This window comes from Chitinophaga eiseniae, from assembly GCF_900167135.1.
Lineage (GTDB): Bacteria > Bacteroidota > Bacteroidia > Chitinophagales > Chitinophagaceae > Chitinophaga > Chitinophaga eiseniae.
Map to the genome: position 1 here is coordinate 1 of NZ_FUWZ01000003.1, position 230686 is coordinate 230686.

The 230686-nt window shown below is 50.0% G+C and carries 206 protein-coding genes, 2 tRNA genes and 2 pseudogenes (1 of these 210 cut by a window edge); 100 read left to right on the plus strand and 110 right to left on the minus strand.

Features of this window, described 5'->3' with window-relative positions; all coding sequences use genetic code 11:
• The 6 genes from B5D63_RS18745 to B5D63_RS18765 form a co-directional block, all read right to left on the minus strand.
• A partial coding sequence (locus tag B5D63_RS18745) for a DUF6443 domain-containing protein (protein ID WP_200817041.1) occupies positions 1-455 on the minus strand: 455 nt, incomplete at its 3' end.
• Positions 456-1104: 649 nt separating this feature from the next.
• Positions 1105-1230 carry an ORF6N domain-containing protein gene (locus B5D63_RS35790; protein ID WP_394333852.1) on the minus strand — a complete coding sequence of 42 codons (126 nt, stop codon included), beginning with the start codon at positions 1228-1230 and terminating at the stop codon, positions 1105-1107.
• Complete coding sequence (locus B5D63_RS18750) at positions 1224-1487, minus strand: hypothetical protein (RefSeq protein ID WP_078670383.1); 264 nt, start codon at positions 1485-1487, stop codon at positions 1224-1226. Before B5D63_RS18750 ends, B5D63_RS35790 begins: the two co-directional genes overlap by 7 nt.
• A 14-nt stretch (positions 1488-1501) precedes the next feature.
• Entirely contained in the window at positions 1502-2002 is a 501-nt protein-coding gene (locus B5D63_RS18755; RefSeq protein WP_078670384.1) for a DinB family protein, read from the minus strand.
• Between the two features lie 2 nt (positions 2003-2004).
• A complete protein-coding gene (locus B5D63_RS18760; protein ID WP_078670385.1) occupies positions 2005-2445 on the minus strand; it encodes a PaaI family thioesterase in 441 nt (146 codons plus the stop codon).
• A gap of 11 nt (positions 2446-2456) precedes the next feature.
• A complete protein-coding gene (locus tag B5D63_RS18765; RefSeq protein ID WP_078670386.1) occupies positions 2457-3152 on the minus strand; it encodes a DUF2461 domain-containing protein in 696 nt (231 codons plus the stop codon).
• A gap of 178 nt (positions 3153-3330) precedes the next feature.
• Here B5D63_RS18765 and B5D63_RS18770 point away from each other — a divergent pair, with 178 nt between their 5' ends.
• The 5 genes from B5D63_RS18770 to B5D63_RS18790 all read left to right on the plus strand — a co-directional run bounded on the left by B5D63_RS18770 (position 3331) and on the right by B5D63_RS18790 (position 11865).
• Positions 3331-3894, plus strand: coding sequence for an RNA polymerase sigma-70 factor (locus B5D63_RS18770; RefSeq protein WP_078670387.1), 564 nt, complete (start codon positions 3331-3333; stop codon positions 3892-3894).
• 77 nt (positions 3895-3971) lie between these two features.
• The gene (locus B5D63_RS18775) at positions 3972-5087 is read left to right on the plus strand and encodes a FecR family protein (protein WP_078670388.1); all 1116 of its coding nucleotides are present in this window, start codon (positions 3972-3974) and stop codon (positions 5085-5087) included.
• A gap of 212 nt (positions 5088-5299) precedes the next feature.
• Complete coding sequence (locus B5D63_RS18780) at positions 5300-8764, plus strand: TonB-dependent receptor (RefSeq protein WP_078670389.1); 3465 nt, start codon at positions 5300-5302, stop codon at positions 8762-8764.
• Between the two features lie 18 nt (positions 8765-8782).
• Entirely contained in the window at positions 8783-10276 is a 1494-nt protein-coding gene (locus B5D63_RS18785; RefSeq protein WP_078670390.1) for a RagB/SusD family nutrient uptake outer membrane protein, read from the plus strand.
• A 5-nt stretch (positions 10277-10281) separates the two neighbouring features.
• The gene (locus B5D63_RS18790; protein WP_078670391.1) at positions 10282-11865 is read left to right on the plus strand and encodes a fibronectin type III domain-containing protein; all 1584 of its coding nucleotides are present in this window, start codon (positions 10282-10284) and stop codon (positions 11863-11865) included.
• A 92-nt stretch (positions 11866-11957) separates the two neighbouring features.
• On the opposite strand, the gene B5D63_RS18795 is transcribed toward B5D63_RS18790, so the two are convergent.
• The 3 genes from B5D63_RS18795 to B5D63_RS18805 all read right to left on the minus strand — a co-directional run bounded on the left by B5D63_RS18795 (position 11958) and on the right by B5D63_RS18805 (position 13720).
• Complete coding sequence (locus B5D63_RS18795) at positions 11958-12497, minus strand: GNAT family N-acetyltransferase (RefSeq protein ID WP_078670392.1); 540 nt, start codon at positions 12495-12497, stop codon at positions 11958-11960.
• Positions 12498-12580: 83 nt separating this feature from the next.
• The gene (locus B5D63_RS18800; protein ID WP_078670393.1) at positions 12581-13111 is read right to left on the minus strand and encodes a DinB family protein; all 531 of its coding nucleotides are present in this window, start codon (positions 13109-13111) and stop codon (positions 12581-12583) included.
• Between the two features lie 78 nt (positions 13112-13189).
• Positions 13190-13720, minus strand: a complete 531-nt coding sequence (locus B5D63_RS18805) for a DinB family protein (RefSeq protein WP_078670394.1) — start codon at positions 13718-13720, stop codon at positions 13190-13192.
• 67 nt (positions 13721-13787) lie between these two features.
• Between B5D63_RS18805 and B5D63_RS18810 the strand changes: the two genes are divergently transcribed.
• Both B5D63_RS18810 and B5D63_RS18815 read left to right on the plus strand, forming a co-directional pair.
• Positions 13788-14255 carry a hotdog fold thioesterase gene (locus tag B5D63_RS18810; protein WP_078670395.1) on the plus strand — a complete coding sequence of 156 codons (468 nt, stop codon included), beginning with the start codon at positions 13788-13790 and terminating at the stop codon, positions 14253-14255.
• A 145-nt stretch (positions 14256-14400) separates the two neighbouring features.
• Positions 14401-14604, plus strand: a complete 204-nt coding sequence (locus B5D63_RS18815; protein WP_078671322.1) for a CsbD family protein — start codon at positions 14401-14403, stop codon at positions 14602-14604.
• Between the two features lie 49 nt (positions 14605-14653).
• Here B5D63_RS18815 and B5D63_RS18820 read toward each other — a convergent pair whose 3' ends face one another.
• A complete protein-coding gene (locus B5D63_RS18820) occupies positions 14654-16039 on the minus strand; it encodes an MmgE/PrpD family protein (protein ID WP_078670396.1) in 1386 nt (461 codons plus the stop codon).
• Between the two features lie 75 nt (positions 16040-16114).
• On the opposite strand from B5D63_RS18820, the gene B5D63_RS18825 reads away from it, so the two are divergent.
• On the plus strand, positions 16115-16630 hold the full coding sequence (locus B5D63_RS18825; protein WP_159456071.1) for a CinA family protein: 516 nt from the start codon (positions 16115-16117) through the stop codon (positions 16628-16630).
• Positions 16631-16666: 36 nt separating this feature from the next.
• Here the strand turns inward: B5D63_RS18825 and B5D63_RS18830 are convergent, their stop codons facing one another.
• Positions 16667-17587, minus strand: coding sequence for a PorP/SprF family type IX secretion system membrane protein (locus tag B5D63_RS18830; protein ID WP_159456072.1), 921 nt, complete (start codon positions 17585-17587; stop codon positions 16667-16669).
• Positions 17588-17615: 28 nt separating this feature from the next.
• Complete coding sequence (locus tag B5D63_RS18835) at positions 17616-25598, minus strand: Ig-like domain-containing protein (RefSeq protein WP_078670399.1); 7983 nt, start codon at positions 25596-25598, stop codon at positions 17616-17618.
• Between the two features lie 630 nt (positions 25599-26228).
• Between B5D63_RS18835 and B5D63_RS18845 the strand changes: the two genes are divergently transcribed.
• The 3 genes from B5D63_RS18845 (at position 26229) to B5D63_RS18855 (ending at position 29643) form a co-directional block, all read left to right on the plus strand.
• Positions 26229-26642 (plus strand): hypothetical protein, encoded by a 414-nt coding sequence (locus tag B5D63_RS18845; protein ID WP_078670401.1) that lies wholly within the window; start codon positions 26229-26231, stop codon positions 26640-26642.
• Positions 26643-26831: 189 nt separating this feature from the next.
• Positions 26832-28589: a hybrid sensor histidine kinase/response regulator gene (locus tag B5D63_RS18850; RefSeq protein ID WP_078670402.1), complete on the plus strand. Its 1758-nt coding sequence runs from the start codon at positions 26832-26834 to the stop codon at positions 28587-28589.
• A 70-nt stretch (positions 28590-28659) separates the two neighbouring features.
• Positions 28660-29643, plus strand: a complete 984-nt coding sequence (locus tag B5D63_RS18855; protein ID WP_078670403.1) for a terpene synthase family protein — start codon at positions 28660-28662, stop codon at positions 29641-29643.
• On the opposite strand, the gene B5D63_RS18860 is transcribed toward B5D63_RS18855, so the two are convergent.
• A complete protein-coding gene (locus tag B5D63_RS18860) occupies positions 29629-30789 on the minus strand; it encodes a cytochrome P450 (RefSeq protein WP_078670404.1) in 1161 nt (386 codons plus the stop codon). The genes B5D63_RS18855 and B5D63_RS18860 overlap by 15 nt on opposite strands.
• 204 nt (positions 30790-30993) lie before the next feature.
• Between B5D63_RS18860 and B5D63_RS18865 the strand changes: the two genes are divergently transcribed.
• On the plus strand, positions 30994-32793 hold the full coding sequence (locus B5D63_RS18865) for an ATP-binding response regulator (protein ID WP_078670405.1): 1800 nt from the start codon (positions 30994-30996) through the stop codon (positions 32791-32793).
• Position 32794: 1 nt separating this feature from the next.
• Here B5D63_RS18865 and B5D63_RS18870 read toward each other — a convergent pair whose 3' ends face one another.
• From B5D63_RS18870 to B5D63_RS18880, 3 genes are all read right to left on the minus strand, one after another.
• On the minus strand, positions 32795-33742 hold the full coding sequence (locus tag B5D63_RS18870) for a terpene synthase family protein (protein WP_143312990.1): 948 nt from the start codon (positions 33740-33742) through the stop codon (positions 32795-32797).
• 746 nt (positions 33743-34488) lie between these two features.
• Positions 34489-35250, minus strand: coding sequence for a LytR/AlgR family response regulator transcription factor (locus tag B5D63_RS18875; RefSeq protein WP_078670407.1), 762 nt, complete (start codon positions 35248-35250; stop codon positions 34489-34491).
• Positions 35231-36256: a sensor histidine kinase gene (locus B5D63_RS18880; protein ID WP_078670408.1), complete on the minus strand. Its 1026-nt coding sequence runs from the start codon at positions 36254-36256 to the stop codon at positions 35231-35233. The genes B5D63_RS18875 and B5D63_RS18880 overlap by 20 nt, the downstream gene beginning before the upstream one ends.
• A 319-nt stretch (positions 36257-36575) precedes the next feature.
• Here B5D63_RS18880 and B5D63_RS18885 point away from each other — a divergent pair, with 319 nt between their 5' ends.
• The 9 genes from B5D63_RS18885 to B5D63_RS18925 all read left to right on the plus strand — a co-directional run bounded on the left by B5D63_RS18885 (position 36576) and on the right by B5D63_RS18925 (position 42504).
• Positions 36576-37037, plus strand: coding sequence for a protein-disulfide reductase DsbD domain-containing protein (locus B5D63_RS18885; protein ID WP_078670409.1), 462 nt, complete (start codon positions 36576-36578; stop codon positions 37035-37037).
• A gap of 41 nt (positions 37038-37078) precedes the next feature.
• Complete coding sequence (locus B5D63_RS18890; RefSeq protein WP_078670410.1) at positions 37079-37510, plus strand: organic hydroperoxide resistance protein; 432 nt, start codon at positions 37079-37081, stop codon at positions 37508-37510.
• A gap of 2 nt (positions 37511-37512) precedes the next feature.
• Entirely contained in the window at positions 37513-38286 is a 774-nt protein-coding gene (locus B5D63_RS18895; protein ID WP_078670411.1) for an alpha/beta fold hydrolase, read from the plus strand.
• A gap of 77 nt (positions 38287-38363) precedes the next feature.
• Entirely contained in the window at positions 38364-39140 is a 777-nt protein-coding gene (locus tag B5D63_RS18900; protein ID WP_078670412.1) for a DUF1223 domain-containing protein, read from the plus strand.
• A 125-nt stretch (positions 39141-39265) separates the two neighbouring features.
• Positions 39266-40249 (plus strand): heme-binding domain-containing protein, encoded by a 984-nt coding sequence (locus B5D63_RS18905; protein ID WP_078670413.1) that lies wholly within the window; start codon positions 39266-39268, stop codon positions 40247-40249.
• Positions 40246-40662: a hypothetical protein gene (locus tag B5D63_RS18910; protein ID WP_078670414.1), complete on the plus strand. Its 417-nt coding sequence runs from the start codon at positions 40246-40248 to the stop codon at positions 40660-40662. The genes B5D63_RS18905 and B5D63_RS18910 overlap by 4 nt, the downstream gene beginning before the upstream one ends.
• A gap of 2 nt (positions 40663-40664) precedes the next feature.
• Positions 40665-41654, plus strand: a complete 990-nt coding sequence (locus B5D63_RS18915) for an alpha/beta fold hydrolase (RefSeq protein ID WP_078670415.1) — start codon at positions 40665-40667, stop codon at positions 41652-41654.
• A 32-nt stretch (positions 41655-41686) separates the two neighbouring features.
• Positions 41687-42091, plus strand: coding sequence for a DoxX family protein (locus tag B5D63_RS18920; protein WP_078670416.1), 405 nt, complete (start codon positions 41687-41689; stop codon positions 42089-42091).
• Between the two features lie 80 nt (positions 42092-42171).
• Positions 42172-42504: an SLAC1 family transporter gene (locus B5D63_RS18925; RefSeq protein WP_078670417.1), complete on the plus strand. Its 333-nt coding sequence runs from the start codon at positions 42172-42174 to the stop codon at positions 42502-42504.
• Between the two features lie 20 nt (positions 42505-42524).
• On the opposite strand, the gene B5D63_RS18930 is transcribed toward B5D63_RS18925, so the two are convergent.
• The gene (locus B5D63_RS18930) at positions 42525-45956 is read right to left on the minus strand and encodes a T9SS type B sorting domain-containing protein (RefSeq protein WP_078670418.1); all 3432 of its coding nucleotides are present in this window, start codon (positions 45954-45956) and stop codon (positions 42525-42527) included.
• Between the two features lie 98 nt (positions 45957-46054).
• Positions 46055-46702 (minus strand): annotated as a pseudogene (locus B5D63_RS18935) (NADPH-dependent F420 reductase); the annotation flags it as partial.
• Between the two features lie 176 nt (positions 46703-46878).
• Here B5D63_RS18935 and B5D63_RS35300 point away from each other — a divergent pair.
• Positions 46879-48021, plus strand: a complete 1143-nt coding sequence (locus B5D63_RS35300) for a hypothetical protein (RefSeq protein ID WP_200817042.1) — start codon at positions 46879-46881, stop codon at positions 48019-48021.
• A gap of 54 nt (positions 48022-48075) precedes the next feature.
• Here the strand turns inward: B5D63_RS35300 and B5D63_RS18955 are convergent, their stop codons facing one another.
• The 14 genes from B5D63_RS18955 to B5D63_RS19015 all read right to left on the minus strand — a co-directional run bounded on the left by B5D63_RS18955 (position 48076) and on the right by B5D63_RS19015 (position 63559).
• Positions 48076-49584 (minus strand): pyridoxal phosphate-dependent decarboxylase family protein, encoded by a 1509-nt coding sequence (locus tag B5D63_RS18955; protein ID WP_078670422.1) that lies wholly within the window; start codon positions 49582-49584, stop codon positions 48076-48078.
• Positions 49585-49608: 24 nt separating this feature from the next.
• The gene (locus tag B5D63_RS18960; protein ID WP_078670423.1) at positions 49609-50727 is read right to left on the minus strand and encodes a Fe(II)-2OG oxygenase family protein; all 1119 of its coding nucleotides are present in this window, start codon (positions 50725-50727) and stop codon (positions 49609-49611) included.
• Positions 50724-51683 carry a sterol desaturase family protein gene (locus tag B5D63_RS18965; protein WP_200817043.1) on the minus strand — a complete coding sequence of 320 codons (960 nt, stop codon included), beginning with the start codon at positions 51681-51683 and terminating at the stop codon, positions 50724-50726. Before B5D63_RS18965 ends, B5D63_RS18960 begins: the two co-directional genes overlap by 4 nt.
• A gap of 27 nt (positions 51684-51710) precedes the next feature.
• The gene (locus B5D63_RS18970; protein ID WP_078670425.1) at positions 51711-52316 is read right to left on the minus strand and encodes a nitroreductase family protein; all 606 of its coding nucleotides are present in this window, start codon (positions 52314-52316) and stop codon (positions 51711-51713) included.
• Complete coding sequence (locus B5D63_RS18975) at positions 52313-54169, minus strand: IucA/IucC family protein (protein WP_317044790.1); 1857 nt, start codon at positions 54167-54169, stop codon at positions 52313-52315. Before B5D63_RS18975 ends, B5D63_RS18970 begins: the two co-directional genes overlap by 4 nt.
• Positions 54170-54172: 3 nt before the next feature.
• Positions 54173-54751, minus strand: coding sequence for a GNAT family N-acetyltransferase (locus B5D63_RS35305; protein WP_200817044.1), 579 nt, complete (start codon positions 54749-54751; stop codon positions 54173-54175).
• The gene (locus B5D63_RS18980) at positions 54748-55926 is read right to left on the minus strand and encodes an MFS transporter (RefSeq protein WP_200817045.1); all 1179 of its coding nucleotides are present in this window, start codon (positions 55924-55926) and stop codon (positions 54748-54750) included. The genes B5D63_RS35305 and B5D63_RS18980 overlap by 4 nt, the downstream gene beginning before the upstream one ends.
• Position 55927: 1 nt before the next feature.
• Positions 55928-57232, minus strand: coding sequence for a lysine N(6)-hydroxylase/L-ornithine N(5)-oxygenase family protein (locus B5D63_RS18985; protein ID WP_078670426.1), 1305 nt, complete (start codon positions 57230-57232; stop codon positions 55928-55930).
• 212 nt (positions 57233-57444) lie between these two features.
• Positions 57445-58104, minus strand: a complete 660-nt coding sequence (locus tag B5D63_RS18990; RefSeq protein WP_078670427.1) for a response regulator transcription factor — start codon at positions 58102-58104, stop codon at positions 57445-57447.
• Positions 58105-58162: 58 nt separating this feature from the next.
• Complete coding sequence (locus tag B5D63_RS18995; protein WP_078670428.1) at positions 58163-59368, minus strand: PepSY-associated TM helix domain-containing protein; 1206 nt, start codon at positions 59366-59368, stop codon at positions 58163-58165.
• Between the two features lie 5 nt (positions 59369-59373).
• Positions 59374-60078: a hypothetical protein gene (locus B5D63_RS19000; protein WP_143312991.1), complete on the minus strand. Its 705-nt coding sequence runs from the start codon at positions 60076-60078 to the stop codon at positions 59374-59376.
• Positions 60079-60103: 25 nt separating this feature from the next.
• Entirely contained in the window at positions 60104-62512 is a 2409-nt protein-coding gene (locus B5D63_RS19005) for a TonB-dependent receptor (RefSeq protein WP_078670430.1), read from the minus strand.
• 141 nt (positions 62513-62653) lie between these two features.
• Positions 62654-63259, minus strand: coding sequence for a DUF6630 family protein (locus B5D63_RS19010; protein WP_078670431.1), 606 nt, complete (start codon positions 63257-63259; stop codon positions 62654-62656).
• Positions 63260-63268: 9 nt separating this feature from the next.
• A complete protein-coding gene (locus B5D63_RS19015) occupies positions 63269-63559 on the minus strand; it encodes a hypothetical protein (RefSeq protein WP_078670432.1) in 291 nt (96 codons plus the stop codon).
• Between the two features lie 238 nt (positions 63560-63797).
• On the opposite strand from B5D63_RS19015, the gene B5D63_RS19020 reads away from it, so the two are divergent.
• The 9 genes from B5D63_RS19020 to B5D63_RS19065 all read left to right on the plus strand — a co-directional run bounded on the left by B5D63_RS19020 (position 63798) and on the right by B5D63_RS19065 (position 76041).
• Positions 63798-64298 (plus strand): DUF4199 domain-containing protein, encoded by a 501-nt coding sequence (locus tag B5D63_RS19020; RefSeq protein ID WP_078670433.1) that lies wholly within the window; start codon positions 63798-63800, stop codon positions 64296-64298.
• A 305-nt stretch (positions 64299-64603) separates the two neighbouring features.
• Positions 64604-66268, plus strand: coding sequence for a vitamin K epoxide reductase family protein (locus tag B5D63_RS19025; protein WP_159456073.1), 1665 nt, complete (start codon positions 64604-64606; stop codon positions 66266-66268).
• Positions 66269-66892: 624 nt separating this feature from the next.
• Positions 66893-67210 carry a hypothetical protein gene (locus B5D63_RS34695; protein WP_143312992.1) on the plus strand — a complete coding sequence of 106 codons (318 nt, stop codon included), beginning with the start codon at positions 66893-66895 and terminating at the stop codon, positions 67208-67210.
• Positions 67211-67496: 286 nt separating this feature from the next.
• Entirely contained in the window at positions 67497-68087 is a 591-nt protein-coding gene (locus tag B5D63_RS19040) for an RNA polymerase sigma factor (RefSeq protein WP_078670437.1), read from the plus strand.
• Positions 68088-68173: 86 nt separating this feature from the next.
• Positions 68174-69352 carry a FecR family protein gene (locus tag B5D63_RS19045; protein WP_078670438.1) on the plus strand — a complete coding sequence of 393 codons (1179 nt, stop codon included), beginning with the start codon at positions 68174-68176 and terminating at the stop codon, positions 69350-69352.
• A gap of 130 nt (positions 69353-69482) precedes the next feature.
• Positions 69483-72638 (plus strand): SusC/RagA family TonB-linked outer membrane protein, encoded by a 3156-nt coding sequence (locus tag B5D63_RS19050; RefSeq protein WP_200817046.1) that lies wholly within the window; start codon positions 69483-69485, stop codon positions 72636-72638.
• Between the two features lie 57 nt (positions 72639-72695).
• Positions 72696-74297 (plus strand): RagB/SusD family nutrient uptake outer membrane protein, encoded by a 1602-nt coding sequence (locus B5D63_RS19055; protein ID WP_078670440.1) that lies wholly within the window; start codon positions 72696-72698, stop codon positions 74295-74297.
• 88 nt (positions 74298-74385) lie between these two features.
• Positions 74386-74961: a Crp/Fnr family transcriptional regulator gene (locus B5D63_RS19060; RefSeq protein WP_078670441.1), complete on the plus strand. Its 576-nt coding sequence runs from the start codon at positions 74386-74388 to the stop codon at positions 74959-74961.
• A 69-nt stretch (positions 74962-75030) separates the two neighbouring features.
• A complete protein-coding gene (locus B5D63_RS19065) occupies positions 75031-76041 on the plus strand; it encodes an NAD-dependent epimerase/dehydratase family protein (protein WP_078671324.1) in 1011 nt (336 codons plus the stop codon).
• Between the two features lie 51 nt (positions 76042-76092).
• On the opposite strand, the gene B5D63_RS19070 is transcribed toward B5D63_RS19065, so the two are convergent.
• From B5D63_RS19070 to B5D63_RS19105, 8 genes are all read right to left on the minus strand, one after another.
• Positions 76093-76455 (minus strand): DUF2200 domain-containing protein, encoded by a 363-nt coding sequence (locus B5D63_RS19070; RefSeq protein ID WP_078670442.1) that lies wholly within the window; start codon positions 76453-76455, stop codon positions 76093-76095.
• A 69-nt stretch (positions 76456-76524) separates the two neighbouring features.
• On the minus strand, positions 76525-77733 hold the full coding sequence (locus B5D63_RS19075) for a TlpA disulfide reductase family protein (protein WP_078670443.1): 1209 nt from the start codon (positions 77731-77733) through the stop codon (positions 76525-76527).
• 31 nt (positions 77734-77764) lie between these two features.
• The gene (locus B5D63_RS19080; protein WP_159456074.1) at positions 77765-78850 is read right to left on the minus strand and encodes a TlpA disulfide reductase family protein; all 1086 of its coding nucleotides are present in this window, start codon (positions 78848-78850) and stop codon (positions 77765-77767) included.
• 21 nt (positions 78851-78871) lie between these two features.
• Positions 78872-80293 carry a RagB/SusD family nutrient uptake outer membrane protein gene (locus B5D63_RS19085; RefSeq protein ID WP_078670445.1) on the minus strand — a complete coding sequence of 474 codons (1422 nt, stop codon included), beginning with the start codon at positions 80291-80293 and terminating at the stop codon, positions 78872-78874.
• Positions 80294-80314: 21 nt separating this feature from the next.
• Positions 80315-83761, minus strand: a complete 3447-nt coding sequence (locus tag B5D63_RS19090) for a TonB-dependent receptor (protein WP_078670446.1) — start codon at positions 83759-83761, stop codon at positions 80315-80317.
• A gap of 399 nt (positions 83762-84160) precedes the next feature.
• The gene (locus tag B5D63_RS19095) at positions 84161-85300 is read right to left on the minus strand and encodes a FecR family protein (protein ID WP_078670447.1); all 1140 of its coding nucleotides are present in this window, start codon (positions 85298-85300) and stop codon (positions 84161-84163) included.
• 79 nt (positions 85301-85379) lie between these two features.
• Positions 85380-85940: an RNA polymerase sigma-70 factor gene (locus B5D63_RS19100; RefSeq protein ID WP_078670448.1), complete on the minus strand. Its 561-nt coding sequence runs from the start codon at positions 85938-85940 to the stop codon at positions 85380-85382.
• A 140-nt stretch (positions 85941-86080) separates the two neighbouring features.
• Complete coding sequence (locus B5D63_RS19105) at positions 86081-86599, minus strand: Lrp/AsnC family transcriptional regulator (protein ID WP_078671325.1); 519 nt, start codon at positions 86597-86599, stop codon at positions 86081-86083.
• A 205-nt stretch (positions 86600-86804) separates the two neighbouring features.
• Between B5D63_RS19105 and ppsA the strand changes: the two genes are divergently transcribed.
• Both ppsA and B5D63_RS19115 read left to right on the plus strand, forming a co-directional pair.
• The gene (ppsA, locus tag B5D63_RS19110) at positions 86805-89228 is read left to right on the plus strand and encodes a phosphoenolpyruvate synthase (protein WP_078670449.1); all 2424 of its coding nucleotides are present in this window, start codon (positions 86805-86807) and stop codon (positions 89226-89228) included.
• Positions 89229-89524: 296 nt separating this feature from the next.
• A pseudogene (locus tag B5D63_RS19115) lies at positions 89525-89719 on the plus strand (class II fructose-bisphosphate aldolase); the annotation flags it as partial.
• Here B5D63_RS19115 and B5D63_RS19120 read toward each other — a convergent pair.
• The 3 genes from B5D63_RS19120 to B5D63_RS19130 form a co-directional block, all read right to left on the minus strand.
• Entirely contained in the window at positions 89716-90783 is a 1068-nt protein-coding gene (locus B5D63_RS19120) for a helix-turn-helix domain-containing protein (protein WP_235021586.1), read from the minus strand. The pseudogene B5D63_RS19115 and the gene B5D63_RS19120 sit on opposite strands and share 4 nt — an antisense overlap.
• Before the next feature lie 181 nt (positions 90784-90964).
• Positions 90965-91537 (minus strand): hypothetical protein, encoded by a 573-nt coding sequence (locus B5D63_RS19125; RefSeq protein WP_078670452.1) that lies wholly within the window; start codon positions 91535-91537, stop codon positions 90965-90967.
• Between the two features lie 8 nt (positions 91538-91545).
• Positions 91546-92346 carry an alpha/beta hydrolase gene (locus B5D63_RS19130; protein ID WP_078670453.1) on the minus strand — a complete coding sequence of 267 codons (801 nt, stop codon included), beginning with the start codon at positions 92344-92346 and terminating at the stop codon, positions 91546-91548.
• Positions 92347-92524: 178 nt separating this feature from the next.
• Between B5D63_RS19130 and B5D63_RS19135 the strand changes: the two genes are divergently transcribed.
• The gene (locus B5D63_RS19135; RefSeq protein WP_078670454.1) at positions 92525-92896 is read left to right on the plus strand and encodes a DUF4345 domain-containing protein; all 372 of its coding nucleotides are present in this window, start codon (positions 92525-92527) and stop codon (positions 92894-92896) included.
• A 62-nt stretch (positions 92897-92958) separates the two neighbouring features.
• On the opposite strand, the gene B5D63_RS19140 is transcribed toward B5D63_RS19135, so the two are convergent.
• Positions 92959-93318: a nuclear transport factor 2 family protein gene (locus tag B5D63_RS19140; protein ID WP_078670455.1), complete on the minus strand. Its 360-nt coding sequence runs from the start codon at positions 93316-93318 to the stop codon at positions 92959-92961.
• Positions 93319-93532: 214 nt separating this feature from the next.
• Between B5D63_RS19140 and B5D63_RS19145 the strand changes: the two genes are divergently transcribed.
• From B5D63_RS19145 to B5D63_RS19165, 5 genes are read left to right on the plus strand one after another with little or no spacing between them, the layout of a single operon-like run.
• On the plus strand, positions 93533-94483 hold the full coding sequence (locus B5D63_RS19145) for a 1-phosphofructokinase family hexose kinase (protein ID WP_078670456.1): 951 nt from the start codon (positions 93533-93535) through the stop codon (positions 94481-94483).
• A 4-nt stretch (positions 94484-94487) separates the two neighbouring features.
• The gene (locus B5D63_RS19150) at positions 94488-95732 is read left to right on the plus strand and encodes an NRAMP family divalent metal transporter (RefSeq protein WP_078670457.1); all 1245 of its coding nucleotides are present in this window, start codon (positions 94488-94490) and stop codon (positions 95730-95732) included.
• 28 nt (positions 95733-95760) lie between these two features.
• Entirely contained in the window at positions 95761-96282 is a 522-nt protein-coding gene (locus tag B5D63_RS19155; protein WP_078670458.1) for a flavodoxin domain-containing protein, read from the plus strand.
• Entirely contained in the window at positions 96282-97787 is a 1506-nt protein-coding gene (locus tag B5D63_RS19160; RefSeq protein WP_078670459.1) for a L,D-transpeptidase family protein, read from the plus strand. Before B5D63_RS19155 ends, B5D63_RS19160 begins: the two co-directional genes overlap by 1 nt.
• Before the next feature lie 27 nt (positions 97788-97814).
• The gene (locus B5D63_RS19165) at positions 97815-98093 is read left to right on the plus strand and encodes a zinc ribbon domain-containing protein (protein ID WP_078670460.1); all 279 of its coding nucleotides are present in this window, start codon (positions 97815-97817) and stop codon (positions 98091-98093) included.
• Positions 98094-98223: 130 nt separating this feature from the next.
• On the opposite strand, the gene B5D63_RS19170 is transcribed toward B5D63_RS19165, so the two are convergent.
• Entirely contained in the window at positions 98224-99678 is a 1455-nt protein-coding gene (locus tag B5D63_RS19170) for an MAC/perforin domain-containing protein (protein WP_078670461.1), read from the minus strand.
• A gap of 128 nt (positions 99679-99806) precedes the next feature.
• On the opposite strand from B5D63_RS19170, the gene B5D63_RS19175 reads away from it, so the two are divergent.
• Entirely contained in the window at positions 99807-100910 is a 1104-nt protein-coding gene (locus B5D63_RS19175; RefSeq protein WP_078670462.1) for a T9SS type B sorting domain-containing protein, read from the plus strand.
• Here the strand turns inward: B5D63_RS19175 and B5D63_RS19180 are convergent.
• Positions 100902-101654 (minus strand): sensor histidine kinase, encoded by a 753-nt coding sequence (locus tag B5D63_RS19180; RefSeq protein WP_078670463.1) that lies wholly within the window; start codon positions 101652-101654, stop codon positions 100902-100904. The genes B5D63_RS19175 and B5D63_RS19180 overlap by 9 nt on opposite strands.
• 380 nt (positions 101655-102034) lie before the next feature.
• On the opposite strand from B5D63_RS19180, the gene B5D63_RS19185 reads away from it, so the two are divergent.
• From B5D63_RS19185 to B5D63_RS19285, 21 genes are all read left to right on the plus strand, one after another.
• Positions 102035-102754 (plus strand): response regulator, encoded by a 720-nt coding sequence (locus B5D63_RS19185; protein ID WP_078670464.1) that lies wholly within the window; start codon positions 102035-102037, stop codon positions 102752-102754.
• A gap of 133 nt (positions 102755-102887) precedes the next feature.
• Positions 102888-103688: a polysaccharide biosynthesis/export family protein gene (locus B5D63_RS19190; protein ID WP_235021587.1), complete on the plus strand. Its 801-nt coding sequence runs from the start codon at positions 102888-102890 to the stop codon at positions 103686-103688.
• A 3-nt stretch (positions 103689-103691) separates the two neighbouring features.
• On the plus strand, positions 103692-106043 hold the full coding sequence (locus tag B5D63_RS19195; protein ID WP_078670466.1) for a GumC family protein: 2352 nt from the start codon (positions 103692-103694) through the stop codon (positions 106041-106043).
• A gap of 109 nt (positions 106044-106152) precedes the next feature.
• On the plus strand, positions 106153-106659 hold the full coding sequence (locus tag B5D63_RS19200) for a transcription termination/antitermination NusG family protein (RefSeq protein WP_078670467.1): 507 nt from the start codon (positions 106153-106155) through the stop codon (positions 106657-106659).
• A 19-nt stretch (positions 106660-106678) separates the two neighbouring features.
• Positions 106679-107701, plus strand: a complete 1023-nt coding sequence (locus B5D63_RS19205; RefSeq protein WP_078670468.1) for a mannose-1-phosphate guanylyltransferase — start codon at positions 106679-106681, stop codon at positions 107699-107701.
• Between the two features lie 16 nt (positions 107702-107717).
• Entirely contained in the window at positions 107718-108662 is a 945-nt protein-coding gene (fcl, locus tag B5D63_RS19210) for a GDP-L-fucose synthase (RefSeq protein ID WP_078670469.1), read from the plus strand.
• Between the two features lie 11 nt (positions 108663-108673).
• Positions 108674-110020, plus strand: coding sequence for a UDP-glucose dehydrogenase family protein (locus B5D63_RS19215; RefSeq protein WP_078670470.1), 1347 nt, complete (start codon positions 108674-108676; stop codon positions 110018-110020).
• A gap of 57 nt (positions 110021-110077) precedes the next feature.
• The gene (gene gmd / locus B5D63_RS19220; protein WP_078670471.1) at positions 110078-111175 is read left to right on the plus strand and encodes a GDP-mannose 4,6-dehydratase; all 1098 of its coding nucleotides are present in this window, start codon (positions 110078-110080) and stop codon (positions 111173-111175) included.
• Positions 111176-111185: 10 nt separating this feature from the next.
• A complete protein-coding gene (locus tag B5D63_RS19225; protein WP_078670472.1) occupies positions 111186-112739 on the plus strand; it encodes a lipopolysaccharide biosynthesis protein in 1554 nt (517 codons plus the stop codon).
• A gap of 4 nt (positions 112740-112743) precedes the next feature.
• A complete protein-coding gene (locus tag B5D63_RS19230) occupies positions 112744-113907 on the plus strand; it encodes a glycosyltransferase family 4 protein (RefSeq protein ID WP_078670473.1) in 1164 nt (387 codons plus the stop codon).
• Positions 113891-115156, plus strand: coding sequence for an O-antigen ligase family protein (locus B5D63_RS19235; RefSeq protein WP_078670474.1), 1266 nt, complete (start codon positions 113891-113893; stop codon positions 115154-115156). Before B5D63_RS19230 ends, B5D63_RS19235 begins: the two co-directional genes overlap by 17 nt.
• A 20-nt stretch (positions 115157-115176) precedes the next feature.
• Positions 115177-116322: a glycosyltransferase family 4 protein gene (locus B5D63_RS19240; RefSeq protein ID WP_078670475.1), complete on the plus strand. Its 1146-nt coding sequence runs from the start codon at positions 115177-115179 to the stop codon at positions 116320-116322.
• Positions 116323-116333: 11 nt separating this feature from the next.
• The gene (locus tag B5D63_RS19245; RefSeq protein WP_078670476.1) at positions 116334-117260 is read left to right on the plus strand and encodes a polysaccharide pyruvyl transferase family protein; all 927 of its coding nucleotides are present in this window, start codon (positions 116334-116336) and stop codon (positions 117258-117260) included.
• Between the two features lie 2 nt (positions 117261-117262).
• Positions 117263-118621 carry a hypothetical protein gene (locus B5D63_RS19250; RefSeq protein WP_078670477.1) on the plus strand — a complete coding sequence of 453 codons (1359 nt, stop codon included), beginning with the start codon at positions 117263-117265 and terminating at the stop codon, positions 118619-118621.
• A complete protein-coding gene (locus B5D63_RS19255) occupies positions 118618-119694 on the plus strand; it encodes a glycosyltransferase (RefSeq protein ID WP_078670478.1) in 1077 nt (358 codons plus the stop codon). Before B5D63_RS19250 ends, B5D63_RS19255 begins: the two co-directional genes overlap by 4 nt.
• A 9-nt stretch (positions 119695-119703) precedes the next feature.
• Positions 119704-120834 (plus strand): XrtY-associated glycosyltransferase XYAG1, encoded by a 1131-nt coding sequence (locus B5D63_RS19260; protein WP_078670479.1) that lies wholly within the window; start codon positions 119704-119706, stop codon positions 120832-120834.
• Positions 120835-121740 carry a glycosyltransferase family 2 protein gene (locus B5D63_RS19265; protein WP_078670480.1) on the plus strand — a complete coding sequence of 302 codons (906 nt, stop codon included), beginning with the start codon at positions 120835-120837 and terminating at the stop codon, positions 121738-121740.
• Between the two features lie 6 nt (positions 121741-121746).
• Entirely contained in the window at positions 121747-122328 is a 582-nt protein-coding gene (locus B5D63_RS19270; RefSeq protein ID WP_078670481.1) for a WcaF family extracellular polysaccharide biosynthesis acetyltransferase, read from the plus strand.
• Positions 122325-123758 (plus strand): capsule assembly Wzi family protein, encoded by a 1434-nt coding sequence (locus B5D63_RS19275; RefSeq protein WP_078670482.1) that lies wholly within the window; start codon positions 122325-122327, stop codon positions 123756-123758. Before B5D63_RS19270 ends, B5D63_RS19275 begins: the two co-directional genes overlap by 4 nt.
• Before the next feature lie 18 nt (positions 123759-123776).
• Entirely contained in the window at positions 123777-125000 is a 1224-nt protein-coding gene (locus B5D63_RS19280; RefSeq protein ID WP_078670483.1) for a WcaI family glycosyltransferase, read from the plus strand.
• A gap of 27 nt (positions 125001-125027) precedes the next feature.
• The gene (locus B5D63_RS19285; protein WP_078670484.1) at positions 125028-126413 is read left to right on the plus strand and encodes an undecaprenyl-phosphate glucose phosphotransferase; all 1386 of its coding nucleotides are present in this window, start codon (positions 125028-125030) and stop codon (positions 126411-126413) included.
• 10 nt (positions 126414-126423) lie between these two features.
• Here the strand turns inward: B5D63_RS19285 and B5D63_RS35475 are convergent, their stop codons facing one another.
• The 3 genes from B5D63_RS35475 to B5D63_RS19305 form a co-directional block, all read right to left on the minus strand.
• Positions 126424-131148: a beta-L-arabinofuranosidase domain-containing protein gene (locus B5D63_RS35475; protein WP_078670485.1), complete on the minus strand. Its 4725-nt coding sequence runs from the start codon at positions 131146-131148 to the stop codon at positions 126424-126426.
• Positions 131149-131172: 24 nt separating this feature from the next.
• Positions 131173-134331 (minus strand): amino acid permease, encoded by a 3159-nt coding sequence (locus tag B5D63_RS35480; RefSeq protein WP_235021588.1) that lies wholly within the window; start codon positions 134329-134331, stop codon positions 131173-131175.
• 190 nt (positions 134332-134521) lie between these two features.
• A complete protein-coding gene (locus B5D63_RS19305; RefSeq protein ID WP_078670486.1) occupies positions 134522-136450 on the minus strand; it encodes a glycoside hydrolase family 97 protein in 1929 nt (642 codons plus the stop codon).
• Between the two features lie 285 nt (positions 136451-136735).
• On the opposite strand from B5D63_RS19305, the gene B5D63_RS19310 reads away from it, so the two are divergent.
• On the plus strand, positions 136736-137593 hold the full coding sequence (locus B5D63_RS19310) for a hypothetical protein (protein ID WP_078670487.1): 858 nt from the start codon (positions 136736-136738) through the stop codon (positions 137591-137593).
• A 131-nt stretch (positions 137594-137724) separates the two neighbouring features.
• Here B5D63_RS19310 and B5D63_RS19315 read toward each other — a convergent pair whose 3' ends face one another.
• Positions 137725-138960 carry a cation:proton antiporter gene (locus B5D63_RS19315; RefSeq protein WP_078670488.1) on the minus strand — a complete coding sequence of 412 codons (1236 nt, stop codon included), beginning with the start codon at positions 138958-138960 and terminating at the stop codon, positions 137725-137727.
• Between the two features lie 206 nt (positions 138961-139166).
• Positions 139167-140507: a TIGR00341 family protein gene (locus B5D63_RS19320; RefSeq protein WP_078670489.1), complete on the minus strand. Its 1341-nt coding sequence runs from the start codon at positions 140505-140507 to the stop codon at positions 139167-139169.
• Positions 140508-140686: 179 nt separating this feature from the next.
• Here B5D63_RS19320 and B5D63_RS19325 point away from each other — a divergent pair, with 179 nt between their 5' ends.
• The 16 genes from B5D63_RS19325 to B5D63_RS19400 all read left to right on the plus strand — a co-directional run bounded on the left by B5D63_RS19325 (position 140687) and on the right by B5D63_RS19400 (position 161561).
• Complete coding sequence (locus B5D63_RS19325; RefSeq protein WP_078670490.1) at positions 140687-141316, plus strand: TetR/AcrR family transcriptional regulator; 630 nt, start codon at positions 140687-140689, stop codon at positions 141314-141316.
• Complete coding sequence (locus tag B5D63_RS19330; RefSeq protein ID WP_078670491.1) at positions 141313-142173, plus strand: SDR family oxidoreductase; 861 nt, start codon at positions 141313-141315, stop codon at positions 142171-142173. The genes B5D63_RS19325 and B5D63_RS19330 overlap by 4 nt, the downstream gene beginning before the upstream one ends.
• A 4-nt stretch (positions 142174-142177) precedes the next feature.
• Positions 142178-142564, plus strand: a complete 387-nt coding sequence (locus B5D63_RS19335; protein WP_078670492.1) for a DUF6041 domain-containing protein — start codon at positions 142178-142180, stop codon at positions 142562-142564.
• Between the two features lie 101 nt (positions 142565-142665).
• A complete protein-coding gene (locus B5D63_RS19340) occupies positions 142666-143247 on the plus strand; it encodes an RNA polymerase sigma factor (RefSeq protein WP_078670493.1) in 582 nt (193 codons plus the stop codon).
• A 93-nt stretch (positions 143248-143340) separates the two neighbouring features.
• Positions 143341-144306, plus strand: a complete 966-nt coding sequence (locus B5D63_RS19345; RefSeq protein ID WP_159456075.1) for a FecR family protein — start codon at positions 143341-143343, stop codon at positions 144304-144306.
• Positions 144307-144516: 210 nt separating this feature from the next.
• Positions 144517-147777: a TonB-dependent receptor gene (locus tag B5D63_RS19350; protein ID WP_159456076.1), complete on the plus strand. Its 3261-nt coding sequence runs from the start codon at positions 144517-144519 to the stop codon at positions 147775-147777.
• Positions 147778-147795: 18 nt separating this feature from the next.
• Positions 147796-149340 carry a RagB/SusD family nutrient uptake outer membrane protein gene (locus B5D63_RS19355; RefSeq protein ID WP_078670496.1) on the plus strand — a complete coding sequence of 515 codons (1545 nt, stop codon included), beginning with the start codon at positions 147796-147798 and terminating at the stop codon, positions 149338-149340.
• A 20-nt stretch (positions 149341-149360) separates the two neighbouring features.
• Positions 149361-150233 carry a glycerophosphodiester phosphodiesterase family protein gene (locus tag B5D63_RS19360; protein ID WP_078670497.1) on the plus strand — a complete coding sequence of 291 codons (873 nt, stop codon included), beginning with the start codon at positions 149361-149363 and terminating at the stop codon, positions 150231-150233.
• Between the two features lie 164 nt (positions 150234-150397).
• Entirely contained in the window at positions 150398-151006 is a 609-nt protein-coding gene (locus B5D63_RS19365) for an RNA polymerase sigma factor (RefSeq protein WP_078670498.1), read from the plus strand.
• A gap of 87 nt (positions 151007-151093) precedes the next feature.
• The gene (locus tag B5D63_RS19370; RefSeq protein WP_078670499.1) at positions 151094-152284 is read left to right on the plus strand and encodes a FecR family protein; all 1191 of its coding nucleotides are present in this window, start codon (positions 151094-151096) and stop codon (positions 152282-152284) included.
• 190 nt (positions 152285-152474) lie between these two features.
• Positions 152475-155882 carry a SusC/RagA family TonB-linked outer membrane protein gene (locus B5D63_RS19375; protein WP_078670500.1) on the plus strand — a complete coding sequence of 1136 codons (3408 nt, stop codon included), beginning with the start codon at positions 152475-152477 and terminating at the stop codon, positions 155880-155882.
• 19 nt (positions 155883-155901) lie between these two features.
• Positions 155902-157410, plus strand: a complete 1509-nt coding sequence (locus B5D63_RS19380; protein ID WP_078670501.1) for a RagB/SusD family nutrient uptake outer membrane protein — start codon at positions 155902-155904, stop codon at positions 157408-157410.
• Positions 157411-157466: 56 nt separating this feature from the next.
• A complete protein-coding gene (locus B5D63_RS19385) occupies positions 157467-157919 on the plus strand; it encodes a hypothetical protein (protein WP_078670502.1) in 453 nt (150 codons plus the stop codon).
• A 10-nt stretch (positions 157920-157929) separates the two neighbouring features.
• On the plus strand, positions 157930-160389 hold the full coding sequence (locus B5D63_RS19390; protein ID WP_078670503.1) for a zinc-dependent metalloprotease: 2460 nt from the start codon (positions 157930-157932) through the stop codon (positions 160387-160389).
• Positions 160390-160571: 182 nt separating this feature from the next.
• Positions 160572-161114: a BON domain-containing protein gene (locus B5D63_RS19395; RefSeq protein ID WP_200817049.1), complete on the plus strand. Its 543-nt coding sequence runs from the start codon at positions 160572-160574 to the stop codon at positions 161112-161114.
• A 27-nt stretch (positions 161115-161141) separates the two neighbouring features.
• Complete coding sequence (locus B5D63_RS19400) at positions 161142-161561, plus strand: SH3 domain-containing protein (protein WP_078670504.1); 420 nt, start codon at positions 161142-161144, stop codon at positions 161559-161561.
• A gap of 151 nt (positions 161562-161712) precedes the next feature.
• On the opposite strand, the gene B5D63_RS19405 is transcribed toward B5D63_RS19400, so the two are convergent.
• Both B5D63_RS19405 and B5D63_RS19410 read right to left on the minus strand, forming a co-directional pair.
• Complete coding sequence (locus tag B5D63_RS19405; RefSeq protein ID WP_078670505.1) at positions 161713-162699, minus strand: terpene synthase family protein; 987 nt, start codon at positions 162697-162699, stop codon at positions 161713-161715.
• 312 nt (positions 162700-163011) lie between these two features.
• Positions 163012-163095 (minus strand) — tRNA-Leu (locus B5D63_RS19410).
• A gap of 141 nt (positions 163096-163236) precedes the next feature.
• Between B5D63_RS19410 and B5D63_RS19415 the strand changes: the two genes are divergently transcribed.
• Positions 163237-164448 (plus strand): NAD(P)-dependent oxidoreductase, encoded by a 1212-nt coding sequence (locus tag B5D63_RS19415; protein ID WP_078670506.1) that lies wholly within the window; start codon positions 163237-163239, stop codon positions 164446-164448.
• Here the strand turns inward: B5D63_RS19415 and B5D63_RS19420 are convergent.
• The 5 genes from B5D63_RS19420 to B5D63_RS19440 all read right to left on the minus strand — a co-directional run bounded on the left by B5D63_RS19420 (position 164443) and on the right by B5D63_RS19440 (position 170410).
• The gene (locus B5D63_RS19420; RefSeq protein WP_078670507.1) at positions 164443-165165 is read right to left on the minus strand and encodes a tRNA1(Val) (adenine(37)-N6)-methyltransferase; all 723 of its coding nucleotides are present in this window, start codon (positions 165163-165165) and stop codon (positions 164443-164445) included. The two genes, B5D63_RS19415 and B5D63_RS19420, sit on opposite strands and share 6 nt — an antisense overlap.
• A gap of 6 nt (positions 165166-165171) precedes the next feature.
• The gene (locus B5D63_RS19425) at positions 165172-167298 is read right to left on the minus strand and encodes an alpha-L-fucosidase (RefSeq protein ID WP_159456078.1); all 2127 of its coding nucleotides are present in this window, start codon (positions 167296-167298) and stop codon (positions 165172-165174) included.
• Positions 167299-167763: 465 nt separating this feature from the next.
• The gene (gene tsaD / locus B5D63_RS19430) at positions 167764-168768 is read right to left on the minus strand and encodes a tRNA (adenosine(37)-N6)-threonylcarbamoyltransferase complex transferase subunit TsaD (RefSeq protein ID WP_078670509.1); all 1005 of its coding nucleotides are present in this window, start codon (positions 168766-168768) and stop codon (positions 167764-167766) included.
• Positions 168769-168832: 64 nt separating this feature from the next.
• The gene (locus B5D63_RS19435) at positions 168833-169132 is read right to left on the minus strand and encodes a hypothetical protein (protein ID WP_078670510.1); all 300 of its coding nucleotides are present in this window, start codon (positions 169130-169132) and stop codon (positions 168833-168835) included.
• Positions 169133-169156: 24 nt separating this feature from the next.
• A complete protein-coding gene (locus B5D63_RS19440) occupies positions 169157-170410 on the minus strand; it encodes an ABC transporter permease (protein WP_078670511.1) in 1254 nt (417 codons plus the stop codon).
• Between the two features lie 102 nt (positions 170411-170512).
• Here B5D63_RS19440 and B5D63_RS19445 point away from each other — a divergent pair, with 102 nt between their 5' ends.
• Positions 170513-172096 (plus strand): peptide chain release factor 3, encoded by a 1584-nt coding sequence (locus B5D63_RS19445; RefSeq protein ID WP_078670512.1) that lies wholly within the window; start codon positions 170513-170515, stop codon positions 172094-172096.
• Positions 172097-172170: 74 nt separating this feature from the next.
• On the opposite strand, the gene B5D63_RS19450 is transcribed toward B5D63_RS19445, so the two are convergent.
• From B5D63_RS19450 to B5D63_RS19475, 6 genes are all read right to left on the minus strand, one after another.
• The gene (locus B5D63_RS19450; protein WP_078670513.1) at positions 172171-172662 is read right to left on the minus strand and encodes a hypothetical protein; all 492 of its coding nucleotides are present in this window, start codon (positions 172660-172662) and stop codon (positions 172171-172173) included.
• On the minus strand, positions 172634-174556 hold the full coding sequence (locus tag B5D63_RS19455; RefSeq protein WP_235021589.1) for a menaquinone biosynthesis decarboxylase: 1923 nt from the start codon (positions 174554-174556) through the stop codon (positions 172634-172636). The genes B5D63_RS19450 and B5D63_RS19455 overlap by 29 nt, the downstream gene beginning before the upstream one ends.
• A 104-nt stretch (positions 174557-174660) precedes the next feature.
• Positions 174661-174978 (minus strand): hypothetical protein, encoded by a 318-nt coding sequence (locus B5D63_RS19460; RefSeq protein WP_078670514.1) that lies wholly within the window; start codon positions 174976-174978, stop codon positions 174661-174663.
• Between the two features lie 686 nt (positions 174979-175664).
• Positions 175665-176528 (minus strand): type IX secretion system protein PorG, encoded by an 864-nt coding sequence (gene porG, locus B5D63_RS19465; RefSeq protein ID WP_078670515.1) that lies wholly within the window; start codon positions 176526-176528, stop codon positions 175665-175667.
• Positions 176529-176703: 175 nt separating this feature from the next.
• Positions 176704-177051 (minus strand): DsrE family protein, encoded by a 348-nt coding sequence (locus B5D63_RS19470; protein WP_159456079.1) that lies wholly within the window; start codon positions 177049-177051, stop codon positions 176704-176706.
• A 49-nt stretch (positions 177052-177100) separates the two neighbouring features.
• Positions 177101-177460, minus strand: a complete 360-nt coding sequence (locus B5D63_RS19475; protein ID WP_078670517.1) for a hypothetical protein — start codon at positions 177458-177460, stop codon at positions 177101-177103.
• 371 nt (positions 177461-177831) lie between these two features.
• Between B5D63_RS19475 and B5D63_RS19485 the strand changes: the two genes are divergently transcribed.
• Complete coding sequence (locus tag B5D63_RS19485) at positions 177832-178758, plus strand: helix-turn-helix transcriptional regulator (RefSeq protein ID WP_078670519.1); 927 nt, start codon at positions 177832-177834, stop codon at positions 178756-178758.
• Between the two features lie 126 nt (positions 178759-178884).
• Here B5D63_RS19485 and B5D63_RS19490 read toward each other — a convergent pair whose 3' ends face one another.
• The gene (locus B5D63_RS19490) at positions 178885-179976 is read right to left on the minus strand and encodes a family 20 glycosylhydrolase (RefSeq protein ID WP_078670520.1); all 1092 of its coding nucleotides are present in this window, start codon (positions 179974-179976) and stop codon (positions 178885-178887) included.
• A gap of 131 nt (positions 179977-180107) precedes the next feature.
• Between B5D63_RS19490 and B5D63_RS19495 the strand changes: the two genes are divergently transcribed.
• Positions 180108-181250: an AI-2E family transporter gene (locus tag B5D63_RS19495; RefSeq protein ID WP_143312994.1), complete on the plus strand. Its 1143-nt coding sequence runs from the start codon at positions 180108-180110 to the stop codon at positions 181248-181250.
• Between the two features lie 68 nt (positions 181251-181318).
• On the opposite strand, the gene B5D63_RS19500 is transcribed toward B5D63_RS19495, so the two are convergent.
• The 5 genes from B5D63_RS19500 to B5D63_RS19520 form a co-directional block, all read right to left on the minus strand.
• Positions 181319-184438, minus strand: a complete 3120-nt coding sequence (locus B5D63_RS19500) for an efflux RND transporter permease subunit (RefSeq protein WP_078670522.1) — start codon at positions 184436-184438, stop codon at positions 181319-181321.
• 18 nt (positions 184439-184456) lie between these two features.
• Positions 184457-185569: an efflux RND transporter periplasmic adaptor subunit gene (locus tag B5D63_RS19505; RefSeq protein ID WP_078670523.1), complete on the minus strand. Its 1113-nt coding sequence runs from the start codon at positions 185567-185569 to the stop codon at positions 184457-184459.
• Between the two features lie 18 nt (positions 185570-185587).
• A complete protein-coding gene (locus B5D63_RS19510; RefSeq protein ID WP_078670524.1) occupies positions 185588-186868 on the minus strand; it encodes a TolC family protein in 1281 nt (426 codons plus the stop codon).
• 71 nt (positions 186869-186939) lie between these two features.
• Complete coding sequence (locus B5D63_RS19515) at positions 186940-188310, minus strand: sensor histidine kinase (RefSeq protein ID WP_078670525.1); 1371 nt, start codon at positions 188308-188310, stop codon at positions 186940-186942.
• A 2-nt stretch (positions 188311-188312) separates the two neighbouring features.
• Entirely contained in the window at positions 188313-189008 is a 696-nt protein-coding gene (locus B5D63_RS19520; RefSeq protein WP_078670526.1) for a response regulator transcription factor, read from the minus strand.
• Between the two features lie 164 nt (positions 189009-189172).
• On the opposite strand from B5D63_RS19520, the gene B5D63_RS19525 reads away from it, so the two are divergent.
• Genes B5D63_RS19525 through B5D63_RS19535 form a run of 3 tightly spaced genes read left to right on the plus strand, consistent with a single transcriptional unit; the run spans position 189173 to position 190699 of the window.
• Positions 189173-189730 (plus strand): GNAT family N-acetyltransferase, encoded by a 558-nt coding sequence (locus B5D63_RS19525; RefSeq protein WP_078670527.1) that lies wholly within the window; start codon positions 189173-189175, stop codon positions 189728-189730.
• Between the two features lie 17 nt (positions 189731-189747).
• Positions 189748-190245 (plus strand): GNAT family N-acetyltransferase, encoded by a 498-nt coding sequence (locus tag B5D63_RS19530; protein WP_143312995.1) that lies wholly within the window; start codon positions 189748-189750, stop codon positions 190243-190245.
• Between the two features lie 40 nt (positions 190246-190285).
• Positions 190286-190699, plus strand: a complete 414-nt coding sequence (locus B5D63_RS19535; protein WP_078670528.1) for an EamA family transporter — start codon at positions 190286-190288, stop codon at positions 190697-190699.
• A 37-nt stretch (positions 190700-190736) separates the two neighbouring features.
• On the opposite strand, the gene B5D63_RS19540 is transcribed toward B5D63_RS19535, so the two are convergent.
• Complete coding sequence (locus B5D63_RS19540) at positions 190737-191393, minus strand: helix-turn-helix transcriptional regulator (protein ID WP_078670529.1); 657 nt, start codon at positions 191391-191393, stop codon at positions 190737-190739.
• Between the two features lie 168 nt (positions 191394-191561).
• Here B5D63_RS19540 and B5D63_RS19545 point away from each other — a divergent pair, with 168 nt between their 5' ends.
• Positions 191562-191765: a DUF6965 family protein gene (locus tag B5D63_RS19545; protein WP_078670530.1), complete on the plus strand. Its 204-nt coding sequence runs from the start codon at positions 191562-191564 to the stop codon at positions 191763-191765.
• Between the two features lie 22 nt (positions 191766-191787).
• On the opposite strand, the gene B5D63_RS35795 is transcribed toward B5D63_RS19545, so the two are convergent.
• The 35 genes from B5D63_RS35795 to B5D63_RS19730 form a co-directional block, all read right to left on the minus strand.
• Positions 191788-192018, minus strand: coding sequence for a helix-turn-helix domain-containing protein (locus B5D63_RS35795; protein WP_078670531.1), 231 nt, complete (start codon positions 192016-192018; stop codon positions 191788-191790).
• Between the two features lie 566 nt (positions 192019-192584).
• Entirely contained in the window at positions 192585-193115 is a 531-nt protein-coding gene (locus B5D63_RS19555) for a hypothetical protein (RefSeq protein ID WP_078670532.1), read from the minus strand.
• Positions 193112-193786 carry a hypothetical protein gene (locus B5D63_RS19560; protein WP_078670533.1) on the minus strand — a complete coding sequence of 225 codons (675 nt, stop codon included), beginning with the start codon at positions 193784-193786 and terminating at the stop codon, positions 193112-193114. The genes B5D63_RS19555 and B5D63_RS19560 overlap by 4 nt, the downstream gene beginning before the upstream one ends.
• Positions 193783-194040: a hypothetical protein gene (locus B5D63_RS19565; RefSeq protein WP_078670534.1), complete on the minus strand. Its 258-nt coding sequence runs from the start codon at positions 194038-194040 to the stop codon at positions 193783-193785. Before B5D63_RS19565 ends, B5D63_RS19560 begins: the two co-directional genes overlap by 4 nt.
• Positions 194037-194420 carry a hypothetical protein gene (locus B5D63_RS19570; RefSeq protein ID WP_078670535.1) on the minus strand — a complete coding sequence of 128 codons (384 nt, stop codon included), beginning with the start codon at positions 194418-194420 and terminating at the stop codon, positions 194037-194039. Before B5D63_RS19570 ends, B5D63_RS19565 begins: the two co-directional genes overlap by 4 nt.
• Positions 194417-194662, minus strand: a complete 246-nt coding sequence (locus B5D63_RS19575) for a hypothetical protein (protein WP_078670536.1) — start codon at positions 194660-194662, stop codon at positions 194417-194419. The genes B5D63_RS19570 and B5D63_RS19575 overlap by 4 nt, the downstream gene beginning before the upstream one ends.
• A 12-nt stretch (positions 194663-194674) precedes the next feature.
• Positions 194675-197971 (minus strand): phage tailspike polysaccharide lyase family protein, encoded by a 3297-nt coding sequence (locus B5D63_RS19580; RefSeq protein WP_143312996.1) that lies wholly within the window; start codon positions 197969-197971, stop codon positions 194675-194677.
• Between the two features lies 1 nt (position 197972).
• Positions 197973-199280, minus strand: a complete 1308-nt coding sequence (locus B5D63_RS19585; protein WP_078670538.1) for a phage tail protein — start codon at positions 199278-199280, stop codon at positions 197973-197975.
• Positions 199280-200023 (minus strand): hypothetical protein, encoded by a 744-nt coding sequence (locus tag B5D63_RS19590; RefSeq protein ID WP_143312997.1) that lies wholly within the window; start codon positions 200021-200023, stop codon positions 199280-199282. Before B5D63_RS19590 ends, B5D63_RS19585 begins: the two co-directional genes overlap by 1 nt.
• Positions 200024-200046: 23 nt before the next feature.
• Positions 200047-202002 (minus strand): hypothetical protein, encoded by a 1956-nt coding sequence (locus B5D63_RS19595; RefSeq protein WP_078670540.1) that lies wholly within the window; start codon positions 202000-202002, stop codon positions 200047-200049.
• Positions 202002-204380 carry a hypothetical protein gene (locus tag B5D63_RS19600; RefSeq protein ID WP_078670541.1) on the minus strand — a complete coding sequence of 793 codons (2379 nt, stop codon included), beginning with the start codon at positions 204378-204380 and terminating at the stop codon, positions 202002-202004. Before B5D63_RS19600 ends, B5D63_RS19595 begins: the two co-directional genes overlap by 1 nt.
• Positions 204381-204662: 282 nt before the next feature.
• Complete coding sequence (locus B5D63_RS19610; RefSeq protein ID WP_078670543.1) at positions 204663-205052, minus strand: hypothetical protein; 390 nt, start codon at positions 205050-205052, stop codon at positions 204663-204665.
• 3 nt (positions 205053-205055) lie between these two features.
• Positions 205056-205526 carry a phage tail tube protein gene (locus B5D63_RS19615; RefSeq protein ID WP_078670544.1) on the minus strand — a complete coding sequence of 157 codons (471 nt, stop codon included), beginning with the start codon at positions 205524-205526 and terminating at the stop codon, positions 205056-205058.
• 6 nt (positions 205527-205532) lie between these two features.
• Entirely contained in the window at positions 205533-205973 is a 441-nt protein-coding gene (locus tag B5D63_RS19620) for a gp17 family tail completion protein (protein ID WP_078670545.1), read from the minus strand.
• Positions 205970-206461 (minus strand): HK97-gp10 family putative phage morphogenesis protein, encoded by a 492-nt coding sequence (locus tag B5D63_RS19625; RefSeq protein ID WP_078670546.1) that lies wholly within the window; start codon positions 206459-206461, stop codon positions 205970-205972. The genes B5D63_RS19620 and B5D63_RS19625 overlap by 4 nt, the downstream gene beginning before the upstream one ends.
• Complete coding sequence (locus tag B5D63_RS35800; protein WP_078670547.1) at positions 206461-206799, minus strand: phage head closure protein; 339 nt, start codon at positions 206797-206799, stop codon at positions 206461-206463. The genes B5D63_RS19625 and B5D63_RS35800 overlap by 1 nt, the downstream gene beginning before the upstream one ends.
• Positions 206796-207329 carry a phage head-tail connector protein gene (locus B5D63_RS19635; protein WP_078670548.1) on the minus strand — a complete coding sequence of 178 codons (534 nt, stop codon included), beginning with the start codon at positions 207327-207329 and terminating at the stop codon, positions 206796-206798. The genes B5D63_RS35800 and B5D63_RS19635 overlap by 4 nt, the downstream gene beginning before the upstream one ends.
• 201 nt (positions 207330-207530) lie before the next feature.
• Entirely contained in the window at positions 207531-208793 is a 1263-nt protein-coding gene (locus tag B5D63_RS19640) for a phage major capsid protein (protein ID WP_078670549.1), read from the minus strand.
• Between the two features lie 5 nt (positions 208794-208798).
• Positions 208799-209536 (minus strand): HK97 family phage prohead protease, encoded by a 738-nt coding sequence (locus B5D63_RS19645; RefSeq protein WP_143312998.1) that lies wholly within the window; start codon positions 209534-209536, stop codon positions 208799-208801.
• A 120-nt stretch (positions 209537-209656) separates the two neighbouring features.
• Positions 209657-210607 carry a hypothetical protein gene (locus tag B5D63_RS19650; protein ID WP_078670551.1) on the minus strand — a complete coding sequence of 317 codons (951 nt, stop codon included), beginning with the start codon at positions 210605-210607 and terminating at the stop codon, positions 209657-209659.
• Complete coding sequence (locus B5D63_RS19655) at positions 210573-210983, minus strand: hypothetical protein (protein WP_078670552.1); 411 nt, start codon at positions 210981-210983, stop codon at positions 210573-210575. Before B5D63_RS19655 ends, B5D63_RS19650 begins: the two co-directional genes overlap by 35 nt.
• Positions 210984-210991: 8 nt before the next feature.
• Complete coding sequence (locus tag B5D63_RS19660; RefSeq protein ID WP_078670553.1) at positions 210992-211228, minus strand: hypothetical protein; 237 nt, start codon at positions 211226-211228, stop codon at positions 210992-210994.
• Between the two features lie 9 nt (positions 211229-211237).
• The gene (locus B5D63_RS19665; protein ID WP_143312999.1) at positions 211238-211669 is read right to left on the minus strand and encodes a hypothetical protein; all 432 of its coding nucleotides are present in this window, start codon (positions 211667-211669) and stop codon (positions 211238-211240) included.
• Between the two features lie 453 nt (positions 211670-212122).
• On the minus strand, positions 212123-212341 hold the full coding sequence (locus B5D63_RS19675) for a hypothetical protein (RefSeq protein WP_078670556.1): 219 nt from the start codon (positions 212339-212341) through the stop codon (positions 212123-212125).
• An 8-nt stretch (positions 212342-212349) separates the two neighbouring features.
• The gene (locus B5D63_RS19680) at positions 212350-213135 is read right to left on the minus strand and encodes a prohibitin family protein (RefSeq protein ID WP_078670557.1); all 786 of its coding nucleotides are present in this window, start codon (positions 213133-213135) and stop codon (positions 212350-212352) included.
• Between the two features lie 332 nt (positions 213136-213467).
• Complete coding sequence (locus B5D63_RS35055; RefSeq protein ID WP_159456081.1) at positions 213468-213638, minus strand: hypothetical protein; 171 nt, start codon at positions 213636-213638, stop codon at positions 213468-213470.
• On the minus strand, positions 213635-214180 hold the full coding sequence (locus B5D63_RS19690) for a hypothetical protein (RefSeq protein WP_078670559.1): 546 nt from the start codon (positions 214178-214180) through the stop codon (positions 213635-213637). The genes B5D63_RS35055 and B5D63_RS19690 overlap by 4 nt, the downstream gene beginning before the upstream one ends.
• A complete protein-coding gene (locus B5D63_RS19695; RefSeq protein ID WP_078670560.1) occupies positions 214177-214545 on the minus strand; it encodes a DUF3307 domain-containing protein in 369 nt (122 codons plus the stop codon). Before B5D63_RS19695 ends, B5D63_RS19690 begins: the two co-directional genes overlap by 4 nt.
• A 1-nt stretch (position 214546) precedes the next feature.
• Complete coding sequence (locus B5D63_RS19700; RefSeq protein WP_078670561.1) at positions 214547-215998, minus strand: glycosyltransferase family 2 protein; 1452 nt, start codon at positions 215996-215998, stop codon at positions 214547-214549.
• Complete coding sequence (locus B5D63_RS19705) at positions 215995-216504, minus strand: class I SAM-dependent methyltransferase (RefSeq protein ID WP_078670562.1); 510 nt, start codon at positions 216502-216504, stop codon at positions 215995-215997. Before B5D63_RS19705 ends, B5D63_RS19700 begins: the two co-directional genes overlap by 4 nt.
• Before the next feature lie 182 nt (positions 216505-216686).
• Positions 216687-218105, minus strand: a complete 1419-nt coding sequence (locus tag B5D63_RS19710; RefSeq protein WP_143313001.1) for a phage portal protein — start codon at positions 218103-218105, stop codon at positions 216687-216689.
• Positions 218090-219466, minus strand: coding sequence for a phage terminase large subunit (locus B5D63_RS19715; protein WP_235021591.1), 1377 nt, complete (start codon positions 219464-219466; stop codon positions 218090-218092). Before B5D63_RS19715 ends, B5D63_RS19710 begins: the two co-directional genes overlap by 16 nt.
• A 37-nt stretch (positions 219467-219503) precedes the next feature.
• Complete coding sequence (locus tag B5D63_RS19720; RefSeq protein WP_078670564.1) at positions 219504-220001, minus strand: terminase small subunit; 498 nt, start codon at positions 219999-220001, stop codon at positions 219504-219506.
• Between the two features lie 397 nt (positions 220002-220398).
• A complete protein-coding gene (locus B5D63_RS19725; RefSeq protein WP_078670565.1) occupies positions 220399-220611 on the minus strand; it encodes a hypothetical protein in 213 nt (70 codons plus the stop codon).
• 70 nt (positions 220612-220681) lie between these two features.
• Positions 220682-221059, minus strand: a complete 378-nt coding sequence (locus B5D63_RS19730) for a helix-turn-helix domain-containing protein (RefSeq protein WP_078670566.1) — start codon at positions 221057-221059, stop codon at positions 220682-220684.
• On the opposite strand from B5D63_RS19730, the gene B5D63_RS19735 reads away from it, so the two are divergent.
• Positions 221053-221586: a hypothetical protein gene (locus B5D63_RS19735; protein WP_078670567.1), complete on the plus strand. Its 534-nt coding sequence runs from the start codon at positions 221053-221055 to the stop codon at positions 221584-221586. The two genes, B5D63_RS19730 and B5D63_RS19735, sit on opposite strands and share 7 nt — an antisense overlap.
• Before the next feature lie 124 nt (positions 221587-221710).
• Here the strand turns inward: B5D63_RS19735 and B5D63_RS19740 are convergent, their stop codons facing one another.
• The 3 genes from B5D63_RS19740 to B5D63_RS19750 all read right to left on the minus strand — a co-directional run bounded on the left by B5D63_RS19740 (position 221711) and on the right by B5D63_RS19750 (position 223530).
• Entirely contained in the window at positions 221711-222160 is a 450-nt protein-coding gene (locus tag B5D63_RS19740) for a hypothetical protein (RefSeq protein ID WP_078670568.1), read from the minus strand.
• A gap of 1 nt (position 222161) precedes the next feature.
• Positions 222162-222692: a DUF4468 domain-containing protein gene (locus tag B5D63_RS19745; RefSeq protein WP_159456082.1), complete on the minus strand. Its 531-nt coding sequence runs from the start codon at positions 222690-222692 to the stop codon at positions 222162-222164.
• 442 nt (positions 222693-223134) lie between these two features.
• The gene (locus B5D63_RS19750; protein WP_078670570.1) at positions 223135-223530 is read right to left on the minus strand and encodes a hypothetical protein; all 396 of its coding nucleotides are present in this window, start codon (positions 223528-223530) and stop codon (positions 223135-223137) included.
• A gap of 438 nt (positions 223531-223968) precedes the next feature.
• On the opposite strand from B5D63_RS19750, the gene B5D63_RS19760 reads away from it, so the two are divergent.
• From B5D63_RS19760 to B5D63_RS19775, 6 genes are all read left to right on the plus strand, one after another.
• A complete protein-coding gene (locus B5D63_RS19760) occupies positions 223969-224328 on the plus strand; it encodes a hypothetical protein (RefSeq protein WP_078670572.1) in 360 nt (119 codons plus the stop codon).
• Between the two features lie 12 nt (positions 224329-224340).
• A complete protein-coding gene (locus tag B5D63_RS19765) occupies positions 224341-224658 on the plus strand; it encodes a hypothetical protein (protein ID WP_078670573.1) in 318 nt (105 codons plus the stop codon).
• Complete coding sequence (locus B5D63_RS35060; protein ID WP_159456083.1) at positions 224655-224822, plus strand: hypothetical protein; 168 nt, start codon at positions 224655-224657, stop codon at positions 224820-224822. The genes B5D63_RS19765 and B5D63_RS35060 overlap by 4 nt, the downstream gene beginning before the upstream one ends.
• Positions 224823-224824: 2 nt before the next feature.
• Positions 224825-225067 carry a hypothetical protein gene (locus tag B5D63_RS19770; RefSeq protein ID WP_078670574.1) on the plus strand — a complete coding sequence of 81 codons (243 nt, stop codon included), beginning with the start codon at positions 224825-224827 and terminating at the stop codon, positions 225065-225067.
• Between the two features lie 84 nt (positions 225068-225151).
• On the plus strand, positions 225152-225316 hold the full coding sequence (locus B5D63_RS35065) for a hypothetical protein (protein WP_159456084.1): 165 nt from the start codon (positions 225152-225154) through the stop codon (positions 225314-225316).
• 108 nt (positions 225317-225424) lie between these two features.
• A complete protein-coding gene (locus tag B5D63_RS19775; protein WP_078670575.1) occupies positions 225425-225811 on the plus strand; it encodes a hypothetical protein in 387 nt (128 codons plus the stop codon).
• Positions 225812-225955: 144 nt separating this feature from the next.
• On the opposite strand, the gene B5D63_RS35485 is transcribed toward B5D63_RS19775, so the two are convergent.
• Positions 225956-226153 (minus strand): hypothetical protein, encoded by a 198-nt coding sequence (locus B5D63_RS35485; protein WP_143313003.1) that lies wholly within the window; start codon positions 226151-226153, stop codon positions 225956-225958.
• Positions 226154-226516: 363 nt separating this feature from the next.
• On the opposite strand from B5D63_RS35485, the gene B5D63_RS35070 reads away from it, so the two are divergent.
• From B5D63_RS35070 to B5D63_RS19805, 7 genes are all read left to right on the plus strand, one after another.
• A tRNA-OTHER gene (locus B5D63_RS35070) sits at positions 226517-226618 on the plus strand.
• 604 nt (positions 226619-227222) lie between these two features.
• A complete protein-coding gene (locus B5D63_RS19780; protein ID WP_078670576.1) occupies positions 227223-227540 on the plus strand; it encodes a DUF6948 domain-containing protein in 318 nt (105 codons plus the stop codon).
• On the plus strand, positions 227528-228328 hold the full coding sequence (locus tag B5D63_RS35315) for a hypothetical protein (protein ID WP_200817050.1): 801 nt from the start codon (positions 227528-227530) through the stop codon (positions 228326-228328). The genes B5D63_RS19780 and B5D63_RS35315 overlap by 13 nt, the downstream gene beginning before the upstream one ends.
• Positions 228329-228398: 70 nt before the next feature.
• Positions 228399-228854 (plus strand): hypothetical protein, encoded by a 456-nt coding sequence (locus B5D63_RS19790; RefSeq protein WP_078670577.1) that lies wholly within the window; start codon positions 228399-228401, stop codon positions 228852-228854.
• A 3-nt stretch (positions 228855-228857) separates the two neighbouring features.
• Entirely contained in the window at positions 228858-229970 is a 1113-nt protein-coding gene (locus B5D63_RS19795; protein WP_078670578.1) for a PD-(D/E)XK nuclease-like domain-containing protein, read from the plus strand.
• Between the two features lie 169 nt (positions 229971-230139).
• Positions 230140-230565 (plus strand): 3'-5' exonuclease family protein, encoded by a 426-nt coding sequence (locus B5D63_RS19800; RefSeq protein ID WP_200817051.1) that lies wholly within the window; start codon positions 230140-230142, stop codon positions 230563-230565.
• On the plus strand, positions 230562-230686 hold the 5' portion of the coding sequence (locus tag B5D63_RS19805) for a hypothetical protein (protein WP_078670579.1). The gene runs 97 nt beyond the window's last position; only the first 125 of its 222 coding nucleotides appear in the window; its start codon is at positions 230562-230564; the stop codon falls past the right edge of the window. Before B5D63_RS19800 ends, B5D63_RS19805 begins: the two co-directional genes overlap by 4 nt.

A 230686-nucleotide genomic window follows, 5' to 3' on the forward strand; every position in this document is an offset into this window, starting at 1 on the left:
GAATTCTGATAAAACTGTTGTTGTGCGCTAAAGGGAGATGTTTTGAATTTGCCATCGCCGGCAGTGTGCATATAAGGCAGATATTTATATTGTTCCCTTCCAAAAGCGTCGTATACCACCGGGGTCACAATATCCCTGGCAGAATCACCCATCCCTTTGGCCACCGTTTGCAACGGCCGGCCAAGACCGTCAAAATACTGCGTGCCCTGCTTTACCTCCTTTACGGTCCGGCTCTCAGCGATCACCGCAGCCGGATCTGTAGTGGGCATAGACGGTTCCCACGTGCGGATGTAATTTATGGACGGTGACGTATAGGCGGCTGGTAAAGCCACCGGCGTAGCGGCAGGAAGCCCGGGACCGCCCGGTTGCTGTGCCCGAGTCACCTGGCTGGCCAGGCCTAAGGCTGAAATCAATAATGTAACGCGTAACTGCCTGAACCGATTTCTTTCTCTCATAGGTCTTTTATTTGGGTAACAACTTTTCATTATGTAACCGGCGGTTGATATTTCAATACTTTTCTATCCTTGTTGCTACATCTGGCCATTCCTTTCTTAGGCGCAGCAAATAACAGAGATAAGTTGATTAAACAGCTATTGGACCAGGAACAATCTATCAGAGGAACGTCTCCATAGGTAAGGAATGCATTCTGGATAGGAGGAATTGTTGGGCTACATCCAATATTTGCGCTACATAATCAATGTTTCTTTTGTAACAACCAATACTGTACAAGATAGAAAAATAGTTCATTCCTGCAAAATCTCCCGGCCACGAGGAATTCTTTTCATCTTCATTTCTCCCGATCAAGTGCCATTTGCCTGCTAACAACTATTTAAGCTAATCGGCTATTTAAGGTGGCGCACTTTGCGACACCTGTTTTCTCAGCTTCTTAACGGTAAAGAATACCACTGACCACACTTCTCCGATCCAAAGTATATTCAAGATAATACACCGATTCGACAGGGCACGCCGATTCAAAATCCGTCACTACTACATCACCGGGATTAACCCACAAATCCAGAAAATGGCGGGTCTGTATCCATATTTAAAGAAGATAAACGTCTCTAGCAGCATGGGCTTATCAGTAAAATATTCAAGCACCTAGACCTACAAATTATTCTGGCATGGTATCACATTTTGTGATACCACTAATACTACCTCCTTTTCTGTCAACTCAAACATAAAATCTTCCGAAAATCGCTCTATGTCCATTTTTACGGCCATCATCACCATATTATCTCCTCTTCCCCATTCCTCTCAACCACTATCCTGAAACTGTAATTAATATCGATATGGATCGTATCCTGAACAGTATATCGGACATCAATAATATCATTCACATCCTGGTGGGCATCTTTATAACCAATAATCTTCAGCTTCAGGAATTCCCCAGTCTCCAGGAAATAGTCAATACAGGGAGGGCCTATAATAAGCACCAGCGGCGCTTTATTCGTATTTTCAAATTTAAGTACCAGGTCAGCTGTGGCCATATTCATTCACTTCACTACCCCTTACCATACCCCGCCACTTCCTCAGCACTCAACCCAAACATCGGCGGAGTTTTCACACCGATCATATTCAGGTAGATATACAACTGTGCGCGGTGATGGATTTCATGTTCCACCATGGCGCGCATCCATTTCCAGATGGGCATGGTAGCATTGCCGGGCGTAGTGCATTTCCGCTGCAGGTCTTCATCGCTCAACGCGCGAAAAATAGCCATCGACTCCTCATGCTTTTCATCGAAATACGCCATCACGGCCTCGTAGCCGTCTGCCAGCGCTTTACCGCAGCCGCTGTAGCTGCTGGGGCGGCCGGCGATGGTTTCGGCGAACATATACCTTTCGATAGCGGCGATATGCCGTATTTCATCGCCGATGGTGAACTTGCCCGGCATATAGGCCCAGTCCAGCGAATCGGGCGGCACTACGGCCAGCAGTCTTTTGGTGCGTTCGCGGATTTTATCGTAGTAAGGGATGAACGTGGTTACAGTAGTAATTTCCATGGTTAACGTTTTTTGATCTGCATCATGGTGACCAGCGCGGTGGCTACATGGGTTTCGCGCTCATCGCTGCGGGTATAAAGATCTGTTTGTATAATGGTGAGCGTGGCGCCGGCTTTGATGGTCTTTCCCCGGCCGATCAGCAGCTCTCCTTTGGCCTGGTTCAGGAAGTTGATCTTAAACTCGACGGTCACAAAATAAGGGTCTTCCACCGGAATGGTGGCCGCACAATAGCCTGCCACCACGTCTGTCAGGCCCGCGATGGCGCTGCCATGGAAGATCCCCGACGGACGCAGCGCGATCTCGCTGGGCGGCATGCTGATCTCTACATACCCTTTCCCGATGCCGGTCAGGCTGGCGCCGTACAGCGCCATCATCTTCTGCCGGCCAAAACTATCGCGCACGCGCTGTGCTATCTCCGGTGCTAACGGTTCAATGTTGTGCATAAGGCTGATGATTATAATCCGTTGGAATCGGTGGACAAAATTTCACTCATGTAGTCGAGGAAGGGACGCATGGCGGCAAAGGTTTTACCCGCTTCTTTTCTGAACTGCGGCGACATTACTTCTTCATCGGTAAAACGCCGGATCAGCAGGTACTGCTTATAGCGCAACAGGTCGGCGCCCTCATGCTCCGGATCATAACCACGGGGTGTCTTTTTCAGCTGCTCCCCTTCCAGCGTGCCGAAAGTGGAGGTAAAAGATTTACTGCTGAGGATCTTGCGCAGCGGCGCGGGATCGAAGGCAATGTCATCGCGGATCTTTTTGAGATCGTCGGCCACCGGCCCCCAGAAGCCGCCGCCGACAAAGCTGGCGCCCTGCTCTATCTGAAAGTAATATCCTCCGCGGCGCTGCCGGGTGGCCCGTTTGAAACCACCGGCCCAATAGGTTTTATAAGGTGTTTTATCTGAAGAGAAACGGGTGTCGCGGTAAATACGGAAAAGGCTTTTTTTGCCGGAAGGCGTTTCTATGACGTCGTGCGTGGAAAGGTCTGCCAGCAGGCCATCCGCAAAGGTTTCCACTTCCTGTAGCGCCCGGAGGTAGTCGTCTTTATGTGCGTTGAACCACTCCCGGTTGTTATTTTTCTTTAACGCCTTTAAGAAATCAAATCCGGCCTGTTGTATGCCTGCTCCGCCTGTTGTTTGTTTAGCCATTTTACTGTTGTTTTTTCAGGATGAAATCGACGAAAGCAAATATAAATTAATTTTTACCACCGGGTTTGTCGGGCCTCAAATCCCGACATCAAAAAACCCGTCAACCAATCTGTGTTTGCTCTATTCATAAAAATAATGCAAATTTGGCCGATGGGCTCTGCCGGAGGTTTATTCGTATATGAGGGATTATAACGCGTTCAGTGATGCAGCATTGCTACCTTTATTAAAGGAAGGCGAGGTACAGGCCTTTAACGAGGTGTATGCCCGTTATTTCCGCCTGCTGTACCAGTACGCCTGGAATATCCTGAACAACGAAGAAGAGTGCAGCGACGCCGTGCAGGAGATATTTGTGTGGCTGTGGGAACACCGCTCCACCCTCGAAGTCACCTCCCTGAAAGGCTACCTGATGGCCGCCGTTAAATACCGGCTGGCCCGCATCATCCAGACCTCCCGCCGCCGTGCCGCCATCCTCGCTGCCAACGTGGAACTGCCTACCATCACCCGCATAGAAGAAGACATGGAGGTAAAAGAACTGAGACGGGTGATCACTGAATTCTCCGAAACACTCCCCCAGCGCGCCCGCGAGATATTCCACCTCAGCCGGGTACAACACCTCAGCAACAGGGAAATAGCCGCCCGCCTGGGCATCTCCGAAAAAACGGTGGAAAACCAGATCACCATCGCCCTGAAAAAACTCCGGTCAGACCTGGGCAAAAAAATGCTCTCCTTCCTGCTGTTATAATTTTTTTTGCCCTCCTTTGGGGGGAAGCCCCTTTTTATGTCCCTTAGTATATTGAACAAGCACCTAACAGGCTTTCCATGGACCAAGCACGTATTGCGGATATTATAGAACGAATAGCGACCAACACGGCCACAGATGAAGAACTGGCGGTGTACAGCGCCTGGTGCGATGCACAGCAGGCCGGCAGGCTGGATATCGGCGACTTGTCCGCCCGGGAAACCGTCCTACTGGAAAAAATACACCGGCAGGCCGGCATCTCCCGCGGAAGGGTATTCCCCTGGCGCATCGCTGCAGCCGCCGCACTCACCGGCATCCTGGCCGGCGGCTTCTTCTGGTTCAAACATAGCAGCCAGCCAACGGCGCCCGTGGCCATCCACGCGCTGCCACCTTCGGCAGACCTGCCGGCAGGCAAAAACACTGCTACCCTCACGCTGGCCAACGGGAAGAAAATACTGCTCTCCGACACCCGGACCGGTAAACTGACCGACCAGGACGGCGCGGAAGTCAGCAAAGCGGCCGACGGCTCCCTGGAATACCGGCCGGTAAACGGCGCCACCACCGTTCAGTACAACACCCTCAGCACCGCCCGGGGCGAACAATACCAGATCACCTTGTCCGACGGTACGCGGGTATGGATCAATGCCGCCACCACCCTCACCTTCCCGGCCTCTTTCGCCCATCAGGCGGAACGTTCCGTGGAGGTCAACGGCGAAGCCTACTTTGAAGTGGCCGCCGATCCGGCCCGCCCCTTTAAAGTACGCACCAATCATCAACAAATACAAGTGCTGGGCACCAGCTTCAATGTCAACAACTACCCCGATGAACCCTCCGCCAGGACCACCCTGCTCCGCGGCGCCGTTAAAATCAACGACGCACAGGTGCTAAAACCCGGGCAACAGGCCATCAGCGGTAAAAACGGCGATGTAAAAATCACCACTGTCAACACCGACGGTATCGTCGCCTGGAAAAACGGCTACTTCGAATTCAACGATGAAAACATCTACCAGGTGATGCGGAAAATAGCCCGCTGGTACGATGTGGAAGTCATTTACGAAGGCGACATCCCCACCAACGAAATGGTGGGCACCATCTCCCGGTTTGAAAACGTATCAAAAGTCTTAAATACCATCGAGAAAGCAGGCCTGTTAAAATTCAGGATCAGCGAAAAGAAAATTTATGTAAGCAAATACTGACCACGATTGTGAACGATGATTGTCAGTCGAACAACTATTTAACAGTGAACTTTAAATCCACGCCAATGAAGTAAAGCCAACAAACAAGTGGCCTTATAAAAAACGTGAAAGTGAGGAAGCACTTCCACGTTCGGTCGTAAGGCCTCCATCAAAATCAATTTTTCACGCACGGAAAAACAAACATTGAATTAAAAACCAAACCTCGTAAAGGTATGATATTAAACCTTCTTCACAAAGGAGGCAGGGCGAGCTATTGCCAGCCTTCCAAAATCTTCGTTTTCATGCGGATTGCCACCACATTATTGCTTACAGCGTTCGTCAGCCTCAGTGCTGCAGCCAATGCACAGAAAGTGACCCTTTCTGAGAAAAACGCTTCCCTTGTCACTGTCATCCGGAAACTAAGAAGCCAGACAGGCTACAACTTCTTCTACGTTAAAGATCATATCAGCGCCGCCAAACCGGTCAACATCAACCTCAACGACGTGCCGCTGAGCGAAGCGCTGAAAGCCATTTTTGCAGACCAGCCCCTCTCCTACGTGATGGACGGCAAAGAGATCACCGTAAGGAAAAAACCGGCAGCCACCACCCTGACGGGCAACCTGCTGACCGACGTGACCGGCAAGGTCCTCGACGCCGACGGCGCACCGCTGCCTTTTGTGACCGTGGCCGTGAAAGGCTCCCAGAAAGGCGCCATCACCAAAGCCGACGGCACCTTCTCCCTCAACCTCGTAAAAGGTGATGTGGTGATCGTACGCTCCATCGGCTTCGAAACCCAGGAAATCATCTACACCGGCCAGGCTACCCTCGATATCCGCCTGAAACGCGCTACCAACGCCCTGTCAGACGTAGTAGTGATCGGTTACGGTACGGTGAAACAAAAGAACCTCACCGGCGCCGTGACCACCGTGAAAGGCAAAGACCTCAACATCAGCGCCAGTACCAACTTTCAGAGCGCGCTGCAGGGTAAGGCTTCCGGCGTACAGGTAACACAAACCACCGGTCAACCCGGCGCAGGCATCAAAGTACAGATCAGGAGCAACCCGTCCTTCGCTAACGCCGGCGTGTTGTACGTGATCGACGGCGTACCTGTGATGGACGCTGCCGCACAGCCCATCACCGGTACCAAATACGGTAAAAATGCAGAAGGCGGCGTAGACAAATCCCCGCTGAACTTCATCAACCCCAACGATATCCAGTCCATCGAATTCCTGAAAGACGCCAGCGCCGCCTCTATCTACGGCGCACGCGCCGGCGCCGGTGTGGTGCTCATCACCACCAAAAAAGGCATCAATGGCAAACCCAAAGTGGAATATACCGGTTCCTACGGCATTCAGAACGTAGACAAAATGTACCCGGTATACGGAGCAGCTGACTACATGGTACAACGCAATCTGCTGAGAGAAGAGATGTGGTACCGCGATAATAAAGTGGCTCCCTACTATGGCACCAAAGATCCGGCATCCGTGACCGACCCGTACAAACCGATCTACTCACAGGGCCAGATCGACTCCGCCCGCAGCTATAACGAAAAAGCTACCGACGCCATCACCCGCGCAGGCTACACGCAACAGCATAACCTCGCTGTTTCGGGCGGTAACGGTAAAACGAACTACTACGCTTCCGGCAACTACTTCGATCAGAAAGGCGTGATCCTCGGCACCGACTTCAAACGTTACAACGGCCGCGTAAGCATCGACCAGGCGGTGTCCGACAAAATCAAACTGGGCGCCAGTATGATCCTGTCCAATGCTACCGCCAACAATACCTTTACCGGCGGCGCCAACGAAAACGGCGGTATCATCACTTCCGCTATCTACTGGGCGCCGGTGCAACCACTGCAACTGCCCGATGGCACCTACCCGGTAAGCCCCTACTATCCTAACATCCCCAACCCGGTGTCTTACGGTACCATCACCGACCAGACCGTCACCACCCGTACGCTCAGCAGCGCCTTTGCAGAATGGAGCATCATCCCCGACCTGAAAGCCAATGTGCGCTTCAGCTATGACAACTCCAACTCCAAACGTTCCACCTACCTGCCCAGGACATTCTACCTCGGTGCACAGGTGAACGGCTCTGCCAGCATCGCCCAGTCAGAAGCCAAATCCACCCTGCTGGAGTATACCCTCGCCTATAACAAAACATTCAACGAACAGCACAACCTCAGCGCCGTTGCAGGTTACAGCTACCAGAAATCCGGCTGGGAAGGTTTTAACGCCTCCAACCAGGGTTTCCTCTCTGATGTATCTAAATACTATGACCTCGGCTCCGGCCAGGCGATCAAACCGATCGTAGGTTCCAGCAAATCAGAAACGATCTGGGCTTCCTACTTCGCCCGCGCCATCTACACCTACAGAGGCAATATCACCTTACAGGCGTCTATCCGCCGTGACGGCTCCTCCGTATTTGCCGCCAACAAAAAATGGGGTTACTTCCCCGGCGTATCTGCCGGCTGGGTGCTCTCCGACGAAGCCTTCCTGAAAGGTTTTACACCACTCTCCTTCCTGAAAGTAAGAGCCGGCTACGGCGAAACCGGTAACAGTAACTTCGGCGCAGCAGCCAACAGGGTTTACGACGCCTCCAGAAGTCCTTACTTCGGCACCGGCAATATCAACACCGGCGTAGTAATGACCCGCGACGAAAACCCCAACCTCACCTGGGAAACGGCCGGTGAACTAAACGCTGGCGTTGACTTCGCTTTCTTTAACAACCGCCTCTCCGGTTCATTCGACTATTTCCGCAAAGACATCCGCAACCTGATCTTCAGCGTTACCTATCCCACCGGCTTCGTGCTCAGGGAAGGATTTATCAATGCCGGAAAAACCAGGTCTACCGGTTACGAGATAGCCCTGCACAGCAAAAACATCCAGTCTGAAAATGGGTTCTCCTGGTCTACCAGCCTGAACTTCTCCCATTACCTCAGCTACTGGAAAGAACGCTCTCCGGCAGCCATAGGCGCACTGAAGCCCTGGGAAGCAGCTACCGGTAAAGACGCCCTCTTCAACCCGATCTATGGCTACTGGTCTACCGGTATCTATAACGGAGAAAAAGGCGGCGCACCGGCATATATGCCCGGCATGCTGCCAGGCGGCCTTATCCTGAAAGATATTCACGGCTTCGACGCCAACGGTAAAGTGATTGGTCCTGATGGCGCTATTTCCGCGGCAGATAAAACCCTGCTGGCCAATGGCGATCCCCGTTTCAACTTCGGCATCGGTAACCAGTTCTCTTATAAAAATTTCGACCTGAACATTTTCTTCTCCGGCCTGATCCAGAAAAAATGGTCTCCCTACCTGGGCGGCAGGGTGAATGAAACCACCACCAATCCTTTTGGTTTTAACGCTATGCCGGTATCCTCCAACCGCTGGACCTTCAAAAACCCGAACGGAGATTTCCCGACCGCCCTCACCGACGGTTCCTATTCCCAGTTCCAGAACGAAGCCAGCTACTGGCTCGCCGACGCTTCTTTCCTGCGCTGCCGCAATATCACACTGGGTTATACCCTGCCTGCCAAAGTAGTAGAAAGACAAAAAGTATTCTCTGGTGTAAGGTTCTCCTTCGACGTTCAGAATCCGTTTACCATCACCCAATACCCCGGACTGGACCCTGAGCTGGACCCGGACAACTTCTACCCGCTGGTAAAAAGTTATGTATTTGGTGTAATCGTATCCTTCTAATCACTTAACCGGACAATCATGAAAAACATATATCACCGACTCATTTTGCTGGGCAGCCTCGCGGCTTTCAGCGCATGTGAAAAAGACCTGAAATATAACACCTACGGCAACCTCGCCGATGTAGTAAATACCAACGAAGGCGCAGTGGCAACCGTCAACGCCGCTTACACCGGTCTGGCCGGTGGCGGCGACTGGCAGGGCGGCTGGGATGCCGGCACCTTCGCCTGGCGCACACAAGCCATGATGACCACCGACGAGGGCGTCTGCTCCTGGGGCGGTAACTGGATACCGCTGCGTAACCTGAACTACACGCCAGACTTTGAATGGGTAACACACAACTACGGTAACTATACTTCTTATATTTCCCGTATCGCCATCGCACTGGGCAACCTGGAGAACCTGAACATCGAAGCCAAACTGAAACAGCGGTATATCGCTGAACTGAAAGCGCTGAGAGCCCACTATGCACAACTGCTGTACTTCAACTATGGTCCGTTCACCATCGTGACAGATGCTAAAATAGCCGCCGATCCTAACGCGCCTTACCTGCCCCGTCCTACCAAAGAGGTGGTGGCAGCACAGATCGAAAAGGACTATAAAGAAGCCGCCGCCGTACTGCCCGACAAGTTCACCGGCATGGACTATGGCCGCTTCTCCAAAGCCGCCGCACTCACCGGCCTCATGAAACTGTACATGCATGAGAAAAAATGGGCAGACGCCGTAACCACCGGTCAGCAGCTGACACAGATGGGCTACTCCCTGATGGGCAACTACGAAGACAACTTCAACACGGCCAGCAAAGGCGGGAACTCTCCGGAGATGATCCTCGCCATCGTATGCTCTTCTTCCGGCGGCGACCAGTACACCAACATGTGGCTGGCACACGCACTACCCTCCGATTACAAAGACTCTACCGGCATCCCGCTGACGGCATGGGGCGGTTATAAAATGCCCTGGTCCAGCTACGATAAATTCGACAAAAAAGATAAAAGGCTGAAAGTGCTGCTGGAATCCTATCCTGTAGGAAAAGACCCCAGCGGGAAAGTCATCTATAAAAACGCCAGGACCGACGGACAGTTGGGCGCTATCCCGGTGAAATTCGCTCCCGATCCGTCCCGCGCCAACTCACAAAACAGCGCGATCGACTTCCCGATCTACCGCTATGCCGACGTGCTGCTGATGCTGGCAGAGAGCATCAACGAAGCTAACGGCGCTCCCAACCAGCAGGCCTACGACGCCATCAACGCGGTAAGGAGAAGAGCCGGGCTGGCAGACCTGCCCATCGGTCTCTCCAAAACCCAGTTCCTTGCCAGAATACAGGACGAACGCCTGTTTGAACTGTGGGGCGAAGGCTGGAGGAAAGATGACCTGATCCGCTGGAACCTCTATATCCAACGCGCGGTCAACGATGGTTCCACCACCGCACAGCCTTACAAAGTGCTGTTACCTTTACCAAGGCTGGTGATCACCCAAAGCGGTGGCGTCATCAAACAAAACGAAGGATATAACTAAGGATTATGAAGCGATTGTTTTATTTATTGTTTTTAACATCAACCGGTTTGCAGGCGCAGGATGTATCCGCGCCTGCAAATCTCCGGCTGACGGGCACCCGCAGCTGGATCAGGGTTGACTGGGAGGATAAGGCCTCCAACGAAGCAGGCTACCACCTGTACTGGTCTGATAGTAACCACAAGCCGGCCACTCCTTCCGCCACACTGCCCGCCAACAGCACCCGCTTCTATATTCAGCAGGTGAAAGGCAACACCCGTTATCACGTATGGGTAGAAGCCTTCAGCGCACAGCAGCACAGCAAAACGCTCGCCGGCGCCGTCCTCACCACCCCGCAATGGTCGCTGGACACCGCCGAAGCCCGCCGGCTGGACATCGCCAGCTCTGCCGCCGTTCCCGAAGGCATGGCCCTTTACTGGCATGATGAATTCAACGACTCCCTGCTGGACCGCAACAAATGGCACACGACGTACTATTCCAATATTGACTTTCTCAAGAAAGACAACCTGGACAACATGCGCAACGGCACGCTTCCTGAAGCTGCCTATACGCTCAACGGCCGTACCATCAATATTTTCACCAACGATTCCCTGCCGGCAAAAGCCTACTACCCTAACGGCCGGAAGATCTCTTCCATCCAGACGTACGATTGGCGCACCAACGAAAACCTGCTCGACAACAGCCGCGGCGGATATTATGAGGTAAGGGTAAAACGCAGCTTCACCGGTAAACCACAGGGGCTGAACACCGCCTACTGGTTTGACTCTCCGGGGCCGGACCTGAAATATTACCTGCAGGAAGGCACCACGCTCAACGGCGTTACCGGCATCCGCCCGAAAGGACAGGTGTTCGAGATCGACGTGTTCGAAAACATCGACGCGCAGTTTGTGCTGCATGGTCATGTGGACGATAAAGGGAGGTTCGTGCACAACCTCAACACCCACATCGCCAAAGGGTTTGAGCACAAAGACCAATGGGTGACCCACGGTATCCTCTGGACGCCCAACAGCATCAAACATTATATCAACGGGCAACTGATAAAAGCTTACGACGACAAACACCAGATCTACTCCCCCAACCACGTGATGAACGTGTTCCTGGGCTCCTATGGCGGCGGCGGTTCCGTAAGCATGGAAGTGGATTATATCCGCGGGTACCAATGGCCGCTGGAAGGCAACAACGAACTGCCCAATCCCGGCTTTGAAGCCAACAACAGCCTCCTGCCCTGGGAAGGCAACGGCACGCTGACCACCGGCCGCAGTGGCAGCCGTGGCCTGCTGCTGAAACCCGGCCAGGAAATGGAACAATATGTCTACCTGAATAATGACAGCAACTACCAGTTGACCTACTGGCAGAAAGGTAACAGCCCGCTGCATGCGGCAGTGGCCAATATGAAGCAGGTCACTGGCGACCTGCAACAGGCGGCGGCACAGACACAAAGCGGGAAAATCAGTTTCTCCCGCCAGCAGCTTTATTTTCAGACCGGCAAAGAATACGGTAACAATATGAAAACCGTGCGTATTTACTTTAAAAATACCGGTCAGCAGGATATCATCCTGGACGATGTGACCATCAGCAAGACAGGCAAATAACCATCCGTTATACATTTCAAAGGGCTGCCTGCAATAGATGCCGGCAGCCCTTTGTTTTTGTCACGGAACGGTGATCATGCAGACCGGTAGCATCAGGCATGCTGCGCCGGCCAGTCTGCCTTATTAATTTCATAAATACAATTCAGGCGGGAAGGTTCACCGAAGTAAGCCACTTCTTCTTCCTTCACTTTACGGGCGCCCAGCCGGGTAACCGCTATCTGGGAGCGGGTATTGACAGCACCCACGTGAAAAATGACCTTGTCTGCATATTGAAAAATATACGACAGCATCAGGTCTTTTACGGAAGGATTCAGTCCGGTGCCCCAGCATTCGCGGCTATAAAACGTATAACCGATCAGGATACTGTTGTCTTCCGGATTGTAATCGTAGAAACGGCTGCTGCCAGCTGTTTTACCGGTGGCCTTGTCCACGATGCGGAAGGCGCCGCCGCTTTTCATGGCGCCGTCGAAGTAGGTCTCAAATACCGGCCGTTGCCAGCGGGTTTTGTTGGGATGTTGTTCCCATACCAGCGGATCGGACGCCACTTCATACAACGCTTCAAAATCGTTTTGTTGCAGGGGATAGAGGATGGCCCGTTCGTTTTCCAGTTGGGGTTGTATTGAAAAGTTCATATTGATGTCATTTGTCTTTGACAAAATAACAACTATCCACCCGCATCCCCTGCGTCCAATTAATACAAAACGGATAGTCCGGCTTAGAAAAGTTTCTCCTGTGGTGGTTTAACACCGGCCAGGCGGATGTACACGGTGGTCTGGCCACGATGGTGCGTCTGATGCTCAAACGCCTTTTCAAAGGCAGCCTCACGGCTCATGTCGAAGCGGCCGAAAAGTTTGATCGGCTCCGGCATCTGCGCGTCTTTCATGTTCTTGAGTTTGTCAATGACAAAGTCGTAGCTGTCCATCACGGTTTTGGTCACTCCTTGTTTGGAAGTGTCGCCGGACTTTTCCAGGTCGCCCGGTTTCCCCTGCATAGTGGCGCCGCTGGCGAAAGTGGCGAATCCGAAATTGGCTTCTGCAAGGTGCAGCATCTGTCCGGCAAACGAACGCATTTCCGGCGTTGGTTTCAGACCATAGGAGCCTTCAGGCATCACGTCCAGGTACTCTTTGGTATATTCCTTTGCCCTTTCCCACTCCTTGATCATTTTAGCGTTGATTTGCTGCGCATACATTTGCAGCGACAGGCATACGGCGATGCCCGTGGCGAGAAATAATTTGAGAGGTTTCATAATTGGTGGAGTTATGTAGACTGCTAAATTACTGTATTTCCTGCGGGCAAAAAAAAAAGCGATTTCCTTCCGTTTATTTTAGAACAATTTTTCCTGTGGCGGTTTGGCACCGGCAAGACGAATATAAACGGTGGTCTGCCCACGATGATGCGTCTGATGCTCAAAGCCTTTGTCCAATGTCGTTTCACGGCTCATGTCAAAACGGCCCCACAGTTTGATCTGCTCCGCCAGCTGCGCGTCGGTCATGCTTTTCACTTTACCTATCACATAGTCGTAACCGTCCAGCACAGTTTTGGTCACCCCCTGTTTGGATTTGTCGGGCACTTTCTCCAGTTCTCCCGGTTTATAAGGAGGCGTAGCTCCCGAAGCCAGTGCAGCAAACAGGTAGTTGTCTTCTGTAAGGTGCAACATCTGGTCAGCAAATGAACGCATTTCCGGAGTAGGCTTTAACCCATAGGCGGAATCAGGCATCGCGTCCAGGTATTGTTTGGTATAATCTTTCGCCCGCTGCCATTCCTTTATCACGTTGGCAGAAGTGTGTTGGGCATACATCTGAAGAGACAGGCACAGCGCGGCGCCTGTCGCGAAAAGCAGTTTAGTGGATTTCATGTAGTGAGTAGTTGTATAACCAACTAAATTACTATATTCCCTTTTTGCAAAAAAAGATATTTCACCCATGAACGCAACAAAAATCTGGCATACGACCGTTACTATCGCTGAACTGAATGAAAAAGGAAAATCCACGATGAATGAACACCTCGGTATGGAATTTACCGGCATCGGCGACAACTATCTGCGTATACGCATGCCTGTAGACCACCGCACCGTACAGACTTATGGTATCCTGCATGGCGGCGCCTCCGTAGCACTGGCAGAAACAGTGGGCAGCATCGCCTCCACCCTCGTCATTGATCCCGATACCGATATTTGCGTAGGCATGGAAATCAATGCCAACCATGTCCGCAGCGCCCGCGAAGGTTATGTGCATGCCACCGCCACGCCGATACACCTTGGTCGCCGCAGCCACATCTGGGAAATCAGGATCACCGACGACCAGCAACGGCTGATCTGTATCTGCCGGCATACCGTGGCCGTATTGGAAAAAGCCTCGTTCCTGTCCGGCTCAGACCGCGGACAAGCATAGGCAAAATGTCTAGAGATGACCGCGGACGGGGATGTTTTTCCTCGCTTTCCACGTCCGAAACCCGCAAAAACAGGCTCAGGAACAGGTGGATTAATATTTGAAAGATATCAACCGTAAATTATTAGTCACCCAAAAACTGTTTACTATGGACACTCAAAACAACAGCTTTATCCTGAAGGTAAAAGGCAACTGGAATGAATTAAAAGGTAAGATCAAACAACAATACGCAGATCTTACGGACGATGACCTGCTCTATGTGGAAGGCAAGGAAGACGAGCTGCTGGGGCGCATCCAGCAGAAAACAGGCCAGACAAAAGAAGAAGTGAAATCGTGGATCGATAAATTATAGTAACCGCGAAATATATAAGCCCCGGGACTTTCAGCCCGGGGCTTATATATTAAAGATCATGCTGCAGCATGGCCGCCAGCAACTCATTGGCAGTATGGTTTTCCAGCTGTTCGATCATGTCACATACCCCATTTATTTTTTCTTCAGAGACATATGGTTTGTTTAACCGCACCATTTTCGCTTTCACTTCTTCAAATGTCAGCGGACGGGTGAAAAATCCTTTATAGTCTTCTTTTTCCCCGGTAAACTGTTCCCCGCTGATCGTAGTGATCTCTACTTTACAACGTACCTTGTCCGGGTACGCCGCCGTATAAGGATCCAGGATGCCGGCTACCTTCAAGGGCTTATGCAGCGGAAAACCGGTATGTATCTTTACCTTCTGCAATAACGACTGTACATCTTCCTGGGCGATGCGCTCTTCCGCGAGCTGTGGCGGGTACACCTGCCTGTCCAGCAATACTACGGCCGCCAGGTAAGGCAGACTGTGATCTGCCTGTTCTTTGGTGAAGACTTTTGTTCTGTCCCCGTATTCACCATTGCCCACTATGTGATAGGCCGTAAGGAAGGTGGTGATATTGACTTCCGTGACGGCTGCGGCCCGCAGCTGATGCGCTTCGGTCATTTCCTGCACCAGTTCCAGCACCGACTGCGTGTGTACTTCCGCGTTATACGTCTTCAATATACAATGGGAAAGCAATTGAAAATCTTCCACGCTCCATTCATGCTCCAGCTTTTGCTGATGCAACGCGTTATATCCTTTTTCCGGTATCTCAAAAAGGTCGGACGGGCCGCTGATCCCATTTTTTGCCATCATCACCAGGTTCATACAGCCGGCATTTACCAGCGCAGAAGCCAGCCCCTTCCATTCGGTGGTATAAGACGCCCGCGAAGTGACAAGAGGATTAATGTTACAGCCTGCTATTCCCAGGGCATGGGTCAGCGCTTTGGCGGACAGGTCCAGCAACCGTCCTGCGCCTGCTGTGGCGGAGAATGCCAGTAAGGTGGTATGGTCGAATCCTGCCATCATCACCGGGTAGTTTTGCGTGAGTACACATTCCACCACATAGGCCGTGGCCATAGCGGATAAAAACGTTTCACCCGGGATATCCTTCAAATGGCACGCAGCTAGCAGTATCCCGATATTATCGCTCGGGTGGCAGGTAGATTCTTTTGCCAGGAAGTTATCCATAAAATCAGGATAACGGATGAAAGCGGTGTAACACTGGGCAGCATGGTCTGCCGCCAATGGCTGAGCGGTAGTATATAACTGCCGGATGCTCGCTTCCATCTTACGGGGCGTTTCCTGGAACTGCGCCCAGATAAAGGAAGCGGCTGCATCAAGCAAATGAATTTTCAGACGCGACCGTATTTCTGATGGAATATCCCTATAATGATACCGCAGCGCAAAGTCAGCGATCTTTTCTGTCTGTGTCATCAGGTATTCTTTTTAAACACCTGCTCTAAACCCCGTGCCAAACGCTGGCACGGGATTAGAAAAGAAACCTTCATTATGGACACTATGAATCTTGACACCATTAACCGGATCGGGGCGATCCTGATGAACCGTCAACAGAACCTTGCGGTGGCGGAAAGTGTTACCGCCGGCATGTTACAGGTCGCCTTTTCATCGGCCGACAGAGCGTCGGAATTTTTTCAGGGAGGTATTACAGCGTATAATCTCGGACAGAAAGCGCGGCACCTGCATCTCGATCCTATCCACGGGCAACAATGCAATTGTATATCTGCGGAAACCGCCTGTACCCTATCGGAAAACTGTTGTTCCTTTTTTTCATCACATTGGGGAATTGGCATTACCGGCTACGCTTCCACCGTGCCGGAAGAAGGCATTACTGAACTGTACTGCTACTACAGCATTGCGGCCGACGGGCAGGAGATAAAATCCGCACGGATAACACCGCCACCCGGGCAGGAAGATCCAATTGCCATCAGGTATTTTTATACCAATATGGTGATTGACATCCTGCTGGACCTACTCACCAACACCCTACAAAAAAAGCCCCGCTAAAAGCGGAGCTTCTGCTGCGGATGGCACACCATCCGTTTATTTGAACAGATGTACGGAAGCGCCTATTTCATAGGCGCCGTTATTGGGATTGTTGTAACCTCCGGTCTGTGTGTGATAGAGCGCCTGTATCATTACTGTATGGCTGATGTTTACCCCAAAGCCCGCTGTCAGGCTTTTGGAGGTATGATATAGCGCCATGATGTTTAACAGATTGTTCAGGAAAACAGCGTTGACTCCTGCGTCGATGATGTTATCATAGCCGCGCACGCCCCGGAAGCAGACTTTAGGCGTCAGGCTTTCCAGCGCGCCTTCAAAGCCGAATGTATATTCAGCAGCCGAATAGAAGATGGTACCACCGTCCACCGTTTTATTGTCTCCAGTAACGAGGCTTCTGACATTGGGCAAGGCAGCCTGCACGGTCAGTGCTCCTGTCGTATAGGCCATCCCGTATTCTCCCTCGAAATAGTTGTCCCGGCGGTTGAAAGCGCCCAGGGAAGGATCGTTAGGGTCGCCGTTTACATGGGAAAGGTCCAGCCGCTGGAAGTTGAGCGCCAGCGAAAGCCCGAAATGCAGCTGCTGGCCGCTGGCCCCTAGCGGTAGATGATAAGCATAACTCATCGCTACGCGGGTACGGTTTATCAGCCCTGCCACGTCGTTAAAAATGTTCAGGCCTGCTCCCACTCTTTTGCCCAGCGCTCCGTCTACCGTTAGGAAACGGGTTTCCGGGGCGCCGTTGAGCTGTTTCCATTGACGGCGATAAGCCAGGTTTATATGCAAACCGGTATCTATGCCCGCCATGGCGGCATTGGCCAGGTACTGGTTCTGAAAAAACTGCGTGCCGGAAGGCTCCAGCAGGGCCGGCGCATCGCTGAGCGTTTGCGCCGAGGCGCCGCCTGCTGCCGTTATTAACAGCAGCAAGGCTAAACGTCTGGTCAGGGAGGATAGCATGCTTTTCATGTAATGATATTGATAAGACATCTTCATTCTATTGATCGTTCCGGATAATGGTGATAAATCCTTTCCACACGCGGGAAGTACCGTTGACGGTGAGCACATAATAATACGTGCCTTCTGCCAGCGGGTGACCGTTCAGCGTACCGTCCCAATCGTTGCTATAGTTACGGCGCTGGTATACCAGTCTGCCTGCACGGTCAAATATTTTCACTTCATTGTCTGGATAACTGTCCAGGTTTCGGATGATCCAGCGGTCGTTTTTACCGTCGCCGTTGGGTGTGAGCAGGTTGGTAGCGTCCAGTTTATAATCATCCGTCACCCGGATGGAGATGGTGGCCATAGCGCTGCAACCGGCGGCGCTGGTACCTGTCACCTGGTAGGTGGCGTCCGCTGTTGGTTTTACCGTCAGCGTAGGCTCCTGCAGGCTTCCGCTGGTGCCACCGGCGGGCTTCCAGCTGTAGGCCGCGGCGCCTGTTGCCGTCAGCATAACGATATCACCTTTGGAGATGGTACCGCCTTTATCGCTGCTGATGCTGACACCAGGCAGCGGGTTGACCGTCAGGAAGAATGTCTGGCTGTAGGTGTCTTTACCGCCGTTGTCCGTACCGCCGTCATCCTTCATGGTGATGGTAACGGCCGCAGAGCCGCCGCCGATGCCGGGTTTCAGCTGATAGCGGATGGTATTGGTGACCACATCTGCCTTTAATATATCGAAGTAGGGCTGGCTGGCCGCCAGGGTGATGGTATAATGCTGGTCAGCCTCTACCGGCGACACACCGGTGAGTTGTATGGTTTGTACCGCGGAGGTAGCGCAGAGATATACATCTGCTACAGGGTCCATTACCGGCTGTTTGTTGACATAAGAGATCCGGACCTTCACAGTAACGGGAACGGCTGCACTGGTATTGAGACCATCGCTGGCCGTTACCTTCAGGGTAATGGTTTTACCCGCGACAGCGCGCAGCAGCGTATTGTCTTTAACCGTAATGCGGCCGCCGGCAGCGAGGGACAGCGCGCCACCGGAGCCGTCTGCCACCAGCGTCCAGCCCTGCACGGTACCGGATGCATCAGTACCCTGCAACTGGCCCACTAGGGTGCCGGCGGGACTGTTATCATCAATATCGAATGACTGCTGACCGATAGCCGGCGCCGTTGCATCGTATTGCAGGCCAAGCTGGTTAGAGGCGAGATTGCCATTACCCGCATCGTCTGACACTACGCCGGCCGGCAGTTGCACGGCGACATTCCCATCCGCCGCGGGGGTAATCAGCACCGAGTAATGGATATTATCTGTTGTTTGCAGCTGGCTGGCCACACCATTGGTCACCTGTAAAGCCGCAACAGTAAGGCCGTGAACAGGGTCCGCAAACGTCAGGTCTACGGTAAACGGCCTGTTGATACGGCCGGAGCTGGCAGAAGACAGCGTAACGGCCGGGCGGTTTGTTTTCACCAGCACGCCGCTGGTGGCAGGCACCTGCTGCAGCGCCGGCACCGCATTATTGCCGGCCGCGTCTTTCATGGCGCCGCCATTCAATGCGATGGCATTGCCCACGCCGATACCGTCGGGGTCCATATCGCCCTGCTGAACGACATAGAGGAATTGCAGTGTAGCCGTACCTGTGCCGCCTATGTAAGTAGCCTGCACGGTTTGGGTACCGATAGTCAGTGGCATGGAAGGCACGCCTGTCACGTTCACCGGTTCAGACAGCTGGGCGCTGAAGTTCAGCGACTGCCCGGCTTTGTACGTCCCGTTAGAGGGCACGCTTACGTTGATGACCATAGGGGCTGTTACATCTGCGGTAAGCAGGATAGTATTGGAGGCCTGGTTGTCATTACCTGCTATATTCCTCGCTATGCCGGAAGGCACTAAAAGCGTCAGAGGGCCATCTGCCGAAGGCGTTACTAAAGCTGTATAGGTAATGTTATCGATAGTTTGCAGCTGGCTCACTACCGCATTCATAGTGGTAATACCAGTCGCCGTAAACCCGTTGACCGCCTCACTGAAAGTGATGGTCATCAGGAAAGGTTGCCGCACGGGACTTACAGCAGCAGTGCTGATGACCACGGACGGACGTTGTGTGTTGACAAACACGCCGCTGGTATTACCGACGTTATTTAATGTGAGATTGGCATTGTTGCCGGCCGCGTCTTTCAGCGTACCAGCGTTAAGCTGAATGCCTGTTCCCAGCGTGATGCCATTCATATCCATATCTCCGTTCTGAACCGTATAACTGAATTGCAGTGTAGCCGTACCCGTGCCGCCGGCATAGGTTGCCTGCACGGTCTGGCTACCGATGATCACCGGTATGGAAGGCGTACCCGTCACAGTCACCGGTTCAGACATGGTTACCTTGAAATTCAGCGGTTGCCCGGTAGTGTAGTAACCGTTAGCAGGGGCGTCTACGCGGGCGACCAGAGGCGCTGTTATTTTTGCCTGGAGACTAAGCATATTGGACGCCACGTTATCGTTCTGGCCCACGTTCAGCGCCATGCCGGCAGGCACCTGCACCGTTACGTTACCATCTGCCGAAGGCGTTATCATCGTTGTGTAAGTGATATTATCAGTGGTTTGCAGCACGCCCGCGGTACCATTGTTAATATGGATACCGCCGGTTGTAAATCCTGTGACCGCTTCGCTGAAAGTAATCGTCACAGGGAAGGGCTGCCGCACAGGGCTGACAGCGGTGGTGGTGACAGAAACCGTTGGATGTTGTGTATTGACAAACACACCGCTGGTGTTACCAATGTTGACCAGAATCGGACTAGCGGCGTTGCCGGCTATATCTTTTACGATACCGTTGAGCACCCTTCCCAGGGTGATGCCGTCCATGTCCATGAAACCATCCTGGACAGTGCAGCTGAATTCCAGTGTAGTCGTGCCCGTACCACCGGTAAGGGTGGCCGGTACTATCGCCCCTCCGATGTACACTGTTAACTGGGTAGCGGCGGTGGCCGTCACCGGTTCTGACATATTCAGGACGAAATTCAGTTGCTGACCGGCGTTATAATAGCCGGGAGACGGGACGCCGACGCTGGTCACCACCGGTGCGGTCATATCAGCCTGCAGGTTGAGTATATTGGATGCCGTATTAGCGTTGCCCGCTACGCTCCTGACAACGCCGGCAGGGACCATAATGGTCAGGACGCCGTCTGAAGGCGTGATCAATGCTGTATAGGTAATGTTATCACTGGTAAGCAACTGGCTTGCATTCCCATTAATGACATCAATATTACTTTCAGCAAAGCCGGTAACAGCTTCACTAAAAGTAATTTTCAGCAAAAACGCCTGGGTAATGGGACTTGTTGCGGCGGTGTTGATTGTCACGCCGGGTTGCCGGGTGTTCACAAACACGCGGCTGGTATTGCCCACATTGTTGAAACCCGGGAGCGTGTTGTTGCCGGCCACATCTTTCACTGTACCGCCGTTCAACTGAAGGGCGGCTCCCACGCTAATCCCGTCCATGTCATTATCACCATTCTTTACCACATACACAAATGTGAGGGCATTGGTACCGGAACCACTGGTATAGGTGGCCTGTACCGTCTCTGCACCGATGATCACCGGGATGGAAGGCAAACCTGTTACCGCCACCCCTTCCGAAAAGTTTGCGACAAAGTTGAGCGGTTCACCGGCTATGTAGTAGTTATCACGGGGAACGGCAATGCTGGTGATCTCCGGCTTTGTAGCGTCGTAAGCTAGCGTGAGGGTATTGGAAGCCGTATTACCGGTGTTGGCATTGTTTGTAACAACATCTGCCGGCAGCGTGACAATAACGGTACCGTCAATCGATGGAGTGATGGTCGCTGTATAGGTCTGATTATCGGCCGTCGCCAGGTTGGAAAGCGTGCCATTGGTTACCTGGAAAGCAGCTCCGGTGAGGCCGGTTACCGCTTCGCTGAAAGTAGCCGTGATCGTAAATGCGCTGCTGACCGGAGAAGCGGCGGCGGTGGACAAAGTCACCGTCGGCGTGGCTGCATTCACGAGCACGCCCGTCATGGAAGGGATACCCTGTAATGTCAGGTCTGCATCATTACCGGCAGCATCTTTGATGGTGCCGCCATTCAGCTGAATGGTATTATCCAGCGTGATGCCGTCTGCGTCCATATCTCCCGGTATTACCTGATAAACGAAGAACAGGCGGTCGTTTCCGCCGGCGCCGATATAACGGGCCAGCCCCGCTTTATTGCCGACCGTCACGGCCAGGTACGGTGATCCTGTTACGATGACAGGCTCGTTGTACCACACAGAGAAGTTCATGACGCGGCCGGCAGCATAGACGCCGGCGGAGGGCACGTCAACGCTATTCGCCTGCGGCGGCGTGGCATCATACGTCACATTCAGGGTATTGGAGGCACTGTTGCCTGTGCCGGCTATATTCGTAGCCGCATTGGCTGGCAGGGAAATATCAACGTTGCCGCTCTGCCGGGGTTTTACCTGCGCAGTATAAGTAATGTTATCTGTTGTTTGCAGGTTGCTGATGTCGGCGTTTGCAGCATTAAAAGCTGATGCCAGCAGTCCGTCCATCTTTTCGGAAAAAACTGCTGTTATGGTAAAGTCATGGTTCAATGGTGAAACGGCCGTAGTGCCCAGCGTAACAGAAGGTACAGCTGTGTATACCTTTACCTGCGAAGTACTGCCGACATTTTGCAGGGCTGGTAGTGCGCCGTTACCGGCAGCATCCTCCAGGGTACCGTTGTTCAGGGCAAGGCCGCTCCCAACAGCGATACCATCCATATCCATATCACCGTTCTGCACAATATACCTGAAGAGAAATACCGTCCCGGAAGTATTACTGATATAATCGGCCAGTATGGTTTTACTACCGATAATCACCGGCAGTGTAGGCCTTCCCGTTATCGTCACCGGTTCAGACATGGTGACATAGAAGTCCAGCGGTTTGCCTGTGCGGTAGTATCCATCGGCGGGCACCGCCACGCTCGTTACTTTTGGCGGGGTTACATCCCAGGTGAAGGTCAGTGTGTTGGACGGCAGGTTTATATTATCTCCCTCTTTCTGCTGCACGGTCCCCATCGGTAAATACAAGGAATAAGGTCCTTCCCGCGTAGGCGTAGGCGCAAGCAGAAAGGTGAAAGTGCTGTCGTTCACCTTCAACTGGTCGCTGACGGTTACATTCAAAATGTTCAGGTCTGATACGCTCAGTCCCACCACCGGTTCACTGAAACTCAGCGTCAGGCGGAATGGTTGGCTATAAACAGTTTTTTCCAGGGAGAGGACACAGGTGGGCATGGTTGTATTTACCCTGACGGCAACGGTATTTCCCACATTATTCAGCGTCAGGATGGCATCATTTCCTACCTGGTCACGAATCGTAGCGCCATTTAACTGCAGGTTGCCCACCGCGATGCCGTCCATGTCCCTGTCGCCTGGTGCTACCTTGTAGGAGAAACTCAGCTTGTTGGGTGCATTATTGCCCTGGCAGGTAGCCTGTTTTACGGCTGAGCCGATGGTCAGTTCCAGGTAAGGGGCGCCACCACCGGTGTTCATCACAATATCTTCATCAAAAGAAACATCGAAAGATATGTCGTCGCCCACATGGTAATATCCATTTGGCGGAACAGCGACCAATGTCACAGCCGGTTTCTGCTGATCGGCCGTGACAGTTATCTTATTGGAGGCGCTGTTGCCGGTACCGGCGATGTTCACCGCTACATTCGCCGGCAGTAAAACTTCTACCGGCCCGTCGGCGAAGTTGCCGATGGTCGCTACGAAGAGGTTATTGGCGCCCTGCAGGCCGGTCACTTCCCCGTTGCTAACCTGAAAATCCTCTTTTGCTAATCCCGTTACCGGCTCACTGAAAGTAAGGGTGACGATAAAAGGAGCGTTGACCTTCGCCGGGGCGCCGGTTGTCAGCACTACAGTGGGGGCCGCCGTATGTACTTTCACCCCGCTGAGGTCTGGCGGGGTCCCCAGGGTCAACAGTGCGCCGGTACCGGCTGTACTTTGGATGGTACCGCCGTTTAACTGTATATCCGTTCCGATAGCAATGCCGGCAGTGCCTTCATCGCCTGGTTGTACCGTATAGCTGAAAGTCAGAGTATTGGTGCCTGTGCCGCCGGTATACCTCGCCTCTACGGTAGCAGCCCCTATCCCTACAGGCAGGAATGGAGTGCCTGTTACCATTACCGGCGAAGAGAAGGTAACGCTGAAGTCCAGGGAAGTACCTGCATTGTAATAGCCATCAACGGGCACGTTGAGCCCTGTCACCGCTGGCGACGTTTCCACGGTCCAGCTATAGGGCTTCCAGGCGGACTGGTTTCCGGCCGGATCGGTAGCCCTGATCTCCAGCACATGGGTCCCAACGCTCATACCGGTGAGTACCAGCGGGCTGGTGGTAGCGCTGGGAGTGCTGCCATCGAGGCGGGCCTCAAAGCTGGCGGACTCATTGGCCATAAAGGCAAATGCCGCCTGGGTGCTGGAGGTAGACGTCGGAGGGCCGGTAGTGATGGTCACCAAAGGAGCCTGGGTATCGAGCGTAATGTCCTTTTGAATAATCTGATAATTCCCTGTCTGGTCCTGCACTTTCATGTACACGGTCTTCTTTCCGTCTGCCGGTGGCAGCGACCAGGTCACCAGCGGGGTAAGGGGCTGTGCAGCGCTATATGTCACGCCATCATTGGAAAATGCCATCGTCACTCCCGAAGAAGCGTCACTGGCGGTGACATCCAATGTTACAGTTGTATTGTTAGTATAGGCGGCGCCGTTATTGATCATCAACGCGCCGGAAGGCGGTGTTCTGTCAATGGCATAGGCCGAAGCCGTAACAGGCGCACTATTGACAGGGTTTATCATATTATTGCCGGTCAGCACCAGCGCCAGCGTACCATCTCCCGTGCCGGTACTGACATCCACGGTATAATACCCGGGATACGATTGTACCTGCGTTACGGTAGCAGCGGCAATACTTCCCGTAGTACTTACTGAGAATGCTTCTTTTGGCGGCGTGCTGGTCAGGGTTGGATTGAACGCTACTTTGTAACGCACGCTGGCCGCGTTGGTAGGGCTGTTATTCATCAGCGACATCTCTGTCACCGTAACCGGCGTGGCTGTTAATTTTCTGATGCCGGGGGATGTATACTGGTTATAATAGATCGTGGAGCTGGCCCTGTCCACCATAATTCCCCACGGTAATTGCGGCGGATCGTTATTGGATATAGTAGCGGAGATGCCGCTTTGCAGATAGGAAGGCCACATTGTTTCGGGATCGAACCGCCAGATTACGCCGGATGCCCCATTGCCGGAACCGGCATCCACAGCGTAAAGATAACCAGCGTCATCGCATGTCAGGGAAGTGTAGGTACCGGAACCGTGTTTCGTCGGTACCGTCTCCCCGTTCTTCAGCCTGTAGATATTGTTTTTATTGGAGAAATCCCAGAAACCGGTGAAATAGATGGTATTGTTTTTATCTACTGCCAGCCCGGTAGGATGGGATGTAAACGTAGTATTCTGCATCCCGTCATACAACACTGTTCCGGCGCCCGACTCGTTGCCTTTGGCATACTTCATCAACCGGGCAATCCCTGAGGCCCCGTCCTCTTCCATCACGATCAGGTTCTCCTGCTGATCGAAGGCCAGGTTAATGTAGCCGGTGCCGGACCTCACGGTCTCCACAGGCAAATAATCCGTACCATTAAAACGTAATCGCATCACCCGGCCAAATCCAATGCCCCCGTCGGAAGCCGTAAAGTACACGTCGCCATTCGCGTTGACGGCTATTCCCCAGTAGTAGTCATCATACGGAACATAACTCGGACTGGTGTAAATCCAGTTGAGGTTTCCCGTACTACCGTTAAGAAACTTCGTAATAACACTACACGAACTTCCGGCACTATAAGCAATCGAATAGATGTTGTTGAACTTGTCGCGGGTAATAGCCGTCTGAAGGGGGGTGTTTGAAAAATCAGTTACACTGAACTGCGCGCTTGCAGGCATGACCAGCAGCAGGCACCATAATAAACAGGACCATCCGGAGCGGATGAGTGTAGGGATATGCATACAATTGAATTAACGGCAAACAGGTTTTAATGGAAATGCCGGTCCGAGCATCTTCATGCGCCTGTTTGTTTTGATAGAACAAGATTTTGTCAGGGAATATATACAGTACGGTTATCTGGCGTTGACGGCTATACGCAGTATCACCTGGGAAAGTCCCGCGAATAAGTTATCATGTCTTCCGGAATGACCAGATGGCAACCGGTGATGGACGTGATCAACACAGGTATAGCGCAGTCAGTCTTTTGAGAAAAATGCTGATTTTCAGTTTGGTACATACGATCGTTGTGGTTTACGCGGGTTGCGATGGACAAAAGTGAGCGGTTTGACTTTGGATATCCGGCTAAAATTATGATGGCCGCAAAGGTATTCATTTTTTTAACTCATATCCGGGGATTTTCCCCGTTGCCGCATAAGGACTATCCCTTCCGTCAATGCCGGCAGTAGCGCTGTACCAGCTTCTATCCATTTTCTTATCATGATGTTTTTATCTATCTGCAACGGGTATACGAAATATTCTCCTGCTGGTGTTACCTGAAAATCAAGTTTTAGATTATCGTCCGGCGTTGAAAAAGTTTGCCGTATATTGTGCAACGAAAAACCAACAAACTGCTTGATATTAAACGATCCCATATGTCTTCCTTACAAGAATTTGCCCTGAACTCTGACGGACGTGCCGAACCGGTCTTCCTGGCCCAATTGATACCTTTTGCGCAGGCCAATGGCTCCGGCTCGTTCTACGCATTATGGCAGCACAACGACAGCACCGATCTGAACGAACTGCCGGTGGGGGTCTTCGGAGACGAAGGCGGTGAATATGGCGTAGCAGAAAATCTTAACCGGTTTTTGCAACTGCTGACCATCGATGCAGAACCGATGATCTTCGATGGTGTCAACTACTTTCGGGAACAGCACCCGACAGGTCATTTCCGGAGGAGCCAGGCAGCGGGTACTGCGGTTGAAGAACAGGCGGGGCACAGTATACCTGCAGGGCGTCTCTATAAAACTTATCCAGCAGGGAATTGTCATCATTATTTCAATAAATAACTAAAATAGTTTTATCTATTTCGTATCTTAGAGACCAAGACTTACTACAACAATGTACAACTGTTCAGAAAACCTGGCGGTCAGGTAGTCACACCGGTATCCTGATAAGCCTGAAAGTAAAATGGCATCATTGCAATCAAGACCCTCAATTGATAACTTTGACCCAATAAAAAAACCCACAACGAATGTATGCGTAGATTCTGGCGCCTGTTGAAAACTCTTCCATATCTTGGTACAGATGGAGCACCGCTACCGTTAAACAGCAAGCGGGTCATCATCATTCTTAATTCCCTGGCTTTATTGACCTCTTTTCTGTGTTTCCTGATCTCGACTGTCTTATGGAACACAGCCCATGAAATCCGTATTTCCGGCGTCGGGTACGCCATGGCCCTTATTTACCTGGGCGTGCCGTTGTTTAACAAAGCCGGCAAGACCAATTCTGCCTTACTGACCATCTTCATACTGCAGTCCTTCAGCGCCATGTATTACGGCGCCCTGCTGGGACCTGCCATCAACATCGAGGCGCTGGCCGTTTTCCTCTGTGGCGCCGCGCTGCTGATCATCAAATCCAGCCGTTATAAATGGGCGGCGATCACTTTTGTGTTAACCGTTACGGTGATTTTAAAAGTCATCTGGTATGGTAACCTGGTAGATCCCCTGCCGCTGAGCATCAGCAACAACCGGCTGGTCTATTTCTTCGCCGCCGGAGCCGTGCTGCTCATGAATGCGCTGTTGCTGTATTTCTACGAGCGGGCGGTGAATAAAAGCAACCGGGAGCTGGAAGCCCTTGTGGAAGAAAGGACGCTGGCGCTGGACCAGGCCAACCGTTATAAAACTACGTATCTCAATTCTCTGTCGCACGATTACCGTACCCAGCTGAACCCGATTTACGGCCTCGCGCATGAGCTGGTGCTGCAGGCGGAAGACGAAGGGATGCCCGATCATATCCAGGTATCTACCGATGTGATCCGCGCCCTGTATGCCTCTTCCCGTAACATGCTGGACATGACCAACGTGGTGCTGGACACCGCCCGTATTGAGGCGGGCATGTACGACGTACCGCAGCCTGCACCGTTTTCCGTACGGCAGTGGCTTTACCAGCAACTGGATACGTACCAGTATGTTTCGCCGGTACCCCTCCAGTTAAAGATCGCCGGTATCCCCGGACGTATCGTCTCTGATGCGGCCCTGCTGACAAGGATACTCAGCAACCTGCTCACCAACGCCATCAAGTTTTCCCGTCCCGGCGGCACGATTACCATTACGGCCCGCGCCGCCAGCCAGCATTTCCTGCTGGAAGTGACCGACGAAGGCAAGGGTATTCCTGCGGAAGAACTGGAGAAAGTGTTTGACTTATACATTACCGGCTCCAAGCCCGGTGAAGGTACAGGGTTAGGGCTGCCTATTTCCCGCAAAATAGCGGAGACGCTGGGAGGTACGCTCACGGCCGCCAGTGAAACCGGCAAAGGCAGCACTTTCCGCCTGAGCATCCCTATGGTGACTGACAACAGCCTGAAAAGCCAGCCGCAGCAGCCCAACGAGTTTGAGCATTTCTACGGGGCCAAAGTACTCTGTGTAGACGACGACCACAGCAACCGGCTGCTGGCGGAACTTCAGCTGAAACGCCTCGGTTGCACCACCGCTTTTGCCGCCTCCTCCGGCGAAGCCCTGGAGAAAGCCCGCGAAGTCATCCCGGACGTGATCCTGCTCGACTATTACCTGCCCGAGATATCCGGAATGGAGCTGTTGGATAAGATTCGTAAGGACACCCTGTTACGTCATATCCCTGTAATTTTTATCAGCGGAAACACCAACACCGCAGAGATCGCCGCTGCCAGGGCGCACGGCGACGGATTTCTTCCCAAGCCCATAATGCTGGAACAATTATACCATGCCCTGCTTCCGTTTCTGTCCAGCAGGCTCGTCACTGAAAGCAGACCGTTATAACGCTGATGGATAAATTTTTAATATTGCGGTAGATTATTGTACCTTATATGGCCAAATTGTGCGATATATTATGAATGCAATCATTCTTCCAATCCTCTACTGCCCTATTGAGTCAGCGATTAATCCAAACTACCAACATGCCATCGACCACACCAATGCGTGGGTAAAGAGATTTGCGCTGCATGCTGACGGCAGCTACGAAAAATACCTGGATGACAATTTCGGTATGATGACCGCCAGGTTTTATCCCGAATGCGGGCTGGACCAGCTGAAGCTGGCCAACGATGCCAATGTGCTGTTGTTTGTCATGGACGACGCCATGGACAACCAGACAGAACGCGACGAACTGATACAGTCGCGCTTAAACTTTGAAAGTTTTGTGGCCGCCTGCAAGCAGATCCTGGCCGACCCGCAGCCGCCGAAAAGCGGCGACACCGGTGTGATGGCCGCGCTGGCAGATGTATGGCTCCGTTTCCAGGCCCTCAGCACCCCGGAATGGCAACGCAACTTTGTGGAAAGCCTCCATAAAATGTTCGCCGCCGGCCTCTGGGAATACGGGAACGTACAGGCCGGTCAGCTCCCGACCGTAGCCGAATTTTACAAGAGAAGACAATTCCTGGGCGCCGCACATGTCAGCACCGACATGATCGAAGTGATTGAAGAAATATCACTGCCGGCGCAGGTCCTTCAGCATCCGGCAGTGATGGAACTGGTAGTACTGGCGCGCAACCTGGTATGCTGGGCCAACGATCTTTTCTCCCTGTCGAAAGAACTGGACCATGGCGACCAGCATAACATGGTACTGATCATGAAAGCAGAAAGGGAGCTAACGCTGGAAACCGCCATCCTGCAGGCAGCAGCGCTGCACGACGAGGAAATGCGCCGGTTTGAACAGGTGTCTGCCGAACTTCCGGACTTCGGCTCCCATGATGCCGCCGTAAGAAAATATGTCCGCATTCTCGGCGCCATTCTGCGCGGTAATATGGACTGGAGCTACCGGGAAACCGCCCGGTATCACTTCGAATATGGACAGGTGGCTTTAGATCTTGTCTAATGCCAACGGCAGGCTCTTTAGGCTGTATACCAGCGCACTGATCTCCGGTTCCGGCGCAACAGCCGTCGCCAGCCGTACCCGCGCATGGCTGAAGATCGTTTCAAAGGCAATCCGGGTTTCCACTCTGGCCAACGGCGCACCAAGGCAATAATGAATACCATGCCCGAAACTCAGTGCCTGATTCAGGTTAGCCCGGTCCATATCAAACGCGTCCGGGTGCGCGAAGACCGATTCATCTTTATTCGCGGTGCTGACAGACACATTGACCAGATCACCTTTTTTTATGGCTGCGGAGGAAACCATGACGTCCTTCGCAGCTATTCTCGGAAATCCTTTCACCGGCGATAATACCCGCAATGCTTCCGTGACCGCCTTCGGGATGTCTTCGTTGTGCGCCGCCAGATGTGCCTGCACATCGGGCAGCTGGGAAAAAATATACATGGCGTTGGCCAGGGAACTCTTCGTGGTTTCATAACCTCCCAGGAAAATAGCCACACACATGGCAATTACGTCCATCGTCTCCAAACGGTTACCTTCCACTTCAGAAACAATCAGCTGCGAAATCAGATCGTCTTCCGGATGCGCCGTCCGTTTCTGAATCAGCTCAGAGAAAAAGATGCTCATCTCCTGCATGGACCGGCCAAATATTTCGACACCGATCACCCGCGGATCACCTGCAACGGCAATAATCCATTGCCTTACCTTTTCTACTTCCGCGTCCGGCACGCCCAGCAAGCGGGAAATCACGCGGTGCGGCAGTTGCAGGGCAAAGTCCCCCACAAACTCAATAGAACCGGTAGACAGATGAGGCAACAATAATTCTTCACACTGTTGTCGTATCCACCCCTCCGACTGGGCGATAATAGCCGGTGAAAATGCTTTCGTCGCCAATGCCCGCAGATGTTTATGCTTCGGCGGATCTGTTACGTTCAGGTTACGCGTGAATACGTTGTCATCGGTTTTAGGAATGTACTCACTGGAAAAAGTAGCATAGTCGCTCAATACAGCCACCACATCCTCATAACGGGTCACCTGCCAGGCGCCGGGAATATGGTCAGAATAATAGGGAGTAAAGCTGGTATCGAAAAAAGGGTGGGTGGCCTGCATACGGGGATGCAGGGGATGTTGGCTCAAAAGCGTTTTCATGTTTAGTAATGGATTAGAAAATGTTGAACAATCACTTTGGCAGGTAAATTACATTAAATTCGATAATTTTATTTATCTTACCCACGAAACAACTGTACCCTGATTCCGCCACCCAAAACAGATACATAATCCTTTGATGAATACCCGCTTACAACGTGCAGATAGGAACAAGAATACGTATATTACCCTCAATATATCCGATTTATGAAACCTGACCATATTACGATGTCCGATGTAACCAGGCAAATGCTGCTACAACCGGTGGCAGGCGATTATGGCGACGAACAGGAGGTAGGGCGGCGCTCTGCGTTTATGCTAAATATCATTGCCATTATATTTTCTGCGTTAGTTGTAGGTATAGGAGGTTATTTCTATTTTCTCACTAAAAGCCTGCTCTTTTTAACCGGGGTTCCACTGGAAACATTCTGTTTTTTAACAGTAGTATTCCTTAATCACAAGAGGCAATACTTTTACGCGAATCTGCTCATGCTGGTCACCAATGTGATCTTTATCGGATACTGGTCTACCGTATTGGGTGACGGTATGTCGCTTGAAATGCTGCTGGCATTTATGACAGTAATTACCTTCTATCTGATCTCGTCTTTTGTGCTGCATAAAAAAAACAAAGCACTCTTCTACAGTATAATAGGATGTGTGGCGATCGTGATTTATATTATCTCGAACGCTTATTTCCGGTATATTACCCCTCTCGACCTCAGCAAAAGTGTAACAACAGCTATGCGCTGGTCTACAAGTGCCGCTCTCCTGATTATTATCTTCGCCATATTAACCTCCTATGCCTCCCAGATAAATGGCTTGTTGATTGAATCCCGCAGGCTTCAGGCAGCATCTGAGCGAAAGACCGCTTATCTGTCTGAGGTATTTCACGAAGTAAGAACGCCATTAAATGTGGTATACAGCATCGCACAGGTATTCCTCTTAAAGAAAGACAAGCTCTCCCATCTCGAAGAAGAAGATTCCGATGAAGAATATAAATTACCCAGTGGCGGTGAAATGGCTGACCAACTGTACAGCTCCACAGCACTTACCCGCAACATCATCAATCATGTGCTGGAAATCGCAAAAATAGAAAGCGGAAAATTTATAGAGATCAACAAAGAAGACTTTTCCCTGTTTGGACTCGTCAATTCCACCATCGCTGCCCACTCTTATTTGGCCAGTCCCAAAGGCATTAAAATAGCGCTGGAAATAGACGATGCCCTCAAACAAGCCATCCATAGCGACAAAATGATCTTAACCAAGATCTTTAACAACCTGCTGTCCAACAGTATTAAATACAGCACCAATAACACAATGGTACGCGTGGTGCTCAAAAAAGCCGATGCCTTCTGGACGTTGGAGATCACCAATACCGGAAAAATAGACCCCATGATCGCCAAAGCAGCCTTTGAACGTTTCGTTGCCAAAAGTGAAAATGACTCCAGTAGTGGGCTTGGGCTGGCCATCACCAAACACCTCGTGGAATTGCTGGATGGAGAAATCGCCATCGTGCCCCAGCCAGATCCCGAGCTGACCACAATGCATGTCAAACTACCCTTTGTAGCCGGCGAGAAACCCGTAATACAGCTTAACAAAGTAGCGGATGGGAGAAACATCTTCTGGAAGTCAAAGGTATTACTGTTTGAAGATGATCAGATGGGCGCCGGATGGGTGATGCGCTTCCTGAAAAAATGGGGCGTGGACGCTAAATTATGTAAAGAAGATAATGTGGGCAATGCTGTTGCCCGTATCGTTGCGGAAAGCCCTAACCTGGTGATTTCCGACCTGAACATGCCAGGGGTATCAGGGGAGATGCTTTTAAAGCACATGAGAGAACATGCCGCCTTAAAAAGCATCCCCGTATTAATTGTTAGTGCCAGCGAGTCATTTACAGAAACCGATGCTATAGCAATTGGTGCGAATGGATTCTTAAAAAAGCCGATCGATTTTGGTGAATTATGCCTGGCGCTCGCCAAGTTCCTGCCTTATCGTGCATTACTGTAGCCTAGCGATAACGCTCAGTGTCCAGTACCGCCCAATCATCATAACCTCTTACAATCTGATATACGCCGGCAATATATTTTGCCAGCTGGCTGTTGATGTGATCCCCGAAATCAGGCAGGAAAGTACGGGCGATTTCAAACTCCTCTAAATGCCTTGTATGCTCATCGGCAACAAAATCGATGGCATCATCCAACGTCAGGTTAAGCTCTCGTTTGGCAATCAGAATCAGGTTAAATCCACCCTCTTCCAACTCAGCTTCGCGGCGGATAGAATGCAGGTCATTCGACAAGCAGCCCAACAAACTGATCTCCAGTTCTATTTTTTTAACAACCGGATGCATGTATACTCTCTCTGGAATCCGTAGCCCCGCAAACATAGCTACCAGCGGATACATAATACAGAAGCCTGTAAAGGGACGTTCCCTATAGTAGTCTTCAATACTCATCTGATGACGGTGCAACTGCATCTTTATCTCCAGCTTACATTCGGTCAGGTAGTCTTTCATATGGATGCAAAATTGCCGGTACAGGAATGGCCGGTCATGGCAGATGATCTGCAACTTTTTGGCGATGTTCGCCAAAGCCAGTTCCAGACGCCCATTACCTCCATAAGGCTTCCTCTCCAAAATACTGATAAATACATCTAACTGGTCCGTCATTTCCGTTGCTAATGCTTTATCTTCCGAACCTCTGTCACAACTATCGTCCACTGTAAACAGCCATGTCAGCAGCTCTCCGGCCAACGTAATATGTTCCAGACTGGCAAAGGGATACTCACGGGCGGCTTGCACTCCAAAAAGGGCACGGTCATACCATTTCAACGGTTTGTAAAAAGGTGACAGGTTAAACTCCTGCGCCCAGTTGACAGTGTTGGTTTGCACGGTTTCACTAAAATGACTGATCTTGATGTCACCCGGGATGGTGACCATTGCATACTTTCGATTTAACATAACAATTTGATTTAAAAAGTGAAGAAGAAATAAAAAAGAGGTGAAATCAGGTGGTAGCATTCTAAAGTGTAGATCTAACCAATCGCCCAAGGGTACAAGCTGATGGTCTGGCTATTTTATGGAAAAGTTCTCGTTGCTTTATTAAGATAGCTAAAAATTAAATATTACTTAAATCGAATAAGTGCTGGCATACCTATGCAGTCAAAAAAGCCCAAAGTAAAAAATACCCTGGGCTAATCCGTGAAATATGCTTTATCAAAACATTCATCAAAATCGACAAAGGTCTAATATACCTTGTGTGACAGCCCGGCCTGCGCCGGCAATAAAATAAAGTTTTCGCTCCCGGTCAGCTATCAGTATGCGCTCTCCATCTTCCTTTACCTGTTAACGTCAATAGTTGGCGGTTATTTTACCGACGCCTTTTTTGTAAATATACGCTGATCAACGGGCTTTCCCATCAGCCACTGGCTACGAGCATCAACATCACAACATTGGCGAACCCACCTTGGCACCGGTGAATTACACCCTCTAAAAGGGCAAAGACGAATTACCTTTATTCTGCAACCGCTAAAGCATTCACGGCGAAACTCCCTGCGACCAGGCGGTAAACAACCACCGCAGCAGACATTCGCCCCAATAGGGATATTAAAAACCGGGAAGAGGGAGCCAGTGCTCCCCCTTCCCTATTAACTACGTAAAAAAACATCTTTTGGTTCGCCCGATTTCCCAATGATTTTTCCCAAACCTCACCTTTCTTCCAGCCATTGCAAAAATGCTGCAGTCTTCTCCTTTCCGATCAGCAGTTTCTCCGGCGTAGCCACATGCAGGTTGACCAGCAGCTTTCGTGCGAAATAATGCTCCACCTCCCGCACCGCGGAAAAATTAATGAGATACTGGCGGTTCAACCGGTAGAACTGCCGTGCCGACAGCTGGTTTTGCACCTGGTCGAGGGACTGGGTAATAGTATACTCCTCTCCCTTAAAAGTAACAATAGAAGGAGACGTGTACTTAATATAGATATACGCGATCTGGTCTGTCTGCACCGTCACGTACTTATTGTTCTTAAACACCAGAAAACTCTTCTTGCCCTCATCCACGCTGATCTTCCGGATCAGGTCCTCCAGGTTGCTGCCCGAATGCTGCTGGAAAAAGTTCCTGAAATTCTCCACTTTTTCAAAAGCAGCCTTTAAATCTTCCTCGGAAAAGGGTTTCAGCAGATAGTCAACCCCGTTGGCTTTAATGGCATCCAGGGCATATTCCCCGTAAGCGGTACAGAACACCACCGGGCAGGTAACGGTAACGGTCTTGAATATATCAAAAGAGAGACCGTCGGACAGCTGGATGTCCATAAAAATAAGGTCGGGCATCTCATGGGAAGACAACCAGTCGATAGCCGCTTCCACACTCTGTAATTTAGCCGGTACCCGGGCCGACGGACGCAGCTTCATAATCAGGTTTTCCAATGATCTGGCAGCCTTTACTTCATCTTCAATGATGATGACGTTCATATATAATCGGTAATTTAACAGTAAACTTTTCGGCGGTTACATCGATGATCATCTCACCATCCAGCAAATGCCGGTACCGCTGGTTAATATTCTCCAGCCCGATACCGGTAGAGGATTCCGGCACCCGCTTGAGCTGTATATTGTTCTCCACCACCAGGTGGGTAGCGGTGGAATAAAGATAGATATGCAACGGCTTCTCCTCCGAAACAATATTATGTTTGATACAGTTCTCTATCAGCAACTGCAGCGTAAAAGGCGGGATCATCGAGGCATACACCTCTTCCGCAATTTCCTTCTTCAACGCAATGCCGCTTTCAAAACGGGCTTTCAGCAGGTACATATAGGAATCCAGGATCTCCATCTCCTCCGACAACCGGATCAGGTTGAGCTTCCGGCTCTCCAGCGTAAAACGGTAAAAGTCCGATAGCTTCAGGATGAAATTGATGGCCTGCTTATCCTCGCTTTCCACCATATACTTCAGCGTGTTCAGGCTGTTAAACAAAAAGTGAGGGTTTACCTGCTGCTTCAGCAGCTCATACTGCGCCCACAGGTTGGCAGACGTGCTCCGCTCCAGCTCCAGCGACACCTGCTGGTTCAGGTAACTCTGATGCAGCAGATGGATAAACATATAAAAGGTGAGGTTGATCAAAATGCCCCTTACCTCGAACATCAGCATTACCGGCCCGAAATTGAGATGGGACAACAAGTACTGCTGTATGCACGATAATACAAACATGATCACCAGGCCCGCCAGCAGATTCCGCAGCAGCCGCTTTGTCCCGAAGCCGCCGGCGTTTTTGGCCGTATACGACGGGAACGTATATACGTTGTAATACCATATCAGCAGGGAGAACCCTGAAGTCACCCCTGCATCTACCAGCGCTTCATACAATACGAAGTGATGATCGGCGATTTTCGGGATGGCCGTCAGTATCCCCAGCGAGATAGAGCTTAACCATATGATCCGGTTGGATATTTTAAATGCCGGCTGTTGACGTGTATTCACTTTTTAGTCGTTGATCTGTTGCAAATGTAGGCTTCCCAGCGGGAAAGCTACCGTTTCCATGGTTGAAATGGACATATCCGCTCCCCAATCGGACAATCCTTCCCCTGAATCGGACAACCGGCCATCCCCCGCTCCCACCAACACTTTTCGGGAGGAAAACCCTCACGGCCGCTATTGTCCATTTCACCCGCCAGGATGCCGGATTCAACAGGTTTGTACTATGCCCTTCCTCCGCATTGTGCTCTCTTTGTGTCGTAATCGTTGCCTACCGCAGGATTGACAAGGCAACAAAATATTCATTACTACCATCATAAACAAGATGAAAAAGATATCCTTCACACTGATGCTGTTGCTGACCGGCTTATTTACCGCCTTCGGTCATACTGCTACCCCGGCGCCCCAACCCATTCAATGGCGTTATAGCGCCCAAAAGACCGGCAACGGCGAGGCAATATTGCGCATCACAGCTACCCTGGCCGACGGATGGCATCTGTTCGCGCTGAACAACCCTGCCAACAGCCCGGTGAGAATGGCCTTCACCTTCCTCCCCGATCCGGACTACCGTATGGAAGGCAATGTCAGTCAGCCAGAACCCATCACCCGGTTTGAAAAACTGTTCGGCGCCGATATCAGCTATTTCGAAAACGAAGTGGTGTTTCAACAGAAGGTGAGGCTGACCGGCAAAACCGCCACGGTAAAAGGCAATATCGAATTCACGGTATGTGGTCCCCGCCAATGCCTGCCTCCTGAAACCATCGCTTTCAGCATCTTCATAAAATAATAAAAAAACATACACATCACCCTTTATTAAAATTTAAAACGATGAACAACAGCCACACAACAGCGATCGAAAAAGTATTGTACACTGCCTATACCCGTACCACCGGCGGCAGGGAAGGCAATTCCAGCAGCAATGACGGCAGACTGGACATTTTACTCTCCCCTCCCGGCACCAGCGGCCCCGGTACCAACCCGGAACAACTCTTTGCCGCAGGATGGTCTGCCTGCTATATCGGAGCGCTGGGACTGGCCGCCAAAAAGCTGGGCGCCACCCTGCCGAAAGACACACTGGTAGACGCGGAAGTAGACCTGGGCACCACCGACGGCGCCTACTTTTTACAGGCCCGTCTCTCCGTGCACCTGCCGGGCATAGCACCAGAACTGGCACAACAGCTGGTCGACCTCGCCCATCAGACCTGCCCTTATTCCAAAGCCATCAAAGGAAACATCAACGTCACCACTAATATTATCTGAGCATGAAAACCATCAGCAAAAAACTCCGCCTCCTGTTATCCGCCATGGCAGCGTTACTTTTCAGCGCTACTATCGCCGCCGCCCAGCACACCGCCACCCGCATTCAGAACGTTGTGCTCGTACATGGCGCGTTCGTGGATGGCTCCGGCTGGAAAGGAGTATACGACATCCTCATCAAAAAAGGGTACCACGTCACGATCGCCCAGATTCCGCTCAGCTCCCTGCAGGACGACGCGGCCGTAGTGAAAAAGGCGCTGGACCGGCAGAACGGACCTGCGGTGCTGGTAGGCCACTCCTGGGGCGGCACCGTGATCACCGAAGTGAGCGCCCATCCTAAAGTAGCTTCCCTCGTATATGTGACGGCTTTCCAGCCGGATAACGGTGAACCTACTACGAAATGGATCGCCACGGCGCCGGCCCTGCCGGAAAACGGTATCCTGCCGCCCGATAAAGACGGACTGGTATACTACGACCGCGGGAAATTCCATGCAGGCTTCGCCGCCGACCTTCCGCCGGCACAGGCGCTCTTTATGGCAGACGCCCAGAAACCCATCGCAGCGGCTTCTTTCGCCACCCCGGTAACCGCCGCAGCATGGCATCACAAACCCACCTTCGGCATCGTGCCTACGGCTGACAAAAGCATCAACCCTGTTATTCTCAGGAACATGTTCCGGCGCTCCGGCACGAAAGTCGCCGAGATCAAAGGCGCCAGTCACGCCGTCTTCGTCTCCCACCCGAAAGAAGTGGCCAACGTGATCATCGCGGCTTCCAGATAAACCACCTATTCCCGGGGCAAAAGCCCCGGGCTATCATCAACGCCCCCGGGCAGCTCCATCCTCTAAAACGGTCCATCATGAAATACGTTAAAGAAATCGTCCTATACATAGGCCTCCCGCTGATTTTCCTCGCCATTATGGCATTTAAAAACACCCATCACAAAAACATGATCGCCAGCATTCAGCATGACAGCCATGACAAAGGGTTTGCCGTAGTGGAACTCTTCACCTCCGAAGGATGCTGGAGCTGCCCGCCGGCGGATGAGCTGATCGCCAGGCTGCAAAAGGGCAACAACAACCAGCAACTTTATATCATGGCCTTCCACGTGGACTACTGGGACCACCAGGGCTGGAAAGACCGTTTCAGTCAGGCCGGTTTCACCGAAAGGCAAAAACAATACGCCGCATGGTTACGGCTTGGCAATATTTACACGCCGCAGCTGGTCGTTAACGGTAAAACCGAAATGGTCGGATCTGACGAAGGCGCCGTATTAGGGGCCATCAGCGCCGCACTACGGGGTACCACTGCTCCGCCACTGACCTTAAAGGCCGAACAGGGCAACGGCACGCTGACCATCACCTACACCGGCGCTGTACCCCATAAAAAGGCCCGTATCCTGACGGCGCTGGTACAGAAAAATGCCCGCTCCGAGGTGAATGCCGGGGAAAATGCCGGCAAACAGCTCTCCCACGTGCAGGTTGTACGCCAACTGCAGCAGCAGGAGCTGAAAGCACAAGGGACCGTGACCCTGAAACTGCCGGCCGGTTTCCAGGCCGGCGACTGGGAAGTGATTGCTTTTGTGCAGCAGAAAAACACCGGGGAAATCACGCAGGCGGCCAAATTAACCTGGTAGCTCCACTATTGGAGGCGGGAAATGTCTAGTTCAGCCTTCAATATGTCCAACCCGCCAGTTTCTGATTCCCCTCCCGCCGCACCCGGCCTACTTTTGATCTATCAAACACGGAAAAAACAAGCCACATGGAAACGACAAAAAATACGAAACGCTTCAAACGCATCTACCTCATCCCCGCTGCTGTGGTTGCAGTGCTGGCAGGCCTGCAGCTGTTCAGCGAGCCTATCGCCTCCAAACCTGTTACCGGCCATATGGACGAGGCGCCCGCAGAAGTGCTGGCCATCCTGCAGCGCTCCTGCTACAACTGCCACTCCAACGAGCAGCAGTTAAGTTGGTTCGATCAGCTGGCCCCCGCCTCCTGGGCCGTAAAGAAAGATGTGGACCGTGCCCGGGAGGTGATGAATTTTTCCGAATGGGACAAGCTCTCTTCCGGTGAACGTACCGGTAAGATGTACGCGATCCTGAACATGATGCAGGCCGGTAAAATGCCGCTCCGCGAATACCTGCTGCTGCATCCGGGCGCAAAAATCACGGAGAAGGATATTGAAACAGTGAAAAAATATACGCTGTCGCTTTCCGGGCAGCAGGTCCCGGCCAAAGCTGCCGCTGTCACCACTACCACCGCTGCCGCCGCTGTTCCCAAAACATGGCCGGTGTCTCCCAACGGCGTGAAATATACCGACGCCTTCAAACAATGGACGGTGATCAGTATGAGCACGCTCTTCGACAACTCCATCCGGGTGATCTACGGCAACGACATTGCGGTGAAAGCCGTGCGTGAAGAGAACTTCTTCCCCTGGCCCGACGGCGCTATCGTAGTAAAAGCAGTATGGAAACAGGTGACCATGCCCGACGGTGAAATCAGGCCCGGTGAATTTGTGAACGCACAGTTCATGGAGAAAAACGCGGCAAAATATACCACCACCGAAGGCTGGGGATTTGCCAAGTTCAGCGGGCAAAAGCTGGCGCCTACCGGAAAGGACGCCTTGTTTGCCCGGAAATCCTGCATCAGCTGCCACCGGCAACTGGCCGCTGCCACCGGCTTCCTCTTCGACGTGCCGATGAAAGTAAATCCTAAAAGTTTAACCGAAAAAATTATCGCCCAATGAACCGCTTTTTCCTGCTGTTACTGATGGCCGCCGCTTTCACCGCCTGTAAAAATGAAACGCCTGCCAACAACCACACACGCATCGTATTTGACGCCGGTGACCTGCACTTCATCGCATCCTCGCTGAATCCGAAACTGAAGACCATGTCCGCCGTGTATGGCAACGACAGCGCGCTGCAGGCCCTCGCAAAAGGCGATCATCAACCGGCAGCAGGCGCCGTACTGAAGCTGGTCACCTGGCGCTATCATGATAATCCGCAGTATTTCGGCGGCAAGATCAACGGAGAGCTGCTGAGTGTGGAAACCCTACAGGCAGGCAGTTGGCAGCTGGACTTCGGCGCCCTGCAACACCCGGCCACAGCGGCAGAAAGAATCAGCTACATCATGAGTTATCAACCCGTACAAATACCATAATCATGAAAAAAATTACACACCTCATCGCAGCAGCGCTGCTCAGCATAGCCGGTATGACTGCCGCTTCCGGTCAACAAACCGGTAACAGCGCCTTAGGTACCATCAAACAAATCAAAGCAGGCGTGCTGGATGTTGGTTACGCAGAAGCCGGTCCGGTTAACGGGCAGGCTGTCATCCTCCTCCATGGCTGGCCATACGACATTCACAGTTATACGGCCGTTACCGCGCAACTCGCTGCCAAAGGATACCATGTCATCGTTCCGTACCTGCGTGGTTACGGCAGCACCCGGTTCCTCTCCGCACAAACCGCCAGAAACGGCCAGCAGTCCGCCTTTGCCGCCGACATCATCGCACTGATGGACGCATTGAAGATCAACAAAGCCATCGTCGGCGGTTTTGACTGGGGCGCCCGCACCGCCGATATCATCGCCGCCCTGTGGCCGGAACGTACCAAAGCGCTGGTATCCGTGAGCGGTTACCTGATCGGCAGCCAGCAGGCCAACAAAACGCCGCTGACGCCAAAAGCTGAGCTGGCCTGGTGGTACCAGTTTTATTTCGCCACCGAACGTGGCAGGGCAGGCTATCAGGCCAACACCCGCGCGTTTAATAAACTGATCTGGCAGACCGCCTCTCCCGACTGGCGTTTCAGCGACAGCACCTTTGCAGAAAGCGCCGCTTCTTTCGACAACCCGGACCATGTGGCCATCGTGATCGACAACTACCGCTGGCGGTTAGGACTTGTGTCTGGCGAAAAACAATACGACGCGCTGGAACAGCAACTGGCAAAAGGCCCTGTCATCACCGTGCCCGCCGTAACGCTCGAGGGAGATGCCAACGGTGCACCACATCCCGACCCAGCCGCATATGCCGCCAAATTCAAAGGTAAATACGTGCATCATACTTTAACGGGAGGCGTAGGCCACAACCTGCCCGCCGAAGCCCCCGAAGCTTTTACAGCAGCCATAATAGAAGCAGGCCGCTTAGCACAATAACATCATTTATTCATCTTCTTAAAATATAAAAAATGAAAACTAAAACAGCTACTATCATCTATTGGTCTGCCACTATTTTTATGTCACTCTGGTTTGGCGCCAGCGGCTTCTTTGAACTGACAAAAAATCCCATCGTATGGGGAATCACCCGGCAGTTAGGTTATCCACCGCATTTCATTTATATACTGGGCGTCTTTAAAATAGCCGGTGTCATCACGCTTTTAATTCCTCATAAATTCCTGCGGTTAAAAGAATGGGTATTTGCCGGGATGTTTTTCGATATCACTTTTGCTTTCTTCTCCAAGATCAGCGTGCTGGGCTTTCCTGCTACGGTAGACGCGATCATCGCTTTCTCCGTGCTGAGCGCCGCTTATGTGATGTTCCGTAAATTATATCCTGCTAATTACGCCACCCTGGCTCCTGCAGCGTTATCATAACCAGCCCGTTTCTATAAAAGTGAGCAACCAGGCAGTTGACTGCCTGGTTTTGCTTTTTTAAGGGTATTTGATTAAATTCAATGATCATCGATAAAACCCTGCTCATGCCTTCCACCGAACTTGCCCATCCTGGCCAGCCGGTCAGCACCACATCACTGGAAAATTTTTTCCCCGGCTACTTCGCCCTTGTCATGGCCACCGGCATTGTGTCTATCGGCCTATACCTGTGGCAATACCCGGTGCTGGCCACTGCTTTCCTTTGGCTGAACATTTTCTTTTATGCGTTGCTATGGGTTATCCTGGCAGCGCGTATCATAAAATACCCGGTGGTAGTATGGAACGACCTGCATCATCCGGCCAGGGGTGTCACCTTTCTTACACTGGTAGCAGGCAATAATGTGGTGGGCAGCTGATCACGATACCTTTCTGTAGCTTAGCGGATCAGCAAAATACTCCCGCTCCTTTGTACTTCGTGACCGGCAATATCTACCGCTTTGAGCATCCACACATAGTCGCCCGCGGGCAACGGTAAGTCCTGATGCCTGCCGTCCCAGCCACGTTGAAGGTCCTGTGTGGTGAACACCACCTGCCCCCAGCGACTATATACCGTGAGCACCGTGGCTTTAAGACCGAACGCCTTTATGCGGAACAGATCGTTCTGCCCGTCGCCATTAGGTGTAAAGGCAGTGGGAGGGTATATTCTTGCGCCGTCCAGCACCGTTACAGTTCCTTTTCCGCGCGGACTGATGCAACTGCCTCTTTTTAATTCCACCAGGAAAGTACTGGTATGTGTAAGGCCCTGCACCAGGAAACTGCCGGTAGCGCTCTGTTGCACCGGTTGCCGGGACACCGCAGGGTTATAGAGGTAATACATGCCTTCTTCCGGGTTGCTGACCTGTAGTAGTACTTCCATCCCCGTTGTGATCGTATAATCCGGCAGTTTTGGCGTAGCGGCTAAAACATCGGCATTGTCCACTTCAATGGCATCGCTCTTTACCATGCAACCGTATTTATCTGTAACGGACAGTCGATACGTGCCTGCTGGTATATCGGTGAGAGGTACCTGCTGCCCGACGGCCACAGTCCCCGTGTGCCAGGCGTATGCCAGCGGGCCGGCGCCGGTGGCGCGGATACCGGTGATGCTGCCGGTATGGGTATTACAGTTGTCCGGTTTTACCGTCATACCAGTTACATCCAGCTGTGGCAGAGGGGCCGCCAGCAGCGATTGTGTGGCTGCTTCAGACTCGCAACCGTTGACATCGGTAACGATGAGGCGATAGCTTCCCGCCGAGAGGTTCAGTGCATCCGCCGTATTAGACACGATCACATTATTTTCGTTCACCCAGCGGTAGCTCACGGGGGTAACGCCGGTTATCTGCGGGTCCGTCAAACTGCCATTGGCCTGTCCGCAGTGAGGCGGTGTCTTCGTTATCTTCTCCAGCATGGCTTTGGGCGCCACCGCCTGGGTAACGCCGTACAGTTTGTAATCCCAGCGGCAATCCTTATTGGACAATACCAGGCGATATACGCCCGGCACAACGTTCATCAGATCGATATCATTGCCGACCACCTGGTCATTTCCGTTTAGCCATTCCAGTTTGGTGGCGCCGGTTTGTATAAGACCGGTGATCTGTCCGCCGCGGCCATCGCATCCGGCCTGTTTGATGACTATTTTGGAATCGTCCACCGTGATAATGCCTGCGTGGGGAATGACGATGGTATCGGATTCCGCGTATGTGCAACCAGAAGCGTCGCTGAAGCGCAGTACATATTTGCCGGCTTTCATGTCTTTCAAAGCCGCCTCATTGCCCACCTGCTTCCCGGTGTGGTCCAGCCAGGTGTAAGTAATGTTCCCGGTGCCGGTCACTACCGCGCCGGTGATGCTGCCGTTGGACGCTCCACAGGTAGCTGGCGCCACCACGACGCGGGACAGGTCCAGCGTAGGGCCATTGAGGTTAGTAATTATAAAAGGGCCTGCTGTAGCGCTGCAATCGTTTACGATATCGTGTATGGTGACGGTGTATGCTCCCGGCGCGGCATCTATCAGTTCTTCCCCTTCCCCGACAATCTGTCCGGCGGCGTTTTTCCAGGTGATCTTGCGGTTCATCCCAGTGTACCGCAGGTATTTGATGCTGCCGTTTTTCTGTCCACAGGAAGCGTCAGTGATAATGACACCGTCGGTTACGATGGCCGGCGATTCTTCCCCTATCTGAAACTCTCCCCAGGAGTAGATGCAGCGTGCATCATTACAGCTGCCGCTGGATATTTCCAGCACATACCTTCCCGCAGGCATATTGATCAGGGAAGTATCCCTGCTAACGATCGTCCCGTCCGGCGTTCTCCATCCGATGATATATCCGCGTTGTACTTTCATGATCACGCTTCCGGTACGTTTGCCGCAGGCGGTGTTGGTCTGGCTGATATACTGCACCAGGGGCGTGGAAAACTCAGCAGTACAACCGTAGGTGTCAGTAGCACCGAAAGTATAACCTACCGTGGCAGCAGCAGGAAAGCTCCAGTCACCGTTATGGTCGGCAGTGATCGTAGCTACATATATTTTCTGGCCGCAGTTACCGGGACTATAATACAAGGCACAGTTATCGCTCTCGTACACTTCGACCTTACCATTAGGCGGCGCTTTCCCGGTGATGGTACTTCCATTGCATCCGGTAACATTGACGAATGGCGCCGGCCGGCCGGCAACATTAGGGTCCCAGCCGTAAATGTTGATGCCGTCGCCATTGCAGAAAAGTGAGTTGTGGCTGACGGTGGTATTGTAGGAATAGTTATTGACCACACCGGAATAACGGCCGGCAATATAATTGGCGTTCGCCGCGCTGCCGCCGATCAGTACCTGCTTACAGTCCAGCACCTGGATACCTACCTGGGCAATTTCATTGTTACTGAGCTTATTTTGCCCGCTCATGTCCGTACCGATCCGGTTGCGCACCACCAGGACAGGTTTGGCTGCCTGGGCGATAAAAATGCCGGTGCAACTGATCTGGTTATCACTGATGGTGATCTCATGGTCCTTGCCATACAAACTGAAGCCTCCATTGTTATAAAAATAGTTGGTGACGACAGCGCCGTTCCTGTCCAGGCATACTTTATTAAAGGACAGCATCGTACGGCCGCTCTTACCATCGTCCTGTGAAATATTACAGATGTTCCTGCCAAAGAGAACATTCCCGGCAGCCGCCGTCGGACCGCCAATCAACAGATGGCCCACGTTCCGCGTTTCTATGGCCGAAGTACAGTCGGTCGCATCCGTGGGCGGGTCCATTTTACCGGAAGTGCCAATAATATTACTTTGGACGGCTATCTGCCCATTAGGACAGTTCTCCACCTGAATGCCATGCCACCAGCGGGCGATGACATTGCCTTTTCCCGGCGCTCCGATCGTGATATTACCCGAGTTGGTGACATAGATACCGAAATCATTGCGGGAAGAAGTCCCATCTGTAAAGATGCCCAATCCGTATATCTCTACATGATCTGCATTGTCGATAAAGATACCGTATAAAGGGTCGGAAAGCGGCGGTGCTTTGCCCATCAGGACCACGCCCGCCTCGCTTTTGTCCAATGGTGCGCCCGGCTGGGTAGTACCATCGATGACCAGGTTACCGACGATGGCAGGCATCGAGGTAGTGAAAATGATCGTACGGTCGTTCCAGGTAGTATGAGGAAGATTAAAATGAATATAGTCTGTCGTAGCCGTACCGTTGGCATTGGAAGCTAAGATCGCCGCCCGGAGCGTTCCCGGACCGCTGTCCTGATTGGATGTAACAATAAAAGTGTCAGCTTTCACCAAAAGGGGCAACAACAAAAACAGGCAAATGGCAACCTGCCTGAACAGTACAGACATACGGATAAACAGGTATAGTGAATAATAAAAATGCGAATTTATCCAAAAGTTCGTTCACGATTATACCTACAAGATAAATTCGCTTAAATATTACCTGTTTATTTTAATAATTTAAAAGCATGGGTCCAGCGGTTCTGCAAAAATCCGGGGATACACCACAGTATACATAGCGGCTCAATCGCCCGGGCAGCTTCAACAGCGCCCATATCTTCTGTTTCCCAGCCAAAGGCGGTCAGCAGCCCTGTAACCGTCTTCTTGGCTTCTTCATCATTGCCACAGATAAACATGGTCGGCTTCCCCTCTTTGAACTGTGGTTGGTACATAGCAGCGTTACCCACTGAGTTAAAGGCCTTTACAAACTTCGCCGCAGGCGCCAGCTGCTGTAATTGTTCCATCAGGGAAAACTCCAGCGTGGTAAAAAAATGTAACACCCCGTGGTCAGGCGCTTTTTCCGCCAGGGGGTTGGTAGCGTCAATAATGACCTTGTTATCGAGATTAGCAATGCCTGCCAGCCGCAACGCGTCGGCGGCCACCAGCCCTTTGGTGGCCAGTACCAGCAGATCTGCTGTCTTAGCGGTGGTTTCAAAATCCGCTACAGGAATACCTGTTTCTTTGTTGAATTGTACGGCTTCCGGTTTGGACGTGTCGCGGGTACCGAGCGTAACGGTATGCCCTTCCTGTTGAAAGCCTTTGGCTAAGGCCTGCCCTACGGCGCCGGAACCAATGATTCCAATTTTCATAAGATGTTTTTTACGTGAGAGATGCTGATCGTGCTAACAGTAGGCAGAAGTTGGTCAAACGGGGCAACGAATGTAATCAATTTAAAGACATATGCTCCATTAATAAACAGAAAAAACCTATTTTCGCTGGCAATTGTTAAACCCAATCACTTCCACCATTCAAGATGTTACAACATACGAGCATGCAAAAACTTATGACGACTGCACTGTTGCTGGCAGTCAGCAGCACCTCGTTTGCCCAGAACAAATACTACCCGTTCCAGGCAAATAAAAAATATGGCGCTACCGACACCCTGGGCAATGAACTGGTAAAACCTATCCATAAGTTCCGAGAAGTGTTTCCGTCAGGCAAAGAGTTCGCGCTGTATAACTTCAGTGATGAGATAAAAGACCTGATCGTCAATGCTTCCACCGGAAAAATCCAGTCCTTTGCCTACATCGTCCCCAGTGAAGCCACCATCAACGGCGCCTCCTACACCATCATCCGGGAGAACGACAAACGTTATCTCCGCAGCGAAGAAGACGGTAAAATAATCATCCTGAAAAAGGATTATACCGATTTTTTCAGGGAAGGGAAATATATCGTTGCCAAACACTACCCCGACCCACCTCCACCGCCACCAGCAAGACCAGCGCCTAAGCCGGTAAAAATCAACGGTAAACTGATTCCCCCTCCGCCACTACCGCCGCCACCGCCACCGAAGTTACCGCCCATCGGGTTCGATGGTTATAGCGTTATTGGCGCCAATGACCTGACCTTAAAACCTGTCATGACCGGGATATTTAAACAGTATCTCGCTTTGTATAAAGATGAGCAGGAGAATATGGCTGAAAGAATCGTGATAAAAAAACGCAAGGCCGGTGAGCATTCTGATTTCTATGCCATCATATTCAGTACGGACCATACCCATAGCTTGTACGATTCCAGTATGAAGCTTGTTAAAAAGTTTGAATTAAAAGACGCCCAACAGGAGCAGCTGGAGAAAATAGCGTCTGATATCATGAAAACACCCTTATCGAACTTCGACAGGGTCAATTCCCCGGCGCCCATGGGACTTCCGTCTAAAAACAGGCCTGTCCCGGAGATCGTATACCCTGTTTTTGAAGTGGTGAAGGCAGACAATGGTAATAACCAGCTGATATTGAAACGCAGCGCCACGGAGGTAAAAGTGATCTTTGAAAGTCCCAACAGGATCAGTTGGGACCCTTATAAACATATCGCCGGCATACCCGACACCGATACTGAATTTAATATCAGCCCGCAGACCGGAAAAATATTCCTGCCGCAGAAATACCGGGAAGCGGCAGGTATCATCGTAAAATAATTCCAATAAAATAGCCCGTCCCGGACATATCTCCCGGGACGGGCTACCAACGCGTCAGAGCAAACTATACCCCTTCGCCTTCACAGCAGCCAGAATTTCCCGTATATGCGACAACGTAGTCAAGGGATTCAATATGGTAAACTTCAGATAAAAATTCCCTTCTACCTTCGTACTGGCCAGAATGTAAGTCCCGTCAAAGAACAGCGACTGTTTGATGCGCAGGTTGAGCGCCGACAGATCGGTGTCAATGGCCACCGGCCGGAAGCGGAACACCAGCACTCCCAGGTCGGAGCTGCTCAGTAATTCAAACTCCGGGTCCTGTTGCAGCAAAGCAGCGGTACCGGCGGCGGTGTCTATCATCATATCGGTATAAATGCCCAGCTTCTGTTTTCCCATCAAACGCAGCGTACACCACAATTTCAGGGCATCAAACCGGCGGGTGCTCTGGGTGATGGACTTATTGATCTGTGCTGGCAGCTCTTCGTAATCCTGTTCTGCCGGGTTCAGATAGTCTGCATGATGCCGCACCAGTTGCAGCGTCGCTTTGTCTTTCACGAGGAAGGCACTGCTGCTGATCGGCTGGAAGAACGACTTGTGATAGTCGATCGTCACGGAATCCGCCTGCTCTATCCCGTTCAGCAGATGGCGGTATTTGGCAGACAACAGCAGTCCGCAACCATAGGCAGCATCTACGTGCATCCATACCTGGTATTCGGCGGCAAGCGCCGCGATGGACTGCAGCGGGTCTATATTGCCAAAGTCGGTCGTACCGGCGGTGGCCACCACGGCAATGGGTATATTCCCAAGGCCGAGCTGCCAGTCCAGCGCCTCTTTCAATGCCGCAGCATCCATACGGAAACGGCTGTCGGTCTTCACCCTTACGATGGCCTGCTCTCCCAGCCCCAGCAGCGAAGCGTTTTTATCATTGCTGAAATGTGCTTTATCAGAAACAAATATCCGGAACCGGCTCGCCTGTGCGGGCAGGCCATCGAGTTTGATATTATGCCCTAACAGTTGCATCGCAAAATGGTCCCTCGCCAGCAATAGCCCCATCAGGTTGGATTGGGAGCCTCCGCCGGTAAACACGCCGTCTGCTTTCGTATAGCCGATTTCGTGAGCCGTCCAGTCTATCAGCCTTCTTTCGATGAAAGTGCCGCCGGCGCTCTGGTCATATGTATCCTGTGAGGAGTTGATGGCGCTGATGATCACCTCCGCCGCCAGCGCCGGTATCACCACAGGGCAGTTCAGATGGGCGATGTACTGCGGCAGGTGAAAAGCCGTGGCATGACGCACATACAGCTCATTTACCTCCGCCAGCAACTCGTCGTACCCGGCGAGCGGGCGGCTCAGGTCCACGCCGTATACCGCCTCCTGCATGACCGGCGGCCGGACGCCGGTGAAAGGCTGCCGGGTATTCAACAGAAAATCTTCCACGGCCGCACGTGCCTTTTCCACCGCCTGATGATATTCTGCGGCTGTTTCTTCATAAAATATATCGCGGAGCAGTTTGTTGTTTTTATGTTGTGGCTGCACGGAGGCAACCGTCATCTGGTCTGTATGCATATCTTGATTTTTTATCGGAAATGATTAACGGAAGATGCTGCCATAATGCTCTTCCATGATGAAATACGGATCATTTGTTTTTGTAACGGCGCGGATGTTGATCAGGCTCGTCTTGCTCATCATCCTCAACATCATCCTTCTTTCACAGGGCACCAGCGTTCCTTTTTCTTCACGATAGCCGGCCACGAAAGCGTTTCTGCCATGGGCGCAGAGGTGGTTGTTCACGAAGATGAGGTCTCCCGCCTCCGGAACAAAATCATTATAGATATGCGTTTTAGCCACTTTCCAGAACTCTTCGAGGTAATGCATCGCTTCGGCGCTCTGATCTGCATCCGGGTTATACAGCTGCTCTGCCGCATCAAAACGGATGAAGGGATAAGTCTCGTTGCCATATAACACGGCGGTGCTTATCTCCTCTCCTGCCGCGGCATCCGGGGCGTAGTTGGCGTCTTTGGGGCATTTGTAAAGGGAACGGAACAAGGGCCGCATGATATCGTCGGTAGCGCCATGCGACCGGATAGAATATAATGTGGAAGGCACTCTTTCTTCGTTCCGTATAAACAGGAAACTTAAAAAGTCAGCCTGGTGGAACAGGAACGCGTCTTCCGTATGTACAAAAAGATCGGTACGCGAACCGCTGCCGGTCTGCGTATGGGTCATTTTCTCGTCCGGAATGATGGCATGCATGAGGCCTCCGCCTTTGCGTTGTGCGTAATACTGCACGGGCTTACTCGGTACTGCGCCATGCATCAGGCTACTGATAAAGCCATAGGCTTTCAGCTTTTCGTAGTCTGCTTCTTTCCAGCTGGAAGGCGTGCGTCCCAGCTCCTCCTGGTCTACCTGTATCAGTCCCCGGAAAACGAGGGCGCCATACTGGGTGGCGGAGTAGTCGGTGCCGAACTGGCTGAGGATGCGGGCAATACGTTCGGGCAACAGCTGATAAGCGTTCAGGTGCAGCGTGGCAATGAACGCCGGGTTTTCATAACTGCCATATTCCCTGATGAGTTGCCGGCCTATGTAGTACATCGCGGTAGATTCCCGGGCGGTAATATCCACGATGAGCGGTGCGGATGGCGGTGTTGCGGCCGTTTCAGCCCATACATCCGTCAGGATACCGGGTGTTGTCACTGTTATGTTTTTCATGCTGAAGGGTTTAAGTGGGCCACTAATTTTTTCTTCTTCTCTTCACGGAGGACTTTCCATCCCTCCGCGCGGTAGGCGGCGGCCATTTTACCGCCGTCGATATGGTTCCAGCCGGGAGGCATGACGATGTATTTCAGTTTGTTTTTTAATCCCGGCGCCTGCCTTACGTCCGTCCACAGGTCACGCCACAACTGCAGCTGCACCTGTAACAGGTTTTTACCGTTGATCTTATCGTTCAGGATACCGTACACGGGCTTCACCTGGTCCATCTCCGTCTGGAAGGTGCCGAAGATCCTGTCCCATATGGAGAAGGTCTCCCCGTAATTCCTGTCCAGGTAGATATGATTTTTAGCGTGGTGCACGCGGTGCACGGAAGGGGTGATAAACAGGCACTCCAGCCAACGCTGTTTTCCTACGATCTCATCAAAATGGTCGTTGACATGCTCATAGAGGCCGTATAACCTGGCGATGGCTTCACAGATAAAGATCATGAAAGGGTCGAATCCCAGGACAGGGAGGGCAATAACGGTGAGGGGTATATGCAGTATCCCCAGGAAGGAACCGCGGACCGCCACGGTGAGCTTCATCTCTTCGGCGGTATGATGTACCCCGTGGATACACCAGAAAAAGCGCACTTTATGCCCGAGATAATGTACCAGCCAGAACATAAAATCGTATACCAGGTAGGCCAGTATCCATACGTACCAGGCGTAACCAAGGGTAAAAAAGCGGTATTCGTACATCCACATCATGGTGCCGAAAACCACGAACTTACCGAGGAAGAAATAGGGGAAACTGTCCAGTACATAGGAGATAACGTTCACCCATCCTTCGCGGTTGCTTTCCATTTTTTTGGAGATGACCAGTATTACCCATTCGAGTATTACCAGTCCTAACACAATATATCCGAAAACGCTCTGCATTTTTCCAAGCAGTTGCGGAAGAATAGTTCCCATAGAATAGCCATTAAGCGGGTCAAAAAATCAATAGAGCCAGGTCGCTTTTTTGTCAATGCCGGTGCGTCTTTTGGCACTGTGGTGCTTTTTCCGGTCGTAATAACCCATGTAAAAGAACCCGAGGCATTGTTCGTTTTCTTCCAGCCAGTGTTGCCGGGCATATTCGACGCAGGCGTCGCAGCTATCCCAATAGGCGCCGATATTATACGCTTCGCAGGTCAGCGCCATGTTCTGTACGGCGCAGCAAACGGCAGCCATTTCCTCCCATTCCTTAATAGCTATTTTCAGGTTACGGCGCAAGACGATGACGATGATGCACGGCGCCTTTTCAGGATACAGTCGTGCGCGTTCATGCCGGCTTTGCGGCCACTCTGCTGCGGATAGCCGTTGCCGGTAGTAGTCCGCCAGGTATTCCCCGAAAGGGGCACGCTGGCTGTCCTGCAATACGATGAAGCGCCATGGCTGTGTCATCTTGTAAGTAGGCGCCCAGGTGGCATTGGTCAGTATCTCCCTGATAACATCCTCCGGTATGGGCATATCGAGATAATCGTCTGCAAAAATGCTTCGCCGCCGGCGGATGATGTCCGTCAGCACCTGCTGACGGACATCTCTTTTCTCTTCCCACGCGATCATTGGCTGACAGTATTGGCCATTTCCGCGGGTACGGAGACGGTGCGTTTGAACGGAGCGATCGGGTTCTGTAACATACCGGCCAGCTGCAAACTGCCCGCCGGATCGGCGAGGTCCACCATCTGCCGGTTGTTGCGCAGCTGCAGGCGGTTGAGGCAGGACAGTATAAATTCGGGCGCGAACATATCGTACTGTTCAAATTTGGCAGCATGCTGCGGCTGGTCGTCCTGGTAGGCATATACGCAGCCGGCAACCCGGCGCCAGAAGTCCTCTTCGCGGTAGTCGCATTTGGTCACGAGGATATTGGACAGGAAGCGGAAGAAGCAGTCGAACACGTCGGTGAGGATGCTCAGTATCCGCAGCTCTTCCGGCACGGTAACGCATATACGCCTGCCTTTCTCCGCGATGTCTGTATTCATCCGGAACACGCCGATTTCCTCGGTGATGTCTTTCATAATGGCTTTTACCGGCACATGGTTTTCCAGCACGAGGATCAGGTTTTCGCCATGTGGCATAAACACGAGGTCATGCTCATAGAAACAATGCAGCAGCGGCGTCAGGTAGGCGCGCAGATAGCTGTCCAGCCAGTCATGAATGGAAAGGCCCGAAGCGGCTATCAGTGCAGGTAGCAGCGCGTTGCCGTGAAAATCGGTATGCAGCAGGGCGGCCATCGTCATCAGTTGCTGGCCGGGTTGCAGCACTTTGGCAGGGCTTTCCCGCCAGAGGCCCGCCAGCATTTTATTGTAGGGCACATGTTTACCGAAAGGCTCGTAGTAGAGATTGCGGTATCCCACCGTGGCTACTTCGCACAACAGGGTAAAGCCGTTTTGTTTCAGGTAAGGATCTTCCCCCACATATTTCCGTATCCATTCCGTAATGGGCGGCGTACTGTCCATGTAGTATGGCGTAAGCCCGCGTACGAAGCCCATATTCAGGATGGAGAGGGCTGTTTTGGTATAGTGTTTTTCAGGATGAGTGAGGTTGTAAAAAGTGCGGATAGACTGCTGCGCGTTAAACAGATCAGGGCTGTATCCCAGGCATACCAGGTGTTGATTGGCCAGGTCGGGCGCGCAGATGATGGCCAGTTTGTTGAACCACTGCCACGGATGCACGGGGATGAAGAAGTAATCATCCGGTGAAAGGCCGTTATCTGTCAGTTTTCTATTAAAGAGAGACAACACCTCCTGCCCCAGCTCATCGGTGATGAGTTGCTGATAAGGCAGCTCGTCTACCGCGCTGTAGGCGGTACGGCTCTTGTGGCCGGCCAGCCAGATCAACTGAATCGGCTGGTCTGCCTCCGGCGCGTACTGCCGGTAGTCGTTGGCATCGAAGCCGATGCGGCCATTGTTGGCCACAAAACAGGGGTGCCCGGAAGTCATGGCATGCTCGAAAGTCTGGTAGCCAGACCGTAACAGCTGGTCCATAGGCAGCTGCGGCCGGCTCATCATATAGGCGCTGCCGTTAAGCGTGCTGGTGATCTCTTCGAGATATGCCGGCAGGTTCTCTGTACTGATATTTAACTGGCTGCGGAATTCGGTGATGAACAAAATACTGTCCAGCGGCAACTCCTGGCTGTTGCTCACTTTCCGGATACTGTCCGCATCGATGGACCAGTGGTTCAGGCTGAGCAGGCGGGCGAAGAAAAAGTAGGTCACCTGTTCCGCATCGGGAGCGTGTAGCCGGTACTGTGACCAGTCACCGTCGTCGCTGATCCATTCGGGCTGCAGCAGCAGCTCATGGGTAAACTCACTGATGATCTTGGCTATATGCAGCCTGTTGGCTTTTGCCCAGTTATCGGGCTGAAGGTGGGTAACAACCGCTTCGGGAGAATTCATGCGCGTTTCGTTGATATGCATACGTCAATTATTTTTTTTGGATTGAGAATATTGCTGCCGGGTACAGAAAGCCAGCGCAGCGGTTTTGTGCGGCAGCTGCACTTCCTTTACGTAAGTAAAACCCGCCTTTTTGTTGAGCCGGTGGATCTTTTCGTTACCGGCATCCGGTTCTACCACTACCCTGTTGTGCGACGGGTTTTCGAAAAGGAAATCCATCACGAAGGAAAACACCTGCCAGGTAAAGCCATGGACCGGCTTTTCCACCGGCCCTATCAGGATGTGCATGCCTACATCTCCCGGCGCAGGGTCATAAAACCGGCCGATGAGATCATGCGCAGGGTCATAACATTCGCAGAGGAAAGCTGTCTTTCCATTGATCTTCCCGATGAGCGCAGCGGCGTGCGTGTTATGATGGATAGCGGTATATTCTGTCAGCACTTCCTCATAGGTTTTGGTAGTCATGCCCCAGTAACGGGCATAGGGCTGCGTCACCCAGCGATAGATCTCCGGCGTATCCTGCCGCAGGTCCATGGGCCATAGTTCTACCATCCCCAGCGGATGGTCCGGCACTGCATAAGCGGGTATAATGTTGAGTGTCTTCATGATCTGGATGGATTGACCGGGTGAACATGCGGGCGTGCCAGCTGGTAATACAGTGCCGCTACGAGCAGGTATCCGCCAAAGGCGACGATAAAAGGCACGTTTAGCGGATAATGTTCTACCAGTATACCGGCGGAAAAAGAGGCCGTCAGTACGCCCAGGTTTTGAAAGAAATGGATCTTGCTGTATTCCACGGCATAAGAGGCGGGGTCGCTGACGTGGAACAGCAGGGCGTCGAAGCGGACGGCCGACTGGAAAAACGCCCAGCCATAGAGGCAACGGCCGGCGATGATGGCGCCCGTGGACGGCCATGATTGCAGCAGCAGGCCCGCCAGCGCCAGCAACAAAGCGGGCAGTATGGCATGCCACGGCGACTCCGGCGTTTTGCGCCGCCGGTTCATCCAGAGGGCAAACACCGCCACCGCGGCAGGGATGGCATATACAGCGCCGGAGACGATCCGCAGCTGCATGCCCGACACGCTTTCCCAATAGCGGACGAAAAACGGGCGGATGATAAAGTCACCATAATAAAAGAACAGGGTGATCACACTCAGTCGCAGCACCGTACCAGAAGGCAGCAGGTCCGCCCAACTGCGTGCAGCCTGCTCCGTTACTACCGGCCCCGGTATATCGCGGCGGGACAATAGCAGCCAGCCACTCAGACCTGCCTGAAAGAAATCTCCTGCCGCCATGCCGAGGTAAATGTACTGCGGCTGCATCCAGTCGATGACTATACCGCCAAACACCGCTCCCAGCACACTGCCCAGGTGAATGATGACAGACAGGATACTGATGATGCCCACATGTTTATCCGTGTCTGTGATGCGGAGAATGAAAGGATATACCAGCAGGTAACTGCCTTTAAAGATGATGATGGCCAGCGATACCACCCAAAACAGCCCATAGTCGGTAATAAAGGCGCAGGAGGCCGCCAGTATGCCGGCGATCACCTGCGTGTACACCAGTATGCGCAGCTCGGGAATTCGCCGGGACACCAGCGCCCATACCGGGAAAGCCACCATCACGGTGGCACACACCGCGCTGAAGTAGGTGCCGGTGATCCGTGGATCTTCTATCCCGAACCGCGAAGCGAAAAACAACGGATAAAACGGATGCATCATGTAATCACTGACCACCGCCACCAGCGTCATCAGTATGAGATAAAATCTAAGTGGCATACTATATCAGGTGGGGTTGTGCAGGAACAGTTTCTTCATCGGCGCTTACGGCGAACTGCTGGAAGGCGATCCGCTGTTCAATGGGATACACCTCCCGGCCCAGCATCTCCCGGATGATCCAGGCATTGCGGTAACAGCCCATGCCCAGGTCGGGCGTCACAAAGCCGTGGGTGTGCAGCTCTGCATTCTGAACGAAAATCGAACCGCCATTGTCAATGGTGTAGTTACGGTTCACGGCGAAGCGTCCTTTCTCGTCCAGCTGAACTTTGTGCAGCACCGGCTCTATAAAATCGGGGATGCGGTACGTGTAGCCCGTAGCCAGTACCAGTCCGGCCGTGTGATGGGCATAGTGTTTCTCCTGCTCTTCCTGGAAGAAGGTGAGGTGGAAACCGTTGGCATCGTCGTGGGTGATTTCCCGCAGGTCGGCATTAGTGCGCAGGGAAATGTCAATACCAGACACCAGTTTCTTGGCGTAGATGGTATCGAAAATAGCGGCGATCAGGTCGTTGTTGATCCCTTTGTACAGGTGCTTCTGACGATGCAGCAGGTCATCCCGTTTGGCTTGCGGCAGGTCGTAGAAATAATCCACGTACTCCGGAGAGGTCATCTCCAGTGTAAGTTTACTGTACTCCAGCGGGTAAAACCGGGGAGAGCGGGTGATCCAGTGCAGCGCGTAACCGTAGGTATCGATATCCTGCAGCAGGTCGTAATAAATTTCCGCCGCACTTTGTCCGCTGCCGACAATGGTGATGGAGCGCTGTGATTGCAGGGCATGTTTATGCTGCAGGTAGTGGGCGGAATGAATAGCTTTATCCATCCATTGGCGGCAGTTAGCCGGCACATAAGGCACGGTGCCGGTGCCCAGCACCAGTTTGCGCGCCCGGAGCAACTGCTGGTCGCATTGCAGCAGGTATACCTGCGCCACTTCGTCATATTCGATCTTTTTCACCGTGGTGTTAAAGCGTACTTCGGGAAGCTTGCTGATAGCCCACTGGCAATACTGGTTGTATTCGTTGCGGAGCATTTTAAAATTCTCCCGGATGTAAAAAGCGTATATACGTCCCTGTTCTTTGAGGTAGTTCAGAAAACTGAAGGGATTGGTAGGATCAGCGAGGGTAACGTGATCAGCCAGGAAAGGCACCTGCAGGGTGGTGTCCTGCATTAACATACCGGGGTGCCAGTTGAATCCTGGTCTTTTGTCGAGGAAAATACCGTCCAGGTCGGGAATGGTATGCGTGAGGCACGCCAGTCCGAGGTTAAAAGGGCCAACGCCAACAGCCGCAAAATCATAGATCTTTTTGTCCATAGAATTTTCATTTTATTAATAGCAGAAGATTAAAAATACGAGGGTTGGCCCGGGGCAACAATCGCCCGGCGATGGTAAAAAGAGGGTATGTCAGTGGTAATCAAATTACCATGATCGTGGTATAAAATGCGGAGATGTTGCAGGGAGACAAAAAAACAGCGGGGCAACCGCATGATACGGTTGCCCCGCTGTTGAGCAGGCAAATGCCTTGTTTAGTTTTCCGGTTTAACGATGCCGGTTTCCAGTGCGTAGTTACACAACTCTACGGCAGAATGCAGCTGCAGTTTCCGCATAATATTCCTGCGGTGCGTATGAATCGTGTGCTGGCTTAGATGCATGGCGCCGGCGATCTCTTTGTTGGACTTTCCGGTTACTATCTGACGGATGACTTCTGTTTCCCGGGCGGATAAGCCTTCCGGGGGGCAACAGGCGGCTGCAGTGGTTTTTCTTCGGTCGGCCAGTAATAAATCGAGGGCAAAAGTGCAGAAGAACTTCTCTCCCCGGATGGCGCAACAGACAGCCTGATGGATATCTTTCTTTTTGCATTCTTTGGTCAGTACGCAGTATACGTTGCTGTCCAGCAGCCGGAAGATATCCACTTTTTTTTTCTGGCTGGAAATGAGTATCACCTTGCATTCCGGTATAACAGACAAAGTGTGGAGGAGTTCGTCGGCATCAAAATAAGCCGGATCATAGTCGAGTATCAGGACGTCCGGCTGAAAGGAGAGCAAAGCAGGCCGCAGCTCTTCACTGTTGCCTGCTTCTTCTATCTGGTAGTTATTTTGATGGTCTGCTAACAAACTTCTGATTCCTTCTCTGTAAACAGGTTGCGCATCCGCCAGTATAATACGGGTCGTGACTGTACTGTTCATTAGCTGATAACACTTTACAATGACCTGTTTTTTAGATGCAAAAGATATATGGTTAATGTTACTTCAGGGTTACCGGTTTTTGCTGCCGGATTTTTTTTGGCTGACTGTGTTTGTTCACCTGTGGCGCCGTTTGTTTTTTATTCCTTCTTCCCCACCAGATATAAAACCCGGTAACGGGCAGCGAAGCCGCAATGAGAGAGGCCAGGAAGGCCAGGACCTTGCCTGGCATACCCAGTACTGCGCCTACGTGGATATCATAATTCATGGCGTTGATCCGTTCACCGTTACCCATATCCGAAAAAGTGCGGCGGGTGAGCATGGCTGCCGTATGCTGATCGTATTGCATGCGGGCGGCTTTGTACAACGGTTTGCCATCCCTGCGGGCAAATACAGATACAGCCGCCTTTCCGTCTTTCGGGATGCTGACAAAAAACATGGTTCCCTGAGGCGCCTTTATCACTGCGTTGGACAATATCTTATCCAGCGAGTAGGCGTCTGCGTTAGTCGTGTCTGAAAATACCGGCGCCGGCAACACCGTAGGTTTGCCGCCATTGGCTATCCACTGTATGCTGTTGCTGACCCATGGATAGGAAATCACCAGCCCTGTAATGGAAATGATCAGCAGCACGATCATGGAATAGAATCCGAGAATGTTGTGCAGGTCGTAGTTTTTGCGTTTCCATTTGGTAGACGTTTTCCATTTGAAGCGAAAACGTTGTTTGGCAGCGGCTTTGTTGGCCGGCCACCAGAGCACGATCCCGGAAACCAGCATCACCACAAAAATGATAACAGACCAATTCACGATGGTGCCACCGATCTTTGGTCCGAGTAAGAGGTTGATATGGAGATTGACTACCGTATTAAAAAACTCCCATTTGGTATTTTCTATCTTCAGCACCTTCCCCGTATAGGGGTCGACGTATATCCGGTAGAAATATTCCATGTAGGCAGCGTACGACAGCCCGTCCGGGTTCACTTTCAGCGTCCGGAACGACACGCTCCTGTCCGCCCCTACCGGCACCTCCGCCAGTTGTAAGGTATACTTCGCTCCTATGGCTGCCTGGGCTTTTTCCCTGACAATATCCATCGGCAAACGTTGTGCGCCGGCAGGCACCTCCACGAACATTCGCTGTTTATAGACAAGCGGTTTCAGTTCATCAATGAAGGCATAGATGCATCCGGTAATACCCAGTATAAAAACAACCAGCCCGGACGCAAGTCCGAGCCAGCGGTGTATTTTCAGGATAGTTTTTTTGAAGGGCATATGGATTATTTAGTGACGTCTTTGCAATAGGTAACGCAATGCCATACACGCTCAAAAGGTTTTCCTTCATGTTCTCCTTTTACTTCTTCGGTGAAAGTGCCTTCCAGCAGGTACCTGCCGTTCCACGCCGGTACATAGGTGAAAACCTCGTCAGCGCTTTTCACTTTTTTGGTCCAGCCTTCGGGGGATTGCACTGTCAGCTCTGCTTTAGGCAGGGTGGTTTTGGTTTTGTGCAGCAGGGATACTTTTTCCGGCACGTTTATTTTTTTTGTACCGTTGCCTGTCAGCAATACGAAGTCGTTCTGTTTCAGGTTTTCGATGCCTTTGATGTTATTTACCTGCACGATGCCCTGCGCATAGTAGCGGATTTTGCTGCCGCTGTACACTTCCTGCACGGTATGATCGATGTACAGCACATAAGCGCCGTCTGCCTGCGGTGTGAAAGTAGCCTTGAAGTGGTTACCATTGGGCGTACACTCCAGTTGTTGTTTTTTGCCGGAAGGGTCGATAACATAGAGTTTAAAATCCCGCATGTTACTGAACCAGTTCTGTGTGGAGTCGCGTTCGTTGTCGGCGTATTCACCGAGGAACACTTTCACTTCCTGTGCCTGTCCTTTCTTACCGTTTACAATGGTTTCAATCCAGAGGGCATGTCCGAAAGCTGTTGCCATGCAGCAGCATAATAAGGCGGAGAATAATAACTTTTTCATATCTGTCCAGGTTTAAGTTTTAAGATTAAAAACGGTAGCCAACGCTCATCCTTACGTTACGTCCGGGTTCCGTTTGCCAGTAATAGATTTTATTGCCATAGCCGTCAGCAGAAGGCGCGCCGGTGAACAGGTATTTGTTCAGCACATTGTTGACCAGCACATTCACGCTGAATTTATTGACGGTATATCCCAGGCCGGCATCCATCCTGAAATAGTCCGGCAGGAAATTTTCGCTTTTGTCATATACCTGGCCGGCTACACGGCCTGCCTGGTACTGGTAGCCTACATTTCCGCGGAGGCCTTTCAGTACGCCGTCGCCGATGGTGTAGGTCAGCCATGTGTTTTGGATATGTTTAGCGATGCCCGGTACATAGTTGCCTGTCAGTTCAGGTTTGGCGTCTTTAGACACGATGCCGTCTGTATAGGCGTAGTTTACCACCAGGTTCAGTCCTTTTACCACTTCTCCCTGAACATCGGCTTCCAGTCCACGGATGCGCTGTTGTCCATTCTGACGGCTGTAGATGAAGTTTTTGGTAACAGGGTCCGGATGGTCCAGGTCTGTGGTCAGTACATTATTTTTTGTGATCTGGTATACGGCGAGGGTGGAGGTAAAGCGGCCTTTGAACCAGTCTCGTTTAACGCCAAACTCAATGTTATCGCCGGTCATGGGATCGAATGGTTTTCGCTGCCAGTCGAGTCCCGGGTTCTGGATGAAGCTCACGTCGTATACGCCGTAGATAGAGCTGTTCCTGTCGAAGGAGTAGCTGATGCCAAAGCGGGGGGTGAATTTGCTGTCTTTATTGGTGCCGTCGTAAGGGCTTACCACGTTGTTGGTCGTGTAGCGGCCGGCCACTGTTACGCGGAGGCGGTCATCGAAGAAGCCCACCTGGTCTTGCAGGTATACAGCGCTGTAGCCATAGTCATATTGTACGCCACGGGTACGGACATCCGCGGAGCGGTCCCATTTATGCTGCACCACGTTGCCATGTTTAGGCAGGTAGATATTGAAGGCAGAGTCGCCGAAAGCGCCGCCCTGTGCCCAGTCAGCGTAGTAGTTGCTATATTTCATGTCCACGCCGCCGAGGATATTGTGTGTCAGGGCGCCGGTACGGAAGGAACCGTTCACAAATACCTGTGCAGTTTTATTCAGGCCCAGTGCATCCCAGATATTAATGTTCCGCTGCAGCAGGCTGTCATTTCCTTTGGTGGAGAAGCCGGAGGGCCACATGCTCTGGCCGGTCTGCCGGTAATGGAAATAGCCGAACTGGGCGGTCAGCTTCCAGTCGGGGCTGAACTTATGTTCATAATAGGCCATCACGCTGTTATCGCTGATTTTGGTGGGGTCCATATTGCCTTCGATGGTGGTGAAGTTCATGGGCAGATCGCCATAGCCACGTTTGGAAAAGGAATAGTTACCGCCAATCACCGGCAGCTGCATGTACTGGAGGTTGTATTCCAGCGTTACGGCGTTCTTTTCGTCGATCAGGTATTTGAGTACCGGGGAGATGCTGTAGCGGTTGGTGTAGTCAAAATCGCGCCAGCCGTTTTTCAGTTCACCGGCGAGGTTGAGGCGGTACAGCAGTTTTCCGTTTTTGGACAGTTTGCCGTCAAGGTCCAGGGTGGTGCGGTAGTTGTCATAACTGCCGAGTGACATGGTCACTTCTCCCTGATTGATACCGGTAGGCTTTTTAGTGACCACATTGTACAGACCGCCGGGTTCTCCGTTGGACATCATAAAGCCGGCGGGACCTTTGATGAACTCGATGCGGTCTACCATGCTCATGTCTTCCGTGAGCGGGCTCCAGGAGCTGATATATACGTTCATGCCGTTACGGAGGGAGCTGGCGCGGGAGCCTCGGACCTGGATGTTGGAATACATATCCCAGTGGCCCAGCCTGGAGGCGCCGCTCACGTTGCGGGTAACCCCTTCCTGCATGTTAAAGATCTGCTGGTCGGCCAGCACTTCTTTGGAGATCTCTGAAATGCTTTGTGGTATCTCTACCAGAGGGGCGTTCAGGCGGAGAGAATTGGAGGGGGTAAGTACGGTGTAGCGGTTATACTCCCCTACAACGGTGATTTCCTTCATTTGTTGACCGGAAGCACCCAAAGTAATGGTGGTCTGGCTGATTTTATCTGTTTCCACCGCTACTTCCTGCAATACATTTTCATAGCCCACGAGGGATACGACGAGGGTATAATTGCCGGGTTTCACCCTTTTGATCACAAATTCGCCATTGGCGTCTGTAAGGGCGCCGTGATTGGAATGTTGTATTCTAACGGTCACGTATGGAGCAGGCAGTCCATCCGATGTAAGTACTTTTCCTTTGATGGCAGACAGGATATCGTCTGCTGATGCCTGTCCGCATATAGCCAACAGGACCACTAACAGTGTAAGTATGCGTTTCGCCGGGATTCGCAGATAGTACGGCTCCATGATATCTTTTACATTTTGCGTGCAAAAGTAGGGCTGCGAATCCCGGTTGAGTTACGCCATCGGGAAATTGATTTTCGCAATCAGGAAAAATCGCTAAAAATTGTCATATTGACTGACAATCAATGCCAAAAAGCCGACATACTATATATAATCCCTTAGAACGGGCAGGGACGATTTACCGTCTTTATCGAATATCTCCCGGTTGCAGTCATCGCAGGCACCTTCCGTGATCACCTCCCCCCGCTTCACCTGCCATACGTTCATAGCACCACAGGTGCAGTATACCGTATACAACACTTCCCCGGTACCCTGGCCGGCGGGTCGCCAGGTCCAGAAGCCTGTAGATTGTTTCTTTAAGTCCTTTGCTTTTTTATCTGTTGTCAGGGAGATGTAATAGTTGTCATCGCCACGGTCCAGTTCCACGATGACCAGCGCTTCTTTTTTGAGCAATTGCCGGAATGACTTGAGCAGGAAAGGGACGCTGTCGCCCGGTTCAAAGCCCGCGGCCTCCTCCTGCAAGGCCTCATAGACACTTGCGGTATCTAAATCAAAGCCTGGTTTGAGCGCAGCAGCCCTTGCTTTCAGGAAATCCCCGGTAGTACCGGGTTCCTCCTCCCCTTTCCAGTCAATCATCAGCAGGTAGCGGTGTTTCAGCAGGGCGGCCAGCAGTTGTTCATCGTCCTGGGCAGCAGTCAGCTGCTTTTCTTCCTCGGGTAATAAGAGGTAACGGAGAAAATTTGCATTCATCGTCGAAAATTAGCGGTCAGGTTGTTTTTTAAATCGATTCCATAATACCAGCAACCCCAGTGACAGGAGTGTTGCTATAACCATATCTTTCACCAGGTGACGGGGTTTGACAGAAACCGCCATGCCCATTTCGCCGGTACTGATATTCATGCCATAGCTTTTCCGGTAAAATACAAAGGGGAAGCCCACTTCCATGGAGCCGTCGTTGTAGAGGTCATTATGGTAGGTGACAAGGGTGATGGCGGCAAAAACAATGGCGGTCATCCACAGACCGGCCAGCGCAAATTGTTTGTTCGGCATACAGGCAATCTGACTGGTGTTAAAAAGGTTGGTGCAACACAAATATAGCCAAATAACCTTCACTCCGCAACCGAATCGTTAGCATGATGACCGGAAAAATCCCCGTTTCTTCCAAAAACAATTTGACCAACAACAGTTTCAACGTATATTGGTGACTGATTGAAACGTGTAGCCGCCAAAAATGATCTATAGATAACGAGCAGGGCAAATTCTATCATCCTTATAAAACTAGCACCTTATGAACAAAAACTATGCACAGTATGGCCTGATCATCAGCGCGATATTAGTTGTATTATCTGTCTTATTTTACATTTTGAACCTCAACCAGGAACGATGGGCACAATGGGTAGGCGTTGCTGTTATGTTTATCGGCATTGTCATTACCTGCATTAACTACGCGAAGATCAACGACGGGTATGTTACCTTCGGCAACGTTTTCGGAAACGGCTTTAAGGCAACTATGATCATCACGGTGATCACGGTGGTATTCTCCGTTATTATGCTGATGATATTCCCCGACATCAAGGAAAAAGCCCTCGAAGTTTCCCGTGCGGAGATGGAAAAGAAAGGCGCCCCTGAAGATCAGATTGAAATGGGCATCAACTTCACTAAAAAATTCTTCCTGGTATTCATGATAGTCGGCGGACTGGTTTTCAGCCTGTTCTTTGGGGCGATCGCTTCGCTGGTAGGCGCGGCAGCAGCCCAGAAAAAACCGATGAACCAGCCCCCACAGGCGTAAACAATACGATCTGTATTAACGATACATCATCCTGCATCAGCCGATGCAGGATTTTTTTATCTCTACTGTAACAACACGAAAAGTTTGCCAACTGATCTCCCCGTGAAAAAAATTTCCTGAATGACTATTCTCCGCGGAGAGACGCAGGCATGTTATCAGATAACGAACAAGATTTATCCGAATATTTTTTTTGATCGATTTTTTATTTTAGATTCATTTCAACAATACCCGATACCTAATCTGTCAACTTTAAAATCTGTCTGTCTTATTTAGTACCCTCAACGCTCTGTCTTATGTTATCCCGTTTGAAGCAACTAATATTTCCTGTTAGCGGAGAAGTAGCGTCCACCAAACTGCTGCTCGATCATTTAAAAGTAAACGTCTCCCTGACGACGCTGACTACAGAGATGGAATCTCATCCTGATTTTCCTGGTATACTCAGTGTCAGCGATATCCTCTCAAAATTCGGCGTGGAAAACCTCCTGGCTAAATTTGATGCTGAACAATTACCGCAGCTGCCTGCGCCTTTTCTCACACAAATCAGCGGGCATGATGGCGTTGGCACCTATTTTACCGTTGTCCGGAAAATAGATGCCCGGCAGGTAAATTATTATGACCGGGAGACCCGTAGCTGGGAAAACACCGCCACGGAAGACTTCCGGAAAAACTATATGGGATTGGTACTCCTGGCGGAAGCAGGTGAACACGCAGGAGAAGCTGATTACCGGCAACATGTCAAAGCCGAAAAACGGCAATTGATACTTCAATATGCAAAACTATTCGCCCTGCCGTTCATCGGTCTGCTCGCCATGGCGGCAGCCTTCTTCCGGGAAGGATGGAGCGCCCTGCTGCCCGTTGCCTTTACACTGACGACTATCCTGGGCGCAATGGCGGGTTTCCTGTTGCTCTGGTATGAAACGGATCAGTATAATCCTTTACTGCAACAGATCTGTACCGCCGGAAAAAAAGTAAACTGCGGTGCTGTTGTTCATTCCAAAGCGTCTAAGATCGCCGGTATCAGCTGGAGTATTATTGGTACCAGTTACTTCACCGGCAGTCTCCTGTTTATGTTGTTTTCCGGCATCACCGGTGCTCAGGCGTTGCTGATCATGTCGGTCGTCTCTGTGCTGGCGGCACCTTACACCCTCTTTTCGGTGTATTATCAATGGAGAGTGGCCAAACAATGGTGCCTGCTTTGTTTATCGGTGCAGTTTATCCTCTTGGTGCAATTGCTGATCCCTATGGCAGGGAAGTGGCATACGCTGGCACCCGTAACATCCGTCACACCGTTTACCGGCATCACCTTCCTCCTATCCTTTTTTCTGCCGTTCCTGGTGATTACACAGCTGGTGCCGGCCTTCCGCTCATCCAAGGAGGCGCGGCAAAACAAAATGAAGTTTAATCAACTGAAACACAACCAGCAGATATTTGAAGCACTGTTAGCCAAACAAAAAGCAGTGGAGGAAAGTACAGCAGGATTGGGTATTACCCTGGGCAATCCCGATGCACGCATAAAACTGATAAAAGTCTGCAATCCCTACTGCGGGCCTTGTTCAAAGGCACACACTCCCGTCGAAGAACTCCTGCACGGTAGCGATAACCTCCAGGTGCAGATTATATTCACTGCCACCAATAAAGAAGATGATCACAGAAGCCTCCCTGTCAAACATTTTCTGGCGGTAGCGGAAAACGGAGATAACCGGCAGATAAAAGAAGTCCTCGATGGCTGGTATCTGTCACCCACGAAAGACTACCAGCAGTTTTCCGGAAAATATGCCCTCCCCGACGGTGCCATGGCCAGACAGGGAAAGAAAGTGGAAGCAATGAGAAGCTGGTGTGACAGGGCCGGCATAAAGGCTACGCCTACGTTCTTCCTCTCTATGCCATCTGCTGACGCAACAACAACAGTATTGTACCAGCTTCCCGATATCTACCAAATTAAAGACCTGAAATATATTCTCAACACATAAGCAACGTTTGTGGCCTGATAGTCCCGGCCTTATAGGGGCATCCATTTTTAATCATCAAAATTTAATGCATGAAAGCCTTAAAGTTGAAGGCGCTGGAACTCGGCGCGCGGGAAATCCTTAGCAGGGAACAAATGAAAAATGTATCCGGAGGTGGTGGCTTCCGATGTATGACCGATTCAGATTGTGTACCAGGCACTCAATGCGTGGGTGGTTATTGCGGAGGAGATGGAGATGGAGGTGGTGGCGGACGATGCCGCGATCAGCGGTCCTGCACCATTGGTGTACCGGGAGACCCAAATGCAGCGGGTATTTGCGAAACCAACTCTTCCAATCGTTGCATTTGCAAAGCATTGGATTATTCGGCCAGTGCCGCTTCTGCAGAATGTCTCGCCTAACCTCAGTAAAGTATACTCACTAACATGATAACGTAAGTGAGTATACTTTTTTTTAAGAACTTCCTCATGCGATTGTGCAACATACAGTAGCACCGAGCCAATCCGGGCGAATAGCCAAACATCACCCTGTTAAGCCGATTATAACTCCTGCCTGAAATAAAAGTTTATGGCCTAACTTGCCCCGGCCTTTAGAATGGGGGCATTCATTTCTTTTCAACCAAAAGTTTAAATGATGAGATCCTTAAAACTGAAGGCGCTGGAACTGGGCGCCCGGCAAATTCTCAACAGAGAACAAATGAAAAATGTATCCGGCGGTAACGTTGTATGTAACTCCGGTATGGAATGTCCGGACGGCTATGTTTGTGATGGGGACCTGTGCGTTATTGGTGGTGAAGGCGGCCGTTGCCGTGATCAGCGGTCCTGCACCATTAGTGTACCGGGAGACCCAAATGCAGCGGGTATTTGCGAAACCAACTCTTCCAATCGTTGCATTTGCAAAGCATTGGATTATTCGGCCAGCGCTCCGTCCGCAGAATGCCTTGCCTAAAAGCATGCTTATTGGTATACCCGTTGCCGTAATAACGGTAGCGGGTATACCGCTTTATAAAACCAATCATCGTGAGATTTTTGTTTGTATTAACATAAAAACATGCGCTCACCTGGACCAATGTGTCGGAAGGCACTAAATTCCGGCACAGCAAGATCACGCAGATTTTCTTTTCTCCCACCAGCGGGCCCCCTTTTATTTCCCTCCGCTCTTTTCTATCTTTACTCACACATTATTCTATTTCTTTAATTGATTACCGGCGATTCAAAAAATCTTATTTTAAGGTATGGAGCGTATGTCCATGGAAGAAGAAGTGCTGTTGCGGATGATCCGGGGGGATGAATCGGCGTTTTCGGGCATCTACCGGCACTACCATCCTGCTTTATACATTTATCTGCTGCGTTTCTGTAAGGTCCCTTCTCTTGCGGAAGACCTGGTACACGACGTATTTCTCAAAATCTGGGAGATCAGGGAGCGTATTAACCCAAAACTTTCTTTTAGCGGGTATCTTTACCGTATTGCCCGCAACCATGTCTTTAAAACCATATCGCGACTGGCCACTGACGAACAGATGCGGGAGCAATTGTACCGGCAGCTGGCTGATATTGACCCGGAGCAACCCGAAGAAGTGGTGCGTACCCGGGAATATGAACGCCTTTTCGAGGAGGCGCTTTCCAAACTGACCATCCAGCGCGGGAAGGTATTCCGCCTATGCCGCCAGGAGGGGAAAAGCTACGACGAAGCTGCGGCCATACTCGGCATTTCCCGTAATGCGGTAAAAAAACATATGGTACTGGGCATGCGCTTCATTGAAGACTATGTGTACCGCCATGGTGATATTTTTATGGCGATCTGGCTGGTCTCCACTTTTTATTAAAAAATATTTTTCCACAGGGGTACCCTCTTTTATTATTTCCGGATAGTATATAGTACTCCCCTTTGCAAAAGGGGACCCTAAAAAATATGTCACAACCTGAAAATGCCTACGAGCAGTTGCTGCAGCGTTACCTGGACGGGCAATGCAGCAGGGACGAAATGGATACGTTGTTCCGATACCTTAATACCAACGCATCCAGGCGCCCCCTGCTGGCAGCCATGCAACAGGAATTTGAGCGTGTCCTGCGTGAAAATCATGACGTGCCGCAAGCCCTGGGAGACCGTATTGAGACACGGCTGCTGCAAGAGATCAGTCGCACCAAAGTGGCGCCGGTACGCTCCCTCCGTTACATAAAATGGAGCGCCGCCGCTGCCGTGGCCTTACTCCTGTCGACAGCCGTCGGGGTGTATATTTCCCGTCAACCGGCGGCGCCCCGGCTGGCACAACAACGCACCATACAAACAGGATCGCCGGGCAGCAACAAAGCGAAGCTCACCCTGTCAGACGGCTCCGTCGTGACGCTGGACAGCACCGGCAACCAGGTGATCCGCCAGGGCGATGTGACCGTACAGCAGCATAACGGACAATTACTTTACCCACTCACTGCCGGCCCTTCATCCATTGTCAGTTATAACCTGTTGGCAGTGCCCCGCGGCGGGCAGTTCAACGTAGTGCTGCCCGACGGCAGCCGCGTATGGCTCAACGCCGCGTCCAGCATGCGCTATCCGACCACCTTTGCCACCAACCACCGCACTGTGGAAATACAGGGACAAGCCTATTTTGATATTCAACCAGTGGCGGGACAACCCTTTATTGTAAAAGTGAACAATATGGAAATACAGGTACTCGGCACCAGCTTCGACGTAATGGCCTATGCCGACGAGCCGGTCACCCGCACGACGCTGATACAGGGAGCAGTGAAAGTAAAATCAGGCGCCAACGAAAGCTATCTCCATCCCGGACAGGCAGCTGCAGTGAACAACACCTCGGGTAATATCGCCGTACGACCGGCGGACCTGCGGGAAGCGACCGCCTGGAGAGCAGGTTTCTTTGATTTTGAGAACGCGAGCCTGGCCAGCGTACTGAAGCAGTTGTCCCGATGGTATGACGTGGAAACCGATTTCGCCACCCTGCCGGAAGGGAACCGCTTCGGCGGGTACATCAACCGCAACCTGCCCCTCCAGGAAGTATTGCCAATGCTGGAAACAGACAAGGTAAAACTCAAACTGGAAGGCAGGACCATCAAAGTAATACAGACCCGGTAAAACCGTCCGCCCATGTAGCCACCATTCTTTTATGATCACAATAAACCGACAACGTTAACAAAACCAAACAAGACCGCAACCGGACCGTTGCGGCCAGCAATCGCTCTGTTCAACCAAAATGTTCTACGTTATGAGATTTATCACATTCCTCCTGCTTGCGCTCTGCCTGCAAAGCAGTGCTGTAGCCTTATCACAGCAGGTCACGCTTTCAGAAAGAAATGCGCCCCTGAAAAAGGTGCTCAAGGAAATGGCCGCCCAGACCGGCGTATCCGTGGTGTACAGTGAAACCCTGATGGCTGCCACCAAACCGGTTACTATCGAAGTAAAAAATGTGTCACTGGAACACGCGCTGGACATAGCACTTCGGGATCAACCGGTACGTTATGTCATCAGCAACGGCCGTATTCTGATCTACGACCGCCAGGGCCGCGCCAACGATTCTACCCTCACGGCCACCGGACGGGTCACCAGCGAAAAAGGAGAACCGATCCCCGGCGCCAGCGTGCTCATCAAAGGCACTAACATCGGTACCGCCACCGGCAACGACGGCCGGTTCGAGATTAAAATCCCCCGGGAGGCCGTCACCCTGATCATCAGCGCCATGGGATTCCAACCCACGGAAATAAGCGCCCAGCTCCGTACTAATATGGAAGTGCGCCTGAAAACAGGCACCAAAAGCCTGTCGGAAGTTGTGGTGATGGGCTTCTCCGAAGTGGAACGCCGCCACGTGGCATCATCCGTGGCCCAGGTGGATGTTAAACTCACCAAAACCCGGCCCATCGCCAAACTGCAGGAAGCCTTTACCGGCACCGTCCCCGGCGTCACCGTTCAGCAAACCACCAACCTGCCCGGCAGCGTCCCCGGCATCACCATCAGGGGCATCAGCACCCTGCAGAATGCCGGCCCCCTCGTGATCGTGGACGGGATGGAACAAAGCCTCAACGATATAGACCCCAACCAGGTGAAAAGCATCACCGTACTGAAAGATGCCGCCTCCGCGTCTATGTACGGCTCCCGTGGCGCCAACGGGGTAATCATCATAGAAACGGAACGCGGACAGATGGGACGGTTTAAAGTGGAGGTCAACTCATGGGGCGCCATACAGCGGCCTATCGACCTGCCTAAGTTCGTTAACGGTACCGACTACATGAAATTAAACAACGAAGCAAGGAACATCCAGGGACAGACCCCACTGTATACAGACGAAGACATCCGCAAAATGGAATCGGGAGAAACACCTTCGGTAGACTGGCTCAAAGAAGGCATGCCCCGCAAAGCCAACTCGCAAAACCTCACCATGAGCGTTTCCGGCGGCGGCGGTATCGGCTCCTTCAACCTCATGATGGGCTACCTCAAAGAAAATGGGCTCAACTCCTACGAAGGCTCCGGTAAATATTCCGCACGCTTCAATACCAATGTGAACATCGCCGATAAATTTGTGCTGCTGGCAGACTTCTATGCCCACCGCCTGCAGATCAACCGTCTCAAAGAAAACGACGACGGAACCGGCCTGTATGAAAATCTCTGGAAGATGAACCCCACCCAGCAGATATACTACCCTAACAGCAGTATACCTGAGCATTACATCCTGTACAATGATATGAACCCGATCGCCTCCATCAACCGCGGCGGCTCCCGGAACAACCTGTACGATTTCAGCTCCGTGAACCTGCGGCCAAGATATAACATCAGCAAACACCTCAGCCTCGAAGGCAACGTGTCTTACCAAATCAGCAAATCTGCCAATAAACGGGCACGGGAAACCTTTAAATTTTTTGACGGTAACGGCAAACCGGTGAAAATATGGAAAAATGAAGTGGGCGCCGACCAGGACGTAAGCCAAAGCCAGCTGACCGCCCGCGGACTGCTCAACTACACCGGCAGCCTGCGCCACCAGGCGGATAAAATATACGTCACCGCCGGTTCCGAAGTGATGAGCTTCAACTACACCGACTATAAGGAAATCACCAAAGCTTCTTTCTTCGGTAAACTGAACTACTCTTTTGACAACAGGTACATCCTCGAGTTCACCGCCCGCGGAGACGGCAGCAGCAAATTCGCACCCGGCAAACAATGGGGCTTTTTCCCCGCAGGCGCCATCGCCTGGAACGTTACCAACGAGCATTTCATGAAGGGCATGGTCAACAACAGGATCATCAACAACCTGAAACTGCGCGCCTCTTACGGACTTATCGGCAACGAAAACGTAGCCCCGTACCTGTGGGAAGAGAATGTCAACGAATGGGGATGGCTGATGCGCGTACCCAACTTAAACTTCACCTGGGAAAAACAAAAACAGGGCAACATCGGGATAGAATTAACCATGCTCGACAACCGGCTGAGCGTAACAGCAGAAGCCTACAAAAAGAACTCCTACGACCTCATCTATTCCAGGTTCCCCGTGCCGCCCATCACCGGCTCCAGCTCCCTCGAAGCCGCCTTTAACATCGGGGAAGTGGAAAACAACGGGTATGAAATCTCCGTACAGTGGCAGGATAAAATCGGCAACGTGAACTACAGCATCGGCGCCATGTTGTTCGACAACAGGAACAAAGTGCTGAAAGCCGGTTACAAGGACGGCGACACCCTCATCTTTAAGGACGATAACGACAAAATCTGGTACAAAGGCATCGCCATCGATAACTACTACGGTTATAAAAGCGATGGTTTTTTCCGCGACCAGCGCGATATCGACAATACCCCCGCCAAGCTGCCCAACACCCTCCCCGGCGATATCAAATACATAGATCAGAATGGCGACGGTATCATCAACGATGCCGACAGGATCAACCTCGGAGACCCCTTTCCTCACCTGAACTATTCCATCAATCTCAGTTTACAGTATAAAAACTGGGACTTCAGCCTGTTGGGACAGGGTGTCGGAAAAAGGTCCGGCCGCCTTAACGGCCTCGAAGGCTACCCCATTCTCGTGGATGGCAGCAGTAATTCACTCGGCAGGCCACAACAGTATTATGCAGACAACCGCTGGACGCCGGAAACGCCCAACAGCAGGTTCCCCAGGGTATGGACCGGCTCCAGCACCAACGCCTACCTCAGCGACATCTGGCTGGGCAATGCCGCCTTCTTCCGGGTGAAAGTACTGCAACTGGGATATACATTCCCGTTACAGGGCAAAATGGTCCGTAACGTAAGGGTATATGTAAATGCGCAGGATGCCATCACCTTTACCCGGTGGGAAGGACTGGAACCCGAGCGCGACGGCGGCAACGGCAACTACCCCCGCATGGCGGTGTACAGCCTCGGCGTCAGGGCGACACTGTTTTAATCAAACGCTACCGCACCAACGAAAATTTATTTCACTCCACTGCAAAATATGCATCAGATGAAAAAAAGACTTATGCTACTGGCATTCCTCTCCGTGCTGCTGCCAGCATGCCAGAAGTTCCTGGACAAGCCGGACCCTACCGCTACCAAATTCGATGAGTTCTTCAATACAGAAGAAGATCTCCGCCGCGTGGTCTACAGCACCTACCTGGACGTCTTTACCAACAAAGACGACAGAAGGCTGCTTTTCTATATGGAAGACAGCAAATCGGACAATGCCTACAGCCGGGTGGAAGGCGACAACCACCAACGTATTGCCAACGGCAGCTACGATGCCAATACGAGGGCTTTTGAATATTACTACACCATCCACATGAAACACATCGGCCGTTTGAACACCTATCTGAAAAGTATCAATACGCCTTATGTGGAAGATGAGTCCATCCGCACCAAATACAAAGGCATACTGGAAGGGCTGCGGATATGGCACTATTTCAGAATAGTGTCCCGCTGGGGAAACGTGCCTTTCTATCTCGAACCTGTGGATATTTCGCAGGTAATACAACCCGCCAAATCAAAAGAAGAAATACTGAATACCCTTTTCCCGATGGCGGAAGCCACGGCTAACAGCCTGCCGGATAAAGAGTATAACTCCGACGGCTATATGTTTAACAAATACTCGCTCAAAGCGTTGATCATGCGCTACGCGCTGTACAATGGCCGTTACGACCTGGCGGCACGGCTGGCCAAAGAGATTATGGACAGCGGCAACTACTCGCTGTATCCGAACTATGCAGACCTGTTCAGCTATAAAGGCGATAAAATCAACAAAGAGTTCATCATCACCATGGACATGCAAAGCCATGGCAACAGCGGCACCAACTCGTTCGAACATCTCGGGCCACACTTCCGGACAGGCAAGGGACAATCTTACTCCGTACCGCTAAAATCCCTGGTAGACGCCTACTGGACACTACAGGGCAATAAAATTGACGCCTGCCCGCTTCATACCAAACAGGAATACGAACTGAACCCCAAACTGAACAGAGATCCCCGCTACACGGCCAGCATCATGGGCCAGGGTGATATATTCGTCAACGAGCCCATTAACATCTACGACCAGAACAGCCCCATGTTCCATGAAAAAGAACGTGCCAGCCGCTCCGGTTACTGGTTCAGAAAATTTGTAGACGAAACAGACGCCTTCAAAGGAGATGGTAATATGCACTTCCCGATACTACGGTATGCAGAGGTATTGCTCACCTACGCAGAAGCTAAAATCATGACCAGCAACGTAGACAACCTCGCCAAAAGCTGTATCAACCAGCTCAGGACCAGGGCCGGCCTCGATATGAAAGAAGCAGACGTTACCCTCCCAAAGTATGCTGCCTATACACAGCAGCAATGGATAGAGCTGATCAGAAATGAACGGAGAACAGAACTGGCAGGCGAAGGGGTACGTTATGATGATATTTTAAGATGGAAAATCGGTGAGCAGGTGATGACCAAACCCGCCATGGGGCATACCCGTCTGGTAAACGGTAATCTGGTGTCCCTGAAGATAGAAGACCGCTCTTTCCAATCGCGGAACTACCTGTGGCCATTCCATTCCGGCAGCTTGAAAATTGAGCCGGGGTTAACGCAGAATCCGGGGTATTAATGCCGGAGAGAAAGATCACACATCAGCCGCATATTCCTGTTAACAAGCATATAGGGCTAATGTGTGATCTTTTTTTTAACTTTACAGTATGCACGAGCAACTGGTCCGTCTTATTGCCCAAAAAGTAAAACTTTCTGATAAGGAAAGAGACTTGTGCATACAATATTTTGAACCTGTGTTATACCCTAAGAACCGGGTACTGGAAGAAGAAGGAAAGATCCCCGGCTATCTGTATTTTGTGATATCAGGTTTTGTCCGTTTATTCCATTATAATGACAAGGGAGATGAAATAACATCCCACATCAACTGTCCGCCGGGTTTCATCACTTCCTATACTAATTTCATCCATCAAACCAGGTCAGAAGAAAACCTTGAGTCAATTACCGAATGTGAACTTTTACGCATTACAAAGACACATCTGGACCTACTCACCCAACAAAGTCCGGCGTTTAAGGACTTCAGCATTCTCGTGTTCCAGCAATCGCTGTCGTATAATGAAAAACGCTCGAAGGAACTGGCAACGCTCAGCGCCGAGGAGCGCTATTTAAAACTGATCAACGAACATCCCGAAATACTCCACCACGTTCCAATGCAATACATCGCGTCCTTCCTTGGAATGAACCCCAAAAGTTTAAGCCGTATCCGGAGACAAATTATTAAGTAACATTTGTGAAGTGCTTTTGAATAACCAGGGTTGATCTTTGCCCTATTATTAAAAACCATTTCAATGGATATGACAAGTAAAAAACTGGCCCTTGTATCCGGCGCCAACGGACACCTTGGCAATAACCTGGTAAGACTTCTCCTCCAAAAAGGAATCCCGGTGCGTGCTTCCGTCCGTAACATCAAAAACAAAGACTGTTTCAAAGACCTGGACTGTGAAGTGGTACAGGCTGATATTACTGACAAGGCCTCTTTTAAAGCCGCGCTGCAAGCCGTAGATACCTTTTACGCAGTAGGCGCCGCTTTCAAATTATGGGCAAAAGACCCCAAAAAAGAAATCTATGATGTAAATATACAGGGAACCCGAAATACAATAGAAGCAGCCGCAGCCGCAGGGGTGAAAAGAATTGTCTATGTAAGCTCCATCGCCGCGCTGAATTACACCCATCTCCCGACGAAAGAAAGCAACGGCTATAATCCGGACCGCCGGGACATGTATTACAACTCCAAAAACGATGGCGAAAAACTGGCATTTCAACTAGCCGAAGAACACGGGATTGAATTGGTGGCCGTCATGCCGGGAGCAATGATAGGAGGTGAAGCATTCGCCCCGCTGAATGTCTCTTACAATGTGCTAAAGCTGATTTTAAACAAACAAATACCGGTGGATACCAATATCACCCTGAACTGGGTAGACGTAAAAGATGTGGCTGAAGGCTGTTATCTGGCCGCACAGAAAGGCAGGCCGGGCCAACGTTATATTCTTGCCAATGAAAAATGTATGACTATTACAGACACTACTAAACTGGCGCAGGAGTTCTACCCGGAGCTGAAATTAAAAATACCGGGAGCCGTTCCAAAGTTTATGCTTTACGCCATCGCCGGGGTGATGGAAATTTCCGCCAGGATAAGCGGCAAACCGCCTGTGCTCACCACCAAAGATATTGCCATGTTTTCCGGCCTGCAACAGGATTTTGACATCTCCAGGTCAAGAAATGAATTGGGATTTAACCCGAAGAATAACCGTCAGGTAGTCAAAGAAGCACTGGCTTACCTGATGACGCATAAGGAGCTATTGTAGTTTATAGCGGACAATAGTCCATCTGCTACAGGGGGCTATTGTCCATTGCTGTTATCCCCTCAAAATTTTCTCCATCTTCCGCCCTTTCGCCAGCTCGTCCACCAACTTATCCAAATAGCGGACCTGCTGTGTCAGCGGATTTTGGATCTCTTCTACGCGGTACCCACATATAACGCCGGTAATCAGTCCCGCATGGGGATTGAGCGTGGCGCGCTGAAAGAAAGTTTCATAGGTCACTTTTTCCTTTATCAGTTCCTCCAGCTGTTTGTCATCGAAGCCGGTCAGCCAGGAGATCACCTGATGCAACTCTTCCTTTGTTCTGCCTTTCTTCTCCACTTTTGCCAGCAGCAATGGGTATACAGCAGCAAAGGTCATTTTGGCGATACGCTGATCGTGTGATAAAGTATTGTTCATACTCAAATATAACGCTGAATACTCAAAGAAAAAAGCCTTGTAAATGAGTCATTTACAAGGCTTTTTGCATTACGCGCCGAATATCTCCCGCAGCTTTTTATTCATCGCATCGTCATCCTCTCCCCCGCCGCCATAGCGGCCGATGATCATGCCTTGCGGATCAATCAGTATTTTGGTGGGCAGCGAGTGGATGCCGTAGTCGTCGCTGATATCTTCCGGGTTAGGCAGGTTGTTTTTCCGCTTTTCCCAGTCGAGCCCGCGCAGTACATGTTTCCAGATGCCGATGCCGTCCTGGGTCACTGCTTTTTTCCAGGCGTCGTGATTGGAATCGTCATCCGAGATACCGATGATTTCAAAGCCTTTGTCTTTGTACTTGCCGTACAGTTCTTTCAGATGCGGATTGCCTTTACGGCAGGGGCCGCACCAGCTGGCCCAGAAGTCTATCAGCACATATTTTCCTTTGAAGTCAGACAAGCTCAGGGTTTTACCATCGATATCCGTTTTGGTGAAGGTACGCGCTACGCTGCCCGGTGAACCGGCACGCAGTCCATCCAGTTCCTTTTTTATTTCCAGGCCGTCGGCGCTTTGCTGCATCTCCTGTGACATGCGGGCATAACAGGCCTCCCCTTCTTTCAGTGGCATACTACTGATACGGTAACGCAATATCTGTGCGCTTACATAAGAGTTGGGATATTTATCGATGAAAGCTTTGTCAATTTTCTCCATCGCTTCATAATGCGGCTCCATCTGGTCTTTCAGCTTTTCCAGCTTATCCTTCAGCGGCTTCAGGGCAGCCTCTGTTTTCTTTGCACGCAGACCGGTGCTGTATTCCTTATTCAACTTTCCATACGCTTCCGACAGCGGTTGCAGTTTTTTCATGACAGGCGCACGCATGGCATCCAGCGCTTCCTGCTCCAGCTGTACTTTGGACCCGGTGAGTCTGGCATCTTTCAGCTTTGCGGTGGCAGACTTCAACTGCAGGTCGCCCGGCTCTATAAAAAAAGACGTCACATTACCTTCTCCGTACATCGCTTTTACTTTGTCAACGTACAACCGCGCCTGCGTTGGCTGTGACAGCTCTCCGGTGAAAGTGAATCTGCCGCCACGGGTCATGACGCTGTCCTCTCTGAATTTGTTGGCACTTTCGGCATAACCGAAATAGATGTAGCGATCAGGCAGTCCTTTGATATCTCCCTTGAGGGTAAAAGGTTGGCTGTTTTGTGCCGATACCTGTAAGGCAGGCAACAGGCAAGAAAATAGAATCCAGTTATACTTCATCTGATGTTATTTTTAAAGTTATACTCGTTTTTTACTGAAGTGTCTCCGCCAGTTTCTTATGCAGGCCAGCACCTCTCAGGTCTTTAGCGATAATGATCCCCTGCGGATCGATGAGGAAAGAGCAGGGAATAGCCTGTATACCGTATTGCTGCGCCACCTCGTTGCGGAACCCTTTTAGATCAGACACCTGCATCCAGGGCATACCATCCTGTTTGATGGCTTCCTTCCATTTGTCGGCTTTATCGTCCAGCGATACGCCCACCACCGTGAAATTCTTATCCTTAAATGTATTGTAAGCCTTTAACACATTGGGATTCTCCGCCCTGCAGGGGCCGCACCAGCTGGCCCAGAAATCCAGCAGCACATATTTGCCTTTGAAATCGGACAGGCGTACCGGTTTGCCGTCAACGTCCGCCTGTGTAAAATCGATCATCGGTTGACCGACAGCGCTTTTCTTCAGTACTTCCAGTCTTTTGCCCAGGCGGGTACCGGCGGCCGACTGCTGCGCTGCCGGCGCCAGCTGACGGTACAGGCTGTCCAGCGGTGCATATTCGCCGATAACGGCCATATCTGCGATAAGGCTCACACTCACCGGGCTTTCAGGATGTGCGGCGATGTATTGTCTGCTGCGTTCCCGCCGTTGCATACGCAGGGATTCCAGTTTGGCTTCCAGCGCCGCTTTAGCGGTATCATTGTCTTTCACTGCAGGAAACTGATGATACAGCGTATCCTCTCTTTCAGTGATATCAGCGATCAGCTGCTGATAGTTCTCATAAGCCTCCTGGGTAGCAGAACCGGTGATCTTCGCCTTGTCCAGCGAATCCATATTACCGGTGAGCGTCACCGCAGCGTTTTCCATAAACAGTTCCATGTAGCGGGAAGAAGTACCGATATAGATTTTCTGCGGTTCGGCGATAACACCCGTCCAGGTGAACTTACCATCTTTTACCGGTACCGTATCCGTCTTGGCGGAATCAGCCACCGGTATGGAGATGAAGACAACGGAGTCTTTCAGTCCTGTTAGTTCAGCAGTAAGCGTGGCATGTGGTGTGGCGGCCTGTTTACAGGCGGTTGCCAGCAACAGGGCGGCTAAAAAAGTTTTTGTGTGGAGATGCATCGTTAACATTTAAAAAGTGAATTATTCCTGGTAGCCGGGGTTCTGCGGACCAAAGGCGGTGTTGTAAAGAAACTCGCCATGTGGCACCGGCAATATGTATTTAATCTTGTCGTTGGCGGTTGGCCGCAGTTCCTGGATGAGCGACGAAGGAAGGCGCAGTAACGCCATCCACTCCTGGCCGTCTTCGGCGATGAGGTTTCTCACGCATTCGAGGTACAGTTGTTTCAGCATATCATTCACCGACGTGGCGTTGTCTACTGCGCTGAAATCGGTTACGCCGGCGCGGCCCATCACTTCCATCAGGATAGTACGGGCGGTCTGTAAGCTACCACCGGAACGCACGATGGCTTCGGCTTTCAGCAGATACACTTCTGTCAGCCGGAAAGCATAAGATGTTTCAGATAATACAGAAGGGCTGTCCCCCTGTTTGATATATTTCAGGAAATAATAGGTGCCTTTGGTTCCGGTATTCTCAGTACCGATCAACCAGTTGCTGCGCGGATCGTTCTTCAGCAGGTCTTTCAGCGCCGTTTTGGCGACATACAGCGAAGAAGCACCGGGCCAGTACTGCCGGCTGAGGACATAATAAAAACTCTCCTGGTTCTGTTGCGGCTTAATACCCAGTATCACTTCCGGGCTGCTCAGCCCTTTGAAATAGAAGATGTCTTTTGTCTGCGGCTCCGGTTTATATTTACTGTTCAGGATAATGGAATCCGCCAGGTCGGTTACCTGTTTATAGTCCCCCGGTTGCCCGTGGCTCATCAGCACCCGCATTTTCAGCGCCATGGCCGCCCAGCGGGTAGCGTACCATGCCTTGTTTTCCGCAGGCGCGTTAGCGATGGCATCGTCCACATCGGCCAGGATAAAGGTATAGCTGTCTTTCACGGAACTGCGGGCCTTGGGCACGGCATCTACCTGCACAAAATCTTCGCGGATCAATGCTCCGTACGGACTGCTCAGATCAAACCACTGTCCGAAGAAACTTAACAGTTTAAAGTGCGCGTAGGCTCTCAGGAAACGGGCTTCGGCCAGTATCTCTTTTTTACGGCTGCCGGTGAACTGTTTGTCGTCCAGGGCGGAAACACCTTTGATGATGCCATTGGTAGCGTTGATCAACTGATAAGAGGAAGTCCAGTAAATATCTGCATAGCTGGATCTCGCATAGTTATTGTTTTCTCCCTGGTCCGGACCATAACCATATCCCATATACCCGGCAAACATGGCAGGCGGCACCTCATGCTCAAACCATTTGGTAATATTATCGGAATTCACGGCGGCAAAGCGATAGTAAGCGCCGTTGAGCGCAATTTCGGAGGTACGTTGGTCAAGAATCGTATTACCATCCACCTTGGCGTTCTCTGGTAATTTTCCCAGTTCCTTCCGGCAGGAGGTACTGGAGATCACCACAGCACCGAGCAACATATATATAATCCTTTTCATCATAATTAACTGGTTTAATAATTTTTAGAATCCGAAACGCAGACCAAGGCTAAACTGCCTTACCGTCGGGAAGGTGCTCACATCGCTGCTGCCGTTGATCAGGCTGTACGGATTATTGCTCACCTCCGGATCAGGGCCGGGGTACTTTGTAACGGTGAACAGGTTAGTGGCGGAGGCATATACTGAGGCGTCCCGGATATTCATCTTCTTGGCAGCCTGTGCCGGCAGCTGATAAGTGAGGGTAACGGATTTCAGTTTCAGATAGGAAGCGTCGTATACCTCGGCGCTGCTGGTGTTGGCGCCGTACTCGCCCAATATCAGCCTTGGCCTGTCAGCGGAAGTATTTTCCGGCGTCCAGCGTCCGAGGATGCGCGCACCTCTGTTAGCGAAGCTTTCAAAGTTTTTGTTCTGTATATCCGCGAGATATAACAACTGTCCTCCGTAAGAGAAAGTCAACAGCGTAATCAGGCTGAAATGCTTATAGGTGAAGGTATTTGTAAACCCGCCATAGAAGGTAGGCTGCGCCTGCCCGATGACATCGCGTTTATAAAACCCTTTATCAAAACCCTCTGTAGCGATTTCATACATGGCATCGCCGATGCCCAGGTATGGCGCCATGTACTGCGCATAGGTAAAGACTTTTTTGTAGTCATCCAGCTGTTTCTGATCGCGGATAATACCTGTTTGTTTGTAGCCGTAAAAGAGCCCCAGCGGTTCCCCTTTGCGTACTACGGCATTGGCGCTCAGGTACGTAGCACCGGCATCGTTCGGGTCAGCAAAATCATTATTGATGTCTTCCACGCGGGAGCGGTTACCGGAAACATTCAGGGCGCCGGTCCATTGGAAATGCCGGTGTTTAATAAAATCTGTACGCAGATCTATCTCCAGCCCCTTATTGCTGATGGTGGCGATGTTGGATATCACGCTGCTATAGGAAGAGCTGGGCGCCAGCTGTGTGGACAACAACAAACCGGTGGTGATCTTCTCATAGTAACCAATCACGCCGCGCAGGCGGGAACCGAATAATTCAAAATCCAGGCCGAGGTCCTTCTGCAGCGTAGATTCCCACTTGATCTTACTATTCCCCAGCTGCGACGGTACCAGGGCATTCACGCCTCCATACGAGCCCGGCGTATACAGGGTGTAATAAAGATGGTCTCCGAAGTTCTGCGTACCGGTATATCCCGCGCTCACACGCAACTTTAACTCATTGATCCATTCCGCTTTCTTCATGAAAGGTTCTTCTGAAATCCGCCAGGCCGCGCCACCGGAGGGGAAATAACCCACCCTGTTGTCAGACGGGAATTTGGAAGAAGCGTCAGAACGACCCGTAAAAGTGAACAGGTATTTTTCCTTCAGCGCATAGTTGGCGCGCATATAAAAGCTGAGCAACGAATTTTGCCCTGAGCTGCCGGAACCCGGCAGCGTGATGGCGGCGGAGGAGAGATTATTCAGGTACTTATCATCAGGAAAACCCTGGCCGCTGGCAGAGAACGAATTGAAACGGAATTTCTGCCAGGAAGTACCACCGAGGAGGTTCAGCCGGTTATTTTCATTGAATTGTTTATCCCAGGTGAGGGTATTTTCTATGAAGACGTTTACGTCTTCTGTTTGTCCCTGTGAGGCCGTACCGCCGTTAGAGCTGCTGACGCCGCTGGCGGATGCGATCACCGCAGTGCTGGGCACATAGTTCAGCTGATGATAATTATTATAGTTAACGGATAGTATACTTCTGAACTTCAGGTTTTTCATCACATCATAGTCTCCGGACAGGGAACCGATCAGTGAAGCGGTTTTAGCCGTGTTAATACCTTCCAGCAATACCATCGGGTTTTGGAATCCCTGGTAATTGTAACCACCGATCTGTGATCCCAGGAACTGGTAGGGCGATCCGTCGGGATTATATGCCGGCAGCGTAGGCGGCGCATACATGGCGGCAGGGTAAATACCGTTGGTGATATTGTTTTTCGTGAAGCCGTAATCGAGATTGGTAATGACGCGGAACCGGCTGGTGATTTCATTATCCAGGCTGATTTTACCGGCAATACGGGAGAAGTCGGTCCCTCTCAGTACACCATCCTGTTTCGTATAGGCGAGAGAGGTATAATACCGTGAGCCGGAGCCCCCGCCGCGCACCGCAATGTCGGCGGTATGGGTAACGGCATTCCGCAGCACCAGCTTCAGCCAGTCTGTATTGGCGGTCCCGAGGCTTTGGGGATTGTTGATGATATTGGTCGCTTTCGGATCAGGATCTTCTCCGGCAGCGGCCCTGACGGCATTCGCGGTGCGGGCGGCTTCCTGTAAGAGGTCCATGTATTGTTGTGCGTTCAGCAGCTTTTCTTTGATAGGCTGACTAACGCCTGCGTAGTAATTGGCTTCCAGTACCGGTTTCTGGTTCAGTTTTCCTTTTTTGGTAGTGATAATGATCACACCGTTGGCCGCTTTGGAGCCATAGATGGCGGTAGCGGAAGCGTCTTTCAGGATATCGATGGATTCGATGTCGCTGATGTTGAGACCGGCGAGGCTGTTAAGGCCGCGGGAAAATGATCCGTCTACCGAGTTATTGGGATCGTCACTGCCCGCTCTTTCAATGGGGTTCACCACTTCCGACTGGTTCTGGATGTAGCGGTTCTGGATGGTGACCTGCACGCCATCGATGATGTACAGCGGATCGTTACCGCCCAACAGGGAGGTGCCTCCGCGGATGCGGATTTTGGCCACGCCGCCGGGCGAGCCGTCAGCCTGCGTCACCTGTACGCCGGCGGCTTTGCCGGACAGCGCCTGGTCGATGCTGGCGAAAGGAACGTTCTTCACTTCCTCCACGTTGACAGAAGCGACGGAGCCGGTCAGGTCTTTTCTTTTGGTGCTGCCGTAGCCCACTACCACATACTGGTTGAGGTCATCCACTTTGGCGCTGAGTTGTATTTCCAGTTTGGTTTTTCCGCCGAGAGAGATGGTACGGGGCTCGAAGCCCACGCAGGACACCAGCAGCTCCGACTTTGCGTCTGCATTACGCAGTACAAAGAAGCCGGCGCGGTCCGTAATGGCGGCGACGTTGCTGCCTTTCACGCGGATGGTAACGCCGGGCACGGGATCGCCGTGTTTGTCCACCACCCTGCCTTGTACCTCCTGTGGCGGCGCGAGGGCCGGTTGCTCCGGCTTTGTTTCGGGCGGTGTCACTTTCCGGGAAATGACGATGGTGTTGCCTTCAATGTCAAAAATAAGCGGCTTGTCCTGCAGAATCTTCGCCAGCGCCGTGCGCAGCGGCTGCTCACGGATGTCTGCCGAGACAGTATGCATGTCTGACAGGTCCTGGTTCCTGTAAAAAAACACGAACCCTGTTTGTTGTTTGATAACAGCGAACACCTGCTGCAGCGGCATATTCCTGCATGCTACGGTAACGGTCTGGGATTTCCCGGTAGCGTAGATGTTGAACGCCACCACCGTTAATAAAAACGCGGTTAATCTCATTGTTCTCCAGATTTTGGTCACACAGTGATTTTCGGTTACCCGGGGTATACTACCCCTGGTCGATACAAAAGTTTTGTGCCTGTTGCGGACAACATTAATTTTCATACCTTAGGTTTGGTTTTTGGTTGACAAATGTTTCCCGTCCGCCCCTTAAAGGGCAGCAGGAAGGGTTCTGAAAAGAGTTAACCGACGATCAAACCTGGTGCGGACGCCAATCTTGACACCAGGTTTTTTTATGGATGAAACATAAGCTCCCGTACCCGGTGGGCTTCATTTTTTTCATAACATGATATTAGTGGATAGCTATCGCCCGGGCCTTTCCGGTCCGGTAAACAATTTACCGGTTGACTGTCCCGGTATTTGGTAATGGTTGGTTATAAATAGTGTTAAATGTTTCCGCTAAGGATAGATAACAAGCTTTCTCCCCTCTTCCAGCTTAAAATTAACGCTCGCCTGTTTCAATATATTCATCAACTGGTTTTGTGTCAGGTTCCGGCCGATTTCACCGGTAAACGTGCCTTCCGGTATTTTACCGGCGTAGGTCACCTCGATATTGTACCACCTGGCTAACTGCCGCATCACGGTGGGGATGTCTGCGTCATCAAAAGAAAAATAGCCGTTTTTCCACGCGACGGCGCTGTTGACGTCCACATGTTTCAGCCACTCGATATCGTTACTGCCGGATGCAACACGGGCCTGCTGTCCCGGCTCCAGGTGTTTGTAGGCGCCGGGCGTTCTTACCAGTACCGCGCCTTCCAGCAGCGTGGTTTTTATGGTTTGCTCATCGTCATAGGCGTTGATATTAAAATGCGTGCCCAGCACCAATACGCTGATATCGTTCACTTTCACCTCAAACGGCCGGGTGGCGTCGGCGGCCACTTCAAAATACACCTCTCCTGTTACGGCCACTTTCCTGCTATTGCCGGTAAAGGCCGTGGGATAGCTGATAGAAGAGGCGGCGTTCAGCCATGCGTCTGTGCCGTCCGGCAGCGTTACCTTAAACTGTCCGCCTCTGGGCGTACGCAGTACGTTATTATTGGCGGCGTGACTGCCATTGCCTTTGTAAACGATCTGGCCATGTTTCGTCTTCTCTACTTTCACCCCTTGTAAGGTCAGCAAGCCGGTCCCGATACTGTCGAGATTCACCACGGAGCCGTCGGCCAGTGTCAGCGTCGCTTTATCGCCCCCGGGCTCGACCTGGGCAGGTAAGGCCGTTGCTACCGGGGCAACTTTCCGCACCCGTGAGAAAAAATAATACCCACCGCCGGCCATTATCAGGAGCAATGCCACCGCGGCAGCTCTCCGGTACCACTCCCCCATCCGGCGTACCCGTTGCTGAGGCTGTGTGACAGCCTGCAACCGATGGTACATCCGGTCTTTCAGACGGTCTTCTGTCTCCGGTTCCGCCATCGTCACCTGAGCGGTCAGCTCCTGTTCATCGTAGGCGTTATACCATTGCAGCAGACGGTCTACTTCCGCTTCACTGGCTGTGCCGGCAAGGTACTTTTCCGATAGTATAGCCAGTTCTTGCTTATCCATTCACTTTAGAATTTACAGGTGTTATATAAGGTAAGTATGGAAACGGCAGGCTTACCCTACCTCGGGGGGAAATTTTTTTTCAATACAGGAAGATGGCATGGAAGTAGTTCCGGAACTGTACCCGCAGCCGCTGTAATGCTTTGGTGATATGTTTTTCCACTGCTTTCTCGGAGATCTGCAGTTCGGCGGCTATTTCGCGGTTGCTGAGGCCTTCGTTGCGGCTGTAGTTAAAAACGAGCCGGCATTTCTCGGGCAACTGTTTCAGCTGCTGTTCCATGGACCGCTGCAGAAAATGCAGCTGCGCCGTTTCATCGGTCACGGCCTGCAGGGATTCGGGGAGCGCTTCTACCGTGGTGACCCGTGCTGTTTTCGACAGCTGGGCAAATACAGCGTAACGGTTGGCGGTAGCCAGATAAGCAGGCAGCGAGTGGATGACAGACTGGTTTCTGCGTTGCCACAAGCCGGTAAATACGTCCTGCACTACATCTTCCGCCAGCTCACGGGAGCGCAGGCGATCGTATGCCAGTACATACAAACGTTTCCAATACCGGTTGTAAATCTCCGTAAAGGCGGTGTGATCGTCAGCGGCCATCAGTTGAACCAGCTCTCCATCAGCATAGAAGGTGTAGTCTGTCATCATCTTAATACGTATAACACTGCTATCGCCGGCTATTATTCAAGACTTTCTGGTTGATTTTTCAGTCGGTTTCTTCCTTCAAAACTACGGCTTAAGGGGCAGATAAACAAGCGCCGGGCGCCTGAAAATTCCGTCAGGCAGGATTACTTATCTGAACCGGGGCCCGCCTTCTGCCGGCCTTTCGGCAGCTGCGCCGTTTTCAGGTTCAGCCCTGTCTCTTTCTTCGTTTCAGACAAAACGAACAGGCTTCTGATCTTCGAGATATTTTCCAGTTTGGATAGTTTGTTGGAATAAAAAAGCTCGTAGGCTTCCATATCGGCAATCACAATTTTCAGCAGGTAATCAAACTGGCCGCTCATTTTATAACTCTCCAGCACCTCCGGGAAAGAATTGATCTTTTGCTCAAAGCTCTGCAGCTTGTCATGCCCATGGCCTTCCAGCGTTACGCTGGTATAGGCAATCAGCGTACTGCCCAGCTTTTGCGGGTTGAGCACGGCCACATACCCGGTGATATATCCTTCTGCTTCCAGACGCTTCACCCTGTCGAAAACAGACGTGACCGATTTCCCCAACCTGGATGCAATCTCCTTGTTGGTGGTCCTGGCATCGGTCTGAAGTATATCCAGAATGCATAGGTCTGTCATGTCCGGTGTGAAACTCATGGCTGGTTTTTGATCAAAAATAGGGATATGGGCACATATTGCCGAAAAAAAATCGGTGGCAGGAGCCGCTGGCGGTTTTGTTTTCGGCAGCAACGCCGGAACATCCCGCAGGATACCAATTGCCATAACTTTCAGGAGAAACAATTTACCACGTATGGAAGGCTGATGATAGTGCCTGCCTGTCAACATTAAACAACAACACTCCATGAAAGAAAGCATTGTACTCCCTCTGCAAGAGGTGGGTCTGGACGCTATTGCCCTGGTGGGCGGAAAATCTGCCTCCCTGGGTGAAATGATCTCCGGGCTGTCAAAAGCCGGCGTAAAAGTCCCTGGCGGATTCGCGATCACGACGAAAGCCTATTATCACTTTATGCAGAACAGTGGCCTGGACCAGTTCATCAGAGACCAGATCGCACAGATCGATTTCAACAACATCAGCTCCCTGCGCAGGGCCGGCCAGCGGATCAGGCAGGAGATCAGCAACTCCAGGTTCCCCCATGAACTCAGCCAGGAAATTATTGCCGCCTACCAGGCGCTGTCCGGACAGTATGGCCAGGAACAGACCGACGTGGCCGTGCGCTCTTCCGCAACAGCAGAAGATCTTCCGGATGCTTCCTTTGCAGGGCAACAGGAGACTTTTCTCAACGTACGCGGACCCGTGGCGCTGATAGACTGCGTAAGGAACTGCTTCGCTTCCCTGTTCACCGATCGCGCCATCAGCTACCGCGAAAACTTCGGCTATGACCATTTCAGTGTAGGCCTTTCCGTATGCGTTCAGAAAATGGTACGCTCAGACCTCGGCGCCTCCGGCGTAGCCTTCTCCCTCGATACCGAATCGGGCTTCCGTGACGTGGTACTGATCAACGGCTCCTGGGGCCTTGGAGAGCTGGTGGTACAAGGCGCTGTTTCGCCGGATGAGTTCATCGTCTACAAACCCCTGATCCAATCCCAATACAAACCTATCCTTGAAAAAAAGATGGGCGTGAAGGATAAGAAAATGATCTACGGTGAAAGCAGCGACGAACGTACCCGTGTGATCCCCGCCACCAAACAGCAGCAGCACAGCTTCTGCCTTACAGACGATCAGATCCTGCAGCTGGCCGCCTGGGTACAACGCATCGAATCATACTATTCCGATAAAAAAGGCCACTGGTGCCCTATGGACGTAGAATGGGCGCTCGACGGCCTTAGCCACGAACTGTACATCGTACAGGCGCGGCCTGAAACCATTCATTCACGCAGGGACAGAAACAGGATCACCACCCGCTCCCTGGACACCGGCGGCGCCACGCCCCGCGAACTGTTAAGAGGCATCGCTGTTGGCGACGGTATCGCGGCCGGCAACGTCAACATCCTGTTCTCCCTGGACAACCGCGTTGCCACGACCACCTTCCAGCCCGGAGACGTACTGGTGACCGATATGACCGACCCCGACTGGGAACCCATTATGAAAATGGCTTCCGCCATCGTGACCAACAAAGGCGGCCGCACCTGCCACGCAGCCATCGTAGCAAGGGAAATGGGCATACCGGCTATCGTGGGCTGCGAAGATGCCACCGAGAAACTGAATGGCGGACAAGCCATCACCGTGAGTTGCGCCGAAGGCACCGAAGGCGTGGTATACGAAGGTATCCTGCCGGTGAAAGAAGGACTGCTCGATTTATCCAGCCTTCCCACCGTGAAGACGCCGCTCATGCTGAACGTAGGATCGCCATCCATGGCATTCCAGTTCACCCACCTGCCCGGCAAAGGCATCGGCCTGGCCAGGGAAGAGTTTATCATCAACAACTATATTAAAGTCCACCCGCTGGCGTTGCTGCATCACCGTGAGTTAAACGACGCCGCGCTGTCTGCCGAAATAGCGCAACTGATCTACGGTTATGAAAACGAAGCGGACTACTTCATCAGCAAACTGGCGTCCGGCGTAGGAAAGATCGCCGCTTCCAGCTATCCTGACAAAGCCATTGTGCGTTTCTCCGATTTCAAAAGCAACGAGTATTACAACCTGCCCGGCGGGAAATATTTCGAGCCGAAGGAAGAGAACCCTATGATAGGCTGGCGGGGCGCGTCACGTTACTACTCGGAAAAATACAAGACCGCTTTTATGCTGGAATGCGCCGCCATCCGCAAGGCAAGGGAAACCATGGGACTGAACAACATTGTTGTCATGATTCCTTTCTGCCGCACCGTGGAAGAGCTGGAACAGGTATTGGCCGTGATGGAAGAAGCCGGGCTGTCCAGAGGACAGAACGGGCTGGAAGTATACCTGATGGCGGAACTGCCGTCCAATATCATGATGGCGGAGGAGTTTGCGCCGCATATCGACGGTTTCTCCATCGGCTCCAATGATCTCACACAGCTTACCCTCGGGCTGGACAGGGACTCCGAACTCGTGTCCGGCCTGTACAATGAACTGAGTCCGGCCGTGCTGCGCATGATAGCACGACTGATTAAAGTAGCCAAAGAGTTCAAAGTGAAAGTCGGCATCTGCGGCCAGGGACCTTCCGATTTCCCTGAGCTGACGCGGTTCCTGGTGCAACAGGGCATCGACAGCATTTCTATTACGCCTGACGCGCTGGTAAAAACACTGTGGGCAGTGCATGAAGCGGAGCAGCTGGTAGAAGCCTGAATAGAAGACACCATCAGGTAAAAAAAGTTGGAGAGATGGTCTCTCCAACTTTTTTTATATTTTTTGATCAATAAATTATTAAGATTGTAGGGAGAAATGCAAAGTCTGATTGTCATTACAGCCACTAAATAAGGAGCGGCAATTACTGCTACAGGTATCTGAGGGCGACGAAACCGCTTTCCGGCAACTGCTCTATGCCTATAGTGACCGTTTGGGCGCCTTCGTTTACAAAATTACCGGTTCGCGGGAAGTCCTAATCTTACCTATAATCATTTCAGGGGCCAGGCTCCGGCGTACCGGACGAACAGCTGAAGGCAGCGGTGAAAAACGGCATCGCCAAAGTAAACCTCGCCACCGAAACAAAAAATATCTTCATGAAAACATTACAGCAGCAACTCCGGCAAACGGAAGACATAGACCTGCGGCGGGTATTCCCTAAAGCCATAGACGCCGTTACCTCGCTGATATCGCAGAAACTACAGGTGATCTAATCCTCCTCCTGCATATTTATATGCATCGCCTTTACATAAGCACTGGGCGAAAGCTGTGTGATCTTCTTAAAATTCCGGTTAAAGCTCGTCTTGGAATTAAAGCCGCATTCAAAAGCCAGCGACAACAACGTATACTGTTGACTCCCCGGCTGCAGCAGCAGTTGTTTTAAAGCTTCGACCCGGAGCACATTGATATAATCGTAAAAACTGCTGCCCTCTTTGGAATTGATCACCTGGGAAAGCACGGCAGGATGCACGTTCAACGTTTTGGCGAGATCGCCCAGCGTTAAGCCGGCATCTTTGTAACACTGCTGTTCCCGCATGAGCGCCGTCAGCGCAGCATGAATTCGTGTCGCTTCCACATCGGTGAGACTGCTTTTTTCATACTTTACTTTCTGGCTGGTTTCATCTGCCTCTGCTTCCCTCGCCTCTTCCGGCTCCGGCTCCGCCAGCCTCACCAATGCAGGAAGATACACCTCATGCGCAGGCAGCGGACTGGAGAAAATGCCCACCTGCCGGATGCCAAAGTACCCGATAAAGAAAATAAACAGCGCCACCACGAGGTATAACGACGCAGCAGACTCGAAAAAGATGACCACGATCCAAATAACGCTCATGCCGCCAATGAGATAGCGCAACCAGTTCAGCGTAATCTTATCCGTATTGGAAAACTGAACGGCCACATTCTGCCGGTGACGGCGCAGCAGGTAAAGGGACAGTATCACATACACCACCCCCGAAATAATAATGCCCCATACCATCGCATGGAAGAGTGGCGTAAACTTCGAAGGGACAGCGCCCAGCTTTTCTTGTACCGTCATAACCGGCAACACGGGCGCCAACAGGACGGCGGCCAGCACCGCCGGGGTGAAATGAAAAATATTACGCCACCCATGGCGTTGCTGGCCGGTGAGAAATAAAATATACAGGTATAAAAACGGGCCATGCAGGAAGGGAAATGGCAACTCCCAGCCAATCAGCGCCGGCATATCGCTCATCTTATTAAAGGCATACCAGCCGATCAACGCCTGATGCACCACCGCAAAAAAGAACCAGGCACTCAATATTTTGTCCGCAATACTTTTTTTACGCTTGCTGATCAGGATGATGAACAGGAATAGCGAGATAAAAACACCCCCTATATATATAACACGCCAGTCCGATAACATATCACTTGCTAGTCTGATGTAAGAAATACCAAATATAAGGGTTTCAACCTGGTATTACTACATCAACAGCCCTGCATCAGCGTTTCAGCCGTATGCCCATCCCCATTTCTATACTGATATGCTGGAAAGTGCTCACAGGATAACCCTCAAAGGGATAGAAAGGCAGATAGACCTTCGCATTGAAGGTGCGTCGTTTTCTCCCGAGCGACCAGTCCAGCAGTAAACCCACATCCGGCATCGTGGTGCTGCTTTGGGTGGTGATTTTCTCCAGGCCGGGATAATTGAGCGTTTCCTTGAAAGCGATGCGCCGCACGCCGCCCATAGCCAGCACGGTAAGCCGTACAAATTTTTTAGGCCCGGTCATCGTATACCCTATGCCCACCTTTTGAGACAACTGATAACTATAATTCGTTTCCACGTTGTAGGTGTTTTTAGCCACGGCACTGGCCAGCATGGCATGCGCGCCCAGCACCCAGTTGCCCTTCAGGGAATATTCTACAGAAACAGCGGCGAGGCCTTTTACCGGCAGGCCCCACGGCAATGCGCCAACAGCCGGTTTAATGGTAAAGCGGGATAACGACTGCTCCTGCTCCTGCCCATGCAGGCTGACCGTCAGCAGCAGCAAGCCAATAATAAGTAGGTTTCGCATAAACGGGTTTAGTTGTTTTCAAAGAAAAATGTAAGCGCCTTTTTGATGTTCGTCTTTTTGGAGTCGAGGTGCCCCTTCCCCGGGGTGATGTAATCCTGCAGCGCATAGTGGGGGTAATATGCCTGTAACGCATTGCGGAAGCCTGTAAAAGGCGGGCGCATCTTTTCCTCCAGTTCGCCCAGCCCGAGGAAAAAAGTACCGCTTCCCTCCTTGTTTTGTTCGCGGTAGGCCTTTTCGTTCCGGAGGGCGATAGCATCATCGTACCAGAAAGAAGGGCTCAGGCACAGGTAGTGGCCAAAGATCCGGTTATGGTTGGTAAAACTGTGCCCTACCAGCAAACCGCCGGCGGAATGCCCCAGGATAGCCCTCGCCGAGCGGGCGGGCGCTGCATGGAACTCAGATTCCATCCGCGGGATCAGTTCCGCTTCTATGAACTCGATAAATTTATCGGCGCCGCCGCTGCCGATGTCGCTGGGGGTGGGGGTGTAATCGTCCATACGGTCGTGCCCGTAACCGATGCCTACCACCAGCATCCCCTCCTGGTGACGGTCGCGGGTTTGCCTTTCGCATTCCACCGCGGTAAAGTCAAAATCCAGCTTCGCATCCAGCACGTAGAGGGTGCGATACCCCCTTGCAGGGGAATAATTTTCCGGCAGGGCCACCCTGATGTCATAGTTGCCACCGTTGACGGTCGACAGGAGATTGAACTCCCGGACGCGGCTTTTTTCGACCGTCTCCTTCTTGCAGGCCGAAAAAATCAGGGTGAGGCACAAACATCCGGCAAGGCGCCAGGTACTACACAGTTTCATCCATTCGTGATTTTAAGTAAAAGATGCGGCCGAATGCACGGCCGTTTGTGAGAGCAAAACTATCGAAGCGGTACGGCATAAACGGTTCACCTTATAAGGTGGCACCTATACTGGCAAAGGATTTCGGGGTGATGGGCCCTCTTATTCCCAGAGAAAAGGTTGTGTACGGCCGGGGGATATGATAAGTGCGGGAAGCTTTTTTATGGTGAGCATGATGGGCTTTTTTAGTCCGCAGGCAGTTATGGACCTGGTACAGGTGAAGCTGCCCAATAGTGATGCGTTCAGTTCCATCCGGGGCGTATATGGCGGAGTGGGGTTAACGATCACGGTCATGCTTGTACGTTGGGCAATCAAGGACCTACAGCAGGGAGTGGTTTTTCTATGCTGGCTGTGGGGCCTCTACGCACTGTCGAGGATAATTACCTGGACGGCAGAAGGCCCGCTGGGTGCATTCGGTACGCAATGGCTGGTAATAGAAAGCGTGTTTTTTGCGATGGGAATGTTATTATGGCTGCGATTGCCCAAAAACAAACCTGCCATCCAGGGCTGACATTATAAGCCCGTGCTGGCGACAGGCCGTCTCTGGCATCGAGACGGCCTGTTGATGTTTGTTTACATGAAAAACTGTTCTGAAACAATTTTACCATTTTTCACAGTAAATACACAAAGTTCCGTTACCGTCTGCCGGTCTCCGCCCTTCAGTTTAATATCCATTGTCAGCACAAAGGAAAAGGCGTTTCCGGCGATCAGCGGCTCCGAAACTGTGGTACCGTGCCGGGATTCCACCATGGCATTAAATTTCCGGTCCTTTTCCCTGAGGGCTTCCTTCCCTTTGGTCTCCTTCTCAAAACCCGGGACATCTGCAGGCTCTATGCTAACGGCCTCGTCAGCGTACAATTCCTGCTGCGCCAGGCTAAACTCCTGATTACGGCAATATTCAGCCAAACGGGAGGCTATCTGTGCTACTGTCATAAGCGTAACTTTTAACTAAAGTTACAAATTAGCCGCTGGTTAGTTCACCTGGGCCACATCGCCCCTTTAAGTTCTTAAGTAAGAATATACGACAACGGCCCTACCCCTGACAAAAATCAGCATAGCGTCTAATGACGGTCATGGTAATCGACGCAGCAGGCTGGTACCTTTGGTTTGTTCCCACAAGGGAAAAGACCATTTTAAATCCAAAGGTATGTCCCGCATTATCACTATTACACTGAACCCCGCCATTGATAAAAGTACGACTGTACCCATATTGGTACCGGAACGAAAGCTGCAATGCAGCAACCCTGTCTTTGAACCCGGTGGCGGCGGGGTAAACGTGGCAAGGGCAATCATACAATTAGGCGGTGATGCCCAGGCTATCTACCTGGCAGGAGGTCACTCCGGCAAATTTTTCGACGCTTTGCTGAATGCTGAAGGAGTACCAACGCTGTCTGTCCCCATTGCAGGACGCACCAGGGAAAACCTGATTGTCAGCGATATCTCCAATAACGCACAGTACCGGCTGGATATGCCGGGCCCTACGGTGGACACCTATGAATGGCAGCACCTGCTGGAAGTAATCAGGGAAATGGAGGAGGTGGACTATATCGTTGCCAGCGGCAGCCTGGCTCCGGGAATCCCCCCTGACATATTCGCCTCTTTCAGCGCCATAGCCACTCTCAAAGGACTCCGGTTTGTTGTGGATACGTCACGGGAAGCCCTGAAGCAGGCATTGCAGGAAGGCGCCTACCTTGTCAAACCCAACATGCGGGAACTGGCCGGCTTTGCAGGAAAAGACACGCTTAACAACGAAGAGATAGTGGCGGTGGCCCGGCAAATCATCAGCAAAAAGCGATGTGAGGTAATCGTCGTATCCATGGGAGCAACAGGCGCCATGTTAATAACGGACAGCATCTCCTTAAAAATCCCGGCGCCACGGGTGCCAAAGGTAAGTACTGTGGGCGCAGGAGACAGTATGCTGGCAGGTATTGTTTATGCTTTGTCTGCCGGCCGGGAAATAGTGGAGGCAGCACAATTCGGCGTCGCCTGTGGCACGGCCGCCACGCTGAACCCCGGCACCGCTCTGTGTAAGAAAGAAGATGCACAACGGCTTTTCGAGGAAATACGCAAAACACAGTCTTACACCGTTAGTCATTAAACAGATGAAAGCTGCCAGCATCCGAAAAGCACTAAAAGTATTAGGCCCCGGCCTTATTACGGGGGCCAGCGACGACGATCCCTCCGGTATCGCTACCTATTCACAGGCTGGCGCCCAATTCGGGCTTTCCACCTTATGGACAGCCCTCGTCACCTTTCCGCTGATGGCTGCCATCCAGGGCATGTGCGCGCGGATAGGGCTCGTCACCTCCCAGGGTCTCACTGCCACGATCCGGCAACATTATCCCAAACCCTTCCTTTACCTCATACTGCTCCTGAGTTTTCCTGCCATTACACTGAATATAGGAGCAGATATCCAGGGAATGGGGGCCGTATTTCACATGGTCTTCCCCGCTGTTTCCGTGTCTGTTTTCTGCATCGTCATCACCTTTTTACTAATGATTATCATTATCCGGTATCCTTATCAAAAAATCGCCTCCATTTTAAAATGGCTCTGTATATCCCTGCTGTTGTACATTATTGTTCCCTTCATGGTAGACCTGCGCTGGGAGGTAGTTGCCCGAAACACCTTCCTCCCGTCCATGCATTTTGATAAAATGTCAGCGTCCATCATTGTAGCGATCCTGGGCACCACTATCTCCCCTTATCTTTTTTACTGGCAGGCCACCATGGAAGCAGAAGACATGGTCCACCGCCGTATTGTGGTAGATAAGAAGGTGTTGAACGGCATGAGGACAGACGTGAATACCGGCATGTTATTTTCCAATATAGTGATGTTTTTTATCATCCTCACTACCGGAACAGTCCTCTATCCGGCAGGCATCAGGCAAATTGATACCGTAGACCAGGCTGCCCGGGCATTGGAACCGCTGGCGGGAAAACTGACCTATCTCATTTTCGCTACCGGCGTACTGGGAACAGGACTGCTGGCTATTCCCGTGCTGGCAGGGGCGCAGTCCTATATGCTGGCGGAAACGCTTGGATGGACAGAAGGCCTGGACAAAAAATTCGCACAGGCAAAACCTTTCTATTTTTCCATTATCATTTCGCTGCTGGTGGGCCTGCTGCTCCAGTTCTCCGGTATCAATCCACTGAAAGCCTTATTGTATACTGCCATTTTATATGGGGTAACCGCACCTGTCTTAGTAGCGGTCATCCTCCACATCGGCAACAACAAAAAGATAATGTACAACAATACCAACTCCTGGTTTTCCAATTTCCTGGGAATTATAACATTGGTTGTAATGACCGCAGCGGCATCGATACTTATCTGGTTTCAGCTCAGCTGAAGTTTTCTCACCCTGTAATAAAAAAGCGATGGACAAAAAAGGTATTATCATCTACAAAGGAAAATATGGCGCTACGCAACAATATGCCACCTGGCTGGCCGCGGCACTCGATATTCAGGCTGTAACAGCCGGTAAAGAAACGAAGGAACAACTGTCGAACGCCGCCTACGTCATCCTGGGAACCAGTATTTACATCGGAAAGCTGCAGCTGCGCCGTTGGATCAGCAACCATACGGACCAGCTGGCAGATAAAAGATTATTTCTCTTTCTCGTGGCCGGTACGCCCGTATCGGAAAAACAAAAGCTGGAAGCATACCTCAACGCCAATATCAGCGCCGGCATCAGGAGCAGGTGCAAGTGCTTTTTCCTGCCCGGCAAACTGGAATTCAGAAAACTCTCCCGGCTGGACAGATGGTTATTGACCATCGGCGCGCGGTTGGCCAAAGGACGCAGTGAAACCATTGTGACAGCAGATTATAACCACGTGCGGCCCGAAAACCTCGATGATATCATCAAAGCCGTAAGAGCGGCAAATGAAGTACCCGCCTGATGAAACCGCTCCTGTCCATATTACTGCTTTTTTATGGGTTGCATACAGCGGCCCAGCCGGTTCGCCCGGCCGGACCACCAGTGGACGCAGGTGTTCAACTTTTTTACCAGAAAACCGGAGGACGCAGCGTCTGGACCACAGCAACAGGTCGATCACATTTTGATTGGCTGTCCGCCTGTCTTCAAAAAGCGGTTTACCTGGGATTGGACCCGCATGACTATCAGCCACTTTTGATAAACGCGCTGGCAGAGAACCGCCTGCAAATGGCCACAGCAGCAGACACATTGCGTACTGATATCCGGATAACTGAAACGGCCATACGCTTTTTCATGGACGTGGCATTCGGACGCATGACAACACCACCCGTAAAATACAACGAGTTACCTCCCCCGCAAGATATCGCCACCAATATAGCCGCCAAACTGGCCGACTCCCTTTTAGCCGGAAATCTTTCGTATTTCCTGCAGGCCATAGAGCCTGCAGACACTACCTACCTGCAGCTGAAAAACAGCATTGCAATATGCTATGCAGCCATGGCGGACACCGCTTTTAGAGAAAAGGCCGTAACATCATTGAAGGCAGACAGCTCCAACACCCCGCTGTTAGTGAGGTTAAAACAACTCGGGATCAGGGATTCGATTTCCGGCGGTAACACAAAAACCCTACAGGAAGAAATCAGAAAGGCGCAGCGGCTGTTTAATATGCTGGACGACGGGGTATTGAGAGAGCGGTTCCTGAAAGCACTGAATACACCGCTGTCATACCGGTTACAGGAACTGCACAATGGGCTGAATCAGGCCCGGTGGCTTTACTACTATAAAACGCAGACTGCCGTTGTTCTGGTAAATATCCCTTCCACAACGTTGTTTTTTTATGACCATGGCAAAACCGTACTGTATTCAAGGGTAATAACCGGAAAGAAAAGCACGCCAACTCCCACCCTGGGTAGCAGACTGACCGAAGTGATACTCTTTCCCTACTGGACCGTACCTCACAAAATAGCAGTGCGGGAATTGTTGCCCTACATAAAAAGAAACCGGCAATACCTCGCCGACAACCAGTATGAGATACTGGACAAGTCAGGCCGCATCGTAGATCCCGCCACTATAAGCTGGAGCGATCTTGGCGCCGGTAACTTTCCTTATGTTATCCGGCAGAATACGGGTTGCGATAATTCCCTGGGTATTGTAAAGTTGAATTTTTACAGCCCTTTTGGCGTTTACTTGCACGATACCCCGGGAAAAAATCTGTTTATGTTGCAACGGCGTTTTTTCAGCCACGGATGCGTCAGAGTGGAAGATGCGGTACAACTGGGACATTTACTGGTGAAGGAGGAAGCGGCAGCAGCCATGATGGCGCTGGAAGCAAAGGGAAATCAACCGGACCAGAAACCTGTTGTATTCCGGATTCCGGCTACCGCCTATGTGTTTATCCTGTATAATACCGCCTGGCCGGATGCCTTTGGCCAGGTTAAGTTTTATGAAGATGTTTACGAAAAGAACTGAATCCGTTAACTTTTAACATTTATCCTCATGGGAAACAGAAAATTTTGTCAAAGCTGTAGTATGCCACTGGACAATACAGCACTTCTGGGAACAGAAAAAGACGGTTCCTTTAGTCAGGATTACTGTAAATATTGCTATCAGCACGGAGCGTTTACTCATCCCGGGTTCTCACTGGATGACATGAAACAGCACATGACGAGCCTGATGGACAAGCAAAAAATGCCGGAAGATATATTGGAAGCTGCTATCAGCCGTCTGCCGCATCTAAAAAGATGGAGCGGAAAAGACCCTGGCAGTATACGTTGAAAGTGTAATCATCTGTATTGAAGCTCACCGGCGCCAGTATACCATTCAGTGTTTTCACCAAAGCGCGATAGGAAAAACAGGGCCTTCCTTGTGGGAGGCCCTGTTCATCATATAGATGCTTTCATACAGCTTAACGGATGTAAGGCGTTTTGAAGGCGTAAAAAGCTACCCCAAGATATGTCCAGCCATTCTGCTCATAAGGGTAATCATACCTGTTGATCGTATAGGTATGGTTGTTATTACCCTGATGATAGAACGCATGTACCGGCTGGGTGCCGGCTACCTGTGTGGTAAAGGCATAGAATGACGGACCAAAATACTGGAAGCCATTCTGCTCATACGGCCAATCGAACCGGTTAATGGTAAACACGTGGTTGAAATTGGTCGGGTGGTAAAACTCGTGCACCGGCTGACTTCCTTCTACCTGGGAAGTAAAAGCATGGAAGTTATTGCCCAGGTAAGTCCATCCATTACCGGCATAGTCATAATTAGCCGGGTCAATGGTCATGGTATGGTGGTTACCGCCGTAGTGATAGTACACATGTACCGGATCTGTGCTGGTTTTCACCTGATGATCGATCAGGTATTGGGTCACATAATCTTTCACCGCAGTTCTTTTCACCGGATCGGAGATCAGGTCATAGATGGGTATGAGGCCATTGAAGTTGATATCCACCAACTCCGAGTTGGCCAGCGTAGCGCTGGACTGCCAGGCGGAAACGTCGATCTTGGGAACGGTCTGGTTCGGGTTGTCGCTCAGCACGATGGTACCAAAAAGCCCTTTGGTAGGATCACCCCCAACAGTCTGGTAATACAGGCGCTGGTAGAAGTTTTTGCTGGAATAGCTGGAGCTGGCGGCGCCCTGTACATTTACGCTGAAAATAGAGCCTGCAGCCACGTTCAGGCCGGCAGAAGCGGCACGGAACCTGTCCTCATTGCGGGTCTGTGACTGGTACAGGAAATTCAGCTTGGCGCCCAGCAGGATGCCCGACATCACGTGCGTGCCATAGCGGCTCACCAGTGCGGCTGGCGTGCTGGCCGCGATATCGGCCTTGAACGCAGGCGTCAGGTACTTCCTGAGCAGGGCGGTGTCGGCCGCGAATTTCAGGGTGCGCTGCTTGATCAGGATGTTGTAGCTGCTGTACACAAACCTGGACGAATAAGCGCTGGAGTCGCTGAAAGCGCTCTTCAGGGTAGCGGAAAACATCTTCAGTTTAGCGGTTACTTCCAGCCGTAAAGACAAACTTTTCGTATAGTCTTCACAGTTAATACCCGACACCAGTTGCTGGTCCTGTCCCTGTGTCTGGATAATCTCCACGCGGCCTGGCTGTTCGGTGCTCAGGCGGGCAACGTCGATAATCTGGTAAGTGGCAGAGGTGGCGCTGGCATAGTTTCCCGTGAGATCATAGCCGAAGCCCAGCAGGTTGTACTGCGGGTCCGCGAAAGACCGGAGTTCTGTAACGGATACGCCATTCAGCGCTTCCGGCTGCAATTGGTCATTTTGTGTGAACTGTTTACTACAGGAAGTTAACAGGCTCCCCAGCAATGCCACTGCCGGCAGCATCGCGAGCTGTTTTTTGTTCATAGAGGGCACACACCGTCACGATAGATCATCAGGCGGACATTATGGCCTGTCAGACGATACACAAACTACTACTTTGAGTATATGCTCCCATTACCATAACCGGTAATTTTGGGAAGCAAATCAGCGGTATGTTTTCAGGACACGGTATTGTTTATGGAATAATATTATGCGGCTATTTTTTCCTGACGCATACAATCCAGGCGAATGCGCAGCATATAGCCATGCAAAACCCGTCTATGGAAGGGCGGCCCGGAAAGGGAATCATACCTGCTCCCTGGTTTATTACGGCGGGCACACCTGACACGCAGCCAGGCATTTTGGGTGTTCTGCAGTCACCGTCGGCGGGCAACAGCTATATCGGCATGCACAGCGGGAAAGAATTCCTGGAAGGCTTCGGGCAGCAATTACCGCAATCACTGACGCCGCATACAACCTATGTATTGAGCTTTGATATGGCCTTTACCGCCAATTATCTTTATCCGGCCTGCTATGGCAACCTGGCGATCTATGGTGGCAACACTCCCGGAGATACCGCGGCTTTATTATGGTCGTCGGGCAATTTTACCCATACGGACTGGCAGCGGTATCATGCCGTATTCAGCGCAACTGCCGCATGGCGTTATATTTCCTTCTGGGCTTACCCCGTAGCGCCCTGTAATAAAAGCCAGTTTGGCATTGCATTGCTCATAGATCATTTCTCTGCAATAGATGAATTGATACTGCCTGCGGCAACAGCTACAGTAAAACCATGTAGTTGCGAAGCGGTAACTGACGGTCGTATCCTGCTGCATGTTGCTGGCGGCGTGCCACCCTTTCAGTATAGACTGAATAAAGGACTATGGCAAACAGACAGTGTTTTTACCCGTCTCCCGACAGGGCCGTATATCGGTGAGATCATGGACAGTCATGGTTTTGGCGCCAGTGTTGATATCGTTGTGACATCGCCGTGGAAAAACTGCCTGGTGGTCCTTCCTACAGCATTCACGCCTAACAACGACGGACAGAATGATATTTTCCGGCCCAAAGTATACGATGACATTCATGACTACCGGCTACGGGTGTACGATAGATGGGGCAACCTGGTATTTACCAGCCAGACCCCGGATGCGGGTTGGAATGGTACTTTCAGAGGATCGCCCGCAGGCGTGCAGTCCTATGTATATATATGCTCCTATACAGACAGCCGGCAGGAAACTCACCTTCAGAAAGGAAGCGTGCTGTTACTACGCTGAATGCCCGCCAGGATTATTATCAGGCACATAGGGAAACATAAGCGTAAAAACGGTGCCTGCTGCACCGCTGCTTACGGCAATAGTACCGTTGTTAGCCATAACAAAACGCTTTACGATGGCCAGCCCCAGGCCCGCGCCCGCCCTGCTGCCTACATTTCTCCCGCGAAAGAATGGCGTAAATAAAAACGGTATATCCTTCTCCGGTATACCGATACCCGTGTCTTTTACTTTAATGTAAAGCCCCTTTTTCCCGTAATGTAAACGCAGTAAAGGCCCCTGCCCCTGGGAGTACTTGAATGCATTCCCCACAAGATTGGTAAGGATGCCCGTCAGCTGACTTTGATCGATGTAAATATGACGGCGCGCTCCGGAAACCCGGATGCTGAGTTGCCGCTTATCGGCACGCTGGTGGAAGTACTGACGTCTGATCATACCAACAAAAGCAACAACGTCGGTAGCTTCCGGACGTGCCACCATACTTCCGGACACCATGCTGCCGCTGATGAGAATGTCATCCACCATGTTGTTTAGTAATGTTATCTCCTCTTTAATGCGGGATAAATTCCGCTTGTAAAAAGGCAACATCAATGCATCCAGTTCCATTTTTGTCTCCAGCAATTCTATAGAAGATGTAATGGCGGTAATGGGCGTTCTAAACTCATGTATGGCCATGGAGATGTATTCAGACCGCATTTCCTGCAATGATGTCTTCCGGGCCGCACGCCCGCTGATAGGTTCCCGCATACACTGGATTTTCGGTTGATAGAAAATAAGGTTATTTCGAACAATATGGTTTTAGTCGCACTAACAATATATGGATTGTTTTCAACAAAAATTTATATCTATTTTTTTATAATAAAAATATCTTTGTTATTATAATATTAAAAATCAATTAATTAAGCAAAAAATAGCAAAAATACCTTTTCTATAATCACATAAAATATTCATATATTTTTTTTTTCACACTTCAAATATATCATCATCAAGTTTATAATAAATATGTATTTCTAATTAATAAACAATTATTTAAAATTTATCTCTAGCAAGCTATTAATTTTCCATTTATCTTTATATAAAGATTATCTAATTATACCATATCAACCGAAAACCTCCCTCCTTTTTGTATGCTTAACATTGGAATCATTGAAGACAATCATTTTCTTTTGAATAACTACCGCGAGTTTCTCGAGGATTTTCAGGAGTGCAAAGTTGTGTTTGCCTGCCAAACGATAGAAGAGTTTATGGCATTATCGGTGACCTATCCGGACGTTGGGGTAATATTGGTGGATATCACATTGCCCGGCATATCAGGTATAGAAGGAATAACAGAAGTAAAGCAGCGCTATCCGGAGGCCAAAGTGATTATATTATCCGGTCACGATGGTAAACAATACATTATTGAATCGATTAAAAAAGGGGCCAGCGGCTATATTATTAAAACAAGCCGTCTGAGTGATATCTATCAGTCTGTAATGGACACCGTGCAAAGTGGCGCAACCTTATCTCCTAAAGCAGCGCATATGCTGATCAGCCATCTCAACGAAAATCCGCTGGAAAGCATTAAGAACAAACTTACCCGCAGGGAATATGAATTAGTGCAACTGCTGAAGGAAGGTTACTCATATAAGGAAATGGCGGAGCGTTTGTTCGTTACCGTATTTACGGTGAACCAACACCTGAAAAAGGTATATCAGAAACTGAATGTTTCTTCCAAATCAGAATTGATTTCAAAAATCTGGTCAAATAATTTATCCTCTCTCCTTTCTTTTGGCATTATCTCCGGAAATTTTCTATATTTTTCTTTTAATGATATGTTGACCGGTTTTCTTGCCGGTCTACTTTAATGAGTAGTAACACTGCTGCGCCAGCAGCAATTTGTACTGTAGTAAGTAATTGATTGCAGGTTGTAACTGGAGTAATATTGTATGGAGCGGAAAGGAGTGTGCAAGTGATGATATTAAATGCCATATAATGATATTGAAAACCTGCTTAACCTGGATAGGATGGGGACTACTATGCTTCAATTGTTTGTTTACTTCCTGCACGTCAACCAAAAATGCTGTTTATTTCAGTGACGTAAAAGACACCGTACTATCACCGGTGGACGGAAACTTCGAACCAAGGATACAAAAGAATGATATACTACAGATCAACGTGAGCAGCCTTAATCCGGAAGACGTTATCATTTATAATGTATCCAACATGACTTCAGCGTCTGGCACAGGGGGAGCGAATGCAGGAGCGGGTGCTATGCTGGGAGGGTTCCTGGTGAATGATCAGGGATTTATCCAATACCCGGTACTGGGACCTGTTAAGGTAGCCGGCCTTACTAAAAAAGCGCTTACCGACTACCTGCATGACCAGCTCACAACACGCAAACTGCTGGTTGATCCTGTGGTAAGCATCCGTTTTCTCAACTATCGTGTTACCATACTGGGAGAAGTGAGCAAACCAACAGTAGTAAATGTTACCAACGAAAAAATATCCATACTGGAAGCCTTGGGAATGGCAGGCGACATAACAGTGTTCGGCAAACGCAACAACATCCTGCTGATACGGGAGGTTGACCACGAACGGATCATCCGCCGCATCGATCTGAATGACAAACGCATCCTCAATTCCCCCTACTATTTTCTGCAATCAAACGATATACTATATGTAGAACCCAACAAGTCAAAGATCGCAACGGCCGACCGGTCCCGGCAAATATTGCCCATTGCGCTCAGCAGCTTGTCGTTACTCGTTATTATCCTGGACCGTTTAGTTATCAATAAGTAGCATATGCAAAAGGTAAATGGAAATAAAACCCAGCCCGGTGAAACGCCACAGAGCCTGCTAACGTTCATCCGTTCGCACTATCTGCCCTACTGGCCTATGTTTGCAGTAGCGCTGGCGGTCGCCCTTGCTGGTGCATTCCTGTATCTTCGGTATGCTACGCCACTGTATAAAATATCCGGGGTACTGCTGGTACAGGAAGCCTCTAACGGCCTTGGCGCCAGCGATATGCTGCAATCACTTGACCTGATGGGCGGCAGCAAGACCGTCATGGAAAATGAAATTGAGATACTGAAATCACGCACGTTGACAAAAGCGGTTATCCGAAATCTTAACCTATACGGAGAAGTAATAGAGAAAGGGAAAATAAGGGATGTGGCACTTTACAAAAACAGTCCGCTGAAATTTATCTTCCTGGAACCGGAGACGATACAAATAGCCTCAACAGGCACCTGGCCGTTTACGTATGATGAAGCTGCCAGGCAGGTAACGATCGAGGGCAATAAATACCGTGTAGGCGACACCGTGCAAACACGATGGGGCAAACTACTGATACAATCTCAGGGCAAACACGCAGATACAACCGTCAGCTATTCCCTGCACGTGATGACAGAAAAACAGTGGATGCAGCTGTTGCTGGCGACCATAAAAGTTACACCCGCCGCGAAAGCCGGCAGCGTGGTAGACCTGGAGTATACCGATGCGGCACCGGACCGCGGTGAAGATATTATCAATGAATTGATCCGGGTATACAATAAAGCGGCAGTGGAGGACAAGAACAGGACCTCCGCCAATACCATGCACTTTGTGGAAGAAAGGCTGCGTATTGTAAGCGCTGAACTGGGACAGGCAGAAACGCAGGTGGAACGTTTTAAAACAACAGCAGGAATAGTGGACATCGGGGAACAAAGCAAATTGTTCCTGGCCAGCGTACAGGAAAATGACCGCAAGATCAGCGAGGCCAACATTCAGTTGTCCATACTGGACGCCATCGAAAAATACGTCACCAGCCAACAATCTACCGGCAATATCGTACCAGGCACTATTGGCCTCACCGATGCTGTACTGCTGGAACTGGTGGCCAAACTGTCAGAAACAGCGTTACAACTGGAACGGCTACGTAAAACGACCGGAGAAAACAGTCCCCTGCTGGCCAGCCTCAACAGGCAGATGGAACGGCTGAAGCCTGCCATCATGGAAAATATCGGCAGCTTACGGGCTAACCTGCAGGCCGGGCTAACACGGCTTCAGGCGGAAAACAACCGGAACATGAGCATTATTCGCAGCGTGCCCGGAAAAGAAAAAGCTTTGCTGGAAGTCAGCCGGCAACAGGCCATCAAGAATAATATCTACACCTTCCTGCTCGAGAAACGGGAGGAAACAGCGCTGGCTTATGCCGCCGCGGTATCGGACAGCCGGATAGTGGACGCCGCCGAATCCGCCGCCTACCCGTTTAGCCCGCAGAAGTCAATGGTACTCGGCATTTCCGCGCTCACCGCACTGGCCCTGGTAGTGGGATTCGTTTCACTGAAAGACATGATGAACCGGGAAGTGATGTTCCGCGCAGATATTGAAAGCGTAACGAGCGCCCCTGTTGCAGCTGAGATTATGCATCACAATGGCAACGATCCTGTGGTGATGAGTAACAACAGCAGAACTGCCATCGCGGAACAGTTCCGCGCATTGCGCACCGCTTTGTCCTATATCGGGTTGAACGGTGACCGGAAAACACTCATGATCACCTCTTCCATTTCCGGGGAAGGCAAAAGCTTTATATCGGTAAACCTCGCGCTGAGCCTTTCACTGGCAGGGAAAAAAGTGGCCCTGATGGAATTTGACCTCCGCAAACCCATGATCAGTAAAATGTTGCACATGCGCGCCAACCCGGGCATCAGCAACTACCTGGTAGGCACGGCGTCGTTGCAGGACGTTCTGCAGAAAGTGGGCGACAACGGATTTTTATACCTGCTGTCGGCCGGCATCATGCCTCCTAACCCCAGCGAACTGATTCTCAACGGTCAGCTGGAAAGCCTGCTGAACGAACTAAAAGAACGTTTCGATTATATCATTATCGACTCCGCCCCGGTAGGACTTGTAACAGACGCCAGGCTGATCGCCCCGTTCTGCGACGCTACCCTGTATGTGGTGCGCCATCAGCGTACCCCCAAGCACTACCTTAAACTGGTGGAAGAACTTTACCAGAACAGGGAACTGGGGAAACTGAATATTGTGTTTAACGGTATAAAACGGCAAGGTGTAGCCGGTTACGGATATGGGTCAGGATACGGCGACATCAACGGCTATGGCTACACTGAGCCGGTCAAAAAAACAGGCTGGTTTAAACGCAGCATAAAATAACGACTGGCATACCCGGTCACACTACATATACGATCAACGGGCAATCAACGCCCGGTCCCGCCTTTATAAACTCCACACGAACTATCCGATCACCTTAAAACCGGCTCTTATGTTTAATGAACAACCATTAGCATGGTATGCGGTATATACCAGGGCTAAATGCGAAAAGAAAGTAGCTGATCTGCTCACCCGCAAAAAAGTGGAGCACTATTACCCCGTCAAGCAGTTGGTCCGCGGCCGTAAGATCGTTGAGACGCCCCTCTTCGCTTCTTACGTATTCGTTCACATCCCTGAAAGCAGAAGCTGGGTAGTACGCGAAACAGAAAACGTGGTGAACTTCGTCTACTGGCTGGAGCAACCGGCCATTATCCCGGATCACGAAATTGCACTGATCCGGCACTTCCTCCGGGATTATGAAGAAGTATCTGTAGAACATTTTCCCATACAGGCAGGCAGGGAAAGCACATCACCTTCCGGCGGCAAAATCATACAACTCGGCAGCAGCCGCGTAAAAGTAGCGCTAAACAGCCTGGGTTGTATGCTGACAGCAAGCATTCCATCGAGGGAAGTGAGGGTGATTGCCGGAAACAAAACCGCCAACGGACATCATTACTGATTTAAACCAACGATATCTTATGATGCAGCATATCATTCTCTGTGGTGGTTCCGGCACCCGGCTATGGCCTTTGTCGAACCAGCAAACGCCTAAGCAGTTACTCACCCTGTTCGACGGCTACAGTCTCCTCCAGCTGACTTTCCGGCGAAACCGTTTTGCCTGCGACAAGGTAATGGCCATCGTCAACGAACAGCAGGCCGGGATCGTAGCGGAGCAACTGGAGCAGGCAGGCGCATCGGCACCGGTATGCCTCGCAGAACCCGTAGGCCGCAATACTGCCGCCGCCATCGCGCTGGCTGCTTTTGTGGCCGACCCGGACACTATTTTACTGATCACCCCTGCCGACCATCTCATCGGCACTCCCGACCGGTATGCGACAGCCATAGAGACCGCCGGCATCCTCGCCGCGGGAAACCATGTCGTTACCATCGGGTTGGTACCCACCTACCCGGAAACAGGATTCGGCTATATCAGCTACTCCGGCCATGACGTACTGCGGTTTGTGGAAAAACCCGATCGCGTAGTGGCAGAGGCCATGCTGGCTGCCGGCGGATTCCTGTGGAACAGCGGCATCTTCTGCTGCAAAGCCCGTGTATTGTTGCAGGAACTGCAACAACATGCACCTGCTATTTACGAAGCTACCGCCATTGCCGCCGCTGAATGGAAAACCACCGGTGTATTACGAAAAGAAACGATGGAAGCCATCCCATCGGACAGTTTCGATTATGCCGTACTCGAAAAAAGCGGCATCGTAAAAGTAGTACCCTCAAAAATGGACTGGAGCGATGTAGGCAGCTACGAAGCCCTGGCTGACGCACTCTCCCGGCATTATCAATACCGCAACCACCAGGCGGTATTTATCGAAAGTGATCCGCAAAAAAACATCGTGATCGGAAAAGACAAACTCGTAGCACTGGTCGGCGTCGAAAACATGGTGGTAGTCAATACCGCCAGCGCGCTGCTCATCATGAAACGCGGCCGTGGCCAGGATATCAGGCAGCTGCATCAATGGGTAAGGGATAACCGCCCCGAATTACTTTAAACATTAACCAAAGCATATGAAAGCAAATGATCCTGTGTATATAGCCGGTCACCGTGGCATGGTGGGTGGCGCCATTAAAAGAAAACTGGAAACACTGGGCTATCATAATATCATTACACGCAGCTCCGGTAGCCTTGACTTACGTAAGCAAGAAGAGGTGGATTCGTTCTTTGCTGCCGAAAAACCAGCCTATGTATTTCTGGCAGCCGCAAAAGTAGGTGGCATACTCGCTAACAACACGTATCGGGCAGAATTTCTCTATGATAACCTGATGATTGCTGCCAATGTAATACATGCCGCCTGGAAACACGGCGTCACCAAACTGCTGTTCCTCGGCAGCTCGTGTATATACCCCCGGATGGCGCCACAGCCTATCAAAGAAAGCTTTTTACTGACAGGCCTCCTGGAACCGACCAACGAGCCTTACGCCATCGCAAAAATTGCAGGCATCAAATTATGCGAAGCCTACCGCGATCAGTATGGCTGCAACTTTATCAGCGTAATGCCCACTAATCTTTTTGGCATCGGCGATAACTACCACCCTCAAAACGCCCATGTGCTGCCGGCACTGATCCGCCGCTTCCACGAAGCAAAAATGAATAATAAACCATCGGTCACCGTATGGGGAACGGGAACGCCCAGACGGGAATTTCTCTTCGCCGACGACCTCGCGGACGCCTGCGTATACCTCATGCAGCACTATAATGAAAGAGAACCCGTGAATATCGGCAAGGGAGAAGACCTGACCATTAAACAACTGGCCGAGCACATCAGGGAAGTGGTTTGTTACAAAGGGGAAATAATATTTGACGCCGGCAAACCAGACGGCACTCCCCGCAAACTGATGGACGTATCCGCACTGCGCCGGTTGGGATGGAAACATAGCACCAGCCTGAAAGAAGGATTGGTAATAGCTTACAGAGACTTCCTGCAACAGGACCAGTTAAAATTACATGCTTAAATATCAATAGTATGAAAGTAGTCATCGCAGGTACAGGATATGTTGGCCTGGTAACCGGAGCCTGTCTGGCGGAAGTGGGCACAGAAGTGGTTTGTGTTGATGTAGATGCAGCCAAGATCACCCGTTTGCAAAACGGTATACTCCCCATCTACGAACCAGGCCTGCAGGAAATAGTGATGCGCAACCAGGAGAGCAAGCGTTTGTCGTTCACCACCGAAATGTCCGCCGCATTACCGGGAGCAGAAGCCGTATTCATTGCCGTAGGCACGCCACCGGGAGAAGACGGCAGCGCCGACCTTCAGTATGTTCTTCAGGTAGCCGGCCAGATAGGGCAGCTGATGGAGCAATACCTGGTCATCGTTACCAAAAGCACCGTGCCGGTAGGTACTGCCGTCCGTGTAAACCGCGCAGTGAAAGAAGCCCTGTCCGCCAGGCAACGCCTGCTCGACTATGATGTGGCCTCCAACCCGGAATTTCTGAAAGAAGGCGCGGCGATAAATGACTTTCTGAAACCGGACCGCATAGTTGTTGGTGTTAATACCTCGCGGGCCAGACAGACGCTGGAACAACTATACCGCCCCTTTCTGCTGAATGGGCACCCGATCCTGTTTATGGACATCGCTTCCGCCGAAATGACCAAATATGCCGCCAATGCCATGCTGGCTACCAGGATATCCTACATGAACGATATCGCCAACTTATGCGGGCTGGCAGGGGCCGACATCAACCAGGTACGCAAAGGTATCGGCAGCGATCCCAGAATCGGCAAACACTTCCTGTACCCCGGCATTGGTTATGGCGGGTCCTGCTTCCCGAAAGACGTAAAAGCACTACTGCAAACAGGCCGGGAATACGGCTACCAGCTCCGTATCCTGGATGCGGTGGAAGCCGTTAATGAAGATCAGAAACAGCTGTTGTTCCGGAAAGTGCTCCGTCATTTTGATGGCAATATCCGCAACAAAAAATTCGCCGTATGGGGATTATCGTTCAAACCCAATACAGACGACATGCGGGAGGCGCCGTCGCTGGTACTGATCCGCAGCCTGCTGGAAGCCGGGGCCACTGTCAGCGCGTATGACCCCGTTGCCATGAAAGAAGCTGCAACTTATCTCGGCAACAGCATCACTTTCACGGATGACATGTACAGCGCCGCAGAAAATGCAGCAGCGATACTGCTGGCCACCGAATGGAATACGTTCCGCATGCCGGACTGGCTACGCCTGCGCAACCTTATGCAATCGCCCGTGCTGTTCGACGGTCGCAATATTTATGATGACGTGCAGCTGATCAAACTGGGCTTTACCTACTACGGTATCGGTAAATCGGCCACCTCCAGCGTAGATGCGCTGACACAATAGCGGATACCCGGCATGCCCATAATAACTATTTCTATCACCCACTAAAATTACGATTGTATGAAAGTAGCCCTGATAACAGGCATCACAGGCCAGGATGGCGCCTACCTCGCAGAACTGCTGCTGAAAAAAGGATATATGGTCCACGGCGTAAAACGGCGCGCATCCCTGATCAATACAGAACGGATCGATCATTTGTACCAGGATATGCACAGCGAAAATGTACGCTTTCGTTTACACTATGGTGATATGACCGACAGTACCAACCTGATCCGCATTATCCAGGAAACGCAACCCGACGAAATTTACAACCTGGCAGCCATGAGCCACGTAAGAGTAAGTTTTGACACTCCTGAATACACGGCCAATGCCGACGGCATCGGCACCCTGCGCCTGCTGGAGGCGCTGCGCATCCTGAAAATGGAGAAGAAAACCCGCATCTACCAGGCCAGCACATCAGAGTTATATGGCCTCGTCCAGGAAGTGCCACAGCGCGAAACCACCCCCTTCTATCCCCGCAGCCCTTATGCCGTGGCCAAGTTATACGCCTACTGGATCACCGTTAACTACCGCGAAGCCTACGGCATGTATGCCTGTAACGGCATCCTGTTTAACCACGAAAGCCCGTTACGCGGAGAAACATTTGTCACCCGCAAAATCACCAGGGGAGCGGCCGCCATCGCATTGGGCCTGCAGGATAAACTATACCTCGGCAACCTGGATGCGCAACGCGACTGGGGACATGCAAAAGACTACGTGGAAGCCATGTGGCGCATCCTGCAACAGGAGCAACCCGACGACTACGTCATAGCCACCGGCATTACCACCACCGTACGCGAATTTGTGCGTATGGCGTTCGCGGAACTGGGCATTACCATCTCTTTTCAAGGCAGCGGCGCTACTGAAACCGGTATTGTCACCGCCTGCTCGAAAGAGGAATATACTTTACCGTTAGGAAAAGAAGTGGTAGCCATCGATCCCCGCTATTTCCGCCCTACGGAAGTGGAACTGCTCATTGGCGACCCTACCAAATCCAAAACGGCGCTCGGCTGGGAGCCTGCCTACGATCTCGCTGCGCTGGTAAAGGAAATGATGACCAGCGACGTGGAATTGTTTTCCCAAAAAGAAGTCACACTACTGGAACACTTAATCGGGTAAATCAGGGACCATGCAGGCAGCGAACAGAGTAATATTGAACACAGGCGCGCTTTATGGACGGATGCTCCTCACCGTTTTCATCTCGTTGTACGCCACCAGGCTGATACTGAACCAACTGGGCGCGGCCGACTACGGGTTGTTTAACCTGGTCGGAGGCGTGATCACCATGCTGTCATTTCTCAATATTGCCATGACTATTAGCACGCAGCGGTATATGTCGTTTCACATCGGCACGAAAGACAGTCATCAACTAAAGATGGTATTCAATACCAGCGTATTGCTGCATTTCATACTGGGAATAGCTATGGTATTGTTGTTTGAAGTGGCAGGCCATTACCTGTTTGATCATGTACTGAACTACCCGGCGGAACGGACCCTGGCAGCAAGGATTATCTACCAGTTCATGATCGCCAGCGCCTTTTTCACCATCGTTTCAGTACCCTGCGACGCCACATTGATAGCACAGGAGAATATGGTCATGGTGGCAATACTGGGCGTCGTTGAATCTCTGGGGAAACTGCTGATCGCCGTAGCACTGCAATATACCGGCCACGATAAGCTGATCGCCTACGGCGCTATGATGGCATCACTGACCATACTGCTGCTGCTGTTCAAACAGCTGTACTGCGCCGCGAAATACCCGGAGAGCAGGATCAGCATAAAACGGTATTTCAACCGGCAGCTGCTGGCCGAAATGTTCACTTACGCAGGATGGAACATGTTTGGCGCAGGCAGTGTGGTGGCGCGTAACCAGGGACTCGCCCTGGTGCTCAATGTCTTCTTTGGCGCTATCGTCAACGCAGCCTATGGCATCGCTTACCAGGTAAACGCGCAATTGAGCTACTTTTCGGTTACCATGCTAAGAGCATTAAACCCGCAGATCATAAAAAGTGAAGGTAGCGGCGATCGCCCACGGATGTTGCGCCTCGCCATGATCGCCAGTAAATTTTCATTTTACCTGCTAAGTTTCTTTGCCGTTCCCCTGATGATAGAAATGCCCTTTGTGTTACAATGCTGGCTAAAGCAGGTGCCGGAATACACCGTCATGATGTGCCGCTTAATCGTCATCGCCACGCTCATCAACCAGTTATCCGCCGGCATACAGGTGGCCGTTCAATCCGTTGGAAAGATCAGGCAATACCAGGTAGCTGTAAGTACCATCGTGTTGCTTAACCTGCCCGTGGCCTGGCTGCTGCTTTCGGCCGGCTACCCTCCTTCCGCCGTTCTGATCAGCACTATCTGCATAGAGATGGTGAGCGGGGCCTATCGCATGATGGCAGCACAAAAAATCACCGGCCTGTCTCCGCGGACATATGCCAGGCAGGTGGTCCTCCGCGCCATAGTACCGGTGCTGTTATCTGCAGCCATTGCAGGTATCCCCCAATGGTGCCTGCCCCAGGGATTTGTAAGGCTGGGTCTCACCATGATAGTGAGCGCACTGGCCACAGGCATATGGATACGATTAATAGGATTGACGCCGGAAGAGACGACAAAACTGGAACAACTATTCAGCCGGGCGGTTTCAAAATTACAGGCAAGACTGATCGTATTAAAAGCGAACTAACGATATGCATATACTCTTCTTCACAGACATTTCGCCTTTCCCACAAAACGGGGGAGAAAGAATCAGGAGTTACTACCTGATCAAATCCCTGTCGCAGCTGGGACACGAGGTTATTGCCGTGGTGCGGAACGTGGAAAAAGCGGATCCGGCGCTTTATCATCTCCCTCATGTTACGTTCCATACGTATGAAGTAAAAGACTTTGACCTGCTGACGCGCATTACCGGTAAACAGTACTTCCAGCGCTCCCCCGTCATCATGGACATATTCCGGAAAATATGCCACGAATACCCGGTAGCGGTCGCCATACTGGATTACGGCTATGTAGGCCATTACATCTCCTTCTTTTCCGCCAGGAACATCCCCGTGATCCTGGGAACTCACAATGCCCAACCGATGATCACCTGGCAGCTGCCATCGGGCAACCTGCCGGACAGGTTACGCAAACTACAGCTGTTTAGCATGGAAAAACTGCACGAACGGCTCTACTTTAAAAAGGCAGCGGCCGTATTGGTGGTCAGCGATGACGACCGTGCCTATCACACGCGTTTCCTGCCGGAAAAAAAAGTATTCACCGTACCCAATTTCCTTGACCAGAAAGATTATCTGCTGTCGGGCAAAAAACAACAACGGGTGCTGGTGATGACGGCCAACTTCGGCGTATACATGAATTTCGCCGGACTGAAATGGTTTATTGAAAATGTATGGGACAACGCGCTGGCCGCAAAATACGACCTGTGGCTCGTAGGCAGAGGCTCGAAGGAAGCATTGAAAAGTATCACCGGTAAAGAGGATTACAAGAATATTGTTGCCTTCGGCAAAGTAGACGATGTGAAGTGGTATATCTCTGTGGCCACCGCGGTCATCATCCCCTTGATACACGGCAGCGGCACCCGGCTGAAATGCCTGGAAGCCATGGCGCTCGGCACACCGGTCATCAGCACTTCCAAGGGCGTGGAAGGTGTCAGAAGCAACCACTTCATAGTGGCCGACGGACCGGCAGCCTTCAAACAGTCACTGCTCTCCTTCGACAGCGATACAGACAAAGGCGTCCTTTTACAAAAAGATTTCCAGAAAGAATACAGTCTGGAGGTCAACAAACAACGCTTACAACAGATTATTAACTACGCCGTACGCGGTAAAATGACAACCCATGCTCAACCGGTTTAAGATAGCGCTGTATACATTGCTCAGTGGCGTGAATGTAGCACTGGTGGGTCAGCTGAAACTGAATGAAGTCATGGTGCTGCTTTCCGCCCCGTTTGTATTTGACATCCGCGATTTCAGGGCTTTCCCGATGTTTCGCAAAATCATCGTGGCACTGACAGCGTTGTTTGTTTTTCAGGTTATCACCGACTTGTTCGTCGTGAACAGCACCGCCGAAAATTTCATGCGCGGATGGGCCGCCATTATCATGTCCATACTCTCTTTTCTCTTTCTGTTCAAAATAATGAAAGATGATACCATCATCTTCTTCTTCCTGTGTATGACCCTCATAAAGAACATTATATGGACAGACGACAATGCAGACACGGACATGTCCTATTTCAAATTTAAAATGGTGCCTATCCTCTCCTACGGCGTATATATCCTTTCTTTTTTATTATACCGGAAAGGCCACTGGAAAGCAGTTCTGGCGCTGTTGCTGTCATACTGCCTGCTGTGTATCGCAAGGGATTCCCGCTCAACAGGGATGATCTTTTTCCTGGGCGCTATCATCATTTACTGTTTTAACAGCGGGATGCAACTCACCCGCGACCGGCTCCTGGTATTTGGCATAGCGGGACTGCTGCTCTTCCAGTTTGCCTACGGATGTTATGTGACTGCTGTATTAAACCATGAGTGGGGTGGAGAACATGCATCGGAGCAGATAGAGCGCCTCGACAATCCCTACAACCCTTTGGAGCTGCTGATGACAGGCCGCGGTGAAACCTTTGCAGCACTGGCAGCCATCAGCGACGCCCCGTTGTTCGGCCATGGTTCCTGGGCGAAAGACGATAACCTCAAATATTACCGCATCCTGCTGCTCTACCAGAATGAAGAAATGAATGAGCGGCTGGCCACCTCCACCGACCACCTGATCCCCAGCCATTCCATTTTGCTGGGGGCCTGGGTCAACTGCGGAATCGGTGGATTCCTGGCGGTGCTGGCGGTATTTATCCTGCTGCTGAGGATGGGATGCTACCTGATAGGCAATGCAGCAGACACCGCATTGTATCCCGTGTTGGTACTAATGACCCTTGGAGTCGTCTGGACCTTTCTTTTTTCACCGATACAGCAGCTGCGGTTCAATATCCCGGCCATCGGCGCTATACTGCTGCGGGCATACTATGAATGCATTACGGAAAGACATGAAGCAGCAGCGATGGAGCCTGCACCCCAAAAAATGGTTTTCATCTCCCCGAAGGGGGAAATATAAATGGCAAAAAAACAAGCACGATGAAAATATGCTTTATCACACTCGGCGATATTAAATCCATTGCCACCATGAAACGGGCCATCGGCATGGCCAACCCTCTTCTGTCAATCGGCTGGGAGGTGGCTATCATTGCGCAGGACAGTAACGAAAACAGAAAACGCATTGCCATGGAATGCAGTGATGCCGTGCAGGTGCATTATTATCCCGAAGGTACGGCAACGGAAGAAGTACGTATTAAAACAGCCCTGGTAAATGAAATAGGCCCGGACTACATTGTCTTTTGCTCTTTTAGCTTCCGCAACCGGATTCTAAAAAACAAACTAAAACACAAGCCCATCATACTCATTGAACACTCAGAGTTACCCTCCGGCATCCCGGACAACAGGGGCCTGCGTAAATATGCAATGCTGGCGCTGGAACAATGGTCGGTATTATATGCAGACGGGTTATTATGTGCCAGTCAATATCTCTGTAAGACCTATACGAAAAAAGCGGCGCAGCTCTTCCGGAGACAGTTACCCATACTCTACTCCCCCTATGCTTTCAACAACGACGTGGTGGAATCCCCCCGCGTCCGCTACCAGGAGTTAAAGGAAATGTATGCCGGTAAAACGCTGCTGCTCTATATGGGCACGCTTACCCGTAACTATGGGCTGTTTAGTATGCTGCAGGCCATGGAAATGATCTGCCGCGAACGTCCGGATACGACCCTGTTGCTGTTGGGAAGGGGACGCCATCAGGAAGAGGCCAAAGTTTTTGTGGAGGAGAAGGGATTATCTCCACAGGTACAATTCCTGGGTTATACGCCGGAAGAGGAACTAAGCTCCTATTTCGCCGCCGCAGACGCCTTTATATCTCCGCTGAATGATACTGTACAGGATTGGGCGCGTTGTCCCAGCAAAATCTACATGTACATACCTTTTAACAAACCGGTGTTTACCGGCAATATTGGCGAGCCGGCGGAGATATTTGGCAGGGATGGACATTATTTTGACAACAGGGCGCCGGCTTCGTTGGCGGCGCTTATCGGCCGGCTGGCATCGGGGGAGCTGAAGCCGGCGCCGGTGGATAAAGCGGCACACAGCTGGGAAAAGCGCGCCATTGATTTCACCGCATGGACCAACAGTAATTATGCGTCCAAAGTATTACCCATTGCTAACCTATAAATGCATGCAACGTGAATTATGTTTATTACAGAGATCCTAAAGGTAATTTTGGGGATGACCTGAACGGTTGGTTGTGGCCGCAGTTGTTTGGCGAGGGAAAAAATGATGATCCCGATGTGTTCCTCGGCATTGGCTCCATCCTGTACGATGGTTCACCGCTGTTCCGAGACCTGGCGGCACAACGTAAAATTGTATTTGGGGCCGGCGTCCGGCCCACCCATAAAACATTTCAACTCAGCAGCCGCTGGGATATCCGTTTTCTGAGAGGACCGTTATCAGCCTATGCTTTTAACAATCAGTTTCCCTATATCGCCGATGCCGCTTATGCTATCCGTCAACTGCCGGAGTTCAACAACCTGCTGCACCTACCTAAAAAATACAACGTAAGCGTAATGCCCTATTTTAAATCAGTGCCTTTTTTCGATTGGCAAAGCATCTGTTTCCGGTTGGGATTCAACTACATCTCTCCACACGCCGAAAAGGGCGTAGCGCATACGCTGCAGGAGATTGCCGCTTCCCGCTACGTGATCACCGAAGCCATGCACGGCGCTATCCTGGCCGATGCGTTGAGGGTTCCCTGGCACAGGTTTTTGTTGTCTACCCCCCATACGGAAGGCAGTGGCGTATCGGAGTTTAAATGGATGGATTGGCAGACAGCCATCCACCTCTATAATATCAACGCCACTCCGGTAAAGCTGTACCGCAAATCATTCCTGCACCAGGAAATAAAGTCGATCTCCGGCAATCGTATCAGCGCGGAATTTTTCATCCCCGGACGGGTAAAATCCGAGTTACTGAAAACACTGGAAAACATAGCGGAGTTCTATCTGTCGGAGGACGCCGTGATCAGGCGTATTGACGATAAAATTCATGACCAGACGGCACTGTTGCGGAGCGAACAGTCAATAGATACATCCTCATTTATTACAACACATTAGTTATGCAAAGGGAATTCATTTTATCAGCCGGAGAAGGGCATTTCTTTTTTGGATTTCATGACCTGGTAGCATGGAATGCTGCCGGCGATAAGCTATTGGCTTTGCAGGCGCCGGACATTACGGCGCCGCCGGACCCGCAGGTAGCATGCGGTATTGGTTATTTTGACGCCTCCAGGCAGTTTCACCGGCTGGGCGGCACCTATGCGTACAACTACCCGCAGGGCGCCCGTCAGCAGTGGATCGGGGGCACAGACACCTTTATAGTAAATGATCGCGTAGGAAATAAATGGGGAGCCCGTATCTATGATACAGGCACCGGCCGCTGCGTATCTACATTACCATTGCCCGCACATGTGATCACAGACGAAGGGATGGCTTTTGGATTAGATTATGCGCGGCTATTCCGTGTTGGTGGATATGGTTATACCGGACTTCCAGACAAACAGGCGCATATCCATGCGCCTGTGGATTCCGGGATCACTAAACATAATATATATACCGGTGAACAGTCGCTGTTGCTATCCGTAGCAGCAGTGGCTAACTACCGGATGAACCCTTCGCTCGGGCAGCATCATTACATCACCCACCTGGTCCTGAACCCCTCACAAACAAAGCTGGCGTTCTTACACCGGTATAAGCTGAAAGATGGTGGTGAAACAACACGGCTGATGACCGTCGCCACAGACGGCAGCGGGCTTAAATGCCTGTCCACAGGCTTCCTTAGCCATTTCGACTGGAAAGATGACCACCATATTGCCATCTGGGGAAGGACCGGCAGCGGTATAGAAAAGCTCCGCGGGTCGTTGCTGTATAAAATGATGCCGGCCGGCCTGATCGCCAACGGTAAAAAGATATTGAAGCAACTATTGTATACGCGGACGAAAGGCGCTAAAGCAGTAGCGCCCTTTAACTGGCTGCTGCTCGAAGATACGGACGACGCCATACCCGCTATGCTGGCGAAAGACATTATCACGGAAGACGGCCATCCGATGTTTTGCCCGGCCGACCGGGACTGGATGATCTGTGACACCTATCCCGACCAGCAGGGCATCCGCACACTGTTTCTCTTCAGATACAGCACGCAACAAAAAACAACATTGGGCACCTACCGGATGATCGATACCAAACCAGATCTGCAACTGGCCGGCCGGCTGCTGGAGGGAGTAGATGAAGGCGTATTAAAAGCATTTTCGCTGGAGCAGCTGGCCTTCACCAGGAGTGGACTTCACTGCGACCTGCATCCCCGCTGGAAGCGCGATGGCAGCCTGGTGGCTTTTGACTCCATTCATGAGGGCAGCCGGTTGATCTATGGATACGATGTGAGCAACATTATTCACACAAATAAAAACCTGTTGGTATGATAGCGATCCTACAGCCACTGGTACCTCATTACAGGGAACATTTCTTTAACCGGCTGCGGGAGCAGGCGCCGTTTGACCTGTATTGTTATAGTGGCGCGAAAGCTCTCCGGCAGCAGCACCTCGCTGCCGGCCGCACTTCAGTCAAACCGCTGCCTGCCTGGAACATAGGGCCGTTTGTACTATACAACCCATTGCGTTTTTTTAAATCGGACTACAAGGTATTGGTACTGATGCTCAATTTCGCCCACCTGTCTACCTGGCTCATTCTGCTGCTCAAACCATTCCTGAAACAAAAGGTGATCCTCTGGGGGCACGGCATTTCCGTCAAGCGATATGTACAGGAAGAACAACAGCCCAGCCGCCCGCTGAAATGGATGATGCAGCTGGCGGACGCCACCTGGTTTTATACCCCCCGTGAAATGGAGCTATGGCAAAGGGTTATGCCCGGCTTAAATGCCGTAGCCTTGAATAATACTATTTCGGAAGTAGAGCGGATCATACAACAGCCGGCGCCCGACAAGGCATTGCTAAGAAAGAAATACGGTATTACCGGCAGCAGGGTACTGATATACTGCGCCCGGTTTAATGAAACTGGCAGGCGTATTGACCTTCTGTTGAAGCTCATCGCGGAGACCGACCCCGCAGCATACAACTTCATCATTATCGGGGCGGGAAAATACAAACCTGCCTTCAATGAATATCCTCATGTACATGACTTTGGCGCGGTATACGACACCGCCACCAAACAGGAACTGTTCGGACTGGCAGACCTCTATTTCCAGCCCGGATGGATTGGGCTGTCTGCCGTGGAAGCAATGGCTTATGGCAAGCCGGTATGCACATTCAAGCGCAGCGAGGCAGTATTGCAATGCGTAGAATACAGCTATATCCGGGATGGCTATAACGGTTTGATCTTTAAAAACATGGACGAGTGCCTGTATATACTGGACACCCTTTCGGACGAAGAAATTGCCGCCATGGGCCGGCAGGCCAGGTGTTTTGTAGAAGACAACCTGACAATGACCGCCATGGTGAATAATGCGGCGCACTCACTGCACGCGATGGACCAATAATACTCATTTATGAAAATACTTTTTATCGTTCCTTCTTATAAGCCCGCTTATATATACGGCGGCCCCGTTGTTGTGATAGCCCGCCTGGCAGAACAACTTACCCTGATGGGACACCAGGTGGAGGTATACACCACCACCGCCAATGGTGACAAGGAACTCGACATAGCGGCCAACAGCGCCGTGGTAATGGATGGCGTAAAAGTGACCTATTTTAAACGGATCACCGGCGACCATACCCATGTGTCACCGGCGTTGTGGAAGGCCGTCTGGACCAATGCCGGACAGTTCGATAAAATACATATCCACTCGTGGTGGAACCTCCTGGTAATCGGAGCTTCCTTTATTTGTAAATGGAAAAAGGTAAAACCATTGCTGTCGCCACATGGCATGTTCTGTGACTATGTGCTCACTGCCAGGAACAACCGCAGCAAAAAACTGCTGCACAGGGCGATGGGTAAACGCCTGCTGCGCAACACCTATCTGCATGTTTCATCCGAACTGGAATGGAAAGAGTGTCAGCAGGTGATCAAAGGCTGGGAAGGAGGACTGGTATTTAACCTTGTAGCGCTACCGGAAGGGAATTATACCCGTACAGAAAACAGCGTGTTTACCATCAGCTTTTTATCGCGCATAGACCCTAAGAAGGGACTCGATTTGCTGATCCTTGCGCTCTCCAGGGTATCTTTCCCCTACCGGTTGCTGATTGCCGGCACCGGCGACGACAAATATGTACGAACGCTAAAAGCGCTGATTGCTTCACTGGACATGAGCCATAACGTTGAATGGGTAGGCTGGAAAGGAAGCAGGGACAAATTTGATTTTCTGGCCGGCACCGATCTTTTCGCCCTCATTTCCCGCAACGAAAACTTTGCCATCGTGGTCATAGAAGCATTATATGCAGGTACCCCGGTACTGATCAGCGACCAGGTCGGACTGGCGGGTTATGTACGGGAGCATGACCTGGGCTGGGTGACTTCAATAGGCAGCGCGGAGGCTATCAGCGCGCAGCTTGAGGAGGCGTACCGCGATAAGCTCAGACGGACGTATATCACTCGTAGCGCACCCGGACGGGTCCGGGATGACTTTAATGATGCCCGGCTGGCATCGTCCTATATACAACTCTATAAAAAATATAATTAGATGGATTTGGCCGTAGTGATACTCACCTATAATGAATCGTTGCACCTGTCGCGCTGCCTCGAAAGCCTGCGGCAGATAGCCACCACCATTTACGTAGTGGATGCCTTTTCCACAGATGATACGGTGTCCATCGCGGAAAGCTACGGAGCAAGGGTCTTTCAGCGCAAATGGGTCAACTATGCCGACCAGTTTCAATGGGCGCTGGACCATGCCGGCATTACGGCATCGTGGGTGATGCGGATGGATGCAGATGAATACCTCGAACCAGGGCTGCAACAGGAAATAGCCTCGCGCATGACCACGATTGCCGGCGATATCACGGGAATATATATACGCCGGAAAGTCCTGTTTAAAGGAAAGTGGATCCGTTACGGAGGTTTTTATCCGCACACCCTGCTAAGGATCTGGCGCAACCGGGTGGGCAGCATCGAACAGCGCTGGATGGACGAACACATCGTATTATCAGAAGGTAATACCATACGGTTCAATGAACATATCGTAGACGATAACCTGAACTCCATCCATTGGTGGGTAAACAAACATAACAATTATGCGATCCGGGAAATGGTAGACCTGCTCAATATCCGGTACGGCTTCTGGCAAACAGACGACCGTTTGCTAAGGGCGCAGGGATCGCAGGCTAAACGCAAGCGGTTCCTGAAAGAAAAAGTATACGCTGTGCTATCCCCCGGGGCGCGGGCTTCGATGTATTTCCTTTTTCGCTATGTCCTGCGTTATGGCTTCCTTGACGGATATAAGGGCTTTTTGTTTCATTTTATGCAGGGGTACTGGTATCGTTTACTCGTGGACGTAAATGTACAGGAGTTCCAACAGAAGCTAAAAGGCGGCGAGACCAGGGAAGATGTGGTGGCACTGCTAAAACAAGATTATAACATTCATATCTGATATTACATGAAATCCAATCTTGCAGCTTTTAACACCGGTACCTACCATGCCGGTCCCAAATGGAAAGTGCTGGCCTGGTACTTTTGCAATTACTATGTGCTCAACAGCGCTCTTCCCTGGCCATATGCCCTGAAACGGGCACTGCTAAGGCTATTCGGCGCCACCATCGGTAAAGGACTGGTGATTAAACCAAAAGTGCGGGTCAAGTACCCCTGGCGGTTGACCATCGGTGATCATTGCTGGTTGGGGGAAGGCGTATGGATAGATAACCTGGAAGATGTAACGCTGGGCAACGACGTCTGTATTTCCCAGGGAGCGCTGCTGCTGACAGGCAATCATGACTATAAACGGCCTGATTTCCCTTACCGGCTGGGAAAAATCCATATCGAAAGCGGGGCCTGGATCGGCGCCATGGCTGTGGTCTGCGCGGGCGTCACATGCGGCTCCCATAGCGTACTGACGGTAAACGCCGTAGCATCAAGGGATTTGCAGCCGTGGATGATTTATTCCGGTAATCCCGCGCTCCCCGTTCGTACGCGGGAAATGACCAACCATTCGGTCACCATTCTAAATGCAGCAGTCATATGAAAATAAGCATTGCATTATTACTGCTGGTTTGCATAAGCCATTGGTTGCAGGCGCAGCAAGGGCTTGCAGACTCGCTTAAAGTACATGCCGGCGCAACCGGGACCATCGCCACAAAAGATTATATGCCGCTATGGCTGCTCTCCAACCGCTTTGGGACCATCAGCGACCGTAAAGGAGATCTGTCTGTACAGGTGGGATTCAGCAATCAGCAGGTATGGCAGGGACATTTCTATATAAAGTACGGGCTCGATGTATATAACAACAACCACGGGGAACATACCTTTATCGAACAGGGTTACCTGAAAGCAGGATATAAAAACTGGGAGATAAGGGCGGGACGGTACGAAGAAATCATTGGAGCATCAGATCCCTTGCTGGGCACCGGCTCTATGGGCGTCAGCGGCAATGCGCTGCCCATCCCCCGGATCGGACTGGCGGTAACCCAATACACGAATGTCCCCTTCCTGAAGGGCTGGCTGCAGTTCAAAGGCCTGATCAGCCACGGCTGGATGGGAGAAGAACAATTCATCAAAAACGCCTGGCTGCACGAAAAAAATTTCTATCTCCGCATCGGAAAAAATAAACTCAAATTATTTGGCGGCATACAACATTATGCCGTATGGGGCGGACACCGTAAAGACCTCCCTCCCATCACCCGCAGCTGGCAGGGGTTTATGGACGTATTGCTCGTAAAAACAAAGGATGACGGCACCGTAGGCAACACAGCGATACAACCCAACAGACCGGGTGATCACCGGGGAGTCATTGAAGGCGGGATCGATTGGGAAAACGAGCAACTGGCACTGCACCTTTATCAGCAGATGCCTTTCGAATCGGGACAAGGCATCGATATCCGGAACATTGACCGGCTGCTGGGTCTCGCTTTTACCAATAAGAAACCGGGCAGCTGGCTGAAAAAAATAACAGCAGAATTTATCTACACCAAACAGTCGAATGACTTTTATCTGCAACGACTCAGGGAAAGCTACTATAACAATGGCGTATACCTTACCGGCTGGGATTATCATGATCGCATCATTGGCACTCCGCTGTTCATTGACAGAGACAGGGGACAACATTACTTCCCAGGCATCAAACCGATGGACTGGGACCTGCCCAAAGATTCCCTCCGCGGAAAAGGCGGCAACATTATCAATAATCGTGTGGTAGGCGGGCATATCGGGTTACAGTACCATCTTACGGCAAAGTTAACAGGCAGAACACTGGTCACTTATACCAAGAACTACGGTACTTATACCAACCCGGCACTTTTTACCCCTGCCAAAAGCCAGTGGTATATGCTGGAAGAAGTCCACTACCTGCTCCCCGAAAAAGGGATCATACTCACCGCATCCGTGGCGGTGGACCAGGGTCAATTAACAGATAACGCCGGGTTTATGCTGAGTATGCTGTGGAGCTGGAAGAAATAAAATCTAAATATTACGTATATGGGTAAACGTGTATTGCTGATAGGTGGGAACTTTTCACCAGAGCCAACCGGCATCGGAAAATACAATGGTGAAATGATCCGCTGGCTGGCAAATAATGGTTATGACTGTACGGTTGTCACTACCTATCCTTATTATCCGCAATGGGTGGTACAGCCTCCCTACGACCGCATGAAAAAACGGTTTAAAAAAGAAGTAGCCGGGAACATTACCATATATCGGTGCCCCCAGTATGTGCCAGCCGTGCCTTCCGGCAAAAAAAGAATATTGCAGGACGTCTCTTTTATTGCATCGGCCTTTATAAAGGTCCTGCAGCTAATAGGGACCAGCAAATTTGACATCGTCATTACGGTAGCTCCGCCATTTCACCTGGGCTTGTTGGCTGTGCTTTACAAAAAACTGCGCGGCGCCGCCGTGGTATACCACGTACAGGACCTTCAGATAGAGGCTGCCAGGGATTTAGCCATGATCCGGTCTAAACGCCTGATCAGCATGATGCTGAAACTGGAGCAACTGATTCTGCGCAATGCAGACCATATAAGTAGTATCGCGGATGGCATGATCCGGAAAATAAGTGATAAAACCGGCAGGGAAGTGCTGCTTTTTCCCAACTGGGTCGATATAGCACAGTTCCATCCTTTAACAAACAGGACAGCTTTGAAAGAAGCATTTGGTTTTTCGGCCACTGATAAAATTGTGTTGTATTCCGGCGCCATCGGCGAAAAGCAGGGACTGGAATCGTTACTGCACGCAGCCGCAACATGGCAACATCATCCGGAAGTAAGATTTCTGATCTGCGGGTCCGGACCGTATAAAGCCCAACTGGAACAGATGGCAGCACAAATGCAGCTAAAGAACATGACTTTCTTACCGCTGCAGCCTGCAGAACAGTTTAATCGTTTTCTGAATATGGCCGACGTACACCTGGTTATCCAGAAGTCACACGCCAGTGATCTGGTGATGCCCTCCAAGCTCACTACCATACTGGCGGTAGGAGGCATAGCGCTGATCACGGCCAACGCAGGCACTGGTTTGCATGACCTGGTGAGCAGGCATAACATCGGTATACTGATAGATGCCGAAAACCAGGAAGCATTACGAGCCGGTATTGGAAAGGCGATATGGGAAAACACGACTGATATTGCAAGAAATGCACGCGATTATGCAGCGACCCACCTTTCCATTTCGGCCGTAATGACACGCTTTAAAGAACAGGTAGCATAGCTTTTTTATTGATCAACCTTCTCTCTTATGTTGAACCGATATCTCAAAATTTGCAGCATCCAGTTGATCGTGCTGGATTTTATTTTCCTGAATGCACTGTTTTTTCTCAGTAGCGCGTGGCTACAGCGATACGACCGTATGCAGGACATCAACGCAGACATTTTCCTTGTTGCGTCCAATCTCTCCTGGATGGTGGCGCTGTATACGACCGGCATCTATTTCCTGAGTCAGCAATTGTCATTTGACCGTATCGCGAGGAAAACGGTGCAGAGCATACTGTTGTATTTACTATTATTGTTACTGTTCCTCTTTCTCTCCAAACAACTATACTCCCGGCTGTTTATTCTCATTTATTGTACAGGATTTATCCTGATGACGTTACTGGGCCGGTGGACTTTTTACCGGGTCACCAACTTCATCATGCATCGCAGGGGGGTGGAAAAAAAGGTGGTGATCCTGGGGTATAACGATTTATCGAAAGAACTGGCGGGCAAGCTGCTGGAAGATAACAGCAACCTCAAATTCGAGGGCTATTTCGAAGAACACAGCAACGTACATGAGCTGTCATACTATCCGGTGATTGGCAACCTGGAAGCATGCGTACCTTATGCGCAGTCCAATAATATCCGCGAAATATACTCTACGCTATCGCCTGAAAAAATTCCATACCTGTATACTTTGGCCAGAGAGGCAGAATTGAACCTGATCCACTTCCGCTTTGTGCCAGACTTCAAGTTGTTTGTAAACCGGCAGATCTTCGTAGATTACTTCAACAATATCCCGATTATTTCATTGCGCGCTGAGCCGCTGGACGATATCGCCAACCGGATACGGAAACGGCTATTTGATATTGTCTTCAGCAGTTTGGTGATCGTCTTCATCCTGAGCTGGCTGATCCCGTTGCTGGCGCTGCTGATCAGGCTGGAATCGGCAGGACCTGTATTTTTTATTCAGTATCGTACCGGCCGTAATAACCAGAATTTTCCCTGTTTAAAATTGCGCAGTATGCATGTGAACAAGGATGCTGATGCAAAACAGGCAACGCGTCACGATAGCCGCTTCACACGGATAGGCCGTATACTCCGTAAAACCAACCTGGATGAGATGCCGCAATTTCTCAATGTATGGATGGGGCATATGTCGATAGTAGGGCCGCGCCCACATATGCTGCGTCATACCGAAGAGTATTCACGGGCGATACAGCAGTATATGATCCGCCATTTTCTGAAACCAGGCATCACCGGCTGGGCACAGGTCAGCGGTTTGCGGGGAGAGATTACTGACGAATTACATCTGCGCAGGCGGATTGAACATGACATATGGTACATGGAGAACTGGTCCCTGTACCTGGACCTGCGTATTATATTCTTAACAGTCCGTAATACCATCCGCGGGGAAGAGAATGCGTTTTGACGCCACGCCGTCATTTTACCCTCCATTCCTGTATCCCTGAGGCATTTTCAGCCGGTAGCTGCACCTCCATTTTAAGCGAGGAAGTGTTCACCGGCTCAAACTGCACGGAATTATACTGGTCTTTCGCAGTGCCATAGCTACCGGTATTTTTTACCGGCAACCATTCGTCTCCTTTTTTGTAAAACAACTTCCAGGAAGCCGGTACCCGACATCCGCCAAAAGGACCGTCATCATACCAATACACACCGGAAGAAGAAATAGTATATTCCCGGTCAAAATCATACTGCACCCATTCCCGCGTACCCTGCTTGGGCCACCAGTGAAAATAGGGCGTGCTGTTATCTTTCGAATCCTTCGGCTCATACTGATCGTTTACCGCCATATACATCTTTTTGTTGGGAGCGGAAGCGCTCACTTTACTTTTTGAAGCAATGGAGGGCGCCGGTTTCGGACGGGCAGCCGACGCTTCATAGGGAATCCATACCGTCATCTCACCGGGCCCGCGGTTTGCCCAGGCATAATAGGGTATAGCCGTTACCGTTTGTACTGACTTTACCAGCGCATCACTGTTTACCTGCCGGCGGGAGGATGTCCCTTTCATTTCCAATACCATAACACCATTCAGTAAAGCAGGTCTGTATACAGCCTTCACCACGGTGTTTTTGTCCACCACAATATTCTGTACCGAGGCGTCTTTATTGTCCGGGCCTTCGAGGCAATACACCAGCGGGCCGCGTTGCAGGGCGAAACGGCCTTTATCCGCTTCCACCCCGCTGTTGGCCATCAGCTTTTGTACGTCCATCGGAAAATCCAGGCTGAGCTTATCGCCGGCTTTCCAGGTACGCTCGAGGACAGCATATCCTTTATCCATGTGGTATGGCGCCGGCTGTCCGTTCAGGAGGATGCGGATCTTTTTCTGTGGTGTTCCGGGCGCATCGGTATAGAGATCGCCCGGTATCGGCCGGTTGGCCGCCCACCCCGGGATGCGGACATGCAAAGCAAAAGCGGTGGCCTGCACCGGAGAGATAGTGATGTCCGTCTTCCCCTCCCAGGGATAATTGGTTTGTTGGGTGACCGTTACTTTTCCGGCAGGTAAGGTGATATCTGCCGTATTGCCAACAAAGAGGTTAATATACAAGTGGTTGGCGTTCTGCCCGTATACATACCCGGGCATGGAAGGCAGGAAGCGTGTCATGTTGGAAATACAACAGGCGCATCCGAACCACGCGCTGCGCTGATGCTGGCCCATGGAAGCCAGCGGGTTGGGATAAAAAAAGCGATCGCCGCTGAGAGACACGCCGCTGAGCAAACCGTTGTACAGCGTACGTTCCATCACATCAATATACCTGGCGTCGCCATGGAGGAGGAACATGCGGCTGTTCCAATATACATTGGCGATGGCAGCGCAGGTCTCCGCGTACGCCGACATATTAGGCAGCTCATACGTCTGCCCGAAAGCTTCCCCATTGCCCGTAGCGCCGATGCCGCCGGTAACATATAATTTTTTCTCCACCACGTCATGCCAGATATCATCGATGGCGGATAAGTATTGCCCGTCGCCGGTCAACGCTGCCACATCGGCCATACCGGTATACATATAGGCTGCCCTTACCGCATGTCCTACCGCCTCATGCTGCTCCGTCACCTTTTTATAAGACTGGTTATACTCGCCGCTATTGGGTTTACCGGGACCGCGGACATCGAGGAAGAATTTAGCCAGGTCGAGGTACTCCTTTTTACCGGTTACCCGGTACATTTTGGTGAGTCCTGTTTCCACGATCTGGTGGCCAGGGAAACGTTCTTCTTTGCCAAATCCAAATACGCTGACCAGCAGGTCCGCATTTCTGATAGCAATATCCAGCAATGTTTTCTTGCCGGTAGCCTGGTAGTGGGCTACCGCAGCTTCAAACAGGTGGCCGGAGTTGTACAGTTCATGACTCAGGTCCTCCTCTTTTTCCCAGCGCCTGACGCCCATCCAGGCGTGAGGATGGGTGGTTTTCATCGTCCTGAAAGTATACAGGTAGCCGTCTTTTTCCTGTGCGGCGCCGATGATGGTGATCAGCGTGTCCAGGTACTTTTCCAGCTCCGGGTTTTTCCTTACCTGCAAACCATACGAAGCGCCCTCGATGACTTTGTAAAGGTCCGTATCATCGAAGGTGTACTCAGTCATTTTGTCATCCTGGAGTTTACCGGCAGCCCGCAGAAAATTATCGATCCGCCCTGTTTTTTTGCATTGCTCCAGCGTATACGGGATAGATACTTCGGCGTTTACTTTTATTTTAGGCGCCCAGAAACTGTCGGAGACATGCACCTGTGTAAAAGGCACTGGCTGAATAGGATAATCTTTCTTCACCAGGGCAGCACCAGGAGAAGCGCCCCTGATCATTCTTACCGGTCCATACACCGGTCCGGCGCTATTGCCGGGATGCGCCTGCAGTTTTACCGTCACCGTTTGTTTGCCCCGGGTGATGGCTAACGGCAAAGGATAAACGATTTCATAAAATTTGCTGGCCTTGTACTTGTTAAGATCTTCTGTGGCCACCTTTACATTGTCGATGAAGATATCGAACACGCGGTAGCGGTTGTCCATCCCCCAATAATGGCAAAGGAGGCTGTTAGCAGCGCCGCTGTCCACTTTCATGGTAAACGTCATCGCTGCCCCGTCGTCGGCTACACGCCACTTGCGGCCGTGTGCTGCCCCCGTATTGGTTTTATCCGCTGTAAAATGATGGTCCCTTTCCGGTTGCATTTCACCCAGGCGCAACATATCTACGGTACTGGTTTCTATCTCCTGTAGTCTTCTTTTCTCAGTGGCATAGCGTTCCTGCTGTACCACCCATTCCTGTGGGGTGAAGATGTCCCAGTACACGCTGTAATGCTCGTGTTGCACGGTACTGAAGGGCACCAGTTGTATCTCTTTCGGCCGGCCTGCCTTGCTGGTGTGGAATACCAGCGGCTGCTGCGGATCGCGCGTTACCCATCGGGCAGCATCCCGCTCAGGTGTCACCAGTACGGGAATACCGGTAACAGGGTCGGGTTCTTTTGCCCCCAGCGTACCGGCCAGCACCACCGGCCCGTAAAGCAAGGCGATACGACCGGGATTGTCCGGCATTGCTTCGCTGTAAATACCCATAGGAAGCTTCAGTGTTACCTGGTCGCCGTCTTTCCATCGGCGGTCCAGCGAAATATAACCATCGGCGCCGGCAGGGATGTTCGTTTGTACCTGGCCGTTCACCCGTACCTGTATCCCTTCCTTCGCCCAGCTTGGCTTACGGATGCGTAGCGGAAAAGCAACGCTCTTTTTTGTGTGAATGGTAAATAGTATCTCGTCGTTCTCCGGTAGTTGGGTCGTCTGCTCAATGATCACATTCCGGTCGCGCCACTGCAGGCGGGAGGGAATAAACAGGTTCACATACAAACTGCCATCCGCTCCTTCGAAATAAATGCTTTCGCCATATTTCACATGGTTCTCCATGCCGGAGCCCACGCAGCAGGTAAACGTATGGAAAGAATCGCTGAACTCCTTGTGGGTGCCCATTCTTAGCGGAACGAAATAACACATCATACCGTTTTGATGGTTTTGTGAAGCCAGTATATGATTATACAATCCCCGTTCATAATAATCCATCAGGTGAGCGGCAGGACGCAGCGCAAACAGGTGCCGCGTCAGCTTCAGCATATTGTACGTGTTGCAGGTTTCCATGGTATTGTCTGTGAGCTGGTCATTCAGTTTGTCCGCAGGCCCCAGGTATTCGTAATTGCTGTTGCCGCCGGGCACATAGGAATGATGACCGGTCACGGTATTCCAGAAGAAAGCGGCGATGGTGCTGTCCTGCCGGCTGCCGGTCAGCTCGTAGCGGCGGATACAGCCTATCACTTTCGGTATCTGGGTGTTGGAATGTTTGCCGGGCAGCACGTCCAGCTGTGCCGCCAGGGAATCGAGGACGCGCCGGTCGTGGAACCGGAAAGACATGTCCAGGTATTTTTTCTCCGCCGTCAGCGCATAGGTATTCACCAGCACCTCATTCATGCCGCCATATTCGCACAACAACATTTTTTGTACCAGGGAGTCTGGCAGATGATGAACGATGGTACCTGTCCAGTCAGCCATTCCTTTTTCGATGATCAGCGCCTTTTTATTATCACAATAGAGATAAGCGTCCAGCAGGCCGGCCATGATCTTGTGTACCGTGTACCAGGGCGACCAGCCGCCGTTGAGATCAAATCCCCGGGAACGGATGTTACCAGCCTTCACCTGCGCCCACAACGTATCTTCTCCCGGGATAGCTCCCAGGTAACCGGTTCTCCGGTGACGCTGGCATTCTTCCAGTTCCTGTACGATATAATTCACCCGGTCGAGAAATCGTTTGTCCCCCGTGGCTGCATATTGCATAGCGCAGGCGGACAGGTAGTGCCCCAGCGTATGCCCGGCCAGACCGGTGGATTCCCAACCACCATAACGGTCTCCTTTCGCCTTTAGGCCTGCATGGGTGCGGAAATCTGCCAGCAGCCTGTCCGGTGATATGACCAGCAGGTATCCGGCATCCGCCTCCATGGCCTGCTTAAACGGGCTATCCAGCAGCTGTACTTCTCCCAGGTGGAAGGTATATGCATGTATCGGTACGCCGGAGCGTACTTTTATCTTCGTATCGTGCCGGCCGGGCACATAAGACTGGGCAGAAAGCTGCGCCGTTGCGGTGCACAGCGCCACCAGGACAAAAAGTAATTTCTTCATAACAACTATGGTTGATCAACCAGGTCAGCGCTGGTAAAAGCGCCAGCTGGTTTTAAAATCTTTTGTGATCGTTTTACCCGTCAGCAAAGCACGGATCAGTTCTACCGGCAACATATTTTCTTTCAGGATGGCATCATGGAACTGGCGGTACGTCATTTTCCCACTGTCTACCAGCTCCTGTTTCAGCGCCATGAACTGCAGGCCGCCGATCATATAGGCCACCTGGTACAACGGGCTATAATCGCCTGCAAAAGAGCGGCGCACCTCTCCTTCCGCATTGGCCCGCTCGTGCCCCACCCTGTTGACCAGGAAGTCCACACATTGCTGCGGTGTCCATTTGCCGAGGTGGTAATTCAGGGAGAAGATAATGCGGGCGCAGCGATGCATACGCCAGAACAACATACCCACACGGTCTTCCGGCGATCGGGCGAATTTCATGTCCCACAGCAGCATCTCCCAGTACAACGCCCAGCCTTCTATCCAGAAAGGTGTTTCAAAATGGCGGTACGTTTTATACCGGCTGGTCATAAACTGTTGCAGGCCATGGCCGGCGATCAGTTCGTGGTGCACGGTCGCGCGCGACAGGTGCGGGTTGTTGCCCCGCATGCTCATCAGCTTATCGGCTTCGCTCATGCTGTCTGTCGGATAGGAAATACTCAGTTCTTCACCACCGGTAAAGAACGGGTTTACCAGCTGCCGCTCCGGTGTCATCATGATCATACGCCAGGTTTCTTCCGCCATGGGCGGGATGGTCAGCAGATCATGCGCTTTCAGGAAATTGACGGATTCATGATATAACTTCATGATGACCTGTGGCTGCTCGCCGGCAGGCACATAACTGTTTTTGATTTTTTCCAGCGCCTGTTTCCAGTCTTTCCCCAGGCCCATATCTGTCGCTGCTTTTAGCATTTCAGCATCGCAATACGCAAATTCCTTGTTGGCAATGTCAATCAGTTCCTCCGGCGAATAAGGGACCATCTCGTACTGTAGCTGCCGTACCAGCTCTTCACGTCCAATAGGGTGACCTGTGATCCCGCTGCCATCGTCTTTTCCGCCCGGTGCGGCACTGATTTTTTTTGCCCACAGCGCAGCATACCGCTTCAGCGCGGTATCCAGCTCCCGGTAAGGGCCGGGCGCCCACCAGGAATACTGCGGATCATAGCCGTTGTAAAAAGTATGTACGCTCTCCAGCGCAGTATGCAGCCCCCGGGTAATGCCTGCAGCCCTGCGCAGCAGATGAATGTCCAGCGTATGGTTTCCTTCCAGCTGCTTTTCTTTCTCCCGGATAAGGAGGGCTGCCTGGTGATAGGTCGCTGCTACGCCGGCAGCATCCGGTTTCCCCCCTCTCCTTCTGGCTTTTTCAATGCTGTAAATATCCGCGGCAAAGGGAAACCACGCGTCGAGCTGATGGCATTGCTGCGCTTCTGTCTCCAGCAGCCGTAGTTGCTCCTGCAGCTCACGGCGGAACAGGATATAGTCTACCCTTGAGCCGGCAGGCAGCGCTTCAAAGTCTATTTCCTGTAACTGTTGCCGGTATCCGCTATACAGTTGCTGCAGCCTTTCCCGCCGTTCAGGAGAATTTTCAATAAAGTAAAATCTTTCCAGACTGCCTTTGTCCGCATAATACGGCACCATCAGGTTATTGATTTCGCTGGTTTGTTCATACAGCGCATTCGTTGTTTTTTGTTGTGCCGTGCTGTGTACGGAGATACCTCCGGATACCGTTATCATGACTAATAATTTTATCAGTTGACCGCTGCCCGAAGCGGCTACCTGCTGCGGACGTGCTTTCCGGTACCAGGCATACACCGGGATGCCCAGCAATACGATTGCCAGCCCGGGCCATGTGTACAATGGTTTGTATACCAATAAGGCGAGGCAGATGATGGCAGCGCTGACGATGTACAACAGTGGCAGCCAGGGATACCCAAAAGCTTTGTAAGGGCGGGGAATGTCGGGCCGTTGGCGGCGCAACCGGAATATACCGGCGATCGTCAGGATGTAAAACAGCAGCACCACAAAGATGACATATTCGAGCAGCTGTCCGTAACGGCCGCTCAGGCATAACAGGGACGCCCATATACATTGCAGCCACAGTGCTTTACCGGGAACGGCATTTTTATTGAGCGATCCCAGCTGACGGAAGAACAGGCCGTCTTTTGCCATGCAATAACAGACCCTGGCGCCGGATAAAATCAGGCCATTGTTACACCCGAAGGTAGACACCATCAGCAGCACGGCGATGATCACCGTACCTTTGGCGCCAAAAATATACCGGGAAGCAGCCACGCCTACACGGTCATTTTCCGCGAAGGCTATTTCCTGCAGCGGCATCACCCCGAGGTACACCAGGTTGGTCAGCACGTAAATGGTCGTCACCATCAGTGTACCGAGGAATAGGCTTAACCCTATATTGCGTTCCGGCCGTTTGATCTCCCCGGCAATAAAGGTGACATTGTTCCAGGAATCGCTGCTGAACAGACTGCCCACCATACTGCCGGCGATAGCGCCCATGACGGTAAAGCCGGCATACGGCAGTAGTTGCGAATGACCGCCTTCCAGCTTTCCCAACGAAAAACCACTTTGCCAGTTGGCGTTCCAGGTAGGTTGACTGGCAGCCATCCCTCCGAAGACGATCAGCCCGATCAACGCCGCTATTTTGGTGAGCGTAAAAACGGTCTGGATCACCTTCCCTTCTCTGACGCCCCTGGTATTAATAAACGTAAGGAACACAATTAACAGGATCGCTGTCAGCTGCGCGGATGAAATGGAGGTAATCCCCAGATGAGCGACGACATTCTTTTCGCTTAAGGCAGGAAAAATGTAGGCGGAGAATTTCGCAAAAGCTACTCCTACGGCAGCGATGGAGCCGGCCTGTATGATGGTGAGAAAACTCCAGCCGAACAAAAACGCCGGCAGCGGGCCAAAAGCTTCTTTCAGGTATACATATTGCCCGCCGGCTTTCGGGAACATCCCGCTCAGCTCCCCATAGCTCAGGGCGGCGGTGAGGGTGAGCAGGCCGGTGATGGCCCAGATGAGGACCAGCCAGCCTGCAGAGCCGGTGTTGCGGGTAATATCGGCGCTGACGATAAATATTCCCGAGCCGATCATAGAGCCCGCTACCACCATGGTGGCGTCGAGCAGACCGAATGAACGCCGGAAGGATTTTGGTTGATCTGACATAGATTATTTTTATCGGGTAACCCGGTTAGAGATGGTACAACACTTTAAAAATATCTCAATCATTTTCAGCCTTGTTACCCGATTGTAGTTAATTGTTACCTTATTTTAACCTGTTCAGCCCTTTACTTGTCTGCTGTCTGGTAGAAAAACGGCATCAATTAACGTCAAATTAACAATTATAAAAGATTATTTACTCCAATATCATTAAAAATCCGCCGGAGGCCTTGATTTCCACTTGTTTCTCCTTGTTAATATCTTCTATATTAAAAGAGAATGCGTCGTTTCCTTCTGTGATCAGCCGGCCCTTTGTTTTGCCTAAAACAGTTGGATCGATCAGTACCTTTTGTGTCGTTGCCTGTGAGTTGATGCCCGCGATGTACCATTTAGTGCCCGCTCTCCTGGCGATGACCACATACCTGCCGGGATAACCTCCGAGGAACTTCACCTCGTCCCAGGTATCGGGAAGTACTCTCAATACCGATTTTACATCTTCACTTGTTTTTGACATGCCTTCCGGAGATTCGGCATAGTGTTGTACCCCCGACAGGAACAAAACGGACAAAGCCAGTTGAAACGCATTGCTGGTTTTACGGTGCGTGTTGGACTGCACTTTGTATAAATTGACAGGCGTATAGTCCATGGGGTCAAAAGCATTCCTGGTAAACGGCAGTATGGTGCAGATCTCCGCTTCCCGGTCAGCGTCGTTCTGACCGAAGGTCACGTTTTCAAAGCCTCTCACTGCCTCGGCAGTCAACAGATGAGGATAGGTACGCGCCCATCCTCTCGGCAGGGTGGCGCCGTGGAAATTAACCATTAGCCCGTTGGCAGCCGCATCGTTCAAAATATCGATATAATACTTTATCACAGACTGCCCGTCGCCCGCAAAAAAATCGATCTTCACGCCTTTAATACCCATGTCCCTGATACGGGCAAATTCCTTCATACGGCTTTCGTGCGTCAGCAATAGGTTTTTAGGCGTATATTTTACTGTGTTCCAGTCTCCTGCGGAGTTATACCAAAGCCATAATGATACATTTTTGGTCTTTGCGTACTCCGCCAGCTTTTTTATCCCCGCATAACCAATTTTCCGGTCCCAGTCTACATCGATCAGGCAGTATTGCCAATGCATGTCGGCCGCAAGATCGATGTACCGGACCTGTTCATCATACGTGATAAAATCATCTTTGGAACTGATCCAACTCCAGGAAGCCTTGCCGGGTTTGACAAAAGCCGTATTGCGAACGACAGCGGGTCTGGCCAGGTCCGTACCGGCGGTGGAGGCGATGATGGTTTCCAGCGAACCGATGGTTATCACCCGCCACGGTGAAGAAAATGGCAATATGCCCTGCGGCAGATATCCCTTGCCGGTAATAACTTCCCTGGGGTCGGGGAATCCAACAGTAAAATGTCCGGGGGCAGCCTCCGATATTAAACGTGTAGCGCAGTAGTTGCTGTCCAGCCCCGATTCCGTCAACAGCGCCCAGCTGTCGCCTGCTTTAAACAGCGCCGGGTACACCCAGCCGGTTTTGTTCTCTCCCACTTTTTCAACAGGAACATCAGGGTGATAATGCTCTTCGTAAGCCGGGTTAACGCTTTCCCATCCCGATCTGGCGACCTGCATAGGCTGCAGCCAGGTGGACGTTCCTTGCGGGAAATTAAAACCGGTATTTTCTTTTACCACTTGCCGTATGCCGGCCGGCTTACCGGTCAACAGATACCTGAATGCCACCGCATCGTTGGACACCCGGAACACGATGGACATCGGCGCCTTCTTTTTATTGACATAATGCAGCTCCCTTTGATGGGCTTTATAGCTGATCATCGCTTTTTTTCCATAGGCCAGCCGGTAACTCTCGTTGATGATACGGGTACCGGAGACGGACACCAGGCTAAGTTGTCGCGCCCAGTCTGCATCCGCCAGCGTCAGGCCGAGGGAAGAGGTGTCGATGACAATATTGTTGTGATGTTTCACCAGGTAGCGGACATCCCCTTCCGCGCCGCTCCATACGGACACCTGTATTTGCTGGTCAGGACTGGAGATCTTCACGGCTTTTGACTGCGAAAACGCTTGCGTAGCAGATAGGGAAAAGATAACGAGGATGATTTTTATCCTATTCATAATTATACAATGCTTTAAAACGGTTCATAAACGTGGTGCCGCTAAAGATAAATAAGAAATGTCAATTTGACTATTATAATTATAACATACTGGTTTCGAAGCAGGAAGCGCGGCTATAGGTTAATTTATTATCTTTATCCGGAGGTAAGACCAACGATTTATGACTTAATCAGTTTTGATTATCATTCCCGGCCGGTAAGCCAGGTGACTGTCGTTCCGTAGAATGGACGCAGCCATAGATTTAAGACCTGACAAACAGGCATCATAGTGTAACCCGATTTTTATATGAAAAGCTACATTGTATTCATCATTTTCTTATTCCCTGGCATCCCGCCCGCCTACGCCCAGTTAATAGGGTATTATACCGCCGAATCTGTGGACGGCTCCAAAGAAAAGGCGCATTTCATCCTGGAGGAAAGGGGCCTGTTCTATATTTTCATCGAAAACCACTTTGTCAGCGGAAAATGGAAGCCGGTCAATAAAAATAAAATCAGCCTCGAGCCCGGGCAGGCAGATCTGGTTGAGCTGTATGTATCTACAGGGAACAACCATGGCGGGCAAATATGCTTCGGCGGTTTTGCCGAGAAAGAAGCTTTTGTTCGGATGAGCCCCGGCGATCCGGGAACATCCTTCCGGCAGGTATACCGGGAGAAACCCAAATGCAACTACAGCATATACGAATACATCAGGGTCAACAGGAAGGAATGCAACGACATTACCGTAGCGATAAAACTACCTCCCAGCGGAAAAGACACCGCTGCTTATGTGTATAATTTCCAGATCCCCGAAAAATACGATGAAATTTATCTCCAGGTAAACAACAACGCCTTCCCCCGGGGGCAAAGGAATATCAGCATTGAGTACAAAGATGGCCACTACCTGCTGGGCAACATTGAGCTGCAAAAACAACCCAACGCCCCCGCTCTTCCACAACTGCTGGAAACCCGATACGACCAGTTAAACAAGGACAGAATTAAAGCCATCCGTAAGGAACTGTACATTAAAAACGGGCCTGTTGAGAAAATAACACCTCAAAAAAGCCGTCAATCCATCACCGTTGGCGACCATCCTGTCATCAGCGTCGATTGCCCGCCAGAAAACGCTTTCCCTCCGGTAACCCTCCCTCCCGGCAGAAAACAATAAGCAGCCTCAGCTTCCGCGGCAACCATGACACGTTTTTTGTGTACCATAACAGGTAGAAGGGCTCCTTTCATCCTGATGACATATGGCCGGCCGGCTGGTGAGGAAGACAACAGCTAAAAATCATCCGGCTGCTACCTGGTTAATCGTTTAATTAATTTACCTATGGTGAATCCCTGAACAAGAATAGAAAACAGGACGACAATAAACGTAACCGGGACAATGATACTCTTATATTGATTTGCCGGCAATGAAAGCGCAAGCGCAATAGAAATACCTCCTCTCAGTCCACCCCAGGTCATTATAGCCAATGTCTTTGTACCAAGCCGGTTTTTAAACCTGAATGTAAATGCAGGGATATACAGGGAGATAAACCGCGCCAGTATCAATAGTATCGCAGCCAATATGCCGATGACCAGGTATTGTGTTTCAAAATTCACAACTACTATCTCCAGGCCAATCAGCATAAACAAAATTGCATTCAGGATTTCATCTGTCACCTCCCAGAACTTACCCAAATAATCCCTCGTAACATCGCTCATAGCAAGCGCCTTGCCTCTGTTTCCGGTCATGATGCCAGCTACTACCATTGCCAGTGGCCCGGAAACATGGATATAGTGACAAAAGCTGTAGCCACCCATAACCATCGCGATTGAAATAAGGATCTCCGTCTGAAAATGATCAATGGATTTCATCAATCTATATCCGACAAAACCGATAACCAGTCCTGCCAGAACCCCTCCTGCAGCCTCCTTTAAAAAGAGCAACCCAATATCTCCGACTCCAAAATTCCCAACGCCAACAGCCGCTATCTGCAGCAGTGTCGCAAATACCACCACCCCGATGCCATCGTTAAAAAGGGATTCCCCAACAATATTTGTTTCAATTGTTTTGGACAGGTTGGCCTTTGTCAGTATCCCCATAACAGCTATCGGATCAGTAGGCGAGATCAATGCACCGAAAAGCAGACAGTATATTATTGGTATAGGCTGCTGAAATAACAGCATTAATCCATAAAGCGCAGCGCCCACCAAAAGAGTAGAAACCAGTGTTCCTACCACCGCAAATACAGTAATGCTCCTGGCAGACTTTCGCAGATCAGCAACATTAACATGAAGTGAGCCGGCAAATAAAAGAAAACTTAACAAAATCCCCAGCAGAAATTCAGAGAAATCGATCAATGCCAGCTTATCTTTTACAATAGTGCTGAAACCCGTGGAAAAATGGCCGGTGATGATTACCGCCAGCGATGCCATGGTACCCATAAGCATCAGGCTTATGCCGGAAGGTAGTTTGATAAACTTAACGTTTATGTAGGAAAAAAAAGCGGCCAGCGTAATTAACACCGAAAAAAGGATAAACAATTCCATGTCCTGCAGATTAAACTTTTAGTTAGCGATATAGGGTAATCCGTTTTTATTTGCTATAGTAGAGAAAAAACAGCGTTTTCATTTGTAATTCCCGGATGATCTTATACCTTTGAAAAATCATACTACAGATCCTTTCCGGATCCGCGAATCTACAAAGCTTTTTCCAGAAAAAACAATCTGCATCCGGTTTCCGCTTGCCGCATTGATTATTGGAAAATGACTTTGATAGAATCGTTTGGCAGTCTGCTTTTGAGCCATTTTTCCATTTTTTTTCTTTCATCTGATTTTAATCCTTTTGCAAAAGAGGCGACAACAACGGTAATAGTGTCACCGCTGACAGTATCTCCCCTGTGAAATACCATATCAGATGCAGCATAATACCTGAAATTCGGGTATAACGCCTTCAGCTCCGCCGAGATATCAGGCAAATGCTTCAGGTATGGCGCAGGGGGAGTTTGCGCCTGCCGGTCGGTGCTGTCTTTCTTAAATACGTCTTCAAGTATACTGGCTTTTATCTGCGACAGGTCAATTTCCTGTTTGGCATTCAATCCTTGTTTAATAACCAGCTGGGTATTATGAAGCCCGTAATTATCCAGCTTTTCGGTAATTGAATGAAGTGTATTTTGCTTCAGGTCCTCTCCTATTAAAAGCAGGTGGATCTCTTTTTTATCCGGCTGATAAAGGAAATTTTTGTTTACCACCTGGGTATTTTTAAAATTAAATTCCTCCCGGACAAACTTCTGCGCATTATTCTCAAAAATACTTTTGTCTACTATCCTGTACGCTAAATAAATACTCGGCACAATGGTGATGGTGGTGATAATCAGAATATACCTCGACACCTTTTTTCCATACTGCATATCCTCAAAATGACGTTTTCTGAATTTCAGAAATCTTACTATGAGAAATGTAGCGATGCAGATAAATACACTGTTAATGAAGTATAAATAGATGGCACCCAGAAAATAGAATATATTACCGTTGGCAAGCCCAAAGCCGGCAGTACATAGTGGTGGCATCAAAGCGGTAGCAATAGCAACACCGGGAATCACATTGCTTTTTTCTTGCCTCGTACCGGCAACGATTCCTGCCAATCCCCCAAAAAAGGCGATAAAAACATCCCAGACGGAGGGGGTTGTGCGGGAAATGAGCTCCGATTGCGCTTCGTGTAACGGTGTAAGCCAGAAATATACTGTCGAAGTAATAATACTGATCACGGTAGCAATCAGAAGATTGCGCCCTCCTTTCTTCAACAGATCAAAATCACTGATCCCCATCCCCAGCCCTATTCCCATGATGGGTCCCATCAAAGGCGAAATAAGCATAGCGCCGATGATTACCGCCGTGGAGTTTACATTAAGGCCAATAGACGCAATAAAAATGGCAAAGATAAGCGTCCATAAATTGGCCCCCTTAAATTCTGAATTCTTCCTGATAGCATTTATGACCTCTCTTTCATCCGCCTTCTCCACATGCAGATTAAATCTGCGCTCAATCGTAAGTCTAACAAGTCTGATAAAACGGGGTTCACTACTTTTTCTATTCATAATCGTCTCAATAATAATAACTTACCCTCCAATTTACTACTTTTTTGTGGATAGCCGGATTATTACCCGCAAACGTCCCTGAAACTTCCGAAAAACATCCTGCCACAACATAAACCTGTAAAAATTTGTACAGTTGTACGAAATGTACTATTTTCGTACAACTGTACAAATAACTCAAAATGAAAGTCAACAAAGAGAAAATTCTTGAGACTGCCAGGATATTATTTAATCAGAGAGGACTGAACGCTGTCACCGCCCGGGTGATCTCCACTGAACTGAATATAAGCCCCGGAAGTTTTTCCTATCATTTTCCGGACAAGAGCAGAATCATTATTGAACTATATCGCACCATGAACCGCGAAATAAAGGATTGCCTGCAAACGACCCTGACTTTACCGATAAAGGTCGGCAGCATCCTTACATCATTTGAAACATTTGCAGTAGTACAGCTGAGATACAAATTTTTTTTCCTGAATCTTTTCGAGATCCTGAATGACTTTCCGTCGGTAAAACAACACCATAAAAGGTCTTTAGCCGAAGAGAGAATACTCACGCAACAACTTTTTAAACTGTACGTGAAGGAAGGTGTGTTTGAAGTCATCCCTCCCGAAAAAGAACTGAGAACCATCCTGAGGCAATGCCAGATCCTATTTACCTACTGGATAGCAGATGCAGAGCTGGGTGAATTTAAATCCGAAACCGACAAAATCACCTACTATCAGCAAGTGTGCTGCGCCTTTATCCTGCCCTTTCTGAGTAAAAAGTCGGCTATTGAATATCGTAACTATATAAAACTACAAGGCAAATGAGGAAGATTTTATTGGCTGGTGCCACCGGATACCTCGGAAGTTATGTTTTAAAGGAACTTCTATCCCGACAATTAGCAACCCGTATCATAGCACGCCACAACATCAAATTACCCGAACTGCCCGGAGAAACCCCGGCGCCGGAAATTCTAAAAGCGGAGTTGACCCGGCCGGAAAGTTTAACCGGCTGCTGTGAGCATATTGACACGGTGATATCAACAGTGGGCATTACCCGGCAAAAGGACGGGCTTACTTATATGGATGTGGATTATCAGGCAAATATGAACCTGCTAAATGAAGCGATAGCAGCCGGCGTACGAAAGTTCATCTATGTATCTGTACTGAATGGCGAACACCTCAAACAACTTAAAATATGTCAGGCCAAAGAAAAGTTCGTAGCAGCATTGATAAACTCCGGGATTGACTACTGTATCATCCGGCCTAACGGCTTTTTCCAGGATATGCGGGAATTTTCTAAAATGGCCGGATCAGGAAGAGTATACCTGTTTGGCCCGGGTAAGTACAGGGCCAATCCTATTCATGGGGAAGACCTTGCGCAAATATGCGTTCATGCGATCAGTTCGGAGGAAAAAGAAATAAAAGCCGGCGGCCCTCAGATATTGACCCAGAACGACATTGCCAAACTGGCGCTGGACAGTGTAGGAAAGCCCGTCAGGATCACCCACCTCCCTGATTGGATAAGAAAATTTATTCTCTTTACCACCCGGACATTTACCAGCTCCAAAACATACGGGCCTGTTGAATTTTTCCTTACCGTACTGGCAATGGACATGATAGCGCCCGAATATGGTAAACATACCCTGAAGGAATTTTTTGAAACCATCGCAAAGAATAGCTAATCAAATGAAGAATACCATATTATTTATTCAACGGACCTTAGGGATACTTTTCCTTCTGGCTGGTATTGATAAGTTCACAAAACTGTCGGAAGATCCGTTTGATCGTATCAAAACAGGATTCAACGCCAATACGGGTAGTTATTTGGAGCCGGTGTCAACTTTTATATTTAACCATCATACTTTCTTCATCAGCTTTGTGGGCGTATTGATGATAACAACGGGATTGGTCGAAATAATTAACAACCATTGGGTTAAACCGGCCGGCATCCTGCAGATAATTATGCTGGCCTCCTTTATGCTCTACTTTCATCGGGCAATACCCCAAATTTTCATTATAGACGGTGTTTTCATTGTCTTATTGATAATCGTTGTATTCCAGGGAGGGAAATGATTACGCGGGCGGCTGCTTACAATTATTTAATATACAATGTCTGCAGGTCGTATTAATTTTGGCCGGTACGCCAGACTGCCAGTCTGCCAAAAAAGGCCTGTATGCACCAATCCACTTATACCAACCAGCTCGATAGTTTTAATGACGAAGCCTTGTTGGAACAGTTCCGTCAGGGCAGTGCTGCTGCGTTTGAAGAACTGTATAAGCGATTCTGGGGAGTACTTTACCTTCAGGCATACCGTATATTGATACACGAAGAAGATGCGCAGGACATTGTGCAGGAAGTGTTTACCACGCTCTGGACCAAAGGCGGCAGCATTGAGCTTTCCGGCTCCCTGGCGGCCTACTTATATGTAGCCACGCGAAACAGGGTACTGAATATGCTGGCCTCCAAACGCACCTACCATCACCACCTGTCTTCCCTCAAACAATCCCTCTCCGCTGCAGATAACAACTCGCTGCAATACATCACAGAAAAAGAAATCACGGTCCGCATGGAACGGGAAATACGTGCCTTGCCCGCCAAAATGCGGGAAGTATTCGAGTTAAGCCGGAAATCGGCGCTTACCCATAAAGAAATAGCCCATCAACTGCAGCTTTCGCAGGAAACGGTCAAAAAGCAGATCAGCAACGCCATTCGTACGCTCCGGCATAAAATGGCCCATTTCTCCTTTTTCTGCTAAACCGCCGTTAATGTTAAAATAATCTGCCGGCGCCTACCCCCCTTTTTATTTCCAACTGTCATATAGAAAAGGTACATGCCTTTTAAAATGCCTATGCATGACATTAAAAAACTGCTGAAAAAATACGTAGCCGGAAAATGTACACCGGAAGAACAGCAGTTGATAGAACAGTGGTATCAGCAGGAAAGCGATGCCAGCAAAGCAGATACCTCCGGACTTCCTTTTGAACGCCTGGAAAAATCCATATGGCAAGAGGTACAACAACAAACAGTTCCGGCAGCCAAACGGGTAACCATACACCGGTATAAGCTGCTGAAAGTAGCGGCGTTGCTGTTACTGGTAGCAGGCGCCGGTATGCTGATGCGGATACGCCGGCCGGTCAGGGAAAACTGGCAGGAAATAGCTGCATCAAAAGCACAACCCCTCCAGCTCGTATTTGACGACGGCACACGGGCATGGCTAAACGCAGGCGGTAAACTGCGGTACCCTGCACATTTCACGGGTACTGACAGAAAGATAGAACTATTACATGGGGAAATATGCCTGGACGTAAAACAGGACCCCGCACACCCTTTTATCGTAAAATCAGGACAAATCAACATCCGCGTACTCGGCACGGTGTTTAATGTGCGTAACTACCCGCAACAGGCTTTACTCCAGGTAACCGTACAACAGGGGAAAATAGCCGTTCGGGGCGACGCCGGCATGCAACAGCTGGCAGAAAAGGAAGTGGTGGTATTGCCCGATGAACAAGTGACCATCCACACCGGCTCACAGACATTCAGCAAAACCACCGCGGACGGAACAGCGATAAACAGCTGGACCACCGGCAAGCTTCTTTTTAACAATGAAAGACTGGACGTGATCGCCTTATCGCTCGAAAACAGGTACGGCATACAAATTTCCTTTGCGGACAGCAGTCTTGGGGCCTATCGGGTTACTGCCGGTATTGAAACGGCCGATTCCCTGTCAGCAGTAATGGACATGCTTTGCCTGGCGAATAAACTAACCTATGCCATAGATGGTCAGCATATTATTCTTCGAAAACAAATACACTAAAATCACCGCCCATGCCTGTTACATAAACACATTAAAAAAGCCGGGGGAGGTAAAACCCGCCGGCCCGTTTCAGGAAAAGATCAATGCGTAACGCCAATCACTTATTGATCCTTCCCGCTGGATTCTATTAACGATCTAATCAATTATTAAAACCCGTATAAAGGTATGAAAATTTATACCAGGATTGTTGCGTCCCTAACTCAACAAGTAATGAAAAAAGGATGCCGGCTGTTTATTCTTATGCTAATGAGCACGCAGCTATTGCCGGGCGCCGTTTCCCATGGCCAGTCACCTTCCGGTGATGCCACCATCGACTACACTTTCTCCGGGCAATCACTCAAAGAAGCGTTTGCCATTATCCAACAAAAAACAGATTACCTGTTTATTTATAATGAACAGCTGATAGCGCCTTACAAAGCAGGCAACCTGCAGGTCAGGCAGAAAACGGTGGCATGGACCATCAACGAGCTGCTCCGCAACACCCGGCTGACCTATAAAATACAGCAGCATAAAATAATCATCCTGGAAAAAACGGCCGCGGCCCCAGCTGCGGCAGCAACTCAGGCCGTTCCTGCGGAAAAGGTGAAAGGAAAAGTCACCGATGAAAAAGGTTCGCTTATCCCCGGTGTAACCGTCGCCGTTAAAAACGCCGGAAGAGGCGACGTCACCAACAATGAAGGTAATTTCTCCGTAGACGCCGCCGCTGGCGATATCCTGGTATTTTCCATGTCCGGTTATATCCGTCGGGAAATAAGTGTTTCCTCCGGGCTGCTCTCCACGATAGTACTACAGGAAGATGTTAAAGGGTTGGATGAAGTAGTGGTGGTGGGATATGGCTCCCAAAAGAAACGCGATATCACCGGCTCCGTTTCTTCCGTTAAAGCACGCGACATTGCAGAGCAACCTACCACCAATGCCGCACAGGCATTAAAGGGCAAGGTAGCGGGGCTTGACGTGTTCAGCAGTGGCAATGAGCCCGGCGCCGGCGCCAGCATACTGTTGCGCGGCCAGCGTTCCATCAAAAATGACAACAGCCCGCTGATTGTTTTGGACGGTATACCGATGGTAGGAGGTTTCAATGAAATCAACCCTAATGATATCGCTTCCGTAGAGGTATTAAAAGATGCTTCTTCTACCGCTATCTATGGCTCCCGTGCTGCCAACGGCGTATTGATCATCACCACCAAAAGAGGGAAAGCAGGTAAAACAAACGTTGCCTATGATGCCTATTATGGGGTGACCGCCATCACCAGAAAACTGGACCTGATGAATGGTGAGCAGTTCGCGCAGCTTCGCCGGGAAGCCGCCAGGACCGCCAATCCCAACAATAGCTATCCCGCCGACGCCACCCTCTTTGATGATATTGCCCTGCGTTCCCTGGCGCAGGGACGGTCCACCGACTGGCAGGACCTCATCTATCATAACGGCGCCAAACAAAACCACCAGTTGTCGCTGACCGGCGGCAAGGAAAAAACACAATTCGCCGTTTCCTTTAACTACTTCCGGGAAAAAGGCATCATCGATAAAACTGATTTTACCAGGGGAGCTTTGCGTATCAACCTCGACCACCAGGTCAGCAACCGTATCAGGATGGGCGTTTCCACCCTGGCCAGCATGTCTGCACAGAACATAACAGACAATACGGTATTTGACAATGCCTTACGCTTAAACCCGCTGGGCATCCCCTACGACAGCACCGGCAAACTGCTGTTCCGCCCCAACAACGATGAAGGGCAACGGGTAAACCCGCTGATGATCATTCGAAATACCATCAACCAGCGCTACAAAACACGGGTATTTGCCAGCATGTACGGAGAATGGGACATCTTCAGGGACCTCACCTACCGTCTGAATATCGGACCGGAAATGGAAGCCTCCAAAGAAGGGTACTTCAAAGGCAGCGAAACGGACGACAACCAGGGAGGAAATGCCACCGCAGGACTAAGCAATGCAGACATGTTTTCTATAACGGTAGAGAATATACTGAAATACACAAAACAGCTGACTAAATCACAACGGCTGGGCATCACCCTGCTGCAAAGCTCCCAGCAGCAAACCGTAAACAGCTCCGGGGTCAGGGCCAATAAACTGCCTTATGAAACCCAAAGTTACCATAACCTGGAAACAGCTGGCGAGGTAACCGGTATCACCAGCGACTACCGCAAATCGCTGTTACTGTCATACATGGCACGCATCAACTACGATTATAAAGACAGGTACCTCCTCACCATCACCGGCAGAGCAGATGGCTCCTCCGTTTTTGCCACGGGCCATAAATGGGGATACTTCCCCTCCGCCGCCGTCGCCTGGCGTATAGATGCAGAACCATTTATGCAGTCGCTGCGCAAAATAAACACCCTGAAACTGCGGCTCAGCTATGGCAGTACCGGCTTCAACGGCATTCTTCCCTACGGCACGTTCAGCACGCTCAGGAAAAGCAGCTATGCTTTCGGAGAAACAGGGATGAATGGTTTTCAACCCGCTACCATCGCCAACCCCAATCTTAAATGGGAATCTACCACTTCGCTGAACGCCGGGATCGATTTCGGCTTTTTCAATAACCGTATCACCGGTACGATTGAACATTACATTGCCAACACCAAAAATATCCTGCTAAAGAGAAGTATCCCCGGCAGCAGCGGCTATACAGAAGTGTTACAAAACATTGGCGCTACACGCAACAGAGGGTGGGAAGTGACGCTGTCTACAGTAAACATCAATAACGACAATGGTTTCCAATGGACGACCGACCTCAACTTCTCTACCAACAGGAATGAAATCGTTCAATTGTATGGAGACGGAAAAGACGATGTGGGCAACCAATGGTTCATCGGCCAACCGATCAGGGTGTTTTACGACTACAAAAAAACAGGCATCTGGCAAACCAGCGAGGCGGCTACGGCAAAGGAATATGGCACCAAACCCGGACAGATAAAACTGCTGGATAAAAACGGAGATAAACAATACAGTGACCAGGACCGCATGATCCTCGGATCAGAATTCCCCGGCTGGATTGGAGGTATGACCAACCGCTTCTCCTATAAAGGGCTGGAGCTAAACATCGTCATCAATACCCGTCAAAACTACCTGATCTATTCCAGGTGGTTTGAAAATAACAACCGGCTCGCCGGCAGGTACAACAACATCAACATCGACTACTGGACACCGGAGAATCCTACCAATGAGAATCCCCGTCCCGATAAAAACCAGGAAAGCGTATACCTCGGTTCAACACTCGCCTATAAAGACGCCAGCTTTATCAGGGTAAAAAACCTGGCGCTGGCATATTCGCTTCCGTCCATGTGGCTGCAACGGGCCGCCATCAGGACTTTAAAGATCACCCTGAGCGCTGAAAATCCATTCACCATCACCAACTACAAAGGCCAGGACCCCGAATTTGAATCAGACGGTACCCGCGCCATGTATCCTACGGTGAAAATGTATGCCATCGGCCTCAATGCTGCTTTCTAATGATTTAAAAAACAGGTTATGTTATTTAATAAACCGCTCCAGATACTTACTGCAATATCCTTCAGCTGCATGTTTTTCACTTCCTGCAGCCTGGATGAAAAAGATCTCTACAAACCCGTACCGGAAGCGATATACAGCACCCCGGCCGGCATCGCCAACGGCGTTACCGGGGTATACAGCAAACTGCGAGGGCTATACGGCTCCCAGAAAGGTTTCACCGTCACCACTATGGGCACGGATCTTTTCCAACACGGAAAAGACGGAGGGTATAAGTTCATGGATGATTACTCCGCCGCCCTCAATCCAGCTGACGACTATCTCAATGCTATCTGGAACGATTGTTATGCCGGTATTAATGCCGCCAATACCGTCCTCGACAGGATCGACCAGGTAGTGATGGATGATAAACTCAAAAACCAGTATAAGGCGGAAACCCGTTTTTTACGGGCACACTACTATTACTGGCTTACCCTTCAATTCGGAGACGTGGTGTATTCCGCCCATGAAACCAAAGGCGTGGTAACAGACGCCGGAAGAACATCAAAAGAAGATATCTGGAAAAAGATGCTGGAAGATACGCAGTTTGCCGCGGACCAGTTGAACTGGACATCTCCCGAGTATGGGCGTATCACCAAAGGCGCGGCCCTTCACCAGCTGGCAAAAGTCAAACTGTTGCTGAAAGATAATGACGGCGCCGCTGCTGCTGCGATAAAAGTAATTAACGAAGGGCCTTATCAGCTGGTAAAGACCTATAGCGGAATATTTGATTATAACAACCAGCGAAATACAGAAATCGTGTTTGCCGTGCAATACCTCAACAACGCGCTGTTTAATGACGATGGTAACCAGGGGCATGCTTTCTTTACCCCGGCCTATGATCAGTACCCGGGTTTAAAACGCGATCTGGAACAAGGTGGACGCCCTTACACCCGGTTCAGGCCTACGGCCTTTTTCAGGGAGCTGTTTGATCAGAATGACGCCCGATTTGACGTCACCTTCCGCTATACCTGGACCTACAACAATACGGCTACGCTGCCGTCCGGAAAAAAGATAGGCGACACCGTAGTATGGCAACTCTCACCGGGCATCACCTCGGTGATTGCTCCGAATAATGACAACATGCACTGGGGCATCAAAAAACATGACGACCCTACCCGTGCCAGCGTACAGGCGCTCAACGGCTTCCGCGATTTTTTTGTATTTCGCTTTTCAGAAACATATCTGCTGGCCGCCGAGGCATTGATACTGGCAGGAAAACCCGGCGAGGCACTCCCCTATTTCAATGCCGTCCGGACCAGGGCCGCCAAACCAGGCAAACAGTTGCCTGTGATAACCGCCGCACAACTGAATATAGACCAGCTCCTCGATGAACGCGCACGGGAACTGGGCGGTGAAAATATGCGTTGGATGGACCTTGCCCGCACCGGCAAGCTGATAGAAAGAGTAAGGAAATACAATCCCAACGCGGTGAATATAAAAGACCACCATGTATTACGCCCTATCCCGCAGGCACAGATAGATCTGTCAACCGTTACATTCCCGCAGAACAAGGGATATTTTTAATTCAAAAAAAATACGAATAAATGAAACGCAGTTTTTTTATTGCATTGATATTTTGCGGCACCTGGGGATCTCTCCAGGCACAGACAGCCCCACCCGCTCCTGGAAAAATTGACCTTATATTAGAAGACTTTTCCCAACACCCGGAGCGGATACTGGTGGCCGCCCACCGTCTGGCCCACACCCATTACCCGGAAAATTCCCTGGGAGCCCTCAGAGAAGCTATCAGGCAGGGCATCGATATTGCGGAGCTGGACATAAGATTGACCAAAGACAGCGTCCTGGTACTCATGCATGATAAAACCATTACCCGCACCACAGGACGGAAAGGGAACGTCAGCAGCTATACCTACGCAGAACTGCAGCAGTTTCCACTGCTGCACAACGGTCAGCCGACGGACGAAAGGATACCTTCTTTCAAAGACGTACTACTGCTGGCAAAGGGTCATATTATGATAGATGTAGACTTCAAGGCTGACAGCGAGGCAGCCGCACGGCTGGCATACGACCTGATAAAATCTACCGGCACCACCCGGCAGATACTGTTCTTCATCTATGACTACAAGGATGCTGCTTTTCTGCGTCGTCTTGACAAACAGGTACCGATCATGCCCCGTGCCCATGACGCCAAAGAAACGGCTGCCATCCTGAAAATGGACAAGTTCCCCGTGGTACATGTGGACGAATCTTTTACCGACAGTGTCATCAACGATATCCGCTTGGCAGGATCACGGGTATGGATCAACGCGCTGGGCGATTTTGACAAGATGGAGAGCGTAACCGAAGATACCGGCTTCGATCTGTTACTGTCAAAATATAAACAAGCCAACGTTATACAGACCGACCTGCCGGAGCAATTGCTGCGGTATTTAAGGAAACGAGGATTACACCGGTAACACAACGGCCACGGCTTCACCTGCGTTTGATGGATGAAGTCGTGGCCATCCCAAAAAACGCAATTATTTGCTTGCGCAAATAATATTTCTGAAAATATCCCTTTTACTTAACTGCCTATTTTGCTAATATTGCGCCCATGTAACCATAAACAGGGAAAGTTTCCATGCCAATCACAGAAAAGCATTTACTCACTAATGAACAGGAGTTGCTTAACCTGGTCGCCGCAGGTGATGTGAATGCTTTTGCACAACTGTTTGAGCACTACCGGCCTGTTGTTTATACCAATAGTTTAAGAATGGCGGGAGAAGAAATGCTCGCCGAAGAAATTGTACAGGATGCTTTTTTGAAAGTATGGCTTAACAGAAGCACCCTCCCTGAAATAACCAACTTCCCCGGCTGGTTATACAGGATTGCCGCCAACCTTACCCTCAATGCCATTAAAAAAGAGCAATTGCACAAACGGACCATCCAGGAATGGCTGAAAGAAGTGCATGAGGGCAACGACTACCCGGGGATTACAGCAGATGAAAGCAAGTTCAGGGAACTGCTCAACACCGCCGTTGCCAGGCTCCCCTCCCGGCAAAAAGAAACTTATGAACTGATCAAACAACAAGGATATAAACGGGAAGAAGCCGCTGCCTTGCTGAATATCGCTCCGGAAACCGTTAAATACCACCTGGACCAGGCTTTAAAAAGCATAAGGGCTTACTGCATGGCTCACGCAAATGGTGACGTTCTGGCTATCGTATGTTGTCTTGTATTATTCTCCTGAAATTTTTTTTAGGGATCCCCCCCAAACGTTCAACCAGGATTGTCATTATATACAGTACGATCAAAATCATTGAAGTGAGATTTGATTATGGAAAGAATTTTAGAAATCTATGAGAGGGCTTTGGCAGGGAAGGCCACCGAAGGGGAAATGAATATATTGAGAAGCTGGCTGGCCGGCCGGGAAAATAACGGTCCCGCGCAGGAGCTGCTGGAACAATCGTTTTTTCGCACCACCGCTACCGTCGATATCCCTGAAGAAAAAGCACAGGCCATTTTTCAGGCTATCATAACCGCCGATAAAACACCAGACAGGGTGCGACATATATTCCCACGCCGCTGGTGGTGGGCGGCTGCATCCGTTGCTTTGTTACTGGCGGCAAGCGCCGCCTATTATTTATTACAAGAGCATCAAACCGTACGTGCACCGGCCGTTGCAGATGTGGCGCCTGCACACAAAGGGGCCATACTTACCCTGTCAGACGGCAGCCAGGTAGTACTGGACAGTGCAAAGAACGGACTGGTGGCCTCGCAAAACGGCGCACGGATATTGCTGGACAGCGGACAGTTATCCTATGACCCTGTAGCCGGTTCTGCTGACGCTATCACCTATAATGCCATCAGCACGCCCAAAGGACGGCAGTTCAACCTGCAACTGCCGGATGGCACTCAGGTTTGGCTGAACGCCGCCAGCTCAATAAGGTATCCTACCCTATTCAAGGGCGCCGAAAGGAAAGTGGAAATCACCGGGGAAGCCTATTTTGAAGTTGCGCAGAACAGTAAAATGCCCTTTCGGATCAACGTAAATAAACAGGCGCTGATAGAAGTACTGGGAACCAGCTTCAATATCAACGCCTATGGCGATAACGGTACTATCAATACCACGCTAATAAGCGGCACAGTAGCCGTAAAACATACACCAATAAAAACCTCCTCCTCCGAAAGAGTTATCCTGAAGCCGGGGCAGACGGCGCAGATGGCGATTGCTCATGACTTGAATACCGTTGATAAAATAAAGGTCATTCCTGACGCTGATATCAATAAAGCGGTAGCATGGAAAAATGGTGCGTTTAACCTGGAAGGCTCCTCTTTAAAAGAGGTAATGAAAGAAGTAGAAAGATGGTATGACATAGAAGTAGTGTATGAAAATAATAAGATACCCGATATCTATTTTACCGGTGAAATGAGCCGGAATGTAAAACTCTCTTCCTTTTTGAAAGCCCTGAAAGAATGGCAGATCAATTACCGGCTTGACAACAACCGGCTGATCATTTTGCCATAACGGGAAATCATCCCCAAAGTACATTCAAAAAAACCGGTGACGCTGCTCCTGATCAAAGTGGCGCTGCCAGGGCGACTTATGCGCTGTAAAAAAGTAAAACCGGGAGAAGCAAGGCCCTCCCGGCAAGCAACTGAGACTGAAAAGGTCTCTGATGTGACCGATTTTTTAACAACCAAAATTTTCGCATTTTATGCAAAGAACAGCATGTCACTGCTGCAACAAAAGGTTAAATGCCACCTTTAAACGATGCTTCATGAAAGCGCTGATCGTATTGCTGCTGTCAGCTTCCATCACCGTGGAAGCACAAACGGCCGGCAAAACCATTTCGCTGTCTGTTAAAAACACTCCCCTGAAGGAAGTATTGGATAAGGCTCATAAACAGACGGGTGTCTTCTTTATAGCACCCCGAAATTTGTATAACAATACCAAACAGGTTACGATCACGGTTTCCAATGTTTCGTTAAATATATTTCTGAACCAGGTGTTAGCCAACCAGCCCATCACCTGGCGCATGGAAGACAATACTGTATTCCTGAGCGCTAAAAAAGCGGCCAGGGAAGAACAGAAAGAAAGCAGTACAAAGGATTCCGTCATCAACATCTACGGTACAGTTACCGCCGATGGCACAGCGGTAGCCGGTGTATCAATGAGGATCAAAAACCAGGCAAAAGGGACTACTTCCAACGATGCAGGCGTTTACTTCCTTTCCGATGTTCCCTTAAACGCCGTACTGGCCGTTAGCTGTATGGGATTTAAGCCGCAGGAAATACCGGTGTCAGAGAACGGTATGTTTAATATCGAACTGGAACGAACGGTGAATAGTCTTGATGAAACGGTCGTAATAGCCTATGGCACCACTACCAAAAGATTTGCCACCGGCAACGTGGTATCTGTCAAAGCAGCGGAAATTGAAAAACAGCCCGTTCAGAACCCATTGCTGGCATTACAGGGAAGGGTGCCTGGCATGGTCATATCCCAGCAATCCGGATATGACCGCGGACCGGTGAAAATAGAGATCCGTGGCAGGAACAGCCTGAACCCGTTTTTTACAAGCGACCCCTTAATACTGGTAGATGGCGTAGCACTAACGATACTGGATGTAAATCCGAGTCCCGGTTATAACCCCGGGGAAACCGCCATTTCAAGAGGACTGGACCAAACCGGGATGTCGCAGGGTTCAGGCGGTATCAGCCCGCTGTACAACTTCAATCCATCGGATATCGAGTCTATCGACGTACTGAAGGACGCAGACGCCACCGCTATTTATGGCAGCCGGGGAGCCAACGGGGTAATACTGATCACCACCAAAAAAGGGAAACCCGGGAAAACCACCGTCGGACTGAACTTTTCACAGGGGGTAAGTTTTGTTACCAGGCAATGGGATATGCTGAACACGCAACAATACATTGCGATGCGTAAGGAAGCCTTTAAAAATGCAGGCCTTACTCCCTCCCCGCGGCCGGGATCGCCGGGCTATGCACCAGACTTGTTCGTATGGGACACTACAAGATACACCAACTGGCAAAAATATGTCTGGGGAGGGACCGGCAACTGGACGGATGCACAAACATCCGTATCAGGTGGTACTCAACAAACCACTTTCCGTTTATCCGGCGCTTATGGGCGTACCTCAGACATTACCACTCACAGTGGTGCCAACCAGAAAGCATCCGTTGCTTATAGCATTACCAACCAAAGCAAAGACCAGCGCTTCATGATGACTTTCAACGGCAGCTATAATTTTTCATCTACCAATACCATCAACATCGGAGCTGGCCCCCAGGCCACCGCCCTGCCGCCCAATGCCCCTCCCATCTTTGACAAACAAGGGAATCTGAATTACGGGGAATGGCAGGCTGCCGGCGTTGGCATGCCATTTTCCGGCCTGCTGCAGCCTAATGACAGCAAAAGTAAAAGCCTGTACAGTAGCCTTGTATTACAATACAAACTCTATAAAGGCCTCGATGTAAGGGTTAACATGGGTTATAATAATCTGAATAATGTTCAATCCACATTAACGCCTATTGCGTCCCAAAACCCTTACGTCTCCAATAAAAGATCAGGCAAGAGACATATTGGTAACAGTACCAGCACCAACTGGAGCGTGGAACCGCAATTAACCTATAATGGGCACATCACAAAAAAAGGAGAACTGACCGTGCTGGCGGGAGCAACCCTGCAGAGCGCTGTCACCAGTGCAACCAGAACAAGTGGCGATGGATATGTAAATGACGCATTGCTTGGCAGCTTCGCCAATGCCGCTGTTATTAGTATCACAGATAACTATGCAGAATACAAATATTCCGGGGCATTCGGCCGTGTCCTCTTAAACTGGGACAAAAAGTATGTACTTGATCTGAACGGACGCCGTGACGGCAGCAGCCGGTTTGGGCCAGGCAACCAGTTCGGTAATTTTGGCTCGATAGGCGGCGCATGGATCATGAGCCAGGAACCCTGGATGACGCGCATACTCCCCTCATTCTTCAGCTTAATTAAACTGCGCGGAAGCTATGGTACCACCGGAAGCGACCCGACTGCCGACTATAAATTCCTTACACAATGGGGCAATACGGATCCCTATCTCCTTTCATACAATGGTGTTGTGCCGCTTGCATCCCAATTCCAATTCAATCCTGATTTCCACTGGGAAGTAAACCGGCAGGCGGAAGTGGCCATAGATCTGGGCTTCTTCGACGAACGGCTTACACTGAATGTATCCCGTTATTACAAGCTGGCCCATGACCAACTGGTAGATTACCTTACGCCCAACTATACCGGCTTCGGTTCCGTACTGGCCAACCTGCCAGCCAAAGTACAGAACAAAGGCTGGGAAGGGACGCTTACCTTCCAGGTGTTTGGGAAAACAGGCTTCTCCTGGAACACCGGCTTCAATATCAGCAAAAACTATAACAAACTGGTATCCTATCCCAAGCTGGACGAATCTCCCTACCGAAGCAGGTATATTGTAGGAGAACCTATCAGCCAGGCATACCTCTTTCATTTAGCCGGCATTGATCCGGCTACCGGTAAATACCAGTATGAAGATGTTAATCACGACGGCAGCATTAAAAGAGTGGAAGGTGTCATCCCCGGCACAAAAGGAGACGACAGGTATATCAGGCTACAAACAGCTCCGGATTTCATAGGAGGATTCAACAACCAGTTCACTTATAAAAACCTGTCACTTAGCGTAATGATGGAATTCCAGCGGAAAATGGGACTGAACGCGCTGGCGCCATCCTACCTGGGCATCAGCAACATGCCGCTGTGGAGCTACGAGAACAGGTGGACAACTCCCGGCCAGGAAAGTAAGGCGCCTGCTGTGGTTGTACAACACAACGCTGACAGCTACAACTTTAGCTACTCCGACGGAAATTATACGGATGCCAGCTATATCCGTATCAAAACCGTGGCATTATCCTACAACCTGCCCAAACAATTGGTAAAGAGGGCAAAAATGGAGCGCCTTGCGATTAATGTAAATGCCCAGAACCTGTTTACCATCACCAAATATAAGGGCATTGATCCCGATGTCACTTCATTTGGTTCAATGCCGCCTGTAAGGACCATTACCGCAGGACTTTCCTGTTCTTTCTGATCAACAATCCTGAATAAAAATGATACAACCATATAAGTTACTACTGCTTGCCTGCCTGATAACATTTTCATACGGCTGCAAAAAACTGATCGAGATAAATCCGCCTACCAAAACCATCGGCACGGAAAAGGTATTCGAGTCACCGGAAATGGTGGACGCTGCCCTGGCCGGTCTCTACTCCCAGCTTATTACAGGAACAGGCACGATGACGTTCAGCAACGGCGGCTTCACCATTTATAGCGGCATGTCGGCAGATGAACTGGTAAATAAGAACAGCACCAATGATGCAGAGGACTACCAGTTCCTGGCAAATAAAATTAACATCAATAACGGAGTGCCTGGCAACAGTATCTGGATACCCGCTTACCAGTTCATTTATAAAGCCAATGCAATAATAGAAGGAATTAATAACTCCCGGTCGCCAAACCTTACAGACAGCCTTCGGACACAGGTGATAGCAGAAGCGAAATTTGTAAGGGCTTTTTGTTATTTCTACCTGGTCAATGCATTCGGAGATGTTCCGCTGGTACTTACGACGGATTATACAAAAACCGCGTCGATGGAAAGAACACCCGCTGCCGGCGTTTATACACAGATGATCAGCGACCTGGAAGAGGCGCAGGCAAAATTGGGAACAGACTACGCCATCACCAATGGACAACGCATAAGACCCAATAAATGGGCGGCCGCCGCCTTACTGGCCAGGGTACACCTTTTCCTGAAACATTGGGACGAAGCAGAAAAAAATGCCACCGCGGTAATAAATGCAGGCCTGTTCACATTACCCGCAGAACCAGACAGCGTGTTTGTAAAGAACAGCCAGGAAGCGATCTGGCAACTGATGCTGAATGCATCAAATATACAACCGGGAAATGTTACATGGGAAGGGAAAAACCTGGTGCCATTAGCTCGCTTTACAGCCTTGGACCCGGCATACCAGCCGATATTCCTGGAGCCCGATGTTTTTGCCGCCAATGCCGCTTTTTTGATTCCTCCTTATTATTTGTCGGCTCAACAGGCATCCGCTTTTGAAGCGGGCGATCACCGTAAAGCGAAGTGGACCGACAGCCTGCCGACACCGGCGATAGCTCCCTACAACGGCATCCCGCTTTACTTCGCATTTAAATATAAGGAACAGTCAAGTCAGCCCAATGGTCCCATTACCCAATACTATACGGTATTACGCCTGGCAGAACAGTACCTTATCCGCGCCGAAGCACGCGCACAGCTCAACAACAATGCAGCTGCCGCAGATGATATCAATATCATCAGGGGAAGAGCAGGACTGGCCCATACCACCGCCAATACCCGGGAAGCGTTGCTGGACGCCGTGGCACAGGAAAGACGGGTGGAGCTGTTTGCAGAATGGGGCCACCGGTGGCTGGACCTGAAACGCACACAAAAAGCAGACAAGGTGTTAAGCCGGATTTCTTATAAGCAACCCTGGCAATCAACGGAGCTATTATATCCTATACCAGTTAAGGAAATGTCTGATAATCCCCATATTATTCAGAACCCGGGATACTAGCTATTGATCGTTTCTCTTCTTCCGCCATCACTGAAACATCCAACAACAAGAAAACCATGAATAAACAATGTCTTATTATCCTGCTGATCGTCATCCTGTCAGCAGGCTGTATGCCCGAAGCATCCGGGCCAGTCGCAAGAAAAAAACTGCCACCGGACGAACAAAAGCTGCCTGTCCACTTAGCCGATCCAGCCAATGACGAGGCCCTTGTGAACCTGTTGAACACCTACCGGCCACTGGCCATTCCGATGCTCACCAAACTGGCAAAAGAACAGCGTGGCGGGATCGTGATAGACCTCCGTGCAGACGAATCCATGGAACCGCTCAGCGCGGCCTACCTGATCCGAAAGGACAATGTCTTTTCCATTCCCGTACAATTGGTATGGGACGGCCGCTCTGCCTCCAGGGCCGCCTATTTCCTGAAATTAGCCAACGGCTACAAGGAGGTAAATATTACCAGGATAAGTGAAGGGTTCTCCGCGTTCAGATCCGATTGTTTCAATTTTTAAACCAACTCAGATGCCTATTAAGAAGGGGTTAGTAACATTTGCTTTTCTGGTAACTGCGCTATTTGCAGCAGCACAGGCTCCCGTTACAGATACAGCAAAGAAGGACACAACAAAAACAACTGCGAAAATTGCCACATTACCTGCAGACAGCAGGCAGATCAAGCCCTACAAAGAAGTGATCAGGGCTGGTTATGTCACCAAACAGGGATTATTCACCGTCCATCAATACAAAGACTCCGTCTATTTTGAAATTCCCGATTCTATCCTGCACCGGGATATCATGACTGTCAACCGGTTGGAAAAAGCGCCCGCAGGCTCCGCGATGTTTGCAGGTGAAGAACTGAAAGAAAGGGTGATACAATTTGAAAAAAACAAAGATTCCACCATTACCATCAGGTATAACCTCCTGGTCAACAGGGCTGATGTCAAGGATGATATCTATAAAGCAGTGGAGCGTTCCAACTATAACCCTGTCGCCTACACATTTCCTATCAAAGCCATCTCAAATGACTCCAGTTCCTATGTAGTAGACGCCACCCCGTTTCTGACGGGGAACACCTTCATCAATGAGATAGGTGAAGGCCAATTGTTCAGGGAAGCCAGCTACTCCTCATTTAAAATTGCCAAAGTAACGTCGATTCATGTTTATCCGATAAATGTTGAGATCAGCACGACGAAAGACCTTCAATCCAAAAGTGGCACACCACCGGAACCGTTGAGTGTAATGACGCATATTTCTTTTGTTGCACTGCCCAGGATACCGATGCAGCAAAGGCTGTTCGACCCCCGTGTCGGCTACTTTACGGAGGACTTCAACCAATTTGCGGACAATCAGCAAAAAGTCGAAAAACGGCAGGTCATAGTGCGGTGGAGACTGGAGCCCGGCGCCAAAGATGTAGCCAGGTGGAAAAGAGGGGAACTGGTAGAACCAGCGCAACCGATCGTTATCTATATTGATCCTGCCACTCCCAGACAGTGGCGCAAATACCTGATACAAGGCATTAACGACTGGCAGAAAGCCTTTGAGCAGGCAGGTTTTAAAAACGCTATCATCGGAAAAGAATGGCCGGAAAACGACACCACCATGCAACTGGATGATGTACGCTATTCCGTGCTGCATTACTTTCCCTCCGCAACAGCCAACGCCTATGGCCCGCATGTGAACGACCCCCGCAGCGGAGAGATCATACAAACAAGGATCGGCTGGTATCATAACGTGATGTCGCTGCTACACGACTGGTACCAGGTACAGGCAGGCGCCACCGATCCTGCCGCACGGAAGGCCAAGTTCAGTGAAGAACTGATGGGGCAGCTGATACGCTTCGTTTCCAGCCATGAAGTTGGCCATACCCTCGGGCTGCGCCACAACTTTGGCAGTAGCTCCCGCACACCCGTAGATAGCCTGAGAAGCCTTACCTACCTGAAGCAACACGGGCACACCGCCAGTATTATGGACTACGCCCGCTTCAACTATGTAGCGCAGCCGGAAGATCATATTCCGCAGGAATACCTTTTCCCCCGTATAGGCGAATACGATAGATGGGCGATAGAATGGGGCTATAAAGCCTCCTTCGCAAAAGATGTGGACGAAGATACCAGGATAGTCCGTAAGTGGATCAGCGACCGTCTTGCCAAAAATACAAGGCTCTGGTTCGGCGATGGGGAAACACAAAAAACAGATGCCCGTAACCAGACAGAAGACCTTGGCGATAATGCCATGAAAGCAAGCACCTACGGTATTAAAAACCTGCAACGTATTTTGCCCCGCTTACCGGAATGGACCTACGAAGAAGGAGGAGTACAACAAAACCTGGCGGAGATGTATCAAAACGTAAAAAACCAGTATACACGCTACCTGGACCACGTATTACTTAACATTGCAGGCATACATAAAACTTTACGCCCCGATGGCGACACTATGAAGGTATATGAAATAGTGCCCGCCGCCATGCAGCTGGAAGCAGTGGAGTTCTTCAACCAGCAACTTTTCACCGCCCCGTTATGGCTGAAAAATCCCGTTGTAAGCGCTAATGCGGAAGAACCTGCCAATCCTGATTTCATTGAAGACATGCAGGTGCGCGGACTAAACAGCCTGCTGGATGTTTCCAGGTTGAATAAAATTTCAGCCAACAGGAACCGGTTCGGAGAAAAGGCATTACAACTCAACGATTATGTAACAGCCGTTCACCAAGGCATCTGGAAAGGGTTGAAAGAGAAAAAAGTAACGATAGACAACTATTCCAGGACGCTGCAAAAAGCTTATTTCGCCAATTTGATGGCCATACTGCTGGCTAAAACACCGGAAATGTCAGAAACAGACGCCTCCTCCATCATGAAAGCCGATATACTCTTACTGGAACAAGAAATTAAAACCGCTATTCCCAATACGTCAGACGCCATGAGCAGAATACACTTAGAAGATCTGCAAAACAGGATTTCCAATTTACTGAATGCGAAAAACGCGCTGTAGTTACCTATGACAACCAAGGGCCGTTTTGCGAAAGCAAAGCGGCCTTTTTTATTTCAATGCCGCCATCCGGGCAATTGTTAAGCAGAGGAGGCACGCTCCGGCATTCTGATTTGGTCCATACCCGGCTTTCCCCGGGTCTTTAATGTTAAGTCATAAGTAATTAACTGCTGTTTTATTGCAGGATGAAAAAAGATACTTATCTTTTAACAACATTTATCAACTTTAAAACCGTAGAAATTATGAAACTCAGGCATCTGACGACATCCATTATGGCTATTGGACTATTTTTCATGATTGCCTGTAAGGGCAAACCGAAAGATTCGGAAATCATGCAGGCTGCCAGTACAGCAGTTCAATCTATTCCCGGTGTAACAGCCGATGTAAAAGAAGGGGTGGTAACATTATCCGGTACAGTAAGTACGGAGGATGAAAAAACATCTGCTGAAAATGCAGTTAAGTCTGTAAAAGATGTTAAGAGCGTGGTTAATAACATCACGGTTACGCCTCCTCCGGCCCCTGCCCCTGTAGCAGTATCAGCAGACGATTCACTTAAAACAGCGGTGGCTGATGTGGTAAAAGATTTCCCTGGTATAAAAGTAGACGTTAAAGATGGCGTATTGACGGTTACCGGCGAAGCGAAAGCAGATCGTTGGAAAACCTTAAAAATGGCATTAGATGCACTGCATCCTAAAAAGGTAGATGCAAAAGGTTTGAAAGTAAAATAATTCATTCCATTTTAAACTAACACATTTATGGCATTACAGGATAAATACAAAAATTTGCTGGATACCGCGAAAGCATCCGGTGTTTCAGATCTGCAGGTTGCAGAACTGGATGGCGTATTGCATATTAATGGAACCGCTCCCAGCGGGGATGTTAAAGATAAGCTTTGGGATATCTATGGCCAGATAGATCCAAATTTCCTTACCGGAGATGTTGTAATGGATATTGATGTGGCTACCGCAGTAGCCGGGGCTAAAGTGAAAGTAATCACAGAATCAACCAATCTCAATATTCGCAAAGGTCCGGGAACAGACCAACCAATTGTTGGAAAGGCTGCACATAATGAAATTGTTACGCTCATCAGCAAAATGAATGAGCAATGGTGGCTGATTCGCACAGATGGTGGTGCTGAGGGATATTCTTATGCACAATATCTGCAACCTGTCTGAGGACCATCACAACCTGATTAAACCAAAAAGAAAAGGCCCTCCTTGTAATGCACCCAAAATTTTGGACGGCTTTTTTGATTGATTAGGCGGCTTGGGCTCGATATTGTATTGGACTCAAGCCGTTTAGTTTTAATTTAATTTGAGTGTAGCGCTAGACTTTGAGGAGTTCCCCCGTCTGAGGGAAACCATTGGCGCCATATCGCTCTGTTTCCAGCAATGAAACAGATTGCCATCCCTTTATAAAAAAACCCATTCCCACCACTAATCCACTTACAGCATTATTCCATTCTCCAAAATCCGGAAGGGAAGCCTGCAATCTATGGAACTCTTCCAGGTCCGCATCATGCATACGTATCGCCTCCTCCAAAGCCTCTTCCTTGGATAATTGATAGTGATGTTGCAATACTTTTACTACATTGAAGAATATCTCTCCACTTTCTTCATCTTTAAGTAAAGACTGTACGTCATTGAAATAGCCGATAATTCTGGTAGTAAGATCATACAATCTTTTGATGACAGGATGCGAGTAAATATTATCGGGCAAGGTGACTTCGTTCTGGATTTCAATGGTCTCTATAAAAGCACAAATCATCAATATCCTTACCCTGATATTAAGCAGATTTCCCACAGTTGGAAATATTTTATGTTGTTTATAGATCACTTCCATTTCCAGGCCGTCAAAATAATCGTTTAACGTATTAGCAAAGCGGTTTATGGAGGTTTCAGGAATAAACTGCAGAAAGCCTTTCCTTATGGCATATAATTGATATGCAAGAGGTATTTGTGCTTCTTCAGGTGTAATCCGTCCTTTCAATACAGCAATAGACCGCTCTTGCGCATTCCTAATATCAGCGGCAGTAGCTATTTCATACATATCGTCATTGTACATAGACCAAAGCATAAACCGACCCAAAGGCAACATACGGTCAAAGCTTCGGGTTGTAGGCCACCAACGGGCAGACATGAATCCTGTTTTGGTCCGTTTGTATTTTTCTCTTGTTGAATATGGAATCAAATCTTTCAGTTCTCCGTCAATCCATTGGGTATCCGTTACTTCTTGTAGTGTTGCTGCCAATGGGCTGATCATGTCAGGAAATGGATAATTGAAGCGGTCTTTGAGAATTTTTTTGATGTTCATGGCTATTATTTTGAGGTCTATTAATTTACAAAATTGGAAAGCAAACGCCTAAAACTTATTCTGCTATTTCTTTACGGTGCAAGTATGGGAAAGAAATGGTCCTTCCGGGGTTGCCAGGAAGCACCAGCCAACGTTACGCTGCACTATACCAGATATCGGTGGCGCCTAATCCACCAGGCATGTCTGAGGTAAAATACAAAATGTCATGCTGCGTGTCGAAAAAGGTGGAAAAAGGGGCGAAAAAGCGGGAAATTATGACACATAAAAAAATAAAAAAAGCCTTGTAAACCAATCGTTTACAAGGCTTTTCCGTGCCCAGAACAGGAATCGAACCTGCACTCCGTTGCCGAAACAAGATTTTGAGTCTAGCGCGTCTACCAATTCCGCCATCTGGGCAATCTTTTTCAAGACCTCTTCCGCGTCAAGCGGGATGCAAATGTAGAAAAACTTTTTTTAATCCACAAAATATATTTTTAAAAATGTATTCGTGTAATCCCACCGGTTACAACGGCATTAAAAATTACAGTAAATTCAAAGATGGAAAAAAGGATTTCAATAGGACTCATCCGCGAAGAGAAACAACCACACGACAACCGCGTGGCTTTCACCCCCCGGCAGTGCCAGTGGATCATGGAGCATCACCCCCAGGTAGCGGTACTGGTGCAGCCCTCGCCACACCGCTGCTTCAAAGACGAAGAATACCGCAAAGCGGGCATCACGCTGCAGGAAGACCTCAGCAGCTGCGCGCTGCTGCTCGGTATCAAAGAGGTGCCGCCGGAATTCCTCCTCCCGGGCAAGACCTACCTTTTTTTCAGCCACACCAAGAAAAAACAACCGCACAACCGGCACATGCTGCAGCAAATCCTGGAAAAGAACATCACGCTGATTGACTACGAATGCCTCGTGCACCCCGATGGCCAGCGTATCCTCGGCTTCGGCTTCTTCGCCGGCGTAGTCGGCGCCCACAACGGACTGCTGGCGCTCGGCAGGAAAACAGGCGCCTTCTCCTTTAAACCGGTACACACCTGCCACGATTTCCAGGAACTGATCACCCATTATTTCGGAGTGAAACTGCCACCGATGAAAATTGTGGTGACAGGCTCCGGCCGCGTAGCGGCCGGCGTGCTGGAGATCATGGGACTGCTGGGCATCAAATATATCCCACCGGAAGAATACCTGGTCAACCAATACGCCTACCCCGTTTACACGCAACTGAAAGCGGGTGAACTGTACCTGCGCAAAAACGATAAAACCTACGGCCGTGCCGATTTCCACGCTCACCCGGAAGCTTATGAATGCCGCTTCCTGCCTTATGTCACCGTCAGCGATGTACTGATGAACGGCATCTACTGGGACCATAACATCCCTCCCCTGTTCAACGCGGCAGACCTTAAAAAAGAAAACTTCCACATCAAAGTCATCGCCGACATTACCGACGATACCAATGGCTCCGTTCCCTGCAACCTGGGCGACAGCACCATCGACGATCCGGTATACGGCGTCGTCAAAGAAACAATGGAACAAACAGCCCCCTATCTCCCGGATACGGTAGACATGATGTGCGTCAGCAATCTGCCCAACGAACTGCCCCGGGACGCTTCCCAGTATTTCGGTGACCAGATCATGAAATATGTTTTTGAGGAATTACTGAAAGAACAAAGCACCATGATCGAAAACGCCACCATCGCGGCGCGCGGCGCACTCACGCATCACTATGCGTACCTCGAAGATTATGTGCATCCGCTATAACTTCAGGTAGTAGGGCTTCAACAATGCTTCAAAAGCTGGGGTGTAACGGTTATTTTCATCATACACGGACAACTCGGAAGTATCAATACCGCCCGCGGCTTTACTGAAGATGCCCACCGCACGGAAATATCCGTGCTTAACGCTCTGTTTGACCAGCAACACTTTCCGGAGATGATACCCTTTTGCGGATGCCTGGCCCCGGAAGACTTCAAACTGCACATAGGGCAACAATACCGAACACTCCCCTCCCGGCGCCAGCTGCCGGTCTATCACGGCCAATAACTCCTCGTACCCCAGGTTGGTGGCATGCATGGCCTGGTCTTTCTGCGCATGACCGCTCTTCAACGCCGCCTCATAAAAAGGCGGATTGGTAATAATAAAATCGTACGGTGTGTCCACCGGCATTTTTCGTATATCCTGCTGCGTAAGTACCAGCCGGTCCGCCCACGGCGAAGCCTGGAAATTGGCAGCCGCCTGCATCGCCGCGGCAGGGTCCAACTCCACGGCGGTAACGGGCACGGCTATCTGCTGCGCCAGCATCAGGCTCAACAGCCCCGTACCGGCGCCGATATCCAGTATAGCCGACACCGTTATAGCGCCGGAAGCCAGGTACTGCGCCGTGAAAGCGCCCTGTATGCACGCATCGGTACACACCTTCATGGCGCAGTGCTCCTGGTCGATATTAAATTGTTTGAATCGGAAATAACTATTCCCCATACGGTATTACTCCATCACAATTGATAAATTAGGCATCCGCAGGTTACGATGTACAGACACCGGCTTCGCCCGCCTTACTTCTATAGCCTGCTCGCGGCCGCCACCGGGCAACTGCTGCGGCAGCTGCTGCACATACATCTCCTGCGGCACCTGGCGGTGAATACCCCACGAAGATGTTTTGGCAAAACGGCTGTAATATTTCACTACCAGCTGGTTCTTCCCTGCTTTCAGCGGCAGCAGCAGTACTTCCTGCTGTGTACCGGCCCGCTCAGGATTGTTATACACCACCTGCTCCTCACCATTCAAATATACAGCAATCCCATCGCCGCTGGTAAATCCAACGAGATAGTCGCCGGCAGCAGGCGCAGTGATTTCCTGCAATACATACCATCCCAGGTTACGATCGCCGGGCATACTATAAACTGAATCGTTCTTCCAATCCGCACGTAGTTCCCAGGGCTTATTGGCCCGGGCAGACAATGGCTTCGTCACATCAATATTTTTCAGGTCGCCGTGTTTGCCGTCAATGGCAGGCCGGTAAGGACCGGAATAATACATAGGCCCCCACTGTAATTGTGCTGCATTGTTGTGAAGCGCTTTTACGGTGCCACCGTTCAACGTTACTTCCTGCGCTACGCCATTCAGCGTCAGCTGCAGGGTCTTACCCCGCTCCGCAGCACTGTACACCACGCTCATACGGGCCGGACGCGCAGTCGTGAAAGCCCAGCGGTCACCCACCTGGCTGCGGTAATAACTGTCATAGTCGATACCGGAGAAGCTGTACAGCGGAACGGCGTTATGCCTGTTCAGCGCCACCGGATTCTTCAACAGGTGCAACGGCGTAATGCGCACACCACCTTTGCAGCTCAGCGCCAACACCTGTACAGACTGGTCCGGCAACCGGAAACCTGCGGGCAACTGGATCGTGGTATTGCCGTTGCGGGTACTTACTTTGCAGGACAGCTTTTTGTTGCCGTCCAGCAGCTGCACCTGCGTTACAGGACTGGTCAGCCCGGGCAGTACAATAGTACCTTCCGCCGGCTGCTGCAACAGGTGCAGGTATAATTTACCGGGTTTGGTGGTCACCTCGCCCCAGGCAAACGTTGTATCGAAAGGATTGGCCTGCGCGCCGTAAATAGCTTCACCGTTATGTTGCAGCCACTGACCGTTGCGCAGCAGTACCTCTTTTTCAAATTCCACGACGGAGCCATCGCCGCGCGGACCGATGTTCAACAGGTAATTACCTCCCCGGCTCACTACCTTGATCAGGCCTAACAGTTTCTCATGCGCTTTTTCGGCAGCAGGACCATGCTGCTGCCAGGAACGATAACCCCATGTTTCATCATATACAGAAGCGGGCGTTTGCCACGCAGAAGCGATCTTGTAATCAGGGTACTGGTTGTCTCCCATTACACAAAAATCACCGGCGTCGTTACCCAGCCGGCCACTCACCATACAACCGGGTTGCAGGCGGTGTACAATATCTGCCAGTTCCCGGCTTTGATCGGCGGTAAGCGAACCCATGTCAAACCATATCTCTGATACCGGACCATAATTGGTCATCAGCTCCGTCACCTGTTTTTTATTAAACGCGTGATGCTCCGGCGTAATAGGATCGCTGTTGCTGCTGGAGATCGGGTACGCCTGCGGATAATGCCAGTCTATCAGCGAAAAATATAACCCGAACTTCAGCCCATGCCGGTGACACGCTTCGGCCAGCTCTTTCAGCGCGTCGCGGTGAAACGGCGTAGCATCGACAACGTTATAATCAGTATAACGGGAATGGAACATACAAAATCCATCGTGATGCTTGGAAGTCATCACCACGGATTTCATGCCAGCCGCTTTCGCCAGCAACACAATAGAATCGGCGTTCCACCGTGCCGGGTTAAATCGTTTGGCCACATCGCCATATACATCGCTGTAAATACCGGCGTGCGACTGTATCTGTTCACTGTACCCGCGGGTGACCTGCTTGCCTTCCCATACCCCGCCCAGCGTGGAATAAATCGCGCCCCAGTGGATAAACATGGAATACTTCTGGTTTTTCCAGCTATGCTGCAATACAGTGTCCTGCGCATAACCGGCCACCGTCAGGGATAATGCCCACAATAAAATGCTGATCTTCTTCATATAACTAACGTGTACTTTTAAAAACCGACCCACGACTCTCTTCTTTCCGTTACCCGCAAAGCTTTTTTCCCCTCCATCTCCCCTTTCAGCTATCCACCCTGCCCGCTTCCACTCGCTGCTACTAAAGCTGTCCGGCTTGCCGCTCTTATGCCCAAAGCTGTCCGGCGTTCCGTTCTCTTTTACCAAAAACCTTTCTGCGTTCCGTTCTCTTTTACCGAAAGCCATACTTCATTCCGCTCTTTCTCATACCCCAAGCACTCCCACTCACTGTCTTCCTTTCCCACAAAGCCTCTCCGCTCCTATCTACTCCGCTTCGGTCTAAAGCTAAATCGTTTAACGCACACGAAGGGATACCATCTTCTCTTTTTTTAGTGGTAAATAAACATCGGCTTCCTGTACCGCATAACAACGCGTGCCGGCACTGCTGTGCGGACAGGGCATATCCGGTCAACGGACAGCGGAAGCTCAGAATGCCGCCCTTGCAGTGGGCACTGCGTCCAGCGCGGTAAAGGCGCCGGCCAGGTACTTATAGTACGCTGCAATGGCAATCATACCCGCATTATCGGTACAATATTCAAATTTAGGAATAAAGGTGCGCCAGCCGTATTTTTCACCATGTTCCTGCAGGGCTTTCCGCAAGCCGCTGTTGGCGCTCACGCCGCCGGCAATGGCCACATCACGGATACCGGTTTCCCGGGTAGCTTTCAGCACCTTGTTGAGCAGGATACTGATAATACGTTGTTGAATGGAAGCACAGATATCCGGCAGGTTCTTTTCAATGAAAGCCGGGTCCTGCTGCTGGTTTTCCTGGAGAAAATAAAGAATGGCCGTCTTCAGGCCGCTGAAACTGAAGTTCAACTCAGGGATGCGCGGTTCGGGGAATTTAAACCGGCCGGGGTCGCCCGTTTGGGCATATTTATCAATCAACGGGCCGCCGGGATAAGGCAGTCCCAATAACTTCGCGCTCTTGTCAAACGCCTCGCCTGCGGCATCGTCGAGGGTTTCGCCGATCACCCGCATGCTCAGCGGACTTTCGCACAGCACGATCTGTGTATGCCCGCCGGAAACCGTCAGACAGAGAAAAGGAAAATCAGGTTTGGGATCGTCAATGAAATTGGCCAGCACGTGCGCCTGCATATGATGCACGCCGATCAATGGCTTATTGAGGGCCATGGCCATGGATTTGGCAAAACAGCTGCCTACCAGCAGGGAGCCTATCAGGCCGGGCGACTGGGTAAAGGCGATAGCACTCAGTTCCTCCGGCTTCACACCTGCGGTCCGCAAGGCAATATCCACCACCGGTACAATGTTCTCCTGGTGCGCACGGGAGGCCAGCTCCGGAATCACCCCACCGTATTGTTCATGTATTTTCTGGTTCGCTATATGGTTGGAGAGGACCTTTCCGTCTACCAGCACGGCCGCGCCGGTATCATCACAGGAAGATTCTATCGCTAATATTTTCACTGACATAAGCGGCAAAAATAAACAAAAAAGGCGGGAATACTCCCGCCTCTTCGCATATACTTACTATCCATTATTTCGTTTCCTCAATGCATTCTATGCGCACTATCCGGCCGCTCATACAGGTCGACGCCCGGTCCTTCAGCTCCATAAAGTCGAACCTTACCGCCTGCCCCGCCCTCAGGGTAAACCCCGGAACGGCAAACTCTGCCGGCTGCAGTAAAACGCCACCTTTCATCTCGATCATCAGCCCGCAACCGTCAATACCGCTCAAATCCTTTACCACACCGGCATACCGGCAACTACTGACCGGGGGCGACGTCTTGCACGCTGCAAATATAAACAGAACCGCGCATAGGGACACTGTTTTCATACCAGATTATTTGAGGGATGATCATTAATTACTCCTGATGGCCACCACCGGGTCCAGCTTACTGGCTGACCAGGCAGGTATAAAACCCGCCAGCACCCCGACCACCGCAGAAATAGACAGCCCCAGAATAACATTGTTCATAGACAGGTACATCTGGAACGTACTGGCCAAATTTATGACAACTGTACAGAGATATACCAGCAGCAACCCTAAAGATCCCCCGATAAGACATAAAACAACGGCTTCCATGAGAAATTCAGCCAGAATAATACCCCTTCTCGCTCCAATGGCTTTCTTCAGCCCGATAATACTCGTCCGTTCCTTCACCGAAACGAACATAATATTGGCAATCCCGAAGGCGCCCACGATCAACGCAAAAACGGCAATAAAAAAGCCCCCCACATTAATAGCGCCGAAGATGGAGTTCAGGCCCTCACTGGCGGAACTGATCTCGTTTAGGGCAAAATCGTCTTCCTCCCTCGGTTTCAGCCGGTGCGACGCCCGCAAAGTGCCCCGCAGCTCGTCTTTCAGCTGGTCCATAGACACATTGGCCCGCGCCTTCACCTGGATATAAGGATCTGCATACCGCCGCTCGTCTACCAGCGTCCGGGCAAACCGGTACGGCAACATGATCGCATTATCATAGTTGGGCCCGCCGATCATGCTCTCCCCCTTTTTCTTCAAGACCCCAATGACTTTCACTTCTCGTCCCATCACGCGGACTAACTTGCCCAGCGCCTGCTCCGGCGACCGGAACAGGCCGTCCCAGATGGTAGCCCCCAGGATGGCCACATTGGAGCCCCCATTACTTTCCGTATTGGCAAAGAAACGTCCCTGCACGATCGCCATCTGCTGTATCTTGTCAAAATCATTGCTGACGGCCATTATCGTCACCCCCTCCATATAATCGTCCCCAAATTCCACCTTCTTGCCGGAAACATCGAAATTAAAAGCCACATAACTCGCACTCTGCACCTTGTCCTGGATAAGCCGGAAATCCTTGTACTCCGGTACCGGCCGGTTCATATATTTCCACCACGGGTACTCCCCGTTACCACCCCATGGCCACTTCTGAACGTAAATAACATCGTCTCCCAACGCGGCAAGGTCACTCCGGATGTTCCTCTCCAGGCTGTTGGTGAGCGTAAAAACGGTAATAATGCAAAAAATACCAATGGTGACGCCCAAAAGCGACAAAAAAGTACGCAGCTTGTTCACCCGCAGCTCATCAATCGCCATCTTCAAACTGGTCAGCAATATTTTAAGGGTAGCAATCATATTCCAAATTTAACGGATTTATAGGCACGCTCCTTGCCAATAAACACGAAATATAGCCGGAAAAAAAATTTAGTTACCTTTGCAGCCATTTTTTGGTTCTATATGAAGTACGCTAACGAAATAAATAAAAGAAAATCCTTTGCTATCATCGCCCACCCGGATGCCGGTAAAACCACGCTGACAGAAAAATTCCTCCTGTTCGGCGGCGCCATCCAGACGGCCGGCGCGGTGAAATCCAATAAAATCAAGAAGCACACCACTTCCGACTTCATGGAAATTGAACGGCAAAGAGGTATCTCCGTAGCCACTTCCGTTATGACCTTCGAATATCGCGATATCCTGGTCAACCTCCTCGATACCCCCGGTCACAAGGACTTTGCGGAAGATACCTACCGTACCCTCACTGCAGTGGACAGCGTGGTACTGGTGATCGACTGCGTAAAAGGGGTGGAAGAACAAACCGAAAGACTCATGGAAGTATGCCGCATGCGCGACACCCCCGTGATCATCTTCGTCAATAAAATGGACCGCGATGGTAAATACCCCTTCGACCTGCTCGATGAACTGGAAGAAAAACTAAGCATCCGCGTAAGACCCCTCAGCTGGCCCATCAACATGGGTAAAGACTTTAAAGGAGTATACAACCTGTACGATAAAAGCTTCGTGGCCTTCCAGCCCAATAAAAAAGCGACCGACGAAGATGTGGTGCCCCTCCCTGACCTCTCCAGCAATTTCGTGGACGAACACTTCGACACCAAAGACGCCGCACAGCTGCGTGGCGACGTGGAACTGATCGAAGGCGTATACGATCCGTTCGACAAAGAAGAGTACCTGCAGGGCAAACTCGCACCAGTGTTCTTCGGCAGCGCTGTCAACAACTTCGGCGTAAAAGACCTCCTGGACACCTTCGTGGAAATAGCTCCCACACCACGCAACCGCGAATCCAGCACCCGCGAAATCGACGTGCAGGAAGATAAGTTCAGCGGCTTCGTCTTTAAAATCCACGCCAACCTGGACCCACGCCACCGCGACCGTATCGCCTTCCTGCGCGTATGCTCCGGCAAATTCGAAAGAAACAAATTCTACCACCACGTGCGCCTCGACAAGGATGTGCGCTTCAGCAATCCCTACAGCTTCCTGGCCCGTGAGAAAAATATCGTGGACGATGCCTATCCCGGCGACGTGGTAGGCCTGTTCGATACCGGTAACTTCAAAATCGGCGATACCCTCACCGAAGGAGAAGACTTCTATATCACCGGTATCCCCAGCTTCTCCCCTGAACTGTTTAAGGAACTGGTCAATAAAGACCCGATGAAAACCAAACAGCTCGAAAAAGGTATCCGCCAGCTGACAGACGAAGGCGTTGCCCAGCTGTTCACCCAGCACGGCGGCAACCGCAAAATCATCGGCTGCGTAGGCGATCTCCAGTTCGAGGTAATTCAATACCGCCTGCTGCAGGAATACGGCGCCGCCGCCCAGTTCAACTCACTGCCATTCTATAAAGCCTGCTGGATCACCGGCCCTAAAGACAAAATCGAGGAATTCATCCGCTTCAAATCCGCCAACATCGTGGAAGATAAAGACGGACACCTCGTATACCTGGCCCAGTCAGAATGGTACCTCAATACCGAAAGGACCAACAACCCGGACATACAGTTCAACTTTACGTCTGAAATCCACAAATAAACGTACAGCATATACGAAAAAAGCGAAGACCTTCCGGTCTTCGCTTTTTTCGTATATACTACCAGGTGATTGTCTCAATCAGCTTTCCGATACGGGAAAATATACTCTTCGACCGTCCCGTCCCGCTCTCCTACCACCTTGGCATCCATATGCTCCTCGTCCGTAAAACGGTAAGTTACTTTCCGCGGGAAGTCATTTGCCGGATCTTCCGCTACAAAACCGATCGCCTTCAACACCCGTACCTTCAGCCGGATCGGCGTAGTCTCCATACGACCCTCATAAACGGGAATGAAAAAGATATCGTTGCCCTGACGCACCAGCTCAACAGACTGCTGCAGCGTGGTGTCTGTGCCGTTTACCCGCCAGGTCCTGCCGGTCCAGGTAGAGTCATTGGTACGGGACCATGTCTCCAGCACAGAACCCAGTTTGGTTTTCATTCTCCAGGTACCGGCCAGCCTGTCCAGCATCCTGAAGTCGGCAGGGCGTACCTGCGCGGCAGCGGAAATACTGCCTGTCAACAGCAGCAACAGCACCACGCTATTGCTCCACCACTGCTTCTTCGCCATATATCTGATGTTTGTATTTGAGAGAAGGAGAAGCCACAAAAGGTCCTATTTGCAGGTCCTTCCAGAGGGTGTCCACTTTACGGATGGTCGCATCGTCGGCCACGATAATATTGGGCCAATCGCGCTCGAAGTTGTCCAGCAGCCTTGTTTTCAGCGTGCCGTCCATGCCGATGGCGCCAATATAGCGGCCATTTTCAGCAGGCTGGCGTACCACGAAACTATCGCGCTTAGGGTCCATATTATTACAGAAGCGCCACAGGGCGGAGGCCAGGTCGGTCACGTCCACCGTGTGTTCCACATACAGCACCATCTTAATGCCCGCCAGCGCCGGTAAGGTATACAGCTGCTCATTCAGCTCCCTTACATGGAAAGGCCGGTTCTTCTGCACCGATACCAGGATACAGGGGATGTCGATGGCCAGCAGGCTGCTGTTGATCCCCCTGATCTCGGGGAACTGCTGCATGATGGCGGCCCCGTCCAGCATTTTGGGCGCAGGCGCTTCCTGGTAGGTGTTGTCGGTTTCCTCCTCGTATTTCCGGGTGCCATCTATACACATCTTACCGCCGAAGCCCATTTTGGAGCAGGAATGGTCCAGCACGTCCATGGGGCCCTGGCTCAGGTAAATGTCCGTAGCCGGGTTGAGGTTGCGGAATACATACTGCGCCAGTTTTTTATAGTCGGTGATGCTTTCGCCTTCGTCGCTCACCACAAGGATTTTATTGAACATCATCTGCCCGGCGCCCCACATGGCATTCATCACTTTCTGCGCCTGTCCGGCGTAGTCTTTTTTGATCTGTGAGATCACCAGGTTGTGAAACACCCCTTCCACCGGCATTTCCATATCGATAATCTCCGGCACCAGCGTCATCTTGATGGGCGCCAGGAAAATACGTTCGGTCGCTTTACCGATCCAGGCGTCTTCCTGCGGAGGGATACCTACTATCGTGGATGGATACACCGCATCTTTACGGTGAGTGATGGCCGTCACATGAAAACGGGGATACCAGTCGGCCAGCGAATAGTAGCCGGTATGATCACCGAAAGGACCTTCCCAGATGAGTTCTTCGCCGGGGTCTACATATCCTTCTATGACAAAGTCCGCGTCTGCAGGTACTTCGATCTCCGGCTGGCTGATACATTTCACCAGTTCCACTTTTTTCTTACGCAGGAAACCGGCCAGCATGTATTCATCCACGTTTTCCGGAAGCGGAGCGGTGGCGGAATAGGTATAAACCGGGTCGCCGCCCAGGACTACGGCCACGGGCATACGTTTGTTCAGTTTTTTATATTCCATGAAATGTTTGGCGGAGACCTTATGTTTATGCCAGTGCATACCGGTCATATCCTTTTCAAACACCTGCATACGGTACATGCCCACGTTACGGCTGCCGGTCAGGGGATCTTTGGTATGGATCACCGGAAGGGTAATGAAAGGGCCGCCATCCTTAGGCCAGCAGGTAAGCACCGGTAGTTTGCCGAGGTCGGGATTGGTCATCACCACTTCCTGGCAGGCGCCTTTTCCGCTTACTACCTTCGGCATCCAGGAGGCGAACTGTCCCAGTTTGGGCAGCATGGCCAGTTTGTCCAGGATGCTCTCTTTAGGCCTGGACAGCATCTTAAACAGCGCTTCAATCTCCTTCGATACGTCGTCCAGCTCCTGTACGCCCAATGCCATGCACATCCGTTTGTAACTACCCATAGAGTTGATCAGCACCGGAAAATCGTAACCGGTATTTTCAAACAGCAGGGCTTTGCCGCCACCGGACATTTTACTTACCCTGTCGGTGATTTCCGCTATTTCGAGCTTCGGGTCTACATAGGTGCTGATGCGCAGCAGTTCGCCTTCCTGTTCCAGCTTCTCTATAAAATGCCTGAGATTTTTATATGCCATCATTAATTTATCTAATAACCAATGAACAAAAGTAAACATACCGCGCCGCAATAAAAAATGCCCCCCGGAATAAACCGGGAGGCATCTCATTTATTTGTTCTCAGTTATCAATTGACGATAGTGACGCCGGCGTGAAACACAGCTCTGGGCCGCGGGGCGTAGTAAGGTCTTGGTGGCGGCGGCGGAACGGGCACAGGTACCGGGTAATAAGCCGGTTCTGCATATACAACCCTTCTTCTCGGACGGTAGTAATCATCGCGGCAATCCCTGTCTCTCCAGTATCTCTTTTCCCACTTGTCGTAATGTTTGTTGTGGCCATAACCATGGCCGTGACCATGTCCTCTTCCGCGGTCCCAGCCTCTCTGGGCGTAGGTAGTAGCTACGGTACCACCCAGCAGCAGCATCATCAGCAGTACTTTTTTCATGTTTCTTGGTTTTTGTTAAGATTGGTTGGCAAATAAATGTTGTAGTGTGTTACATGTTATACAGTGTGACGACGGAATTAGCCGCATATTGGGCACCAGGATATCCGGCGTAGCTGTACCTGTGTTTATGGTGTTTGTATTTCTTGTAATGTTTCCGGTGAGGCGGCATCGGTGGACGCGGGGGCCTTGGCGGCCGGTGTACATGATGCGATGGCCCTGGTGGTCTCGGCGGCAACGGCGGCCTTGGCGGTAAAGGCGGATGCGGAAGATGCCTTGGAGGCGGCGGCGGAAGTGGTGGAGCCGGTGGCCGGTGTTGTGCGGAAAGGTGGATCGTTCCTGCCAACATCATCACAGCCGCTGCATATATTATCTTGTTCTTCATGACACTTCGATTTGACCTTACAGGAGAATGCATACCAGCTTATTTTACAGTTCGGTGTTTTCCTACTCTCTCCGCGATTTCTGAACCATACTTTCAGCTACTTTAAGCTGGTTTTTGCGATTCTTTACCTGTTTAAACAGATAAAACCAACAACTATGCCAATAATCCCAATCCCTTTACCACAAAAGAAATCCCGGCTTTATTGGGCCGGGATACAGTTTATAAATGGACTTTATTGGGGGTTGAAAGTCGGAAAAACGAAAACAAACTCTATGCCATAACACAACATAGATGGCCGTCACCGTTACCGGAGTATCGGGCACCGGGTAGCTTTTACCTTGCCCCAGCCGCTGCCGCCGCCAAGGCGGTAAGTGATGGTAAAACCGGAAAAGGCATACCAGTCTTTGTATTTATTGGAACCGCGTTGTGTGCCGTCCGGCGGATACACCCCGGGGGTCTGTTTACCGGACAGTTCGTCGCCACGGAAAGCCATATCCACCGCTTTCTGGCCACGGTACGCCAGCAGCGTGTTCTGGTCCACATAGTTGGTGCTCACATCATCGAGATAATCAGTGGTAGTGGGTCGCAGCCCTATTTCAAAACCGAGCGTCCATTTGTCATTGAGAATAGCCTTCACCCCTGCTCCCATCGGGAAAGACCAGGCAAAAAGATCATAAGGCTGCCGTTGCGGATACTGTGGAAGCCCCTGCCCTTCCGTGCCAAGGGGACGTAAACGAACTTTGTTACCAGAGATATCTTTCGCGGTAGGATCAAATCCAAAACCACCCACGCCAATAAACACAAAAGGAGTAAATCCTTTTTCATCAAGGTCAAGGAAATTGAACTCAGCAATCAGGCTGCCTTCGAAAACATGGCTTTGGAAGCTAAGGTTACGGGCTACTAGACTAGCCTCGGCATTAGTGCTGTCAGCCGCAGCGGCAATGCCCCAGGTAAAACCGGCCCTCAGCGTCAGGTAACGGTTAATGTCTTTTCTCACCAACAGGCCCAGTGCCGGCCGGGTGTATTTCAGGTCTACCTTCTGTTGAACAAGATCACCGCTGTAGTTGGAAATACCGGCAAAAGCACCTACATGCCAATCCTGCGCGAAGCTAAAAAAGGGTACTGCCATGGATAACAACAGTATTCCGGCAAATTTTCTGAATTTCAAAGTATTTTGGTTTTAAGAGGTTAGTCCTGCTCTATTTAACGTCCTAATTAACAGTTTTATTTGGTGAGCTCACTGTAAAAAAGTCCGCATCCCCGAATAAACTATTAAAGATGTAAAAATAAACTAATAAACCAATTAAGTAATACGCTGTGAAAAAACAAATATGAAAAACAGGTCAGCAACGGATATAAGCCCAACCCTCCGCCTGCCGCTCCACCAGGTGGGCCACCGCAGCGGGCACCACTTCCACAAAGGGCAACAGCTGGTCCATCTTCAACTGCCTGCCATTGATCGTATTCTGGCAGATCAGCCAGCTCACCGACCGGGCATGCAGCTCCTCTACCTTGCCGGCAAAAGGATTATCAGCAGTAAACAATAACGGATAAGCGTCGCCATGCACGGCTACCTCCACGGTTATACGGGATTGCCGGTCATGATAATACTGTAACAGGTTGTGAAGCTGGCCTAATAAAGCTTTCTGCGCCTCCGGGGCGGCCGCAGTGATCTGAAAAATAACTTGCATGTGAACAAACCTACTGAAATACAGGTAAATACAAACAAAAAATACCCGGTTATATATCAGAGATGTCATCTTCCTCTTCCGGAAAAGCGCTGCCGGAATGACCGCGCCCCCGCGAAACACCGGCATTCTGCTGTAACGCCTTGTACCTGCGGGACGCCTCGCGCAACTGAAATACCAGCGTGGCAGAACGGATCTCCTGCTGATGCAGGTTTACCTCCGCTAACAATAAAGCTTTACGCTGACGTACCATGACCATCCAGCATACCAGCAACAATATCCCCAGCAGCAAAAACAAGGGCACCAATATGTAAAGCGCCAAAGCTGTACCATCAACAGTAGCCTGCGACGGTGCTGTGCCTTCCCGGATAGTATCCCGGCCGGCACAACCCCACAACAGGATCGGCAACATAAAGTATCGGATGGAAATGGAGCGTTGCAATGTCTTTTAATCGTGGTTACCTGGCATTAGCCTATCACTGAAATTACCAAATCAACCGGATGAAAACTTGTCCAATCTGGTTTTTTTTACCCCCCCTGCAGTGGGTAAAATCGGGGGGAATTCAATAGCAAAAAACCCACATATGATTAAAATAAATACACTTTTCGGTTATACAACACTGGTTATCAACCTGAAATTTTTTTTCTCAAAAAAACAAACAGGTTACCACCAAAAAAAATTAACTTGGAAGATAACTTTAATACATCCGTGCCTATTTTTTTCAAGGACAAACTATAAGGACAAGCGAATCACCCATCCCGTGAAGTAACCAAAAATCGAGTATGTCAAAATCTGCTGTTATCACCAAACAACAACTGGAACATCTTGCCCTGCAGGGAATGTCCTATGCTGACGATCACGTTGGCGACACCTTCAGCATCAAAGATGTCTCAGATCGTCTTGGTATCTCTTATTCCTATTTCTATCACAACTTTGCGGATTACATGGGAGAGCCTTTCTGGCACTATGTAAAACGTCACCGCCTCGAACTGTCCGCCGGCCTGCTGCGCCATAGCGGCCACTCTATCGGTATCATCAGCGATCTATGCGGATACGCCACTACGGCGGCTTTCAGCAAGGCTTTCAAACAACACTTCAAGGAAAGCCCCAAAGAGTTCCGTCGCATCGCAGAACTACCCAACGAAAAAAGGACCATCCAGATCATCGAAACCATCACCGCCTCCGCCGGCACAGATATCTTCGGGAACTTCTTCCGGTACGACCGCGGCGAAAGAGTACAACTGCCCGACTCTGTACTGTACTATACCCTGCTGTCCCGCGGTCAGAACCCGATCGGTGAAATGATCGCCAAAATGAACCAGTATTACAACGCTATCAGCAAAATACTGGGACAAATAGAAATCGCTACCGCTAAAATCATCACCGGCACCCTCGATTCCGTTCCGGTGACAGACTACGAGAAAATATCCATCTACGCCGGCCTCAGCATACCATTGCATGCCGCCGCTGCCCACCAGCATATGGAAACGAACTACGGTTACCTGATGCGAAAACGTATCCCCGGCGGCACCTACCTCCGGCTGCCCGTTCCCATGGACTTCGCCACCGCCGGCATCCCGATGTATAACTTCATCAATCAGAACTGTAAAGAAGGTAATTTCAAAATGAGCGGCAATCACTTCTTTATGGTGCTCAACGGCACCACCGCCTGCGAAATATATATCCCGCTGCTGCGGAAACATTATTAATCCATGGGGCTACGGGGTTATTCAATTCCTTAGTCACTGCTAAAAGCACAGGGCTTGCCAATGAGGCAAGCCCTGTGCTTTTTCATGTTGAGAGAGGTACTTTCTTACATCACGAAACGTACGCTGCTACTTCTTAAAAACAGCGCGGAAACAGTTGGCGCTTGTATTCACCGTATCTGCCTGCTGTTTGCCACGGCCATAGAACTCTTCGAGGAAATGACCGGCGTCCGACCATACCGTCTGCATCATGCCCTGGTAACGGGGCTTCATCTCCGGCGTGGCGGAACTGCGGAAATCGTACATGTCTTTCAGCTGCGCCACGGCGTTATCGGGCTTGCGCCACGGACAGGTAATCACCTGAAGCCCTTTGGATGCGAAGTAAACCGGCGACTTGTCAGGACGCTCGTAATGCCAGTCGCAGATCATAATGTCTTTAGGCACAAGATCAACAGCACGATGCGTATTGTTCATACTCGCTTCCCACATACCCATACCGGTGGTTTTACCATCCAGCAGACGGTCGCCCCAGATCCACAAGGTACGGCCCTTCTGTGCCAGGTGATTACGGATCTTCCATACCTCTCCGGCATACAGCTCCGCTTTGTCACGGCCGCCACAACGCGGGCATTTGTCCTCCCCGAGATAAAACACCTCATCCATACCGGCATGAAAAGCAGTGGCCTCAAAAGCGTCCATCACCTCGTCCACCAGTTCAAACACCACTTTATGCACCCCCGGATGCAACGGGCAATAGCTTTTGCAATACAGGCCGTCGGCATTAGGCCACTCATATTTAGCTGGCATCTTCACCCAGGGGGTTTCGTCAAAATCAGGATATACCTTCAGCAGGTTCATCGTAGTGCCAGCCCACGACTGATGCCCCAGCAGATTGATCTGCGGGATCAGCCGGATCTGGTGTTGCCGGCACACCTGCACCAGCTCCTTCACCTGCGCTTTGGTCAGCGCGCCGGGATCACGCAGCTCAGGATGAGAGGTATACTCATAGTTGAAATCCACCCGCAGCACCAGCGTGTTGATATGCCGCGGCGCCAGTTCTTCGCGGATAAATTTCAGGAAAGGCGCCAGACCGGCGCCCATAGGCGCTGCAATACAAAAGCCACGCACGGGCAAAGTATCTTTCGGTAAGGCATTGGAAGAAGATGGGTACAGTACAGTGCTGCCCAGCAGCAGCAATAGCATGGTCAATAGTTTTTTCATAAAGGGCAATTTTTTCCGACGTTTCGGACAAAATAACAAATGCATCGCTTTTTATATAGTGAAATCCGGCATTAGATAATTTTACATGCAAAAACATATGATTTTTAATAAATTTGACTAAAAGCAAATCCATGACCGAGTTTAAGCTCCCTTTTAATGCGAGGCTTACGTTTACCCTGTTATCGCTTATTTTACTGGTATACATCGCCCATATGGCCAGCAGCATCATCATCCCGCTGCTGTTTGCGTTTCTCATCTCCATCATGCTGCTGCCGGTAACCTACTTCCTGGAAAAACGCAAATTTCCCCGGGGATTGGCCGCTGCCGTCGCAGTACTGCTGTTTATCATCGTCATCCTGTTGATCATGCTCCTGATGGGCACCCAGATGCAGGCCTTCATCGCGGACTTCCCCCAGCTGGAAAGAAAGCTGCTGGACACCGTCACCTCCCTGCAGGAATGGATCGACCACCGGTTCCATATCAGTTCCAACGCCCAGCTCAGCTACCTGCAAAAAGCAGCACTGGGAACACTCGGCACAGCTACCAGCTTCATCAGCCAAACCTTCCTCTCCCTGTCTTCCCTGATCGTGTTTGTGGTGTTTGTACTGCTGTATTCTTTCTTCATGCTGTTTTACCGTAAGCTGCTGGTGACTTTTCTCGTCAGGCTCTTCCAGGAAAAACACCGCGACACCCTGCTGGACGTCCTCGCCCGCACCCGCTTCATCATCAAAAGCTATGTCGGCGGCCTGATGATAGAAATGGTGGTAGTAGCCTTTCTAAACACCGCCGTATTCCTGATACTCGGCATCAAATACGCCATACTGCTCGGCGTTATGGCCGCTATCTTTAACATCATCCCCTATATCGGCATTTTTACCGCCCTCATCATCAGCATGCTGGTCACGCTGACTACGGGCACGCCTATATCAGCGTTACAGGTAGGCATCGCGCTCTTCCTGATCCACCTGCTGGACAGCAACGTGCTCCTGCCCCGCATCGTAGGCTCCAAAGTGAAAATCAACGCGCTGGTGACCATCGTTGGCGTAGTCATGGGTAATATGTTATGGGGCATACCCGGCATGTTCCTCGCCATCCCCATCATCGCCATCATTAAAATTGTATGCGAGAGCGTGGACTATATGAACCCGTGGGCCATCCTCCTGGGAGACGAACAGGAAGAAAAAACTAAGAAAGTGAACCAGATAGCCGAACAAAAAGGCCAGCCCGGTGTGAACGATATCTCAGAGAGCCCTGCATCGCCCGAAAAAAAATAAATACTAAAAAGCCGCGGAAGACCAATGCTCCGCGGCTTTTCTCATTTATAAAACAACCAACTCAACTGCTACGCTGCTGCTTTCCTTAACATCCTGCGATATACCCAGTAAAACACAATCGGGAAGATAAACAGGTTGAACAACGTATCGGTGATCAAACCGCCAATCACCACACGGGCCAGCGGCCGCGCCGTTTCGGCCCCGATACCATGACTCATTGCAGCAGGCAGCAACCCGATAGCCGCCATCATCGCCGTCATGATCACAGGCCGTATCCGCGACTCCACCCCGTCCCTGATGGCCTCCGCCAGCGACGCATCGGAGTAGGGATGGATACTCCGGATATTCGTTTTGAACTTCGTCAGCAGGATCACCCCGTTCTGCACACAGATACCAAACAATGCAATAAACCCGATACCGGCGGAAATACTGAAATTGATACCGGTCAGCCACAACGAAAAAATACCGCCGATAATAGCAAAAGGTACATTGTTAAGCACCAGCAAAGCGTCTTTCATCCGTCCGAAGAGAATAAAGAGAAACAGGAAAATCAGCAACAGGCTGATAGGCACCACCTGCGTCAACCGGTGGGTGGCGCGTTGCTGGTTCTCGAAATCGCCCGCCCACTCCAGGAAGTAGTTCTTCGGCAACGCCACCTGTTCATTTACCTTCTCCCGCGCTTCCGCAATGGTACTGCCCAGATCACGGCCACGGACTGAAAACTTGATCGCACCGTAACGCTGGTGCTTGTCCCGGTAAATCATACTGGGCCCCACAATATGACTGATATCGGCAATCTCCTTCAGCGGGATCTTGTTGCCCCGCAAAGTAGGGATCGTCAGGTTCCCGATGGCCACCTCATTCTCCCGGAAGTTCTCCGGGTAACGGATACGCAGGTCAAAATTCTTCTCCCCTTCATAAATTTTAGTGGCCGCTTTACCGCCGATCGCCATTTCAATCACTGAATTGGCGTCTTCCGTTGTAACGCCATAAAGCGCCATCTTCTGTTGGTCCAGGTTGATGCGCAACTCCGGCTGGCCAATATTGCGCAGGATGCCCAGGTCCTCAATGCCCCTGACGGTTTTCAGGATTTTTTCTATCTGCTCCTCGTGTTTCTCTACGGTCTTAAAATCATCGCCAAAAAGCTTCACCACAATAGATCCTTTCACTCCCGACACCGCCTCCTCCACATTGTCCATGATGGGCTGGGAAAAATTGAGTGTTACGCCGGGCGTACCGTCCAGCTTCGCATTCATCCGGTGAATGAGCGCTTCTTTGGAGATCCCGCTCTTCCACTGGTCCTGCGGATAGATGTCCACGTGAAACTCTATGTTGTAGAAGCCCGTGGCATCAGTACCGTCGTTGGGACGGCCCGTCTGCGACATCACCTGCCTCACCTCCGGGAAGGTCAGGATTTTCCTGCGCATTTCATTGGCCACCCTGACCGACTCCTCCAGGGAAGTGCTCAGCGGCCCTGTCGCCCGGATGTAGATCGCGCCTTCATTGAGCTGCGGCAGGAACTCCGTTCCCAGGAAACGGAAGCAATACAGGCCCACCACCAGCACCACAATGGAAAAGGTAAATACCACACGGCGGTGATGAAACGTATAGTTAAAAATGCGCGAAGTAGCACGGTGTATAAAGTCAAGGAAGAAATTATGTTTCTCCTTCACATTCTTACGCAATAACACGCTCGCCATGGCTGGCACCAGGGTAAATGTCAGTATCAGCGCGCCTAACAACGCAAAGCCCAGTGTCCATGCCAGCGGGGAGAACATCTTCCCTTCCACTTTCTCAAAAGTAAAAATGGGCAGTAAACCGGTGATGATGATCAGTTTGGCAAAGAAAATACCTTTACCGTTTTCCATACAGGCTTTCCGGATCATGCCCAGCTTGCTCTGGCGGTTGAACCGCTCCATGCCCACCTGGTGCGCCTTTCTGTCCAGCATCACAAAGATCCCTTCCATCATCACCACAGCGCCGTCTATAATGATCCCAAAGTCAATGGCCCCCATCGACAGCAGGTTGGCGCTCATCCCTTTCAGTTTGAGGCAGATGAAAGCAAACAGCAATGACAACGGTATCACTACGGAAACAATAATGGTAGTCCGCCAGTCAGCCATAAAAATGAAGACGATCACCGTCACGAAGATGATGCCTTCGATCATATTGTGGAGCACCGTATGCGTGGAGAAGTCGATGAGGTCTTCCCGGTTATAGAAGGTCTTAATCTTCACATCCTCCGGCAGAATGCGGGTATTCAGCGTTTCTATTTTTTCCTTCAGCGCTACGATCACATTGGCAGGGTTTTCTCCCTTGCGCATTACCACGATCCCTTCCACCACATCATGATCGCGGTCGCGGCCCACCTGCCCCAGACGGGGCAATGCGGCGATGGACACGTCCGCAACGTCCTTCACCAGGATAGGCGTGCCGCCGATGTGATCTACGATCACGTTTTTAATCTCCTCAACGTTGTTCAGCACACCAATGCCGCGCACAACATATGCCTGGGCGTTTTTGACGATCACATCGCCGCCTACGTTGATATTGCTTTTGGAGAGCGCCTGAAACATCTCCTGTGCGGTAATATCGTACTGTACAGCCTTGTCCGGGTTCATGGTCACCTGGTAAATTTTAACTTCGCCACCGAAGCTTACGATGTCCGCCACGCCAGGCACGGCCAGCAGATTACGCTCCACCACCCAGTCCTGCAGCGTTTTCAGCTGTTCGATATTAAGTTTGCTGCTCTCCAGCGTGTAACGGTAAATCTCGCCGGTAGGCCCGTAAGGGGGCTGGATCTCCGGCTCCACACCATCCGGCAGTCCTGCGGAAGCGATATTGTTATTTATCTGCTGTCGGGCAAAGGTATCGTCCACCTCATCGTCGAAGATCACCTTCACAACGGACAGTCCAAACAGGGATGACGAACGGATATGCGTTTTTTTCTGCGCCCTGTTCATGGCTATTTCAATGGGGCGGGTCACAAATTTCTCTACTTCTTCCGCGCTGCGGCCCTGCCACTGGGTGATGATGGTCACGGTGGTATTGGTCACGTCCGGGAAAGCGTCCACGCCTATCTGCTTGAAGCTGACATAGCCCGCCACGGCCAGAATGCCCGCGGCAAAAAAGATGAAATATTTGTTCTTCAGGGAAAAAGCAAGTAGCTGCTTAATGAATCTGTTCATAATGCTGGCCTTTAGGGTTTACTGCTGATCGCTCAGTGTGTCATAAATGAATACCTGGCGGGAGGCGATGATGCGCTCCCCTTCTTTTAACCCGGAGGCGATATACGTACGGTTATCCACTGTTTTGGCGATTTGTATTTCGCGGATGGCCACACCCGGTTTGGCTGTAGTCAGCACCAGCACATAGTATTTGTCATGGTCGAAAATAATACCGCGGGAAGGGATGCTCACCATATTGGAATCCACGTGGCGTTTGGCTTTGGCCCGTACAAACATTTCCGGCTTCAGGAAAAAGCCGGGATTGTCTACAATCACCCTGGCTTTCATCACCTTGGTCTCCGGGTCCAGTACATTATAGATTTTGTCTATTCTGCCGGTAAAAGTTTTATCGGGATAGGACAAGGTAGACATCTCTACCGGATCGCCTTCGCGGATACCGGAAATATCAGATTCAAAAACATTGATCATGGCCCATACGTCTTTGAGATCGGCCACCACAAAAATGGGGTCTGTATTGTCCGGCCGCCATTGCATGCTTTCAGCTGCCCGCTTGCTGATCACGAACCCCGGTACCGGCGCTTTCACCATGTAGCTGGTCTGATGCGCGCCGCCGTTAATTTCCAGTACGGCGCTGGATTTGTTGTAGGCCGCTACTGCCTTGTCATAGTTGCTTTTGGCCTCTTCGTAGTCCTTCTGCGAGTTCAGCCCGCTTTTGTAGAAAGACTCCGCTACTTCCATGTTGCGTTTGGCAGTCGCCATATCGCTGGCGGTTATACGTTGATCGGCGGTAAACCCCGCCATTTCAGGACTTTTGATCACGGCAAGGACCTGCCCCTTCTGTACAAAATCGCCGGAATGTACTTTCACTTCGCTGACGATACCGCTGACCATTGGGAAAATGCGGGCAGTCTTGTCTTCGTTTTCACTGATTTTTCCGGTCAGCAGCATTTCGTTATCGGCGGAGGCGGTGGTGGCAGTATCCACCACCAGCGTGCGAAGCAGCGAATCACTGAGCGCCCATCGGCTTGTCTGTTCTGGTGCCGTTTTGCTGCCGCAGCCGGTGAGGATAATGCCCTGAATGGTGATAATAAAAACAGCTGCAGGTATATAAAGCTTCTTAATGTTTTGCATGATGCTGGTGTAATTTGATCAAAGGTGGAAGATGGAAGCCCCGGTAGCGAAATTGATTTGCTCCAGCGCATTGAGTCGGTTGTATTTGAGTTCATTCATTTTGAGCACGTTGCTGCGATAGGCATCATACAGGTCTATGAACTCCAGTAGTCCGAGATGATGCAGCCCATAATTTTTTTCTACTTCGTGCATCATGGTAGTATATTCTTCCTCGAAGCCGGGATCGAACTCCTGCAGCAGCTTTTCCGTTTTCAGCGCCTGCTGCAGGCTGTTCATAACATCATGCTCCAGCTGGTCCTCTGTGCCGTTGAGCTGAATTTTGCTGTTTTCCAGTTCAGCTTTCGCCATTTTAATATTGCCCTGGTTGCGGTTAAAGAAAGGCAGCGGCATAGAGAGGTTAAGACCATTGTAATTTCTTTCGAAGTTGCCCTGTTTATCATAGGAGAAGCCCAACTGCACATCTGGTACGGCGAGAGACCGTTGCAGGCGAAGGTTCATATGGTTGTACTGCACGTTCTCCTGCGCTATTTTAAGATCGTAGCGGTTGGCTTTGGCGGTATCCAGCAAGGTCTGATAAGACAGTGTGCCTGCAGACAGCTGCGGCACCGGGTCAGGCAGCTGCGGCTGAATGCTGACAGTAGCAGGCACACGTATCAGCAGCGCCAGGTCGGACTGTGTCTGCTGAATATCTTTTTCCAGCTCCAGCGCGTCGTGCTGCAGGTCGTACAGCAGGGACCTGATACGGATGATCTCTTTGGGTGCAATATTGCCCATGGCCTTCTGCTGTTCGAAGACCTTGACGATCTGGCGCAGGAAAGCGATCTGGCGGCTGAAAGTTTGGAGGGACTGCTGTTTGTAGTAGAGGTCGTAAAAGTTATCGTGCAGGGAAAAACGGAGGGTACGCAGCAGGTCGAAGAACTGGTATTCTGTCATCCGTACGCTGCTTTGGGCCAGCTTCACCGCTTTGTTGCGCTGGCCGGCGATCTTGAACAGCTGCTCTACCTGCAGTGTGTTTTGTCCTTCGTAGGAGAAGTCGAACCACTTTTTGGTGGTATGGTTATACAGTACATTTTCAACGGTTACCTGCGGATTGTCCCACAGGCGGGCGGTGATCACTGCTGCTTTGGCTGCATCGATATTGAATTTCTGCGCCAGCAGCGGGATATTTTTCTGAAGAAGCTGCGTTTCGGCAGCCGGCAGCGTAAGTTTGAGGGTATCCAACGGCTGCGCATGTACGCAGCAGCTCCATAGGACGCCCATCAGTACAGGGAAGGCTTGTAATGCTAGTCTGATCGTCATACAACTTTAATTTTCGTTGCAAAGATGACGACGGGCTATTAGGCACTCATTAGAACGATGTTAAAACCAAATTAGATTTTACCGGCTGCGGGAAAAAAGATGTTAAAGGTGGTGCCTTCTCCCGGTACGCTGCTGACGGTGATGGTAGCCTGGTGGAGCTGAAAGATGCGCTGGGCCATGGCCAAACCGATGCCGTAGCCTGAAAACGTATAGGCGTTACCGGCACGGTACAGCGGGAGGAATATTTTATCCAGTTCGTCGGGAGCGATGCCGATGCCTTTATCGCTGACGGAGATAACGAGGCAGTTGGCATCGCAGCTCAGACGGAGGCTAACGGGTTGGTTATACGAAAACTTGAAGGCGTTGCGGACAACGTTCTGTAATGCCAGCATCAGCAAAGGGCGGTTGCCGCGGATAGTCAGCCGGGAGGCGTCTTCCGGGAGATGGCCCATGACTACGTCTGCCTGGTGGGACGGCGTTTTATATTGCCAGTGTTCCTGTATCTCCCACAACAGCTCGTCGAGCCGTATCTCTTCCGTATTGGCGGGGGTAAGGATCACGTCTACCCGGGTGAGTTGTAAAAGCCCGTCGGTGATCAGTTTCAGCTTCTCCGACTCGTCCAGCACGGTACCCAGCGTGGTGATGTATTCCGCTTTGTCGCGCTCCCGGTGCAGCGTGACTTCTATCTCGCCGATAATAGTGGTGAGGGGTGTCCTTAATTCATGGGAGGCGTTGGACACGAAGGAACGCTGCAGTTCAAAGGCTTGTTCGAGGTGTTGCAGCAGCTCATTAAAATTACCGGCCAGTTCGTCGATCTCATCTTTGTTGCGGCCTTGTTCCACCCGCATGTGCAGGTTGTTGGAACGTATTTTTTTCACCTGCCTGTTGATGCTCTGGATAGGCTGCAGCGCTTTGCTGGCAAACCATTGGCCCAGCAGGAAGGTAACAATCAGGGATACACAGAGCATGATGACCAGTATCAGCGCGAGATACTGCAGCTGTTGTTCGCCGGCTTTGTTGCGGGCTGTTACGATCACCACAAAGTCGCCCTGGTTGTCCGGATAAAACATGCCCAGGCCGTACTTATCCCTGAAAGTGAAGCGGTAGGTACCGGATTTACGGATGGTATTCAGCAGGGAGAGCGGCCAGTTGTATTTTATCTTCTCCAGGAAAACGGGTTGATCTTCCTGGTCGTAGATGTTACTGAATTCATCGGGGATGCTCTGGCGGTAGCTTTTTTCTATCTCGATGAATTTCTTTTTGGTCAGTTCATCTTTTTCGAGGTACACCTGGGCGGTGACCAGCGCCCTTACCTGCAGCAGTTTATAGAAGCTGTTCCGGATATACTGGGCGGACAGCAGGTATATCAGGATGAACACACCGGTAAGAATGATGCCGGTGATAAGGGTAAACTGCAGCGATAAACGGTGTCTTATTTTCATAGCTATTGCTGCCAGGTGCTTTTAACTTTCATGACGTAGCCCATGCCCACCACTGTATGGATCAGCTTTTCACCGCTGAAGCCTTTTTCGATTTTGTTACGGAGATAGTTAACGTATACATCGATAGTGTTGGTGCCGGTATCGAATTCCAATCCCCATACTGCCTCGGAGATGAGTGCGCGGGACAGTACTTTGCCTGTATTTTTCAACAGCAGTTCCAGCAGGGCGTATTCTTTGGCGGTGAGGGTAATCTCCTGCCCTTCTCTGCTGGCGGTTTTAGACGTTGTGTCCAGCCGCAGGTCGGCCAGCGTAAGTATTTCTTTTTCCTGTTGGAAGTTATTCTTACGGCGCGACAGGGCGTTGACGCGGGCCACCAGTTCGGAGAAGTGAAATGGTTTGGCCAGGTAATCGTCGGCGCCGGCGTTGAGGCCATCCACAATATCATGGGTGGCGCTCAGGGCGGTGAGCATCAGTACCGGCGCAGTGACGTCGCGCGTACGGAGGTGTTTGCAGATGGTGAGACCGTTGATGCCCGGCAGCATGATGTCGAGTATGATCAGGTCATAGTCCTGTTCCAGTGCGGCCTGCTGGCCCCGGAGGCCGTCCGTGTATACGTCCACCTGGTGATGATGTTCTTCCAGTCCTCTTTTAATAAAGGCGCCTACTTTGGATTCGTCTTCTACAACCAATATTTTCATACTTGAGGTATTATTGTACTATGATCTATGCAAAAGTAGGAATGTTTCCTTTGGCAGGCATTAAAGCGGGATTAAAACATCCGATTTGAAAATTTGAAAATTTTAAAATTTAAAAATTTTCAAATTGGTTTAGTTTTGCAGCAACCTAAAACAGGCACCGTATCATGCAACAACCCATCCTAAGTACAGCACAGCTGGTGCTCCGTCCGATTACAGAAAAAGATACCGCTGCTTTGTTCTCCCTCTTTTCCAATGAAGAAGTGACCCGGTACATGGACATCGACGCCTTTTCCAATATTACAGAAGCGACCCAGATCATTACGTTTTTCCGTGAACGTTGGGAAAAACAGGAAGGAATGCGCTGGGCCATCACTTTTAAAGATAAAGATGAACTCATCGGCACCTGTGGTTTTCATCACTGGAACAAAACGCATTATAAGATAGAGCTGGGATACGATCTGCAGCCGGCATACTGGGGCAAGGGCATTATGACCGAAGCGGTTCCGCTGGCGCTGAAGTTTGTATACCAGGAGCTGCAGTTCAACCGGGTGGAGGCGTTTGTGGACCCGTTGAATGCCGCGTCGTCCCGTTTGCTGGGGCGGCTTGGCTTCCGCCATGAAGGGATGCTGCGCGATGCTTTCTTTGAAAAGGGACAGTTTGTGGATGCGGACCTGTACAGTTTACTTCGCCGGGAATACGACCGGGAAACTATCTGGCAATAATTCTTTTTATCAGACATATGATGCATTTGCAGTACCGGGATGCGGTCCCGGAAGATTTACCACAGATTGTCGGCATTTATAACAGCACCATAGCCGGCAGGATGGTGACGGCCGACACTTCGCCGGTGACGGTAGAGAGCCGGCAGGCGTGGTTCCGGGCGCACGATCCGGAGCGCCGTCCTTTGTGGATGGTATATGATGGCGCAGTGCTGGTGGGCTGGATCAGTTTTTCCTCTTTTTATGGCCGGCCGGCATATGACGGCACGGTGGAGGTGAGCATTTACCTGGCAGAAAGCGCCCGTGGCAAGGGGTACGGCAAGGCAGTGCTGCAGCATGCCATCGATGTGGCGCCGCAGTATGCGATACACACATTGCTGGGCTTTATTTTCGCACACAATGTTCCCAGTCTGAAGTTGTTTGCCGCCAAGGGTTTTACGGAGTGGGCGCATCTCCCCGATGTGGCTGTTCTGGACGGGCAGGCCCGGACGCTGAAGATATTAGGTCTTAAAGTATAGGCAATCGTTCTTTGCTCATCATTTGTAATTCATATTGCTCATGTGGTGGATATATGCTTTGTTATCGGCCGCTTTTGCTGCGTTGACAGCGATTTTCGCCAAGATCGGCGTGGCGGACGTGCCTTCCAATCTGGCCACGGGTATCCGTACCATTATTATTTTGCTGGTCGCGTGGGGTATTGTGCTGGCGAGAGGAGAATATAAAGGGGTGACGCTCACGCGGCATACGCTGGTGTTCCTGGTATTGTCGGGGCTGGCGACCGGCTTTTCCTGGATATTTTATTTTAAAGCGTTGCAGATGGGCAAAGTGTCGCAGGTGGCGCCGGTAGACAAGCTGAGCGTGGCGTTGACCATTATCCTGGCGGCGGTTTTCCTGCACGAGGCGATTACCTGGAAAACGGCGATCGGGGCCCTGTTGATTATTTCGGGCACACTGGTGCTAATCATCAAATAACAAATGATTGGATATAAGAAGGTAACTGCCGGGGACATTAAACGGCAGGGACTGTGTTAGGGATGATTTTGTAAACACAGCGGCGGGCGCCATTGATGATATGGTCCAGGCGTGTCACCTGTACTTCTTCGCCGATGACGCTGATGAAGGTGTTCATCTCTGAGGTACAGATATTGTCGCAGGTAGCGGCCGCGCAACAGATCGGGCAGTGGTTTTCGATGAAGAGGAAGATATCCCCTTCTTTCCGCCATTCCGCCAGGTATCCTTCACCGGTGCGGATGGCCGCAAAGGCAGTCAGCCTGTTTTCGATGCCGGTAACGCCTGCCAGGGCGGTATTATATTTATCCTGCTGGTTCTTTTCACGTGCGAGAATGACATTGGCCAATGCTTCCGGCCCCAATACCGTTTTAATGGTCTGGATAATGTCTACCGTGAGTTCGGTATGGCTGTCCGGGAAGCGGGCATTGCCAAGCGGGGTCAGGCTCCATATCTGCATAGGGCGGCCTACGCCTTTAGAGATACTTTCAAACTGCAACAAGCCCTCTTCTGCCAGCTTTACCAGCTGCAGACGGGCGCCTTCCGTGGTGATACCCAATTCACCAGCCAGTTCGGCAGCAGACAGGGGGCCCTTGGTCTTGATGAGCATCAAAAACCTGTCAGCGGCATTTTTGGTTCGTGTTGGATATTTTTCCAAGTTATTACTTGTTTTATTGTAAATGTCGTAATTTTAATTGTAAATACCAAAACGCTGTAGCATAGCGGCTTCTACAATGTTTTTTTACACTTATGTCTAAAACTATGTCCATGTGTGATTTGGGAAAGGGCGAATATAGGCTATATTTGTCGAAACACGACGACAGAGATGACAGCACAAGAATGGGAAGAATACTTTTCTGGCAAGACGCTCCCGCCGGAAATTAAGCTGGACGATGCGACAGTAATTAAGGATGTCCGCAAATGTATAGAAAGCCACATAGCGGTGGTGAGGAACAGCCAGAACAGCACCTTTGCCGGATTTGAGCAGCGGCTCAAACGAATACAACAACACTTAGAGCAGCAGGGCTAAGATCACGATAAGTTAAGATAGTTCAGCGATACAGGGCTTTCGTGAGATCTGCTATTGTTGTCTCCAGGGCCTCGGCTATTCGGTAAAGCGTGTAGACGCCTAACTTCTTTTTGCCCTTCTCGTATTTAGAAATATTACTCTGATCCAATCCTGTAGCCGCTTCTATGTCGGATAACGACAATCCTTTTGCCTCTCGGCAACGTCGTATCTCAGTACCAATTCGCGTAAATATATCCTGCTCTTTAAGTTCCACAGTGGGAAAATGGCAGAATTATTTAACTATTTCATAGGCCGATCGACCCATTTTCAAAAAAAATGTTATATTCGGTTATCTTTGCCTCCCCAAAAAAACATTACGAGGCATCGCTTTTTACCTGTTACTCGCCGACCAGCATTTTTAAAGGAAACAGGAAAAGAAGTGAGGCCCGCGACCTTTGTGCGCGGGCTCTTCTTTGTCCGTTTCCTTGCTTTGGTCGGCGAGTGCGGGCACTGTAAGAGACCCGCGCTTTTTTTGTTTCCCGCGCGGAGTTTTAACCCGTAAACTCCCTCAAATATGCGCCACGATCCCGACGATGAAAAAATGCTGTACCTGTTATCAATAGCTTTTGTATTACCGATCCTTGTGTGGCTTGTGGCTATCGGCAAGGCAATGGGCTGGATATGACATTAATCCATAATAAATGAATGTTAAAACGCCCTGGATGTCTATCCAAGGCACAAAAAAATCCGCCCTCGGACGGATTCTTCAACGCGGCCTTTATCGCGGCGTCGGGCGGTAACCAGTGCGAAGATGGCGCACCGGTGCGCAGCGTATGTGCGTTACGGGAATATGGTGATCGCCTGTTTGTACATGCTCCGAAACCCTTTCAGGTCATCCCCAGTAGGCTCAGCAGCATTACTGCCGGCTGCCCAGCACTTTTTGTAGGCGCGTGCAAACTGGTCGATGTTGGAAATGGCCATGTTGATTTTCAGTTTCGGCATGTCTACATGGCTACCAACGAATAGGCCACGGGCCTGTAGTCTATCCATGAGCATAAAGAGACTATCCGCCAGATTGTTAAAGGCAATGAACAATCTAACCTTACCAGTTCCGTTTTCTTTCGTTTGCACCACGCCGGAGATAAGCCGGTCATACTGTGCCGGCCATCTGCCGGCATCGGCCTGTAGCCCGGAAAAGTTGAAATTGATCCCAGACATCCCATTGCCGCTCTCCTTCCGGAAAACCATATACGCCGCCCGCTTCACCTCTACCGGAAAGTCGGTTTTCTTAATCTCCTGGATCACCACCGGCATTTCCACCTGTGTGCGTTTGTAAGGGACGATCGGCTTTTCGCTATAATAATTTTTCATAATATCTTGAATCTTGATTTAACGTAAACCCACACTCCAAGCAACACCAATACGCCAACATGGGCCGCCCAGTGTAGGATGATCTGTCGTTTCTTCTCTGAGATAGTGGCCCGCTGGTCGGCGTTTTCAATCTTCAGCTGGCTGATTTGCCGGCCTTTCTCCACCAGGGAATCCCGCAGCTGTGCTATGAGTGTCATCTCTGCGGTACTCTTCACCGGGTAAGGAACGCCTACTGTGTCGGGCACCGGCGGCCGGTAGTTCTTCTGCAGGCTATCCAGGGTGGCAGCCAAACCGCTCACCTGCCGCCTATATCGGTCTACCAAGTCGGCACACTGTCGGCCGATGCTGTCAGCGGCGTACTGTCTGGCCCGGGCAAGTTCGGCCAGCAGGCTGTCGCCGGACCGCTTTACGGAATCCAGCGCGCCGGTATAGTCAATATTGCCGGCAGGCTTGTACCGCAGAAACTTGCCAGCGCTGTCCGGGATGCAGGGGAAGTGCTTTATCGACAGGTCCGCGAAGCCTCCCGGATTCCGGTCGAATATCTTCCGGGCCTTGTTGGTTGTCATGCAGCCGGAAAACATCAGCAGCAATAACGAAAAGAGAAACAGAAAGAGACTGTACAGTCCCGTCGCATCTCCCCAGCTGATCGGCTTGTTAAGTAGCTTTTTCATTTCTTGTCAGCTTTGCTTTGTAATAGCAGCAGGATTTCCCCCTGCGACTTCATAATGGCATCCTGCTTGCGGTTCATCTCCTTCATGTCCTCCCGATAGTCGGAAAGGAAAACCGCTTTCCAGCTTTCCAGATTCGTTACACGAACTTCTGTTTTTGCAACCATCGCACCGGTATTAAATATCAACGTACCAACAGCGATTATGAATGCTACTATAGCGCTGAGCAGATGCCATACTTTTAATTGCGCGTTCATCTTTTTCGGTTATTTTTTAGTACTCTAAAGCAGGCAAAAAGGAATAGAATCCCCTGCGCCGCAACCACCCACAAACACTGCCGGCGACAGATAAGATAGTGCGGGATATCCACGGCCTGATTAATCGCCAAAGCAGATAGAAGCGTCAGTACGTCCTTGTCTCGGCGCCCGTTGCTTGCTACATACAGCCACATCGCTATGAAAATCAGCAGGTAAGACAGCATTCCGAATACATGGTAGAAGTACCACTGTTTCCCGTCCCACATACCCGTAGGATAGAACCAATAGACAATATCCTGCCCCCCCCGCCACAACTGGTGTAGGCAGGAAAGAGGCCAGGACAAAGCCAACAGGATTAATATGCCGTCTTTTCGTTTCATTCTGCAGGCGGCGGATTTTTAACAGGAGGAGGCAACGGGCCACCAGGGCCGTCCATGGTTTTCGGCGTTGCCTTGCCGGCGTCAGCTGAAATACGTCCAAGCACCGCGATCAAAGCAGCAATACCTATTTTGACGTAGCCTGTTTCACCTGCCTTGATCATTTCGTCGATTACCATCAGAGCTGCCAAAAGGTAGCCCACGACAGATGTCCATGTTGATTTTCCTAAAAGAAGTTGTTTCATATGATTGTGTTTTTAGTTTGATCGTGAAAGTAATTTCCATCCAGCGCCGTCAGACTGTACCTCCCATGTTGTATTTGCAGGGAAAGTAGTAGTCCCTGAACCATCTATGCTCACGGATGATATCGTGCAGCTACCAGCTGTTGTATTGCGTATCTTGTAGATGCGATTCGGGTAGGTGGCCGCCGCTGGCAGGGTAACCGTAATGCCGCTGGCGGTTATGAAAACGGTAGTAACTTCCCCTAACGTCGTACTGGTCGAAATGCTCGAAGTTGTAGCGCCAAAAGATCCTCCTGATTGCAGGGTGCTGGCAGGATTGACCCCAACTCCCAAGTAACCGGAAGGGAATATATTATTCTGCGCTGTTGTGCTGCCGCTGATGCTATATGCAGAGTTAGTAGATCCGTACAAGTTATTCACCCCTATCTGAAGCGATGTATCACTGCTGAAAACTGCCCGGTAGGCGTGTGATGCGGCATTGCTGCCCCCATAATTATTATTGAACCATACGCGCCCTGTGTTCGATACTAAGAAGCCGGTATTTGCAGTACCGGCGTAACCGTAACCTTCCGCGTGGTTGCTGGAAATATCAACAGACCCGTTGTTGCTTGAAAGCACCGCATAAGTATTACTACTATCCAGCGTATTGCTTCGGATCTGTACATTCCGCGAGTAGTCGGCTCGGATACCTGCATATTTGAATACGTTGTTGGTTATCGTAATGGTATTGAAACGCGAGGTTCCATTCAACCCCAGTGCAGCAGCCCCCATATTGGCTAGCGTGTTGGGCTGGTGTACGATCGTATTTCCGCTAATGTACACGTTGATGTTAGCAGTTGCGAGATTGTAGTACGTATATATTGTATTTGTTGCTGTAGCCGAGTTCAGGTAAGTAAACCTGTTGCCGGTGATACGCAGTGTTCCACCGATAGCCTCCCCGCCGGCGCCTGAAAAGTTGAATCCCGAACCGAGTAAGTCGTATGTGCCGGAACTGAAAGTAACATTGTTGTCCTTTATATCGTAGTTCGCGTCCCGCACTTCATACAGGAATATCGCTCGGTTAGAGTGGTTTCCGAGATATATAGTGTTACCCGAAATCATGTTATTCCCTCCCCCGGCGCTAATAGACCCGTACACTGTGTTGTTTGCGATAACCGACCCCTCCACGTTTCCGTGGAAATCCACCGCACCATTTCCTCCGCTATTCGTAGAGTCGGCAAAGGTGTTATTTATTACGCGGATACCGCGGTTAACGAGCGGATATGATGCCATGCTGCCGACGCTGATACCGTGCCGGGTTGCGTAGGCGTAGTTGCGTTCTATGGTAATATTCTGTGAGTTTGCGATCAGTAGCCCGTAGGGATTGATGCTTTGCTGGTTCATCGATGCGTAGCAGTCACGGATCCCGCTGTTTATGCAGAAGTAGTAGTTTATATTGCCACGGTTGCCGTTTATGCTCTTTACGTTATATACATTGTAACCTAATCCGTGCTTTATACCTATGCCGATTGTGTAATTCCGGCTGTCAACTGTGAGGTTGGATATGCTGCCTTTAATCGGCGTTACTTTATAAACGCTGGTGCTGGCGGTCGGATAGTTCCCGAATAAACCACCTTGCACGTAGGCGGTGCTGCCGGTGCTGGATTTGGTGGTAAAAAAGTACTCTCCTTGCTTGTAGAAATAGCGATATGAACTATAACTATAACTCGCTGTGTCACCGATCATAATCAGGTCGTTTGCATTCAGAGAGGTTGAGGATACGAGTGCAATGCTGGTATCCTGTGTCTTCGCAACGGATGTAAGGTTCGGAAGCTGCGTAACAGTTCCTTCTCCGTATAACGCCCATGTGTCCGGCGGCCCAACTGGTGGAGGGTTAGCGGTTGAGGGTAAAGCAACGATAATAGTTTTATCAATCCCCTGACCAGACAGGTTTACGCCGTCACGTAAATTCACCTGGTAACTGATTGCATATGAGCCGTTGCCTAACACCACGTTTGTGGCGCCGAAGTCGAGAGCTTTCTGTATGATACGCAGGTCGTCGGTTATCCCGTCCCTCGCCGGCCCCCACCAGTCAACTTTGACCGTATGCTTGTCGTATATGCGTTTCCAATACCCACCAGCAGCGCCGGGGATAATCACGCCAGTGTCGGCAACTGCCGGCCCTGCAATACGGTAAAATAACCCGCCGCGAGTGGTATCTATCCAGTACAGCAAGTTAGCCCGTCCGGTATATGAGTAAAAGCTGTTTAGCGCCTGCACTGTATCCACTTCCCCGATCTTTCCCCAGTCCATGTTTCCAGCCGCGTCACCGACGATCGCCCGTCCTGCTCCGGTATTAGCATTGTACAGCTGTAGCTTATAGGCAGTCAATAAACTGTCGCCCCGGAGGTTGGCCAGCTTCTGCGTGCCGGCATACCATCCGAAGGAATATTTAGTGCCCACTGAATCGACGCTGGCCCACAATTCTGTGCTATCCACTCCGATAGCCTTATCGACGCTATTAGTCCCCATATGTGGGTAAAACACAAGTCTGCTGCCCGGGCTTCGGCCGGAATAGGTAGGCTTAAATTGCCCTGGAGTTCCAAAAAGTACGTGATTGCCAGCCGCATTTTGCATACTGAAAACCCCCGTTATGTTTGTAACAGTATCTCTTTTAATCTGAAATATGGTAGAACTCAAATCGTAAAAACGGAAGTCTGCTGCTCGGTTCATCTTAAATCCTAATCCACCTGTAGCGCTGGTGGTAGGGCCTATATAGCTCGTGTCAGTGCCAGTCATGCCGGCAACAAATGTTAGATAATCTCCGAATCCATATGTCGGCCGCGTTATGATTGCCTGACCATTAATATTAAATCCTGGCCCTGCCTGTGGCGCCGTGATCTGGTTACGGATGTACCGCAAGTCTGCTGCGCCGTAGGTCGGTTTGTTCAGCAGGGAGTCCGGCAACGCGTTGATGTTAGCCTGCGGGATTCCGGTCATCTTAATAGCCAGCTCCCCTCCAGATGTGAGGCGGAAGTAAAGGGTATCGTTACTACGACGCGCGGAGTCCAGAGCTGTAATCTGCGAGGCAGAAACAATTTTATTCCACCAGGACCCATTCCATGTATACAAGCTGCTGTCAGAAAGCTGGTATACTATTGCTCCCGGAACAGCTAGATTGCTTCGCATTACAGTATCACGCGGCAGATTCAATGTGCTATCTACAATGATATTCTTGAACCTCCAACCATATTCCGGCCTGTTCTGATACGTCTGTGCTGATGCGGTGCACGCCAATAACAGCACTATTATTACATTTACTATTCTCTTCATGTCAATAATTAATTAGCGGCAAAGCGCCTACGTTTTTACCTCTTGTTTCATTTCCACCAGTAGATGATGTGGCTTCATATACATTATCAAAATCATTATTTCCTGATATTGCCCAACCATGCGATCCTGGTGTCCCTGGTGTTCTATTATACATATGCGAATGGCTTTTAAATAAATCATCCTGCAGGCTACCTGTAAGGTTAGATTGTCCCGCTGCTGAACGATCAACGTCTACCGATCCAGAAGGGTCTAAGTAACGCGGAAATCGCCCGGAAAGATTCGGGAAGTTGAAAGTCGTTGATCCGTCTCCTGTCCCCCATAAACCTTTGTTCAATAGCCAGGTGGCATTATCTACCACTGCCGCAGGCTGCGCGGCTGCCAGTCTCTGAACCCATGCCCACACTCCGGGATATTCGGTGCGTAAAACAGGAGTGTCTGTTGTTGCAATAAACTGGTTAGGCCCCTTCAGATATCCGAAATCCACTGTTCCGATGCGATTAAATCTATCACTCCCTGAATAATGCACAATGCGCCATCCATTGCCGGCAGCGTTAGGGATCAGCAGTATCTGATCATTCTGCCCCAGATAAAATGAAGGCCATGTTGTGTTATTGAACGCAATTGTGTCTGAACCAGCACAGGTAAGTGTAGCCTGCCGGTGCACGCCACCGTTTGAAGTGATTGCCAAAATCACATTTTGCGGATAGGCTGCTGCTGACGGCAAACCCACAGTAAGAATCGCTGATGCCCCCTGCAAAACAATCAATTTGCGGAACATGCCACCTGTAATGGTTGAGCTGGACGTAATTATCTGTTCTCCATTAGTAAAGCGCGCTATGGCGTCAGGAGTGGGTATATATGCGCTGAACTGAGGATCAAAGGAGATAATTACTTCTTCATCTGCTGAAAATATATCTCCAGGCTGAAGTAGTACAATACCACCCCCAACTACAGTATTGTCCCACAATACACCTTTAGGAATAAGCAATCCGTTACGGTGTACTTCGTAAAACTTACCATCCAAAAACGGATCATCAATTTCGCCCTGCCCGTCGCCATTTACGATGATAGAAGCCCCTGGCGGCACTGATCCTGGAGTGCTTCCGGTAACCTTATAGCGCCGGGATGGGATCAGTGTGCCACTACCAAGGACAGAGGATATAAGCTGCGCCAGGTCATTAACGGAAATTCGCTTACCTAACAAATCCGTGGCCTTACCTATGGCCAGATAATCCGATAGTGCAGGTAAGCTCACATCGGCCAGTTCCTGAATGGCCACCAAATTCACTATGTCTACATTCGGTTTCATTACGCAATAGGCGTTAATACATTGTCCATATCCTGATCCATACTAATCACATTATCTAAAGTTTGATCTGAGCTGATAGCGAAGGACGCCCCCTGCTGAGCGAAAACGGTTATCGGGAATGGCTGCGGAGCGTTATACTCTATTTCCATATTGAAATAGCACCCGCCATCGACAGAGCTAATCAGCCTATAATAATTGCCGTGGTTGGCGGAATAATCGTTGAAAATCTGTATGACATCATCCGGGTTTGTTGCCGGTCCGATAAGCGTAAAGTCATACCAGAACACGGAAAGCGGATACGGATTCGGACATCCAACAAGCATTTTCTTGCTAAAATCTGATAGGTAAACTACTTTCTGGATTGGTTTCGCTTCAGTCTTCAGCTCTCCGCAACCAATGGCAGATACGTCGAATTTGACCACATCCCGCATCTGGGAAGTGAGGTTGAGGCTCGTCAACAGGATTTCTCCGGAATGAACGATACCTCCGTTTTCAAAGGCACTTGCCGCCCATTTCAACCGGGTGCCGCTTTGCCCTGCTTTCTGGAAATCCAGGAAGTTGTATGCTTCCGTATAAACCAGTAGGACCGGCATGTCAATAGTATATCCCATGTAGTCCGGTATATAATCACGCCACCGGGACTGTGGTCCGCTGATTTCTCGCGTGTCGAAAGTCTGCGAGATCTGGCAGTCGGTAGCATAGCACACCGGGATCATCTCACCGTTAACTTCGATGCTGGCCATAAAATCTGAACCAGGTATTGGCATTATTCGTCGTTTGAGTCCTCAATGTCAAATTCTGTGTAGGTGGTATCTGCGCCGTTTTCCGGCAATACCTCCTGCAGGTTGGTGACATGGGTGCATGTTTTAACTATATACCGATCTGTTGTTTGGACAAACTGCCGTCCAAACAGATAATCAAAAGAGAAGATGTGCCAGAACTCAATCGTGTTGCTGTACAAGTTACCCTCCCATCCATACACCGGTCGGGCATACTGGTCTATGATCGAGTCGGCCAAATGCTGCTCTACATCCAGTTTATCCGCCGGAACCGTCTCAGACGCCCATTTTTCAGATGGTACGCCGGTATCGGATACTGAAATAGTATTTGCCAGCCCGTTAAGTCCGGTATCCATAAAGTAAAACTTCTCATCTTCCAGCGGCTTGGAGAAGCGGCCGTTGTTTGTATCGATGATTTTTCTTCCCACGGATGACATGGGGATTATCCCTATTTTTATCGGGTATATCTCCACTCCTTGGGCAGAATCAGGGGCATCGAGAGTATTAGGATCTGTCGGCGTGTAGATACTTGTTTGTAATTCCAGCTGGCTAGATGTCTCAAACTCCCCTATTTTTGTTGGAATAGGGACGCTCTTAATCTCCAAGCTACCAATTTGCTTGCGCCCAGATCGCCTAATATCAATATCCGCCACAGGTCCATAAGTCCAGTCACCTGAAGAAGAAAGGTATAACCTCTGCCCAGGATTCGGCCCCGCCAATACAACGCGGATTTTAAAGGCGTCTACATTGCGGAATTTATATTTGAATGACAGCTGAATTATGTCGCCCGGGCGCGGAGATCCCACCTCCGGAGGGACAAAAACACCCCCAAAAAAGTTGATAATAAAGTCCTCACCTGGAGAAGCACTATTATACTGAAGAAAGGCTGTATAAGGGTCTTCTTTTGTCCCACTGCCGTGTTGCTGAACATCCGGAGCTATCATACCTGGCCAGTCCTGGAATTGCGTACCAACCCCCGGAAAGTCATGGTATACACTCCAATCGAAATTCGCCAATCGGTTTAACGAACGATAATCCAGCGATAATTCGACCTTCTTTATTGCCGGGAACATGATGATATTCGCAAAATCATCCACAGGGGTAGCGTCTTTTGCTGCCCGGCTAACTCCGATCGTCCTGCGGGCCGTTTGAAGCGTAATGATGTTTTTGATACCAAGGATATAGTTTTCGGCAGTGATTGCCGGACGCAAAAGATCCGGCATCCGGATAATCCATATCTTATTCTGGGCGATGAATAACCGTAGGTAGAACTGCTTGCATACCTTTTCAAGTACCGTATAGACATCATCCGGTCCTTTTGCGAAGTCAAAAAACATGTCCGAATGAACGTATAGGTCATTGAGAAAGGAACCACCTATGCCGATGTTCTCCGGACGGAGGGTATTAATTACATTCACCTCCATGTCATCTTCCATAACCTGCATCAATCCACGCGTAATAAGCACGTCGTACAGGTCCATCCATCGATAGTCGATCAGACCAGTCCCCTTATAAGCATCCCATTTTACTCCTTTAGTGAACGACAGGCCATCCACTGCTGTTAAAGTCACAGTGTATGGTGGGGCTTTATATTCGTAAGTGCATGAATCCGGCTTGACATAATATCTTCCGTATAGTACATCGGCTCGGTATACATCAATACGAAACCTACGTTCATCTACATCAAAGAAATGTGCAGGCAGCGGCTCGTCAGGTGCGCCAGTAAATTCATACTGAAGTGTAGCCTGCTGACCGATAATAATAGTTGCTTTATCATCGGATGTATCCACGCGTTCAAGAACCAAAGGTTCGGCTGAAGGAGTTAATATGATCGGGGTTGCTCCTCCGTTGGCTTCATCATCCCATATATCTGCACGCCATGCAACTGGGTGTATCTCATGGTTGTCGATGAATGACAAGGTATGTGTGTGAAAATAAGGCATTAGTTTATCCGGGCTTTTGCGCGGGTAGCCCGCTGGTTAGCAAAAGCGATATCCTGGCCGCGCAGGACACCTACTACCCGAACAACACGAGCGCCGCCACCACCCAAACGATCCAGCACCTCAGAAGGAATAACGTATTCTTCACGGCCGGGGTTATCGCCGACCATGGCAAGCTGTGGGCCGCCAATTATACCCCCGCCCGTCGCGAATGACGGTGTTTTATTTCGCAAAACTTCGCCCAAAGCTACAGCGCCAATGCCGGCCGCCAACGCTACATATGGATTTGCTAACAGTGATTTTTCAGCAATAATTTTAAGAGTTGCTGCAGCAATAAGCGCCTTCCCAAAGTCAGCGATAAATTGCCCCATAACACCAACAAGTTTGTATAATGAAGCCCCGAGTGAATCACCTCCAGAAACAATACTTGCAATTACATTGCCAATACCATAGGCAGTCGCATTTGCCAATCCTGAAAACTGCTCCTTTAAATCAATAGTCGCTGCGCCCAAAGGCTCAGTTATCTTACCCCAAGTGATAGTGGTGTTGTCTATTTTAGACTGCATCCTATCCCTAGTATCTTGATACCTTTTGTTAAATTCATTTTGGTATTTATCCAGGTTCTGCAACCCACCTGGATCAATTTTACGAATAATAAATGCCTTGCCAACCTCCTGTAAGCGTTTTCCTATTTTCTCGGTACCTATGGTCGCAGCGCCTATGTGATTTATTTGATCAGCTATGTTTTTGAGTACAGGAGATGCTGGAGTAAGCCCAAGTTTAACCAATTCCTCAAATGCTTTTTGTAGTGCAGTAACCTTATCTTTAGAAATGGAATCAAAAGATGCGCCGGTAAGCTGTGCCTGGTAGTCAATATTAGACAGTTCCTTATCGAGTGACTTTAAGACATCCTCAGTAGTTTTCACCTTCTTATCCTTAATATCTCCTGCAAAAAAGTTAAATTTATACTTCTTTGCTAGGTCAGCAGCTTGATCTTGAAATTCTTTTGCTATCTTCTCAAATAGAGCCTGTGTCTTATCATTTTCTTTTGCAATCTTCTCACGCTCGGCAGTTGCTGCTTTTTCATATAGCTTTTCAGCGTCCTTACCTTTACCTTTTAATCCACTAAATATATAAGGCACAACATCTTCTGACGGCTTGCTTCTGACTTCTTGCGCCGCCAATGCTTGTTCTGCAGCCTTTTGTAAGGCAACCTGCGCAGCGGCTTTCAGTAAAGTAAATTTTATATAAGCATCAGCATTCTTTGCCAATCCCTGTTCAACCTCATCGAGAGTTTTTACAGCACTAGTTGTTTTCCCGATCGTCTCGTTATACTGCTTTACTACTCCCGTTTTGTCAATGAAACCCTTTTTAGCCAGTTCTAAATTGTTTTTCAGAGTGCTTATCTGTGCATATGCTTTTGCATACTCATTAGAAGCGCCCTTTATAGCATCGGCATGGGCTCTAAATGCACGGGTCGCATCGCTTACAGTGCCGAATATTTCAGAAATAGCTTTCCCGAGACCGCCATATTTCTGAATTGTGACAGTCAACAATGATGTTATAGCAGAAACAGCAAATGCGATACCTGCGGGGCCAACCAGTGCACCTCCGAGTGCCCTTAAGGCACCAGCAGCGCCACCATTAGCAGCGGACAGTCGACCCAGACTCTCGATTAAAGGGGGAATATTGTTTTGAATGGCGATAAACCCGAAAGGCAAATCTTGCGCGATACGACTAAAATCTGTCAATGCAGCACCGCCGGCAGCAGCGGGGCGCCTAATGTTTTGGATAGCGCGACCAGCGTTAGTCAACGCTCCATTTAGGCCAACATATGACAATTGTCCCAGTTGAGCACTATTTATGAAGCCTCTCATCACCGCAGAATTGGCTGATACATTTCTGTTCAATCCAACCATAGTGGCACTAACCGACCTAATCAAACGATCCATCCCCGTAACAGCGTTACCTGCATTAGTCAGTGCCCCACCTAATCCCACAAAGGATATTCTGCCATTTTGCGCATCTGTAATGAAAGCGCGCATGGTAGGCGATGTTCCTAAAAGATTATGGTTGAATCCTTGTATTGATGCTGTTACCTGAGATGTACCACGATTTACGAAGCTTAATGTACTGGCAAGGTTCTGGGCGGAAGATCCAGCTGTATTTCCTGATTGTGTGGCACTGGCAAGTGAATTACTTAGAGCGTTAGCCGCGGCAGTCGCAGCGTTGGCCGCTGAAGTCAGGGAGCTCATGGAGCTGGCAGCATCTGCCATCCCAGATCCAGCTGCCTGCGCCTGGGCTAATGCCGCCTGAAGTGTAGAAATGAATTGAGACGCATCAGCGCTAAGTTGTACGTTTAACCCCTGGTTGACTGCCATTGCCGAAATATCTTTTCTTCATCAGCTCCGTCTCTTCTTTGGACGGCAAAACCGTGTTAACTTCTTTCTTTTGATCTGTAAGGAGCGGCCATATTTTCGACGCTGATGGGGCTTTTTTGCCCTTCTTGGTGTTTACCTGAATGAGCGTATATGCTACCATACGTGCTCCCTCCTTCAATCTATCCATCCGCATCCAGTATCCTTGATATGCTCGGCTGTAGTCCGACCATGTCATACACATAAACTCATGGCGCCGTAGCCCTAGTTCCCCAAGGGCGAAGTTTAAGACCCCGTCCCATGTTTCTTTTTTTTTCCTGCTGACTTGCTATCTCCATTGGCATCCGGTGGAAGAATATGAGGGATCTCTATGGATCTCTTCCAACATTCCCATACCTGGACTACATCTGCGTCACTTAATTCTGCCGCCCATTCAATCACTTGCTGACGACTGTACGGACAATCCATGTCTTTAGCAGAATAGTATCCGATAAGAGCAGAATAAATTAGCTTTGCACATGCTCGCATATGATTTGCCTTGATCTCTTCCGCGATCTTAATACCGGCCTCAATTGGATCTAATCCAAACAGGTTGCCTAATTCGGCCTTGGAATAATTGTTGAAATACAAGTCAACAACCTGTCCGCCAAGGGTAATCTTAATCTTTCCGTGCATATCTTAGGTTGTTGCTGGTTCAATCGTTTGTGTGTAGTCGCCTTTTGCGGTGATGGTGAAGTCGAATGTGGCCACGTCGTCATTTGGATAGCTGGTATCCAGAGAGGACACAAAACCAGTGCCTTCTTTCACCACGTCACCTGGTACTTCGATACCGCTGAGCGGGCCTATCTTCCAGTTGATGGTAGTCCTGTTTCGTACCAGTTCGTCCATCAGGGCTTCGGACGCTTTGCCGCCGAAAATCGGCTGGTCAGTGTCACCCAGGAGGATCTGCGAAGTGCCAGTAATTTCAGTAGTCATGGTGTTGGCCGGTAGTTGGTCCGGGCCGCACTTACTATTCGCGTCTACCACATCGCGGGAGCGAGAAAAGGTCAAATCAGTTTGGCATACCATTATGATGTACACCGGAGTATCAGATAACGTAGCGCTTATGAACACACCAATCGACCCTATCTCGGGTTTACGTTCTGCCATTGTTACTTAATTGAAAGTTCTTTCGTGTATTTTATGACCAAACCGGATTAACCGGCGAAACAGCTTGTAAGTATTGTTTTGTCCTCCTACTGTAGTGTCCAGAAGGAGGTCAGTTGAAAGGATCTGAAGGTTAGGCCCGACATCGACGAAATTTTTGTCCGCCGGATGCACAAGCCCGTAAATCTGATCAGCGATATCATCCGCCACTTCATCATTTATAGCCCCTATGAAGCCGGTGACGATGTCAATCAGAATAGTATTGTCCTGTCCCTGGTTGTTCTTTGTGGATGATTCCACGCCGGTTTGGGTAGACAGGATGATGTAAGGGTAAACAGCATCGTTTGGAGCCATCTGGCTATAAACCGGAACCGCCAGAGAATCGGAAAAAACAGCGCCGTTCAGCCGCTGGAAATATCCTGTTCTTAGTGGTTTGTTATAGTCTATCATATCGTTGTTATCCCGGTTATATTGCTTCCGCTGCTCGGACGTATCACTGTAATCCCGCTGGATGATGCCCGGAGTAATTCTGCTTTCAGCCGCTCTATCAATAACCTGCGCTCCTGTTCAAACGCCGGGAAGAGATAAGGATGCGCTGGCATATTCACCTGCTTAATCCCCCTCCCCTTGAACTGAATAGCGTAGCTTTCCAATCCCGCCGGGACATCTACGAGAGCACCGGTCCCAAACTCTACATAAGGTGCATAATGGACTGCAGCGGTGACGTTGTAGTCAAGGATTCCATTGCGGGTAAAGGAGATCGACTGTTTCAGTGCGCCGGTCTCTGACGGGGCCATGGCTTTCGCATTGTTCACAATCGTTTCAGCTGATGCCTTCAACTCATTGTCCAGGTTCTGAATTACGTTCTGCTCAAGATGCTGTACATCCCGTAACAGTTCTGTAATCCCTGTAAAGTTGAATGCAAACTTTGCCCCCATTACACTTGCTCTACTAAAATCAATCTCACAAACCGTTTACGGCCTTCTGTATACTCCTGTTGACTGTTCAGCACAAGTATTTTACCCTCATACAGAAACCGTATATCCTTGCTTACCTCATGTGATGGCGTATACCGAACAAAGACCTCGTAACTGTTCCCCTGGACGTTCTGTAAAGCAACCATATCACGCATAGACTTCACCGGGCCAATATATGCCCATGTCGTATAGATCGTGTCCCATGTCTCGGTAAATCCTCCGGAGCCGTTTTGTGTGACTGTCAGCTTTTGAGCTTCCAGCCTCCGATCCAGCTGACCTATTGGTCTTGTCTTGATCATATATAAACACCGGTGCCGTTCCTACGAAATGGTTTCAAGCTCATAGCGGCCATGGGGGAAACCTTTGTGTCATCAAAGTTTTCGTCACCAAGGTGCTCAAACATCCATAGTACCTGCTGTTTGATTGCGGTTCTGAATACTTCCGGTATATCCGCAGCTTCATACCCGCTTTCATACTCCAACTCCAGGTAGCAGCTACATGGAGATTCGATAAACTTGTGATCCAGACCAATAATCGTCAGTTCCACAGAGTTTCCTTCTTGATTCTTGCCGGTAACGGTCCCTATCGGCGCGCCGGGGACCTCTATTCCTCCGCAGGAGTTATCTACAATCGCGGTAACCGTTTTGCGGACAATCCCGATATCATACTTCTCCTCAAGCAACTGACGGGCAGCGGTAATAAGACCGGTCAGTACATTATCCTTTTCGTTGAAATCAATGCTGGCCCACAGCTTCACGTCGTCAAGCGTAACCGGTTCCGCGGTAGGCGAAACAGTGATCTTCTTGTCTAAAAGCTTATTGCTGCACATCAATCGTAGAGGTTGGACCTATATCTTCCCGGGATTCCGGTTGTCTCGGCCTTGTGAAAAGATCTGATTTCGCGTTTCTCCGGCGGGTGTTCTGAATCGACTTTCTCAGATTCCAGCTCCTCAGCACCTTCGGTTGTTTCCTCACCATGAACAAGGGATAAGGGCCGCTGAATAGACAGCAGCCCTCGGTTATCAATATGATCAGGTAGTCGCACCGTAGAAATCACCTACGATGAAATAATCGTTACCGTAGATCGGGAAGCAGATTGTCTCCTCGATGCGTACTGTAACCATGTTTTTCTGTACGTTGTCCTCGTCCTGTTCAAAGAACTGCAGGATCGGCGGTTCCTGGATGATCAGGTTTGCACCCATTACCCAGTCTCCTACGATAAACTGGCCAGGATTGGCAGCGGTGGATTTAAACACAGGCACACCGCTTACGTATAGCTGACCATTTACATAGGTCACCAGTTCACGCGGCAGGTCATATTCACCACTTCCGGATGCTCTGTTCAGCAGGATTGTTGCGTAGTCGGCAGGGCGTACCAGGATGCCGTTAACGTCACGGTCTGCCTCCTCCAGCTGGGTAATCGCTTCAACCAGCTGTTCCACCCATATCTGTGAAGCACCAGAGAACGGCGTAAAGTTGCCGGCGTCTGTGATACCGGAGATGTTGGGAGAAGTACCATCTCCATTCAGCAACTGCTCGTCTTCTGCGCGCAACAATTTTTCCGGCAGGCGGGACTGCAGGAACGTGGTTAGACCCTGAACATCACGCAACATTTTGCGGGAAACCTTCACGATACCGGCGATAGTTTCAGCAGGAACGCTTACCTCCTGCAGGCGCAGGTCAAGTCGAGGTTTAGCAGCCCCGTCGGCGGTTGGAGCAGGAGCACCCTCGCCGGCAATTTCCTTAACGTATGCATAGTGGGACCCACTCATGCTGCCGCCGGAAAGTAACTGGCGGATATGAAGACGACGACGGGGCTGCTCGATAATACCCGGGCGGAGATCTGTAACGGATACATTCGCAGTTGGGAATGTGGTGGGGCTGATCAATGTCATGTCGCCCACTGCTTTCATTTGGAAAGCAACATCTTTGCTTTTCTTAGATGCGAACTGCTCGATTGCACCCGCGTTTTCCTGAATAGATTCAGCCAGCAGGTCGCGGAAATGCTTCCTTTCAGTTCCTACAGCTACATTTTTCTTTTGGCTGTCTTCGATCAGCTTGTCCAAGGCTTCCTGGTTTTTCTGATCGGCTTCATCTTTTGATTTCTGCCAGATGCTGAAGTTCTTCACTTCGCCTTCGATAGAATCTACCTTGCCAGCGGCTTTTTTAGCCTCTTCGGTAGCGGCATCAGAAGCCTTCTTTGCTTCTTCAGCTGCGGATTTAGCGCCTTTAACTTCGATTACAACTGGCTCCAGTTCTTCCTGGAACGCCTTCTTAATATCTTTTACTTCCATGTCACTCAGTTGAAAAGTCCTGTGATAGTGTGTTTTAGCTCGTTTTGGATGTCAATCAGAACCTTTGCACTATCCGGCTCAGTGGACTTGATTTCCGGCTGAGTGGCATGGGATGATAGGTCAATCGTAAACTGCTGAAGCCTGGTTAATTCCAGCTGCAGCAAACTTGTATCTTCATTGAAACGTCCAGCCTTGACGCTCTTAATAAGCAGGTCAAAACGTTTGATTTCAGATTCAATAATTTCGGCTGTAATAGCAGATTTGGTAACTCCTAAAGTTGGGGTATAGGGATTGGCGCCCCATAATACAGCGGAGCCTTCCCATAAGGCTGCCTCGGTGATCTCCCGAACGTCGTCTGCCCGCTTGGCAAACTTCATGGTACGGAAGCCAACACTGTGCTGGTTGATATCTCCAGCCTCGTATAGCGGCCAAATGGTATCCCTCCATAACGCTGTGTCGCGGTAAGGAGAAATACCGACAATATGCTTCCCTTCTTTGTATAACTCGGTAAACTTGCTAAGGGCAGATGTGAGGCAGTACCCGTGGTCTGCCATGTGCCAAATCTCATTTGACCCCTGTGGGCCACGCTCTTTGATCGTTTTGTCAAACGCCGTAGAGGAAAACACGTCACCGTCACGGTCAACGCTTTCCAATTCAGCTATAGCCACCTTAACGCTGCGCGTCTTGGTATCTATATCAAGAGTCTTGAGATTGAAAACTTTGTGCTCCAAAACCGCCTTCATGGGCAGATAGGTAGTTTGGCGGTCGAAGCAAAAAATCAGAGAAGGAATCAGAATAAAATCAGCCCGCTGAAACAAAATTACCTATTTGGTATTAAAATACCAAATAGGTAATAAAAATTGTTATATGGTTATGATCCCGGTAATATTGCTGATCCCGCCAGGCCGGATAACGGTAATCCCAGTTGGCTCTGTAGGTTTCATTATTACCCGGCCCCTGTCGTCCTTTACCGCGACGAACTCCTGCCCACAGCGGCAGCCTATTACGTTCTGCTTTGATCCGGAAGGATCACCAGGATACATTAGCAACTCTCCTGACACTACAAATGGGTCTTCCAGATCCACAGTCTGCCCCAGCGGCTCCCAATGGTCCCAAGGTGACGAATTATGCGCTCTGCGGGTTCGTAAGTCATGAAGCGATAGCCATATTTTGCGTATCTGAAAAGGCAACCACTTCGCGGCAGTATATGCCCCGTAATTCAGCGCACGGGTTACCTCTGTACGGACAATTGCCGGCAGGCCGCGGTCAGATGCCTCTACCCGCAGGTCAAGCAATATCTTATCTTCCTCGGACCGGCTTACAGGTTCTCTCTGTAGCGCCTCCCGGATAAAATTTGGATTATTAAGTACATCGTTCAGCTGCTCATCAGTCAATTCTCGGTTGAAATGCTGCAGGATAAACGCCAAAATCCGCTTCCTTTGGGTGGCTATGATGCTCATCACGGAATAGGTGATACCAAGGTTGAAGAAAAACTGCGACATGGCATCCAGGATGAACTGGGTAAAGTCATCAGATTTCCGCATTTGGCCGGTAAGGGAGTTCCGGACCTGCCTGGCACGCTCTAACCCCACCCCTCTGTATAGAGCGTGAAGGACTTCAGCAACTGGTTTCATGTCGATCAACGTGTCAATTATGGCGACAGCAGCGGGGATACTATTATCCTTTGCGTACTTTATAAAAGCATCAACATTGGCATCAAGCGCCTTTTTAACATGCGGATGCCATTTTATTTCCTGTTTCAGATGCCAGCGGCTTTGATTACGCGCTGATATCCGTAGTTGCTGTTTGTTCACTTCCTCTACTCAATTGCTCACATATTTCCTTGTACCGATCATGACTGGCTATTTGGCGCCCACCTAAAAACGTCCGGTGGGCAACAAGCACCAGTTTAACACAGTCTTCGAACTGCTTCTGTGTTTGAAACACATTTAAGGTAACCGTTCCACCATCACACCACACAGCCACTCCATTGGCCGGCAGGAAGTAAACCACATTCCGGTGATCTTCTGTAGATAGCCCGAAAGGCAAATTGCCGTTATAGTGGTTTATGATCAGCTGCTTCACGGCTGGAGATATCTCCAACCCATCGATGTCAATTGTCCATTCAAAGGGCTTCCGCTGGCGCTCTTCCACTTGCTTAACCAGCTGCCGGCATGATTCACTTCTCATAAACTCAGCTATTCTCCGTGATAAATAACTACTTCTCCATCTTCAGGATAATCATCTCTAATACCTTTTCTTGCCAGTCCAAGGAGTATTAATTCCTCATCCACACACATCTGATACTTCGAAAAAACATAGTCATCAGTAAACCCATAGATCTCTTTGGCTATTTCTTTGTGTTCATCTGTCGGATTTTTAGCAAGCAATGTGAATATTTTGCCAAACAAACGGGCTGAAGTTCGATCTGCCATATTTTGATATCACTTTGCGTTTACAACGTCCTGTAATTCTTCGCCAACCAAAGCGAAGTACATATTTTGCAATTGGTGTACAAACTCAATCTTAACTCCGGTAAATACCTCTGTGCAAACACTTGTCACATCTCTCAGAGAAACCTCACCATCGAGATAGACAGCGTATATATATTTATGCGCTCCGGTACTGTAAAACACATTCCTATTAGCAACATTTTCCCCACGGATGAACCCAAACCGACCTAGCCACTCCGCGGTTATCGGAATCCCAGAATAGACCATTTCGCCACCATCGATTGTACATCCTGTCTCTTTGTTGATCGCAATATCATTTATCTTAAAAAATGTATGCCCACCCCTATCAAGGGAGTAAACATACATTTCCGCACCGCGGTAATTGATTAAGTTATTGATTCGCAAGTCTGTTACTTTGATCACTGTTTATTGATTTATTCATAATAATTTGGTACTCTATCACCCTATCTAGGTAGCTTCCACTTATAGTTATACTGCTTCCTAATACTTTCACACTCTTCAATCTGCCTCTGTATTTCATTCATTTCACTTATAGACTGTGCTATTTTTTCCCGGCTAGCTTTTGCCGCCTTACGCGCTGACCTTGCCAGAACCACAGAACAAACAGCGCCACCAATCGCTATCGCACACAACACTAAAGTCACTATGTTATACCAAGCCATATAAATTTTTTTACTTGTTTACAGGTTTGTAATCCGGCAGCGGGCAGCTATCGGGTATTTTTCGATCTGTTTCAGGATCAACATGCCATATTGTAATGAGTGTTCGCTTATACCCGCGTCTGTTTTTGAATGGCCATTGTATTTCGTGGGCCACTGTACTTGGATCATGCATTATATTGATTATTATTTATTTTCAAAGCCTTTCATCTGCCTTTATCAGGTATCCTATGGCCATCTTTGCCGCATCTGCTTCATCTGCATAATGACGTTCCCTGAGCTTCGCCCATAGCTTTTCATTCTCACGCTTCAACGCCGCATTTTCCTGTTTCAACTGGTCGCGTACTCGCTGAAGCGTGACATGTTTGTCTTTTAAGATGCTGTAAGCCAATGAAAGGCGGGTTTGTGCGTCCATTCTGGCAACTATTGAATATTCTTGAATAACACCGGCGCCCCGCCATACAACGGCGTTTTACCGTCCCATTTTTCGATAAACTGCTGCTGAATGAGCAACGGGGTGAGTGACTGTTGACGCAGGGCATTTGCCTTGGCTTCTGCCTCTGCCTGTACGATCATCTTACGAGCGTTAGCCTCCGTGACACGCAGTTCATTCTCCGCCTGTATTGCCCGCTGCGTTGCGCTATTCTTTGAGTTAATTGCCTCTTCTATACTCTTAGGGTAGGTGATGCCACTGGTAAGCTGGTCCAGCTCAAAACCTTCCTTTCGTAGTTCGTCTCCCAACTGTTTCTGCACCGCAGCTTCGAAGCTCTCCCGATTACTGATCATGCTATCAGTCGTGTATTTATTGAATTGGATGCGGAAAGCATCTTTTACATAGTTGAACAGCGTACCCTTTTGAATATCCTCTATATCCTTACGGTATTTCTTGAAGATCTCAGGCGACTTGCCTGCAATCACCCGGTAGGTAATGGTAGGATCTACGCCGAACTGGCTGCCGTCCTTTGCATTCACATGGAAAGCCTCGTAGTCCGCTGTCTGGATAAAAATAGGAAACTCGTATACGCTTTGGGTGAATGGATTATACCACACACGGCCAGTAACCAGGGAAATATCCTGTACGCCCTTATCACTTCCGTATTGTTTTACCAGAATACCTTCATGGCCGGCGTCAATTCTCGTACACGAGAAACAGCCAACAATGCATGTCAATAAAAGGAGCACAGCCCCCACAATAACCGAACTTTTCATAATTTGATTTTAGTGATTATGTATTTGATTAGTAAATAATGCGCAATCAACAATAGGCACAGCATAACAATACCGGCAAATACGGCCATGTCACTGCTTTCGGTAATGAGAGATGCTATTAAAGACCAACAATAAATGTCAGCCAAAGCCACCAGCGGAACGATAGGAAGAATCCATTTCAAAATGAAGGGAATTGACTTTTTACCGGTGGGACGTATAATAAAAAAGCCATGAAGTTGACCACCTCACAGCTATACAAAATCAATCGGCTCCCTTAGTGGTCAATCAAAACAAAATTACCTATTTGGTAACTAATTTCCAAATAGGTAACGCTATTTTTTTGCCTCAGTTTTTGGGACAAAGTTCTGCGCAATAAGAAGCAATATTTCCTGCTTCAGTACCATGCGCTGGCCCTCTTTACGGGCCTTCTTTATGCGGCAGTCTGTAGGCTCAATGGGGATGGCCTTGGCTATTGCGGCGTCCAGGCGTTCGTATGGTGTCATTTGCGCAGATGTTTATCGTTAAAAGGATCTTCAGCCCACCCACGGTACCAGTGGTACAGATATAACCCTTCAGCAATACCTATCCTGCCTCCTTTGGCCCGCAGCATGTTGCTGAAATGAGTGTCGAATGTTACACTATGCTCCCTAAACTTGACCATGTCCCAGGTGCGGCGCGGGAATAGTAGAAATAGGCCAGCAGCTACTCCTTGCAGCGTCCGCACACTGTCGTATTTCGTTTCGTACAGCTCCTTGGCTATGCCGGCATGGGACTGGATATTATGATCATTCGAGAACTGGCCATTGTGCAACTGGTTGGTGCCTCGCAGGCGGTTGGTCATACATCCGATCAGGTCAAAGTGCGCACCGTATTTGCGTACTATATCTTCAATCTGTTGCCCCCACTTGCCTTCTGGGGTCAGGAAGATCGTGTCCCCATCCCGCAGGCATATCCAGTCATCTGGACCAGCGCGCCGGCACTCTTCGTTATAAGCGCGGCCGATGTTCTTGTCCGTAGCGTAAGGGGTGCTGTACCATATTTTCATATCAAGACCGAATAAATCCCTACAATAACAGTCGCGTGTAACAACTGATCAAATCCGAAGACATACCAATGATAAATATTTGCTGCATTACGCAGGGAAGGAAACCATACATTCAGCCGCCCCTTCAGTATATCAATGATCATGTGCGTAACCGCCTGGAACGCAAATACTGCCAATGCCGGCAATGTGCCATAAAACCACAGCGTGATAAATCCCATCAATACACCATGAACAGCACCATGCAAAGCGATCGGCAATACTGGTGATCCAGTGGCTTTAGCCTTTAACATAAACGGCCTCGAAAGGTGGGTATAATCTCCTAAAAAGTGAGCCACAAATAACAACATCAAATAAACCTCTTTCATATCATTTATGTTTAAAGTAAGAATAACTGTTTCGCTCGTCTCCTTTGAACTTCGTATTCACCTGCCGGCCATGCTGGAACTTCCCTGTAAAGTTGATATACAGGATATAGTTGAACATAGCCATGTCTGTGTAGTCACCTGCCGGCTTCTTCTGCGTATGCTCCGCTTCTTTGGCGAAGACGTAGCAGTCAATCAGTTGGCGCATGAACTCGATCAGGCGGTCCACAGATCCGCCAATGATACCAGCGTTAAGCAGCTGATGACGGCCGTATCGGGTGAACAGCTCATTAAACACCGGGTTGCGGTGGTTGTCTTTGAGCCATTTACAATCCACCTGTTCGTCTTCATCGCCAACATGCAGGGAGTCGCCCAGATTTGTCCAATCCGGCTCGTTCAGCACTTCCACGTCGGTAGCATCAATGCAAAAGGCGTTAGCGTATAAATGCCGATTTTGCATCAGGAACTGCCGGTAAAGAATCCACCGGTTGAAATACGGGTTTATCGCTGTGGAGACCTTTACAAACTCCACTTTCCCTTCTATTCCCGATTCAAAGCAGTCCGTCAGGACCACGAGCCGGGTATTCTTCAGGGAAGCTATCAACGGCGCTAAATCGGCCTTGTTTGGCGTCCATTTGCCGCGGCCGTTCTGTGTATCGGTAACGTTGGTGAGATAGCAGGTAAGGAAGATGTTTTCTTTGGGGTAGAATGGTACAAAATCGGCGCTGAAACGCCGCTGCTGGTAAAGTTCCTGATTCTTTGCGATCATTGCTGAACGATCTTGTCCACCTACCGTTGTCTTTACCTGCCGGTGCTCATCCATAGAATATATGTATTCGGAGCTGCCCACAACATCCATAAACCGGAAGGAGGTAAGTCCAGCCATGAAAATACGGTCGGACCATGACGGATGCTCCCATCCCCATTTCCCAAACACCGGGTCCATGCCGCCTACCTTATCCAGCACTTCCCGGCTGCAGTAGATCATACAGCCACGGACATGAGAATAAGCGATAATTTCACTGTCCCGGTAAAGCTCGATCGTATCGTTCATTTTAGGGCCGCTGGCAAAGTCCTTGAAAATATAATTCAGGTGGGGTTCTTTGCTGTTTATGTATGGCAATTCCCATCCTTGTTTAATGGGATAGCAGTCATCGTCGAAGAGGAAAAAGTGATCACATCCGGCTTTATATAGCAGTTCAAGGCACTTATTCTTCGCCTGGGCGATGCCTACATTCTTTGCAAACCGGTATGTTGCGCCTTTTGCCGGCTGATCACTGGCATCGTCAACCAAGACAATTTCAGCGCCAGATGGAGCCATGGTACGGATCTTGGCCATAGTACCTGGAAAAATTTCCGGCCGGTTATGGGTAGTTACGCCAATCCCCACCTTATAGGCGCGTGCCGGCTTTATATCGGAAAGTATCTGTATTGCCTGATTGATTTGGTCCATCATGCTTTCTTGATTATGATCAGGTCTTCATAAAAGTGGATGAACCCAATATCATACGGTTGGTGATATTGCTCATGAAAGAATGCCTTGTTTACCTGGTGGGCTAATTCGGTAAAATATTCCATTGCTGTGCCAGTAGATATGCTGGATTTGGGCACAGGAATGCTACAGCTGTCGGCATAATAAGGATCGTAACTGCTGTGTGTATCTTCTACAATGTATAATCCTCCTGACTCAAGCACAGGCCATAGTAATTCAAACGTTTTTATAATGTCCTGATTGTAATGACTACCATCATCTATTATTGCATCCCACCTGGTATTCAATTCATAATAAGTATCCAGACTAGCCTGTGGGCCACAAACAAACCTTACACCATCAGGTATATTTTCCTTTTGGTGTATATCCACAACCGTAAGCTCCAGTCCCGGCGCCCACTCTTTCCACATTCGCGCTGATTCCCCGCCGGCATTAGGATCTTCATAGCCTCCGTAGCCAATCTCCAACATACGATATCCCTTTAGTGATGGAACAAGGGACAAATAAAAATCGTATATGCGGCAGTAGTTATGGTGTAAACTGCTTTTGTCACATCCGTGCTTAATCGCTATCTGATCTAAATTTAAACTCATATAAATACTATCTAAACAAGAAATGAAAAATCGTCACCGTATAAACAAACAAAAAAGTATCACCCGTAGGGATTTTCATCTGGCGGCACTTCCGGCACCGGCATGGCCAATTCTTCCAGCATCGAAATATTCGTCGGCGCCCAAACCTTGTCCATGAGCGGATCTGTGCTACGGCCAAACTTCTTCAGCTCCCGGCGCTCATTGGGGGTAATCTCCCAGGATTTTTCCAGCCACTCAGTAAGGGCCTTCATGTCCTGCTGCAACACTGGGATATTGGAAAAGTCGGCGTCGATGAAATAATCTCCGGTATTGCCGAAGTCTGGTAACAGAAATGCATTGAGAGCATCCCGCATTTTGATGACCATAGGTATAACGCCATCTGTATATGCCGCTTTATAGAACTGCTCCATGTTGGCCATAGTTGCATGTTCATTATCGTTGAAGATCGCGGAAGGCATTTTGAAGATGCGGCATAGCTTCCTAAAGGTCATTGCCCCGGATTCGATCAGATCGAGATCAGCGGGTGATAATCCGGTCTGGATATACCCCAGCTTACCGGCAGAAAATAGGATCTTCCCCCGGTTCTTGTTGCCCCATGTTTCAGTCTCCCACTTTTTTTTCAGGGCGCCAACCTGGGACATACTTTGTTCATCGGGGGTGATATTTTCGTTGTAAATCATCCCGGCGGGCCCACCATGTTGGAACTGTGCTGTCGCGCTATCCTCTTCACTGTCGCTTCTGGCCAACGTCTTGGCGCCAGCACGGAGCGGCGGCATACCCATCAAATGGGAGCCATCTGGCTGGTAATCAGGGTTGAAGTACTTCACATGGATTATCTCTTCCTTCCTTAGTCCCATTTCTCCCCACAGGAAGAACATATATCCAGCAGCTGAAACAGGGAACGTTCCACTGGGCACAATCGTCATGTATTGAGAAGGGAGCGTGTGGAGTGATCGCGGTTTGTCGGCATTGGCCCCCATTCCAAGCGTCTGTTTCCAGATGTAAATGTTCCCGGTGGTATCCAGGAAACCGTAGCACTTTTCAAGCCATTCGCTCTGACTTTCGTCCGGATTGGGCCGGGCAAGTAGTTTACTTACCGGGTCGCTTTCGTCTACTTCTTCCAAGGCCTTGGTCTTTATCAGCTGCGCTTTCATTAACGCCTCTACGGTGCTGATATCGCCTGACATGAGGGATTTATATTCCCGCAGGTGCTTCCGGCCCTCTGTCCCTTTGATTTTGTAAACGTAGAACGGAATACCGGCAGCCATCTGGGCTTTACGCGATATAATGCTGAATACATCAGCGTTACTCACATATCCCTTTTCTACAGCCGCTTTCTGATCTATTTTAGGATAGATGGGGACTACCGGTAACCATGTAGGCCCCCTTTGGTCGATCCACTGCTGAACATAGGCGTTCAGCATATTCTGTACATCTTTCGGCGATGGGCCTAAAAGACGGCTTAATAAATTTGCCAATTCATTTTCGGTTTCAATTCGAAAAACATCCTCATCATTAGCGTATCCGAATAATCTGGCGATCTGCCTAACAGGTCTTTAACTTCGTCCTTGGGCACCACTTCGAGCTTTTTGTCATTGTCAACTTCACGTTTTTTCACTTGCTCCAGCTCTTCTATAAGTGCCTCTTTTATCTCTGTGTCTTCGCATGAAACGAAGATCTTGTGATCATTTATTCGCTCAGCCAGCATGTAGTAGCACTGGCTTTTCAGGTTCTTATAATTCTCCTGCTCCTGGGTAACCGGATTAGGCAACGGTGAACTATTATTCACAAACCCCTGGCAGCGCAGTTTATCTACTACCCCACCACCGACACCGTCTTCATCCACAATTACGGAACTAATTGGTATACCGTGCCGGTTGCGGATCTTCTCGATTTCGTCTGCAACTTTTGTGGTACGCTGTTGTTTGAGGACGACAATGTCTATCACACGCAGTCCATTCCACACCATTATTACAGACCGGTCAGAGCCAAAGCGGGCCACATCGGCTGTTATATACTTTTTACCCTCTACAACAAAGCCATTGCTGAATATATCAGTAATGGCGTCGTATGTCATCAGGGCGTTATCGTCATCGTCGTAGTCGAAATTGCCGTACAGAAGGCGTTGTTTCTTAACCTTATCAACGATCTTGTGCAGCTTGTCAATGTAGCCGGCATCTATAAAGGGATTGTCCTGGACAAGAGCCTGCAGGAAGCGTTTGTGTTTTGGCAATATGCCGGCTTTAAACGGTTTCCAAAACTCAGTGTGACACCAGTTCTTTTTCGGGTTCAGGGTAACGAATATCTTACCCATGATACCGTACTTTTCATTCAGCTGCCGGCCGACGCGGGATTTCAGCGTATCGTATGCGCCAAAATTAACCTCACCACCCTCTTCAATCCAGCCACCTGTGTACTCTACAGAACCATAACGCTCGTACAACGGGTCACGGGGTACATACTTGAGGTCCAGAAAGTCAATTCGGCTACCATTCGGGAAATGGATATAGTGATCCTGGCCATTGTAAAACCAGTCTTCACCCTGTTTCAGCCCGTATTTCCTGGCCAGCTTGAGAAAGGTCTGATAGGTTGACTCCCGCAGGCGCTTCAGTTCTTCCCTACCAATAAACCACCTGGTTCCCGGATAGGCGAGACACATAAAAAGCAGCCAAAGGCAACCCGTCCATGATTTTGCACCACCAGCAGCGCCGCCGTAGGCAAATTCCTCTGTTTCACTGTCAGTAAGTATGTAAAGAGCTTCTTCTTGCTTTTGGTGCAGCTTCCCTTTGTCCGAAACGAACATGCGAAACTGCCTACGTTTAAACAGCTCTGTCAGCACTGTGGCCCGCGGTATTGATAACAATGACTTAGCCACACTACCCCTCTCCTGCCATCTTTTGCTGAATCCTCGCTATATCAGCCAAATCCTCGTCACTCAGATTACTCACATCCAACTTGCCGATCCTTTCACCTTTAGAGGTCAAATCAGACTTTTCTACCAGCCCGAGATCCCTGGCTATAACTGAGGCATTAAACAGGCCCACAGCGGCTCCTTCGTACTTCTGCGTGTAAATAATATTGCGTATGCGCGTAACGATTTCGGAAAAACCTTCTTTCTCTTGGTAATTGTCCAATAACTCATCGTCGCATTCCAGGTACAAGCAGAGCGCTTTGATAGTGTAAGGCCGGGGCACCTTACGGTAAACCTCCTCTGCGTCTTTCCCTACAAAGTCATGCTTCTCCCATGGATGATCATCACACCACTCGAAGTACTCCGTTGCTGCTTCCCATAATAATTCCGGGGAAGAGAATATTAAATCCCTCCCGTGCTTGCTGCGCAATTTCCAGAACTGGTTTCCTATTGGAGCTGCCATGGCCTACCCCCTCATTATCAGCTTGTGGGAATACCGACCCCCACCTTCCGGGGAGGCGTTTTCAACTATGAGGCAGTCTAACCAGCCATTCGTGTCCGAAAGGCCCAGTTCTTTTGCTGCTTCCAGCTCCTTAATAAACGCGTCGATTTTGATAGAGAGAGTGATGTCTGTCTGAGACACCCCCGTGGGAGAATCGGGCCGTTTTGCCCAGCGTAGATAACACGCCTTTAATCTTTTCGTAGTGGACATCCTATAAGTATAGATCCATTGTATCACAAACCAATCAGGCCCCAAAAGGCATATCTTACTCCAAAGATAGTAAAATTACCGAAATGGTAATAAAATACCTATTCGGTATCAATCACGGCAAAAAAAACCGGCATATGGCCGGTGTTGATTAGGATTCGAGTTGTTTTTTAAAGCGGAGCCCCATTCGGGTTGGCTTGAAAAAGGCAATGCCTCCTTCACCCGTAAATTCGATTGTGATCAACCCTTTCTCTTCGAATTTCTCGTAAAGGGGGATCTTGGGGTTGTCTGGCCTCATGTTGTCCAATGTTCCGACTCCGTCTTCAGGGAAATTCAAAATCTCATTTTTGATTAGATTATTCATTTTAAATACTTTGCGGCACTAATGCCTGGTTAACAATACCACAAAGTTAGTCACCAATGTTGTTCCCAAATCATAATTTCGCCCTTATCTCTTTCAGCAGCTCATAGATCCCCTCCAAAGTCACCCCCTCAGCAGGCACCTTCCCGGCAGGTTTATCCTTTCCGCGAATCACATAACCAATGTCATATCCAAATTTATCACAAAGGTTCATTATATCCTCAACCCCTGGCGTCCTGGTACCGTCCCGGAAGTTATTAACCGATGCCCGTCGTAGCCCGATCATTTCGCAGAACTCCTTATGTGTGATGCCCTTTTCTCGGCTCAATTCCTCAAATACCTCATCATAGACTGCCAAGTATCGGCGCCGGAGACCAACTTTAAAATCCTCTCCTTTTTTCAAATCTAAATATTGTAATTTTAACACAAATAAACTTTTCAGCCATGCCATGGGAACACGGAATTACTGATTCCTCAAAGATACACATAGATGCCATTCGGTTTACCTTCCAGCAGGCCGAGGTGAAGCTGAAAGAGATACTGTCTACAACTGATGAACTGGCGAAGCGATTCACACAGTTGACAGTATTCCTTGTGGCGACATCAACTGCGCTTGCCGGATATACATTCTCCCAGTACCTTACCAGCAGCCTTTTGTTCCCTGCCGCTGCTGCTACCTTATCATACTCCCTTGCTGTACTGGTATGGGCTGCCAGCAATCTGACATTCAAGCAATATCATACCTTGGGTTCTGAACCGGCGCTACTTTTTCACCCAGCTTTCTTTACTGCAGGCATCCCAGCTGCTGACCAAGTAAAAAACATGTACCTGTCAGAGCTGGAGAACTACCAGCGGCGCATTGTATTTAACCGAGAAAAGAATGTTGCCCGTTCCAGGCGGTATAAACAATGTCTAATACTGGCCCTCTGCATCCCCGGCGTGATGATCATCGCTTACTTTCTTTGTCCTCTTCCGTAGTTGGATTGCCAGTCTTTATCTCCAGGGGACTTGTGTCCACTACAGGAGGTGGGTCCGGAATCGGCGGAGGAGGTGGCGGCACAGGATCAATACCGGCCTTGAAGTAAAATTTTTCCATCTGCTGCTATTTTGAGTATTCTATCTTAACCGGCTGAGTGGATTCTACAAAGCGCACGATATCATCAAAGGCATTGCGGCGCAAATCCGCTTTGCTTCTGTACTCTACGTCCATCCATTGGGAGTCGTGGGTGAATCCCCCCATATTAAGCCCCATGCCGCTATTTGCAGATCCTGTGAACACAACTTCCGAGCCATCTACCCGCACATTGATACGATAATCAATAAATTTAATGTGTTTAGGCTCTGTTGTTACGGTGCCCAATTCCCGGTCTTTTGCCTTGATTACATACCCTTCATTTAGAAGAGACTTGGCAAGGAATGTGTATAAGGAGTCGCCGGAAATATTATAGTTCACAATTATGCGTTTAGCGCCCTTAAACGGTGCATCTCTCTTTTCTTGAGCGAATAAGCTAAAAGGGCAAGCCATAAATAAAAACAGTACAATTCTTTTCATATTACCAATTTTGGGGTGTAGTACTCAGTGCTTTCTTTATTCCAGAAATATATTCTTGCATAACGTCATTTATTAACGGAGACCTCTTTTCTGTAGTTTTTTTATTGAACATTATTTGCTCAAGCCCTTGATAGGATAAGTAAGAATTAACAGGATGTACGAAGTCAGATATTTCAAACCTATATCTTCCATCCTTGACCATTATTGTTGTAGTTGCTATAAATTCAATGTAAGACACAATAATTCCATTGCCTTTGGGCGTAGTTGTGAACATTCCTCTAACTACCAGCTTGCCCAAATCCTTATCATCGAGCTTCACTACATCTTTAAAGTTTGGGAAAACAGTTGACAAGTGGCTCTTTGCCCTATTATACAGATCATCCTTTTTAACACCGTCTACCGAGTCGACGCCTGAGTAAAAAATAAGGCCCCCAAGCGTCGGGAGCGCTCCAAGATTTCCATCCGCCTCAGTTTGGGCTATTACTGTCCTGGTAGATATTAGCATGAAAATAAAAAGTAAAATTCTTTTCATAGTGGATTTAAATATTTGTAAATGATAGTTTTTCACTTTGTTAACGCATACTCGATAACAATGGCTTAACAGTTGTTTACGAAATTGCATTTCTGCTGAATAGCTCTCTAAGGGTAATTTTACGACATGAAAATCAAAACCCACCAAAACAGAACCTATGTCGCATTTGTACTACGCAGATACCCGGCGCACCGGCAGTATAACTTCAGTCCACGTTACACATTTACCGAAAATTTTTTGCTCAACTCAAAAACCTATTTATTATGCGAACCTCGTAAATTCCGCCGCGAACTTACTTTCCCTGTTCTCCCTTAACCGCTAAAAAAGTGCAGAATGCAACCTAAGAAACAACAGACAAAGCAAGGGATCAAAAAACCGCCGACCAAAACAAGTAACCAAAGAACAATTCAAAACACTAAACCTACTGACTCGGTTACACCTATTATTTCTTCTGAGGAAGCCAAGAATCAAAACCTTCTAACTTTTGCCTTCCTCTGTCAACAATTTCAGCCTTAATTTGCTCAGCAGTTTCCCCTGTTAGCTTCGCCATGCGAATAGCGTAATCTTCCGCCATGGCTAATAATAATGCTGAATATGTATTTAATGGATCGCCTGGGGCCGGCCTTCCGGCCTCCGCGATTTCATCTGAAAATGCCGCCTTTACTTTATCTATGTGATCTTGGGTTACCTTGCCAGACTTCCCCGTTAGGGTGTTGAAATAATCTTCGTTATACTCAAGCCTATCGGCAATTTCTTTGTTTTTAATCCTCTTCCCCCTTTTTAACGACGCCTCTCTAATTGATTTTATCAAAAAATCAAACTCCTTTTTATAATCCATTTAATAAATATTATCGATAATTGAACAATATCGAAATCTCACCAAATACAACCTTTTCTCTTGTTTTCTAAGTTTTTCTAACCTAATATTGTATTGTCAACGGCGGCAAAGCTACGGCATCGCAACCAGATAATGACGCGTGAAGATACTGAAAATGTAATACGTATAAATACGGTTTCAAAATGAGATTGATAGGTACAGAAAAAGCTAAAGAGATCAGGGCAGTGTTGAGGGGGGAAAATGTGAAAGGAATCTGCTCTGATCTATATAAGCAAGGAATAATAACCTCCCCTCGGGATCAGACGGTATGGGAAGTGCTCCGGGGGGATAGCCGTAAGATAGACACGTTAGAAGCAGTTGTGAAAGAGGCCCGGAGACTGAAAGCGGAAAGAGCCGCACGAATCGCAAAAATTTAATCACCCACTTTAATCCAACACCATGAAACAGACTTTCAACAGCCTGCAGGCGGAGCTTTGCCCACAAGTATGGCTTTTCACCGAATCAGAAGGTATCGTAATAGCGGTTCTGACCCTGTGCGGTGGACGTCCGGAAGAGGTACCATATTATATGGAGTCCGGCGCTGAAGAGTGGATGGAAAAAGAGGTGGTTAACCAGCTGCGCGCCGGTGGCCGGTACTACCCAGCTGATATGGACGATGCCCGGGTCAAACTGTCCGACTTCGCTATCGACCTGGACGGCCTGGAAGATGCGGACGACCTGAACCTGCCGGAGCTGGCAGCAGCTGTACGCGAAGTGCTGGCAACCGAATCTGATTACTCACCTGCCCGTAGGGCGTAACCTATACCAGTTATGAAAACGAACAACAATATCAACGTGGTTGGCTTCTCTGCCTCTGAAGACGGCGACCTATTCATAGCGTGGGATCTCGGCGAAGTTCCACAGCCGTACGAAGAAATGCCTGTCGGCGAAGTACAGGAGGCAATGATGCAGGCCGGTATTATAGAGGACTACAACCAAGAAATGGTGCTCCTTAGATACCGAAACCCGTGGATGGGCTATACCGGTGAATGGGTTGGTTTTCACGACTACTTGCGGCGCCGGCTCGATAACGACAAAAATTTCTGCCTTAAACTCCTTTCCACTAAATATCAAAACGCAAAATCATGAAACCTTTATACCAAACTCCCACCGGATTCACTGTAATGGTCGCCAATCTGGTTGTATGGTTCACATTAGCCATCATCCACAAGGATGCCAACTACGCTCTTCTCGGCATCATGACCAATAGCGTGATTGCTGCACTACATTTCTTAATCTCCAAAAAAGCATAATCATGACACTCCTTCAGATCCGCCAGCTGCTGGTTAATGCAGCCGACCAGATGTACCTGGCTCACCAGTTTCAGGAAGCCGCGTTCTCTGCCCATGAAAACGACTTTGAGTCTTTCGAGGACTACGCAAAACACCTTGACTACAACGTATTTATGTGCGAACAGTCAAAAGCGGCAGCCGATAAGCTCATGGAACAGGCCAACGCTGCGAACCTGGCACTTACTGCTAAAAAGCTCGCAGCATGATACTGGGCGTCCTCATATTAGCAGGTGCTTTTGTATGCGTGTTCTCAACCTATTTACTAACTCGTTTCTTCCTCCGTATAAACCATGATGAATTTAACAGAACACCTTCAGGAGCTACCGGTGCAGGTGGCAATAATAATAGCGATAGCGCTTCTGTATGCCCTCCTGAGACCGAAGGAAAACATTGACGGAGAAGACCGCTATAAGGACCGGACCAGCTTCCGGAAACTTGGCAGGGGTGATTCATAACGACGCCAACGAAGAAGCGACAGAATACAGGCTAAGAGACGGCGGGTTGTTTTCACCTCCTGCCCTTCTTTTAAAACTCGATTTATTAACCTTTAACTATATACGAAAATGTCCACAGTAACAATCATTGCCGGCATTCCTTGCAAACCTTTTGACCGTCAAAAAGCAGAATCCGGTGCCCCAGTAATCTCCCGGAACGCCCTTCGGTTGGTTGACTTCTATTTTTTCAATACGCATGATGATCAACCGCTATACGGTCAGCTCCAAGGCGATTATTGCCCACGCCGTTATACGGAAACAGGGAAGTACTTTACTGACGGCTCCGACAGCGAATACGACCTGTTCATTATGCCCACCACCACGACCATGTATTGCAGTGTGTACCTGGAAGATGGTCGTTTCATCACTGGTAATACGCTTTACGAAACACGAGAACAAGCTGAATCCGACTTAGTTGACGGTTCATGGGTTGGCGAGGTAAAATTTAACATCTAATACAACCTTTTTCATAACGTGGATTGACACGCGGCCGGTATCCACCGGCGGCATTTAAAACGAAGTTCTTTGAATTGAAAATATTGGCAACATAGGCGTAGCACCCATTACAGGATTCGCTTTCAGGCCCCTTTCATGACCTTTTCAGGTGTATTGATCGCTGATGAGGCTATGGACCGCCGGAACAGTCGCGAATAATGCGCCCAGGGTTGGCAAATGGTTACTGTTGCCGAAACGACCGGGAAGGGTATTTCCTTCTGTTTTTACGTGAGGATAGACTGTTCGATCCAGTTCCCGGTAGCTGAGTTTTTGCCATGTTTTCTGCGGAGTGTGCTTGTACATCAAGCCGATATCTACCGCCTCTGATAAACTTGGTACCCACCCCTTCGCTATTTAGGGAAGGACACGGCGCTGAATGAAACGTGGTGGTGGGTAGTAATGGCCTCCATGTTGGACGAAGGGTTAAGTCGCCAAGGCTACGGCAGGAGATATCGGTTCGATACCGGTACATGGAGCAAGGTTACAGATAGAAAAGTACCCATTTGAAGCCCAGTAAGATGATTTAGGCGGCCGCCACTGGGCACACGGAAAAGAGCTTGTCGGGTGGCTACCCGAGCGAGCCGGCGACTACCGGCAATTAATAAAATCATTTGAACAGCAGCCGGCTACCCAGAGGAAGGTGCAGACAAGAAAACGCCGGCAAACGATCAGGTGGCGGAATGGTAGACGCGGGGAAACAGAGGTGTGTAGGATATAATCGAAACCGTGACACCCTTTTTGCAGGTTCGAATCCTGACCTGATCACCAGTGGGTGCCAAGAATCGACCCTTGATCGCTGATTCGCGGCACGGCCCCGATGTTTTGGAGAACGGCGTCCTGCCTGAGTGGAGCCAAATTATCAATCAGGAAAACTCTAAACACATGAGTGAGTTAATCGTCGCCTATTTATTGATGCTGGCCGCCAGTGGTACAAGAAGGATGCCTCTCATACCAGACCGGCAGACCTACTAAAGGAGAAGACGCCCTGCCTAAGTGTACGTCAGCATTTATAGTTTGAATTGTGAACACATGGACGGATTTAACCTCTTAGGCAGCTTTAAGCCGGGGCTGCGGGCAGAATGCGGGTAAGAGGTAACGAAAAATAGAGACATGAAATAGCGAAACAGGGCCACAACACATTCCGTTCTTAAACTTCCTGAAACATACCCGTACTGGCCCGCGGGATTTTATAACAGACAGGCCGGGTGGTCGTCGCGGTCACCCGGTTACTTTAAACGCACAACATGCACACTCTTTACAGAAACATACGCACATGGGGCGGGGCTATCCGCTGGACGATCTACATAACTGTCGTGATAGCCGCTTACCTGGTGTTCAAAAAATAAATCACTAAACAATAAATACAATTAAAATGGCAACACAAAAATTATTTGAAAAAGACAAATTCTACATCATCAGAGCTGATAAGGCTGGAATGTTCATGGGTAAAATTGATTTCGTGAACGGCTCACAAATAGGCGTTAGATCTCTTCGCAGGTTATACTATTGGAAAGGTGCACTTGATGCTACACAACTAGCCAAATGTGGTGTATCACAACCTAAATCATGCAAATTTTCTGAACAGCTAGATGACACTGATCTGAGTGTAATAAACAACCTTATTGAGTTTCATCCAATGACAGATGATGCGATTAAATCAATAAACAGCGTACCAGCATGGAAGAACTAATCAAAAAATTCTTACACGGTTCCGGTGACGGTTCCGGTTCCGGTTCCGGTTCCGGTTCCGGTTCCGGTTACGGTTACGGTTCCGGTTCCGGTTCCGGTGACGGTTACGGTTCCGGTTCCGGTTCCGGTTACGGTTACGGTTACGGTTCCGGTTACGGTTCCGGTTCCGGTTACGGTTCCGGTTCCGGTTCCGGTTCCGGTGACGGTTACGGTTCCGGTTACGGTGACGGTTACGGTTCCGGTGACGGTTACGGTTACGGTTCCGGTTCCGGTGACGGTTACGGTTCCGGTGACGGTGACGGTTACGGTTCCGGTTCCGGTGACGGTATTATCCTAACGTCATACAATGGCAACAAAGTTTATTATGTTGATGGTATACCATGCTATTTCACTTTGGTCAATAAAAATCTGCTTTTTGCTAAAGTCATGGTCATCAGTATAAATGATTTTTCTGCCGAACCACAATTCATATTCAAATTCAATCATTGCTTCGCACACGGGAATACACTTAAAGACGCCAAACGAGATGCGGAAAGCAAATACTATTCCCAGCTGGACGTAACCGAAAGAATAAAAACCTTTAATACCACATTTAAACGCGGTGTTTTATATCAAGCCAGGCAATTTTATGATTGGCATAGCACTTTGACTGGATCATGTCAATCTGGGAAAGATCTATTCATCAAGCAAAACAGAATTAACCTGGATAGCAAGATGACAGTAGAAGAGTTTATACAAATTACCCAAAATGCATATGGTGGTGATGTAATAAGGAAAATACTTCAATAAGTAACTCCACAATAAAAAGCCCGCTGCGGGAACAGCAGGCATAAGTAAAACAAAACTCAATTACAAAACTATGGGAAAAAATCAAAACGAAGAAAAAGAAACGAGCGTAGCTCTGAAACCGTCTGGCCCATTAAGCCTGCAGGTATTTGACATGTCAATGGCAAACCTGCCAGATCTGGACAAGGCAGATGTCGTACCATTTGATTTGATGGCTGACTACTGGGAGCCAGAAAACACCGGGGAGGCGAAAAATGTCTACTTCGATTCAATCAAACCATCCATTTTTCCGGACTTCAACGACCCTAGCATTCAGGTAGAAGTTGATTGCGCTTTTTTCTATGAAAAGTCAAACGGCACTCTGAAGCCATGGAGGAACGCAAGCAAAAGGCTTGTATCCCTACTGGAAGCGCTCAACCTTGCACCGGGTTCAGTCATTCGTCTGGAATACCTCGGCAAGAAGAAAAACAAAAAGAACTCGTTCCAGAGCGCGCAATGGTCTGTCAAACCACTCATCATCAAACAATAAGTCATGGATTTCAACAAACTTCCTGATCTCGACAATGTGGAGGTGATAGATGAGGAATTAAATCCCCTGGCTTACGGTCCGGGGGATTACCCCACCATCTTGGATATGCTTCATAGTCCACAGTTCAATTCTGATGTGATAGCCCCGATTGATCTGTTGGCACTCAGCAAAAATGGCGTTCTGGTAAAAGATTCGATGGAAAAGTACCTGGCGAACAAAAGCAACTCGTCTTCTGCCCTTAAAGAGGCATTGAAGACACCAAGGCACTACTATTTCTATATGAACCAGCGGCCAGTACAGAAGCCTAAGAAGCATTTCGACCTTGGCGAAATTTGTCACCTCGCTTTTCTGGAGCCTGAAATCTTCGATAAGTATATCATTGAGCCGAAAGAATCAATGGCGTCAAAAGAAGGGGTAACAAACCTGATCCGGTTCTACGAAAAGCTAAACTGTTGCGAAAATGCGGATCTGACCGGATGGGGCATAAACATGCTGAAGGAACATCTTCGGGAACTACAGGCCACCTGTAGCTATAAAGTGGTCGAAGAAGAAAGCCAAGTGTTAATTGACATCGTTCACGAAAATTATAAAAGATACGGAGGCGGTATTATATCCAGGATTTTAAAAGGTGCAATATCAGAGACCAGCTTTTATTACAAAGATCCCGAAACGGGCCTGAAATGCAAAATAAGACCAGACTATTTCAACATCGAGGAGAATATCGGAGTGAACGCCATCATAAGCTACAAAACCACGTCGGCACAAGACATTAGAAAATTCTTCTATGATGCTGCTAAATACAAGTATGAGCTGTCAGAAGGGATGTACCAGGAGGGTGCCAGTTATACAACTGAGCGTAAGTTCAACGTCACCATCATGATCATGTTGCAAGTAGTGGAGCCGTATATGGTTGCTGTTTTCTGGTGGGACGCAGAAGATCTCCAAAACGGAAAATACAAATTCCGTCACGCTATCTCCACGGTCAAGGAATGTACTGATAAAGGAATATGGCCTGGGTTTGAAGCTGCTGCCGAAAGCGGACATAGTGGAATTATTGAAATGAAACAGCCGGACTGGGCCAGTAAGGTGCTCCACCCGGTAGACATTGACGAATAAACGGTAATTGATGAAAAAACTATTCTTCGATCTGGAGACGACCGGCACAATGCATTGGAAAAATGGGATACACCAGATTTCAGGTTGCATCGAAATTGGCGAAACAATAGTAGAGGAGTTTAATTATAAGGTATAGCCTAACCCCGCTGCCGCCATAGAGCCAGAAGCCTTGAAGATAGCTGGAGTAACCATTGAGGCAATATCCGCCTATCCGACCATGCAGGAGGTATATCAGCTCTTCGTTACCATGCTGGCCAAATATGTCGATAAATACGACAAGACAGATAAGTTCTTCCTAATTGGATACAACAACGCTGCGTTTGATAATGCCTTCTTACGGGCATGGTTTGTTCAAAATGGCGACTCATACTTTGGCTCCTGGTTCTGGGCAAACGGGATAGATGTAATGGTAATGGCCACCGAATACCTGTTGGATCGCCGGCAGAAAATGATCGACTTCAAACTAAAGACAGTCGCCTTGGAAATGGGGATACCGGTTGATGAAGGGCGGCTCCATGACGCCAGCTATGACATATACCTGACATGGTCCATTTACCACATTATTAATCACTACCGTAAAAAACCAGCAGCATGATCGGACAAACATTCACCATCTCGCAGAACAAGGTTATCCGCCGCCTGCGCGTCCTTTCAGAGTTTTTTCAGTATGGTAGGCGATTCTACGATGTTGAGGACACCAGCGAACCCGGAGTAAC

Excerpts from the sequence above, each read along its gene's own strand:
- B5D63_RS18820 (WP_078670396.1), bottom strand. The coding sequence starts at position 16,039 with ATGACACAGACAGAAAAGATCGCTGACTTTGCGCTGCGGTATCATTAT.
- B5D63_RS19080 (WP_159456074.1), bottom strand. The coding sequence starts at position 78,850 with ATGCATCTCCACACAAAAACTTTTTTAGCCGCCCTGTTGCTGGCAACC.
- B5D63_RS19305 (WP_078670486.1), bottom strand. The coding sequence starts at position 136,450 with ATGAATAGGATAAAAATCATCCTCGTTATCTTTTCCCTATCTGCTACG.
- B5D63_RS19730 (WP_078670566.1), bottom strand. The coding sequence starts at position 221,059 with ATGGCATGGCTGAAAAGTTTATTTGTGTTAAAATTACAATATTTAGAT.
- B5D63_RS19555 (WP_078670532.1), bottom strand. The coding sequence starts at position 193,115 with ATGAAAAATTATTATAGCGAAAAGCCGATCGTCCCTTACAAACGCACA.
- B5D63_RS19060 (WP_078670441.1), top strand. The coding sequence starts at position 74,386 with ATGCACGAGCAACTGGTCCGTCTTATTGCCCAAAAAGTAAAACTTTCT.
- B5D63_RS19215 (WP_078670470.1), top strand. The coding sequence starts at position 108,674 with ATGAAAGTAGTCATCGCAGGTACAGGATATGTTGGCCTGGTAACCGGA.
- B5D63_RS35480 (WP_235021588.1), bottom strand. The coding sequence starts at position 134,331 with ATGTCAGATCAACCAAAATCCTTCCGGCGTTCATTCGGTCTGCTCGAC.
- B5D63_RS19415 (WP_078670506.1), top strand. The coding sequence starts at position 163,237 with ATGGAAAAAAGGATTTCAATAGGACTCATCCGCGAAGAGAAACAACCA.
- B5D63_RS19225 (WP_078670472.1), top strand. The coding sequence starts at position 111,186 with ATGCAGGCAGCGAACAGAGTAATATTGAACACAGGCGCGCTTTATGGA.
- B5D63_RS19075 (WP_078670443.1), bottom strand. The coding sequence starts at position 77,733 with ATGAAGTATAACTGGATTCTATTTTCTTGCCTGTTGCCTGCCTTACAG.
- B5D63_RS19720 (WP_078670564.1), bottom strand. The coding sequence starts at position 220,001 with ATGGCAGCTCCAATAGGAAACCAGTTCTGGAAATTGCGCAGCAAGCAC.
- B5D63_RS19355 (WP_078670496.1), top strand. The coding sequence starts at position 147,796 with ATGTTATTTAATAAACCGCTCCAGATACTTACTGCAATATCCTTCAGC.
- B5D63_RS19275 (WP_078670482.1), top strand. The coding sequence starts at position 122,325 with ATGAAAATAAGCATTGCATTATTACTGCTGGTTTGCATAAGCCATTGG.
- B5D63_RS18925 (WP_078670417.1), top strand. The coding sequence starts at position 42,172 with ATGATCATCGATAAAACCCTGCTCATGCCTTCCACCGAACTTGCCCAT.
- B5D63_RS19565 (WP_078670534.1), bottom strand. The coding sequence starts at position 194,040 with ATGAACGCGCAATTAAAAGTATGGCATCTGCTCAGCGCTATAGTAGCA.
- B5D63_RS19095 (WP_078670447.1), bottom strand. The coding sequence starts at position 85,300 with ATGGATAAGCAAGAACTGGCTATACTATCGGAAAAGTACCTTGCCGGC.
- B5D63_RS18990 (WP_078670427.1), bottom strand. The coding sequence starts at position 58,104 with ATGAACAGTACAGTCACGACCCGTATTATACTGGCGGATGCGCAACCT.
- B5D63_RS19545 (WP_078670530.1), top strand. The coding sequence starts at position 191,562 with ATGACAGCACAAGAATGGGAAGAATACTTTTCTGGCAAGACGCTCCCG.
- B5D63_RS18785 (WP_078670390.1), top strand. The coding sequence starts at position 8,783 with ATGAAAAACATATATCACCGACTCATTTTGCTGGGCAGCCTCGCGGCT.
- B5D63_RS18835 (WP_078670399.1), bottom strand. The coding sequence starts at position 25,598 with ATGCATATCCCTACACTCATCCGCTCCGGATGGTCCTGTTTATTATGG.
- ppsA (WP_078670449.1), top strand. The coding sequence starts at position 86,805 with ATGAAAGAAAGCATTGTACTCCCTCTGCAAGAGGTGGGTCTGGACGCT.
- B5D63_RS19700 (WP_078670561.1), bottom strand. The coding sequence starts at position 215,998 with ATGATGGACCAAATCAATCAGGCAATACAGATACTTTCCGATATAAAG.
- B5D63_RS19455 (WP_235021589.1), bottom strand. The coding sequence starts at position 174,556 with ATGATGGCATATAAAAATCTCAGGCATTTTATAGAGAAGCTGGAACAG.
- B5D63_RS18800 (WP_078670393.1), bottom strand. The coding sequence starts at position 13,111 with ATGAAACCTCTCAAATTATTTCTCGCCACGGGCATCGCCGTATGCCTG.
- B5D63_RS19790 (WP_078670577.1), top strand. The coding sequence starts at position 228,399 with ATGGGAAAAAATCAAAACGAAGAAAAAGAAACGAGCGTAGCTCTGAAA.
- B5D63_RS18765 (WP_078670386.1), bottom strand. The coding sequence starts at position 3,152 with ATGGCTAAACAAACAACAGGCGGAGCAGGCATACAACAGGCCGGATTT.
- B5D63_RS19365 (WP_078670498.1), top strand. The coding sequence starts at position 150,398 with ATGCCAATCACAGAAAAGCATTTACTCACTAATGAACAGGAGTTGCTT.
- B5D63_RS19375 (WP_078670500.1), top strand. The coding sequence starts at position 152,475 with ATGCAAAGAACAGCATGTCACTGCTGCAACAAAAGGTTAAATGCCACC.
- B5D63_RS19050 (WP_200817046.1), top strand. The coding sequence starts at position 69,483 with ATGAGATTTATCACATTCCTCCTGCTTGCGCTCTGCCTGCAAAGCAGT.
- B5D63_RS19270 (WP_078670481.1), top strand. The coding sequence starts at position 121,747 with ATGAAATCCAATCTTGCAGCTTTTAACACCGGTACCTACCATGCCGGT.
- B5D63_RS18860 (WP_078670404.1), bottom strand. The coding sequence starts at position 30,789 with ATGAAAACGCTTTTGAGCCAACATCCCCTGCATCCCCGTATGCAGGCC.
- B5D63_RS18915 (WP_078670415.1), top strand. The coding sequence starts at position 40,665 with ATGAAAAAAATTACACACCTCATCGCAGCAGCGCTGCTCAGCATAGCC.
- B5D63_RS19435 (WP_078670510.1), bottom strand. The coding sequence starts at position 169,132 with ATGAAAACAGTGTCCCTATGCGCGGTTCTGTTTATATTTGCAGCGTGC.
- B5D63_RS35315 (WP_200817050.1), top strand. The coding sequence starts at position 227,528 with ATGGAAGAACTAATCAAAAAATTCTTACACGGTTCCGGTGACGGTTCC.
- B5D63_RS19135 (WP_078670454.1), top strand. The coding sequence starts at position 92,525 with ATGATAAGTGCGGGAAGCTTTTTTATGGTGAGCATGATGGGCTTTTTT.
- B5D63_RS19350 (WP_159456076.1), top strand. The coding sequence starts at position 144,517 with ATGAAAAAAGGATGCCGGCTGTTTATTCTTATGCTAATGAGCACGCAG.
- B5D63_RS19475 (WP_078670517.1), bottom strand. The coding sequence starts at position 177,460 with ATGTTGCCGATCCTGTTGTGGGGTTGTGCCGGCCGGGATACTATCCGG.
- B5D63_RS18795 (WP_078670392.1), bottom strand. The coding sequence starts at position 12,497 with ATGAACTTTTCAATACAACCCCAACTGGAAAACGAACGGGCCATCCTC.
- B5D63_RS19735 (WP_078670567.1), top strand. The coding sequence starts at position 221,053 with ATGCCATGGGAACACGGAATTACTGATTCCTCAAAGATACACATAGAT.
- B5D63_RS35790 (WP_394333852.1), bottom strand. The coding sequence starts at position 1,230 with ATGGTGATGATGGCCGTAAAAATGGACATAGAGCGATTTTCGGAAGAT.
- B5D63_RS18775 (WP_078670388.1), top strand. The coding sequence starts at position 3,972 with ATGGACCAAGCACGTATTGCGGATATTATAGAACGAATAGCGACCAAC.
- B5D63_RS19230 (WP_078670473.1), top strand. The coding sequence starts at position 112,744 with ATGCATATACTCTTCTTCACAGACATTTCGCCTTTCCCACAAAACGGG.
- B5D63_RS19265 (WP_078670480.1), top strand. The coding sequence starts at position 120,835 with ATGGATTTGGCCGTAGTGATACTCACCTATAATGAATCGTTGCACCTG.
- B5D63_RS19010 (WP_078670431.1), bottom strand. The coding sequence starts at position 63,259 with ATGAATGCAAATTTTCTCCGTTACCTCTTATTACCCGAGGAAGAAAAG.
- B5D63_RS19390 (WP_078670503.1), top strand. The coding sequence starts at position 157,930 with ATGCCTATTAAGAAGGGGTTAGTAACATTTGCTTTTCTGGTAACTGCG.
- B5D63_RS19525 (WP_078670527.1), top strand. The coding sequence starts at position 189,173 with ATGCAACAACCCATCCTAAGTACAGCACAGCTGGTGCTCCGTCCGATT.
- B5D63_RS19100 (WP_078670448.1), bottom strand. The coding sequence starts at position 85,940 with ATGATGACAGACTACACCTTCTATGCTGATGGAGAGCTGGTTCAACTG.
- B5D63_RS19340 (WP_078670493.1), top strand. The coding sequence starts at position 142,666 with ATGCACCAATCCACTTATACCAACCAGCTCGATAGTTTTAATGACGAA.
- B5D63_RS19150 (WP_078670457.1), top strand. The coding sequence starts at position 94,488 with ATGAAAGCTGCCAGCATCCGAAAAGCACTAAAAGTATTAGGCCCCGGC.
- B5D63_RS19335 (WP_078670492.1), top strand. The coding sequence starts at position 142,178 with ATGAAGAATACCATATTATTTATTCAACGGACCTTAGGGATACTTTTC.
- B5D63_RS19200 (WP_078670467.1), top strand. The coding sequence starts at position 106,153 with ATGTTTAATGAACAACCATTAGCATGGTATGCGGTATATACCAGGGCT.
- B5D63_RS19250 (WP_078670477.1), top strand. The coding sequence starts at position 117,263 with ATGCAAAGGGAATTCATTTTATCAGCCGGAGAAGGGCATTTCTTTTTT.
- B5D63_RS19625 (WP_078670546.1), bottom strand. The coding sequence starts at position 206,461 with ATGGGGGCAAAGTTTGCATTCAACTTTACAGGGATTACAGAACTGTTA.
- B5D63_RS18890 (WP_078670410.1), top strand. The coding sequence starts at position 37,079 with ATGAACAACAGCCACACAACAGCGATCGAAAAAGTATTGTACACTGCC.
- B5D63_RS18900 (WP_078670412.1), top strand. The coding sequence starts at position 38,364 with ATGAAATACGTTAAAGAAATCGTCCTATACATAGGCCTCCCGCTGATT.
- B5D63_RS19425 (WP_159456078.1), bottom strand. The coding sequence starts at position 167,298 with ATGAAGAAGATCAGCATTTTATTGTGGGCATTATCCCTGACGGTGGCC.
- B5D63_RS19520 (WP_078670526.1), bottom strand. The coding sequence starts at position 189,008 with ATGAAAATATTGGTTGTAGAAGACGAATCCAAAGTAGGCGCCTTTATT.
- B5D63_RS35475 (WP_078670485.1), bottom strand. The coding sequence starts at position 131,148 with ATGAAGAAATTACTTTTTGTCCTGGTGGCGCTGTGCACCGCAACGGCG.
- B5D63_RS18980 (WP_200817045.1), bottom strand. The coding sequence starts at position 55,926 with ATGCCACTTAGATTTTATCTCATACTGATGACGCTGGTGGCGGTGGTC.
- B5D63_RS18770 (WP_078670387.1), top strand. The coding sequence starts at position 3,331 with ATGAGGGATTATAACGCGTTCAGTGATGCAGCATTGCTACCTTTATTA.
- B5D63_RS19495 (WP_143312994.1), top strand. The coding sequence starts at position 180,108 with ATGACCGAGTTTAAGCTCCCTTTTAATGCGAGGCTTACGTTTACCCTG.
- B5D63_RS19450 (WP_078670513.1), bottom strand. The coding sequence starts at position 172,662 with ATGGCGAAGAAGCAGTGGTGGAGCAATAGCGTGGTGCTGTTGCTGCTG.
- B5D63_RS19775 (WP_078670575.1), top strand. The coding sequence starts at position 225,425 with ATGTCCACAGTAACAATCATTGCCGGCATTCCTTGCAAACCTTTTGAC.
- B5D63_RS19590 (WP_143312997.1), bottom strand. The coding sequence starts at position 200,023 with ATGGCCAGCATCGAAGTTAACGGTGAGATGATCCCGGTGTGCTATGCT.
- B5D63_RS18855 (WP_078670403.1), top strand. The coding sequence starts at position 28,660 with ATGAATGCAATCATTCTTCCAATCCTCTACTGCCCTATTGAGTCAGCG.
- B5D63_RS19020 (WP_078670433.1), top strand. The coding sequence starts at position 63,798 with ATGAACAAAAACTATGCACAGTATGGCCTGATCATCAGCGCGATATTA.
- B5D63_RS19155 (WP_078670458.1), top strand. The coding sequence starts at position 95,761 with ATGGACAAAAAAGGTATTATCATCTACAAAGGAAAATATGGCGCTACG.
- B5D63_RS18805 (WP_078670394.1), bottom strand. The coding sequence starts at position 13,720 with ATGAAATCCACTAAACTGCTTTTCGCGACAGGCGCCGCGCTGTGCCTG.
- B5D63_RS19165 (WP_078670460.1), top strand. The coding sequence starts at position 97,815 with ATGGGAAACAGAAAATTTTGTCAAAGCTGTAGTATGCCACTGGACAAT.
- B5D63_RS19005 (WP_078670430.1), bottom strand. The coding sequence starts at position 62,512 with ATGGAGCCGTACTATCTGCGAATCCCGGCGAAACGCATACTTACACTG.
- B5D63_RS19330 (WP_078670491.1), top strand. The coding sequence starts at position 141,313 with ATGAGGAAGATTTTATTGGCTGGTGCCACCGGATACCTCGGAAGTTAT.
- B5D63_RS19620 (WP_078670545.1), bottom strand. The coding sequence starts at position 205,973 with ATGATAGACTATAACAAACCACTAAGAACAGGATATTTCCAGCGGCTG.
- B5D63_RS18930 (WP_078670418.1), bottom strand. The coding sequence starts at position 45,956 with ATGTCTGTACTGTTCAGGCAGGTTGCCATTTGCCTGTTTTTGTTGTTG.
- B5D63_RS35485 (WP_143313003.1), bottom strand. The coding sequence starts at position 226,153 with ATGTACAAGCACACTCCGCAGAAAACATGGCAAAAACTCAGCTACCGG.
- B5D63_RS19045 (WP_078670438.1), top strand. The coding sequence starts at position 68,174 with ATGTCACAACCTGAAAATGCCTACGAGCAGTTGCTGCAGCGTTACCTG.
- B5D63_RS18850 (WP_078670402.1), top strand. The coding sequence starts at position 26,832 with ATGCGTAGATTCTGGCGCCTGTTGAAAACTCTTCCATATCTTGGTACA.
- B5D63_RS19125 (WP_078670452.1), bottom strand. The coding sequence starts at position 91,537 with ATGCGAAACCTACTTATTATTGGCTTGCTGCTGCTGACGGTCAGCCTG.
- B5D63_RS19180 (WP_078670463.1), bottom strand. The coding sequence starts at position 101,654 with ATGCGGGAACCTATCAGCGGGCGTGCGGCCCGGAAGACATCATTGCAG.
- B5D63_RS19380 (WP_078670501.1), top strand. The coding sequence starts at position 155,902 with ATGATACAACCATATAAGTTACTACTGCTTGCCTGCCTGATAACATTT.
- B5D63_RS19585 (WP_078670538.1), bottom strand. The coding sequence starts at position 199,280 with ATGAAACCGAATGTAGACATAGTGAATTTGGTGGCCATTCAGGAACTG.
- B5D63_RS19195 (WP_078670466.1), top strand. The coding sequence starts at position 103,692 with ATGCAAAAGGTAAATGGAAATAAAACCCAGCCCGGTGAAACGCCACAG.
- B5D63_RS18955 (WP_078670422.1), bottom strand. The coding sequence starts at position 49,584 with ATGCATACAGACCAGATGACGGTTGCCTCCGTGCAGCCACAACATAAA.
- B5D63_RS19635 (WP_078670548.1), bottom strand. The coding sequence starts at position 207,329 with ATGTGCAGCAATAAGCTTTTAGACAAGAAGATCACTGTTTCGCCTACC.
- B5D63_RS19765 (WP_078670573.1), top strand. The coding sequence starts at position 224,341 with ATGAAAACGAACAACAATATCAACGTGGTTGGCTTCTCTGCCTCTGAA.
- B5D63_RS18870 (WP_143312990.1), bottom strand. The coding sequence starts at position 33,742 with ATGTTAAATCGAAAGTATGCAATGGTCACCATCCCGGGTGACATCAAG.
- B5D63_RS19645 (WP_143312998.1), bottom strand. The coding sequence starts at position 209,536 with ATGAAGGCGGTTTTGGAGCACAAAGTTTTCAATCTCAAGACTCTTGAT.
- B5D63_RS19235 (WP_078670474.1), top strand. The coding sequence starts at position 113,891 with ATGCTCAACCGGTTTAAGATAGCGCTGTATACATTGCTCAGTGGCGTG.
- B5D63_RS19470 (WP_159456079.1), bottom strand. The coding sequence starts at position 177,051 with ATGCAAGTTATTTTTCAGATCACTGCGGCCGCCCCGGAGGCGCAGAAA.
- B5D63_RS19560 (WP_078670533.1), bottom strand. The coding sequence starts at position 193,786 with ATGAAAAAGCTACTTAACAAGCCGATCAGCTGGGGAGATGCGACGGGA.
- B5D63_RS19680 (WP_078670557.1), bottom strand. The coding sequence starts at position 213,135 with ATGAAAAGTTCGGTTATTGTGGGGGCTGTGCTCCTTTTATTGACATGC.
- B5D63_RS19500 (WP_078670522.1), bottom strand. The coding sequence starts at position 184,438 with ATGAACAGATTCATTAAGCAGCTACTTGCTTTTTCCCTGAAGAACAAA.
- B5D63_RS18970 (WP_078670425.1), bottom strand. The coding sequence starts at position 52,316 with ATGATCGCGTGGGAAGAGAAAAGAGATGTCCGTCAGCAGGTGCTGACG.
- B5D63_RS19320 (WP_078670489.1), bottom strand. The coding sequence starts at position 140,507 with ATGAATAGAAAAAGTAGTGAACCCCGTTTTATCAGACTTGTTAGACTT.
- B5D63_RS18865 (WP_078670405.1), top strand. The coding sequence starts at position 30,994 with ATGAAACCTGACCATATTACGATGTCCGATGTAACCAGGCAAATGCTG.
- B5D63_RS18830 (WP_159456072.1), bottom strand. The coding sequence starts at position 17,587 with ATGAAAAGCATGCTATCCTCCCTGACCAGACGTTTAGCCTTGCTGCTG.
- B5D63_RS19395 (WP_200817049.1), top strand. The coding sequence starts at position 160,572 with ATGAAAAAAGATACTTATCTTTTAACAACATTTATCAACTTTAAAACC.
- B5D63_RS19615 (WP_078670544.1), bottom strand. The coding sequence starts at position 205,526 with ATGGCAGAACGTAAACCCGAGATAGGGTCGATTGGTGTGTTCATAAGC.
- B5D63_RS18975 (WP_317044790.1), bottom strand. The coding sequence starts at position 54,169 with ATGCATATCAACGAAACGCGCATGAATTCTCCCGAAGCGGTTGTTACC.
- B5D63_RS19175 (WP_078670462.1), top strand. The coding sequence starts at position 99,807 with ATGTTTTCAGGACACGGTATTGTTTATGGAATAATATTATGCGGCTAT.
- gmd (WP_078670471.1), top strand. The coding sequence starts at position 110,078 with ATGAAAGTAGCCCTGATAACAGGCATCACAGGCCAGGATGGCGCCTAC.
- B5D63_RS19090 (WP_078670446.1), bottom strand. The coding sequence starts at position 83,761 with ATGAGATTAACCGCGTTTTTATTAACGGTGGTGGCGTTCAACATCTAC.
- B5D63_RS19505 (WP_078670523.1), bottom strand. The coding sequence starts at position 185,569 with ATGCAAAACATTAAGAAGCTTTATATACCTGCAGCTGTTTTTATTATC.
- B5D63_RS19255 (WP_078670478.1), top strand. The coding sequence starts at position 118,618 with ATGATAGCGATCCTACAGCCACTGGTACCTCATTACAGGGAACATTTC.
- B5D63_RS19420 (WP_078670507.1), bottom strand. The coding sequence starts at position 165,165 with ATGGGGAATAGTTATTTCCGATTCAAACAATTTAATATCGACCAGGAG.
- B5D63_RS18810 (WP_078670395.1), top strand. The coding sequence starts at position 13,788 with ATGAACGCAACAAAAATCTGGCATACGACCGTTACTATCGCTGAACTG.
- B5D63_RS35055 (WP_159456081.1), bottom strand. The coding sequence starts at position 213,638 with ATGACACCATACGAACGCCTGGACGCCGCAATAGCCAAGGCCATCCCC.
- B5D63_RS19660 (WP_078670553.1), bottom strand. The coding sequence starts at position 211,228 with ATGGCAGATCGAACTTCAGCCCGTTTGTTTGGCAAAATATTCACATTG.
- B5D63_RS19745 (WP_159456082.1), bottom strand. The coding sequence starts at position 222,692 with ATGAAAAGAATTTTACTTTTTATTTTCATGCTAATATCTACCAGGACA.
- B5D63_RS19460 (WP_078670514.1), bottom strand. The coding sequence starts at position 174,978 with ATGAAAAAAGTACTGCTGATGATGCTGCTGCTGGGTGGTACCGTAGCT.
- B5D63_RS19750 (WP_078670570.1), bottom strand. The coding sequence starts at position 223,530 with ATGGATTATAAAAAGGAGTTTGATTTTTTGATAAAATCAATTAGAGAG.
- B5D63_RS19325 (WP_078670490.1), top strand. The coding sequence starts at position 140,687 with ATGAAAGTCAACAAAGAGAAAATTCTTGAGACTGCCAGGATATTATTT.
- B5D63_RS18985 (WP_078670426.1), bottom strand. The coding sequence starts at position 57,232 with ATGGACAAAAAGATCTATGATTTTGCGGCTGTTGGCGTTGGCCCTTTT.
- B5D63_RS19675 (WP_078670556.1), bottom strand. The coding sequence starts at position 212,341 with ATGGACGCACAAACCCGCCTTTCATTGGCTTACAGCATCTTAAAAGAC.
- B5D63_RS18995 (WP_078670428.1), bottom strand. The coding sequence starts at position 59,368 with ATGCCCTTCAAAAAAACTATCCTGAAAATACACCGCTGGCTCGGACTT.
- B5D63_RS19530 (WP_143312995.1), top strand. The coding sequence starts at position 189,748 with ATGATGCATTTGCAGTACCGGGATGCGGTCCCGGAAGATTTACCACAG.
- B5D63_RS19690 (WP_078670559.1), bottom strand. The coding sequence starts at position 214,180 with ATGAAAATATGGTACAGCACCCCTTACGCTACGGACAAGAACATCGGC.
- tsaD (WP_078670509.1), bottom strand. The coding sequence starts at position 168,768 with ATGTCAGTGAAAATATTAGCGATAGAATCTTCCTGTGATGATACCGGC.
- B5D63_RS19360 (WP_078670497.1), top strand. The coding sequence starts at position 149,361 with ATGAAACGCAGTTTTTTTATTGCATTGATATTTTGCGGCACCTGGGGA.
- B5D63_RS19315 (WP_078670488.1), bottom strand. The coding sequence starts at position 138,960 with ATGGAATTGTTTATCCTTTTTTCGGTGTTAATTACGCTGGCCGCTTTT.
- B5D63_RS19535 (WP_078670528.1), top strand. The coding sequence starts at position 190,286 with ATGTGGTGGATATATGCTTTGTTATCGGCCGCTTTTGCTGCGTTGACA.
- B5D63_RS19065 (WP_078671324.1), top strand. The coding sequence starts at position 75,031 with ATGACAAGTAAAAAACTGGCCCTTGTATCCGGCGCCAACGGACACCTT.
- B5D63_RS34695 (WP_143312992.1), top strand. The coding sequence starts at position 66,893 with ATGATGAGATCCTTAAAACTGAAGGCGCTGGAACTGGGCGCCCGGCAA.
- B5D63_RS19370 (WP_078670499.1), top strand. The coding sequence starts at position 151,094 with ATGGAAAGAATTTTAGAAATCTATGAGAGGGCTTTGGCAGGGAAGGCC.
- B5D63_RS18755 (WP_078670384.1), bottom strand. The coding sequence starts at position 2,002 with ATGGAAATTACTACTGTAACCACGTTCATCCCTTACTACGATAAAATC.
- B5D63_RS19130 (WP_078670453.1), bottom strand. The coding sequence starts at position 92,346 with ATGAAACTGTGTAGTACCTGGCGCCTTGCCGGATGTTTGTGCCTCACC.
- B5D63_RS18885 (WP_078670409.1), top strand. The coding sequence starts at position 36,576 with ATGAAAAAGATATCCTTCACACTGATGCTGTTGCTGACCGGCTTATTT.
- B5D63_RS19740 (WP_078670568.1), bottom strand. The coding sequence starts at position 222,160 with ATGAAAAGAATTGTACTGTTTTTATTTATGGCTTGCCCTTTTAGCTTA.
- B5D63_RS19440 (WP_078670511.1), bottom strand. The coding sequence starts at position 170,410 with ATGATTGCTACCCTTAAAATATTGCTGACCAGTTTGAAGATGGCGATT.
- B5D63_RS18825 (WP_159456071.1), top strand. The coding sequence starts at position 16,115 with ATGGACACTATGAATCTTGACACCATTAACCGGATCGGGGCGATCCTG.
- B5D63_RS19385 (WP_078670502.1), top strand. The coding sequence starts at position 157,467 with ATGAATAAACAATGTCTTATTATCCTGCTGATCGTCATCCTGTCAGCA.
- B5D63_RS19055 (WP_078670440.1), top strand. The coding sequence starts at position 72,696 with ATGAAAAAAAGACTTATGCTACTGGCATTCCTCTCCGTGCTGCTGCCA.
- B5D63_RS19170 (WP_078670461.1), bottom strand. The coding sequence starts at position 99,678 with ATGAACAAAAAACAGCTCGCGATGCTGCCGGCAGTGGCATTGCTGGGG.
- B5D63_RS18965 (WP_200817043.1), bottom strand. The coding sequence starts at position 51,683 with ATGGGAACTATTCTTCCGCAACTGCTTGGAAAAATGCAGAGCGTTTTC.
- B5D63_RS19655 (WP_078670552.1), bottom strand. The coding sequence starts at position 210,983 with ATGAGAAGTGAATCATGCCGGCAGCTGGTTAAGCAAGTGGAAGAGCGC.
- B5D63_RS19405 (WP_078670505.1), bottom strand. The coding sequence starts at position 162,699 with ATGAACATCAAAAAAATTCTCAAAGACCGCTTCAATTATCCATTTCCT.
- B5D63_RS19285 (WP_078670484.1), top strand. The coding sequence starts at position 125,028 with ATGTTGAACCGATATCTCAAAATTTGCAGCATCCAGTTGATCGTGCTG.
- B5D63_RS19085 (WP_078670445.1), bottom strand. The coding sequence starts at position 80,293 with ATGATGAAAAGGATTATATATATGTTGCTCGGTGCTGTGGTGATCTCC.
- B5D63_RS19145 (WP_078670456.1), top strand. The coding sequence starts at position 93,533 with ATGTCCCGCATTATCACTATTACACTGAACCCCGCCATTGATAAAAGT.
- B5D63_RS19400 (WP_078670504.1), top strand. The coding sequence starts at position 161,142 with ATGGCATTACAGGATAAATACAAAAATTTGCTGGATACCGCGAAAGCA.
- B5D63_RS18920 (WP_078670416.1), top strand. The coding sequence starts at position 41,687 with ATGAAAACTAAAACAGCTACTATCATCTATTGGTCTGCCACTATTTTT.
- B5D63_RS19595 (WP_078670540.1), bottom strand. The coding sequence starts at position 202,002 with ATGCCTTATTTTCACACACATACCTTGTCATTCATCGACAACCATGAG.
- B5D63_RS19570 (WP_078670535.1), bottom strand. The coding sequence starts at position 194,420 with ATGAAACGAAAAGACGGCATATTAATCCTGTTGGCTTTGTCCTGGCCT.
- B5D63_RS19345 (WP_159456075.1), top strand. The coding sequence starts at position 143,341 with ATGCATGACATTAAAAAACTGCTGAAAAAATACGTAGCCGGAAAATGT.
- B5D63_RS19490 (WP_078670520.1), bottom strand. The coding sequence starts at position 179,976 with ATGAAAAAACTATTGACCATGCTATTGCTGCTGCTGGGCAGCACTGTA.
- B5D63_RS18910 (WP_078670414.1), top strand. The coding sequence starts at position 40,246 with ATGAACCGCTTTTTCCTGCTGTTACTGATGGCCGCCGCTTTCACCGCC.
- B5D63_RS18790 (WP_078670391.1), top strand. The coding sequence starts at position 10,282 with ATGAAGCGATTGTTTTATTTATTGTTTTTAACATCAACCGGTTTGCAG.
- B5D63_RS19185 (WP_078670464.1), top strand. The coding sequence starts at position 102,035 with ATGCTTAACATTGGAATCATTGAAGACAATCATTTTCTTTTGAATAAC.
- B5D63_RS18905 (WP_078670413.1), top strand. The coding sequence starts at position 39,266 with ATGGAAACGACAAAAAATACGAAACGCTTCAAACGCATCTACCTCATC.
- B5D63_RS35305 (WP_200817044.1), bottom strand. The coding sequence starts at position 54,751 with ATGAAGACACTCAACATTATACCCGCTTATGCAGTGCCGGACCATCCG.
- B5D63_RS19780 (WP_078670576.1), top strand. The coding sequence starts at position 227,223 with ATGGCAACACAAAAATTATTTGAAAAAGACAAATTCTACATCATCAGA.
- B5D63_RS19795 (WP_078670578.1), top strand. The coding sequence starts at position 228,858 with ATGGATTTCAACAAACTTCCTGATCTCGACAATGTGGAGGTGATAGAT.
- B5D63_RS19205 (WP_078670468.1), top strand. The coding sequence starts at position 106,679 with ATGATGCAGCATATCATTCTCTGTGGTGGTTCCGGCACCCGGCTATGG.
- B5D63_RS19610 (WP_078670543.1), bottom strand. The coding sequence starts at position 205,052 with ATGCACGGAAAGATTAAGATTACCCTTGGCGGACAGGTTGTTGACTTG.
- B5D63_RS19015 (WP_078670432.1), bottom strand. The coding sequence starts at position 63,559 with ATGCCGAACAAACAATTTGCGCTGGCCGGTCTGTGGATGACCGCCATT.
- B5D63_RS19310 (WP_078670487.1), top strand. The coding sequence starts at position 136,736 with ATGAAAAGCTACATTGTATTCATCATTTTCTTATTCCCTGGCATCCCG.
- B5D63_RS35060 (WP_159456083.1), top strand. The coding sequence starts at position 224,655 with ATGAAACCTTTATACCAAACTCCCACCGGATTCACTGTAATGGTCGCC.
- B5D63_RS19575 (WP_078670536.1), bottom strand. The coding sequence starts at position 194,662 with ATGAAACAACTTCTTTTAGGAAAATCAACATGGACATCTGTCGTGGGC.
- B5D63_RS19040 (WP_078670437.1), top strand. The coding sequence starts at position 67,497 with ATGGAGCGTATGTCCATGGAAGAAGAAGTGCTGTTGCGGATGATCCGG.
- B5D63_RS19280 (WP_078670483.1), top strand. The coding sequence starts at position 123,777 with ATGGGTAAACGTGTATTGCTGATAGGTGGGAACTTTTCACCAGAGCCA.
- B5D63_RS18875 (WP_078670407.1), bottom strand. The coding sequence starts at position 35,250 with ATGAACGTCATCATCATTGAAGATGAAGTAAAGGCTGCCAGATCATTG.
- B5D63_RS18845 (WP_078670401.1), top strand. The coding sequence starts at position 26,229 with ATGTCTTCCTTACAAGAATTTGCCCTGAACTCTGACGGACGTGCCGAA.
- B5D63_RS19240 (WP_078670475.1), top strand. The coding sequence starts at position 115,177 with ATGAAAATATGCTTTATCACACTCGGCGATATTAAATCCATTGCCACC.
- B5D63_RS18960 (WP_078670423.1), bottom strand. The coding sequence starts at position 50,727 with ATGAAAAACATAACAGTGACAACACCCGGTATCCTGACGGATGTATGG.
- B5D63_RS35065 (WP_159456084.1), top strand. The coding sequence starts at position 225,152 with ATGATGAATTTAACAGAACACCTTCAGGAGCTACCGGTGCAGGTGGCA.
- B5D63_RS19600 (WP_078670541.1), bottom strand. The coding sequence starts at position 204,380 with ATGGCAGTCAACCAGGGGTTAAACGTACAACTTAGCGCTGATGCGTCT.
- B5D63_RS35800 (WP_078670547.1), bottom strand. The coding sequence starts at position 206,799 with ATGATCAAGACAAGACCAATAGGTCAGCTGGATCGGAGGCTGGAAGCT.
- B5D63_RS19770 (WP_078670574.1), top strand. The coding sequence starts at position 224,825 with ATGACACTCCTTCAGATCCGCCAGCTGCTGGTTAATGCAGCCGACCAG.
- B5D63_RS19695 (WP_078670560.1), bottom strand. The coding sequence starts at position 214,545 with ATGAAAGAGGTTTATTTGATGTTGTTATTTGTGGCTCACTTTTTAGGA.
- B5D63_RS18780 (WP_078670389.1), top strand. The coding sequence starts at position 5,300 with ATGATATTAAACCTTCTTCACAAAGGAGGCAGGGCGAGCTATTGCCAG.
- B5D63_RS19160 (WP_078670459.1), top strand. The coding sequence starts at position 96,282 with ATGAAACCGCTCCTGTCCATATTACTGCTTTTTTATGGGTTGCATACA.
- B5D63_RS19705 (WP_078670562.1), bottom strand. The coding sequence starts at position 216,504 with ATGTTGGAGATTGGCTACGGAGGCTATGAAGATCCTAATGCCGGCGGG.
- B5D63_RS19510 (WP_078670524.1), bottom strand. The coding sequence starts at position 186,868 with ATGACGATCAGACTAGCATTACAAGCCTTCCCTGTACTGATGGGCGTC.
- B5D63_RS18750 (WP_078670383.1), bottom strand. The coding sequence starts at position 1,487 with ATGGCCACAGCTGACCTGGTACTTAAATTTGAAAATACGAATAAAGCG.
- B5D63_RS19000 (WP_143312991.1), bottom strand. The coding sequence starts at position 60,078 with ATGAAAAAGTTATTATTCTCCGCCTTATTATGCTGCTGCATGGCAACA.
- B5D63_RS19640 (WP_078670549.1), bottom strand. The coding sequence starts at position 208,793 with ATGGAAGTAAAAGATATTAAGAAGGCGTTCCAGGAAGAACTGGAGCCA.
- B5D63_RS19260 (WP_078670479.1), top strand. The coding sequence starts at position 119,704 with ATGAAAATACTTTTTATCGTTCCTTCTTATAAGCCCGCTTATATATAC.
- B5D63_RS19105 (WP_078671325.1), bottom strand. The coding sequence starts at position 86,599 with ATGAGTTTCACACCGGACATGACAGACCTATGCATTCTGGATATACTT.
- B5D63_RS19070 (WP_078670442.1), bottom strand. The coding sequence starts at position 76,455 with ATGAACAATACTTTATCACACGATCAGCGTATCGCCAAAATGACCTTT.
- B5D63_RS19515 (WP_078670525.1), bottom strand. The coding sequence starts at position 188,310 with ATGAAAATAAGACACCGTTTATCGCTGCAGTTTACCCTTATCACCGGC.
- B5D63_RS19485 (WP_078670519.1), top strand. The coding sequence starts at position 177,832 with ATGTCAAAATCTGCTGTTATCACCAAACAACAACTGGAACATCTTGCC.
- B5D63_RS19445 (WP_078670512.1), top strand. The coding sequence starts at position 170,513 with ATGAAGTACGCTAACGAAATAAATAAAAGAAAATCCTTTGCTATCATC.
- B5D63_RS19725 (WP_078670565.1), bottom strand. The coding sequence starts at position 220,611 with ATGAATAATCTAATCAAAAATGAGATTTTGAATTTCCCTGAAGACGGA.
- B5D63_RS18895 (WP_078670411.1), top strand. The coding sequence starts at position 37,513 with ATGAAAACCATCAGCAAAAAACTCCGCCTCCTGTTATCCGCCATGGCA.
- B5D63_RS19760 (WP_078670572.1), top strand. The coding sequence starts at position 223,969 with ATGAAACAGACTTTCAACAGCCTGCAGGCGGAGCTTTGCCCACAAGTA.
- B5D63_RS18815 (WP_078671322.1), top strand. The coding sequence starts at position 14,401 with ATGGACACTCAAAACAACAGCTTTATCCTGAAGGTAAAAGGCAACTGG.
- fcl (WP_078670469.1), top strand. The coding sequence starts at position 107,718 with ATGAAAGCAAATGATCCTGTGTATATAGCCGGTCACCGTGGCATGGTG.
- B5D63_RS19580 (WP_143312996.1), bottom strand. The coding sequence starts at position 197,971 with ATGAAGAGAATAGTAAATGTAATAATAGTGCTGTTATTGGCGTGCACC.
- B5D63_RS19140 (WP_078670455.1), bottom strand. The coding sequence starts at position 93,318 with ATGACAGTAGCACAGATAGCCTCCCGTTTGGCTGAATATTGCCGTAAT.
- B5D63_RS35300 (WP_200817042.1), top strand. The coding sequence starts at position 46,879 with ATGCAAAAACTTATGACGACTGCACTGTTGCTGGCAGTCAGCAGCACC.
- B5D63_RS18760 (WP_078670385.1), bottom strand. The coding sequence starts at position 2,445 with ATGCACAACATTGAACCGTTAGCACCGGAGATAGCACAGCGCGTGCGC.